Below are 230686 nucleotides of genomic sequence, written 5' to 3' on the forward strand. Positions count from 1 at the left end.
TTGTCAAGGGCGTAAATGATGGTGATCTCCTCGGATGGGGAGGCTCCGGTCACTTCCCCGGTAGTTGGGTCAATCACCGCAACCGGTGGCTGGGGGTCGCCAAAACTGAAGGTCCCGCCAGATTCACCGGTAAGGGTCACCACCGCTCCGTCACAGGTAGGGTCTACCGTAAAACTCGTGTCGGCAAATGGCTCGATGATCAGATAGAATACTGGGTCGGGGCTCACCGTAACACAGGTGGTATTAGGATTGTCAAGTTCTACCCTTACCCAGATAGGCTGCGGAGAGGATGTCACCGTGTATGGGCTATCCAAAGAGCCTGTTCCTGAATCGGCAGCAGCAAAACTGTCATAATAGGTCACTATAAAATCAGCTTCTGGCTGTGTACCCAAGATACCCAAGGTCTGCGTCTCAAGATCGAAATCCGCAATACCATCATTTGAAGGATCATCACATTGGATCATATCTTCAACTGGGTTGATAATTGGTTCTTGAATCACGTTTAATGTGAAACTTGCTATTTCATAACAATCTGCAAGAGGATAATCTACTCTCACCCATATTACTTCGCCATCAGTTCCGGAATAGGCATCGGCAGGATCAATAATTCCAGCGTCTGCATTGGCATCTGCTTCAGAATTATGGTAAGAAACTTCTAATTCATCTGCGTCTTCCATACCCAATAAAACCACCTCATTATTTTGAGTCAAATCAAAAATATATGGCGGGTTAGGTTGTCCACATATGAACAAATTATCAGCTTGATCTATTGGTGTTGGAGTTGGATAAAACTCAATAAAAATCTCATCAGAAGTTTGACAGTTTTCAGTTAAGTATAAGTCATAAGAATATGTCCCTTCTTGATTAATCGTAATAACTGAATTGGATTCACCCTCAATAACTTCACCATCAAAATACCAAACATGGCTACCATCTCCCGCAGGAATTCCAGTATCTAAAGTCACATCAACACCCTCACAAACAGTATTATCAGTCACGATTAATAGATCCTCTCCAAGATCTCCTCCTAAGTCAAAACTTCCACCTTCTAAAAATACTGCTGAATTTAAAATACTGTCATTCCTATCTGCAACAACTAATTTTATTTTGTATACATTATAAGGTTCTACCTCAGAAAAGGCCACCATTGGAACCGTTTGCCCCCTATAATTAATGGCTGCAGTTGTAGGGTCTAAACCGTTAGGTGTTCCATAAAATTTATCGAAATATTCTGGATTAACAGACGCACAACCTCCATTATAGGTATCATCTCTTACTGTAATAACAGAAACAGGATCTGTAGTACCAGGCACGATAGCTAAATTAGTTGTAACGCCTGTTGACATATCTGTCAAGAAAAAAGCAAACGCATCAGAGAAACTACACTGATAGGTTCCATACTCTTCCGAAGCAAATAAAAAGTTAAAACTAATTTGATTTGCTACTGGAATAAAATCAAATTCTAGATACGTGGCATCATTGTAGCTATTCAATCCCGGGTCAATCCCTAAATCCTGCATATAATCAAACAATTGGGCATCACCTGGCCATCCTCCTGTACTATTGTTTCCTTGCGAAGGTCCTTCAGCATCTTGAGCATTTCCTGACGACAAAAGAACTCCGTCTTGAAATGGAAAACCTGAGGCACTTTTATTGAAATATGCTATCCCGTTTGGTCCTTGAAATGTTAAGTTTTCAATCGAGGCACAACCTCCACTAATCAATACATCCTGAACCAATTCTTCCTCTGTATAGCTAGTGGTGTCCACTACCAAGTAAGGAGCTAAAGCATGCACCTCTATAGATGTTGTATTTGAACATCCTGTTGGGTTTGTATCCTCTACTGTAAGTGTAACGGTATAAACTCCTGCATTATTAAACACTTGCGACACATTGGTACCAGAGCCACTTGCAAAGTTTCCAAAATTCCAGAAATAAGTTGCCCCAGTGCCATCTTCCGAAAAATTGGCTGTTCCAACAAAATCAACAGTCCCTCCTGCAGGAATTTCAACGATTCCATCAGCATTAATAGCTGGATTTGTACTTTCTATAATCGCTTCGATATCTTGACATGCTGTACCACATATAATATCTGCTGCCCATCCAGGACCGTTTGAAGTGTCTGTTCCACTACTTACAAATTCAAAAGTTAAACACCCAGAAGTATTACTATCTGAAGCTGTTACGGTACCCGGACTGTTGAATCCTCCACCAGCATACTGCCCGATTAAAGGTGCAGTAGTATCATCACCATCATATATATATAGGTAATCTGTATTTAATTGTGTAGAAAAAGAGGTGAAATCTGCTTGGATAAAATCGCCTCCATCCGGACAAATAGTTAAGACATAATTTTCATTATTTGTATAGGTTCCATCAGGTCCTCCAGAATCATAGAAGGTACCTGAACATTGGTTCACAGTCCCATTCTGCATCAAAATGTCTTGAGAATATCCTGAAAACGAAAGCAATACAGTTGTGAATAACAATATAATTTTTCTCATACCAAATTTTTAGTAGAGGCCATAACTATCCTGTTGGGAAAAAACAATCAAAAGAACCTCAGAAATTAAAGCGCGAAATTTAATGAAATTTATGTGAAACGTTAATATTTTTTAACAAAAACCTTAATTAATCGTTAAAATGTAAGGACACTACTTCATCTAACACATAACACTATCAATTCCTTAACAAAAAAGCATCCTCAACTTTTAACTTTTAGTAAATTTGCACCACCAAAACAAAAACAAATGACAGCTTTTAAAATTGATATAAAACCCACCAATAACGAAAAAATCATCAAATTTGAATTAAATCAATTCATAACCAACCATGAAAGTTTTGAATTCAACAATATAGATGAAGCAAAACCATCTCCATTAGCTCAACAACTTTTTTACCTACCATTTGTCAAGAAGGTTTATATAGGCAGTAATTTTGTGGCTATAGAACGTTTTGATATTGTTTCTTGGGATGATGTTCAGGGTGAAGTGGCTGAACAAATTGAATCGTATTTTAATCAAGGCGGGGTTGCTGTAACTGAAGACCAAACAAGAAAAAAAGTTTCAGTAACAGTTTATGCAGAAAGTACTCCAAATCCGTCCGTCATGAAATTTGTTGCTAATAAAAAGTTAGTGACTTCTTCATATGAATTTACTTCTATAGATGAAGCCAAATTATCACCTCTAGCTTTAGAGCTTTTTCATTTCCCTTTTGTTAAAAATGTATTTTTAGATGAGAATTATGTATCCATTACCAAATACGATATGGCAGAATGGAATGACATCACCCTTGAATTGAGAGAATTTATTAAAGACTATATTGAAAAAGGGAAAGAAATTCTGTCTCCTCAAGCCGCTGAAGCTCTAAATAAAACAACCGAAAAGTTAGATCAAACTTTTGAGGCCTTAGATGACACCTCCAAGGAGATTGTCAATATATTAGAAGAATATGTCAAGCCAGCCGTAGCGAGCGATGGCGGTAACATTGTTTTTCAATCCTATGATGCCTCCAAAAAGAGTGTTCAAGTTATTTTACAAGGAGCCTGCAGTGGATGTCCAAGCTCTACTTTCACTTTGAAAAATGGCATCGAAAACATGTTAAGGGAAATGCTACAAGGGAAAGTTGAAACAGTTGAAGCCATAAACGGCTAATATTCAGCTATTTTTAATTATCTTTAGGTACACACATTTAATTTATTAATTTAAACACAATATTATGGGCGTACTTAAAGTCATTGAAATATTAGCTAGTTCTGAACAGAGCTGGGAAGATGCCACTAGAACAGCAGTAAAAGAGGCATCAAAATCAATTAAAAACATCAAATCAGCATATGTAAAAGAGCATTCCACGGTCATTAAAAATGGGGATATTGCTCAATTTAGAGTAAATGTAAAAATCACCTTTGCTGTTGATTAATTGTTGAACCATCTAAACATATAAGTGCTTTTAATCATAAAAGCACTTTTTTATTTCATGACACTTCTATTCACTTTACTTTGCATTCTTGTTGCCTTGGAGCACTTTTATTTTTTGATTTTAGAAATGTTTCTTTGGACCTCTAAAAAAGGGATAAAAACTTTCGGACTAAAATCTAAAGCATTTGCTGAAGACACCAAAGTCTTGGCCGCTAACCAAGGCTTGTACAATGGGTTCTTGGCTACAGGTTTATTGTATGCTCTCTATTTGAATGCCACTCCCTTTTTAATGTTTTTTCTAGGTTGCATTATAGTTGCAGGCATTTATGGAGCATTCTCTACAAAAAAAAGCATTTTATTTTGGTTTCAATCAGTACCTGCCATCTTAGCCTGTATCGCCTTTCTGCTTATTTAATGGTCTAACCTTTGGCTTATCACTATATTTAACCTTATCTTAAAGCATTAAATAATCTTTAAGCTATAACTTTACTTTTTAATCAATTTAATACGAAAAATACTTATGGAAAAAGATCTAGAAAAATGGACGGAAAAAGGAATTGAATTTGCCACCGATTATGGGCTCAGAATTCTTGGAGCCATTGCCATTTGGATTATAGGTGCCTGGATTATCAAAAAATTAACAAGCACCACAAAAAAAATTATGGATAAAAGGGATTACGATGAAAGTCTCAAAAAATTCCTTTTGAATTTAATAGGTTGGACCCTTAAAATTTTATTGATCCTTGCCATTTTATCAAAACTTGGTGTTGAAACCACTTCATTTGCAGCCGTTATTGCAGCCGCAGGTCTTGCCGTGGGTATGGCACTACAAGGCTCTTTAGGAAATTTTGCAGGTGGTGTTCTTATCATGATTTTTAAACCCTTCAAAATTGGCGATTTGATAGAAGCACAAGGTGAGATGGGGGTTGTCAAGGAGATTGAAATTTTCACGACCAAAATTACTGGATTATCCAACAAAGAAATTATTATCCCCAATGGTGCTTTATCAAATGGGAATATTACAAATTATTCAGTTTTAGGAACCAGACGTGTGGATTTGGTTTTTGGAGTAAGCTATGATGCGGACATTAAACAAACCAAAGAAGTTTTAATGAATGTACTTACATCACACCCTATGGTCTTAAAAGAACCAGCTCCTACAGTCAATGTTTTGGAACTTGCTGATAGTTCGGTCAACTTTGCTACCAGACCATGGTGTAATACGGCCGATTACTGGACCGTTTACTTTGATGTTATGGAACAAGCGAAAATAGCACTTGACCAAGCAGGTATCGAAATACCTTACCCACATCAAGTAGAAATTCATAAAGAAAGTTAGGATTTCGGCTTTAGGGCAATAAAATCCTTTAGATAATATGGTTCAAAATAGGCAACATCTTCGGTGTTGCCTATTTTATATTCTTTAAATGACAGGGCGGCCATTTCTCTGGCGGAAGGCATTTTACCCTCAATAAAATGGGCATTAGAATGTTTGATGACTGTTTTCGTTTTTTGAACGCCATTTCCAATAAAATAAACAGGACCTTGAGTCAAATAATTAGAGAAACTGTTTTCGTCTAAAACTTCGGCTTGAATCTCTCTTACTTCATTTAAATCTGAATCAAAAACGGTAGAATACACCTCCATTCGTCTAGCATCCAACATAGGAATAATCAATCCCTCTGAATTTTCAACCTGAACAGCCAAGACTTTTAAAGTAGAAACGGCTATCAAAGGGATATTCAATGCATAGCAAATTCCTTTGGCAGTTGAGACTCCTATTCTCAATCCTGTGTAAGAGCCTGGCCCCTTGCTCACCGCCACTGCAGCTAATTCTGATTTAGACACACCTGTTTTTTCAAACAACTCCTGAATAAATACATGTAACCTTTCAGCATGGGAATAATTCTCGCTATTATCCTCCAATATTAAAACGTTTTTGCCGTCTTTAGCCAAGGAAACCGAGCAATTGGTTGTTGATGTCTCTATGTTTAAAATATATGCCACAATTAATCTACTACAATTGGTTTACCCAAATAAAAATCCAGAACTTTTGTTTTAAAAATAAAATCATACTTCGCATTAATCAAACGTGATTGTGCATTGATAAGCTGAATTCTTGATTGCTCCAAGTCAAATGAATTCATTGAGCCTAAATTATAACGCTCTTGCGAATTTTGAAATGCCAATTTTTGTGCCTCAACTGACTTTTTTGCTGCTTCATAAGCCTTTAATGCAGCTTGCGCATCGGTGAAAGCTCGTTGGATATTACTTTCAAGATCAAGTTTGGCTTGCTCTAAATTTAATTTAGCATTCTCTTCTTGAACAATGGACTTAGCAACAGCCGTTTTGTTCTGAAATTGAGAAAAAATAGGCACTCTCAAATTAAGAGAAAAATTCTGGGACTTATTATCATTAAGTTGATTAAAAAAAGACTCTTCTCCCTGAATTACATTCGAGTAGAAAACATTAGACCCAAAGCCGTATGAAAATCCCAAACTGGGCATAAATCCACTTTTAGAAATCTCTGTACTTAATTCTGCTCCCTCAATATTTTTTTCCGCTACCTTAATCTCATACCTATTTCCATAAGCATATTCCAATATAGGTTTGATATCCTTATACATTATAGCTGCTGAAGGACTATCTACCTCTATAATTTCAACTTCAAATCCTTCATAAGGCAATTGTAATAATTGGGATAACGACAGGATGGCCAAATTATAATTATTCTCGGCTACGGTTAAATTTTGTTCATCACTACTCAAAGTCGCTTCAGCATCATAAACATTGGCTTGAGGTTGAGACCCGGCATCAACTAATTCTTGAACTTGTTGCAATTGTTTTTGAGAAAACTCATATTGAGCTTGGGCCGTTTCTAAATTCTCCTTATTGAACAACACATTTAAATAAGCATTTACCACATTCAAAGAAATGTCGTCCTTAATTCTATTTAACTCCAATTCATTTCTTTCAAGAGTTAACTGGGATTGCTTGTACAAATTTGTCAATCGGAATCCATTAAAAATGGTTTGGTTTAAATTCAATCCCAAACTTGTACTATGAGCTGTTCTATCAACGAACTGTCCCGGGAATAATTCTTGATTTCCCAAAGTCAAGCCTTGTCTACCACTAAAATCCAAGGAAGGAAGCATTGCTCCTTTGTTAGCAATGATATCCTGTTCATTTGTAAGTAAGTTGTTTTGCCCTTGTAAAACAGAAATATTGTTTTCCAAAGCATAATCAACACACTCTTGTAAAGTCCATACCTTTTCCTGGGCATAAATAAAACCACACCCAAAAAGTAAGAGGCCCATTGCTATAGCTTTTATTCTCATATTAACGGTTTCTTCCATTTTCATTATTCTCGTCAGAAGCTTTATTCCAAACTTTAATTTCGTCTTCTTCTTTAACACCTTCCAAAATTTCGATATTGATTCCATCAGAAATTCCCAATTCTACATATTTTTCCTCAAAGGTATTATCTGCCTTTTTGATTTCAACAAAAGGCTTTTCTGTAATTCTATTGAACTGCAACAATGATTCCTTGATAACTAAAACACTATCCTTGCTTTCCATTTCAATTTCGGCATTGGCACTGTATCCAGCTCGAATCTTGGTGCTTCGCTCTACTTCAACATCTGCTTTGATAGTAAATTGAACCGCTCCATTTTCTTCCACGCCTTTTGGAGCAACAAAAGTAAGTTTTGCAGGAAACTCCTTTTCATTCAAAGCCCCTAAAACAACTTTGATACCTTTACCTTCTTCTAGTTTACCAACTTCGGCCTCATCCACTTTTCCTTCAAAGATCATTTTATTCATATCGGCTACAGTAGCGATCGTAGTTCCATCATTGAAATTATTACTTTCTATCACTTGATCACCTTCTCTCACAGGTATTTCTAGAATCGTTCCAGCAATTTGAGCGATGATATTGGTGTTTGCTGAACTACCTCCAGACAACGATCCCTTTTTAATAATCTGATAATCGTTTTTGGCTTGATTCAGACTTTCTAAAGCTTGATTTAAGGATAACTCACTGTTTTCAAAATCTTGTTTTGAAATCACACCCTTTTCGAATAAGGACTTGTTTCTATCAAACAAGGTTTTAGCATTATTATATGATAACTGTGCCGTATTAATTCTACTACTTGCAGACACCAAACTTTGCTCATTAGGAACGACTCTAATTTTTGCGATAAGATCTCCTTTTTCAACTATATCGCCTTCCTCTACCATAATTTCGTCAACAATCCCAGAGATTTGTGGCTTTAACTCGATTTCCTCCTCAGGATTCAGTTTCCCAGTAGCCACCACTTTGGTATTTATTGATGAATAAAATGGCTTTTCTGTTTTGAACTCTTCGACTGAAGCTGAATTTGAATCTTTAAAATACTTTATTACCCAAATCAATAAGATGAGTAGTACGATTCCAACAATAATTTTAACTGTTTTATTCATTATTTTGATTGTTATTTATTCTTCTCTTAATGCATCAATTGGTTTAATACTTGTCGCTTTAAAGGCTGGTATAAGACCTATTAAAGATCCTAAGCCAACTAACAGTACTAATGAAAAAAAGACTACTACGAGGGGAACCGATGGATTGACCAATACAGCATCCTCCCCTTGTCCAAAGCTTTTATTAAGTAGCATCAATATTAATCCTCCTGATATAATTCCCAAAAGACCAGAAACCAAGGTGATAAACACGGCTTCTACGATAACTTGTCTTTTTATTTCAAATGGTGTGGCTCCCAAGGCACGTCTAACTCCGATTTCTTTGGTTCGTTCCTTAACCGTAATTAGTAGAATATTACCTATCGCAAAAACGCCGGCAATCAAAGTTGCCAATCCTACAAACCATGTTAAAAATTGCATTCCAACCAGAAATCCGGTCACCTTCTTAAACTCATTCCCTAAATTGAAGCTTCCGAAAGCCCTATTATCCTCCGGATGGATTTGATTCAGGTTCTTTAACATAAGCTTCGCGTCTGCTTCTATTTGAGTGATGTTGTAATCAGGTTTTCCTGTAATCATCATCCAACCAATATTATCTCCTTGGTTAAATATCTGCTGAAACGTAGTAAATGGAATATGGATATCACTTCTTGGCCCCATCTGGACATTACCTGTCTCAAACACCCCAATGATTTTAAAGTTGATACCCTTAATTTGTATTAACTCCCCTATCATTTCTTCATCCTTATCAAACAATTGTTTGTAAATCTCATCTGAAATGACCACTACCTTTTTGTTTTCTTTTATGTCATTCTCATTGATAAACCTACCTCGAATCATTTTCTTTTTTTGAACCCGATCCAAAAGTGGGTAATCACCATTAATACCAAAGGTCCCTGACAACTGATTTCTCACTACTAATCCCTGGCTTTGATTTCTAGGAACTACAAATTCGATGCCCTCTACATTTTCTTCAACATTTTTGGCATCTGTAAGCGTTAATCTCACAAATCGGCCCTCCTGGAATCCCTTAAAAGGTTTGCTTGTACTTTGCCCCCAAATAAAAACACTATTTGTAGCAAAATCCCCAAACAACCTATTAAAGGCATTCTCCAAACCTCTAGCAGAACCCAACAAACTAATTAACAACAAAATACCCCACCAAACACCTATCATGGTCAATACGGTCCTTAGCTTGTTTTTGCCCAAGCTTTCAAAAATTTCTTGCCACGTATCTCTATCAAATAAAAATCCCATCATATCAATTATCTCTTAAGGCCACAATGGGTTTAATTTTAGAGGCCTTTTTTGCTGGGAAATAACCAGCAATTGAGCCTGCCACTATTAAAGTAATGGTAGCGCCAATAACTAAACTAGTACTCACTTTAGGGTCTGTAATAAAATAAGTTTCTAAACTGGGGCCTATCCAATCTAAAATTCCCATCCCGAGTACCAATCCAAAATAACCTGCAATGGTCGTAATTAAAATGGACTCCAATAAAATAATAGAAATTATAGCCTTTGGTGGCGCCCCAAGAGCTTTCCTTATCCCAATTTCCTTGGTTCGCTCTTTAACCACAAAAATCATGATATTACTGATACCGACTATACCCGCAATCAAGGTTCCAAATCCAATAATTATAATAATGACACTCAATGCAAACGTAATTTGATTGGTTCCCTTATTAGCCTGAGCCATATTCATAATTCTAATGGCTCTCTGATCGGTTGGGTCAACAGAAAAACGTTCTTTTAAATCTTTGGTGATTTGATTCCCAAAATCAATGGCTTCATCATAGCTCATTTTAGGATTGTAAGTCACGTTAATTTGATCGAGATAATCGTTATTACCATAAAGTCTCTGAGTTGTACTAATGGGAGTATAAATCATGCGCTCCTCGTTATCTCCTCCATCATCTTTAAAAATTCCAACTACTTTATACTGTATACCATCCAAATTGAGATATTTACCCATGGCCGTTGTCTTTGCAAAGAGATCTTCTTCCACTAATCGACCTATAACGATTACCTTAGTCTTGTTTTCAATATCTATTTTATTAATATACCTTCCTTCCGTGATTTTTGTATTCTCCAGGTATTGATGATCTGGATGGACAGCCCGCATACCATAGGAATTCTTTTCATTTTCAAAAGACGCATTGACATTTCTTGTTACGCGTCCTGTATAATATTGAATTTTATCACCATAAGTTTCCTTTACATAATCCAAATCCTCATTTTTCAATCGGATTTGTCTTCCCGCCTGGTAGCCTTTATAAGCTTTTGAGGTTGTGCCGGTATAAATAAAAATGGCATTATTGGCATCATCAACAAAGGCATTTGAAAATGTATTGCTCAAACCATTGGCCATACCAAATAGAATCGCAAAAAGCAGAATAGCAAATGCCACCGTAAACCCAGAAAGCACGGTACGTGTTCTGTTTTTATTAATACTTTGAAATATTTCCCTCCAAAGGTCTAAATCAAACATTCTGGAATGCTCTTACTTGTTCCACATTGATATCTTCCATAATCACTCCATCTTTCAAACGCACAATACGCTTACACATATTTGCAATATCCTCTTCATGGGTAACTATTAATATGGTTTTTCCTTCATCATTTAAATGCTGAATAAAATCCATAATCTCATAAGAAGTTTTGGTATCCAGGGCACCTGTTGGCTCATCTGCCAGAAGTAGTTTTGGATTTGCAGCCAGCGCTCTTGCAATGGCCACCCTTTGTTTTTGTCCCCCTGAAAGTTCGTTGGGCAAGTGGTGTGCCCATGGTTTTAATCCTACTTTTTCTAAATGAAAAAGTGCCTTTTCCAATCGCTCTTTCCTTTTTAGACCTTGATAATACAACGGTAACGCCACATTTTCAAGAGCATTTTTGTAGTTGATAAGATTGAAGGATTGAAAAATAAAACCCAAGAATTTATTGCGGTAAATGGCTGCTTTCTTTTCAGTAAGGTTCTTGATAAGAACACCATCTAAAATATATTCACCCGAATCTGCCTCATCTAACATTCCAATAATATTTAGCAACGTAGATTTACCAGACCCCGAGGACCCCATAATAGCCACCATTTCTCCTTCTTCAACAGAAAGATCAATTCCTTTTAAAACATGTAGGCTTGAATCACCAATCGGGTAAGATTTGTGAAGTTTTCGAATGTTAAGCATACCTCAAATTCTTGGTTGTATAATACATATACCCATTAGACTAATAACTAGGGTATATGTTACAACAAAAGTAAATTTTTATTTAGGTAGCTACTTTTTTAGTCTTGTTAAACTTTTTATAAATAAAGACCCCTAAACCAGCTATTAAGAGGTAAGGAATGATCATTAAATATACAATACCGTCATTGATACCCTCAGCTGCATTTTGTCCTTCCTCATTTTCCAAGACAGCCCTACACATGGCACATTGGGCCTCTGTAGAGAGACTGAAAAAAATGACTAATATTAAAAACAACCAGTACCGTTTCATTCTTAATAAAATGGTGAAATTAACACATAAACCATCACACCAGAAACGGCCACATACAACCATAAAGGAAAAGTGATTTTAGCTATTTTTTTATGTCTTTCTATATCATTAGTTATAGCCCTAACGTAGGTAATCAAAACAAAAGGAATAACCACTACAGAAAGTAAGATGTGAGTTATTAGAATGACATAATAGAAATATTTTAAAACACCATCTTCTCCATATGGCGTAGGATCACTAGTCATGTGATATGCCACATACATTACCAAAAAAGCAATTGAAAACCCCATGGCTATCTTTATCAAAGTTTCATGTAACTTGATTTTATTCTGAATGATAGCCCAATAAGCAAATATTAAAAGTATGGCTGTAATGGCATTTGTACTTGCATATATGGGTGGCAAAAACATCCAAGGCCCCATATTGGGAATTCTAACTCGAAACAAAACCGCTACTACCACGGGTATAGCAATAGATAGAAGCACAATCCATTTATTGTATTTCTTTTGCTCTTCTAATTGCTGATTACTCATTTAATAATTTTTTTATGTCTTCTTTCAACATACTAATCTCCTCTTTTTCACCCTCTTCATTCACCTGCTCCTTTTCTGAAACTGTACCTCTGTAATAAATAATCGGGTTACCATAAGCATCTGTTCTAGATCGAATGTATCCATTTTTATCGATTAAGGCAAAATTACCTGAATGCTCAAAATTTTCTACATCTACAAACAAGTTGAAGCCTAAATTGGCCAAATTGTATATATCCTCTTTGTTTCCGGTCATTAAATTCCAATTTGGATTTGTCACACCGTATTCTTCTGCATAAGACTTTAAAACTTCTGGAGTATCATGATCTGGATTGATGGTAAACGAAGCCACACCAAATTCCTCAAATGATTTAAAAGCATTTTGCACTTGTACCAAATTATATGTCATCTTTGGACAAATGGTTGGGCAGGTAGTAAAAAAGAATTCGATGACATAAACCTTGCCCAAATAATCTTTTTCAGTAATCATCTCACCATTTTGGTTTTCAAAACTAAATGAAGGCACTTTTTTAGGCTCGCCATTAATTTCTATAAAAGCCAATTTGGATTGATCTGAAAAATTATTGTCTTGTTCGGTTGACATCCTTTCGCTTCTCGAGATATCATCATGTTTAATTCGATCTACAATCTTTGGGATAAAAATTATCCCGAAAACCAAGATAATAAAGGCAATACCTATGTAGGAATATTTAGATTTATTGTTCATGTTCAATATTTAAATCATTTGCTCTTCTAGTGGTTGAATCAAAATCACCCTTTCTCTTTTGTCTATATTCTGTAAATAGAATACGCATATCCTCACTCATCTTATTTTTCATTTCAGCTACTTCAAGCGTATTGTAAGAGTATAAAGGATATATTTCAGACGCCTTTTCAATTTCTCGATCCGTTCTATCGTCCAAACGTCCTCTTTGGTTCAATTCCTTATCAACAATAAAAACCTGTGGCGTGAAATAGTTGGTATCAAGAGCGACTTGATGGTTAAGGCTATTGAAAACCGTTTGGATCTCAGAAGGGTCCCCAAATGCAAATTCAAAGAATCTTAAATCTTCATAGGTGGAAATTTCCTCATACAATTGTTTTGCTTGCTCCTTTTGATTTTCTGGAAACAACACAACAATTTGAAATTTTTTGAATCCTTTGAATTTATCATAAACTAACTCCTTCAAATTGGAGGCTTCTGTAAGATGTTTCATTGGATTATTACCTAAAAACCCGATAACAGTTAAATGATTATTCAAGGTCACTTGCTTCCCTTCAAAATTTTTAAAGGTGTCTATATCATAGATATGACTTTTTATGATGTCTAAGGGCTGGTAATTATGCTTAGCTGGGTAAAGAAATATCAAAAACATAACAGGAAGAAAAAACAATACTCCCAACACTAAATTTCTTGTAACTTTTTTTCGTTCCATAATGGGCACAAAAATAAAAAAGACGGTTTAAAAAACCGCCTTTTGATATCTATTTAACGTTACGAATTAGAATCCGTGTTGTTTGATAAATCCATTTGAATAAACTCCTTCAACATATCCTCCTTCTTGTAAAAGGATGAAGATTAAGTAGCAAATTAGGAAAATTGCTGTCCAAACTACCGCTCTTCTTAAACCTTTGGTTTCGTCACGCATGTGCATGAAGTCCCAAGTAATGTAATAGGCTTTAACAAGCGTTAGGATAATAAAGATCCAGTTAAGGATTTTCATACCTATTATCTTACCCATTAAAACTTCTGGTTTGTAAATACCTAGAACAACTTCAACAGCAGTTACTATTGAAAGAAGAATCAAAACACCCCAAATCTTTTGGGTATTAGACTTAAATTTAACAGTACCTCTTAATATTTCTAATTTATGATCGTGTGCCATTAGTTAATGAATTTCAGGATTAAACAAGGTAAAAGAAGGTAAATACAAATACCCAAACTAAATCTACAAAGTGCCAGTAAAGTCCAACTTTCTCTACCATTTCATAACTTCTCCTTCTTTCGTAGGTTCCGATAATCACATTAAAGAAAATGATAATGTTGATAACAACTCCCGAAAATACGTGGAATCCGTGGAAACCAGTTATGAAGAAAAAGAAATCAGCAAATAAAGGCGAACCGTATTCATTAACATGAAGGTTAGCTCCATGAACCACTAAATTCCCGTGATCCTTTAACATGCTTAAAGATTCCTCTCTTGAAAGAACTGTTTTATGACCGTGCTCATCCAACATTTGAGTTCTGATAAGAATATCATCGTTTGCTTCCATGCCTTTTACAACTTCTGCAACCGTAAAATCAGGTAATGCCCCTTCGCTCACAAACCAAAGACCACTTTTACGTTCGTGTTGTGCTCTTTCAGAATGCTGTGACGTTGTAAAATCTCTGATGGCAAGTCTTTCACCATCTGTATTAACAAACTGAAGAATATTTCCTCCTTTTGTTTGTACGGCTCCAAAGTCTCCCTTGATAAAGGTTGCCCATTCCCAAGCCTGAGAACCAACGAATATTAAACCTCCAATAATGGTAAGAAACATATACCAAGTTACTTTGGTCTTTTGCATTTTATGACCAGCATCTACAGCCAATACCATGGTTACAGATGACATGATTAATACAAAGGTCATAAATGCCACATAGATCATTGGTAATTCTTGACCATGCAAAAATGGAACGTGAGTAAACACCTCATCGGCAATTGGCCAATAATCAATAAATTTAAATCTTGAAAAGCCGTAGGCCGCTAAGAACCCAGAGAAGGTCAAGGCATCAGAAAGGATGAAGAACCACATCATCATCTTACCATAACTTGCTTTTAGTGGCTCATTACCACCTCCCCAAGTTTTTCCTTCTGTTCCTGTATTAACAACAGTAGTGTCCATATTTTATTGGTATAGTTTTAAAAGTTGCACAAAAATAATTATTTTATCTTTTTGACGAAATTTCAAAAAACATTTTGAAAGTCATTATTTTCTGTTCTTACAGCCTTTACATCAATTTGATAGGCCTTCTAGTTCATAAAGGTAAAAAATAAAAACAGGTAAACCCATAGCAAATCAACAAAGTGCCAAAAGGTTGAGGCCAAATCCAATCCCAAAGTATGCCCTTCAGAATACTTTTGTTTAGAATTATTATAAATTACTACCAGCAGACAAAATAATCCTATAAGCACGTGAGCAATGTGTACAATTGCAATCAAATAGATATAAGACATGGTCACATTTGAGGTAGGCCCCGTAAAATTATAGCCTTGATTTAATATTTCCCTAAATCCGGCAAATTGATTAATAACAAAAAGGATTCCCAAGGCAAAAGTGATACTTAACAATATAGTAGTTAATTTATTCTTACCCTTCAGCAACATTTTTTTTGCAAAAAATAAGGTAACGCTACTTGCAATAATCAAGGCAACACTCATTTGAAAAGCTTGCGGCATTTCAAAATCAGTCAACCAATCTGGTCTTTTACTACTTACAATAAAGGCGCTAGTCCACCCAGCAAAAGACATAAATAAAGAAATCAATCCGAACCAAAGCATCATTTTTTTTGCTCGGTTATTTTTTTCTTCAAAAGTTCCTTGAGTTAAATCCATAACTATCTCAAAAATTTATCTACTACATATACAATTTGCAGTAAGGTTATATAGGAAACACTTGCTAACATCAATTTTTTGGCTGCCACCGAAGACATTTGCTTATACAACCGGATGGCGAAGTATAACATTCCTAATCCAAGTATTAAAACGATACTTGCTGCAATAGGGGTCAAAAATAATCTACCTGTAAAACCAAAAGCAGGAATGATGGAAACCAAAATAGTCCAAACGGTGTACATGATAATTTGAACAGCAGTTCCTTTATCCTTTTTTCCCGTTGGCAACATAAAAAAGCCTCCTTTTTTATAATCGTCAAACAAAAACCAACCTATAGACCAAAAATGAGGGAATTGCCAAAAAAATTGAATAGCAAATAAGGTTCCTGGCTCCATTCCAAAATCATTCGTTGCTGCCACCCAACCCAACATAAAAGGAATGGCTCCTGGAATGGCACCAACAAAAACAGACAATGGTGTTTTTGTTTTTAAAGGCGTATAAACACTGGTATATAAAAATATGGAAACCGCCCCAAACATAGCCGTTTTAGGGTTAATGATGTATAAAATTACAATTCCCAAAATGGTAAAAACCGTAGCAATGGTGAAAGCCGTGTTAACGGTCATCCTTTTAGCGGGTACCGGTCGGTCTTTCGTTCTATCCATTAAAGCGTCCAAATCACGCTCAATGATTTGATTATATGCGTTGGATGCACCCACCATAAAATACCCACCCAATCCCAAAAGGATTAATGTTTTAATTTCAACGACGTCAACTCCTAAAAGGTAACCTGCGATAGATGAAAAAACCACGCTTATTGCCAAACGGATTTTGGTGATTTCCTTAAAATCTGAAATTAAGGTGTGCTGAACGGGTGAAGTTTTGGATCTACTCAAGGTAAAATGTCATTTTTCGCTTAAAAAATGCGTGCGCAAAGATACTTTGAAAAACTTATTCTACAAATCAAAATACCAATTAAATAGGTCTGTCCTTAACCCAATATTAAACCATACCGTATTATTTTTAAAGGTATTTACAGTTTGGGCTTGTGGATTAAAATCTCGGAAAGTTACATCCACAAAGAGTTTAAGGTTGGTAGACGGGTTTAATAAATAACCTGCTTGAACATTAGCAAAAACAGTTTTGGTTTTATTTCCTTGTCCTACGGTGACACCTGTATCATAAGGTCTTTCATTATAATTTCTGAAAATATCACCTCCATAGCTGAATTCATCTCCATCTTGATTCAAATCATAACCCCTAGTTCCAAAGATAACTTTAGCATTTCCAAACCATCGTTTGTAATGATATCTTCCTATCACAATAAACTCACTAAAATTTGCCCCCCATAGATGAGCCATCGATTGATTGGTATGACCATAGTTCAATACCACATTATTATGGGAATAGGTATAGGGTCTCACCCGGTTATATTCTGCCTGAAGCATCAAGTTTTTCACCTTGAAAGCATGGTAGTACTTTAACCCTAATTGATATCCAAATTTATTTTTCCAGCTTTTGTTTCCACCGGTCACATCACTAAGCGAAAATTCGTCCAATATAAACTGGCTATAAGCATTGATATTGTCATTTACCTTATATTTTGCAGATGCTCCTAATAAAGCATTCCCGGCATCCTGGCCAGACTCAAACTCTATAGCTCTATAAAAAATGATTGGATTCAAATAGTTGATATCAAACGAACGATTCTCGGTTTTTGCCCAAATAACAGATTCAAACAACCCAATATTCAATCTCTTACCTACATTATAACTTAAATAATGTGTTGCCATATATTTAGTCTTATAGGCACCGGCATCATCAATAGTCTCTGGCCTCACATCTCTTAACCACATCCAAGTGTTGGTATATTTAATTTTCCAAAAGGACGTATTGAATTTTAAATAAGTAACGGGGCTAGCAACATCACTGATAAACAAAGAGCGATAACCATCCCCTATAAAGTTTTTACCATGACCAAATTGTGCATTAAAAAACTCAAACGGACTGTATGACAAGTAAGCTTCAGCCACAGGATAATCAAATGCATCCTCTTTAAACCTTTTGGCTATCCCACGCCCTGGAACAACTCCCACCCCATCATTTGCGGCAATTGAGGTCGTGTATTCATTAACATATTGAGCGAAGCGTCCTTGGCTTTCATAAACAGCAGTGAAAAAATTCAATTTCTTCCCTAGCCCTCCTTGAAAATAAATACCTCTCGTATTATTAAAAGTGGAATTAAAGCTGGCATCTGTGTCCTTACCTACCTCAAAATCAAAGATGGGGTCTAGCGTAAACCAATAATTTTTTGATTGTATTCTAACAAAATGCTCATTAAACAGTTTTCTTCCAAACCAACTATCAGTTTCTTTAAGTAACGCTTCTTTCTCAGCCTTAAAATCATAGTATTGAGATACATCTTGATACATTAACGGTTTAGAAGCCGTATGACTATTGGTACCTACCAAATTGATACTTCTATCAAATTGTGAATAAAAGCTATGGGTAAATGGGATGTTTAACTGACTAGAGTATTCCTTTTGACTGTAAGGCACTAATTTTAAACCCACACTATCATACTGTGTTTTTGCAGCTTTCTCAAGTTCGGTAAGTTCATCGGGATTGGCTTTACCGTCTTGTGTTCTAACCACCTCTTCTTTTAAAATCGTTTGGTTGATTAAAGGTATTTTAATAGCCACCGAGTATTGCTTGAATGTAGGTTTCCCATTATAGGTTGCAGGTTGAATTTTTGGTAATTCCTGAAACACCCTTCTGGCCTCATCTTTCAACTCATTGTAGATAGCATCGACATAAACTACTTGAAACGCCCCTTCTTTACTCACTTCAAAAAGAACTATGACCTCTCCTTTATAGTTCTCTTCACTTACCTTTTCTGGCACCTTGAAATTTTCAAAAACAAAAGTGAATATTTGATTGTCAAAGCAAGTTTTCAAATCATCGATTTGAACAGATTCACAATTGGGAAAAACAGGCGGTTTTTCGTTTAATAATTCTGATTGTGAAAAGAAATAACTCGGAATAAATAAAAGTACCAAGAAGATAGCATGCCTCATACAGGGGGTCTCTTAATTTGACCGAAAGATACTATTTTTTTAATAACGAGTAGATTAAAAAAACCGTTACCCTAGGGTAACGGTCTTCAATTTTTGAATTAATCATGAACCTGAAAAATAATAGGAAAGGTATAGGATACTTTTACGGGTTTTTGATTTTGTCTCCCTGGTTGCATTTTGGGTAATTTCCCCATCACCTCTACCGCTTCTTCATCCAATTCCTTATGCTTTGATAAAGCCTTTATCCCGACCACGTTTCCATTGGTATCAATAGTAAACATCACATTGATTCTTTGAATTCCATCCAAACCAAGCTTTGATCCCAAATTGGCATCGAACTTCTTGCGAATATGTTGGTTGATTTTATCAGACAAACATTTAATTCTCTCGTCCCGACCATTTACCTTTTCGCACCCTGGAAACACAGGCGCTTCTTCTACGGCATTCACTGGCACCGGAGGCACATCAACGGGAATTTCTATAACCTTGATGCTTCCAGGATCCAAAGGTGTATCTGTAGGCTCTGGTTCTGTAATTAAATTATCTGTTTCTGGTAATGATGCATTGTTATCAACAATTTTTGGTTCAAGCAATAACTTGGGTTTTGAAGTTGCTTTCTTTTCCACAGGCTTTGCTTCGGGTTCTTTATAAATCTTAAAAGCCAAATCCATCACATAGGGATCCTCTGTGATAGTCTCCCCTCTATGAGAAACAAGAGCTTCTGTATATTTAAAGTTCAATTGTAATAACCCATAAGCTCCCAAGAGCGCAACAATAAGACCTACTTGAAAAAAGAGGGTGGAGTTTTTTTGTAAATTTGCATCGTGCTTTTGTGGTTTTGGCACGTCCTTTTCGTTTTGCCGAACGAAAGACGGATTGTTGTTGAATAATTTCATGATAATACTTTTTATATGTTAATATTATCACAAAAACACAATAAGCATACCAAAAAAGAAATCCCGCTACATTTGTAACGGGATTTCTTAATTATAAGATATATAAGTTTTAAACTTAGTCTTGAACTTGGAATTTGATAGGTAAGTAGTAAGGTACTCTTACTGCTTTACCTCTTTGCATTCCTGGTTTCATTTTAGGTAATTTACCAACAACTCTTTTTGCTTCTTGCTCTAATCTTGGATGCGGAGCTCTAGCCTTTACATCAACAATTTCACCATTTTTATCAATCTTAAAGAACACACTGATTTTTTGGATACCGCTCAAACCAAGCTCTCCTGCTAAATCAGTATCAAAATTCTTAGCGACAAATTTGGTGATTTTTTCATTCATACAAGCTTTCTTAGCATTGTTGTCACCTTTTTCACATCCAGGAAATACAGGAACATTTTCAATTACCGCAAACGGAACCTCAACATCCTCTTCTACTTCCTCAACAACTACCTCCTCTACTTCAACGATTTCCTCTTCTTGACTCGTTTCAGTTGATTCAATAACGGTCTCTTCAACCTCTTCCTCATCTTCAACTACCTCAATAACTTCTGGTGCAGCTGGCGGTGGCGGTGGTGGTGGCGGTGTTTGGATTTGCTCAGTAATTGGCACTTCTTCTTCCAACTCTTGATCCAAACTCAATGTTCCGATATCAATAATTTCTTTGTCATACGATTTGTAGTTGATAGCTGTATACGTGAAAAACAGCATCAAGGCTAAACCGACGGCAAAAAACAGTGAACTATTTCTACCTACATTGGCTTTAGGACTTTTCTTTTGTTCCATGAGTTTTAAATTTTCCTGTCCGCTAAAATAACCATTTATTTGGCAAAAAAGCAAACCATTATTGTTTTTTAACTAGTTTAAAATACCCCGTAATCAATAAAGATGAAACTAATACTCCAGCTATATTAAAAAGGATATCTATTAAATCAAATGATCTAGATGTGGTGATCAGCCATTGAAGACATTCAATAATTATACCAAAAATCACTGAAAAGATAATTGCATAAAAAAATGCTGTTCTTTTTCGTTTTCCAAACCTAATCACAAAGGTTGCAAACCAAAATCCGTTGAAAAGGAGATAGGCACAGAAATGGAAAATTTTATCAATGTATGAAGGAGCATATTCCTCCACTTTGTCCATATCTATCGTCATTAAACAAACAATAGTAAGACAAAGGGTATATAGTATTGTGATTAAAAATGTCCGTTTCCTAAGCACCTATTAGCTCTTTGTAATCTTCTGCAGATAACAAATTGTCTAATTGAGAAAGATCAGAGCACTTTACCTTAATCATCCATCCGTCTCCATAAGGATCGTTGTTTACTTTTTCTGGCTCATCTTCAAGAGACTCATTGAATTCAATGATTTCTCCAGCCATTGGTAAAAATAAATCGGATACTGTTTTTACTGCTTCAACCGTTCCGAAGATTTCTTCTGCATCTAAGGTTTCATCTACTGTTTCTACCTCTACATAAACGATGTCTCCCAATTCTCCTTGGGCAAAATCGGTAATTCCAATAGTGGCCACATCACCATCTATCATGACCCATTCATGGTCTTTTGTATACTTTAATTCTGATGGAATATTCATAGTACTTAAGTTTGTTTCCGCAAATGTATCTATTCAACCTTATAAAATCAAACAGATTTTACTAATTACCAAAATTATATCTAATTGTAAACCCAGCTCGGATGGTAGTTTGTGGGAAAGCCGTTGAAATTGCGTACTCTGAAAAGGCATAATCAAAATAGAAAATTCCGGAAAGATATTTACTGAATGCGTAATCAGCCGTGAATTTACCAGACCAAATTGTCTGACCAGCGGTTACTTGATTGTTCTCCAAATCCAGATACCTTATAATCGTTTTGTTATCCCTCAATGACACATCTGCCTTTAAATTCAAATCGCTAACAATTGTTTTAGATGGACCAGCTAATTTAGATTTGATTCTCACATCTTTTACCCTGTAACCCAAACCTAAAATATACTCGTTTCCTTGAATTTCAGTCAAAAGGTTGTTATCGAAACTTAATGAAAGTAATCTATCCTTTTTCAACTCAGCTAAAATTTTAACCGAATTTTTCATTTCCATATCCACCCTTATCAATGGAGTGAACATTTCTGTCAAGTTGATATTTCCGTATAAAATTTTATTCTTGAAATTTCCACCTTGATCCAATTCTTCTGGGTTGGAAGGATTATAATCCAAATTGGTTTGGAATTGGTTAATGGTATAATTGGATCGATACCCATGAATCAATGAAAAACGCTTAAATCGATCTTTAAACCATTTAAAATTCATCAATCCAGTATATTTCAAATCCCAGTTTGGAATCGGAACATCCTTTATAGCTGAAGTACTTACGCCTCCAGCATCCTTTCCTGTATAAGCCGCTACAAACGCTGGCAACAAAACAGCTTGATTGTTTTTCCCAAATCCAATAGGGTAACCCTCATCGTCTCTAGGAATCGTACCACCTCCATAATAATCAGAAGCCAATCTATCAGCAATCAACAATCGGTTGGATCTAAACTCATTGAATGCTTCAGACACATTCTCGTCACTTTTGCTGAAAGCAGTAGCAATCATCATCGTGGAAATATTGAAATTTCCATAGGTATTTGGAGTCAAGGATTCGTATTCCAACTCCCCATTGCTATCATTAACCCTATAATTTTCAGTGTAGTTTTCAGCGAGTGTTCTATTGGCTACTAAATCAATTTTAAGGTCATTAAAAGGCTCTATATTTGCCGTAAAATCTAGTTGCTTTAATTTGTTGGAAGTATACTGCTCATTAAAATCTTGATACATGGTCAACCATCCCTTCCTTGCGGCCATTTCTCTTACATCCCTTTGACTACCAAATGTAAATCCTACTGTTGGTTTCATGGTTCCAATAAAACCAGGTGTGTTTAAATACCCTGGCAAATAGGTCCCATTTGTTTCGGCATAGTTGATTTGGAATCTTTTTAGACTTGTCAAAATCCCTATTCCTGCATTTAGCAACCCATATTTTTTATTTGATGACTGGGCCTCATCCTTATCCGCCCCCCTATCTACTGTAGGTTGACCATTTCTTCTTGCGGGTCCACTAGTTCTAGCTGCCGCTGTTCGCCTTGATGATTTCTTTTTCAGACCAATGTAATTATAAAACTTGGTCATGTTAAAAGTTGAATTTAAATTATGCTGGTTGGCATTTGAAATCGTATTACCTAAATTATAAATCTCCCCATCAATTTCTAAGTTCCCAAACAAGTCAGACCCCTTTTGCCATTGAAATTCTCCATTGTAGGAATAGGTGGCGTCCAAAAATGAAAACGTTGGTATCTTATTAATCGGTAATTGGTAATTTACCCCCAATTGTTGGAATTGCCTGTTTGGATCTCCAAAATCAAAGAAACCATCCCAAACATCTAGAGCAGGATCTTGTTCCCCATTAAAAATATTTCCGTCAATAAAATAGTTTCTAACAATATTATTGTTTGAAGCCGTAAAATTGACCTGAAGTGATTTGGTAAGATTGTAATTAATGGTATACTGATAATCAAATGTATAATTTCTTTGATAAAATTCTTCCAGTCCAATGTTTTCTCCCGTCAAATCAACCTCCCTGAACTTTTGCCTGTTATACCTTCTATTAATATCCGTATTAATAGCAAAACTTGTTGGCAGCGGATTAAAATTAAAGTCTTTCAAAATTTTCCAATATTCTCCGGTAAACAAAGAATCGTTCTTTTTGAAAGGTTCTATATTAATCGGCTCAAAATTGTAAGCATAATTAACTCCGGCCCTTACATTTTGTTGAATGGAATTTTCTATTTCAAAATCCCTATGCTTTACCTTATTATAAGAATAATTAACCGTTAAATTCTCTACATCGTAGAAGTGCTTTTTGGCGTCTGCCGCTTTCGTCTTTCTTACCCCTATAAAATTGATACTTCTTCTTTTAGTGTAATTTTCAGATTGCTCTCTTATCACCTCTCTTTCATCATCAGAATTGGCAGCATCTAAACGAGATTCTAATGTTAAATCTTTGTAATACTCATCAAATTTAGGTGTAATCTTCTCCTCTCCTTGCCCATAATTAAACGGCACCTGAATACCCCATTTTTTTGGTAGTAATTGTCCTAAATTCACATTAGTCACAACATCATATTGAACAACATCTTCTCGACTCCTTTCATTAGGCCCTTGTTCTATAGAACCAAATCCAGAGGTACTTTTTCTACCTGTAGCACTAACATTTGCAAAATCTGCTAGGTTGGAATCCATACTTAAAATAGCGGCCCAACCTCCTTCATTATCCATGTCAGAAATTCGAAGCTCATTGAACCATAGGGTAGCACATTCATCAGTAGACGACACATTCTTAACCCCCACCATTAAAGTCCTTATATCACCAAAATTTGGATTTCCTTTAATAGCAACACGTTGTTGGCCCAAGGTATACGGGTCAAACTCATTAACGGGAATCTCACTCAATGCATCTCCAATTACATCATAAAAAGTGGCCTCTCCAGATGTTATTCCTCCATCACTAATAGCTTGGGATTTCATATCCTGTAAAACGCTCAATGATAAGTTGATTTCATTTTCTTCTGGCCAAAGCTCTTCTCTAGAACTACCTGTACTCACTTTTAAAGGCACTTCAATTTGATAGTAATTATCTACCAAGTCATTACCCATCCTAATAAAACCTACCAATTCACCATCACCAAGACCAGGGGTCGCACCTTCCTCGGCGTGCATAAACATTCTCAGTTTTTTATATTGACGCATGTCAACATTAATGTTTTTATAGACCGCCCGTGCATCATGAGGCTCGAGTTCGCAGACATTGACCACCAATGATTGCTCATTTTGTCGAATAACCGTATTGTTATTGTACAACTGTTCTGGATCTACTCCTGGAGGAGACAAATAACTTCCGTTATTTTCAATAGTACTTACAACACCAATACTAAACTCGGTGTTATCCAAATCTGGATCTCCCTCATCTTCATCCAAAGTTTGTGTATATCTTCTCCATTCACTTCGTACCAAATCTAGAGTACCGAACCTTAAAACTGTAGTTTCACTAAACTCTTTCACATACATTCTGGCAAACCGAACAGATCTTAAATCGGAAATACCTCCTATTTGATCAGTAAATTCAGATACTGGAATTCTAAATTGGTACCACCTTGGGATTACCGTTTGCCCGTTTGGCAAGCTTCTTACCTGATCATCTTTTATGTCAACAATGTAGGGGTGATTCAGGTTCATTGAGTTGGGAGCTAGGTCCACTTCATACTCATAGTAACTATCTATGGTATTCATGGTATTGTCACGATTCACATCCTCCACATCTGGCTGGGTTGTATTACCTCTATTCGTGTCTGAAAATGTATCAGGGGAGTTTCCTTCTACACCATTGTACCTTTTATACCGTTCAAAGATATTCCCTGAAGCATTTAAGAAATATAAATAATTATCATTAGAAGGGTCAGCCAATCCCGAATATGCGGCAGAAATCACGGTTTCCTCTGCATCATTATATCCGTCATACCCCACATCTTGATTGGTTCGTTCTTGTCCCGAAGTATCAAAAGCATAAATAAGAGATTGGTTCTGTGGATATACCGTTTGCCATTCTGAAACTGGTAACATGGATATATTTCCATCTTGAGGCAAACCGTTTTCATACATTTTTCGACCATCTTTAAGAACATCCTCAGAAATATTACCTAGGTTGAAAACCAATTTACCACCTGGATTATTTTCGTTCTGTTGAAAAGGATCTTGAAGCCAAAACTCAATATACTCCACATTAGCCTGTTCAAAATCTGTAGATGTAATGGCTCGGGTAATCCCTGCCCAGGAATCTGTAGGATTGGTTAAGGTATTTGTAGAAATTTCAACTTCACTCGTCTGAAAATTATAAGGCCCTCTTTCAGTTGGATAATAAACCAAATCCAATGTATTGACTACAGTGGTTTGTCCTTGAGCAATGTCCTGATTGGGAAATAATTCTTGAATAAAAACCCTACTAGTATATAAATCTGAAATATCATCGTCTGATATTTCCCCCGGTCTTTGATTACTAAAGAATATGGGATCAATAGTATACCAGTTTAAAAATGCTCTATCAAAACCATTTTGAAATCCATTTTCATCTTCATCACCTTCTCCATAAACACGTCCCAGATTTCTTGGTCTACTAGAAAGAAACCATGTTTGGGGAGATTTTAAGTCAATGTTGTTTTGAGTACCTTCAAAATCATCAATATAAGAGGTGGCTTCTCCCTGAAAATCTGTCCCTTTTGGAGCATCAGGCTTTAAATATGCAAATTCACCACGTACCGACAAATTTGAAGGAGCATCTGTATCTACATTTGGAAGCTTATTAACCAATCTGGTTAAAAATGGCACTTCAGTTGAATAATTACCATTGATTCCAAAAATATTGTTGTTTATGGATTCTTGTCCATAATTAGCCTTTTGGGTAATAGGCCTTTCATTTAAGTGCAACCAAGTGGCTCCCAAGACAAAATTCTCATTGAACTTATGCTCAACATTGACACCCGTAAATCTCTTGGTTTGTTGCCCAAATACAGCATTATTTTCTGTGGATACTTGAATAGGTGTATTAGATGCCAATAAAGCGGGATCCAAAATTTGTACGGTTCCAGCCTGATAATTCACGGTGTAATCAATACCCTCGACTAAAACCCTTCCTCCAGCTGTCACCTTTACTGAACCTCTAGGAACATTAAACGCACCGATTGGAATTCCGTTGGCTCCATTCGATTTATAGCGCCCCTTAATCTTAAATTTGTTCTTACTTGCCTCCTCTAAGGCTGCCGTTTTTGTTTCTTTATAAAGAACATCAAACACATATTTATCTTGATTTTCATTATAAGAACTCGTGTTATTGTAATCTTCATTACCTACAGCCAAACGGTCGAATAAATACTCCCCAAATGGTTCTACCGTAGTGAAAATAATCTTCCCGTTTTGGGGAACAACTGTTATTCCTGGATAAAAATCAAAAAATCCATCCCCCCTATTTTGAGGATCATTATTAAAGTTCAGTCTATCTAAATTGAATAACCTTAGAAGCGTTGTGTTTTCTATCAAATCATCAGGAGGCGTTGAAGATGTAATGGGGTTACCATTTATATCAACACCAAAATCGCCACCTACAGGACTAATATAATTGAGTAAAGAGGCTTCATTGTAAAATATATTCAATCTAAAATCATCCTGAGACAATTGATATGCCCCGGTATCATAGATGTTCTTCATCATTAAATCCCAAATTGGCTGATTGACATTAGTCACTGGGCTTTTCAACATCTTTAAGATCAAACTATTATTGGTAATGGTCGTTATCCCAGTACCTTGATCGGTGTCTACTCCCGTAGCATCTACTCCATCATTGGCAAATTCACCAACCTGATAAACTTGGCCGCCACTTGTAAATTGAAACGCTACAGCCAGAACTTCATCATTGTTTAATCTTTGATTTAAGGAGATGTATCCTAATTGCGAATTTAAAGTATACTCTTGGCCTTGATTTAATTTTCTTGCATTTTCTAGTTTTGCATAATCCGTTCCCTCATTGACTTGCCCATTTAGAGTTCCAAAACCCTGTTGCACCGTCGCAATATCTCTTATCGCTTCTGTTAAAATAGACCCCGAACCAATGGAGGTTGGGTCAAAATCATTATTACCATTATCTGGAAAAGCATTGGGACCTACATTTATAAAACCTGGCGGAATTGGGTTTAATACAATGTTATTTGCCTCTAAATCAGGGTTTGATTCACCCAAATCTTGCAACGCCACAATATTCCTAACATTGTTAGTTGTATTATTTCTATTGGTGATCCACACTTCAATTCTTGTAATTTGGACATTCGAATTGATGAATGGATAGCTCGCTAAAGCCTTGTTATAGTTGTCACGGAAGTAATGAGATAAAAAGAAGTGCCTATTCTCATCATAATCCCGAGCAAAAAACTCAAATTCTTCCAAAGTCCCACCACCTTGAGCCACTACGGTTCGAGTATCAGACCTTTGTTCTGAGAAGACACCTGTTACTGTTGTCTTTCCAAATTGCAATTGTGTTTTTACACCAAATAAACTTTGGGCTCCAGTAATCAAAGAGCTATTTAAAGGCATGTTTACGTTACCAACCTCAATTTTTTGAATAATATCATCTTCTGTTGGGGTATACTCCAATTTGATAATATTCTGAAAATCAAAAGTTGATTCGGTATCATAATTGGCCGTAACTTGCAGTCTTGTACCTACTTTACCCAATAAGCTAAGGCTAATCCGTTGATCAAAGTCAAACGTAAAATTACTTCTATTTCTAGGCGAAAATGTAGGGTTATCTTGTCGCGTATAAAGAACTCCTAAGTCAATCTCGACTGTACCTTGAGGAACCACATTTATAGTATTACCACCAAAAAGAGTTTCAAACAAGCCAGACTTCACATACAATTCTGGTATTAAATTTCGCTGCTCTTCTTCTGACCCCTCCTTTTTTCCATCATAAGCATCGATCTTTTGCTTATAATAAGTCATCATTTCCTCCTTAAGAATCAATTCTTGATACTCTTCAGGAGTTAAAATTAAAGGGTAGTTGATATTAAAATTACCTACTGTTTCCGTATAAATATATCTATCCGTCATAGGGTCATAGGTATATTTGGATACAATGCTATTAGGATTAGGCATTGTCATATTACCCATGGAATACCCAGTTTTAGTAGTGTCTTGAGTCGTCTCATTGGACGGTTCTTGTGAGAAGGCAAGCGAACTCACAAATAGAAAGACAAAAAACAGTAATTTATGGTATGGTTTATTAGTATAGTTGGTTGTCCTCAAAATTGGATTATAAATTTTTTAAAGCCTCTTTAATAATCGCTTCAACACTGGCATCAGGTTGATTTGATGTGATTTTATCCACTACTTTCTCAGATTGTTTTTTATTGAATCCAAGAACCTCTAAAGCAGATAACGCTTCATCCTTATTTGTATTGCTTTTAGCCACCGAAAGTTCATCTATATCATATACTTTCAAAATTTTATCTTTTAAGTCCAAAATAACTCGTTGAGCTGTTTTGGCTCCAATTCCTTTAATGGATTGAATTAAACCAACATCCTCAGTAGCTATACCTTCTCGTACTTGCTTGGGTGTTAATGAAGACAGCATGGTTCTGGCTGTACTTGCTCCAATACCACTAACTGAAATAAGCAATCTAAAAATTTCCCTTTCTGCCAACGATGAAAACCCAAACAATGTATGGGAATCTTCCCTCACTTGAAGATGTGTATACAGCTTTAAATTCTCTTGGTCTGGAATTTGTGAATATGTGTGCAAAGATATATTTAACAAATATCCTACCCCGTGACAATCAATAACCACATCGGTAGGATTTTTTTCGACAAGTTTGCCTTGTATATGTGTAATCATTAAAACTTAATTAACCTCTCAAATGTAATAAAATTATTTGCATTACAAGGATGTACAAGGATTGACTTTAACCTCCTGTTTTTCCTTTTGTTGGGCATCAATTACAGCAATAGCTGTCATGTTTACAATCTCATCTACACTAGCCTCCATTTGAAGAATGTGAGCTGGTTTTCTCAATCCCATCATAATGGGGCCGATGGAATCGGCTTGATTAAGTTCTTTTAATAATTTATAAGTGATATTCGCGGATTCCAAACTGGGGAAAATAAGGGTGTTTACCTTTTTTCCTGCCAATTTTGAGAATGGAAAAATGTCTTGAAGCATTTCATGATTTAACGCAAAATCCGTTTGAAGTTCGCCATCAACAATCATGTCTGGACAAAACCTATGCAAATAAGATACAGCTTCTTGAACCTTGATAGCCCTTGGATGGTTTGATGAACCAAAATTAGAATAAGACGTCATGGCTATAACCGGCTCAATCCCAAACATTTTAACCACATGTGATGTCATATGGGCTATTTTGGCCAAGTCTTTGGCTGTTGGATCAATATTAATAGACGTATCACTTAAAAACATGGGGCCTCTTCTTTGGGTAATCATCAAATTGGTGGTAGCAATTCGAGAAACCCCATCAGCCAAACCTATTAGTTCTAACATAGGCTTCACCACACTTGGATAGCTACTTGTATATCCAGATATCAAAGCATCAGCATCCCCAGTATTCACCATCATAGCGGCAAAGTAATTCCTTTCCCGCATTTTCTTTTCAGCGGAATAAAGGGTTACTCCTCGTCGCTTTCGATTTTTCCAATAAGCCTCGGCATATTTATTCTTTCTTTCAAACTCTTCATCAGATTTAGGATCGACAATATCTATGTCAGCCACAAAATCTATTTCTTCCATTAATTTTTTAATGGTTTCCTTTCTACCCAATAAAATCGGAATAGCAATTCCTTCATCATGAACAATTTGAGCTGCCTTTAAAACATCCATTTGATCACCTTCAGCAAAGACTACTCGTTTCGGATTTAATTTGGCTCTATTTACTAATAACCTTACAAGTTTGTTATCATTCCCAAAACGTTCCAATAAGGAATCTGTGTACTTCTCCCAATCTAAAATTGGCTCTGTGGCAACTCCACTATCCATTGCAGCCTTTGCAACCGCTGGAGGTACCGTGGCAATTAATCTTGGATCAAAAGGTTTTGGTATGATATAATCCTTCCCAAAGGTTAAGTAAGTTTCCCCGTATGCTATATTCACCTGCTCAGGAACCGGTTCTTTTGTCAATTTGGCCAAAGCTTTTACTGCGGCCATCTTCATGTCTTCATTGATCTTAGTGGCCCTAACATCTAAAGCGCCTCTAAAGATAAATGGAAAACCTAAAACGTTATTAACTTGGTTTGGATGGTCACTCCTTCCAGTGGCCATAATAATATCCTTTCTGGTCTTGACAGCCAAATCATAGTCAATCTCTGGATTTGGATTGGCCATGGCAAACACAATAGGGTTATTTGCCATAGTTAGCAGCATTTCTGGGGACACTATATCTGCTGTAGAAAGTCCGATAAAAACATCGGCGTCTTTCATAGCATCTTCAAGGGTGTTCAAATCTTTAGCTGTGGCGAATTCTTCTTTCTCTGGAGTTAAGTTGTCTCTATCCTTTCTAATAACCCCTTTACTGTCCAACATCACCATGTTCTCTGTTCTAGCACCACAGGCTTGATAAAGTCTCGAGCAAGAAATCGCCGCAGCTCCTGCACCACTAATAACTATTTGAACATCTTCAATTTTTTTGTTGGCAAGTTCCAAGGCATTGATTAATGCCGCCGCCGAAATGATGGCCGTACCATGCTGATCATCATGCATCACTGGAATGTCCAGTTCTTCCTTTAATCGACGTTCTATCTCAAAAGCTTCTGGAGCTTTGATGTCTTCCAAATTTATCCCTCCAAAGGTGGGTGCTATTTGCTTTACGGTTTGAATAAATTCATCCACATTTTCAGTATCCACTTCTATATCAAACACATCAATATCAGCAAAGATTTTGAAAAGCAGTCCTTTACCCTCCATAACAGGTTTAGATGCTTCTGGCCCAATATTTCCTAGACCTAAGACTGCCGTCCCATTTGAAATCACTGCAACCAAATTCCCTTTGGCTGTATATTTATAAACGTTCTTTTTGTCTTTTTCTATTTCCAAACATGGTTCTGCAACACCCGGGGAATAAGCAAGAGATAAATCTCTTTGACTTGAATATTTTTTGGTAGGAACCACTTTTATTTTTCCTGGAGTAGGTTTGGCGTGATATACTAATGCCTCTCTACGTCTTCTTTCCTTGCTCATAAAAACTGGATTAATAAGATACAAATGTATGAATAGTATCAGTTAAATCTATTCTTTTAGAAACCTAATATTTCTAGTAAGACCAGAATATTTGGCGCGCTTTACAGCCGATTTTTGAAACACCTTTCTAAACGTTTCCTCTGTGAGCTCTTCCCAATCGTTTTTATCCATGTTAAGAAGCTCTTTGTTGGGATTAAATAGAGGTTCTGAATGCGGTTTTGAAAATCGATTCCAAGGACAAACGTCCTGACACACATCACAACCAAACATCCAGCCATCCATTTTTCCTTTAAACTCTAAAGGCAGATTGTCTTTCAACTCAATGGTTAAATAAGAAATACATTTACTACCATCTACAACATAAGGTTGAATGATAGCTTCTGTAGGACAAGCATCAATACACGCTGTACATGTTCCGCAATGGTCTGTAGTGGGTGAGTCATACTCTAATTCCAAATCAACAATCAATTCGGCTACAAAATAAAAAGAGCCTGTTTTTTGGGTAAGTAGATTACTATGTTTTCCTATCCATCCCAGACCACTTTTTGCAGCCCATGCCTTATCTAGCACGGGAGCTGAATCTACAAAAGCTCTCCCTTCAATCTCTCCTATCTCGGTCTGCATAAAACCCAATAAATCCTTAAGCTTCTCTTTGATCACAAAATGATAATCAGTACCATAAGCATATTTAGACAACTTATAGGACCCATCTATTTGCTTTTCTTTAGGATAATAATTCAACAATAGGGAAATAACACTTTTAGAGCCTTCAACTAATTTTGTAGGATCCAACCTTTTATCAAAATGGTTTGTCATGTAATGCATTTCTCCATGCATTTGTTGGTTGAGCCAATTTTCCAACCTTGGAGCTTCATCTTCTAAGAAGCCCGCTTTGGATATGCCACAGGCCAAAAATCCTAGGCGTTTGGCTTCAGCTTTAATTTGAGCAGTATATTTCGATTTTAAATTCAAGGGAAATCTCTACAAATTAGTTTATACAACATTATAAAAGTCAACCGCAATTGGCAAATTTTCTTTACAAACAACTAGAGTTTTATCATAATTAGGGCTTCTAACATAAAAAAACCGACAGTTTCCTATCGGTTTTATAAGTTACATGTGATGAACTTAAACTATAATAGTCTTCCAGATGAGTCCACTTTAAGGTTTTTTCTTTTTCCGTCTTTCTCAATTCTTACAAAGTAGGCTTTATCTACATTTTTATCATTAAAGTAATTCACTTTGTAAGTTGTTTGTGCTAAGGTCCATCCTTGGTATTCTTTTACAATGGCATTACGAACCTCTCTAGGCAGAAAAACATTGTTATGCTTTTCATAAGACTTAATAATGTTACCCTCATTGTCAAAGGTTGCTAAAACCCGACTGTGATCTCCTCCTTTTTCTTTAAAAAGAACATCCATACTGTCCATCTTTGAATCAAATTCCTCTGATTCTTTAATGTCGTATAAAGCCACCTCCCGCTGCAATTGTTTAACATCATAAGAGGTATTCTGATCAAATACCTGTTCAAAATAATTGGTGTTGACAGGTTTAAAATTGGCTTCCGTCAAATGCACCGCGTAAAAACCTTCTACTTGTGCAATTCCCTGGCTGGTAAAGCTTAAAAACAATAAACTAATACCAATAATTGATAGTTTTTTCATAACTGATCGATTTTAAGATTAATGAATAAATCATAACCTAAATTGGTAAGTTCACTTTAGTGAAGGGCTTTAAAGAATTTTCTTTACTCGAAATTAATTAGTATTTACTGAGTCTGCTTTTTAGATGGATCAAAGCATTAACTTTTCTCGGCAAATAATTTATTATTGATGGAAAGTGTTTCTAAAATTACTTATTAAATCTTTTAAACAGTGTTAATTTTAAATGAATTAAAGTTAATGTTTTGTCAAATTTTTACTTGCTCCAACTCCTTCCTTAGCTTCATAAAAAAAAAGTTAAATTAAAAAGGTTAGAGTTTTCTTTAGGCAAATTTTAAATAAACCAATGCAACCAAAATTTTCTGATTATGCCATTCATATCTAACAAATTCCTTCAATAATTTGAATTGTATTAATTAGTATGACTTTTAGAGAAGAAAACCAAAAACCTAAACTACATATTAGGTTTTTAATTGGTCCCTAAGTTAATATTTATCTTCAAAACAGAGTGTTCCTAAAAGACATAATTGTTTTTCTAGAAGACACCATTAGTTTTTTATTTTGGGTGTACCTAATTTTCTTTTATAAGTTGTATCAACAAAAAAAGTCGGAGATATATCCGACTTTACAAATTCATTCAAACAATTTGTTTTATTGATATTTACGACTATATCCCAAAAGGTGGGCTAGCAACATTATCTACTGTCCATACCTCCCCTGTAAGTGTAACTATAAAAGCCGTGTTCTGTATAAACTCAAGTGATGTTGGACGATCCAACTCATTGGTGATAGTAGTTAACGTTCCATCTTCATTAATTCTGACAAGGGCACCTGTCCCTGGTTCGGCAGCATCACCATCAGTCACCCCTATCCATGAACCTTGTGATAAACCAAATAAAGTTTGACCTCGGCCATATTCAACATCAACAAGCATAGGCGCACCAGAAGCGACATCAATAACTTCTGAAGTATCTGAGATAAATGATACAATCTTACCATCTTCTGGAAAATGAGGAACGGGTCCTGTCTGACTCATATACACCGTATTACCTTTCACTTCTAAACCTGTTGGTACAATATTGTCAAATACCTTAAATATGGTAATGTCGCCTTCTGGAGTGACCCTATAAACTCTGTTATGATGCCCATCTGTAACTAAAAAACTTCCTTGATAAGTTTCTATAGCAAATTGCAAACCTTCTGGTAAAAAGAAATCTGTTGTTGGAGGGTAGTTATTAGCAAAAAGACCAATATCTGCAACGACTTCATAACTATTTGGCCCTGTTATTTTGTAAATACCATTGACACTGTCAGACCCAAAAAAACTACCTACAAGAGTGACTAAAGCATAAGCTGTATCGTCTATAAAAACCACATCGGTCATACCTCCTATAGGTGCTGGCGACACTGGCAATCCACTAGCAAAGGTTGAAACCTCTCCTGTATTTTTATCAATACGTAAAATACTGCCAGCTGCACCACTTTGTGTCACAAACAAATCACCTCCAGGACCAATTGTACTTCCCATGGCACCACTTGGGAGTGTTGCAAAAAGCATTGGAGCTCCCGGTTCACTATTTTGTTTAAGTGCGGTTTCAGTAGTTAAAGTGTCTTCTATTTTTTCATCAGAAGTACAAGATATCAGTATCATTGACACAACTGATATTAACATTAAAAAGTTTGTTTTTTTCATGATTAATAGTTTTAAAAATTAATATTCAATTCAAACACTATCAATTACTCTAAAATCTTTAGGAGACAGGATAAAGCTCAATTAATTGGATTTATACCCAATCATAAAATTAATTGAGTTTTTAAGGACTTGATATTCTATGAAGACATTAAATTATTCCTAAAAGTCTCTTTGCTCCTTTTTGCGGAGTTGTGAAGGCGAAATAGCAAATGCCTTCTTGAAGGACTTACTAAAATGGGATACATTTTGAAAACCAGAATCAAAAGCTATCTCTGTTACATTCTTATCCGATGTTTCCAAAAGATGCTTTGCATAGGTTAACCTCTTTTCCATTAACCATTTCCCTGGAGTTGTTTTATAGTATTTTTTAAAATCGTTTTTAAAAGCCGTTATACTTCTTTGTGCTAACTTGGCAAATTCAGGAAGACTTAGATGATACATAAAATTGCGTTCCATAATGTGCCTTATGGGTCTTTTATGTTGGCCATCTACAAAATTGAAATATGCTCTGATCGCTTTATTTTGGGGATCTGCCAAAATGTTAATGAGCAGCTCCGTTATTTTTAGTTCCAATAAATATTCTGAAGGGGCATCCTTTCCTTGAAAATAAGAAAGTAAAGAATAGAAGCTACTTTTAATAATAGGATTGATTTGAATGGTCAATATTTGATCATCAGGTAAGTTCAAATCTGACTCAATTTTAAAATTTAGAAGATATTCCCTATAGATTTTTTTTAAAAAATCATCGTTGAAATGAAATGCCAATACTTCCCAGTCCATATTTTCAAATAATTCCTGGGTATACGCTCCTCTAGTAACCAACAAAGCCTCATCATCAGTTAAATGCCATGATTTGGCACGGTAATTCAAGCTTTTTTTACCTGATAATGTAAAATAAATGGCATTAAAATGGTTGTATAACTCGACTAGTTTCTCTGCTTGTGGGCACTTATAATGTACAATCAAATTTTCACCTACAGAGAATTGCTTGAACACATCTGGATGAGACAATTTAAGATCATATACATTAAGCATTTGATGAGTTTTGTTGGTTATACTCTTTAAGATACTAAAAATCAACCTTTATCCTAAAAAATTTAATAAACTAATAACAGTTTTGTACGATTTTAATGATGCGTAAAACCGTAGAAGTAAGTTATTACTTAAACAATCACTTATTTTGGTTGAATATTCTGATTGATATGAAAAAAGTTGTTTGGATCATATTTGGTTTTAACCTTAACTAATTTATCATAGTTATTTTTATAGGAAGCTTTAATCCTATCTTGACCCTCATTCATCATAAAATTAACATAAGCCCCTCCCATAGCGTAAGGTTTCAAGGCATCAAAGTAACTTTTACACCAATGAGTTACTTCATCTGCCTTATTAGGGTCAGGGTCAACACCTACAATCACTTGGGCCCATCTGGCTTCACGGTTAGCCCATGCAGTTTCATCATTTCCAACCTCATGACAGGCACCATCAATAGGATAAAGATGGGTAGTGGAATGCATAGTAGGAATATTTGATCCATATTCGATATTAACCTTAATGGCTTCAGGAGTGAGTTCCTTGATGTAATGAGCTCTCCAGTACCACTGCAAGCCCGGAGGATATAAACCATCAAACATGGTATTTAAAGCCGTCATGGGAATTTCACCAACAAAATCCAAAATAGGAGGTCCAAATGCTCTAATTGGCTTAAAAACTTCTTCCCTATTTTCTTCAGGACCGGTATAATTCCAAACAACACCGCATACATTTTGATTCCAAAGATGTTCTGGAAATGGCGGTGCAGGTGGTACTGTCAAGAAGGCAAAAAAGCCATATAAATCATTGGAAGCGTTTTTTGTATGAGCGTCATAGAATTTAATAGCTTCCTCGGCCATTTCTATAGGCCAAAACATAGGACCTGCATACACATTCTTTATTTCGATCAAATTAAATTTAAAACTAACAACCACTCCAAAATTGCCACCGCCACCTCTTAATGCCCAAAATAAATCTGGGTGGGAATCCTTATTTGCGGTTACTAACTCTCCATTGGCCAAAACCACTTGGCACTCCAATAGGTTATCAATGGTAAGACCTCCTTTTCTACTCAAATAGCCCAAACCGCCTCCAAGAGTAATACCCCCTATTCCGGTGGTTCCAATAATACCACTTGGCAAAGCCAATCCATGAATATGAGTAGCGGCATCTACATCGGCAAGGGTATTACCCGGTTCTACCAATGCTGTTTTGGTGTTAGGGTCAACTTGTAATTGTTTCATTTTGGATAGATCAATAACCAATCCATTCTCTACCAAAGCTAGTCCAGCACCATTGTGTCCTCCACTTCTAATGGACACTTCTAAATTATTCTTTCTAGCAAAATTGACAGAATCCACCACATCATCTATTCTTTCACATTGCACTATAAACTCTGGATGCTTATCTATCATTGCATTATAGATCTTACATGCTTCAGGGTATTCTTTACTTGATTTTGTAATTACAGAACCTTGAATTTTTTCTTCTAATTGATTAATAGCTTGTCCCATTTTAAAGTTGATTTTAAGTTAAAAACGATACCAATAAAATTAGTTACAACCTTAGAAAAAGTCCACCTCTAATAATTCAAATAGTAACACAAATGATTCAAAATCAAGTTAAATCACTTTGGAAGGGGAGATACCATATTTCTCTTGGAAGCACTTTGTAAAATAGGATGGGTTGCTGTAGCCCACTTCCAATGCTACTTGAGAAACATTTAAATCATTGTTTTTCAAAAGCCCCATGGCTTTCTTCATTTTGATATCTCTAATAAAAGTATTGGGAGATCTACCTGTTAAACCTGTAATTTTTCTATAGAGTTGGGGTTTAGACACCCCTATGGTTTGACTTATATTTTGAATGTTTAGGTCTTGTTTGGCGATATTCTCTTCAGCATATTTTAAAAACTGTTGCACAAAAAGTTCCTGGCGTTGATTGATCACCTTTACATTAGAATTTTCTTTAAATTCTGAATTACCATTTATTAATTTCTGAAAAGATTTGGAAAGAACTATTCCATTTGGGCCTGCCAATAAACTTAAATGTTTCGCATAATCTATGGCTTCTTCAAAGAAACCTTCCTTATGCGTTACTGGCTGACCTTCATTTATCCCAATTCGAACCTCAAAATCAGAATAGTCTTGCTCTTGATTACAAATTGTATTTTGGATATTGATGGCGCAATGCAACGCCATTAAATCATCAGAAAAAACAAAAATTAAAACATCATCAAAATCATTTTTGATTTCACGTCCTCCAAAATTTTCAACAATACTTAAAGCCTTACGCTTTGGGAAATTTGTGAATTCAAATAAAGAAATATCTTGAATATGCTTTTGATTGGTTTTAACAACGGCGTCCACAATCATGATATATCTAAACCCTGTATCTACTTCCCCAGAATTCTGATACACTAAACCATGGTTAATGTTATTAGAATTACCTAAGATTAAATCCAATATTCCTGGTTCTACCTCAATAATATTGCAAGCTACGTCTCCATGTGCCTCCCTATGAACTTGAACACATGCTTCGGGATTAGGTCCTTCAATCAAACAAAAAATGGTCCCTTCCTTTTCATTGACCCAAAACTGGTGGTAAATAACGCCATATTTATCCTGTGTTTTCTTATCGGCCATATGAGCCTGTTTAACCTCTTCAATGGTTATACTAGGAAACTGGTGATAATCCATGTATAATGGCATAGTACAAATTGTTTGGAGGTTCAAAGGGATGGTAAATCAAGGAATAGATTTAAAGATACGAATTTAAATCCAATAGAAGCGATTTCCAATACGAAGATATTCCTTGGAGGACTTTGTAAACAGAATAAAGAAACTAGCTCTTGAGTGCTTAAAAAAGGCCTCCTTGAAAGCCTCCTTTGGTTCTTCCTAAATGATGGTAGGCCTTTTCTGTTACTTCACGACCTCTTGGAGTTCTAATAATAAAACCTTGTTGAATAAGAAACGGTTCGTAGACTTCCTCTATCGTTTCGCCACTTTCAGATACCGCGGTTGCCAAGGTGGTGATACCTACTGGCCCACCTTTGAACTTGTCAATAATGGTGGTCAAAATTTTATTGTCCATCTCATCCAGACCATGAGCATCTACATTAAGTGCTTCCAAAGAAAACTTGGCAATTTTTATGTCTATAGAACCATTACCTTTTATCTGGGCAAAATCTCTAACCCTTCGTAAAAGTGCATTTGCAATCCTAGGTGTCCCCCTACTTCTTCCAGCAATTTCAATAGCGGCTTCCATGGAAATAGGCACCTTTAAAATGGCGGCACTTCTTTGAATAATATCTGTAAGTAATTCCGTTTTATAATACTCCAATCTACTACTAATCCCAAATCTAGCTCGCATGGGTGAGGTGAGTAATCCAGATCTTGTAGTAGCACCAACTAGGGTAAAGGGATTTAAATTGATTTGAACCGTCCTAGCATTCGGACCCGATTCAATCATAATATCTATTTTATAATCTTCCATGGCGGAATAAAGATATTCCTCAACAATGGGGCTTAACCGATGTATTTCATCAATGAACAATACATCTCTTTCATCCAAATTGGTTAATAGACCAGCAAGGTCACCTGGCTTGTCCAAAACAGGACCTGACGTCACTTTGATACCCACATTTAGTTCGTTGGCTAATATATGAGCTAAAGTTGTTTTTCCGAGGCCTGGAGGGCCATGAAAAAGCGTATGATCTAAGGCTTCATTTCTTAGGTTGGCCGCCTTGACAAACACATGAAGATTCTCCAGAACTTGATCCTGCCCAGTAAAATCATCAAAAGACAAGGGTCTTAACTTCTTTTCAACATCCAGTTCCTCTGGAGAAAAGTGATCATTTGATGGGTTTAGATTTTCGTTCATACATCACAAAGATAACAAAAAGCCTTTCAGAGTCTGAAAGGCTTTTTGAGTTTATATTGTAAAGAATTTTAGTGTTGTAATTCTTCTTCCCCATCCATAAGAGGAATGTTTTGTGGCACAAAGTCTGCCTCGTGTCCAGGCTTGCTATAGTCATAAGCCCAACGGTGAACGTGAGGAATGGCTCCTGGCCAGTTTCCGTGGATATGTTCTACTGGAGTAGTCCATTCCAAAGTATTCGATTTCCATGGGTTTTGTTCTGCTTTCTTTCCAAAGAAAATACTTGCAAAGAAATTATAAAGGAAAACCAATTGGAATGCTGCTCCAACTAAAGCAAATACAGTAATAACTACATTCACATTTGCTAAATCATCAAACAATGGGAAGTTAGAGTTTGTATAATAACGTCTTGGTAAACCAGCCATTCCAATAAAATGCATCGGGAAGAATACCCCATAAGCACAGATAGCTGTCACCCAGAAGTGAACATAACCTAAGTTTTTATTAAGCATTCTACCAAACATTTTAGGATACCAGTGGTAAATACCAGCAAACATTCCATAAAGTGCAGAAATACCCATTACTAAGTGGAAGTGAGCCACAACAAAATACGTATCGTGTACATTGATATCTAAGGCACTATCTCCTAAAATGATACCTGTTAAACCACCAGTGATAAAGGTTGAAACCAAACCAATTGAAAATAACATAGCTGGATTCAACTGAAGGTTACCTTTCCACAGGGTCGTAATATAGTTAAATGCTTTTACTGCAGATGGAATAGCAATCAATAAAGTCGTAAAGGTAAATACAGATCCTAAGAATGGATTCATACCCGAAACGAACATATGGTGACCCCATACAATAGTTGATAAAAATGCAATAGCTAAAATAGACGCTACCATCGCTCTATAACCAAAGATTGGTTTTCTAGAGTTTGTGGCTATAATTTCAGATGTAATACCTAAAGCTGGAAGTAATACAATATAAACCTCAGGGTGCCCTAAGAACCAGAATAAATGTTCAAATAAAACTGGAGAACCACCTTGATAATGTAACACCTCTCCTTGTATAAAGATATCTGATAAGAAGAATGAAGTACCAAAACTTCTATCCATGATTAATAATAACGCAGCTGACAATAAAACTGGGAAAGAAACTACCCCAATAATAGCCGTTACAAAGAATGCCCAGATTGTCAATGGTAATCTAGTCATTGACATCCCTTTAGTTCTTAAGTTAATCACCGTTACGATATAGTTCAATGATCCTAACAAAGAAGATGCAATAAAGATGGCCATAGATACCAACCACAACGTCATTCCCGCACCAGAACCTGGTTGCGCTAAAGGTAATGCACTTAATGGTGGATAAATGGTCCAACCAGCAGCAGCAGGTCCTGTTTGAACAAACAAAGAAATAACCATGATGACACTTGATAAGAAAAACAACCAATATGAAACCATGTTTAAGAAACCTGATGCCATATCACGAGCACCAATTTGCAATGGAATTAAAAGGTTACTAAACGTACCACTCAAACCAGCAGTTAGAACGAAGAATACCATGATGGTACCGTGAATGGTAACCAATGCCAAATAGATATCAGCATCCATAACTCCTTCTGGAGCCCATTTGCCCAAAAGAGCCTCAAAAATCACATTTGGTTCTTCTGGCCAGGCAATTTGCATACGAAATAACAAGGACATAATAATCCCGACAACTCCCATGATAGTACCTGTAATAAGATACTGCTTAGCAATCATCTTGTGGTCTTGACTAAAGATGTATTTGGTTACAAATGTCTCTTTATGATGATGTCCATGATCGTCGTGAGCGTGAGTATCTGCGTGTGTTGACATAATCTACTTTCTATATACTTTTTAAAACCTTATTACTTATTTAAAGAATCTTTAAACTCTTTTTGTTCTTTTAACCAAGCTTGGAATTCCTCCTCAGTTTCAACTACAATTTTCATTTGCATGTTGTAATGAGACTTCCCGCAAATTTTGTTACATAATAAAAGATAATCAAATTCATATCTTTCTAAAGCTTCTTCGCCATTAGCAACCAATTCTTTGCTGTTCTCAACTCTAATTTCATTGATATGTTCTACTTTTTCAATGATATCTTGATTTTGTCTCATTTCTGCAGTAGTCACAGTAGGTGTAAAAGCAAACTGAGTAATCATACCAGGTACACAGTTCATTTGAGCTCTAAAGTGAGGCATATAAGCTGAGTGTAAAACATCTTGTGATCTCATTTTGAAAAGAACTTTACGCCCTTTTGGTAAATGCAGTTCTTTGACAATAATATCATCTTGTGCATTCGGGTCAGCTTCGTCCACACCAAGTATGTTGGCCTTGTCTATATCAATTAATCTTACGTTAGCTTTACCTAAGGTATTGTCTTCACCACCATATCTAGCAGTCCAGTTAAATTGTTGAGCATATAACTCAATAACCAATGGATCTTCATCTTCACTTACATTCATGATACTATTCCAAGTAAACAAACCGTAAATGATTAGACCAGCCAATGTGATTACAGGAATAATGGTCCAAATAGCTTCCAATGTATTGTTATCAGCATAGAACAAAGCTTTTCTTCCCTTTTCACCCTTGTATTTGAATGCAAACCAGTGAAGTAAAAATTGGGTTAAAATTTGAACTGCAAAAATGATGACCAATGATATAACCATTAAGTTATCAATTTGAGGTCCGTGTTCTGAAGCAGAATTTGATAGCAAAGGTAAATCTCCCCACTTCACCACACTTACAATAGTGATTAAGTAGATGAAGGCCAAAAAGGCTAGCATCAAATATCCATTCAATTTATTATCCTTATCTGTTGCTACTTGGCTATTGGAAGCTCCTACTTGAGCTAAATCAAAGATTTTTACCATTTGCCAAATCGCAACTCCTATAAAAACCAGAATTATGATCGTAAAAAAAGCTGTCATTGTCTTTTCTCTTCTTTAATTAATTTTAATAATGGAAATGTTCACTTTCCTTAATGAATGGATTTCTTTTAACTACTAGTGGCGCCTTGGTAAGTGCGGTAAACACAATAAACAAGAATAAACCACCAAATAACATAACTGCTCCAATTTCTGGGATGCCGATAAACCATCTATCTCCAACCGTTGCAGGCATAATCATGTTAAATACATCAATATAGTGACCCGCTAGGATAATAAGACCAGCCATTACTACAAACCAAGGAATACGTTTGTAATCGCTGTTCATTAATACCAATAATGGGAATATAAAGTTCATAACCAACATTCCAAAGAATGGTAATTTATAATCTTCAATTCTAGTTACAAAATAGGTAACCTCTTCTGGTATGTTTGAATACCAAATCAACATAAATTGAGAGAACCATAGGTAGGTCCAAAAAATGGAGATACCAAACATAAATTTAGCCAAGTCATGTAAATGGCTATCATTTACTTGCTCTAAATATCCTCTTGATTTCAAATACATCGTAATTAAGGCAATTACTGTAATTCCACTTACAAACATACTAGCGAAAACGTACCATCCAAACAATGTACTAAACCAGTGCGGATCAACACTCATAATCCAATCCCATGACATCATAGATTCTGTGTAAATAAAGAACACTAAAAATCCAGCTGAGATTCTAAAAGTCTTTTTGAAATAACTATCATCCGTTGCGTTGTCTTGTGCAATGGTAAATTTTCTTGCAAAGTGACGGTAAAGTGACCAACCAGCCAAGAAAATAAATCCTCTTACAGCAAACATAGGAAGGTTTAACCAACCTGATTTCCCTTGGATTAATTTATCATGTGCCACTACATCTGGATCCATCCAAACAAATATGTTATAATGCCCTATAGTTCCCGATGCAATTGCAATCAATAATACAATGATCCCTCCAGGAAGTACATATGAAGTAATTCCTTCCATCACTCTAAACAATACCGGAGACCAACCTGCTTGTGCCGCAAACTGAATCGCGTAAAAAGCTAAAACCCCTAAACCTATCATAAAGAAAAAGAAGGCTCCTACATACAGTGCAGACCAAGGTCTGTTTGATATTTGATGTTGCACGTGTTCAACATGTGCTTTATGTTCGTCTACTTTTTGCTCACTAGCCATTTCTTCATGTGTATCTAAGTCAGTTTTGACTGCTTCATGATGACCATTAAGCGAGGTAACTTCCTCCGTAGCTTCTTCACCATGACCACCTCCATGATGTGCTGCTTCTTCTGCAAGCATGGTTTCTACTTCTTCAAAAGATTTGTGGGAAGTCATAAAACCAATTCCTACACCTATTAGGCCTAAAATAATTAAGGCTATAGAAAATATCTTTATTTTACTTGAGATTGTGTACATATCTATAAAATAATCTTATTCTTTCTTATTTTTCTAAGTTAGCTTTTAGGTCTAATACATAAGCTACTACTTGCCAACGTTCTTCTTCGTTCAACTGATTAGCATAAGAACCCATGGCATTTTTACCGTAATAAATGGTGTGATAAACACTACCCTCATTGATAGCTCTACCCGCGTCATCATAACTTGGTATCCCAAGTATTTTTTCACGCTTTACCAAATTACCTTGTCCGTCACCTTTTGTTCCATGACAAATACCACAGTAAACATTATAAAGCTCCTTACCTCTATTAAGATCAACCATGGTAGAATCCAATGGGCTTTTCAAAGTAGCTTTCGCTAAGTCATACCCTTCAGTAGAACCTTCTATATCAAAAGGTATATGTCCTCTAGCCACACTACCTTCTGCAGGTAATTGCGCTTCTACACCATTAGAAAAAGCCTCAGATTCCATATAAGGCTCATAACCTACCGGCTCATACATATTAGGCATAAACTGGAAATTAGGTCTAGAATCTTTCTTACATGCTACAACCGTTAATAAAACTGTTGCTATAACCGTTATTTTAAATAAGCTCTTCATAATATATTAGTGCGCTTCTTTTTCAATTACTTTGATTTCAACTGCTCCAGTTTCACTCAAAAGATCTGTTAATGATTTCTCGTTTCCAGATAAAGCCACTTCCATTAGGAAATGATCATCTGTAGTTCTAGGATCTGGATTCTCAGCGTTTTTAAATGGCCACATTTTACTTCTTAAATAGAAAGTGATTACCATTAAGTGAGCTGCAAAAAATACAGTAAGCTCAAACATAATAGGTACAAATGCAGGCATGTTTTCAATAAAGCTAAAACTTGGTTTACCACCAATATTTTGAGGCCAATCTTGAATCATAATAAAATTCATCATGGTAATGGCCACTGTTAAACCAACACATCCGTATAAGAATGATGCAATTGCAATTCTTGTAGGTGCTAATCCCATGGCTTTATCTAACCCGTGTACTGGGAATGGCGTATAAATCTCTTCGATGTGATACTTCTCTGCCTTAACTTTTTTAACAGCAGACATCAAGATATCGTCGTCGTTATATATAGCGTGTATAACTTTTGATGCTTCCATTGCCTAAGATTAGTTTATTAGTTGTTTTGCTTGACCAGACCAATCATCTCTTTCTGCTCTTCCAGGGAATAAGCCAGTGATCTCATCAATTAAATCATATTCTCTTTTTGTCATTCTACTTACTTGTAAAAAAGTGTAGATTCCAATACTATTTAGAGCTTCTTCCATTTTTGGACCAACTCCATTAATTCTCTTCAAATCATCTGCAGCTTCCGTAGTTGGGTCAAATTTACCAACACTTGCCAATAGACTATCTACCTTTTCAGCATGTGCCACTGTAAGATGAGATTCTGCCGTCTCTTGTGGTAACTTATAAACAGAAGTTCTTTCATCTGCACCAGTTCCCACTAAACTTTCACCAGCTTCTCTAATTCTCTTATATCGTTGTCCTGAAGATTTCAAAATCGTTTTTACTTCTGCCTGAGCGATAACAGGGAAGGTTCTTGAATACAATAGGAATAACACGAAGAAGAAACCAATTGTACCAATGAAAATTCCAATATCAACAAAGGTTGGAGAGAACATCGTCCAAGAAGATGGTAAGTAATCTCTGTGCAACGAAGTCACAATAATTACAAAACGCTCAAACCACATCCCTATGTTTACAACAATAGAGATAAAGAAAGAGAACATAATACTTGTTCTTAATTTCTTGAACCACATAAACTGAGGTGAGAACACGTTACAAGTCATCATAGACCAGTAAGCCCACCAGTAAGGTCCTGTTGCTCTATTCAAGAAAGCATATTGCTCATACTCCACTCCAGAATACCAAGCAATGAATAACTCAGTAATATATGCCACACCTACGATAGATCCCGTAATCATGATTACGATATTCATCAATTCGATGTGTTGCACAGTAATATAGTCTTCTAGGTTACAAACCTTTCTCATAATAATAAGAAGGGTGTTTACCATCGCGAATCCTGAGAAAATCGCTCCCGCTACGAAATATGGTGGGAAGATAGTTGTATGCCATCCCGGAATTACCGAAGTAGCAAAGTCAAAGGATACAATGGTGTGTACAGAAAGTACAAGTGGTGTTGCCAAACCGGCTAATACCAAAGATACTTCTTCAAAACGTTGCCAATCTTTTGCTCTACCAGACCAACCGAAACTTACTAAAGAGTAAATTTTCTTTTGGAACGGTCTAACAGCTCTATCACGAATCATGGCGAAATCAGGAAGCAAACCAGTCCACCAGAATACCAATGATACCGATAAGTATGTAGAAATCGCAAATACGTCCCAAAGTAATGGGGAGTTAAAGTTCACCCATAAAGAACCAAACTGATTCGGAATTGGTAATACCCAATATCCTAACCAAGGACGACCCATGTGGATTACAGGGAACAAACCTGCTTGTACTACAGAGAAGATGGTCATTGCTTCTGCAGAACGGTTAATTGCCATTCTCCACTTTTGACGGAATAATAAAAGTACTGCAGAAATCAAGGTACCTGCGTGACCAATACCTACCCACCAAACGAAGTTGGTGATATCCCAGGCCCAACCAACGGTTTTATTTAAACCCCAAGTTCCAATACCGGTAGATATGGTGTAAATGATACATCCTAATCCCCAAAGAAAAGCTACTAGTGAAATACTAAATACAATCCACCACTGCTTGTTTGCTTTACCTTCAATAGGTCTTGCCACATCCACAGTAACATCGTGGTATGATTTTTCGCCCGTAACTAAAGGTCTTCTAATAGGTGCTTCGTAATGAGACGCCATAATTAATTTATAATTGTTTCTTCGTTAATTTATGCTTCAGTTGTATTTCTCACTTTCACTTGATAAATCACATTTGGTTTAGTACCAACATGCTCAAGTAAATGATACATACGATTATCTTCTTTCAGGTGTGCCACCTTACTTTCCTTATCGTTGATATCTCCAAATACCATTGCTCCACTACTACAAGCTGCAGAACAAGCTGTTTGGAATTCACCGTCTTTTACCGGACGTCCATCACGTTTTGCATCCAAAATTGTCTTTTGAGTCATTTGGATACACATAGAACATTTTTCCATCACACCACGAGAACGTACAACCACATCTGGGTTAAGAACCATACGACCTAAATCATCATTCATGTGGTAATCAAACTCGTCATTATTGCTATATAAGAACCAGTTGAAACGACGCACTTTATAAGGACAGTTGTTAGCACAATATCTTGTACCTACACAACGATTATAAGCCATGTGGTTTTGACCTTGACGTCCGTGAGAAGTTGCCGCTACTGGACAAACAGTTTCGCATGGTGCGTGATTACAGTGCTGACACATTACTGGTTGGAAAGCTACTTGTGGATTGTCAGATGCATGTTCCATCTCACCAAACTCACTTAATGAACTTCCTAATCCTGAAATGTTATCTTTCTTATCATTATCTCCAGCAAATGATTCTTCTGAAGAGTAATATCTATCTACACGTAACCAGTGCATATCACGGCTACGACGTACTTCTGATTTACCTACTACTGGCACGTTGTTTTCTGCATGACATGCAATCACACAAGCTCCACAACCTGTACAGGCATTCAAGTCAATTGATAAGTTGAAGTGGTGACCGATTGAGCGATCAAACTCATCCCATAAATCAACTTTGGGATCGGTTACAGGGGTTTCAACGTGGTTTAAAGATACTTGAGGCACTTCATTCCAATGATGTTTATCCTTGGTATTGAAGATTTCTAAAGTTGTTTCTTTCACGATGTCACCACGACCCATTAAGGTGTTGTGCAACTGAACACAAGCAAATTCATGTTCACCAGCCGCAGCAGAAACAGTTACAGATTGAACTGAGTCAAAGTTTTGGTATAATGGGTAAGCATTAACTCCTGTTTTCATTTCATCCTTTAATCCGGCAGTTCTACCGTAACCAAAAGACAATCCTACAGAACCATTTGCTTGACCTGGTTGAATTAAAACAGGTACATTTTTAACAGTCACACCGTTTACAGTAACATCGGCATAACTTCCGTTAAGCGCACCGTTAGAAACGTGTTTATTCATCAAACCTAACTTCTCAGCATCAGTTCTAGAAACTGTCAAATAGTTATCCCAAGACACACGTGAAATTGGATCAGGGAATTCTTGTAACCAAGGGTTATTAGCTTGTTGCCCATCACCCATACCTGTTTTGGTATATAAGGTTAATTCAAGTCCTTGACTTGAAGCATTTGCCAATGCCTTAGCTGCAGCTCCTGCAGAAATTGCAGTAGTAGTCGAAGCACTAGCTTCACCATCACTAACAGTTTTTGTTGATGTAGAAGTAACGTATTCGTCTTGATCTTCCTTAGCCAAACCAACCCCTACTGCCGCATCATGGATAATTTCTCCTACTTTAGTTCTTTCCTTCTTATCCTTAAGTGAGGTAGTTGTAGTTTCTTCAGTATGGTATGAACCTTTTCCAGCAGGACCAGATACCAATCCACCAGCAACAAAAACACCATCATGAAGCGCTTGGTTAAATGAAGCACCACCTAATAGTCCGCCTCCCCAAGTCTCCTTAATATAGGTATGTAATTTTGTTGCATTTCCATTCCACTTTAATAAAGCTTCCTGAAACTGTCTAGTGTCAAACAACGGACGAATGGTTGGTTGTGTTAAGGCAAAATGTCCTTTTTTAAACTCCACATCTCCCCATGCTTCTAAATAATGAGGTGCCGCTGCAATATATTGTACTTTAGAAGAAGTTTCATCTTCTTTCATTGAGAAGGAAACAGATAATCCTACGTTACCTAAACCTTCAGCAAATTCTGAAGCATTAGGTAAGGTATACATTGGGTTAACACCACTCATGATGATAGCTCCAACCTTTCCAGATTTCATATCTGAGATCAATTGAGCTACTTCTTCAGTTCTTCCTTGTTTTGTTTTTATTGGAGTAGCTGGGTCAAATGCCTTACTTCCTAAAGATTCATTGATGGCAAAAACAACTGTTTGCGCATTTTTATCTTGAATCCCAGTAACCACGACTCCTTTGCTGCCAGCTTTTTTAAGTGCTGCTGCTGCTTTAGATACAGCTTCGTCTGCTCCTTTAGGCAATTCACCAGAAACAGAGCCTCCAACAACTTGTGAATATAATTTAGCCAAAGCGACCTTTTGCTGAGAAGGCGTCAAAGGCACACGCTTATCAGCGTTAGCACCGGTCAAAGACATGTTTGCTTCAAATTGGAAATGCTGAGACATTTTTCCATGTTCTGGAACACGTCCTTTAGCATAACCTGAATCAAAACCACCACCTTGCCAGTCTCCTAAGAAATCTGCTCCAAAGGATACAATGGTACTAGCTTTAGAAAAATCATAATCTGCCAAACCTCTTTCACCATATTGAGCTTCAAAGGCATCCAGTGCCGCTGATTCATTAACAGAATCGTAAGACACATGCTTGACATTATTATATTTTGATTTGAATTCAGCAATCAATTTTTCAGTAGACGGACTAGCGAATGTTTGCGTGAACAATGCTATTTGCTTTCCTGAATTGCTGATTTCAGTTAATTTTTGGTTTACTTCACTATCAAATGCATCCCAAGTGATGGCCTTCCCTTCTTTCATAGGGCCTTTGACACGTAGACTATCATACAATCCTAATACAGATGCATTCACTCTTGCATTGGCACCACCATTAGTAGTTGCTAAGCTATTATTAAGGATTTTTATTGGACGTCCTTCACGGGTTTTCACTAAAACGCTAGCAAAATCAAATCCATCTGCAATAGTGGTTGCATAGTAATTCGCTTTTCCAGGAATAATCTCCTCTGGTTGAACTACGTAAGGAATTGATTTAATAACTGGCCCTTCACAGGCAGCCAAAGAAGCTGCAGCCGTACTAAAACCAACGTATTTTAAGAAATCACGACGTGTTGTTTTAGAGCTTTCCAAGGATTCTTTATTTCCTAAAAACTCATCCGTAGGAATCTCCTGAACAAATTCGTTCTGTTTTAGCGTCTCAACAATAGAGCTATTTTCATTTAGCTCCTCAACACTTTTCCAGTATTTCTTGTTTGATGACATATGATAAAATTGAATTACTTCTTAGTTAAAATTAATAGTGACACTTACCGCATTCTAATCCACCCATTTGGGCAGCTGTAAGCTCCTCTACTCCATATTTCTTAGATAACTGCTCATGGATTTTTTCATAATATCCATTGTCTTTAACTTTCACATTAGTTTCTCTGTGACAGTTAATACACCACCCCATTGTCAAAGGCGAGTACTGATACATGATTTCCATGGTTTCAACTGGACCGTGACAAGTTTGACACTCCAATCCAGCAACGGTAACGTGTTGTGAGTGGTTGAAGTAAGCAAAATCTGGAAGATTGTGAATTCTTACCCACTTGACCGGCTGAGTTTCCCCAGTATACTTTTGATCGGCATCATTCCAACCAACAGCAGCATATAATTTTTTGATTTCTCCATCATAGAAATCTTTAGAGTACTCTGGAGAAGTTTCCCCATTGTATTCATAAATAGATTTGTGACAGTTCATACAAACGTTCAATGATGGAATACCTGAAGTCTTACTAACACGCGCAGATGAGTGACAATATTTACAATCTACACCATTGTCACCAGCGTGGATTTTATGCGAGAAATGAATAGGTTGCACTGGTTGATAACCTTGATCAACACCAACCTGCATTAAATAACCGTAAACAAAATAGGCTCCAGCTAATAAAAAGAAAATAGCCGTTACCAAAACCAAAAATTGGTTTTGAGCAAACGCCTTCCAAAGCGGAAGTCCTTTTTGATGCTCCGGCAAAGCCACTCCTTTTTCAATAGCAAACCTGTTGAGGGTTTTTCTAACAAGGATTAAAGCAAAAGCCAACAAAGCAAATAAGATGGCTAAAGCACCAAGTATTAATTGGTTTGAAGTTCCAGAATCAGCAACAGCCTTACCTCCTGGACCAGGATTTGGAGTTGGTGGTGGAGTAACTGCATCCTCAGCTGTATAAGCCAAAATATCATCAATATCTTTTTCTGATAATTGCGGGAACGGTGTCATAGCCGCCCCAGCATACTCATCATAAATTTTCTTTCCATAAGCATCTCCAGAACTAATTACTCCTGGACTATTATGAATCCAATCGTAAAGCCAGGTTCTGTCCAAACCTTGCTCATCAGCCAAACGCTGCTCCACCTTACGTAAGGCAGGACCAGTCATTTTCTTGTCAAGCTTATGACAAGCGGCACAATTGGCATTAAATAGTTGCTTCCCTTTTGCTGGATCGCCTTCTTGCGCCAAAAGGGATGTTGAAATCGTCAATAAAAATATCAAGCTGGCATGAAGAAACCTCCTGCTTAATCTACGGTGAGTCACCTGTTTCATATTATTGGTTGAATTAACTTCTAAACTCTGGTACGATTTTTTCATTAATGGTAATAAAAAAATACAGTTATAAAATCTCGGACAAAAGTAACATTTAAAGTCCATTCTAAAAATGTTACAGAAGTGTTAAACACTAATTTAGAGAAATTCTAAATAATAAAATTTATTCAATATTGCCTATTAAGACATACATTTGTATTAAATAAATTCGCTTATGTTGAAACCAAATCAAATCAAATTGAATCTAAGTATCTTGATTACTGTTATTTGTATGGGTACTGGATTTTCGCAATCGGGACAGGTCGAAATCAATCAGGATAAAAAAATAGATCAGCTATTAGCCATAAAAAAAGAGGTAAATGCCTCTAATGAGTATTCAGATCGATATAAAATTCAAATTTTTTCTGGAAATTTAAGTGGTGCTGAAAAATCAGTTACTGAATTCAAGAAAAAATACGAAAGTTGGTCTTGCAAAATGGATTTTGAAACACCTAATTATAAGGTGCGTGTTGGAAACTTTAGAAGTCGCTTGGAAGCAGATAAAGCTCTAGCTACAATAAAAAAAGAATTTCCTGCAGCATTTATATTTAAACCCAAAAGGAGATCCTAATAAGTCAAAAAAAAGGGCGGTTTTTCAACCGCCCTTTTTAATTTTATGGAACTTTATTTAAGTTTCTTTTTTACTTCCACTTCTTGGAATGCTTCGATAATATCACCTTCCTGAATGTCGTTATAATTTTTCACCTGCATACCACAATCGTATCCTTTGGACACTTCCTTAACGTCATCCTTAAATCGTTTCAATGAAGTCAATTCTCCAGTGTAAATTACCACACCATCTCTAATAAGTCTAACTCCTGAATTTCTATATATTTTACCGCTAGTTACCATACATCCGGCAATGGTTCCAACTTTAGAAATCTTAAAGGTTTCTCTTATTTCAGCAGTACCCGTAACTTCTTCTTTCAGCTCTGGAGATAACATACCTTCCATGGCATCCTTCAAATCATTGATGGCGTCATAGATGATAGAATATGTCCTGATGTCGATTTCTTCCTTATCGGCTATCTGTCTGGCGTTACCCATAGGTCTTACATTAAACCCGATGATAATCGCATCTGAAGCCGAAGCTAAAAGCACATCACTTTCGGTAATGGCACCAACACCTTTATGGATAATATTTACTTGAATTTCTTCAGTTGAAAGTTTTTGGAATGAATCTGTTAAGGCTTCTACGGAACCATCCACATCCCCTTTAAGGATAATATTAAGTTCTTTAAAGTCACCTAAAGCAATACGTCTTCCAATTTCGTCAAGAGTTATATGACGTTGTGTTCTTACAGATTGCTCACGTTGTAATTGGGTACGTTTTGCAGCAATAGATTTGGCTTCTCTTTCATCATCAAATACATTGAATTTATCTCCTGCCTGAGGAGCACCATCCAACCCAAGAATAGATACTGGAGTCGCAGGTCCTGCTTCAAACACATCATTACCTCTTTCATCATGCATTGCTTTTACCTTACCACTGTGTTTACCAGCAAGAACATAATCGCCTATTCTCAAAGTTCCTGAAAGCACTAGAATAGTAGCTACATAACCCCTTCCTTTGTCCAGGAATGCTTCTACAATAGTTCCAGTAGCATTTTTATCAGGATTTGCTTGAAGTTCCAATAGTTCGGCTTCTAACAATACTTTTTCTAATAGTTCAGCAACACCTTCCCCTGTTTTAGCTGAAATATCTTGGGATTGAATTTTTCCACCCCAATCTTCAACCAATAGGTTCATATTAGCCAACCCTTCTTTAATCTTGTCCGGATTTGCTGTTGGTTTATCAATTTTGTTGATTGCAAAAATAATAGGCACTCCCGCTGCCTGAGCATGGGCAATAGCCTCTTTAGTTTGCGGCATGATGTCATCATCAGCTGCAACCACAATAATAGCAATATCGGTAACTTGAGCACCACGAGCACGCATCGCTGTAAAGGCCTCGTGACCCGGTGTATCTAAGAAAGTGATTTTTTGACCATCTTCTAAGCTCACCCCATAAGCACCAATGTGCTGAGTAATTCCTCCAGATTCTCCAGCAATCACATTTTCTTCACGAACATAATCCAGTAAAGATGTTTTACCGTGATCTACGTGCCCCATCACCGTAACAATAGGAGCTCTGTGTTTTAAATCTTCTGGTTTGTCTTGTACTTCTTCAAAAGATTCCTCAATATCGGCTGTTACAAATTCTACTTCGTAACCGAATTCTTCGGCAACAATTGAAAGAGTTTCTGCATCCAGTCTTTGGTTCATGGTAACCATCATACCTAAAGACATACATGCTGAAATAATTTTAGTTACAGGAACATCCATCATAGTTGCTACTTCACTTGCTGTAACAAACTCTGTTACCTTAAGCTTTTTGCTTTCTGCTGCTTCTGCACGTAATTCTTTTTCAGTCTGCTCTCTATGTTGCTCTCTTTTTTCTCTACGATACTTGGCTCCTTTACCTTTAGAGGATTTACCTTGAAGTTTCTCTAAAGTTTCTCTAATTTGCTTTGATACTTCTTCTTCACTCGGCTCTTCTTTCAAGATTGGGCGTTTCCCTTTACCTCCTGGTTTAGGTTTCCCTTTAAATCTGTCGTTATTTCTATCTCCGCCTTGTCTATTGTCTACACCAACACCACCTTTACTGATTCTCCTTCTTTTCTTTCTAGCTGAATTATCACCAGCCTTTTTGTCATCATCCTTTTTGACCTCTTTCTTTTTCTTTGGTTTGTTAAATTGAGACAAGTCAATTTTCTCACCAGTGATATTAGGTCCAGAAAGTTTTTTGTATTGGGTCTTTAATTTTTCAGGTTTCGGATCGCCATTTTCATCTAGCTCGACTTCCACCTTTTTAACGGGAGCCTCCTCTGGTTTTTTAACCTCTTGTTTAGGAGCGGCTTCTTTTACAGGCTCCTCCTTTTTAACTGGGGCAGGCTCTGGCTTAATTTCTTCCTTGGCAACCGGAGCTTCTTGAGGTTTTTCTTCCTCTTTTACTGGTTCAACAACCGGAGTTTCTTCTTCCTTGACCTCTTCTTTCTCAGGAGCCTTTTCTTCCTTTTTCTTAGGTTCAAGATCAATTTTACCAACCGTTTTCGGACCAGTAAGGGTAGATTTCGCCTTCACGATTTTCTCCTGCTCTTCCGCCTCTCTTTTAGCTCTTTCTTCCTCTTGCTTCTGAAGTTCACGCTCTCGCTGCAGCCTAAGCTCTTCCTTTTCCTTTTGTTTTGCCTCACTTACTTCTTGGGACGCAACTTTTTTGTCTGCATCCGTTTGAAACTCGTCTGACAAAACTTCGTAAATGTCTTCAGTGATTTTAGTATTAGGACTTTTATCAATATTGATGCCTTTGGAATCCAAGTATTCCACAGCTCTGTCAATAGAGATATTCAACTCCCTTAATACTTTGTTTAATCTGATCGTTCCAGCCATAAATTGCCTTTAAACCTATTGTTTGTTTTTTAGTCCTCGAATTCTTCTCTTAAGATTGCGATGACCTCTTTAATTGTTTCTTCTTCTAAATCTGTTCTCTTAACTAAATCTGAGATATCCAGTTCTAAAATACTTTTGGCGGTATCTAAACCAACCTTGCTAAATTCTTCTATAATCCAGCTATCTATTTCGTCAGAGAATTCAGCTAATTCAACATCTTCCTCAGCTCCTTCTCTAAACACATCAATTTCATAACCTGTCAATTGACCGGCCAATCTAATGTTATGTCCTCCTCTACCTATCGCCTTACTTACCTCTTCAGGTTTTAGTACTGCTTCAGCGCGTTTATTTTCCTCATCAACTTTAATAGAAGTAACTCTAGCAGGACTTAATGCTCTTGTAATATACAATTGAACATTATTTGTGTAGTTGATAACATCAATATTCTCATTTCCTAATTCACGCACAATACCGTGAATTCTTGAACCTTTCATTCCCACACATGCTCCAACAGGGTCGATTCTATCATCATAAGAATCTACTGCCACTTTTGCTTTTTCTCCTGGGATACGAACCACGTTCTTGATGGTAATCAAACCATCAAACACCTCTGGAATTTCTTGTTCAAACAATTTTTCTAAGAACAAAGGTGATGTTCTCGACATGATGATTGAAGGTTTGCTTCCTTTCAATTCAACATTTTCAATAACACCTCTTACATTGTCTCCTTTTCTAAAAAAGTCAGAAGGAATCTGCTTTTCCTTTGGCAATATAATCTCATTTCCTTCATCATCCAACAAAATTACGGCTCTATGACGAATATGGTGCACTTCAGCCGTATAAATTTCACCAATTAAATCTTTAAATTGTTTATAGATATTGGTGTTATCATGCTCGTGAATCTTGGAAATCAAATTCTGTCTTAACGCCAAAATTGCTCTTCTTCCAAGATCTATTAGTTTCACCTCTTCTGACACATCTTCGCCAACTTCAAAATCGGGCTCAATTTTTCTTGCCTCAGACAATGAAATTTCTTGATTTGGATCTTCAACATCTCCATCAGCAACTACAATTCGGTTTCTCCAAATTTCCAAATCTCCCTTATCTGGATTAATAATGATATCAAAATTATCATCATCTCCAAATTTCTTTTTCAAAGCATTTCTAAAAACATCCTCTAAAATAGCCATCAAGGTCACACGATCTATTAGCTTATCGTCCTTAAACTCTGAAAAAGATTCTATTAATGCAAGATTTTCCATTCTCCTTTTGAATTAAAATTTTATCATAACTTTTGCTTCCTTTATATCTTGTAATCCTATTACAGCTTCCTTTTTAACAGTTACCTTTCCCTTTCCTACCGGTTTAGGCTCCCTAACCTTCCACTGAATAGTTATGTTCTCATCATTAGCCTCAGCTAATTTACCCTCAAATTGCCCACCTTCATTCGTCTTAATCGCTAACTCCCTACCAATGTTTTTTGCATATTGTCTAGGGTTAACCAACGGAGCAGTAGCTCCAGCCGAAGACACCTCTAATGAAAAATCCTCTTCCTCACGGTCCAAATTATGTTCAACTGCCCTACTGGCATTAACACAATCTTCCACGGTAACACCTTGGTCACCATCAATCACCACCATTATTTTGTTATCTTCTGAGATAGACATGTCAATCAAAAATAATTGAGGGTTTTGATCGAAGAAATTTTCTAATAATTTTTCTACTGTCGGCTTAAGCATTTTTAAGTATAAAAAGAGGGGACTTCCCGTCCCCTCATTGATTTCTTTTTCTTACAACGGTGCAAATATACAACATTTAAATTGAATTACATAATCCGTAAAATATCATTTTAATTTTTTACCTTTATAGTACACTTTCTACTAACACACTCACGAACTAATTATGAAAAAAATCTTAGTACCAACCGACTTCTCCAATGAAGCGGAACATGCCTTAAAAGTAGCCGCTCAATTAGCAAAAAAATATGATTCCGAAATCTATTTACTTCACTTATTGGAGATCCCTGTGCAACAGGTAGATACACTAAATGTTCAAAGCGATTTCCCTGAAGCCATGTTTTTCATGAAGCTGGCACATCAAAAATTTGAAGACATAATGTCAAGCCCATACTTAGATGGTATTACAGTGCATGAAACTGTAGATTTTAATCAAAATTTCGCAGAAGTATCTAATGTGGCCAAAGAAAAAGGAGCCGACCTGATTGTCATGGGCTCTCATGGTTCTAGCGGATTCAAGGAAATGTTTATTGGATCAAATGCCGAAAAAGTAGTAAGAACTTCGGAAATACCCGTTTTGGTTATTAAAAACCAACATGACTCTTTTGAGGTGAATGATTTTGTTTTTGCATCAGATTTTAAAAATGATAACAAAGAAACTTACAAACAAGCAACCAAGTTAGCAAGAATGTTTGATGCAAAAATTCACTTGTTACTGGTCAATACAGCCAGCAATTTCCAAACAACCATAAAGGCTCATGATAGAATACATGATTTTATCAGTGAAGACACGTTTGAAAACTACACAATCAACATATACAATGACGAAACCATTGAAAAAGGAATCTTAAATTTTTCAAGAGAAATCAAAGCGGACCTCATTGGTATCAGCACTCATGGGCGACAAGGAATTGCCCATTTCTTTAATAGTAGCATCAGTGAAGATTTGGTCAATCATGCTAAAAGACCAGTCATGACGTTCAAAATAAAATAAGGACTTAAATCAAAAAAAGCCTTCGGAAAATCCGAAGGCTTTTTTGTTGGCCTACTAGGGCTCGAACCTAGACTCTTCTGAACCAAAATCAGACGTGTTGCCAGTTACACCATAGGCCATAATCTCAAAAGAGGTTGCAAATTTAAAACAAAGTTTCTTTTGAGCAAAAAAAAATTAAAAAATAATTTAGACACCTTCACGTTACCTTTATGGGAAATACTGACACTAGGCATCAATACTAACTTTTGTTAATAGGAATATAATACTTTCAGCTTATATATATTTATTGTTAAATTCGCCACATCTTTACAAACCAAGAATCTATGACACACTTCAACTTCAAAAAATGGAATACCATTTTAAGTTGGGTTTCTTTTGCAATCGCCCTTATCACTTATAGTTCAACTGTAGAGCCTACCGTAAGCTTTTGGGATGCAGGAGAATATATTTTAACCTCATCTAAATTACAAGTAGGCCACCCCCCTGGGGCCCCTCTTTTTCAAATGCTTGGAGCTTTTTTCTCCTTATTTGCCTTTGGAGATCCCACTAAAATAGGTTTGGTGATGAATTTGATGAGCGCCTTTGCCAGCGCCTTCACTATTTTCTTTATGTTCAAATCCATTTCTTTATTATTACAGAAAATAGTCAAGAGTCATGGAAAATTCTCGAAAAGCAAACAATACACTGTTTTAGGAAGTGCCTTAGTTGGAAGTTTAGCCTTCGCCTTTACAGATTCGTTTTGGTTTAATGCTGTGGAAACAGAAGTATATGCCATGGCCATTCTTATCATGTCTGTCCTATTCTATCTTGGTTTACGTTGGGATAAAGACATGAATAAACCCAGAGGAAACAAATGGCTTATTTTAATTGCTTTCATAATAGGATTATCATTTGGGGTGCATTTTATGGGACTTTTAACGATTCCCGCAATAGGTCTTATCTATTATTTTAAAAATTACAAGACCATCACTATCAAAAACTTCATCATTGCAAATGCAGTCTCTATAGCCATCCTTCTATTTGTTTTTAAATTATTAGCTCCAAATATTCTAAGGTTCTTTAGTGCCCTAGAAATATTCTCGGTAAACACTTTAGGTATGCCATTTAATTCGGGGACTATCATTGCTGGACTATTGATAATCGCAGCCGTTTATTTGGGCCTAAAATATACAAGACAAAAAAATTATGTCCATTTAAACACAGCTATCTTAGGTCTTACCTTTGTGATTATAGGATTCTCATCATGGATGATGCTCCCCATAAGAGCTAATGCTAATGTGGTTATTAATGAAAATGATCCCTCTGATGCCAGAGAGTTATTAGCCTACTACAACTTAGAGCAATATCCTGAAACCCATTTGTTTTACGGCCCCCTTTTTACAGACCAATATTCAGGATTAGATGAAAACCAACCTTATGTTGATGATAAACCCAACTACGAAAAAGATGAAAAGGCTGGTAAATATGTCATCATTAATGATTGGAAGAATGCCAAACAAAATTTCAATCACAAACATGCTGCCATACTTCCTAGAATGTGGAGCCAAGAAAATGCCACCAATTACATGATTTATTCTGGGTATCTGGATTTTAAATTAAAGCCGGAATACCAAATGGAAAATAGGCTTCGTTCTGCCCTTACCAACTTCAAAAATGACGTAGCTCAAGGCATGGTCAACTATGAAGATTACCATAGCTTCCTTAAGCAATTTGGGCAATATATTGATGTTGAAAAACCCGATTTAGCATCCAATATCATCTATATGTTGGAATACCAATTGGGTTATATGTACTGGCGTTATTTTATGTGGAATTTCACAGGACGTCAAGATGATATACAAGGAAAATTAGATAACCATGGAAACTGGTTAAGCGGTATTACATTTATAGATGAATGGCATCTAGGTTATTCTCAAGACAACCTACCCAGTGATGTAGAAAACAATAAAGCCAGAAACACCTATTATTTCTTACCCTTGATATTGGGGTTAATAGGCTTTTTCTTTTTGTTCAACAAAGACAAAAAGTTGTTTTGGGTCATGTTGGTATTCTTCTTATTCACCGGTTTGGCTATTCAATTTTACACCAACGTTAGACCTTTTGAACCAAGAGAAAGAGATTACTCAGTTGTAGGGTCTTTTTATGTATTTGCCATTTGGATTGGATTTGGTGTTTATGCCATATTTGACGCTTTAAGAACCAAATTCAAACAAAACTGGTTAGGTCCTGTTATTGCCGTGGCATGCTTAGTGCTTGTTCCCGGAATTTTAGCTGCAAACAATTGGGATGATCATGACAGATCACATAAAGAAACAGCTAGGGCCATGGCAAAAATGTATTTAGATTCTTGCGAGGAAAATGGCATCCTATTCTCCATTGGTGACAATGACACTTTCGCACTATGGTATGCTCAGGAAATAGAAGGCTATAGAACTGATGTTCGCGTTGTAAACACTAGCTTATTCCAAACTGACTGGTACATTGACCAAATGAAACGAAAAGCTTACGAAAGTGATCCTATCCCAGGCACTCTTCAGCATCATCAATACCAATATGGAACTCGGGATTATATTATGAAACGTTTGGTTTCTCAAGACACCATGGATATTAAAGATTTCTTGAACTTCATAACCAGTGATAACCCAAGAACTAAATTTAAATATATCTTACAGCAGCAAGGAGATGACCCAAGTTATTATCCCTCCCAATTAACAAATTCTAACTATTTCCCAGTGGAAAATGTTAGTGTTCCAGTAAACAAGGATAATGCTCTAAAAAATGGAATTGTAAAGGAAAAAGATGCCGACAAGATAGAAGACACCTTGTACATTACAATAGACGATAATGCCATGTACAAAAACCGTCTGCTTATGCTTGACATTGTGGCTCACAACGATTGGAAACGTCCCATCTATTTCACTGGAGGAGCCTTTAGTAATCAAGACTATATTTGGATGAAGGATTATTTACAATTAGATGGTTTATGCTATAAATTGGTTCCTATTAAAACACCTGTTTCACAAGCCAATCCTTTTGATATGGGACGAATAGATTCCGATTTGATGTATGACAAGGTAGTTAAATGGGATTGGGGAAATAGTGGCGACCCAGATCTATACCATGACACCGAAACTAGAAAGAATTCCATAACCTATAGAGGGAATTTGGCTAGATTAATGGAAGAGCTTCTAATAGAAGGCAAAAACAAAAAGGCTGAGCAAATTGCCGATATCGCCATGGAAAATATGCCTGTAGATTATTTTGGTTATTATACGTTGCTTGAACCTTATATAGGAGCATATTATGAAGTTGGATCAAATGAAAAAGCGAGAGACCTATTTAAACAGGTAGCAACAAAATACCAAGAAAAGTTAAACTATTTCAGTCAATTGGATATCGATCAACAATATGACCTGATAGAAGACATTGTGACCGATATTGAAAGATACAAAGGTATTATTGATTTGCTTCGCGACTATGACAAGGAATTCTATGAAAAGGAGAGCAAAGTATTCTCCAATTATCTCAATTTATTCAGTCATTTTTACGACAGCGAACCATTGCCTGAAAGCAGTTTGGACAAGGACATTGTTCCTGAACAAACCCTAGACACAACAGCTATTGATTTAGGTAATTAGCAATGAATTTACTAAGTGCAAAACTTCCTCCTTTGGTCAAATCCATTTTTCCCAAGTATGTTTGGGAAATGGAAACCGCGGAGAAAGTTTTGTATCTTACTTTTGACGACGGTCCTACTCCAGATGTTACACTTTGGGTTTTGGAGACTTTAAAGCTGTATGATGCCAAAGCGACTTTCTTTTGCATTGGCCATAATATTGAAAAACACCCCGATATTTTTAACCAAATTGTAAATGAGGGCCACCAAATTGGGAATCATACCTTTAATCATTTAAAGGGTTGGAAAACGGATTTGGACACTTACATTTCCAACGCAGTTAAAACAGAAAGAGAGATTGAAAAACATACAAACCTTTCTTCAAACCTTTTTAGACCCCCCTACGGAAGAATCAAAAAAAAGCAAGGAATGCAATTGATAGATATGGGCTATCATATCATTATGTGGTCTGTTATTTCCATTGATTGGGACAAAACGGTAAGTGGTGAAACGTGTCTAAAGAATGTAACGAACAATGCGAAAGAAGGCAGTATTGTAGTATTTCATGACAGCATTAAGGCTTCTGAAAACATGAAATATGCGCTTCCAAGAACATTAGAATACTATAGAGATTTAGGTTTTAGCTTTAAAGCTATTAGCTTTTAAAGGTATTCCTGAATAATACCTATTAGAGTATTTGCGTCTTGTTCACCACTATAACGCCACTTCATTTCACCATTTTTATAGATGATTAACGTAGGAAGACCTTTAACCCTTAAAGCTTCTGCAAGTTCTTGATTTTTCTCGACATCAATTTTAATCACTTTGGCTTTATCACCAAGTGCAGCGGCCACATCCCTAAGTACAGGATGCATAGCAGTAGATTGATCGTTCCATTCTGTGAAAAAGTCCAATAGGACTGGAACATCAACATCTATTAATTCACCAAATTTTGACATACTTTGTACCATTTTAAGTCAATGCCTTGATGTAAATCTACACATTTTTTTTATATTTTGAATAACAGGCACTTATAATGGCCTGTTTTCAGCAGTCATTTAAAAATCCCTTAGCTATTTTGCTCTTTCCGCTTAAGTTCAATGACCGTTATTTCGGGCCAAATTCCAGCTCTACCAGGATATCCTAAATACCCCAACCCTCTGTTGACATTAATGTATTGACCTAATTCATTATAAACACCTGCCCAATATTTATAACGCCACTTAATGGGACTCCATTTCACCCAGCCCGGTATTTCCACTCCAAATTGCATCCCATGTGTGTGACCACTTAAGGTTAAATGGTAATGGTAAGGCTCATGCAAGACCACATCTTCCCAGTGTGAAGGGTCATGACTCATTAAAATTTTAAAATCATCAGGTTTAACCCCTTCAGACGCCTTTGTAAGATCTCCTTTCTTAGTGAATCCTCCTCGTCCCCAATTCTCAACTCCTACCAAGGCAATTTTATCTCCATTTCGCTCTAAATACCTACTTTCATTAAGTAATAAGTCATACCCCATATCCTTATGCACCCGCTTTAAATCTTCTAGATTTTGATGCTTTGCCTCATTGCTTTCCCACTCTACATAATCCCCATAATCATGATTCCCCAAAACGGAAAAAACACCATCCTTGGCCTTTAGGGATCCAAACAATGGTTTCCATCGATCCATTTCCGTAGCCGTATTATTTACCAAATCACCTGTAAACATAATCGCGTCCGATTCTTGCTCATTAATCATGTGTACAGCCTGCTGAATCTCCTCGTAATCTGTAAAACTACCAGAATGGATATCGCTAATTTGAGTAATTTTATATCCTTCAAAGGCCTGTGGCAAATCTTCGAAAAACAAAGTGTGCTTGATAACCCTAAAATTATACTTTCCCTTATACATCCCATAAAGCAAAGATGCTACGGGTATTGCAGCTAATCCCATGGCTACTTGACTGATAAACTTTCTACGTTCTGGAAAATAGAAATCCTCCTTTGTTGTAAAAAACCGATCGTATAAGCTTGACACCCCTCTAAAAATATCTTCCCCAATTAATATTGGAATCATCACAAGCAAAAAACTCATGTAGGTTAAAAGAAACCCAAAGGCATAACTTTTACCAGGAGTTAAAACTCGACCTTGGGAAGGTAGGGTAAACTGATAAATAAAATTACCAAAAACTAAAACCGCCAAAATAAAAAACAGAACATGTATCCAAGTGGCTTTGGTAATGGTTCTAATGGCTTGAAATCCATAAATGGTAAGTAGAAGGTAAACAACTATAAAAATTACCCAGCGAATCATAAGTACAATTTGAGCAAAGATAAAGGATATTGCATGCGAAGTATTTTAACAGGATGTTAAAAATCAACTATTTGGTTTCGATATCAAATTAACCATGGCTTTAACCTTTTCTGTAGAGGTCACCGTTAATGTATCTTTACTAAAAAGACCTTCGCCTTGACCTTCACCTATAATCATGGATGCCGAGGAATGAACCTCCTCAAACTCCATTTCTTTGAATTTTAAAATATTATCTTCATTAACTCCCGCTCCGGGCATAACCTTAATTTGGTTCAGACCCAGATCTCTTAATTGAGATAACAAGGTTATTCCCTCGAAGGCTGTGCTTTTTTGCCCAGAACTTAACACTCTGGTTACTCCCAAATCTATTAACTGCAATAAACTTTCCTTTGGATTTAGAACCTCATCAAATGCTCTATGAAATGTAAAAGGTAAATCGCCAGATGCATCTATCAACTCCTTAGTTTGACTGACATTAATAGTACCTTCCAAATGTAAAGCTCCGGAAACAATTCCAGAGCAGCCCAGTTTTTTAAACAACTGGATATCATTCAACATAACCTCCATTTCCTCTGTGGAGTACACAAAATGACCGCTTCTAGGCCTTACTAATGCAAATACTGGGATAGACAATTTATCGACTACCTGTTTCACAAGACCATAACTAGGTGTAATCCCGCCTACTGAAAGCTCTTGACAAAGCTCAATCCGTTTAGCGCCTCCCAATTGGGCATTCTTTGCAGATTCAAAGGAATTTGCACAAACTTCTAAAACCATACTATTTTACTACAATTTCGTCTATAAAAGTCCAAGCTTTGTTTCCTGCTCCTTGCTTCCCTTCTGGAATAGTACCATAATTTGGGACTATCAACTTAAAGCTTGTTGTTCTGATTTTTGGCTCAATTTTAAAATTTACTAGGACTCCTTCACTACTATTAACAGGATATGTAATTTGCTTTCCATTAGCTTCAAAAATAACTTCCTTTGGTGCATAAATCCATTGTCCTTGGCCATCATAAAATCTAGTTGATACAGAATCGATATCAGTCTCCTCTTCAAAATTTATCATAATTTCTAAATCATCCCCCCAAAATCCTAACCATTCCTTATCACCATAACGTGTGCTGCTACCCCATATACCATTGACCAAACCATTTGCACCACTTCCCTGATAAGCTTTATGTGGTGACACATTCAATTCTATATGTTTTCCTACTGCTTTATGTGACCATAATTTTTGATGAAAATCGGATCCTACCTTTTCATCACCCCTAAAAACAGCTGCATGGATCTCCATATCTTTTGAGAACAGTATAGGATGTTCATAAGTTAAGGATTCCTTATTAGGACTGCTTCCATCCAAAGTATATTTAATGATTTTACCATTTGTCAAAGTCTTCATTTCATAAACTGATTTTCCTTCATCCACTAATAAACCACCTTCAATATCATATAAATGATTCGCATAATGAATTCCTAGGGCATCCAATCTTTTATGAAAGTGTTCCACTCTTTGAACAAACTCCTTGTAATTCTTAAATTCAGGTTGCGTCCAAACAACTTCGCTTAACGCCAGTATTCTAGGAAAAACCATATATTCCACCTGTTTGCTGTTTGGTATGTATTCCGTCCATAAATTACCCTGGGCTCCCAATATATGCTTACTCTCTATTTCATCCAATTCCTCTGGAATCGGCTCTAAACTATAAACTTTCTCCAAAGGCAAAAACCCTCCAATGGCTGTTGGCTCGTTACTTCCCTCGGACTGATAATAATCAAAATAACAATGGGATGAAGGCGTCATCACCACATCATTCCCATGTTTGGCAGCAGTAATAGCTCCTTCAAATCCGCGCCAAGACATCACCGTAGAATTTGGCGATAAACCACCCTCTAGAATTTCATCCCAACCAATAATTCTTTTCCCTTTAAGACTTAAATACTTTTCAATTCGTTTAATAAAATAACTCTGAAGTTCAAATTCATCTTTCAATCCCGCTTCTTGAATTCTTTTTTGGCAATTTTCACAAGCTTTCCATCTCGTTTTAGGTGCTTCATCACCTCCAATATGGATATATTCACTAGGAAATAACTCCACCACCTCATCTAACACGCCTTCTAAGAATTCAAATGTTTCATCCTTTGAACAAAAAATATCCTCAAAAACGCCCCAAGTGGTAGCCGTTTCTATGGAATTTCCGGTACAGCCTAATTCAGGATAAGCCGACAATGCTGCTTGGGCATGACCCGGCATCTCAATTTCTGGGATAACCGTTATATGCCTTTCTTTTGCATAAGCCACCACTTCCCTGATTTCTTCCTGAGAATAAAAGCCGCCATAACGTTCATTTTGATATTGAACCGGTTCATCATTGTAATGCCCTTTTAGGGTTTTATCTCTAAAAGCTGCCTCCCCCTGTAGTTTCGGAAACTTTTTTATTTCAATGCGCCACCCCTGATCATCTGTTAAATGCCAATGAAATTTATTGATTTTAAGAAGAGCCAAAGCCTCGATATAAGACTTAATAAAAGATACAGGAAACATATGCCTACTTACATCCAAGTGCATTCCTCTATACTGAAATCGTGGCTCATCTATAATTTCTAAACAAGGAATAACAGCTTTAGAATCACTGAAAGTTCCATTTTCAAAAGAGACAGGAAGCAATTGCCTCAAAGATTGAACTGCATAAAAAGCCCCTTGGTCTGTAGCAGCTTTAATTACTATCCTATTTGGTGTTACATTCAATTGATATCCATCTGCACTTAGATTTTTATTTTCAACAAACTCAATATCCCTTTCAGAAGAACTATTCAATTCCCAACTAGCGCCTTTCTCTATAAACGCTTTTAAATAATTTGAAGAACCTAAGAACAAGGTAGGTGACTTAATTCCAATTGTAGGATTCAATTCGAAAGCTCCTTCAGTGATTTCCAATTGGTTTGGTTGTGGGATGATTTGAGGTAAGATAGCAACTTCCTGTTCTTTTTTACAGGAAAGTAAGCCTAACAAAAAAAGACAACTTGCCAAAAGTTTCTTGATATTCATTTTTACTATATTAGAAGCCTTAAATGTAGCAATCTAAATTTTAATGAAATTCAAATTTTCTCCTCTTTTTATTGTCGTTCTTTTAATTAGCAGTTGTCAAAAACCTTCATCATCTACAAATCCTGAAACAGAAGACCAAAACCTTACTTCCTATGTGAATCCGTTTATTGGAACTGGAGGCCACGGCCATACTTTTCCGGGTGCCACTCTTCCATTTGGAATGATGCAATTAAGCCCAGACACAAGACTAGATGGATGGGATGGATGTTCAGGATATCATTACTCAGACTCTTATATTTATGGTTTTTCACATACCCACCTAAGCGGAACAGGAGTTAGCGATTATGGTGATATTTTGTTAATGCCCACTACAAGTGTTCAATTCAACAATGGCTCTGATGGCAAACCAGGTTACAAAGCGCCTTTTACACATAAAAATGAAATTGCAACGCCGGGATATTATGAAGTTAAATTGGATTCTACAGATATTAAAGTGAATTTAACGGTATCACAAAGAAGTGGTATTCACCAATATCAATTTCCGAGTCATGACAATCAATTTGTAGTTTTGGATCTCGAACACCGAGACAAGCTATTATCGCACGAAATCACCCAAATTGACAATAAAACCATTCAAGGACATAGGCATAGTGCCGCTTGGGCTACAGACCAACGTTTGTACTATTATATCACTTTTTCCGAAGAAATTGCATCCATACAATACAATCAAGAAAATCAACCCACCAAAGCGGTTTTTGAATTCAAAAATCCAAATAACAATCCTATTTACGCAAAAGTTGGCATTTCAGCTGTTGATGGGGATGGAGCAAGAAAAAACTTAGAGCAAGAAATAGGTCAAAAATCATTTGACGAAGTTAAATCTGAAGCTCAAGACTTGTGGGAAAGTCAATTACAAAAAATAGTAGTGGAAACACCTCATCAAGATGATAAGGTTAATTTTTATTCGGCGCTTTACCACACGATGATTGCCCCTAATTTATATCAAGATGTGGATGGCAGATATCGAGGTATGGATTTAAAAATCCATCAAAATGAAGATTTTGACTACTATACTGTTTTTTCGCTTTGGGACACTTACAGAGCCACCCATCCGCTTTACACAATTATCGAGCAGGAACGCACCAATGATTTCATCAATACATTTATTGCAAAAAATAAAGAGGGAGGTATCATGCCAATCTGGGACTTATCTGGCTGCTACACCGGTTGCATGATTGGTTACCATGCGGTTCCTGTCATTGCAGACGCCTATTTAAAAGGTATTCGAGGTTATGATGCAGATCAGGCTTTTGAGGCCATGGTAAATTCTGCCACTCAAGACCATTTAGGTCTCGACTCATATAAATCCTTGGCTTTTATTCCCGTAGAAAACGAAAGTGAATCCGTTTCAAAAACATTGGAATATGCTTATGACGATTGGACCATTGCGCAAATGGCCAAAGCCATGGGAAATGAAAAAGTTTATGAAGATTATCTGCAGCGGGCCCAATTCTACAAAAACATATTTGACCCAGAAAGTCAATTCATGAGAGGTCGTTTTAGAAATACCTGGTTTGCTCCGTTTGACCCTTACGAAGTAAATTTTAATTACACCGAGGCAAACTCATGGCAATATAGCTTTTATGTCCCTCAGGATATCTCAGGCTTTATGACCTTATTGGGCGGAAAAGAGGCTTTAGAAAAAAGATTGGATGATCTGTTTACAGCAAATGTAGAAACCTCAGGTAGGCAACAAGCAGATATTACAGGGCTTATAGGGCAATATGCCCATGGAAACGAGCCTAGTCATCATATGGCTTACCTCTATAATTTTGTAAACAAACCTTATAAAACACAAGAACGCGTTTCTCAAATTTTAAACGAGTTATACCAAAATGACCCTGATGGTATTTCAGGCAATGAAGACTGCGGACAAATGAGCGCTTGGTACGTGTTTAGTTCTATGGGATTTTATCCCGTTACACCAGGCTCGAATACTTACATTATAGGAACGCCACTAATGGAAGAATCAACCATTCATTTAGAGAATGGCAACACTTTTACCATCATTGCTGAAAACCTCTCTAAAGAAAATAAATACATTCAATCGGTCCTTCTTAATGATACCTCCTTAGAACAAACATTTATCAATCATGAGGATATTATCAAAGGAGGTTCCCTCAAGTTTACAATGGGGAATACGCCTTCCCAATGGGGAACTCAAGATGGCGATCAACCGAAAACCTCTATAGACGAACACCTTATTGTTCCGGTTCCATTTATAGCTGAAGGAGATGTTGCCTTTAAAGGCGAAACATTAGTAGCTTTAAAGAGTGTTGATGTAAAGTCTAACATTTTCTATAGTGTTAATGGCATAGACTTTATTGAGTACAAAAAGCCTTTTAAAATCTCAGATAAAACTGAACTAAAAGTTTATGCAGAATCTCAAGGAAAAAGGAGTCCTATTGTTTCGACCCAATTTTACAAGATTGATCCAAATATTTCTATTGAGTTAAAAAAACCTTACGCCAACCAATATAATGGTGGTGGTCAAAATGCTCTCATCGATGGGATTTTTGGAACTCAAGATTTCAGAACAGGCGTTTGGCAAGGTTTCCATGACAGTGATTTAATGGCTACTGTCAATCTGGGTTCAACAAGAACCATTGAGGAAATTGGGATAGGTTTCCTTGAAGACCAACGTTCTTGGATATTCCTGCCTTCAGAAGTAGAGTGCTTTGGGTCAGTAGATGGCACTACATTTGAAAAAATTGATGCCAGTATAAACTTTGATTCTTCCATTCCCAAAGAAAATTCAACCATCCAACGTATTACTTTTAAAACGAAACCAAAATCTTATCAATACATAAAAATCCACGCAAAGACGCTTGGTCAACTTCCAGAATGGCATATAAGCCATGAAGATGGTCGTTCATGGCTTTTTGCAGATGAAATTAGTATCAATTAAATCCACAACCTTATCCCATGGATCAACCAAAATCTTATCGCTCCTCTTTTATCCTATTAACCATATTATTCTTTTTATGGGGGTTTATTACTGTTTTAGTAGACTCACTTATCCCTAGATTAAGAGAGTTATTCACCTTAAGTTATTTTCAAGCAGGCATGGTGCAATTCGCCTTTTTTGGTGCCTACTTTCTATTGTCCATCCCTGCCAGTTATATCCTATCCAAAATTGGATATAAAAAAGGAATTATATTAGGCTTAATCACCATGGCTCTTGGATGCTTTCTATTTTATCCTGCGGCTTCCTATCGTGTTTTCGGCATTTTTATGTTAGCTTACTTTATACTAGCTGGTGGTATCACCATTCTTCAAGTGGCGGCCAATCCCTATGTTGCCGTATTGGGAAGTGAAGAAACAGCCTCCAGTCGACTGAATTTATCCCAAGCTTTTAATTCTCTTGGAACTGCCATTGCCCCAGCCATAGGCGCCTTGTTTATTTTAAGTGATAAAATTAAAACCAAAGAGGAAATTGATGCTTTAGTTGGAGTGGCTAAAGAAAGTTATTTAAGTGCCGAGGCTTCAGCAGTTCAGACACCTTTTGTAGGCTTAGCTATTTTTATCTGTTTGATTGCGGTTTATTTCTTTTTTGCAAAACTGCCCAAGCTTATAAATGAAGAAGAAAAAAGTACCTACAGGGAAGCTTTAAAGGAAAAGAATCTGATGTTGGGCGTTTTGGGTATTTTCTGTTATGTAGGAGCCGAAGTAGCCATCGGAAGTTACTTAGTGAATTACTTTCTAGACATGAATTTGGTTTCTATTATTCATGAAAATGGATTTATGAAAAGTATAGCTGAAACCTTATTGAATTCTGGTTTAGCCGAAACAGACGACAAAGCCGTGGTAGGAGTTTTTGTAACCTTCTACTGGTCTGGTGCTATGATAGGTAGGTTTATAGGTTCTTATCTAACAACCATTTTTAACCCAGGAAAAGTGCTTTCCAGCTTTGCCATTATTACCATTTGCCTCATAGGCGTTTCCATAAGCACCACAGGATTAATTTCCATGTGGAGTATTTTAGCCGTTGGCCTTTTCAATTCCATCATGTTCCCAACTATTTTTACCTTGGCAATTGATGGTATCGGAAAACTCAAGCCGAAAGGCTCAGGACTCTTATGTACGGCTATTGTTGGTGGCGCCATCATTCCTCCTACATATGGCTTCCTTACGGATAATATTGGTTTCAAATGGGCATTATTATTTGTAATTTGCTGCTATGGGTACATTATGTATTATGGTTATAGAAATTCCAAAAAACAAATTGAAATATGAAACGAAGAGATTTCATTAAAAGCACATCACTAACCGGGATGAGTTTGGCCGTTGGATCAACTTTAATAGGATGTGAATCAAACGCGTCCAAGGAAGCCTCACAAACAAATGAAAGCGTGGGAGCCCTTGAAAATGCATTCCCCGTCGTAGTTGCCACTTGGAACGTTAAGGAAGCTACCGCCAAAGCTTGGGAGGTTCTTCAAGCTGGAGGTAAGGCACTTGATGCTGTTGAACAAGGATGCATGGTTGAAGAAGCTAACGAAAAAGGTCAATCTGTAGGGAAAGGAGGGCTCCCAGATAGAGATGGACATGTCACTTTGGATGCCTGCATTATGAATGAAAATGGGGATTGTGGTTCAGTCGTTTATTTGGAAAACATTACCCATGCGGTTTCTGTGGCAAGAATGGTGATGGAAGAAACACCACATGTGATGTTGGCTGGTAAGGGCGCTGAACGATTTGCTTATGAACAAGGGTTCCAGAAGGAAGATCTCCTAACCGAATCTTCCAAAAAAGCGTGGGAAGATTGGAAAGTAAAAAGCGAATACAAACCTATTATCAATATTGAAAATCATGATACTATAGGCATGTTAGCTATAGATAAAAATGGTGACATTTCGGGTGCATGTACTACGAGTGGATTGGCCTATAAAATGTCGGGACGCGTGGGTGATTCGCCTATTATAGGCTCTGGGCTTTTCGTCGATAATGAAGTTGGTGCCTGTGTAGCTACAGGATTAGGAGAAGAGGTTGTAAAGACCGTAGGAAGCTTTCTGGTAGTTGAACTCATGAGACAAGGAAAAACACCTCAAGAGGCTTGTGAAGAAGCCATTAGGCGCATTGTAAGCAAACCAAATAGTAATTACAAAAACTTTCAAGTAGGTTATATAGCTTTAAATAAAAAGGGCGAAACTGGATTTCATTCCATTCATAAAGGATTCACTATGACAAAATTTCAAAATGGTGAAAATGAGCAAATTGAATCAACTCATTATGTATAAAGATTAGAATTTTTATCGAAAAGTGCATTTCGTCGATGTTTTTTGATTCAAGATGCAGATAATCAAAAAGTTTCCGTGATTCAACTAATTTTTTTCATTTCAACCTATTAGGTAATGTTTCTTTGTTGCAGAAATTAATCAAACAAGCATTACAATCATGAAAAAATTAGTTTTCACTTTCATTCTAACAGTAACCACTACGGCGTTTTACGCTCAAGAAGATGTTAAGAAAGAGTCACAGGATTTAAGTAATGATACTACAGAAGTTGTTGTAACTCCTGTTAAAAATACAGTTGCTCTAAAAAATAGCACTAAAAAGAGATTGTTGATTGAGTCTAACTTTGACAAGTCTTTATTCCTTTTCAGAGGAAGAAAATCTAAAAGAGAAAAACTTTGCTAAGACTCTAAAACCATTTTATTGTCCACTCCATCAATCTTTGTTTAATATTCGAATAAGGAGGGAATAACAAACTTAAAGCCCCTCCAAGATACTGCTTCATAACCGATCTTTTATTTGAAAAGGCCTCAAAGCCATAATATCCATGGCTTTTCCCAATACCACTATTATTAATTCCTCCAAATGGCAAATGGTGATTTGCATATTGCAAAACACTCGTGTTAATTGCCGTAGAACCAGCACGGGTATTTTTAATGATTTTTTTTGAATTCCTTTTTTTGGACGTATATATATAAAGTGCCAAAGGTTTTTCTCTCGAGTTCACATAATTGATGGCTTCATCCAATTCTTTAAATGTTTTAATTGGGAGAATAGGGCCAAAAATTTCCTCTTTCATGAGACCAGAAGAATCCAATAGATTTGAAATCACTGTTGGTTCAATAAACCTCTCCTCCAATTGATAATCCCCTCCAATATGTATATTTGACCCGTTTGTTATAGCTTCTTCAATCAAACCGGTTAATCTTAAGAAATGTTTTTCATTGACTGTTCGGCTGTAATCTGGAGAAGATTTAATGTCTTTTGAATACATGTCTGTTATTTGACTTGCTAATGCTTCCAAAAATGCCTCTTTAACTGATTCCTGAATAAGTACATAATCTGGAGAAACACATATCTGTCCATTATTTAAAAATTTAGCCCATGCAATTCGTTTGGCCGCAGTTTTTAGGTTGGCCGTTTCATCGACAATGGTTGGAGACTTCCCTCCCAACTCAAGAGTTACTGAAGTTAAATGTTTTGAAGCTGCTTCCATGACTATTTTTCCAACAAACGGAGAACCCGTAAAAAAGATATGATTAAAAGGCAACTTTAATAAATCTTTTGAAGCTTGCGTTTCTCCTTCCACTAATGCCACTTCCTTCTCATCAAAAATCTCATTTATAATTTTTGCCATCACCCTTGAAGCATGAGGTGTCATTTCAGATGGCTTCAAAATCACAGTATTACCCGCGGCAATGGCACTTACCAAAGGTCCAAAAGTTAAATTAACAGGAAAGTTCCAAGGTGAAATAATTAGGCAAACCCCTTTAGGTTCATGTCTTACCCAAGATGTAGTTCCCCAAAGTGATAATGGTGTCTTTACTCTTTCATTTTTCATCCACTTTTTCAGATGCCGCTTAACGTACTTGATCTCCCCAATTACCGGATATATTTCGGTCAAATCAGTCTCTAAATATGGCTTTCTAAAATCTTCATAAAGGGCTTTTTTGATTTCCTCCCTATAGGTAAACTCTACGGCATGTTTTAAAGCACTGAGCTTTTTGATTCGTTCCCTATAAGAGGTATTCCCTACACTAAATTGATATCCCTTTTGCTTATTGAAAAGTGGTAGATATGGATTTTCCACAGCATTGATGTTTATAATCAGAAAAATACAAATTGTAATTTAATTAATATTAGATACCCAGCTAGTTTTTGTAGTTTTATATCCTTACAAATACACGACTATGTCTGACAAAAAACGATTATTTCTAGTTGATGCCTATGCCCTAATTTTCAGAGGATATTATGCATTTATAAAAAACCCAAGAATAAACTCCCAAGGCATCGACACCTCAGCCATTATGGGATTTATGAATTCCCTTCTAGACGTAATAAAAAGGGAGCGACCAGACCATTTGGCCGTTTGTTTTGACAAAGGAGGAAGTGCTGACAGAGTAGAAATGTTTGAAGCCTATAAAGCCAATAGGGATGAAACTCCAGAAGCGATCAAAATTGCTGTTCCATATATTCATGAAATCCTAAAAGCAATGCACATCCCTATCATGGAAAAGGAGGGTTTTGAGGCAGATGATATTATAGGAACCCTCTCCAAACAAGCCGAGGAACAAGGATACCAAACTTTTATGGTGACTCCAGATAAGGATTTTGGCCAATTAGTAACTGAAAACACTTTTATGTATCGTCCCAAATCCTTTGGGGGCGGATACGAAATTTGGGGCATTCCAGAAGTGCAAAAGAAATTTGAAGTTGAAAGACCTGAGCAAGTCATTGACTTTTTGGGAATGATGGGTGATGCCTCCGACAATATACCTGGCTTACCGGGTGTGGGCGAAAAAACTGCCAAAAAGTTCATACAACAATACGGGAGTATGGAAGCTCTTTTTGAAAATACCCATGAACTTAAAGGGAAGATGAAGGAAAAGGTGGAAGCCAATAAAGAATTGGGATTACTCTCCAAGAAATTGGCAACCATCATGCTTGATGTGCCAGTAACTTTTGATTACAAAGATTTTGAAATGTCAGAGCCCGATATTGAGGCTGTAAAAAACATTTTTCAAACGCTTGAATTTAGAAGATTAACAGAGAATTTCATCAAAACATTTGCTTCAGAAAAAGAGGAGGCTCTTTTGGACAAACCGAAGCAAGAAGACGTTACTAAAGTCAAAAAGCCGGCTTCAGCGGGATCTGGACAATTTTCATTATTTGGTGGCGATGAGGAAGATGTTGCAAATTCTACCAACACGTTTACCCGAAGTACCTCTGAATCTATATCCCATTTTTATCAAAGTATCGCAACACCCTTAGCTTTTCAGTTGTTCTTTGAAAAATTAATGAAACAATCATCTGTCTGTTTTGATACTGAAACCACAGGTTTGGATCCCTTAACAGCAGAATTGGTTGGGATTGCCTTCTCTTGGGAAGCAGGAAAAGGATTTTACCTTCCCTTTCCAGAAAAAAGGGAAGAAGCACAAGAATTAATTGAAAAATTACGCCCCTTTTTTGAAAATGACCAAATTGAAAAAATTGGTCAGAATCTAAAATATGACATTAAGGTTTTAGCCAAATATCAAGTAGAAGTCAAAGGAAAACTGTTTGATACCATGTTGGCCCATTACCTTATTAATCCAGATATGAGGCATAACATGGATGTGTTAAGCGAGACCTATCTTAACTACACACCTATTTCCATTGAAAGTCTAATTGGGAAAAAAGGAAAAAACCAACTTTCCATGAGGGAAGTCCCTCTAAATAAACAAACCGAATATGCCGTTGAAGATGCTGATATTACACTGCAATTAAAGCAACATTTTCAGAATGAATTAGGAGAAGCAAACACCCAAACTCTTTTTGATGGTATTGAAATACCACTGTTACGAGTTCTTGCAGCTATGGAATTAGAGGGGATCAATTTAGATTGTGACTATTTGAAAACCCTTTCTGAAGCATTAGAAAAAGATATTAAGAGTTTAGAGGAACGCATTTATAAAGAAGCAGGAGAAACCTTTAACATTTCTTCTCCAAAGCAGCTAGGGGACATTTTATTTGATAAAATGAAGTTGGTTGATAAACCCAAGAAAACCAAGTCTGGTCAATATAGTACTGCCGAAGATGTATTGAGTTACCTAGCCAAAGATCACGAAATCATTCGGGATGTATTGGAATATAGAGGACTAACCAAATTAAAGAGTACTTATGTAGATGCCCTACCCCTTCAAGTGGAAAAAAGCACTGGAAGAGTACACACAGATTATATGCAAACCGTAGCGGCCACTGGTAGATTGAGCAGCAATAACCCGAACCTTCAAAACATACCTATCAGAACTGAACGCGGGAGACAAGTAAGAAAAGCATTTATTCCCAAAAATGAGGATTTTACACTTATGGCCGCAGATTATTCCCAAATTGAATTGCGTATTATTGCAGCATTGAGTGAGGAAGAAACGATGATTGAGGCCTTTAATCATGGTGAAGACATCCATGCCTCCACCGCCGCCAAGGTATTCAATGTCGATATTAAGGATGTGACTCGAGAACAGAGAAGCAATGCAAAAACTGTTAACTTCGGAATCATTTATGGAGTATCTGCCTTTGGTTTGAGCAATCAAACCGATCTATCCAGAAGCGAAGCTAAGGAACTCATAGACACCTACTATGAAACCTATCCTAAATTAAAAAGTTACATAGGCAAACAAGTTGATTTTGCGAGGGATCACGGTTATGTGCAAACCGTTTTGGGAAGACGTCGTTATTTAAAGGACATTAATTCTAGAAATGCCGTAGTTCGTGGAGCAGCAGAAAGAAATGCCGTTAACGCCCCCATTCAAGGAAGCGCAGCAGACATTATCAAATTAGCAATGATTGCCATCCATAAAAAATTGAAGGAAGGCCAATTTAAAACAAAAATGCTCCTTCAAGTTCATGACGAATTGGTATTTGATGTTTTTAAACCTGAACTGGAAGAAATAAAAGAACTCATCAAGCATGAAATGGAAAATGCATTCAAATTATCCGTACCTTTAGATGTAGAATTAGACACCGGAAACAACTGGTTAGAAGCTCATTAAAATTGGAACCCATGAAATACAATCTTTTAGCATTAATGTGTTTTGCCATCATCTCATGCAAAAACGAATCAAAAACAACTTCCCAATTTCCTGTTGTTGCTGCCTTTGACTCCATAACTGAAATCTATAAAGCTGAACACGATGATTTTAGTTTTAAAATCATGAGAAAATCTGACGATTCTTTGTTCATGCTCGATTTAAACAATGAAAAAGTATATAACTTGACGAGGAAGTCATCGGGAAGTGGCGAAAAATATATGACTGCCGACGGAAAGATTCTTTGGCTGAAAGGGGAAAACTTTATGTGGGGGACGGATAACCAAACTGAATATCAAGGTACCATTCGCAGTGCAGAATCTAACACTATGTCAAGTAGCGAATCCCATGGAATCTATGGTACTTATATTGATAATAGTTATGAGAAACGTAATGAAGGTTATGATTGGGTTTCAGTAACTGTGACTCCATTCAATGAGCACCAAGCCCTCATTTCTGTAAGATCTCGCATCGACCAAAAGAAACCAACATGCTCATTTGATGCTTTGGCAAATATTCAAGACACCAACACCATGAGCTGTAATATAAATGGAGCATATATAATCTTTTCTTTCAATGACGATAAAATTTCCATTAACGGGAATAATGAAGAAGACAACAACAAATTGTACTTTTTCTGTTCAGGTGGTGGAACCATAAAAGGAACTTATAAAAAATTGGATACCCCAATTGACAAAACACAAGTAGACAATACCGATTACATTAAGTTTCATAGTTACCCAAACGGGTTGGCTGTTAGGATCACTGCTAAGGACAAAAACTTACAAATCTCTCCCATTGGTCTTACCCTAAAAGACCAAGATGCAAATATCCCTTATCAAGGTGATGTCTATAATTCTGAAATGGATGACCTAGACGCCAATGGCTCACCCGAAATCTATATTTATGTACAAGAATTAAAAAATGGCATCCCATTTAGAAAAGTCATTGCTTACTCCTTTAATGGAACATCTTCTATGACTCCAATCTATATGGCGCCTATTGAAGATAACCCCGAACTATCAATAGGTTATGAAGGTTATGATGAGTTTGCTGTAGTAGAAGGCAGCTTGATCAGGCGGTTTCCTAATGCAGAAGGAGGTATCAAACAAATACAATACAAACTTACTCCAGGAGAAGCCATGTGGCAGCTAACGCCCGATAAAGTGACTACCTATTAAAGGAATTTGGATATTTATTAAAATCAGTTTTTTTAATTTTATCAAACCCAATTAATTAGGAAAGGTTTACTTTTGTCCACCAGTGTTCCCAAATGAAATTTAAACTAGATAAATTTGTTTTAGCTATTATAACGGTGGTTATTTTAGCTTATTTTTTTCCAGATCTGGCTAAGGAAGACAGCCCAATAAACTTGGGTAGAATAGGCAGTATTGGCATTTCATTTATTTTTTTCTTTTACGGTTTGAAATTAAGCCCCAAGGAAATCGCTTCCGGCCTTAAAAACTGGAGACTACATGTATTAATTCAAGCTACTACTTTTTTACTGTTCCCTTTATTGGTGCTTCCATTTAAACCGCTTATTTCAGCTGAAAATGAAACCTTGTGGTTGGCATTTTTATTTTTGGCGGCACTCCCATCTACGGTATCTTCATCTGTGGTAATGGTCTCCATAGCAAAAGGTAATATTCCTGCTGCCATTTTTAACGCCAGTATTTCTGGATTAATTGGTATAGTTGTGACACCTTTATGGATTGGACTGTTCCAAAATCAAAGTAATTCTGATTATGATTTAGGGCAAATTTACCTCAAATTATTAACTGAAATATTACTCCCAGTTTTCATAGGTTTGATCCTCCATCGCTTTCTAGGCAAATTCGCCAAGAAGAACAGCAAGTACTTGACCCTTTTTGATAAATCGGTTATCCTCCTTATTATATATAAGAGTTTTTCGGAATCTTTTCTTGGGAAAATTTTTGAATCCGTTAATTTCATGGATTTGATTCTTATTTTCTGCTTAGTGATCACCATCTTTATAATAGTCTATTTAACCATAGGGAAAATTTCAAAATGGTTGGGTTTTTCAAAAGAAGATCAAATAACAGCCAAGTTTTGTGGCACTAAAAAATCACTAGTACATGGAACCGTATTCTCAGATATTCTATTTCAACACACTTCGGCCATCGGAATCCTATTATTGCCTTTAATGTTATTTCACGCCATCCAGATTTTCATCATCAGTATCATTGCTAATAAATTATCCCAATACAGCATAGAATAGAATTAAAAGTATTACAATAATCGTTATAAGAAACCTAGTTTAACCTTGGAATTGAATTATGCGCACCAGAAGACCTCAAAAATATTTTCAAAACATCCTTCAATAATCTTCTTTATACCAAACTTTTACCTTAAAAAAAAGCCTTTCTAAAAAATAAAACCATACTATTTGGTAATCAGCAAGATTATCGTAAATTTGCAAACTCTTTTTAGGAGAGGAATGTTTAATTATTAAATTTTAAAAGTGTGGACACATTAAGCTACAAAACAGTTTCAGCAAACAAAGCCACTGTAAACAAAGAGTGGGTTTTGGTTGATGCTGAAGGACAGTCTTTAGGTCGCTTAGCTTCTAAAGTTGCAAAACTTTTAAGAGGTAAGCACAAGCCTAACTTCACGCCACACGTTGATTGTGGGGATAACGTGATTGTTATCAACGCGGAAAAAATCAACTTAACCGGAAACAAGTGGACGGAAAAGGTTTACCTACGTCATACAGGTTATCCAGGTGGGCAAAGAAGTTTAACCGCTACCGAAATGTTCGCTAAAGATCCAGCGAGATTGGTAGAAAAATCAGTAAAAGGAATGTTGCCTAAGAACAAATTAGGGGCAAATTTATTCCGTAACCTTAGCGTTGTTGTTGGTTCAGAGCACACTCACGAAGCTCAAAAACCAAAAACAATCAATTTAAACGAATTTAACTAATGGAAGTAATTCACAAAATTGGCCGTAGAAAAACGGCTGTTGCACGTGTGTATGTTGCCCCAGGAAAAGGGAACATCACGATTAACAAAAAGGACTTGGCTATCTACTTTCCTACTGCTACATTACAGTACAAAGTAAATCAACCTCTAGCCATGACCAACAATGATGGCAACTTTGACATTACTGTTAATGTCTATGGTGGTGGTATTACTGGTCAAGCAGAAGCAGTTCGTTTGGCTCTTTCTCGTGCTATGTGCGAAATTGATGCTGAAAACAGAACTATTTTGAAACCAGAGGGATTATTGACAAGAGATCCAAGAATGGTAGAGCGTAAGAAATTCGGTCAGAAGAAAGCTCGTAAGAAATTCCAGTTCTCTAAACGTTAATATATTCCGCTTGATTTGGGATATCATCCAGAATTACTCAAATCATTATATAAAATTAAATTATTAACCGTTTTTGTTGTCCTAGAGTAATTTCGGGATTTAGTTTAGCATCTAAATGGCTAAGGCATCTTTTTAAAGTACCACTTAACCATTGCTAATTCAACAGAACGTAAACTATTTACAAAAAATGGCAAACGCAGACGTAAAAGAGTTATTAAAAGCCGGTGTTCACTTTGGACACTTAACTCGCAAATGGGATCCAAACATGGCTCCTTACGTGTATATGGAGCGTAATGGCATCCATATCATTAACCTTTACAAAACAGCAGCTAAAATTGATGAGGCTTCTGAGGCATTGAGCAAAATTGCCGCTTCAGGTCGTAAAATTTTATTTGTTGCTACTAAAAAACAAGCAAAAGATATCGTAGCTGAAAAAGCAGGAGGAATCAACATGCCTTACATCACTGAAAGATGGCCAGGTGGAATGTTGACAAACTTTGTAACTATCAGAAAAGCTGTTAAGAAAATGGCTTCTATTGATAGAATGAAAAAAGACGGTACTTTCGCTTCTCTTTCTAAAAAAGAGAAATTACAAATTGATCGTCAAAGAGCTAAACTAGAAAAGAACTTAGGTTCTATTAGCGACATGACCCGTATTCCAGGAGCATTATTTGTGGTGGACATTAAGCGTGAGCACATCGCGATTAAAGAAGCACAAAAATTAAACATTCCAATCTTCGCGATGGTGGATACAAACTCTGATCCACGTCAAGTTGATTACGTAATTCCATCAAATGATGATGCTACTAAATCAATTGAAAAAATCTTAACCTATGTAACAGAAGCTATTTCTGGAGGTTTAGCAGAACGTAAAGCTGAGAAAGATTCTTCTAAAGCTGATAAGCCTGCAAAAGCTGCAAAGAAAAAAGCAGTTTCAGAGGAAGAAGAATAAACTAAACATAATCATTACATAACATTAAACAAGTCGTTTAGTTTGTTTCTTTACTGAACATCAACTAAACGACTTTTTTTAAAATACATAGACTATGAGTACTACAGTAAAAGTAACAGCTGCAGAAGTAAACAAACTAAGACAAGCTACTGGTGCAGGTATGATGGACTGCAAGAAAGCTTTAGTTGAGGCTGAAGGGGACTTTGATAAAGCCATTGATGTATTACGTAAAAAAGGACAAAAAGTAGCTGAGAAAAGAGCAGATAGAGATTCTTCTGAAGGAGCTGCTGTTGCTAAAATCAATGCAGACCAAACTGCTGGTGTTGCTATTGTTTTAGGTTGTGAAACTGATTTCGTTGGTAAAAATGAAAACTTTTTAGCGTTAGCTAACGAGTTTGCTGAGCTAGCTTTGAATTATGACTCAAAAGAAGCCTTTTTAGCAGCAGACTTTGGTGGAATGACCGTGGCTGATAAATTAGTTGAGCAAACTGGTGTTATCGGTGAAAAACTAGATATTACCTCTTTCGAGAAATTAGAAGCTGCTTATGTAGGTTCTTATGTTCATATCAATAAAATTGCTGCTTTAGTAGGAATCACTGCTAAAGTTGACAATGCTGATGTTTTAGTGAAAGATGTAGCAATGCAAGTAGCCTCAATGGGAGCAACTACTTTATCTTACAAAGATTTTGATCCTGCATTCGTTTCTTCAGAAACTGAAGCTAGAATTGCTGTTATTGAAAAAGATAATGAAGAATTAGCTCGTTTAGGAAAAACATTGAAAAATGTTCCTAAATACATTTCTATGGCGCAATTAACTCCTGAAGTATTGGCTCAAGCTGAAGCAGATGCTAAAGCGGAATTGGCTGCTGAAGGAAAACCAGAACAAATCTGGGATAGAATTTTACCAGGTAAAATGGAGCGTTTCATTTCTGACAACACAACTCTTGACCAAGAGAAATGTTTGTTAGATCAGAAATTCATCAAAGATGAAAAGCAAACCGTTGCAGATTACGTTTCTTCATATGGTGATGTTGAAATCTCTGGATTTAAACGTGCTACAGTAGGATAATAAACGGTCCTGATAAGTCAGGTAACCAATAAATACAACCACCATTCTTTTATTAGAATGGTGGTTTTTTTATTCATAAAACCCAATTGATATAAATTCAAAAAAGAAAAAATTATGTAGTTTTGCTAAACTTTCAAAGTCAGCATGAAATACAAAAGAATTCTCTTAAAATTATCAGGTGAAGCCTTAATGGGCGGTCGCCAATATGGAATTGATCCAGAACGTTTAGCCGAATATGCAGAAGACATTAAAGCCATAACAGAGCTAGGTGTAGAAGTTGCCGTTGTTATAGGTGGTGGTAACATTTTTAGAGGTGTTGCAGGAGCCAGTAATGGTATGGATCGTGTGCAAGGAGACCATATGGGTATGTTGGCAACTATTATAAACGGTTTGGCCCTCCAAAGTGCTTTAGAAAATGCAGGTGTTGGGACCCGACTTCAAAGTGCCATTAAAATCAATGAAGTGGCAGAACCTTTTATCAGAAGACGTGCTATGAGACACCTTGAAAAAGGCCGTGTCGTTATTTTTGGTGGTGGTACAGGGAATCCTTATTTCACTACAGATTCTGCAGCTGTTTTAAGAGCTATTGAAATTGAAGCTGATGTGATTTTAAAGGGAACTCGTGTAGATGGCATATACACAGCCGACCCTGAAAAAGATTCCAATGCAGTTAAGTTTGATTACATTTCTTTTGATGAAGTCCTTAAGAAAGGTCTTAAAGTTATGGATACAACCGCTTTCACTCTAAGCCAAGAAAACGAATTACCTATCATTGTATTTGACATGAATAAAAAGGGGAATTTGTTGAAAGTAGTTTCAGGTGAAAAAGTTGGAACTAAGGTTAATTTATAATATCTTTTACATCAAGCTTTGGCTTGTTTTTTGTAGCTATCATTTAATTTTTAATTACAATATTCTATGAACGAAGAGATTGATTTCATTTTAGATACCACAAAAGAATCTATGGATAGTGCCCTTAAGCACTTAGAAAAACAACTCGTAAACATTCGTGCTGGTAAAGCAAGTCCTGCTATGCTAGGAAGTGTCATGGTTGATTATTATGGATCACAAACTCCTTTAAGCCAAGTGGCCAATGTCAATACTCCTGATGGTAGAACTATTTCAGTACAACCTTGGGAAAAATCCATGCTTCAAGAAATAGAAAAAGCCATCATGATTGCTAACTTAGGTTTCAATCCTATGAATAATGGCGACATGATCATCATTAATGTTCCACCTTTGACAGAGGAAAGAAGGAAAGATTTGGCCAAACAAGCAAAATCTGAAGCCGAAGATGCTAAGGTAGGAGTTAGAAATGCACGAAAAGATGCAAACAATGATTTAAAAAAGTTGGATGCTTCAGAAGATTTAAAGAAGAATGCAGAAATTGATGTACAAGAATTAACTGATAAATACGTTAAGCAAATAGACCAAATATTAGAAGTTAAGGAAAAAGAGATCATGACAGTATAAGAAAAAGCGACTTCTATAGGTCGCTTTTTAATTGCTATTATAAACCCACATACTATTAATGCTGAAGTACTGTGCCATTTTTTTCATTTTACTGTCCTTCCAATTTGCACAGTGCCAGAACAAAGGCGCTAAAGAACAAGACAGCATTAAATCCCAAAATGATTCTATAAGAAGATCCCAATTTCTTAAAAAATTAGGAAACGGTTATATAACGCTCGGACAAGCCTTTGAAGTAGATATTAAATATCTATTCAAATACAACCAACATGAAGCCATACGAACTGGTTTTGGAGGTGTTACCAATGACGAGTTTTCAAAGCGCTATCATTTGGATGGTTATGGAGCTTATGGATTTGGAGATCAAAAATTTAAATATTCCTTAGGTGGTGGTTTTCGACTAGCCCCCAAAAGCAATACCTGGATTGATCTCTCCTATACCGATGATATTGAGGAGACGGGTAGTTCTACATTTTTAACAGACAAACGCTTTTTTACTTTTTTCCAACCCCGCCTTCTTAATATTGAGCTTTTTCATAGGCATGTAACAAAATCTATTTCTATAAGCCATAAATTATCTCCTAAATTACTTTCTGAAGTAAAACTAGCAGTAAGCAATATCAATCCAACCTACGATTACACCCTGCAGGTTGGCAATAAATCTTATCAAGATTTTGACTTAACATTTTCCACTTTTTCATTCCAATGGAGCCCCTTTAGTATCTATGAGTTCAAGGATGACGTGTTAAAAGAGGTAAAAAACGGATACCCCAAATTCACGCTTCAATACACCCAAAACTTTAGAAATGTTTTTGCCAGTGAATTTGATTTTTCAAAAGTTGAATTTAGATCGGTCTATGTCCTGGAACATAAAAACAAGTCAAAAACAGGTGTCAATCTTTGGGCTGGGATAGCAAGAGGTGTTACACCCCTCACTCACATGTACCATGCCTACCCTAACAATATTAATAAAGGCAGTGTGATGAAACGATTTTCTGTAGCTGGTATTAATAGCTTTGAAACCATGTTTTTCAATGAATTCTTTTCCGACAAACTTTCAACTCTTCAAATCAAACACTATTTCAAACCTTTTGAAATCTCACCAAGATACCAACCTCAATTGGTACTGATCAGTCGTTTTGCTCTGGGAAATATGTCAAACATAGAACGCCATCAAGGTTTTGAGTTTGACACATTAGATAAAGGGTATTCAGAAATAGGCCTTGAATTAAACAAAATACTCTTCCCATTTGGACTTAGTTTTGCATATAGATATGGGGCTTACCACTTACCTAATTTTGAGGACAATCTTGCTTTTAAATTCACTTTCAACCTAACTTTATAAGCAATTTAACTTAAGTAATCCACATGTTTTTAATACCTTTGCGGCTGTTTTATTTTATCTATGTTTAAACTGCTTACAAAAGGGTTTTGGGATGTTGTAGCCAGACTTATTCTTAGGAATAAAATCATTATCCTATTAGGTATTTTGGCAATTACAGTTTTCTTGGCATCTAAGTGGGAAAACATGAGATTTACCTATACTGAAGCCAATTTACTACCCAGTGACCATCCTGCAAATATTGAATACGACCATTTCTTAGATATTTTTGGAGAAGAAGGTAATTTAATCGTTCTTGGGATTAAAGATTCCACCTTTTTTTCTCAAGAAAAATTAAATGCCTGGAATGATCTATCTGATAAATTTAAGCAGTATGACGAAGTCGAATCGGTAGTGTCCATCAGAGACTTGCAAAAACTGGTCAAAAACACCGAGAAACAGAGCTTTGAATTAGAACCTTTTATTAAAGACTCCCTTAAATCTCAACAGGAAGTCGCAGAATTAAAAGAAGACCTTTTCCACAAATATCCGTTTTATGATAACTTCCTGTTCAACACCAAAACACAGACCATCAGAACGGCTATTTATCTTAAAAAAGATATCGTAAATACGCCTATTAGAAAAGACTTTATCTTTAATATTCTTGAACCACAGATTGCTTCTTTTAAAAAAAACACCGGTCTAAATGTTAGGGTTTCAGGAATGCCTTATGTTAGAACCTTAAATGCTCAAAACATTGTAGATGAAATAGGAGAGTTCATTGCGTTGGCCCTTGCCGTCACCTCAATGATTTTCTTTTTCTTTTTCAGGTCCTTTAGAGCCACTTTTATATCCCTATTTGTAGTCTGTATTGGTGTCATGTGGACCTTTGGTATTATTGGTCTATTAAACTATGAGATTACGGTTTTAACGGCCTTGATTCCACCGCTTATTATTGTCATAGGAATTCCTAATTGCATTTTCCTCATCAACAAATACCAGCATGAGGTTAAAAGCCACGGAAACAAAGTGAAATCTTTACAAAGAGTTATCACCAAAATTGGGAATGCTACGTTAATGACCAATGTTACTACAGCCAGTGGCTTTGCAACTTTTATATTGACAGAAAGTAATCTACTTAAGGAATTTGGTACTGTAGCGTCCTTGAGTATTATAGGCATCTTCATTTTATGCCTTTTGATTATACCCATTATTTATACTTTTTTACCCTATCCAAAAGATCGTCACCTTGAACACCTGAATAGAAAATGGATTGGCGGGTTTGTGAACTGGATTGAGAAAATGGTTCGTGAAAGACGAATCACCATTTACATTGCTTCTGTAGTCCTTTTAATTGCCAGTATCATTGGAATATATCAAATAAGAATTTCAGGTAGCTTAATTGAAGACATGTCAAAAGATTCTCAATTTTTTAAAGACATTCAATTCTTTGAAACCGAGTTTGATGGTATTATGCCTTTAGAGATTCTTATAGACACGCAAAGGAAAAAAGGTGTCATGAAATTGAATACCTTAAAAAGAATGGAAGAATTGGAGGAGGTTATTGAAGAAACTCCAGAACTATCCAGGCCTATTTCTGTTGTAAGCTTAACGAAATATTTCAAGCAAGCTTATTACAATGGAAATCCAAAATATTATCAATTGCCATCATCGCAAGAAAATAGCTTTATTCTGAGCTACGTAAAAAATACCTCGACCAACGATAACACTTTGATCAATACCTTGATGGATAGTACTGGGCAATATGCCAGAATCACAACCTTCATGAAAGACATAGGTACTGATAAGATGGAAAAAATTGAAGAAAACTTGGAAACGAGAATTCATAAAGTATTTCCAGATGACAGGTACAAGGTGTCTATAACTGGAAAGGCTTTAGTCTTTCAAAAAGGAACTAAATACTTAGTTAAAAATCTAGCTATTTCATTAACCTTAGCCATCGTTTTAATTTCAATTTTCATGGCCTTTATGTTTAGGTCCTTTAGAATGATTATTGTATCACTTGTTCCTAATATTTTACCATTGGTAATCACTGCAGGAATTATGGGATTCATAGGTGTCCCTATCAAACCTTCAACTATTTTAGTATTTAGTATCGCGTTTGGAATTTCCGTAGACGACACCATCCACTTTCTAGCAAAATATAGACAAGAACTACAATTCTATAATTGGAAAATTAGAAAATCAGTTTACGCTGCCTTACGAGAAACGGGGGTTAGTATGTTTTATACCTCTATTGTTCTGTTCTTTGGATTTTCGGTATTCACAGTTTCCAGTTTTGGGGGAACAGTGGCATTGGGAGCGTTAGTTTCTACAACTCTTTTATTTGCGATGTTATCCAATTTACTATTACTACCATCCTTATTACTAGGTTTGGAACGAAACATAGCCAATAAGGAAGTTTTAAAGGAACCTGTTATCGATATTTTAAGTGAAAACGATGAAGAGGTTCAAGAATTAGAGGAAAATCACCAAAAATAACCTTCATTAAAATTCTATAAAGAATTAAATTTACACATTAAATTACGAATTAAATGAAAGCAAGTACTGTTTCAGAATTATTAAAAAGCGATAAAAAGCTTCACGACATTGAGATTAAAGGATGGGTTAGAACTTTTAGAGCCAATAGGTTTATTGCTCTCAATGATGGTTCAACCATAAATAATATTCAATGCGTTGTTGATTTTGAAAATACTGATGAAGCAATTTTAAAACGTATTACAACTGGTGCAGCTGTTCACATTAAAGGGGAATTGGTAGAAAGCCAAGGAAAAGGTCAGTCTGTAGAAGTCCAAGTAAAATCTATAGAAATATTAGGTGATTCTGACCCTGAGGAATACCCAATCCAACCTAAAAAGCACACGTTTGAATTCTTACGTGAAAATGCCCATTTAAGAACCAGAACCAATACGTTTAGTGCAGTAATGCGTTTACGTTCGTCTTTGTCTTTTGCCATCCATAAATATTTCAATGAAAATGGCTTCTATTATATGCACACACCTATAATTACAGGAAGTGATGCGGAAGGCGCTGGAGAAATGTTCCGTGTGAGTTCATTGGATGCTAAAAACCCGCCTTTAAATGAAGATGGAACTGTAAATTACAAAGAGGATTTCTTTGGGAAAGAGACCAACTTGACGGTTTCTGGACAGTTGGAAGCTGAAACCTATGCCATGTCACTTGGTAAGGTATACACCTTTGGCCCTACTTTTAGAGCCGAAAACTCTAATACATCACGTCACCTAGCTGAATTCTGGATGATTGAACCAGAGGTAGCTTTTATGGACTTAGATGGCAACATGGATTTGGCAGAAGATTTCCTTAAATATACCATCAACTATCTATTAAAGAACAACCGTGAAGACTTGGAATTTCTTGAAAGTAGATTGTTGGAAGAAGAAAAAACGAAGCCTCAAAATGAACGTAGCAGCATGAGTTTGATTGAAAAATTGAACTTTGTTGTCGATAATAATTTTAAAAGGGTAAGCTATACGGAGGCTATAGATATTTTAAGAAATAGCAAACCAAACAAAAAGAAAAAATTCAAATATCTTATTGATGAATGGGGTGCAGACCTGCAAAGTGAGCACGAACGATTTTTAGTGGAAAAACACTTTAATTGCCCAGTAATTTTATTTGATTATCCAGCTAACATCAAAGCGTTTTACATGAGATTGAATGAAGACGGCAAAACTGTTAGAGCTATGGATATTCTATTCCCAGGAATTGGGGAAATTGTAGGTGGCTCTCAACGTGAAGAACGCTTGGAAGTTTTACAAGAAAAAATGGCGCAATTAGATATTCCAGAAGAAGAATTATGGTGGTACTTAGATTTGAGAAAATATGGAACCGCTGTGCACTCTGGTTTTGGCCTTGGTTTTGAAAGATTGGTTATGTTTACAACGGGTATGACAAACATTAGAGATGTGATTCCTTACCCAAGAACACCTCAAAACGCCGAATTTTAATTAAAAACATTTAATATTTTCATAAAACAATCTACCACACATCATTGGTAGGTTGTTTTTTTTTATTTTTATAAGAAACCAAATCACATCAATGCTTAAACAACATTTACAGTTTAAACTATCTCAGAAGTTATCTCCTCAACAAATTCAATTGATGAAGTTAATTCAATTGCCAACCTTGGCATTTGAACAAAGATTGAAACAGGAAATAGAGGAAAACCCTGCCTTGGATACTGGTAGGGAAAAGACCAATGAAGATGATTATGACAATTATGATGATAGTTATGAGGACTCTGATTACAATGACAATGACAGCATAAACGCAGAGGATATTAATGTAGATGAATATTTAAGCGATGATGAAATTCCAGATTACAGAACACGCTCAAATAATTACAGCAGTGATGATGAGGAAAAAAATGTGCCTTATGCAGCTGGAACTTCCTTTACACAACATCTAAAAAACCAATTAAGCACCTTTATTCTAGATGAGGAAGAGGAAGAAATTGCTGAATTTTTGGTAGGCAGTATTGATGAAAGTGGTTATATCAGAAGATCATTAACCGAAATAATGGATGATTTGGCCTTCACCCAGAACATTTTCACCTCGGAGAAAAAAATAGGTGAGGTTTTTAAAATAGTTCATCAACTAGATCCTTCTGGGGTTGGTGCCAGAAATTTACAGGAATGTTTGAGTATACAGCTACACCGTAAGGACAAGTCTGAAAGTACTGATTTAGCAATCAAAATAATAGATGACGCCTTTGAGCAATTCACAAAAAAGCACTATAAAAAGTTAATTCAAAAATTTGACATTACCGAGGACCAATTAAAAGCTGCTATTGAGGAAATAGAGCATTTAAATCCCAAACCTGGTGGCTCTTACTCCGGAAACAACCGTATCGTGGAACATGTAATTCCCGACTTTTCAATCAAAATTGCTGATGGAGAGTTGGAGCTATCCCTCAATGGAAGAAACGCTCCAGAATTGCATGTATCTAAAGAATACAATGACATGCTCAAAGGTTATAAGGAGTCCAAAGAAAAATCGAAATCCCAAAAGGATGCGGTTCTGTTTATCAAACAAAAGTTGGACGCTGCCAAATGGTTTATAGAAGCTGTTAGACAACGTCAACAGACCTTATTTGTAACCATGAGCGCTATTATGCATTACCAAAAGGAATATTTTTTGACTGGAGATGAAAGGAAATTAAAGCCAATGATCCTGAAAGATATTGCTGATGAAATTGAAATGGATGTTTCTACCGTATCCAGGGTAGCTAATAGCAAATATGTTGACACACCCTATGGGACCAAGTTAATTAAGGAATTTTTCTCTGAATCCATGAAAAACGATCAAGGAGAGGATGTCTCTACTCGAGAAATCAAAAAAATCTTGGAAACAGTTATAGATGAAGAAAACAAAAAGAAACCTTTAACTGATGATGCTTTAGCTAAAATATTAAAGGAAAAGGGATATCCTATAGCTAGAAGAACTGTGGCTAAATATCGAGAGCAATTAGATATTCCTGTGGCCAGGTTACGGAAAAAAATATGATCAACCAGCTCATCAAAAGCATATCATTTATATTCCACCCCATTCTTATGCCCATGCTTGGAGTGGTGTTTTATTTTTCCAAGACACCCAGATTCATCCCTGGTGAAATTGTTCAAGCCAAAGTATTTTCAATACTTATTCTAACCATCGTTTTACCCATTCTAACGTACTATCTACTTAAAACCATAGGTAGGGCTAGATCGATCTATATGAATGAGCCAAAAGAGCGTATAATACCTCTTTTTTTAAATTGTTTGATTGTCCTTTTAATTATTTTAAAGGTTTTTCCCTCAGCTGAAGTTATAGAGCTTTATTATTTCTTTATTGGCGTCTTGATTTCTACATTCTGTTGCCTAATACTTGCTTTTTTTGACTTTAAAGCCAGCATCCATATGATAGCTGTTTCAGGAGTTTATATGTTCTTTATTGCATTAAGCATGCATTTCAGTATAAACATCAATGGAACCTTAGCTTTAATGGCGATACTAACAGGAGCCATTGCTTCTTCACGCCTACAATTTAAAGCCCATACCTATATTGAATTGCTTATTGGTATTCTTATCGGGGTTATACCTCAATTGACTTTGATTACGTATTGGTTATAAAATGTAAAACATCAGACCCAATTTGACAGAGTACATATCTAAATTTTCATCCCCAACCATAGTTCCTTCTTTGAAAATAGGATTGAGACCAAAACAAGCATGAAAATTCCAAACGCTATATCCAGCGCTTAAGGTAACAGCATATTGTAAATCATTGATATTATCAATATTCTTAAGTCTAAAATCTCCATAGCCACCTTTATGTTTAGCCAAGTTAGCAAATTGATATCCGATCTTAAATCCGGGATAAATTCGCCAAAATTTAGATTCAGTTGCCGTTGAAGTACGCCACCTAAATTCGATAGGTAATTCTATTAAATATAAATTGAATCGGTTCTTACTATAGGAAATATTTTCTGTATCCAAATTTAAAAATCCAATCTGGCTTCGTTCATCTTGGTAAACCAGAATATTACTATTGAAAGAATTCATAGAACCTCCAAGACCAACAGCAAAGGCAACATTACGGCGTTGATTGATTGGAAAATCTCTCATAAAACCCAAATGTAACCCACTTGAAAACCCCGATTGGGCACCATTACTAGGTTTCCTAACCAAAGCATTGTAAGTAATCCCCAAATAAAATTGATCTTCCCGATACTTTGAATCAACAATAGAGTCTTCCTTTTGAACAGGAAATTCATCGCCTTGACCAAAAACAATTGAGTTAAAAACAAATAGAAAAATAAAGGAATAATAATTTTTCATGGGCTCCCTAATTCTAAAGTTAAAAATAAAACAAAAGGCGTATTGATTTCTCAAAACGCCTTTTGTTTTTATAAAATTAAGAGTAAAATTACCTATTCAAGCTTGCCAAGGCATCGCCATTGATCGTTGTATAGTTAATTTTTAATGCATTAGCTTTACGTAGTTCTTGTTTTATGTCGGTTACAAGTCCCATGTTAGCCTCTCTATCAACTTTAAGAGCAGTTGTTAAAAAAGGAACTAATTCCTCTCTTTTAGATGCTCTTTCAGCCGCTATAAAGGCTTGTATTTCTGATACATCAGCAAATTTATCATTTAACTGAATTCTTGGTTCAGTACCATATTTATCCTTGTAAGAAGAACTAGGTTTACCCACGTAAATATACATCACCAAGTCTTTTTTATCCAGTTTCTCAACTTGATCAGCAGCTGGCAATCTGTTTTCTATCATCAAGGTGTTTTCTCTCATCACGGTAGCAACCATGAAAAAGAAAAGCAACATGAAAACGATATCAGGCAATGATGCTGTTGAAATAGCTGGTAAATCTCCTGACTTTTTCTTTTTAAATTTAGACATTATCTCGTGTTTATCTAATTATACTTACGATTTCTTAGGCTCTGCTTCAGAGAATTTCTGAGGAATTAACAATTTAATTTTCTCAAGTTTTTCTTTTAGACGCTCTTTGTCTTCTTCTGAAGTTCTAGGATCGTTATACATCTTTTCTGCTTCAACAAAGTTGACACCTAAATTAGGATTGTCTCTTAAGAATTCTCTGTTTCTCAACTGATTATAGGCTGCTAATATCTCGTTTTGGACAGCAATGTAAGTCTCATATTTCGTTCCTCTATCATTTTGAAGAGAAATAATAGCCTTATCAAAATTGTCTGACGATCTAGGATTTTTCTTTCCTTGGCAACGTCTACAAGCATCATCGCCTGCACCTCCACCATTATCTAGAAAATCCACAGCTGCCTTTTGAAGATCTTTAAGCTTAATTACCTTTTCTTCTCCCCCAGTTTTTAAGAACAACTCATTGTTCTTATTCACATTCAATTGGAAGATATTCTTCTCCTTAATAACCGGAGGATCTACTACATCTTCCATAGGAGGTAACTTTCTACTTAAACCCGAATCGGTTTCAATGGTAGTAGTTACCAAGAAAAATATTAAAAGTAAGAAAGCAATGTCGGCCATAGAGCCTGCATTAACTTCTGGTGCTGCTCGTTTTGCCATAATTATCTACTTGTTATTTTTTTCACTCCAGAGAACAACATAGCAACGGCAGCAGTAACGATTAAGATATAAAAAGCTATCAAACCTGCTCCTACCATATGAGATTCTCCTTCACTTACAGCTTCACCACCGTATAAATATGTTTGTGGATCGCCTCCAGAAACCATATATGCAATGATTAATACAGCTGCAAAGATTCCTACTCCTATTAACGTATTTTTAAGCGTTGCCGTATTTGTAAAAAGGTTTTTTAACATAAAAACCACAACAAATACGATCGCTATCACCATAATGAAGTACGCAACATATGCAAATGGATCTACTATAGAAGTATCTCCCATTGCAGCTGCCGACTTAATCGCATCATCTCCTTCAGCAATAATTCTGACAAGGAAAATGAGCCCAAGTACTCCTAAAATGGCTGCTAGTATTTTTAAAATTTTATGTAACATGTTATGTTTTTTAAGCAGTTATTACTTTCTATTATGTCTAATCAACAAGTCCATTAAAGTAATTGACGCATCTTCCATGTCGTTAACGATGCTATCAATCTTAGCAATAATGTAGTTATAGAAAATTTGAAGAATAATTGCTACGATCAAACCGAATACGGTTGTCAATAAGGCTACTTTAATACCTCCCGCAACTAATGACGGTTGCATATCCCCAGCAGCTTCAATTTTATCGAATGCTTGAATCATACCAATTACCGTACCCATGAATCCTAACATCGGAGCCAAAGCGATAAATAATGAAATCCAAGAAACATTTTTCTCTAATTGTCCCATTTGAACACCTCCATAAGCCACAACAGCTTTTTCAGCAGCGTCTAAACCTTCATCAACTCTATCTAAACCTTGATAGTAGATTGAGGCAACAGGCCCTTTTGTATTTCTACAAACCTCTTTAGCAGCTTCTACTCCTCCAGAATTCAGAGCGTCTTCTACTTCTGCTGTTAATTTTTTGGTGTTGGTTGTGGAAAGATTTAAAAAGATAATTCTCTCAATAGCTATAGCTAGACCAAGAATTAAACACAATAATACAATCCCCATAAATCCTGGACCACCTTCTATAAAACGCTTTTTTAATTCTTGATGAAATGAAACTTTTTCTTCAGTTACCGAATCATCAGCATCGTCTTGAATAGGTGAAACAACTGTTGCAGCTGCAGTCATTGCAGTTGTCGTTGCATTAGCTTTTCCGATTGCCATAAAACACATAATGGCTAGGATAGAAAATAATCTTTTCATTGTTATTGTTCTTAATTTTATTAGTTAAAGTGTTAAAGATAAAAAAAAATGCGCTTATAAAACAAAAAAGTAGCAGAGAGGAAGGGATTCGAACCCTCGATACGCTTTTGGCGTATACACACTTTCCAGGCGTGCTCCTTCGACCACTCGGACACCTCTCTATTATTATGCTCTACAAAATAGCGTAGCAAATAACAAAAAAACTTTTGAAAGCTAAAAATTTTAGGAGTTAATTTTATGTGATTTCTCCGCGTAATGAGGCTTCAAACATGGTTTTGAATGAGTTAGAAGAAATCTTCTCACCTAGCATATACATAAGTTTTGCTACCGCAGCCTCTGATGTCATGTCTTTTCCAGAAATCACCCCTATTTGTTTTAACTCAGAACTGGTTTCATACTGCCCCATGTTAACACTTCCTCCAGGACACTGGGTTACATTAACCACTTGCACGCCTCTTTCTATGGCCTTTTTGAGGGCATTCACAAACCATTTTTCTGTTGTGGCGTTCCCAGCTCCATAAGTTTCCAAAACAATCCCCTTTATTGAAGGATGGTTGACCATGCACTCCAAAATGGTATCACTAATTCCCGGAAACATTTTAACCAAAACTATATTGGTGTCGAAATGTTTGTGAACCAAAAGTTTTTCGTTAACATCTGGAACAAAAAGCGCCTCATGGTTTACTTTTAGATGAACACCAGACTCTGCCAAATTGGGATAATTAAAAGACTCAAAAGCCTCAAAATGTTCCGCATTAATTTTTGTGGTTCTGTTTCCTCTGTATAATTTATATTCAAAATAGAGACCCACCTCTCTTACAACAGGTTGATTATTCTCCTGCAAAGAAGCCATTTGAATCGAAGTTATCAAATTCTCCTTAGCATCGGTTCTCAAATCTCCAATAGGCAACTGTGAACCAGTTAGAATGACTGGTTTAGCCAAATTTTCAAGCATAAAACTTAATGCAGATGCTGTATAGCTCATTGTGTCACTTCCATGTAACACTACAAAACCATCAAACCTATCGTAACTAGACTCAATGATTTCTGAAATTTGAACCCAAAACTTTGGATTCATATTGGAAGAGTCAATTGGCTCTTTAAAAGATAATGCTGTAATATCACAACTCAATAATCTTAACTCAGGTATACGTTTTAAAAGATTGGCAAAATCAAATGCCTTAAGCACACCTGATTTTGGATCTTTCATCATTCCTATGGTACCTCCTGTGTATATAAGCAGGATTTTAGGTTTTTGTTGCATATTAAATCTTAAAGACGTCTATAGAATTTTGAGTTGTCATACGGGCAATTTCCTCTTCTGGCATACCATACAATTCGGATAGTTTTTCAAGCACTTTAACTATGTAAGCGCTTTCATTTCTTTTTCCTCGAAAAGGTTTCGGTGCCAGATAGGGAGAATCGGTTTCCAAAACTATATGTTTTAAATCAATTTTATTCAAAAACTGATCTATTTTACCATTTTTAAAAGTAACCACACCTCCAATACCCAATTTCATATTATAGGATAATGCTTTTTCTGCCTGATCTAAAGTACCAGTGAAACAATGAAAAATACCAAATAATTGTTCATCGTTCTCTTCTTCGAGTATTTCAAAAATTTCATCAAAAGCATCCCTACAATGAATAACAATGGGCAATTGATGCTTTTTGGCCAGTTGAATTTGAAATTTAAAAGCCTCTTGTTGAATTCCTAAAGTTGATTGATCCCAATACAAATCAATTCCTATTTCACCGACAGCACAAAATTTTCGTTCCGATAGAAAAGATTCAACCAAAGCTAACTCTTCCTTGTAATTCTCTTTCACAGATGTTGGATGTAATCCCATCATTAAAAAAACATGATTGGGAAACATCCCTTCAAGTTCAAACATCGCTTTATTGTAGGAAGAATCTATCGCTGGAATAAAAAACCTCTCAACTCCAAGATCCAGTGCACGCTGAACCATTTCCTTCCTATCATCAATGAAGGCATCACTATAAAGATGTGTATGTGTATCTGTTATAATCATGCCGCAAAAATAGTCCTTTTACTTAAGTATATTTGCAAGAAAAATTTTAAATGGAAAACAACCTCAGGGATTACCTTGTTGACAAAGGATATACAAAAATCAAGTTGCATCTCACAAAAACGAATCATTTTGAAATTAGAGCGAGTATCAATGGTGTAAAAGGCGTCTTTATTTTAGATACGGGAGCTTCCAATTCCTGCGTCGGGTTTGAGGCAGCCGAAACCTTTAAGCTCAAAACCATGGAGTCTGAAATTAAAGCCGCAGGTGCAGGAGCCATTGACATGGAAACCCAATTATCAAAAAAGAATAAAATAAAGATAGGTAAGTGGAAAAAGGACAAAGTAGCATTGATCCTTTTTAATCTCACTCATGTCAATACAGCATTAGTAAATCACAATGCGCAACCAGTAGATGGCATTCTCGGAGCTGATATTTTAAAAAAAGGAAAAGCAATCATTGACTATGATAAAAAATACCTGTATTTAAAATTGTAAAATTTTTCTTTCCTTAATTCACGACAGTCAGTATCTTTACATTCCCCTGAAAGACTGATTTATGGAAACTTCTATCGTCATAGCCGATGACCACCCATTAATATTAAAGGGCCTTTTTGATTTCTTGGTAGAAAAAGGCTATAATGTTATAGATAGTGCTGAAAATGGAAAAGATGCGTTTGAACTCATCTCTTCCCAAAAACCAGATATCGCTATTTTAGATATTCAAATGCCTTATTTAACGGGATTGCAGATTGCAGAAAAGTGTCAAGAACTACAACTGCCCACTAAAATTATTTTAATTACGGTCGAAAAAGATGAATCCATATACCTAAAAGCCAAGGAATTAGATATATACGGATATGTATTAAAGGAGTTTGCCCTAGCAGAAATTGAAATATGTATCGCTTCAGTATTAAATGATAAAGCCTACTTTAGTCCAGAACTCTTGTCTCATTTAGAGGTTGAACAGGTCCCCGAAGAATTGGAATCGCTCACAAAAACTGAAAAAGAAGTTTTAAAACATATCGCTCAAAATAAAACGGCTAAGGAAATTGCAGATATTATGTTTATCTCTGACAGAACCGTTGAAAAACATAAAAGCAACATGCTTAAGAAATTGAAATTAGAATCCAAACACACCACCTTAGCTCTATTTGCTAAAGAAATCGAACCCTTTTTAGACTAAAAATACGTAGTTCTACGTATTGTTTGGTATGTAATTTATTCCGAATTTTACAATGCTATTAATTAGTTCTTAGGGAGAATTAAGAGGCTCTGTCAACAAAAAGTTTTCAGGGCCTTTTTATTTACAAAAATTACGTAATTCTACGTATTGCATCATAGCGAAATAATAGCGAGCTTTACAAAGCTATTAATCGATTGCCTAATTAAGGGATTTTCAACGCCCTGTGCCAAATGGCACAGGGTTCCTTAAATCTACAAAACCTATTTAAACCATGGAAAAAGAATCTAATTCTCTAAACAAATATTTGATCATTGGATTGATGGTTATAGTGTTAATCGTCATCTCAATCAACATCTTTGTAAATTTTTATTAGTTTTAGTTTTTCACGTTAAAAAAGAAAGGGCTTTCGGATATCTGAAAGCCCTTTTTATAAATCATATTGTACGCACCTAGCTTATAGCTCGAGTGCTTTCTTCACATCTCCATTCATTAAAAATTCCACAGGATTTTCCAAGGCTTCTTTAACTGCCACTAAGAATCCTACAGACTCCTTACCATCAATAATTCTATGATCATAAGATAAGGCTAAGTACATCATTGGGTGAATTTCAACTTTTCCGTCTACTGCAATAGGTCTTTCAATAATGTTATGCATTCCTAAAATGGCACTTTGAGGAGGATTAATGATTGGTGTTGACAACATACTTCCAAAAACCCCTCCATTTGAAATGGTAAAAGTTCCACCTGTCATTTCATCAACCGTTATTTGCCCATCACGAGCTCTAATTGCCAATCGTTTTACCTCAGCTTCTACACCTCTAAAAGTTAAATTCTCTGCGTTTCTAATAACAGGAACCATCAAACCTTTAGGGCCAGAAACAGCGATGCTAATATCACAAAAATCATAGCTCACCATTTCCTTTTCATCAATCATGGAATTAACCGCAGGATACATTTCCAAGGCTCTAACACACGCCAGAGTAAAAAACGACATAAACCCAAGTCCTACTCCATGTTTGCTCTTAAATTCTTCTTTATATTGGTTTCTAAGCTCAAAAATAGGTGTCATGTTTGCCTCATTGAACGTTGTCAACATGGCTGTCTCGTTTTTAGCAGAGACCAATCTCTCAGCTACTTTACGACGTAACATAGACAACTTAGAACGAGATTCTCCACGAGTTCCTCCTGTTGGGGTTCCCATGGATACCTTGGCATTAATTGCATCTTCCTTAGTCACCCTTCCATCTTTACCTGTTCCAGTTACTTGAGAAGCTTCCATCCCTTTCTCAGCAAGAATCTTTTTAGCTGCAGGACTTGCAGATCCAGTAGCATAGGTACTTTTCTCTGCTACAGGCTCAGCTTTCTTCTCTTCAGCTTTAGGCTCCGCTGGTTTGCTCTCCTCTTTCTTTTCAGATTCACTTCCCTCTGGTTTTGCCGCGTCGGTGTCTATCAAACATACAACTTGGCCCACAGCAACAGCATCCCCTTCTTCAGCTTTTAAGGTAATAGTCCCACTGGCTTCTGCAGGAAGCTCCAGGGTGGCTTTATCACTATCTACTTCAGCAATGGCTTGATCTTTTTCTACATAGTCACCATCTTGTACTAGCCATTCAGCGATTTCAACTTCTGTAATGGATTCTCCTGGTGAAGGAACTTTCATTTCTAAAATCATTGGTCTATAATTTTATGTTTTGGGTATTATATCTTTTGGTTATCTTTTGTTTTATCAAAAACGTAATCTATGACTTCTTGATGACGTCTTTTTGATCTAGTCGAGCTTCCAGCTGCAGGAGCTCCATAAGCTCTTCTGCTGGCTACTCTAAAGGACCTTGCTTCATTAAAATGCATAAGTATAAAGCCATAAGCCCCCATATTTCTTGGTTCTTCTTGAGCCCAAACAACATCATCAACATGTCCATATTTACTAAGAACTTCTCTCATTTCTTCTGCAGGCAGAGGAAATAGTTGTTCAACTCTTACTAAGGCAACATCGTTTCTTCCCAAGGCTTCTCTTTGTTCCAATAAATCATAATAAAATTTACCAGTAACAAAGACTAATGTTTTTACATCTTTAGTTTTAACTGACTGATCATCAATTAACATCTCAAACTTGCCATTTGCAAATTCATCCACGGTTGAGACACATTTAGGATGACGCAACAAGCTTTTTGGAGTAAATACAATAAGAGGCTTTCTATAATGAGCCTTCACCTGTCTTCTAAGCAAGTGATACATGTTAGCTGGTGTTGTACAATCGGCTATAAACATGTTATCCTTAGCACATAACTGAAGGTAACGTTCCATTCTTGCTGAAGAGTGCTCTGCTCCCTGACCTTCATAGCCATGAGGCAGCAACATAACTACCCCGTTTTGGGTTTTCCATTTATCTTCTCCAGAAGAAATATACTGGTCAATCACGATTTGAGCCCCATTACTGAAGTCCCCAAATTGTGCCTCCCAAACAGTTAAGGTGTTAGGACTTGCCATGGCATAACCATATTCAAAGCCTAAGACCCCATATTCTGACAATAACGAATTGTAAATAAAGAAACGTCCTTGATCTTTGCTTACATTGTTAAGCAATACCACTTCCTCTTCACTATCTTCAACTTTTACAACAGCATGACGGTGAGAGAAGGTCCCTCTTTCTACATCCTGACCTGAAATTCTAACCTCATAGCCTTCTTCCAATAAAGTTCCGTAGGCTAAATGTTCTGCCATGGCCCAATCTAACCTATCCTCTTCGAACATGGTTTTTCTAGACTGAACCAACTTTTCTATTTTACGGATGAATTTTTTATCGGATGGCAAAGTTGAAATAACATCAGCGATTCGTTCCAAACCAGATTTAGAGAACGTGGTGTCAACATTCTTCATCATGGTATCTTCCATGACTCTTTCTAGACCTTTCCATTCATCTTGCATAAATGGCGTAATGACGGTCTTTTCTATTTTTCTTGAATCCTCTAGATTCTCTTCTAATTTAGCTTTGTATTCATCTTCCAGTTGCGATACATAATCAGCATCAATGACCCCTTCAGACATCAACCTTTCAGCATAGATATCTCGTGGATTTTGATGCTTAGAAATCAATTTATACAACTTAGGTTGTGTAAATCTTGGTTCATCTCCTTCATTATGTCCGTATTTACGGTATCCTAACAGGTCAATAAACACATCCTTTTTAAATGCCATTCTAAAATCCAAAGCAAACAAAGTAGCGTGAACTACGGCTTCAGCATCATCAGCATTCACGTGAAGCACCGGCGATAAGGTTACTTTACCTACATCTGTACAGTAAGTACTTGAACGGGCATCCAAATAATTGGTTGTAAAACCAATCTGGTTATTTACTACAATATGAATGGTTCCATTGGTCTTATACCCATCCAATTGTGCCATTTGCACCACTTCATAAGCAATCCCTTGACCAGCAATAGCAGCATCACCATGCACTACAATTGGCAATACTTTTGAAGGATTGTCTACATATTTATCATCTTGTTTTGCTCTTGCAATTCCTTCAACAACTGAAGCAACAGTTTCTAAGTGAGATGGATTGGGAGCAATGTTTAAATTGATTTCATTTCCTTTAGAAGTAACCCTGTTACTGGTCCAACCAAGGTGGTATTTTACATCACCATCAAAGATTTCTTCTTCATAGTCCTTACCATCAAATTCACTGAAGATATCTTTTGCTGATTTCCCAAAAATATTGGTCAAAGTACTTAATCGTCCACGGTGGGCCATACCCATTACAAACTCTTTCACACCATAATCGGCGGCCTGTTCAACCAAAGCATCCAATGCCGGAATTAAAGTTTCTCCTCCTTCCAGCGAAAAACGTTTTTGCCCAACATATTTGGTATGCAAAAAGCTTTCAAATGAAACCGCTTCATTCAGTTTCTTTAAGATATGTTTCTTTCTATCAGTTGAAAATTCTGGATGGTTATCGTTAATGTTTAGTTTATTCTGGATCCACTGAATATGCTCTGGAGTACGAATGTACATGTACTCAATCCCGATAGATTCACAATAAATCTTGTTTAAATGACGAAGAATCTCTCGAAGGTTCTGAGCTCCGATGCCTAAAATCTCTCCGGCATTAAAAACGGTGTCCAAATCAGCTTCGGTCAACCCGAAATTCTCTAATGCCAAAGTTGGCTCATATTTTCTTCTATCCCTAACCGGATTGGTTTTGGTAAACAAATGTCCACGAGTCCTGTAGCCATCAATCAACTTAACAACCTGAAACTCTTTTTGAACATGTTCTGGAATTTGGGCTGAAACCCCTTCCACGATCTCTCCGTTCATTCCATAGCTTTCACTCCCAAAGTCATAACCTTGAAAAAAGGCTCTCCAGCTGGGTTCTATTGAATCGGGATTTTTTTGGTATTGTTCGTATAAATCAGCGAAAAATGCTGTATGTGCGGCGTTTAAAAAGGAATATTTATCCATTATTAATTTCTGCTTTCTAGCTTTTGGAAAATTTTGTCAAAAATACAACTTTTACCAAAATTAGATGCGGTTTTATTATATTTATGATAACTTTAATTCAAGTATTTACACCATGATGCCAACCTACAAACCATTTTCGCAAAAAACCATTTCTATATTTTGCTTTATCCTGTTTATCAGCACTTCCATTCAGGCACAAGAAAAAAAATCTGACTTTTGGAATCATGTGCGATTTGGTGGTGGTATCGGACTGAGTTTTGGAAACGAATTTTTTAGTGGCACTTTGGCTCCGAGCGCCCTTTATGACATCAATCCTTATGTTTCTGTTGGACTCGGACTGAATGGAACCTACAGTAGCAGAAAATATTATCACAAATCAACCATTTTTGGAGGCAGTGTCATAGGCATTTTCAATCCCATTCCACAACTTCAGATATCCACAGAATTTGAGCAATTAAACGTAAACAGGGATTGGGACAGTCGATGGGGAATTGCCGATGAAAATTACTGGTATCCAGCCCTATTCCTAGGAGCCGGATTTAGAGCCCAAAACGTCACTGTGGGAATGCGCTTTGATGTGCTTTATGATAGCGACAAAAGCATTTATGCCCAATCTTGGATGCCGTTTGTAAGGGTTTATTTTTAATTTTTAATTTTATATTGTACCAAAATTAACCTACTATATCATGAATAATACCTTACGGTATTGGCGCATTTTTTTGTTCTTCTCACTTTTATTAGCCAATTGCAGTAGCGATGATAATAACCCCATTGAAGAAGAAACAGTAACCTGCCCAACCCAAGAATTGGGAATAACATTTGAAAACAATCAATATACTTATCATTTATCCAATCCTGAGCTGTATCCTGAAGAAGATTTACTTTATTGGAGATGGAGAAAACAAAATGACACCATTGAAGTATCTGGCGTTATAGCTAACAATGATTATAGCTATGGGGAAATGTACTTTTTGTTTTCCATAGAAAGTGGTTGTCCAGAAATTCTGTTGGAACGACACTTTGCTTCAGATGATTATGTAGGTGCGAACGGTAATCATTGGGACTATTTTGACAATGAGTTAACCCTTCAAGAATATTTGCCTAATGAAAGATTGGTTTGTTTTGTTGACGGAGAAAACAATCCTGACAATAAAATCTGGATTGAATTCACTCCAGAATTGGAAAACGAGACTTGGAGGTATAACTTATATACAGATGTTAGCCACAAGTTGACAACCAGATTCTAAAGATGAAAAAAGCAACACCAATTATATTAATTATCATAATAATCTACTTGTTAAATGGATTTATAACTGAATATACTAATGTGAATCAGAATAAATACGGAATAGAATATAATAACGAAAGAAAAAAAATAGGCATAACTGAAATACCTGAAAATTTCGACTTGACTGAAAAACCAATTAATACATTTTTCGATTATTTTAATGCAATTGGAATTTACTCTCTCGAATACACGACTAAGGTAAACTTGAATTCTGGATTGATAAAAAAAAGAATAGATGTGGATGAAAACGGAATAGGAATAATCAGAGAATATAGTTTTTATAAAAAAGGAAATGATACTATTGTGGATATTCACAATTATTATGAATAAAAAAACCAGTGACTAACAATGTATAAACGCAATTACGGCGGATTCGACTACGTCCGAATCCACTCGGAATTGCTAACGTCAGTGCTTAACCGAAAATTATTAACTTTAAATCAGTAACTGACAGTTATACGAGACCGATTAGTCGTCTAAATTTAAAAATCAACTATACTGAGCCCTCAACCACACCTTTTGCCACTCGCGTTGCAGAATCAAAAAGGCCACATCCTCAGATAATTTTAAGGTATCCATTCCGTCTAATTGTTTGATCTTGGACTCTGATACATCTACAATATATAGCAGATTAAGGTATTCGGCGAACCGTTCCTGAATCAGTTTGTAAATGGTTTCATGTAGGATTAACTTGAGGCTACTAGGCAAGATATCTTGATCAAAATCCAAATCAATATTGGCATATAAAAAGTCCTTATTCAACTGTTTGACAAGCTTCGCATAAAGCTCCTTACCTTGAGCTTCTTCTATTAAATCATTAAAAGTTGCCGGAAGTACCATTATACTGTTCTGTTCATCAATTGTTCTCCAAAAGCTCGCAACATTTGTTTCTTGTCTGCTGAAATTTTAAGATTATCCAACATAGAGAATGCTTTTTCTGTATACTCCTTAATAGCCAATTTGGTGGCATCGGCAGATCCACTGTCAGCAAATATGGTTTTGACGGCTTCTATTTTTTCACCCGCATCGGTGGTTTTCACCGAATAAAACCCTTGAAGCTGATTTCTACTATCGGAAGAAGCCATTTCCAATCCTTTTAAATACAGATAGGTCTTCTTATTCTCAATAATATCTCCTCCCACCTGTTTCCCAAAGGTTTTTGGGTCTCCAAAAGCATCCAAATAATCATCTTGCAATTGGAAAGCTACACCAAGATTCTTTCCAAAATCATAAATGCGATCTTGATCTTCTTGTGAAGCTTGAGCAACAATTGCACCCATTTTCATCGCGGCACCAATCAGAACGGCCGTTTTATATTCGATCATTTTAAGGTATTCTGCAATGGTGACATCGTCTCGAGTTTCAAAATCAATGTCATATTGTTGACCCTCACATACCTCCAAGGCCGTTTTGCTAAATAATTTGGCCAAGTCCTTAAATACTTCTGACTCATAATTTTCAAACAATTGATAAGCCAAAATTAACATAGCGTCTCCAGAAAGGATTCCCGTATTGATATCCCATTTCTCATGAACGGTTTCATTTCCTCTTCTCAGCGGTGCATCATCCATGATATCATCGTGAATCAAGGAAAAATTATGAAACACTTCTATGCTTAATGCCGCATTAAGGGCTTTTTGGTGGTCTCCACTAAAAATATCTGAAGTCATTAAGGTTAAAACAGGCCTTAAGCGCTTTCCTCCCAGAGAGAGAATATAATTTATTGGATTGTAGAGATTGGGGGGTTCTTTCTGAACTTTAAAGGTCTCCAAATAATTTAAAAACACCTCTTGGTAAAATGAAATTTGCTGCATGAAACAAAAATAGTTTAAATGCGGGAAGAAGGCAATATTAAAAAATTGTTAAAACTTAGGAAACTTTTTTTGTTTTAAAAGTTTCCTTGACTACTTTTGTCCCGATTATGAAGAATGAAATTTTAAAGACGGCAGCAGACATGTTCTTGAACTATGGATTCAAGAGTGTCACCATGGATGAAATTGCCAATGCTTTGGGAATGTCAAAAAAAACACTCTATCAACATTACTCCAATAAGGAAACCCTTGTTGAAGCAGTAGTGCTTTATATGTTTGAAATTATTTCCACGGGTATTGACGAAATCAGAAAAAAAGAAAACAATCCTATTGAAGAAATTTTTGAAATAAAGGAGTTCCTCATGAGACATCTCAAGGATGAAAAATCATCTCCTCAATTTCAACTTCAAAAGTATTACCCAAAAATATTTGAGGATATAAAATCCAAACAACTTTGCGTTATGCAAGATTGCGTGGTGTGCAATTTGGAACTAGGTGTTTCCTTAGGATTATATAGAGATTCCATTGATGTTCCATTTATATCAAAAATATATTTCAACTGTATGATGGCTTTAAAGGACAAAGAATTATTCCCGCTAGAACGATTCTCCATGCGGTCCTTAATGAATCACTATTTGGAATACCACCTTAGGGGAATTTGCACCCCAAAAGGATCTGAAATTCTTGAAACCTATTTAAAAAATCAAACATTACCCAATGAAACAAACCCTGATACTAATCTTTAGCCTTTTATTAGGCCTTCCTATCTTTTCCCAGGAAATTCAGGAGCAAAGTTTTAGTTTACAAGAAGCAATCGATTATGCATTGGAGCATAACCGATCTGCGTTAAATGCTCAAAAAGACATTGAGGCAGCCGAACAACAAAAATGGGAAACCACGGCAACCGGTTTACCACAACTGGATGCTAAAATTGACTATCAAAATTTCATAAAACAGCAAGTTCAATTAGTTCCTGCAGAATTTTTTGGTGGAAATCAAGGCGAATTCTTGCCTGTAACCTTTGGAACGAAGCAAAGCGTCAATGCTTCAGCGACGTTGAACCAATTGTTATTTGATGGTTCCTACCTAGTAGGCTTACAATCTGCCAAAGTGTATTTGGAAATCTCAGAAAACGCCAAAGAAAAAACCGATTTAGAAGTTCGTAGAGCGGTAATCAATGCGTATGGAAATGTTTTGCTATCCAAAGAGTCCGTAGAAATATTGAATAGAAACATTCAGGTGGTTGAAGAAAACTTGAATGAAACGGACAAGATTTTTCAAGAAGGCCTGGAAGAGCAAGAGAGTGTCGAGCAATTGCAAATCACCCTTTCTGGTTTAAAGAGCAACTTAAACAGATCTGAAAGACTGGAGAGATTGGCTTATCAAATGCTAAACATTACTCTTGGTTTGGATATCAATTCTCCTGTAACGCTTACCGATGATTTGGAAGCCTTGGCATTACAAAACATGAGTTTAGACCTACTGAATGTTGAAGAAAATGTGAGTAATAATATTGACTTTCAAATTGCAGAAAATGATAAAATTTCCAAAGAGCTACTATTGAAATTAGAAAAAAGCAAGTTTTTACCAACTCTTAATGCTTTTGTTAATGGAGCCTATATGGGTAACAGTAATGATTTCTCTTTCTTGCAAAACGACCAGCTTTGGTATGGTTCCTCCCTCTTGGGTGTTAGTTTGAACATTCCCATATTTAGTTCTGGAATGCGAAGTGCCGCAACCCAACGCGCAAAAATCAATTTGGAAAAGGCTGAAACAGATTTAACCGAAACAGAGCAACAAATAAAACTGGAAATCGCAAAAGCCAAAACGGAGTATCAATATGCCATTGAAGATTATGAAATCAAAAAAGAGAATCTGGAATTGGCGGAACGCATTGAGCAAAAAAACCAAACAAAATTCTTTGAGGGAATCGGCTCCAGTTTTGACTTAAGACAAGCCCAAACTCAGCTTTATCAAGCACAACAAGACTTTTTACAAGCCATGTTAAATGTGATCAACTTCAAAGTTGACCTAGAAACGGCTTTAAATACTATTAACAACTAATTTTTTGAAAATCCTTATCATGAAAAAGATATACATCCTTTTGGCCACTGTCCTTATTCTTACCTCTTGTGGAGGAGAAAAGAAGAAGAATTCCGTAGAGAATGTCTTAGAGTCAAAAAATATTGAATTACTTAGAAATAAAAGGACTGAAATTGTTGCAAAGCAACAGGAGATTGCCGACCAGCTTAAGCTTATTGATGCAGAAATCTCTAAGCTGGATACCGTTAAGCACGCTCCTTTGATTACTACCATCAAGGTGAATACTGAAGAATTTGTGCATTACTTAGAAATACAAGGAAATGTAACCACCAAAAACTTAATTACCATTTACCCTGAATATAATGGAATCCTAACTCAAGTTTTTGTAAAAGAGGGGCAAAAAGTAAACAAAGGTCAAATTCTCGCCAAGATTGATGACGGTGGATTAAGCCAGCAATTGGCCCAACTTAAGATTCAAGAAGATTTGGCTAAAACCACATTTGATCGCCAAAAAAGACTATGGGAGCAAAATATTGGTAGCGAAATGCAATACCTTCAAGCCAAATCAAATTATGAAACACAAGCTGAAGCAGTCAATCAATTAAAACAACAAATAGGAAAAACTACGGTGACAGCTCCTTTTTCTGGAACCATTGACGATGTTATTACAGAACAGGGTAATGTGGTTTCAGTAGGTATGTCTCCCCTATTCAGATTGGTGAATTTAAGCGATATGTATATAGAGACCGATGTGCCTGAAAGCTATTTGACAGATATCAAAAAAGGGAAGTCTGTAATAGTTGATTTCCCAATTCTAGGAAAACAAATAGATACCGAAATCAGACAAGTGGGTGATTATATCAATCCGGCAAACCGCACCTTCAAAGTGGAAGTAGCCATTCCAAATGATGATAAATCTATTAAGCCAAACTTAACGGCCAAACTGAAGATCAATGATTATACCAGTGAAAAAGCCCTATTGATTCCTCAGAGTATTATTTCTGAGAATGCTCAAGGAGAACAATTTATCTATACGGTTAAGGATAAACAAGGTGAAAATGAAGGAAAAGCCCAAAAAACCATTATTAAAACAGGTAGAAACCAGGGTGACATTGTTGAAGTACTTGATGGAATTACAGATGGAGAAGAAATAATCATGGAAGGTGCTAGAAGTGTTAAAGACGGGCAACCTGTAAAAATCATTGAGGTTAAATAACCTTGTTACAGCTATTCATTGATCCAAACTAGAAACCAATGACCAAAAATAAAAAACAAGTCGATAAAGAATTTAAATGGTCTTCGTGGGCCATTAACAATAAGACCACCATTTATGTCCTCATTTTGGTTTTCTTTTACTTAGGTATTTCCGCCTTTTTTGAGATGCCAAGAGAAAACTTTCCTGAGGTAAATGAAACCAAAATTTATGTCAGCACCATATTTCCTGGAAATACGGCGGAGGACATTGAAAAATTGGTCACAGACCCTCTGGAAGATGAGCTGAACACAGTGAGTAATGTGGTTGAAATAACCTCAACCTCTCAGGAAGATTACTCCATGATTGTAGTGGAATTTGATGAGCACTTAACCGTAGAGCAAGCCAAACAAAAGGTTAAGGATAAAATTGACACCAAAAAATCCAGTGAAGATTGGCCCACATTTAATGAGGCCAAAGTAGAACCAGATGTGTTTGAGTTGAGCATGTCTGAAGAGATGCCCATTTTAAACATCAATATCTCTGGGGATTATCCTATTGAGAAACTGAAGGAATACGGAGAAGTTCTTCAAGATGAGATTGAAGACCTAATGGAAATCAAAGAAGTTGCCATTAGAGGTGCTCAAGAAAAAGAAGTTGAAGTAGCTGTAGACATCTACAAAATGATGGCGTCTCAAGTTACTTTCAATGATATCATTGGAGCCATAAATGGGGGAAATACGACCATGTCTGCCGGAAATCTTATAGTAAGTGGACAGCGGAGAACCATCCGTATTTTAGGAGAAATTGATAATCCTGCACAACTAAACAATTTTGTTGTTAAGTCGGAAGACGGACATGCTATTTACTTAAAGGATGTAGCTAAAGTCTCTTTTAAAGAAGAAGATAAAACCACATTTGCACGTGAGTTTGGACAACCTGTGGTGATGCTTGATGTAAAAAAACGAGCTGGAAAGAACATGGTGGATGCCGTTGATAAGATAAAAGTGATAGTAGAAGATGCTATTGAAAATGAATTTCCACAGGATTTAAAAATCACTTACGCAAACGACCAATCATCTGTTACCATTGGTCAAGTAGATGACCTAGTAAACAACATCATCTTTGGGGTGATTCTGGTTGTTACCGTCTTAATGTTCTTCTTAGGCTTTAAAAATGCAGTATTTGTTGGTTTTGCCATACCTATGTCCATGTTTATGTCTTTGATGATTCTAAATTTCTTTGACATTACGCTGAATACCATGGTGCTTTTTGGACTCATCATGGGACTAGGAATGTTGGTTGACAATGGTATTGTAGTTGTTGAGAACGTATACCGATTAATGGATGAAGAAGGCATGGGCCGTAAGAAAGCAGCCAAAATGGGAATCGGGGAAATTGCGTTTCCTATTATCATTTCTACAGCAACGACCGTGGCGGCATTTATTCCTTTGGGTCTTTGGCCAGGAATTATGGGTGAATTTATGATTATCCTACCACAAACCTTATCCATTGTACTTGGATCATCTCTTTTCGTTGCTATTTTCTTTAATTCGGTACTAGTATCCCAATTTATGAGTACTGAAGATAAAGACATGCCTCTCAAGCGTATCATTGTATTGACCTCGATTATTGCCTTTTTTGGTATCATAGTTTATGTCGTGGGTGGTGAATACCGCGCCTTAGGAAGTTTGATGGTTTTTACCGCGATTATGTTATGGGTGTACCGCATCTTTTTACGTAAATGGGCAAACAATTTCCAAACCAAGGCACTAGTTAAACTCGAGCGCTGGTATGAAGGTCAATTGCGTTGGGCGCTTTCGGGATGGAGACCTTATGGTTTGACTATTGGAATCTTTGCAATGTTAATTATATCAATTTTTGGATTTAAAATTTCTCTAGAACAAAAAAGAACCAAAGTGGAGTTCTTCCCTGACAACAAGCCCAATCAAATTATTGTTTATATCGAATATCCTGAAGGAACAGCCATTGAAAAAACAAATGCTATTACCAAGGAAATAGAGAAACGTGTTTATACCGTTTTGAATGATAAAGAATATACTGACGATGACTATAACTATATGGTAGAAAGCGCTGTTTCTCAAGTGGGAGAAGGAGCTGGAAACCCGCAAACTGATGGTGGATCTGCTGCAGAAATGCCCCATAAGGCTAAGATTACGGCCTCTATGCGTGAGTTTAAATACCGAAGAGGAAAAGACAGTGAATTACTAAGACAAAAGGTTCAGGAAGAATTAGCTGGTATTTATCCAGGAGTACTAATATCCGTAGAAAAGGATGCTGCTGGTCCACCAGCTGGATCTCCCATTAATATTGAGCTACAAGGTGAAGATTACGATCAATTGATTAACACCGCAGAACAAATGCGTGAATTCATCAACAGTAAAAATGTCCCTGGAGTTGATGAACTTAAAATTGATGTGAATAAGGACAAACCAACCATGAAGGTTGTTGTAGATCGTGAAAAAGCAGGGGAAATGGGTATAAGCGCCGCTCAAGTAGGTCAACAACTTCGAAACTCCGTTTTTGGATCCAAGGCAGGAATCTATAAAGAAGGCGGGGACGATTTTGATATTTATGTGAGGTTTAATGAGTCTAACAGATATAATTTAAATGCTTTATTCAATCAAAGAATTACATTCAGAAACAATAAAGGACAATTGATTGAAGTTCCTGTTTCTGCAGTGGCTTCCTATGAGAACAATTCTGGATTTAATGCCATTAAACACAAAGACACCAAAAGGGTTGTTACCGTGTATTCTGCTTTAGCACCTGGTTTTACAGATGCAGGTGCTGTAGTATCTCAAATTCAAAATGAAATGAAATCCTATGAAGGACTTCCTGAGAATATTAAAATTGATTACACAGGGCAAATTGAAGAGCAAAAAAAACAAATGACCTTCTTGGTAAGTGCCTTTTTCACAGGACTGATGTTGATTTTCTTTATCCTAATCTTTCAATTCAATTCAATCTCCAAGCCAGCTATTATTATGATTGCTATCTTCCTAAGTTTTATTGGGGTATTTGGTGGACTCATAATTACAGGAAAGGCTTTCGTTATTATGATGACTATGGTGGGAATTATTTCCTTGGCTGGGATTGTTGTAAACAACGGGGTGGTTCTTTTGGATTACGCACAACTATTGATTGACAGGAAGAAAAATGAATTGGATCTAGACGATGACGAATATCTTGAAGAAAAGGACTTGTTTGAAGCTATTGTTAGAGCAGGGAAAGCACGTTTAAGACCGGTATTGCTAACCGCGATAACCACCATTTTGGGATTGATCCCTTTAGCCATAGGTTTAAACATCAACTTCTTTACCCTGTTTAAAGAGTTTGACGCCAATATCTATTTTGGAGGAGATAATGTAGTCTTCTGGGGGCCATTGGCTTGGACTGTAATTTATGGTCTGTTTATAGCCACCTTCTTGACCTTGATCATTGTTCCTATTTTGTTTTTCCTAATTACGAAATTCAAAATGTGGTTAAAAAATAGGGTTAAGGATACCGAAGCTTTAACCTCCTAAAATTAATTGAAGAAAAGAAAAACGCTTCCAAATGGAAGCGTTTTTTATTAGTTTAAATGAAGCTCTACCACTATAGGAAAATGATCAGAAGGATAGCGTAAATCCCAATTATCACTCAAAACGGCATACTTGTTTACCTGGATGTTTTCACTTACGAATATAAAATCAATTCTTCTTGTGACCGGTTCATTGAAATGAAATCCATTGAAGGTGCCAGTGGGCCCAAAATCCAAATTGGAAATGGTTTTGGAATCCTTTAAAGTCCGAAGAATATATTGTATACTTTCATGTTCTGGCTCCATATTAAAATCACCCGTTAAGATTACTGGTAAACGTTCCTTGTTTAGCTCTTGGATTTTTCCAATAATTAATAGGGCACTATTTTTCCTGGCTTCCTTTCCTACGTGATCAAAATGGGTATTGAAAACCCAAAATTTCTCATCGGTATCTTGATTTTGCAGCAAAGCATAAGTACAAACACGGTTACAAACGGCATCCCAACCCATACCAACTTTTTCGGGAGTTTCAGACAACCAGAAGGTAGAAGATTCCAGTACTTTAAACTTTTTCTTTTTATAGAAAATAGCCGAGTATTCCCCTTCATCCTTACCATCGTCCCTACCAACTCCCAATGAGGCATATTCTGGTAATAAAAGAGACATATCTTTCATCTGATTAGGCATCGCTTCTTGAACTCCCATCACGTCTGGCTCATGAAATTTTATTTGATTTATAAAAAATGGCTTTCGGTTGGTCCAGCTATTTTCACCTTCCTTAGGGTAATCCAGCTTAATATTATAAGTCATTACTTTTAATTCTTGCGATTGCGCAAGAACAACCAATAACATAAAAATTCCAGTAACTATCTTTTTCATGATTACTCTACTAGTATAATTTCACTCTTGTCTGAAATACCATTTTCATTAAAAGCTTCAATGGTAAAATAGTAAGGTGTATCTCTATCCAAACAACGCATAAAATGTTCATTGGTATCATAAACCAGCCATGACTGGTACAATTTATCTGGAGCAATTCCCCAACGAATATTATATCCTTGTGCTCCATTTACCTCATTCCATTTAAAAGTTGCATCCCTTCTATCTTTTTCACGCTCAATATTAAATCCTTCAACCTTTTTGGGTTTTTCTCCAAGACCCAAACCAAAAACTCGAAATTCTGACATGGCAAAATTGGCTCCCGGTACTTTAATATTTTTATAACGAACAAATTTAGCCTGTACGGGGTCATCCAGTACGATGTATGCATTTGGTGCGTCAATGACACTTTGACTTCTATCAACCACCGTTTGCCATTGCTCACCATCTTCTGACACCTCTATTACAAATTGATGTTTCAACCCTTCCGTACGGGTATAGATACCTGTCTCGTAATCGTGAAAATTAAGTTGGAAAGCGTAAACTTTTCCCGGGTTTAACATTTCAATTTTAATCCATTGTTTATCGTCATTAGCTTCAGACACCCAAAACGTCTTTGGATTTTCATCAGTAAATACTTTAGAAATTATTTCTCCCTTAGCATTAGTTTCTATAGGTAATTCTGTAACCTTTACTTCATCATCATTAGAAGTAAATTTCATGATTTGTTTTAAAGAGGATGACACCGTAGCATCCCCTTTATAGGATAGTAACATCCATCCGTTATGCTCTCCTGCTTTTGTAGGATGACTGGGGGCATATCTAGGATAATCGCCATAGGACGTATTAGAGTACATCAAACCATCGGCATCAAAAAAGGTAGGAAACATACATAAACGGCGTTCCCATTGTGAATTTGAAGCCAAGGCCATTGTTGCAAAATGCCAATATTGTCCATTGGTTTGTTTTACGGTAATACCGTGTCCCGCCCCATTAGTAAAACCTCCAGGTTTGAAACTCATAGGGTTGTTTTTCATGTATTTAAAAGGCCCGAGTGGTGTTTCACCCACATAAACTCCATCAGCATACACATTAAACTGGGTTCCAGGAGCTGCATATTGTAAATAGTATTTCCCGTTGTGTTTGGTCATGGAAGCTCCTTCCATATAACCTTCTTTCAAAGTAGGATGAAAATTATTTTCTCCAAATCGCTCCCAGCCATGTTCATCTTCAGCTAAGTTGATTAATTCTTTCCTGACTCCCGTTTCTAAAAAACGATCATCTCGATTCAGCATTTTCACCTGAATGGGGTGCACATTTGATGAGCCCCAATACAAATATGCTTTTCCATCATCATCTATGAATAATTCGGAATCTTGAATATTATTGGAAATGGAAGGAGTAGGTGTCCATTTTCCACCTTTAGGATCATCAGTATAAAGGATACTACCATAGCCTGCTGGGTCTCCCGCAAAATACACTAAGGAATCTTTATAGTTAAAAGCTGTAGGAGCATTGCAACCCTCAAAGAACCATTGTTGTGGTTTAATAAACTTCCAATTTACCAAATCGGTTGAATGCCAATACCCAAATGATCGGGTTACGAACATATAATATTCGCCTTTAAACTCAATAACTGCAGGATCGGCTCCCGAACGATAGGATATATTCCTACTTGAATTGTAAACCATATAGGTATAGTCAATATCTAATGGATTACAATAGGTCTCACTTTCCTTATTTAACTGCTCTTTTTTTCCAGAGTCAGATTTTGTCATTTGCTTTGATTCAGATTCCTCTTTACAGGAAGTAAAACCAATAAAAAAGATTAGCGATATAATAGTTAAAACTCTCATGGTGTGTAATCTTTATCTTTTATAGGGTCATAAGCTGTTCCAGTATGACCTCTTAATTTTTCAAATTGTTTGTAAGCCCTCTCTACTTTTTCCTTCGGAGCTTGTTCCAACTCTTTTTCTGTGACTTGATATTGCTCTTCAAGTTCTGCCAGCTTTTTTCTTAATTCAGCTTCAATGGCATCATACTCTGGATTATCAATCTGATTATGAATTTCCTTTGGGTCTTCTTCTAAATCATATAACTCCCAGGTATCAATATCATCATAAAAATGCATGAGCTTATAGCGATTGGTCCTTACCCCATAATGCTTTTTCACCATGTGAAATGCAGGATAATCATAATAATGGTAATACACGGCATCCCTAAAATCTTCATCTTCCATGGTGTTTTCCATTAAGGGCCTTAAGGATTTACCTTGCATATCATTTGGAATTTCAGCCCCTGCATAATCCAAAAATGTTTCGGCAAAATCTATATTTTGAGTCAGAGCTATCACTTCAGAACCTGCTTTGATATGGCCTGGGTACTTTATCATCAAAGGCATTGCCAAAGATTCTTCATACATGTAGCGCTTATCAAACCACCCCTTTTCTCCTAAATAAAATCCTTGATCTGTTGTATAAACTACTATGGTATTTTCCTCTAACCCATTTTCTTTAAGATAATCCAAAATTTCCCCAACACCTTCATCAACTGAAGCAATCGTAGCCAAGTACTCTTGTAAAAATCGCTGTCCTTTATATTCTGCCAATTCCCTACCCGTCAAATTAGCATCATGAAACGCATCATTTTTGGCAGCATATGCTGAATTCCAAATTTTTCGTTGCTCAACAGTCATTCTATCAAAATCATTAGTCCAGGGATTCCAAGCCAATTCATGGTTTCCCTTTTCTTTAGTTAATTTTAAATCATGGCCCTCATAGGTGTCCTTATAAATGGTTTGAAGTTGTTCCTGAGAACCCAAGGATCCCTCATGATTCGTAAAATAAGTGTCTGGAAGAGGGAACTTAATGGAATCGTATTTGTTTAAATGACGAATAGCTGGCATCCAATTTCTATGAGGCGCTTTATGTTGAACCATTAGCATAAACGGTTGCCCCTCATCCTTAGCAGTCTTCATAAAATCTAGGGCTTGATTGGTAATAATGTCTGTTGCATAGCCAGGAATATCCAAAGTATCAGCCGTTTTACCTTGTTCTCCTTGTTTGATAAAGGTGGGATTGTAATAGTGTCCTTGATCTTCAAGAATGTTCCAATAGTCAAATCCTTGCGGCAATCCATTTAAGTGCCATTTTCCAACTAACCCCGTTTTATAACCCTCTTTTTGAAGCATTTTTGGAAAGGTCGGTTGGCTACCGTCAAAACTTTCTCCATTCATCCTAAACCCATTGATGTGGCTAAACTTACCTGTTAAAACTACCGCTCTACTTGGTCCACACAACGAATTGGTACAAAAATTATTTTTAAACAACACGCCTTCATCTGCAATTCGGTCAATATTTGGCGTGGGAGCCAACTGTCCAATAGGATGACCATATGCACTGATAGCTTGTTCGGCATGGTCATCTGCCATAATGTAAACGATATTAGGTCTTTTGGCTACTTTCTGCTCAGGCTTTTCGTCTTCTTTTTGTTTACAACTTTGACCTATAAGTATTAAACAAATTAGGTATACAATATGTTTCATTAGGATTTAGTTTTAATAATGGTTGTTTGAATAACCTCATCATTAATAATCGTTCTTTGAAAAAAATTGAAGACCTTATCCAACTCCTCATAAGGAATTCGTGAAATTTCATGCTTCCCTCCTTTAACAATGTTAAAATAATATGAGGTTTCAAAGTCTTCTAACTTATCTACAATCACCTTAGCTCCATCCAGAAATAGATAACCAGGCTTCTCTGGGTCACAAAAGTGATGTGGCGCCGATGCAAATGGCACTAAGTTGTCTTCTGTGCCATGATAAAAGACACTAGGTATAGCATTCTCTTTTGTTATGTATTCAGCATTTACAATAGCCCCAGCACATGAAAAAATGCCAGCAAATTCAACTTGCTTATATTTCTCTAAATCATCTGCAAAATGCTCTTTCATAAACACCGCGTTCAAAGTGCCCTCTGCCCCAGCACTACTTCCTCCTGCAATAAGGAGCTTGGTGTCGACATGCAATTGATTAGAATTGGAAACCACAAAGGCTGCTGCATCTAAATAATCAATAGCTGCTTGTTTAAAAACCTCCAGTTTATCCTCTTTAGTACAATCGCAACCGAATCCTGTTTTGATACCTTTTCTAAGTAATCTATAAGAAATAGAAATACCGACATATCCATGCTGTGCCGCATATTGGCAAAGTTCTGCATCATCTTTAAAATCTCTAGAACCCACAGAAAATCCACCCCCATGCATCCATAACAATGTTGGTAGTTTATCCCCTGCCTTAATATTCTCTGGAGTATAAACATCCAGTTTTAAAGTATCCTTTCCTTTAATAGAATAGGTATAAGTTGTTTTGGTTTGTGCGGTCGCATATACACCAAGAAATAAGAAAAGTGCAATAGTTAAAACTCTCATTTAATTAATTTTTTTTATTAAAATGCCACTTAGGACAGGTTTACCTTCTACTGGTTTTAAAGTAATCTTAAGACCTTCATTCTTCGGAATAAGGATATTTGATATGATATTAACTCCATATTTTTCTGGATATTCTGAAGCCAAGTTGACATTTTTCTGAACCAAATGCCCATTAAGATATATATCAAATATGCGACGGTTTGTTACTTCAACAACCTCAGCAGATTGGGTCAAATTATAAATGTTTTGAGTGGGTTTCATTTTTGGTTCAACAAAAAACAATCTTACTTGATATTCACCGCTAGGTATATCTACCTTATAATCGGCACATCCTTCTAACATGGTTTGAAACAAGGGGTCTGATGTAGTGTTTCTAACATTAAACGGAACGCCTTGATTTTTATCCTTGGTCATACCATAAGGGGCTCCACTTAGATAACCATATCCAGGGGTTTGATATGTCTGGTCTGGTACAAATGTGAGATTTCGTTCTTGATCATGAAAATAAAAATGTCCCCCAACATTAATCCCAAACTGATCAAAGTTTTTAAAATCTAAGGTCTCTAATTTATGAACTGAAACCACTTTTTCTACAGAAGAATTACCGGCCTCTAACCTCAATATGTTTTCACCATCTCGAAAAGGAACTTCCACGCTTGCTGCCCCATTTTCAAATGAAATTTCACCCAAGTTAATTCCATTTACATAAACCATCCCTTTAGGTTGATTTGAATACACCTGAATAGGATAAGTTTCATCTTGAAACAAGGTTAGTCCCGACAAGAAATTTGTTGCGACATATACAAAAGGTTCTCTTTTATCTAAAACTGATTTATACCAGAAATAAATATCCTTTGGAGTTCTATCGTATTGCACTAATCCTTTTTGATTGACGTGCGGTATGGCGTCTCCTCGAAATTCTGAACCAAAATCTGCAAAATTCCACGCTGTCATTCCTGTCATAAAAGGTCGCTCCTGAATCTGTTCTACATAAGATTGATGCAACTTAAATTGGTAATCTGTTGAGAAATCAAACTTTTTGGGGGTTTTTGTAAAAATGCGAACATCGGCTCCCGGACCGTATTCAGAAAGTAACATGGAACGTTTTGGAAACCGTTGGTGCTGTTCATCTAAAAATGAACCTAAGTCCTTTATCTCAGCATCGTACCATCCAAAATACAGGTTCCAACCTAAAACCATTGGTAGATCTGCAATGCCTGTTTCATTATAGATTTCATTTAAATGGCAAGCCATAACGGTTAATCTATTTGGCGCCAACTCACGAGTCAAATTCTCCAATTGATTGGCTAATTTAAGTGTGGTTGATTTGAGTGCAGTTCGTTCCTCTTCAGTGTATTTATCAAATACCATACGAATGAAAATTTCATTCATATACCCAAACATCACCACCGAAGGATAATTATAATATTGTTTAATATGCTCCTTTTGCATGTTGATACATACATCAAAAAACTCAGGAGAGTCTGTTACTTTATTAACGATGGGGATTTCAGTCCAGACTAAAATTCCCAGCTCATCACATAGCTTATACAAATCCCGATGATGGGGGTAGTGAGCAAACCGTATAACATTCCCTCCCATATTTTTAATGAGATAAATGTCCTTTTCCTGAAGCTCAATAGGAACCGCATTACCTAAACCTTGAAAATCTTGATGTCTATTGACTCCTATTAATTTAATCGGCTTCCCATTTAAAAAGAATCCTTTATCAGGGTCCACAGATGTCCATCTAAAACCTACATGAGAATGTTTTGTTTCTAACACTTTCCCTCGAGCATCTTTTAATTTTAGAACAAGGTCATATAAATAGGGTTGTTCTGGCGACCACAACATTGGCTGATAAACCAAAGGCAATTTTACTTTAAATTCATTGGATGATTCTGCCGGTAATTTGAAAGATTCTGTGCGACTTTTTACTAATTCACCATTGGCATCCAATAATTCCATATACAGAGATACCTGAGAATTTGTATTGGAAGTATTATCTAATATAGAAGAAACTTCAACCCCAGCCTTTTCATTTGATACTTCATAATAATCGACATAGAACCCTTCCGAAGCAAAATCATTGAGACTAAAATGTTGCTTTGGTAAAGAAATGAGTTCAACCTCCCGATAAATCCCTCCATAAAAGGTAAAATCGGCATTTAAAGGTGGGATGTTCTCATTATGAGAGTTGTCAACTGTAACTTCAATGAGATTATATTCCCCAAATCTAATGAATGGTGTGATATTAAAATTAAATGCTGTATATCCTCCTTCGTGATTACCAATTAACGCTCCATTTACGTAAACGGTAGCCTCTTGATTGACGGCATTGAATTTTAGAAATTGAATTTGATCCTTTTCCTCTACAGGAATATAAATTTGTTTTTTATAATATCCTTGACCTCTCCTATAACCAGGGTAATCATCAAAAGCATCTTCAAGATTCCATGTGTGTGGCAAGTTAATGGTTTCCCAAGTATTGTGATCCTCTGAAAATTGCCAGCCAGAGTTTATGATTACGTTTTGTGCAAACAAACTGGAAGAAATAGCCACATACCAAACTAGAAACCAAACTAGTCTATTTTTTATAGTATGTGGCATTCTATTCACTATTAATCAATTAGGGTAAATTCGTGTTCAAACTTAAATTCTGAGTTAGGGGCAATTGCAATTTCAAATTCTCCCGGTTCCACACCAAAAATCATGTCGCTGTTATAAAATTTCAAATCCTCAATAGAAATTGAAAAGGAAACCTTTTTACTTTCACCCTTTTTCAAGAATATTTTTTCAAAACCTTTTAATTCTTTCACAGGTCGGGTGACACTTCCTAATTTGTCATGAATGTATAACTGCACGATTTCATGCCCATCCATATTTCCTGAATTAGTAATGGTTACTGAAGCCTTCAAAGTGCCATTAGCATTTAAGGTCTTGGAAGACAATGTGAGATTCGAATACGTAAATTGAGTGTAACTCAACCCATATCCAAATGAGAATAAAGGTGAATTTGGCACATCGATATAATTACTTTTATAATCTTCCTTAGGATTAGTCTCAGGAATTGGCCTTCCCGTATTTTTCATGTTGTAATAAATAGGCACTTGCCCCACATTTCTAGGGAATGTCACTGATAGTTTACCAGAGGGGTTCACTTCACCAAATAATAAATCTGCAGTTGCTGCTCCACCCATGGTACCTGGAAACCAAACTTCTAATATGGCGTCAACCAAACCTACTTCTTCAGAAAGATTCAATGGACGTCCATTCATGATCACCAAGGTGATTTTTTTATCAGGATTGGCTTCTCTAATTTTCTTAATAAGCTTAGGTTGTAATCCAGGTATTTTCAAGTTGGTTCTTGAAGCCGCTTCCCCACTCATATGATGCCCTTCACCCATTACCAGAACAATTTCTTCTGCTTGTTTTGAAACTGAAATAGCTTCAGCAAAACCTGATTCATCATCCTTTAAAATATCACAACCTTTGGCATAAAAAATTTGATTGGACTTGAGGTATTCTGAAACGCCCTCAAAGACACTGACTGCCTTTCCCTGCCTATCACCTTTGGCTGCCCAATTTCCTAGAATATCATATTCATCCTTGACAAGGGGTCCAATAAAAGCTATTTTTTTTGTGCTTTTTGAAAGCGGTAAGGCTTCCCTATTGTTTTGCAGTAATACCGAAGATGCCGCTGCGATCTCTCTGGCTTTAGCTAAAAACTCCGGTTTATATTTAGTGGTGTTTTCTCGTTCTTCATTAATGTATCTGTAGGGATTTTCAAATAAACCCAATTTGTATTTAGCTAATAGAATTCTTTTACAGGCATCATCTACATAACGCTCAGGAACTTGGCCTTCCTCGACAAGATCTTTTAAAAAATGATGGTATAATTTACCCACCATATCCATATCTACCCCTGCATTCATACCTATTCTAGCGGCGTCAATACTATCCTTGGCAAACCCGTGAGGAACTAGCTCATTAATAGATGTATAATCTGAAACTACGAATCCTTTAAAATTCCATTCATCACGCAGGATATCTCGTAAGGTGAATTTATTCCCAGACGTCGGCACCCCATTTAACTCATTAAATGCAGACATGAATGTTTCCACTCCAGCATCTACCGTAGCCTTGAAAGGGGGCAAATACACATTTCGTAATTCCCCTTCACCCATATTGACCGTGTGATAATCGCGGCCTGCTTGAGCTGCTCCATACGCAACATAATGTTTAGCACAGGCCAAAATCGTATTAGGCTGCGATAAGTCGTCACCCTGAAATCCTTTAACATACGCTTTTGCTATTTGACTACCTAGGTACACATCTTCCCCTGCACCTTCTGAAATGCGCCCCCAGCGTGGTTCTCTAGAAATATCCACCATGGGCGCAAAGGTCCAATGCAAACCCTCTGCAGAGGCTTCTTCGGCAGCAATACGCGAACTTTCTTCAACCATATTCAAATCCCAACTACATGACATTCCTAAATTGATAGGAAAAATGGTTCGGTGACCATGAATCACATCATAACCAAACAACAACGGAATACCAAGTCTGGATTCTTCAATAGCGATTTTCTGTAAGTCTCTTGTGCCTTTGACCGTAAATGCATTCAGCATTGCACCCAAATTGCCTTCACGGATGTATCTACCATTGTCTGTTCCTACGATAGGCCCCGTTTGATCCCAACTTCCACTATACATTACCGTCTGACCAATCTTTTCCTGAAGGGTCATAAGCTTCATTAAGGAATCGACTTTTGCTTCATAGTTTTGGGACCAAGAGATAATTCCCGTCAGAAAACAAATTAAAAAGGTCGTATGCTTAAGCTGATTCATATCAATCTATTTTGCTTTAATTATTTTGGTTCGTTCTGAGATGCCGCTTTCATTAAAAGCTTCGATAGTGAAATAATACTCAGTATCTTTATCCATACCTCGGAAATCGTAAAAATCCTCTTCATAAACCATGATGCTGTTATATAACTTATCGGGAGCAATTCCATAATAGATGTTATACCCTATTGCTTGTCCTTGCTTTTTCCAAGTAATCATAGCATTTCGCGAATCTTGCTGGCTTCTATCAACCTTAAAACCAGAAACTGATTTTGGCTTTTCTGATAACCCTTTTCCAAAAACTCTAAAATCGGACACTGCAAATAATCCAGAAGCATTATGAATATTTACCATCTTGATATAACGTGCTTGTTTAGATTTTGTTAGTTGCACATAATCATGTGGCACATCTTTATCATTCCTAGATTTATCAACTACCAAAGTCCAATTTTCAGCATCATTTGACATGAATATTTGATATTGGTAATAGATATCCATCGCTTTATTGAATTGCGTTGCCTTATGGTCTGCGTAGTTAATTTGAAGCGCCTTTATTTCCATGATTTTGCCCAAATCAACCTGAAGCCACTCACCTTTATCTCCTGTTTTTGCTGACCAGTAGGTTTGAATGTTTTCATCTGTTAGATTTGAAGCTCCATAACAGATTCTTTCATAAACCTTTTCTCCTCCATGATCCATTCTGTTTGTCTCCACATCCTGACATGCTTCAAATGAAGAAACAGTCACAGGTTTTTTATAGGATAGTAACATCCAGCCTGAGGAAGCTCCCTTTGAATGATCTCTGCTTGAAGTCGGAAGCAGAATAGGAAAATCACCATAAGACGTAATAGAATACATCACATCATCTTTATCAAAACCAGCAGGAAACATATCAATTCTTCTTTCAAAACGATCTTTTACAGAAATCTTACAGGTTCCCGTATTCCAATAGTTACCGTAGTTATCAGCAAAAGTATTTCCGTGACCTGCTCCAACTACAAAGCCCCCTGGCTTATAGGACATGGGATTGTGTTTTTGATACTCAAACGGTCCTAATGGATGATCTCCAACATGAACACCGTTGGCATACCCCTTAAATTCAGTTCCTGGAGCACCATATTGCATATAATATTTACCGTTGTGCTTATTCATCCAAGCACCTTCAATAAAATTACCCCAAGGTGCAGGCTCCATATCATTATTGGGGCCAAAACGTTCCCAGCCATGTTCTGAAGGCTCTAGACCGACAACTTCCCTAATTTCCCCGTATGCTTTCTGAATATCATCAACTTCGGTCGCTTGATATAAGGTTTCATAATCTGCTTGATCTCCTTTTGGCAACCACGTATTATAATCTACTTCAACACCCACAAGTGGCAATTTTCCGCTTGAACCATAATACATATAAACTTTACCATCGTCATCCTGAAAAATAGCCGGATCCCAAGTGGGAAGCATTGCTGTATTAACATGTCTGGTCCATCGTCCAGATTTTGGATCGGCCGTTTTCCAGATTGGGTGGTCTCTTTTCCAAGTGGAACCAACGTAAAACAACGTATCATTCACCACCCAAGCCGCAGGAGCACATTGGTCATCTTCTCTAGGATTTCTTTGAAAACTGCCATAAACGAAATTCCAATCAGACATATCTTTACTCCAAAAAAATCCCGCTTGATTGGTAGCAAATAAATAATAATCACCTTTATAGGTAATAATGACAGGGTCTGCGCTTGATCTGCGAGACACAGGAATATTATTATGATTTTCAGTCACATAATTGTAGCCAATATTTATTGGGTTACAATAAGTTGTTGCAGGAATATTAGGATCAAACCACTCCGTTTTCCCGTTGGTCTGAGAGACCAACTTAATCGGAATAGATACCGTTACTATTAGAATAAACAATAAAAACTTGATCCTATTCATGCTTATACATTTTCTTTAAACACCAATGACAAAATCTTCATGCAGCCATGAATTTATTAAGTCATTATTTGTCTTAAGTTTTTAGTTTTCTAATTCAAATTCTCTCATCATTTCAGTCGCTGAATCGGTGCCAACAAAAACTTGGAAAGCACCTGGTTCTGCAACAAAATTCAAATCGTAATTATAGAATTTTAGATCCTCTTCTGTTATATCAAAGGTCACCCTTTTAGTTTCTCCTTTTTTAAGGTCTATTTTCTTGAATCCCTTCAACTCTTTAACTGGTCTGGTAACAGAACCTACAACATCCCTGATGTAGAGCTGGACCACTTCCTTACCGTCATAATTCCCCACATTGGTTACATCAACTGCAACTTCAATGTTTCCATCGGCATTCATGGAATCTGCACTCAGACTGTAATTGGAATAATCAAACTTGGTGTAGCTTAAACCATATCCAAATGGATATAGAGGTTCATTTCTAACATCTAAATAATTACTTCTGAATTTTTCAAACCTTCCTTCCTTATTCGAAAGAGGTCTACCTGTACTCTTATGATTATAAAAAATAGGAACTTGTCCCACATTCATAGGGAAAGTGGATGTCAATTTTCCAGATGGATTTACATCTCCAAACAAGACATCAGCTATGGACAAACCTGCTTCGCTACCAGGGAACCAAACATTTAAAATAGCAGGTACCTTTTTATTTTCTTCTACAATAGCCAAAGGTCTTCCTGTAAATAAAACTACCACCACTGGTTTCCCAGTCTCCAACAAGGCGCTTAATAAATCCTTTTGGGCTTGCGGAATTTGAAGTTTGGAAACGCTGCTACTTTCTCCACTTAACTCGGCTGTTTCTCCTATCGCAGCCACAATAACATCAGATTTAGAAGCAACCATCAAGGCCTCATCTATTAATTGTTTATCACTTTTATCATCCCTTGGTATTTCCTTACCAAACATGGTGATTCGTTTCTCAAAATCTAAATCAAAATCTACATTACTTCCTTTGGCATAAAGAATATTCACTTGGTCTCCTACTGCTTGTTTTAAACCATCCAATACAGTAATAGACTTTTCTTGTTTAGTAGCCACACTCCAGGTTCCTGCCATATTAACGGCTGTATTTGCTAAAGGACCAACCAAAGCAATAGTTCCTGACTTTTTAAGAGGCAACAGTTGATTTTCATTTTTCAGCAACACCATAGATTCAGCTCCAACTTTTCTAGCAAAAGCCCTATGTTCTTCAGAGAAAACCTCGGTCTTGGCACGCTCTACATCACAATATTTATAAGGGTCATCAAAAAGGCCTAGTTTGTATTTGGCGGTTAAAATTCTTTTAACAGCTGTATCAATATCATTCATTGTCACCTTCTCTTCGTCCAATGACTTTTTTAAAGTGCCTGATAAACCCTCACCAACCATATCCATATCAATCCCAGCCTTTAGTGCTAAGGCAGAAACGTCTTGAAGATCACCCATTCCATGAGCAATCATTTCAGGAATCCCGGTGTAATCTGTAACTACAAAGCCATCAAATCCCCATTGATCTCTCAATAAATCAGTCATCAGCCACTTGTTACCAGTTGCTGGTATCCCATCTACTTCATTAAAGGATGCCATTACCGATCCTACTCCCGCTTCAACTGCAGCTTGATAAGGATATAAATATTCGTTAAACATTCGGTATTTACTCATATCTACCGTGTTATAGTCCCTACCAGCTTCTGGCGCTCCATATAGGGCAAAATGCTTCACACAGGCCATCATGGTATTGTTTTGGGTTAGGTCATCACCTTGATAACCTTCTACCATAGCTTTTGCTATTTCTCCACCTAAAAAGGGATCTTCTCCATTTCCTTCTGAAATTCTACCCCAGCGTGGATCTCTTGAAATATCCACCATAGGTGAAAAGGTCCAGTTGATACCATCGGCAGTAGCTTCCTGAGCTGCAATTTGTGCTGTTCTCTTTATCATTTCCATGTCCCAAGTACAAGACAAACCAAGGGGAATTGGAAAGGTAGATTCATAGCCATGAATAACATCCATACCAAAAAGTAAAGGGATTTTAAGACGGCTTTTCTCAACTGCTATTCGCTGTACTTCCTTAATTTTTTCTACGGATTTTATATTGAATAACCCCCCTACTTTTCCTTCTTCTATCTTTTGGGCTATGTTAGAGCTTTGCGCTTGTCCCGTAGTTATATCTCCAGAAGATGGTAAGTTTAATTGGCCTAATTTCTCATCCAAAGTCATCAACCCCAAAATGGAATCCACTTGAGCCTCAAATGGGTTTTCGGTATTGGAATTAGACAACTTTGTTTTGTTGGAAGCTTCTTGATTACAGGACATCATTGAAAAAATAAGCAATCCTGCAGTAAGGGTTTTTAGTTTCGTCATTGTACTCATTGTTCTAATATTTTCGATTTTGAAAAAAGCCAGGGCAATAAATTGGGTTCAGCAAATGTTGAATCCCAACTGTTATGATTTGCGTCTCCATATAAATTAAAATTTGGCTTTCCTCCATAACTTAATAGGGCTTGTACCATTTGGATGGAATGTTCAGGTGTAACTACATCATCTTTGGCTCCATGAAAAATCCACATCGGTAATTTGGTCGCATAATTTTTTGCCAATTCTGGATTTCCGCCTCCGCAGATAGCAAAAGCAGCAGCAAAGACATTAGGTTTTCTTGATAAAAGCTCAAAGGTCCCCATCCCTCCCATGGAGAGACCTCCAAGGTATATTTGATCTTTCTTAATGTAAGGTTTGGCTATGGTTTCTTCAAGTAATTTCATTACCAAATCCATGGCCTTGGTAGGCGCAGCATCCTTTGGGAATGTTAATGTTAAAGGGTATGAACTCCTATCTACATTGGCATTGGCCCAATAGTCATTCTTAGGACATTGTGGAAAAATCACAATTGCAGGAAAGGAGTCTCTATTCTTTTCAGAGGCAAATAAACTACTGCCATGTACTAATTGTGATTGATTGTCATTACCTCGCTCCCCAGCGCCATGTAAAAACAACACTAGCGGGTATTGCCTACTCTCCTTAAAATCTTTGGGAAACATAATGCGATACATTAACGTATCATTTCCATTAATGAAATTTTCCTTTTGATATAATTCCTTTTGTGCGTGTCCCATTCCGTAAATCAATAGGATTGTCAGCACTAAATATTTCTTTATACTCACCATCTTTTAATATGTAAAACCTAAAATATTTAATCCGTTTTGAACATCTTCATTTGCCATAAACAAGTCCCATAAAAGTCCTGTTCTGTAATTTTCAATCATCACAATTTGAGGGCCTTGATCAATAGCTAAATAGGCATTAGCGACCCAGTAGTTGTAAGCAGGACTAAAGGCATCGTAAAAACCTGCAGGCCCCAAGAGTACATTTTCTTTACTGTAGAAGAAGTGCATCGCATTTAAGGACTCCTCTGGTGTGTAGGGAATGGAGCTTATCGCTGCTGTCGGGGAAATGACTCCCGTATCATTCTCTGGTTCATGGGCACTATATCCTATAGATCCATCACCATTTCTACTGTAACTAGCTGTTAGGCCCCAACAATTAGGACCATAATCCGTGTAATTATTAGGATTATCCACACAATAAGAATAATTAATTAGGGTATGATTTCTATTTAAATCCCAATAATTGGCATATTGATCTGATAAATTTCTAGGGTCTAAGCCTAAATATGAGTAGTGTGCCCAAAATAAAGGTCCTGTTCCTGATCCGACATGATCTAAAACTAGAGGATACCCATATTGATTGGCAGAAGACACAATACCACCGTTACTAGCCCATCCTTCATGATAAACTTCGGGAGCAATTGGATGATCGGGAGAAGCAGCACCAAGAATAAAGGCAATCAAGGTTTCATTATAACCCTTTAATTCCAAATTAATGGCGAACTCATGATTTGGACTCCAGTGCCAGAATAATTTATTTTGACCTTGGGTATACCAATCCCATTCCACGCCTTTCCAAAGCATATCTGCTTGATCGGCAAGAGCGATTTCATCTGTAGAACCTTCTTTAAAATACTCTTTGACACAAATCAAGCCTTGAACAAAGAATGCTGTTTCAACGATATCCCCTCCATCATCCAGATTACTGAAAGGTAAAGCAAATCCTGTTGGTCCATCAATCCAATGAGACCAAGCTCCATGAAATCTATCGGCACCTTCATAAAAGTTTAAAATTTGCTGAAGTCTAGCTACGCCTTCTGATCGTGTGATAAAACCACGCTCAATCCCCACTAATATGGCCATTAATCCAAATCCTGATCCTCCTGAAGTCACAACATTTTGATTTAGGGTAGGATTACTGGGGTGATATCTTTCTTTAGCCGCACCAGAATTAGATTCGGCATAATCCCAAAAGTATTTAAAGGTTTCCTCTTGAACCAAGTCCATGATTTCATCATTGGTCAAAGGATTTTCTTCAGGGTCTGGGTTTGGGTTAAAGGGGGGTTGATAACCTGGTCCATCATCATTATTACAACTGGTAATTAGAAGCAACAAACACCCAAAAATTAATCTCTTCATCATTTATTTATTTTTTCAGTTTCTATATTTAGATTTTTCAACCCTTCTTTTATGTCTTTATTTTTCATAAATAGCTCCCAAATCAAACCTGATCTATGATTTTCAATCATGATAACAATAGGAGCTTGATTTAAGCCCATAAATAATGGAGATCTCCAATGATCCTTCAACGACATAGCGTCATAGAACCCATAATAGCCATACCATCTTTCTCCATAGTTTCGATAAAAATTCTTTAGAGCTTTCATAGATGCCTCTGGTGTATATGGAAAACTGGATAAGGCTCCAGTAGGGGTAATTTTACCATGGTCATTAATAGGATTAGGTTCATCAGCTGAATATTTATAAGGGCCGTCACTAGCTGTCAAACCCCAATAATCAGAACCATATCCGGGATGATTTTTCGGATTGGTTATACAGTAATTTTGATTGATTTTTGCAATTCTCTTATTATTCTCGAAATAGTTAACATAGGCATCCGTCAACTGATGAGGATCTAATCCAAAATAGGAATAATGGATGAAAAATAATGGCCCTCCATTTGATACGCCAACAGGCAGTTCTATTCCCTCATAAGTATGTCCATTTTTATACATAGAGCCATCCTTAGTCTTTCCCCAATTAGTCCTATATTCTTGAGCTTTTTTTGATGGACTTGCCCAACCAGTGTAATACATAGAAGCCGGAATATTATGGGTTGGTGATGCAATTGCTAAAAAATAGGTAATCATTGTTTCATTCCACCCAATCAATTGATGATCGATGGTCCATGATTGATCTGGTGACCAATGCCAAGTTAAAAAGTCTTTACTCGATTCTTGACTAAACCAATCCCATTCAACTTCTTCCCAAAGTTTTGTTATATTATTTCTTATTTCAATTTCTTTAGGATCGTTCTTATCAAAAAAGGATTTTGCTGTTAATAGTCCTTGCATTAAAAAGGATGTTTCAACTAAATCTGCTCCATTATCGCGTTTTCCAAAGAAAGGAACTACTTTTCCTGTTTCCCCATTCAAAAAATGTGGAAAAGCCCCATGAAAACGATCAGCTTTCATTAAATATCTGGTCATTTTTAAGAATCGTTCCACCGCTTCCCCCCTAGAAATAAACTTTCTATGGACGCCAGCAATTATAGCCATCATTCCAAACCCAGAAGCACCTGTGGCAATCATAGTTGTTCTTCCCGGAATATTTTCCAAGGCAAGTCCAGAATTAGATTCTGCACCATCCCAGTAATATCTTAGGTGGGACTCTTGAACCATGTCCAAAAGTTCGTCATCAGTCATTTCCCTAGTTTGAGTACTCAACACATTGGAAGGCGTGGTTTTTAAATAATCTTTATTTAAATAGGAAATTTGGTAAGTGTAAGTCTCCTTAGAGTCCCCAACAAAATCTGTATATCCAGATATCCAAGGATGTTGAATTCCTATATATTTAAAATCGGAATCCTTGCCAGATTTTCTATAAATTTGAATGTATTTCACATTCATGTCTGTTGGTTTTTCCCAGGTTAAATCAATGTGCTTTTCAAATCCCTTCACAGAAATTAAGTTGGGTTTCTGTGTTATAAATGTTGCAGGTTCCTCTGAAATAAACTCAATCTGATCGATTAAAAAACTATGGTTGGAAATACTTGTAGCAGCTTGAGATAACTTCAAACCCGAAATCCCATTGATTACTATATTCTCGCCAAATTGATCTAATGGGATCTTAATTTGCACCCATTGTTTTATTGGACGATTTTGAAATACGTCTTTCAAAGACACCGATTTGCTTTGGCCATTATAGCCCAAGCTTAAATTGGGTAGCGAAGCTATGGCGTCCTTATTGGGAAGAAACATCCAAAAGGACAAAACATCTGCTGGTACAAAATAATCTATTCCACGAATTTTATCATACAATATTTCGGCAGTCCAATTTCCAGATACCGCAGAATGATATTGGACAAACAAAGCATTTTTTGGTGTAAAGGAAATATGATTGTTGACTAGAAGTTTTCCATCTATATTTTTCACCCAGCTCTCTCCCGTAAATTCCACATTCGAAAAGAAATAGGCATCAGGCATCGGGCTATCTTCAAACAAAACCTTTAAATATGGACTCTCTTGAGAATATGAGGTGCTAACAAACAAGAAGCAAATTAGTAGTATGTAACTCTTAATCTTACTCATTTGTAAAACCTAACTTATCCAGTCCTTCTTTTACATCCTTATTTTTCATAAATAAATCCCACAACAATCCCGTTCTATAATTCTCAATCATTACAGGTATGGGTCCTTGATCAATAGCTAGATAGCGAGGTAAATACCATTTATATTCTAAACTAAATGCATCATAGGGACCGTATTTTCCTATCAAGGAATCTTCATTTTTATACATATACCTCAGCATTTTCATACTAGCTTCTGGAGTATAGGGGAATGAAGACAAAGCAGCTGTTGGAGAAATAACCCCTAAATCATTACCTGGTCTATGTCCTGCATATCCTTTCATGGAATAACTGGAAGTCAAGCCCCACAGGCTATCACCATAACCTTTAAAATGTTTAGGATTTTCTTGTGCATATTCATGATGGATAATGGCATGGTTTTTTACCAATTTCCAATAATCTGCATACTGATCTTTTAAACCTTTGGGGTTCAACCCTAAATAAGAGTAGTGTGCCCAAAATAATGGACCTACGGCAGCATCATTATGCTCGTAATAATCAAGTACTAAAGCTTTTCCATAAAGTGAATCATTGGACACAATTTTTCCGTTCCTAGCCCATCCCTTTTCATAAACACTTTTGGAAATTGAATGTGTTGGTGAGGCTGCGGCTAGAACATACATGATCAAGCATTCATTATACCCCCCTACAGGAAAGTTCATTTCCCAACCATAATTAGGAGACCAATGCCAGTAGAGTACATCTTTACCTCCCTGAGTATACCAATCCCACTCAACATCTCTCCACAATTCATCTATCCTGGTAACCAAAGCTTCTTCTCTTTCATCACCTCCCTTAAAGTACTCTGAAACGGTTAGTAGCCCTTGAACTAAAAAAGCCGTTTCAACCAAATCTCCTCCATTGTCCTTTTTACCAAATGGTACAACCTTTCCTGTCTCTCCATTTAACCAGTGTGGCCAGGCTCCATGAAATCGATCTGCTTTCTCGAGAAAATCAACAATTTGCTCATATCTTTCTAGTGCTTGCTGTCTCGTTATAAAGCCACGTTCTACCCCAACTAAAATAGCCATAAGACCAAAACCACTTCCTCCAGTGGTTACTGTATTCTTTGGAGAAGTTGGATATTCATCATCCATATGTAATCTTTCCCTTGCCAAACCAGAATTGGGTTCTGCACCATCCCAGAAATAATCAAAGGTTTGTTTTTGAACAGTGTCTAATAATTGGTCATCAGTTAAATCAACCTGGTCGGTCTTTGTTTCTGAAATTTTGTGGTCTGCTTTCTTACCTTCTGATTTACATCCCAACAGAAATAAAACCAAAAAAAAGGAAAAGAAAAATTTAGGATTTAAGCGTCTCATTTTAAATTCGATTCGATTTTAAGAAATTTAGCTGCATTTCGGTTTAAAGGAAATACAGCTAAAAATCAAATAAGGCTAATTCAAATAATTACAATCACTTATGTGAAGGTAAATTGTGCATATTAAAGCATACTTTGCACCTCTTCTTGAGATAATGCTTTATTATAAAGTCTTAACTCGTCCATATAGCTCAGGTCAGACCAGTGATTCCACCCTGTAAATCTAGGAGCACCAGACATGATGGATAAAATATCACAACCTGTCCAATCAACACCTCCAGAAACAGAACCTTGACTTACTATGTTTCCATTGATATAAACAACAACTGCTGAATCTGAAATTGTAAAGGCAAAATGCACCCAATCTGTTGTGCTAGGGTCTACATCAGCTGCTGTACCTCCATCAAACCAAGAATCAGCATCGCCATTACCAACATTCAATTTAAATCTTTGCATACCTCCAGCATTTTCACGGAAGAATCTAAAACCGCTTGTTCTGTTATTTTGAGCATCTGGATTATCTTCATCAGGCGGACCAATAACTAGTATTCCAGCACGATCTGGATCTGCATTGATATTCATCCAAAATGTTGCACTCAAGTCGCTTCCTAAGTTTAGCATATCTGTTGGAACAGTCAAATAAGAATCTGTTGCACCTGCATAAGCGTTATTACCCATATAGGCATCTGCTGAACCAGTAAATCCAGGAGTTCCTTCTTCAGTTGCATCCACATCATTTACAATATCAGTGTAGCTCCCATTGAAAGGCATATATAGAATTTGGCTGCTGTATGCCATTTGCTCCACAATTTCAGATTGACTTAAAGCCACATTGAAAATTCTTAATTCATCCATATAACTTAGGTCAGATAAATGGTTCCAACCTGTAAATCTTGGAGCTCCTGACATGATTGATAAAATATCACATCCTGTCCAGTCAACTCCAGCGAAGGAGTTTTGGCTTACTACATTTCCATTAATGTAAACAACTGCTTCTGATTCAGAAATGGTAAAAGCTAAATGAATCCATTCATTTGTGGTTGGATCCACATCAGCGGCTGAACCACCATCAAACCAAGATTCACCATCACCAGTACCTACATTCAATTTAAAACGTTGCATACCTCCAGCATCTTCTCTGAAGAATCTGAATCCGCTTGTTCTATTATTTTGGGCATCTGGATTATCCTCATCTGGAGGTCCAACTGTAAGGATACCAGCTCTGTTTGGATTTGCATCTACTTTATACCAAAAAGAAGCAGTAAACTGGCTACTTAATAAGCCTTCAGTGGGAACCGTCAAATAAGAATCAGTAGCTCCGGCATAGGCATTATTCCCTGCATAAGATTCACCTGCAAAACCTGGAGACCCCACTGTTGTGGCAGGCATAGAGTTCACTAGGTTAGTATAGTCTCCATCAAAAGGCATATATAACATTTCACCTTCATATAAAGGCACATATGGCGGCTCTTTTGTGAAATTTGCCGTAACAGTTGTTGTATTTCCAACAATGTCTGTTGCAGAAACTGAAACAACATGGTCTCCAATAGTTACATTGTCATATGTTAATTCTCTAGTTACAATACGATAATCGGTAAACTCATCATAACTAGCAATTTGATTTCCGTCAACCGAAACGGTTACTAATGCAAGTTCAATGTCATCTTCTGCCTCTAACTCAATATCAACTGAAGATGTTGGATTTGGATCTGAAATAGCCAATCCTTCTGTTGGCTTAACAATGGTAACAATTGGCGCTCCCTCATCTTGACCTGGATCTACTGCCGTAATCGGATCTATTCCATCATAACAGGAATACATGAGGATTCCAACAAAAAGAACTGTAGTATATCTTAATATTTTTTTCATATCACTGTAAGTTTTATTCTATTAATTTTCTAGAGGTAACGCATCTACCTGTCCTTGCGGATAAGGCAATAATTCCTTATCTGCAGTAAAGGTTCTACCATCATAACTCAATTCATCATACCAGTCTAACCTGATCATATCGAAATAACGCACACCCCATTCCATTGCTAACTCAGCTAGTTTTTCATCCATAACTGTCTCAGTGGTAACACCAGAAACATTTCCTAAACCGGCTCTAGATCTCACCATATTTACAGCTTGATCAGCTGACATTCCATTACCGCTAGCCCCATGAGTTAAGGCCTCAGCATACATTAAAAGAATTTCTGCATATCTAAAAACAATATAATTTTTACCAGCTCCATAATTATTTCTTCCTTGAATAATTTGATTGGATGGTAAATAATGTTTACCACTAAAGAAATCAGCACGAGGAGAATTATTAATAACATCTCCATCTGGAGTGGTATTAGTAACAAACCCTGGAAGGTCAGCATAATTTGGATCACTTTGAATTTCATTGATTCCATCAGGAGTAAACAACACGCTCGTTTCAAGTCTTACAGTTTCCCCTCTATCCAACATAAACTTGATATACTTCATACTAGGCTCAAAGAATCCCCAACCACCAGAAGCATCTGGTCTCGCTGGCACATAAGCCGTAGGTCCAAAAGGTGCATATAAATGATAGAAGGTATCTCCAGTAGCATTTCCGAAATCGGAGAACTGAATTTCCCAAAGGTTTTCATTGCTTACTTCGCCATCTGTTTTAAACAAATTATAATAATCAGGATAAAGCATAAACTTGTCTGAATTGATAATCTCACCAGTGACATTGGCCACCTCTTGATAATTCTCCAATTCTTGATAGGCCATTGCCTGTAAAGCCATTGCAGCATATTTGGTAATACCTCCATAAATGTCCATTCTCTCATTAGGACGAGCATCCAAAAGGTTTGGTATTGCTTCGTTCATCTCTGAAATCACATATTCCATGACACCATCTTTACTAACGGTTCCATTGATATATTCTGTATCAGGCTCTGTGGTGTTTATAATAAATACATTTCCCCAGTTTCTGGCTAAATTAAAATGCAACCACGCTCTCATGACTTTAATTTCTGCCAAATATTGGTCAGCTTCGTCATAATAACTAGGGTCTGCATAGCTTCGGTATTGATTGATCAATTCCATTGCTGTATTTAGACCTACTATATCAGAATAGTGTAAAGCAAATAGAGAATTGTACATCCAATAATCTTTGTTGTAGATAAATTGGTCTGTATCCCAGAATGGTTGTTGGTCTCCCAACCCTCCAGAGTTTACATCATCTCCACGCACAGATAACAAGAGTGGTTCCTCCCATCCTCTGGTACCAAATATCTGATAGGCTCCCACAAGTGGATCAATCATATCTTCGGTATTTGTATAATCTAAATCGTCGGCATTTAACTGCCCCTCTTGTTCATTAATCTTATCCGAACAGGATACCATTCCAAGGGACAAAAGAATGGCCCAAATGGTTTTGTTTATTAATTTTTCTATTCTTTTCATATCTCTTTTTTTATATTTTCACATTGATACCTACCGTATATACTGCTGGAATTGGATAGGTTTGTCTATCCACACCGTTTGGAACTTCAGGATCAAATCCATTGTACTTGAAGAATGTAAATGGACGATCTGCAGTTAATGTCAAACGAGTTTCTGGAAATTTCCCATTAAGTAATTTACTTCCCTTGATAGTATAAGACAATTGAATATTTTGAATTCTGAAGAAGTCCCCATCTTCAATCCAAAAATCACTTAATCTTTGGTTCCATGATTTTCTCAACCCAGCAGATGACGGATATTCATTACTTGTACCTTCCCCGTGCCATCTATTTTTTGCTAAATCAGCATCCATATTGGTATCATTGGTAAAGATGATTTCTCCTCTTTTACGGTTTAGGATTTTGTTTCCTGATTGACCATAGAAACTAGCAGAGAATCCCCAATTTTTATAATTGACTCCAATATTTCCACCATAGGTAAACTTAGGTAAGAAAGAGCCAAGAACAACTCTATCCTCATCTGTAATTTGCCCATCACCATTCTGGTCTCTATAAATTAAATCCCCTGGTTGGATATTTTGTCCTGCATCGATAGCTGCCTGAGCCGTAGGATCGGCATCAATTTGAGCTTGATTTTGATAAACTCCAATTCTTTCATAACCGAAGAAAGCCAAGATAGGTTCTCCTTCCATCGTTCTTTGACGGAATTCAGCTGATCCAGAATCAATATATCCTCTTGAATCTTCAATGCTTATAGTTTCATTTTTCAAAGTGGTAAAATTGGCACCAATACTATAACTGAAATCCTCATTTACGGATTCATTCCAGTTAAGGACCAATTCTAAACCTGAATTTCTAATTTGACCTGAGTTTCTCTGCAAAGTCACATTAGCAATTGGAATGTAAACAGGCATAATAGCATCATGAGTATCTCTGATGTAGTAATCCGCATCAATTGACAGCCTGTTATTTAAGGTTATCATGTTTAAACCAAAATTCTTTTCTTCAACGACTTCCCATGTATTATTGGTAAAAGTACTTGTAGCCGTAACTCCAGATAATGGATCGTTACCAGCAGCGATAATTACTTCGCTTGTGGTATTGGCACCAGAACTTGGAGCCACATTATCATTACCTAATTTACCCCAAGCAGCTCTTAATTTTAAGAAATCGAAAATGCCATTATTTTGCATAAACCCTTCTTCTGAAATCACCCAACCGGCTCCAACTGAAGGAAAATATCCCCATGGATCTTGAGTAAATTTAGATGAACCATCGGCTCTAATCGTACCATATAACAAATACTTTCCTTTGTAGTTATAGGCCGCTCTAGCAAAATAGGACATCCCATAATAACGTCTTCCGTTCTCAGATACAGTACGAGTTTCTGGATCTGGATCTGAGAAATCCAAATACCACGAAGACTCTAATTGAATACCTCTGATATCACCTCCAGAACCTGACAAACCATTGTATGCTTCATCTCTAAAAGAGGCTCCTCCCAACAAAGTAATGTTGTGATCCCCAAAATTATCTTCATAAGTAAGCGTGTTATCCCAAATTTGATTGAAATAGGTATTGTCAGATCTTGAAATACTTGAGATTCGTTGATCTCCATAACCTATATTGAATGGGAGGTTAACGTTTCTTTGTTCAATAGCAGCTAGATTGGCGTTATATACCGTTTTAAAGGTTAATTTTTCAGGAATAATTTCAGTTTGCACATAAAAATTAGTCTGAACTTTTCTAATTTTCTGTCTGTTATTATTATATCTCAAATCTGGAAAAGGGTTTTGAGAACTTCTATACCCAATTGCTCTTGCATTTGCAAAAGGAGTTGGAGTCGCATCTGTATTTTGAAAATCATAAACAGGCAAAATAGGCACTGCAAAATACGCTTTGAACCAAGCAGAATTCTCTGGCAGGTATTTAGTGGCATTACTAAAAACCAAGTTTGAACCAATTTTGAATCGATCTGACAAATCCACATCCACTTTAGTACGGATGTTAAATCTTTCGTACTCATTTTTCATATCCAAGATACCCTCTTGAGAAAGATAATTGGCCCCAACAGAATAAGCCACATTCTCTCCTCCACCACTAGCACTGATACTATGGTTAGATATCAATCCCTCTCTCATTATCTCATCATACCAATCGGTATTTACATTAGGAACATTTGGATTTACTCTACTACGCCCAAAACGTTGCATAGCGTTCAATACAAATTGGATATCTGCTTCAGATCCCGATTCGTAGGCCATGGTCACAAATTGCTCAGCATTGGCCATTTGAACCACATTTTGAGCAAATTGAACTCCAGAGTAACCATCATATTCAAAAACTGGTTTTGAATTTTTTCTACCAGTTTTGGTAGTAATCAACACCACCCCATTGGCAGCTCGAACTCCGTATATTGCGGAAGAAGAGGCATCCTTAAGGACATTAATTGATTCAATATCTTTTGAGTTTAAGAAATCGATGTTATCATAAAACATTCCATCTACTACATATAGTACATTAGTCCCAGACCCAAAAGTCCCAAGACCTCTAATCCTAACTGTAGGAGAATCCCCTGGAGTACCAGCGCTTACAATTTGCACCCCTGCCACTTTACCTTGCATGGACTGCATAACGTTGGCTGCAGGTGTTTTTTCAATTTCTTCAGCTTTAACAGTTGCTATTGACCCTGTTAAATCTGCTTTCTTTTGGGTTCCATACCCAACTACAACCACTTCATCTAATGCCGCTACATCCGTTTCCAAAACCACATCAATTGTAGAGCTACTCCCTACAGTGACCGATGCGCTTTTAAAACCTACAAAACTAAACTCAAGGACATCTCCCTGATTAGCTTTTAAAGTGTAGTTCCCATCAAAATCTGTACTTGTTCCTCGAGCTGTTCCGCTAATAATTACACTTACCCCTGGTAGAGGCATATTATCTTCATTGCCCGTCACGGTTCCACTCACTTGTATTTCTTGAGCAAAGCCGATTGAAGATATCATAAGCAACATTAAAATTAGCCTAAATCTTGTTTTCATACGTAGTTTGAATTTTGAAAATAATTAGTCGAATCTAAATTAAGATGTATTTGAAACTGAGTGAAATAATCAATTACATTTTAATTACGCCATTTTCCAAAAAAGTACCCAAAAGTGAAGCATGACGTACTTTAAATATACATAAAAATGCTTCTAACTCGTTACGAAAACGTTAGATGACGTATTTTTGACGTAGTAAAAACTACGATTTTAACATAAAAGCGAAGTGTTTACTGAATATTCATCAAATAATCAGTCAAGGATTTGTCATTATCTAAATCAAGCTTCTTTTTAAGCCTGTATCTATGTGTTTCTACGCCTCTTACAGAAATGTTCATTAATGGCGCTATTTCTTTAGTAGTTAAATTCATCTTAATGTAGGCACAAATCTTGAGATCTTTTTGCGTAAGTACCGGATGCATCCTTTTCAATTCTTTAAAGAATTCTTCATGCACTTGATTGAAATTATATTCAAAAATTTCCCACTCATCATCATGACCTATGGATCCGTCAATACGCTTCACTAACTTTTTATACGCAAAGACATTTCCAAATTCCTTTTTATTAGCCCCTAACTCCTTTTTAAGATCTTGGAGTGTTTCATTTTTCTTGACCAAGGCCATTGCAGTATTTGCTAATTGTTTGCTTTTCAATTTAACTTCATTCTTCAATGTTTGATTTTTTAACTCTACCAAGTTCTTTTCATTTTCTAAAGCCTTCTCCTTTAACAGCTGCTCTTGTTCCAATTCAAACTTTTCCTGCATTAATCTCTGTTCCTTCGAGACTTTTCGACGATGGAAAAAAATGATAAACCCAATTATGACTAAAATGAGAATGACGTACAATCCAAACCCTAAAGAACTCTTATACCAAGGAGGAAGTATCACAAAGGCGACTTCAACAGGTTCCGATTCATCTCCAAAACTATTTACCGCTTTCACAAGAACGGTATGCTTCCCATCTGGTAAACTTGAAAACTCCAAAAGCTGATTTTCCAATTCGTACCATTGATTTTCATCATTGTTTACCCATTTATAAGCGAAGAAATAATCCTTTGAACGTGGAGAGGTAAATGCCAAGGAAATATTGGACTTAAACGGAAAATCAAAATTCCCCTTATCAATATCAACTAGTTCCCTGTTGACGCTAAGTGTTTCTAATTGTGGTTTTTCAACATCATGATTGGCTCTAAATTGTTGCTCATTTATCATTAAAAATCCATCATTCAAATTAAGAGCGGAAATGGAGTCATTTATTCTTGAAATTTTCTCATATCCAACAATTAATCGATTTCTCAAAAAAGAACTGGTAATAGAAAGTTGATTTGCTTCTCCTAAAATAGATTTAAAATGAATGACTTCCCTTCCATCTTTGATAACCAAATCCTCTTGATCATCCTCAGAAATTATATAGGCATCTTGACCCAATTTATCCTCCAAAACCTTGTAGGGAACAATAGAGTCCAACAAAGGTTCATACTTCTGCCAACCACGATTGGTCTTAAAAAAGATATCATTCTTAATCCTATAGATCCTAACATTGTAATCAGAGAGTAATCCTTTCTTACTATAATCCGTTATATTTTCTATGGTATCAAAAGCACTATCAAATTGGACCTTATATAGTCCTTTATAGGCATGAGCGACCCAAGCACTGTTTGAATTTTCAAATACAAGGAACCTCGAAGGAATCGTGGTCCTTCCTAAATTCTTCACATCCCATTTTTCATCACCAAGTCTTCTATAACGGACTAGGCCCGTATAAGTACCTTGTATATATAAATCATTTTTTTCAGGTACCTTTTTAATTACCCACCCCCCAGTATGATTTGATAAGGGAATAATAGTCTTATTGTCTACTAAAAAAGTCCCATTATTATGACCACAAAACAACTGACCTTCAATTTCTACAAGATCCCAAACTTGACCTTGGGAATCTTCAATAAATACCAATTCCCCTTTCTCATCTAAATAAAATAGCCCTGTATTACTACCTACATATATTACGCCCTCATGCTCAATGACATCGTATACAGCACCAAGTTTTCCAGTTATATCCTTATAAAAATAAGCATTGGCATTAAGTTCAACATAAGACAATCCATTATCCAACCCACACCACAAACCGAAGCTACCATCATAATCCAAGCTTAAAACGGTATTATTAATAAACCCATTTTCTTTATTAATATGAAAAAGCACGTTTCCCCTATCATCGGTTATATAAAGGCCATTTTTTATTGTACCAAAAATCATTTGACCGTTGGTATCTTCCGTAAATACATTTAACTGATGTTGCTCCAATAAATCATTGATTTCTGAATTCCATGGTTTAAGAGCTCCGTTGGAATAAATGAAACAACCTTTGAGTCCAGTAAATAGATATAATGAAGCCCCTTTCTTTAAAATGGAAATCACTTTGGTATCAACCAACAAAGGGTCAAAAATTTCAGGCACCAGAACATTATTATCCAATATAAAAACGCCTCTTTTTAACGTTGAAACATAAACTTGACCCTCCACAATATCCATTGATATTAGAGTGGAACTAGCATTTTTCTTATCAACCTTAATTAATTCACCATCATTATAGATATATATGTTGGTAAAGGATTGAAATAGCACCTGACCATTAATCGACAAAATCTTCCAAAATTCCTGATCTTTATAAGTTTCCTCTTCCAAGGAAGAACTTAAGGAAGTATAGGCCAACACTCCAAATTCATTCTTTTCCCAATAACCGAATTCCTCATACGATCCAGTGAAAATTTTACCATCAGCAACATGAACAGACCTTATAATGGTTTTATTGGGCATCTCATAAAATTTCCAAACCATTCCATCAAACTCCAACAACCCTTCATTATTTGCTACATAAAGTTTACCACTATTACCTTTTGCCACACCCCAATTTTGATTACCAGCACGATAGTCTGAAATGGAATAGTTTTTAAAGTATGGCGTATACTGAGCATGAGAAAAAATGGAAACCAAAAACAAACTAAAAGTCACCAGGCACAATCTAAAGTTCATTTTATAATTTGATGTCATTGCTAACATTTCACAAGGATATTATTAAAGAATGGAATGAATTTATATATATGTTCAATTTAAAAAAAATCAATTGAAAATTCTTCGTAAAACTAATAATCCTCTCCCTTATAAACCCCTTATTCTCTCTTGTTTGTTCAAATAATTATTTAATTTTGCACATCAAATTTTTTTCAATGTTTAGAAGTCATACTTGTGGTGAATTAAGAGCATCACATATTAATACAGAAGTGACCCTATCTGGATGGGTCCAAAAAGTCAGAGATAAAGGATTTATGGTTTGGGTAGATTTAAGAGACCGCTATGGCATCACCCAATTGATTCTTGACGAAGAACGAACTCCTGAATCCATTATGGAAAAGGCTCAAAAATTGGGTAGGGAATTTGTTATCCAAGTAACGGGGACCGTTATCGAACGAAGCTCAAAAAATCCAAATCTGGCTACTGGTGACATTGAAATTTTAGTTAAAGAATTAGCCATATTAAATCAAGCAAATCTTCCTCCATTTACTATTGAGGATGAAACGGATGGTGGTGAGGAATTACGAATGAAATATCGTTATTTAGATATTCGTAGAAATCCCGTCAAGAATAGCTTGATTTTTAGACATAAAGTAACACAGGAAGTTAGAAATTATCTTTCTAAAGAAGGTTTTATTGAAGTTGAAACGCCATATCTTATTAAATCTACTCCAGAAGGCGCCAGAGACTTTGTTGTTCCGTCAAGAATGAATCCTGGTGAGTTTTATGCTTTACCTCAATCACCACAAACCTTCAAACAATTGTTAATGGTTGGTGGCATGGACAAGTACTTTCAAATTGTAAAGTGTTTTAGAGATGAAGACCTACGAGCCGATAGACAGCCAGAATTCACCCAAATAGACTGTGAAATGGCTTTTGTGGAGCAAGAAGACATTTTAGATGCTTTTGAAGGTTTGACTAGACACCTACTTAAGGAAATTCATGGTATTGAAATAAGTAAGTTCCCAAGAATGACTTATGACGAAGCCATGAAAAAATATGGAAACGACAAACCAGATATTCGATTTGGAATGGAGTTTGGAGAGCTGAATGAAGTTTCCCAACACAAAGATTTCAATGTTTTTAACCAAGCTGAATTGGTAGTAGGGATTGCAGTTCCAAATGGCAATAGCTATACCCGCAAGGAAATCGATAAACTTATCGATTGGGTAAAACGACCACAGATTGGAGCCCTAGGAATGGTTTACTGCCGTTACAATGAAGACGGGACTTTTAAATCGTCAGTCGATAAATTTTACGATGAAACAGATTTCGAGCAATGGGCTCAATTAACGGGAGCCAAACCAGGCGACCTAATCTGTATTCTATCTGGTGACAAAAATAAAGTAAGAGCGCAAATGAGTGCCCTAAGAATGGAATTAGCAGAACAACTTGGATTAAGGAATCCAAAGGAATTTGCTCCATTGTGGGTTGTTGATTTTCCGCTATTGGAATGGGATGAAGAAACCGAAAGATTCCATGCAATGCACCACCCATTTACATCTCCAAAACCAGGACAATTGGAATTATTGAAGACAAAACCTGGAGAAGTAAAGGCCAATGCCTACGACCTCGTTTTAAATGGAAACGAAATAGGAGGAGGATCCATCAGAATCCATGATAAGAAAACACAGTCCCTAATGTTTGATTATCTGGGATTCACTGAAGAAGAAGCCAAGGCTCAATTTGGCTTTTTAATGAATGCTTTTGAATATGGCGCACCACCTCATGGAGGTTTAGCTTTTGGATTAGACAGATTAGTTGCTATCTTAGGGGGACAAGAAACAATTAGAGACTTTATCGCATTCCCTAAAAACAATGCCGGTAGAGACGTAATGATTGATGCTCCTGCTCCTATTGACAACATGCAACTAGAGGAACTAAGTCTAAAAGTTAAACATCATGAAAAATAAGGTACATAAAAAACTAAATGAGCTAGAATCAACAGCCATTTGTGGAAACGATATTAGCTCATCTGTTTTATATGTATCTGCTTTAGCCATTGCTTATGCTGGACAATATGCCTGGATTACCTTGCTTATTGTTTCGTTGGTCCTATTTTTATTCCGCCGAATATATGGTGAAGTCGTTGGAGCCCTTCCTTTAAACGGAGGAGCTTACAATGCCCTTTTGAACACCACTAGTAAATTCATGGCATCTTTTGCAGCAACGCTCACCATACTTTCATATATGGCTACAGCCGTTATTTCTGCAAACGAAGCCATACATTATTTGCACCATTTGGTTCCCGCAATGCCCATTATACTATCAACCGTGGCTTTGTTGGGAGTCTTTGCATTATTAACTATTGGTGGAATTACAGAATCTTCCAAGGTTGCTATTGGCATCTTTCTTTTTCATTTGATTTCTTTACTGATTCTGACAGGTTTTATAGCTTTCTATTTATTTCAAAATGGCATTTCCATATTTTTTGAAAATTGGAATTTTGAATTAGCCGGAGGCAGTATTTGGATTGCTATTTTCCTTGGATTTTCCGCATCCATGTTGGGCGTTTCAGGGTTTGAAAGTTCTGCAAACTTTGTTGAAGAACAACAAAAAGGAGTCTTTCCTAAAACTTTAAGAAACATGTGGGGTATTGTTAGCATTATCAATCCTCTTATGGCTTTGTTTGCCTTAGCATTGTTTACAATCCCTGTTTTGAGAGGTGATGATTATCAAAATACCTTATTAGTTGAAATGGCTAATTTAGTTGGAGGGAATTGGGTCGCCATTCTCATTTCTATTGATGCCTTTTTAGTTTTGAGTGGAGCTGTTCTTACAAGTTTTGTGGGTGTTTCTGGATTGTTGGAGCGTATGACCCTAGACAGAATCATGCCTCAGTTCTTCCTCAAAAAGAATAAAAAAGGAAGTTCTTACCGAATCATTATTATGTTCTTTCTACTTACCGTTTCGGTTTTAATGATAACCCAAGGTGAAGTAAGTCTTTTAGCCGGTGTTTACACCATTTCCTTTTTATCGGTTATGGCCCTATTCGGGATTGGAAATATTTTATTAAAGGTTAAAAGAGAATCCCTTCCTAGGCCAGAGAAGGCTCGATGGCCGGCGGTATTCATTGCCATTTTAGGTGTTCTAATAGCCTTACTTGGGAACATTTTAATGAATCCAAAGGAAGGAAATCCAAGCAACGTAAACGTATTTTTAAGCTATTTTATACCCTTCATGATATTCATCATCTTCATGTTGAATAGAACCTTAGTTTTAAAATTGCTACTTAAATTTATCCACTACATGTTTGACCCAATTAGAAGAGGCGTCTACAAAATGGATAGAAATATTCTCAACTTCATAGACAAAATAAACCAGCAGGAATTTGTCTTTTTTACCAGGGGAGATAACATTGCCGCTTTAAACAAAGTCATGCTTTACATTACAAAAAATGAGCACACCCGAAAAATCAAAATTGTTCATGTAGTGAAACCGGGACATCAAGTTCCAGAAAACTTGGCCGTTGAAATTGACTTTTTAGATAGGGAATATCCTAAAATCAAATTGGAACTAATCATTGAAGAAGGAGAATTTAACCCTGAACTCATTCAAGAATTATCAAAGCGCTGGAAAATCCCAGTCAACTTTATGTTTATTGGTTCTCCTGGAGACAAATTCAGTTATAAGGTTGAAGAATTAGGAGGCGTAAGACTAGTGATTTAAATATGGCACAATTCTTTAAAAAAACCTTGACAACCTTTTTGTTTTGGAGAATCAAGCATATCTCTAACAAACAGTTCATATACCTTTTAAGCATGCTGGTGGGGTTTACCTCAGGAGTAGGTGCCGTCTTATTGAAGAACTTCACCCACTTTATACAACATATATTAGAAAGTAATATCATTCAATATTACCATCATGCCTTTTATTTCTTGTTTCCAATCATTGGGTTCACATTGGTTTACCTTATCATAACTTACGTGATTAGAAATCGGGTAAGTCATGGTATTCCTTCAACCCTTTATGCTATTGCAAAGAGAAAAGGTATTATGAAGCAATACCAGATGTTTGGCTCCCTTCTTACAGCTCCAATAACAGTAGGGTTTGGTGGATCGGTGGGATTAGAAGGCCCCACTGTTGCCACTGGAGCAGCTATTAGCTCCAACATTTCCAGATTATTTCACATGAACCAAAATGCTAGGAATTTGCTAATTGGTTGTGCCGCAGCTGGAGCACTCTCTTCCATTTTCAAGGCCCCTATTGCTGCCATCATATTTGCGATTGAAGTTTTTAGTCTTGATTTAACCATTACCTCTTTACTTCCATTACTATTAGCATCCTTGTCAGCCATTTTAACGTCCTATTTCTTTTTTGGCAATGATGTTTTGTTACCGTTTAGAATTACTGAAAACTTTGATTTGAAAGACATACCCTTTTTCCTAATCTTAGGTATAATAAGCGCTTTGGTTTCCATGTATTTTACAGAAGTATATGACCGAATACAGAAGCTCTTTGATCAGATTAACTCTAATGTTATGAGGCTCATCATTGGGGGGGTGATTATTGGAGTTTTAGTTTACTTCATACCGCCACTTTATGGTGAAGGTTTCGACGTGATGAACAATTTAATTGCTGGTGATCCAGAAAAAGCACTTCAAAACAATTTTTTAGGCCTGGACCTGACTGAATTTTGGGTTGTTATTTTCCTAATGGCTGGATTGGTTATGTTTAAAATTATTGCTTCAGCGGTAACATTTGGAGCTGGAGGTGTTGGTGGAATTTTTGCCCCTACCCTATTTATGGGAAGTATTATGGGAAATTGCATAGCGCGTATTATTAACAAATTTGAGATTTTCGGATTACAAGTATCAGAAACCAATTTCACATTGGTAGGAATGGCAGGACTGATGGCTGGTGTCTTACACGCGCCACTTACCGCTATATTCTTAATTGCTGAAGTCACTGGAGGATATGAGTTATTCATCCCCTTGATGCTTACTTCAACGATTTCTTTTGCCTTGACCAAATACTTCTATCCACATTCTGTTTACACCATGGAATTAGGCAGAAAAGGAGAGTTAATAACTCACGACAAGGATCATGCAGTATTGAGTTTGATGGACATTGATAAAGTAGTAGAAACAAACTTTATCCCAGTTACGGGCGACATGACCTTAGGACAAATAGTTCACGAAGCTGTTATTAAATCTAACCGTAATATTTTCCCTGTGATTCACAGGGACACTAAAAAATTAAAAGGCATCATCCTCTTGGATGACATACGCCCAATCATGTTTGATCGATCACTTTATGAAGAGGTGATTGCTAAGGACATCATGCAGATTCCTCCAGAAGTTATTGACCTGAATAAAGACAAGATGATATCCATTATGAAAAAGTTTCAAGACAGTAATGCATGGAATCTCCCTGTCACAAAAGATGGCGAATACATTGGCTTTATTTCCAAGTCGAAATTACTTACTGTTTACCGAAGAAAACTAATTGATATTACCCATTAAATGAAACCCATTAAAATCATCACTTTTATCTTTTTTGTAGCCTCCTTGACAAGCATTCTATGTGGCTTTATACTAGATGTGGATTTTTCCCAAAAATTAATTGGATTTGGATGCCTTGGGTTGTTTTTTATTGTCTTTCCACTCTTCTCTTATTACAGATGGAAGGACAAGAATATGAAAGACTATATGCTGACCAAAGAAAATATTGACAAAATGCGGGAATCGCAAAGAAGAAATAAACACTAATTCAAATTTCTTTTTTCTATAAAAAACCGCTTCATCAATTTTGCCGCTTCATCAGCCAGAATACCTCCTTCCATTTTGGTTTTAGGATGTAATTTCGTTTTTAGATTGATACACCCTCTTTCTTCATCCCGAGCACCAAAGACAATATGACCTATTTGGCTCCAATAAAGAGCTCCTGCACACATTTGACATGGCTCAAGGGTCACATATAACGTGCAATTGTGAAGATATTTACCTCCAAGGAAATTTGATGCTGATGTGATGGCCTGCATTTCTGCATGGGCAGTCACGTCATTTAATAACTCAGTTAAATTGTGGGCTCTAGCAATAATTCTATTCTCTATTACAATAACCGCTCCCACAGGTATTTCACCTTTTTCAAAGGCGACTTCAGCTTCTTGAAGTGCTTTCTTCATGAAATATTGATGATCAAACAAACCTTCCATAGGATAAAAATAAAAAAAGGCAGCTAAGAATAAGCTGCCTTTTTTATAAATCTAAAGTTCAATTTACTTTTTAACGATCTTCTTATTTACATTTAAAGAAGTACCTTTTATATTCAATATATAAATTCCAGATTGTAATTGACTCATATCCATATGAGCTGCATCTACTAAATTAGCTTGTTGCGTCAAAACTGATCTACCATTCATATCTGTTAAGGTAAGGGTTACATTACCTACGCTTGTAGCAGTTTTAATGTAAAGCATACCATTTGTTGGATTAGGATACACATTAAATTGATTAAAGTTGAAATCCTCTACACTTAAAGAAGTACAGTTTTGAAGCGTTTCATCATTTTCATCAGGCATTGAGAAATCTTCAACTTGATCTGTCATCAAGAAAGGTAGCCCTTGTGAAGCTCCTGCTCCCAATCCTCTATTAGCAAACACTTCCCAAATCAAACATTGATCTTCACCTCCAGTAAGAGCCATATCAGCTTGTAAAATAGCATTTCTTCCAGTAACAAATCCAGGATTACAAGGCTGTAATTTCATTCCATCCATTACTACTTGCATCACTTTATTATTTCCACCATCACCATTCATTAGGTCAGGATCAAATCCATACTTGTCCACATATGCCCATGTTAAATCCCATAGCATCGTAGCCCATACAAAACCTATATTATGAACAATCTCATTCCAGGACACTTCTTCTCCGTTAATGGTACCAAGAACTGTATCATCATTAGTAGCGCCATAGGTAAAGTCATTAATAGCAAAATCTGTACTGTATGGAGCTGGCCTCAAACCACTACCATCCGTATCTTGAGCCAAAACAAAAGTAGCAATAGCCTTTGCGTCTGTTGGTTGATCTGTTGACGTCATTGTCATCATCAAAGCTACCCAGTCAGACCATCCTTCACCCATTTGTTCCGCATTACCTAAACAACCTGTGTTATTAGCTCCACCTGTAAGTCTATTTGAGATTCCATGACCGTATTCGTGTGCCATAACGCCATTATCAAAGCTACCGTCAATATTAAATACCTCATCCAATACGATTGTAGCATTGATAGTTTCTCCTCCTAACAAGGCATCAATAATTGGCTGACCATCTGCATTGTTAACAAAAATTGAAGGAATTGTGAACGCAGGAACAGACTGTCCAGCCATTGTCACATATTCTACATAATCTGGATCATTAGTTGGATTGTTATGATTTACCATAATCACGGCAACCGCACCAGCATCTTGAGCGTTTTGAATTTTATCAACAAACGTACAGTTACCTCTTTTGATCACCGCAATTTTACCTGTAACATCAGCTCCATTTACTAAGGCATTACATCCCTCTGTAGGAGCCCCAGTACCATCATCAACAACTACAAGGTCGGCTGTAACTGGAATAGAACTTGGTCCTGTAATGTTGTTTCCTGGTCCCGTAGCTGGTAAAGCAGCAATGTAACCTCCAGCTAAATCACCGGTATTAATAGTAAGTGGTTGGGGAATAGCATTATCTGCACTATCCCATAAAAACATTCTCATAGAAGGATTGGATCCATCTGGAGGTGTTCCAAATGTAGCATTGTTCATTCCAGAACCATCTTGACCATCTGCAAAAACATAATCATTACCTGCTCCTCCATTTCCGTAGTTGTTACTTTGGAAGTTTCCACTTGCTTCATCAAAGCCATAATGATACCAAACATCGTGCATCATATTATTGGCGTAAAACAAATTGGTAATTGCAGCGTCTACATATCCTGCAGGTTGTTGCTCAAAATCAAGTGGAAAATCAAAAGATAAGGTTTCCAATCCATCAGGAGCATATCCCGTTCCATTATTACCATCTTGATCCTCTTGGGCCCAAACATTGTTTCCTCTAGTAATTGTGTATTCTGCACCAGCAACACCATCAGTATCATGCCATCCATAAGGAGATGCAATATCATTAGAGGGCTCAGACAATAAACTTCTTGAACCATGATTAGGGCTTTCAACAGGATAAGGATAAACATTATATTCAGATCCATCTGCAGTTAAAGTTGCTGCCTTAAATAATGAGAAAGCCTTTTCGTTTGTTCCTTTTCCATGAGCAGCGGCACTGTGATTTACATGCTCTCCAAAATTACAGCTTAAAACCCAATCAGCAGTATCCAAAATACTTCCATCTTGTGCATCTACACGAATACTCCACCAGTGATTACCGTCCAAAGCTTCAACACTTACATCCCAAGCCAACTTTAACTCATTTGCTTCTTGATTGTAGAAGTATACCAATTTCACTGGAATGTTAGATCTAGAAATTCCTGCATTATTGAAAGTAATCTCATTTTCAAATGCTCCTATCTCTTCAAGTCCTTGTAAATTCCCAAGGTTAAATTCCATAGCTACTTTTTGCAAAGCTGCCTGAGCATTAATGCTTGGATATTGTGTATTAATTTTTTGAGCAATGTCCCCAATTAAATTGTTTGCATAATAAAAAACCGAATTATCTCTTAATGCGACACTAGAAATGGCATTAAAAATTTCAATTCCCTGATATCTTTGATTAAGATATAAATGCGTTAAATTAGATTTTTTAGAATATACCTCATGATTGATGTATAAATCAGAAAAATCATTGGCTGTAAATCCATATTCTCCCTTAATATTTTCTAGGTAAGAATTTACAACCGCATTGTAACGGGAATCCGCTAATCTCTTTTGTCCAAATGTCAGATTAAAACTGAGGCATATCAACAAAAAAGAAAAGAATCTTAAGTAACTTTTTTTCATTTTTAATTTTGTTTTGTTCCTTTTTTAGTTGAGAATGAGCAAATATAAGGGATGATGTATCTAATTTTATAATTTCTTAACAAAAAATATTCAAATTTAACTTTAATCCTTTTATTAGACTTCCCCTAAATTTGCATTTACAATTATCCATTGACACCAAATGATTTTAAATCAACTTCATAATATTGAAGATTTAAGGAATCTTTCAAAAGATGAACTTCCTACCTTAGCCAAGGAGCTCAGACAATATATTATACATGCAGTTGCCACCAAGGCAGGCCATTTGGGTGCTAGCTTAGGAGTAGTTGAGTTAACCATAGCTATCCATTACCTGTTTAAAACACCTAAGGATAAATTAATATGGGATGTAGGCCACCAGGCTTACGGACATAAAATACTAACTGGAAGAAAAAATGTATTTGATACCAACAGGCAACTACATGGTATCAGTGGTTTTCCTAAAATATCAGAAAGTCCCTTTGACGCTTTTGGAACAGGCCATTCATCAACTTCTATATCTGCCATTCTTGGAATGGCAAAAGCAGCCCAACTAAGAAATGAGAATAGACAACATATCGCTGTCATTGGAGATGCTTCCATTGTCAGTGGAATGGCATTTGAGGCTTTAAATCATGCTAGTGTGTCTGGAGCCAATGTACTAATTATTTTGAATGACAATGGCATTGGGATTGACTGGAGTGTAGGTGCTCTAAAAGAGCATTTTAAAAACTTATCCCCAAACTCCGATCAAAACATTTTCAAAGCACTTGGGTTATTTTACACTGGGCCAATTGATGGTCATGACCTACCTGTATTAATGACGGCGCTGGAAGATTTAAAAAATATTCCAGGCCCTAAATTATTACATGTCAAAACTGTAAAAGGAAAAGGCCTAAAGCAAGCTGAATTAGACCAAGTAACTTATCATGCTCCAGGAAAATTTGACTCGGTCACCGGTGAATTATTTCAAAAGTCAGACCTTCCAACACCCCCCAAATTTCAAGATGTTTTTGGTTATACTCTATTAGAACTCGCCAAAACTAATGAAAAGATTATTGGAATCACCCCAGCAATGCCTTCAGGCAGTTCTCTAAAATATATGATGGCTGAAATTCCTGAAAGAGCCTTTGATGTAGGGATTGCTGAACAACATGCGGTCACCTTTTCCGCTGGTTTAGCAGCAGATGGTTTCATACCCTATTGCAATATTTATTCAACATTTTTACAGCGAGGATACGATCAAGTCATTCACGATGTTGCCTTACAAAATCTTCCAGTAATATTTTGCTTGGATAGAGCTGGACTGGTAGGAGAAGATGGAGCAACCCACCATGGTATTTTTGACATAGCTTATCTAAGAAGCATTCCGAATTTAATATTTTTTGCTCCTAGAAATGAAGAAGAACTACGCAATATCCTTTTCACGGTCCAGTTGGAGTTAATAGCTCCCATCGCCATAAGGTATCCTAGAGGAAGAGGAAGAAATATTAATTGGGAAAGCCCCTTCCAATCCATTGAAATAGGAAAAGGAATTTGCTTAAAGCAAGGAGAAAAACTAGCTATCATATCTTTAGGAACTATGGCATACAATGTTGCGGATGCCCTTTCTGATTTAAGGAATTTGAATATCGCTCATTATGATATGCGTTTTATAAAGCCTTTGGACACAGACCTTTTACATGAAATATTCAATAAATTTCAATCCATTATCACTGTTGAGGACGGCATTATAACTGGAGGATTTGGTAGTGCCATTTTAGAATTTGCAAATGAACATGACTATACTAATCGTATAAAAATTTTGGGAGTTCCAGATCAATTTATTGAACAAGGAACGATTCCAGAACTCCAAAAAATATGTGGTATTGATACTGAATCCATTAAAAACTGCATCTTGAAAGAACTAAATTACAAATAAGTTCCTTTTATCTTTTTGTGAGTCAGAATGGCATTACTATCTGATAGTTTTGCTACATAATTACAAACCATCATCAACATTTCATAAGTTGTCATGTTCTCATGTAATGAAAGATGTTTTTCTAAAGTCTTTAGGATAAGTTTATCATAATTGGATGTTTCCCCTTTCATAAAGTTATCTAACGCCTTGGTGTAGACAGTTAAAAGATCATTCAAAACTTCATACCCTGCTATCTCCTTCCCAATAACTTCCTCGGATTGATAAACTTGTTTTACACTTAATTTAATAATGTCGGAAATTTGGGCTTCATATTGACATTTATCCAACAGGGAAACACCGAACTCATTTTTTAATATGCTTTCCTCGTTTTTCACAAAGACATCCACGGCCTCATTGATAAGTGTATTAATTGCTAACGCTCTTAAATAACTAACACGATCCTTGGTATTGGTTAATTGGTGGTACTTATTAGCATTTATGGAATCCCTGACCAAATTAATCAAATATTCCAAAGCATATTCTTCTTGAATAAGCCCCATATTTATTCCATCTTCAAAATCAATTATAGTATAGCAAATATCATCGGCTGCCTCAACCAAATATGTTAATGGGTGGCGTCCAAAACTAACTGTGGAACCAGTTCTAGTTTCAATCAAACCTAAATCACTTGCCACATCCATAAAGGCGTCCTTTTCACTCTGGAAAAAACCAAACTTTTTATCTGCGATATGCTTAGTAGGCCTTTTAGGTAGAGATTCTTTTGGGTACTTCATAAATGCACCCAAAGTAGCATAACTCAACCGAAGGCCTCCTTCCCTACCGGCTCTACTTTCAGTTAGAATCTTGAAACCATTGGCATTTCCTTCAAAATCACATAAATCTTGAAACTCCTTATCACTTAATACCTCTTTAAATCGAAATCCCTTACCAGTTTTAAAAAATTCCCCGATAGCCTTTTCACCCGAGTGTCCAAATGGTGGATTCCCAATATCATGAGCCAAAGCGGCAGCTGCCACAATAGCACCAAAGTCATTCGCTTGATATCCATATATAGTAGTAAGATGGGGGTACTTTTCTATAATCTTTGCTCCAACTCTCCTACCCAGGGTTCTTCCTACCACACTTACCTCCAAACTATGAGTCAATCTGGTATGAACAAAATCTGTTTGTGACAATGGTATCACTTGGGTTTTATCCTGAAGACTTCTGAACTCTGATGAAAATATAATACGATCATAATCCACTTCAAATCCCAATCGGGTTTCATCCTGCTCATTCCTGAGCCTTTTATTTGTGTCTCCAAAACGTTTTAAAGAAAGTAATTGCTCCCAGTTCATATTAAAGATTTAATGCATCGCAATATAGCCATTACCATGTTAAAAAATTGTTTCGAAATTTAAAAAATATAGGTTTTACCTAACCTTTAGGTAACATTTTAATGAAGGATGTTTAACCTGTGATTAACTTAAACTTTACATAATCGAGGTTTCTTTGCCCCATGAAATTAAACCGAGAAATGAAACGACTTATATTCGTATTTACCTTATTAACTTCCATATTTACCTACGCTCAAGAATCAGGTTCTATCGTTGGTAAATTGACTGATAAAGAAGCTAATGATGAGCCATTGGTTTTTGCCAATGTATTAATTAAAGGGACCATTAAAGGAACAACTACTGATTTTGATGGTTTATATGCTTTAGAAAACATAGATCCTGGAACATACACCTTGGTATTTAGTTTTGTTGGTTATGAATCACAAGAAATCACTGTAACTGTTGAACCTGGAAAAGTAACAGAACTAAATGTACCTATGGGAGCAAATGCTGCTGCCTTAGACGAAATTGTAATCACTACAACAACAAAACGAGAAAGTGAGGTTGCCTTACTTTTAGAGCAAAAGAAAGCTGTTGAGATTAAACAAAGTATAGGAGCCGAAGAACTTTCAAGAAAAGGGGTGAGCGATGCCGCTGCGGCTGTTGCTAAAATATCTGGTATTTCTAAGCAAGAAGGTTCAAGTAACGTTTATGTGCGTGGTCTAGGCGACAGGTACCAAAACACCACGATGAATGGTTTAGCATTACCATCAAATGATGTTAACAAGAAAAATATCAATCTAGATCTTTTTTCTTCAGATATTATTGAAAATGTATCCATTAGTAAAGCTTATTCAAGCAAGTATTACGGTGACTTCTCTGCAGGTAATGTAGATGTTACTTCTAAAAATTACAAAGGTGATGGTATGCTGGAAGTATTTGTGGGAAGTGGATTCAATTCTAATGCTATCGATAAAAGCTTTGTTAGAAGTGAAGGAACAGGATATTTTGGATACTACGGAAGATACGAACACAATCCATTCGCCATTATTCTTTCTCATGGTATCGACCCAGTAGATGCAGGAACCCCAATTAATGTTACCTATGGTGCTTCGGGAGGTAAATCATTCGACTTTAAAAACGGTTCACGCTTGAGCTTGTTTGTTACCGGTTCTTTTGGAAACAATTTTGAATACCGTAAAGGTTCTAACATTGATTATACCCTAACAGAGAAAAAAGCCTTTGAAGATAGTGCAGAAGAGTATGAATATACCACAAACACTACTGCTATGGCAAACCTTAATTACCGTATTGATGACAACAATAAATTATCCTATAACTCTTTATTTATCAACAGTTCTTCAGATGTTGTTGGATACTACGGTATAGATGGTTTAGGAAGAAACCGTGATGGTATTGCTGATACAGATAAAGGATTTTATCAAATGAACGTTCAATTTGACCAAAATCAAATTTTTGTAAATCAAATCTTAGGAGAGCACACCTCAGGAAAAGTTGATTTAGATTGGGGATTGGGCTATAATGTTGTTTATGCCAAACAGCCAGATAGAAAACGTATCAGTTTAGAAAACTATGATTATGCTTTGGACAATGATCCAACTACTAATCCCATCTTCTATAGCAACGTTGCCTTTGACAACCAACGCTACTTCCAAAACATTGAAGATGAAGAGTACAATGGTCGATTAAACCTTGCTTACAACATCTCTGACGAATTCAAATTAAACTTTGGGTACAATGGAAGAAGCAAAACAAGAACATTTAATAACATACGCTACGGATATGACATTCTAGATAGTAATTATCAAATTACCAATGTAAATAATTTCAATGCCATTTTCACCTTAGATAACTTGAGAATTAATCCTGCTTCTGAGGAAGGCATATACGATATCAATGTTTTAAATCCTTACCCAGGATTATCAAACACCAACAGACCAGGTTTACCAGAAAACACTTATAAGGGTCTATTGAATATTCAATCTGGTTATTTAAATGCAGAAATCAAGGCTGGAAAGTGGTTATTTGTTCCAGGTGTAAGACTAGAATCTATTGATCAAAGTATTGAATACGATGTGATCAACTTAGGTTCAAATGGGGAAGACACAAAATCATTTTATGATAATTTCTTTCTACCTAGTTTAAATATTAAATATGCTTTAAATGATGATATGAACCTTAGACTTACAGGAAGTCAAACCATATCCTTACCAGAATTTAAAGAAGTTGCTCCATTCGTTTATGAGGATGTATCAACGAGAGTTGGTGGTAACCCAGATCTTTTAGAAGTAGGTTATTCAAAAGTTTATAACATCGACTTAAAGTACGAATGGTTTTTCAGTAAAAGTGAAATCTTTTCTATGGCAGGTTTTGCCAAAGAAATCAACGACCCCATCAACTTAGTGGTTGGTGCAGACGCGACAGGTACTCAACGTTACTTTAGAACTGGTGATAAGGCCCGCGTATATGGTGTTGAATTAGAGGTGAAGAAAAATTTAATCGCAGATGCTGATGATGAATCCATTCTATCTATGGGAATGAATGCCACCTACATGCATACACAACAAGATTTGTATTCTGAAATTGACGGCGACACCTATAATGTTGGATTCTCAAACCGTACTGAAGACGAACTACAAGGAGCCTCTCCATTCATTATTAATGCAGACATCAGTTTTTCACCTAATTTCAGCGCAAGTTATAAACCGGTTGCCAATTTAGTATTCTCATATTTTTCTGATAGAATTGATGCCTTAGGATCTGGTCAATTAGGAAATGTTATCGAAAAAGGTGTTCCTACTTTAGACTTTATCTGGAAAAACACCATTAATAAAAATTTTGAAATCAATCTTAGCGCAACCAATCTTTTAAATCCTAACATCGGATACTTCAGAGAAACAACTTTAGGAGATATTACTGTTAACTCGGTAAATGGGAAAGGTGTTTCAGACTATAAACGAGGTATGAATGTAGGATTACAACTTAAATACAATTTTTAACAACCCATAATTTTAACAATAGAAAAATAATTAAACTCGAAAAAGATGAAAAATAATTTTATTTTAGGATTAGCAATTATTTCAATGCTATTCTCATGTACGACAGACGACACTGCGGATATCGTGATCAATGATAACAGTGACAACAGCACCACAATTGAAGGTGGTAACGGCGGAAACACTGGTGAAACTGTTTACTTATCTGGTACTTATACTTCAGATTTAACTTTAGACATTAATAACAATTATGTAATTAATGGTCCACTTATCATGGCTTCTGGAACAACTTTAACTATTCCTCCATGTATGACTATTGAAGCTTTAGCTGCTGGAGCTAATGTATATGTTGCGATTGCCCAAGGCGCTCAAATTGATGCTAACGGGACGGCAGATTGCCCAATTGTGTTTACTTCAAATGCAACTAACCCTGCAGCTGGAGATTGGGGAGGACTAATCTTATTAGGAAGAGCTCCTATCAATTCAGTTACTGGATCTGCAACTTCAACTTCTGAAATTGCAAGTTTACCTTACGGTGGAACCAATGAAGCTGATAACTCTGGATCATTACAATATGTTCGTGTTGAATATGGTGGTGGTGCTGCAGATGGTCAATCTGAAAACAATGGATTTTCTTTTTATGGTGTAGGTAATGGTACAACTGTTAATTACATTCAAGGTTATGTTGGAAAAGATGACGGTATTGAGTTTTTTGGTGGAACTGTAAATGCAAGTCACATTTCTATGATTGGTATGGAAGATGATTCAGTTGATTGGACTGAAGGATTTTCTGGTACTTTAACCGATGTTTACATTGAGCATATGGGAGACCATGATAAAGGTATTGAAGCTGATGGTTACAATACTGATTATAGCAACGCTGCTGGCTACTATTCCAAGCCAACTATCAATAATCTTCACATTGTAGGATTAGGATCTGAAACTGGAAATGAAGCTGTTCGTTTAAGAGCTGGTACTCAAGGTATCTTTAACAATGTTCTTATTGAAGGTTTTGATGAAGGTTTTGATTTAGACGGTGACTCAGGAGACAATCCAACAGGAGCTGGTGTAATTAGTGGTGACTTACATATAACCGATGTTACTTTTAACGATGTTACAACTAAAGTTAAAAATGATACTGGCGTAACCTTTACTGAAGGTGACATCATCACTGGTGATGGTAATGGTACTGGAACTGATTATACTTCTTGGGGAGCAGGATGGACTCATGAATAATTAGAAATTGAACTATAAATAAAAAAGCACCCTAAACAGGGTGCTTTTTTATTTTATCAGAAGATTCTTTTAGAAACCTAATCTCTAGAAGCTATATGAGCTTTATTCGTCCATTCGCTAACACTAGCAATGGTATTATTGCTGTAATCTACTTCCTTTAAAGATGTTTCTGTCCAGAAAAACCACTTGCCTACTTTTTGGCCATTATCATATTTACCTTGAGCAAGTTTGTTTCCTTGAAGATCAAAGCTCGTCCAAGTGCCTTGTAATTTGCCCGCTTGGTTAAAATATCCTGTTTGACTCACTACACCATTATCATGGTAATACGTCGCCTCATACAATTTATTTGACTTTTCTATCTTAGACCCTAATTTACTTTGTGCAAATGATGTAACTCCAGCCAACATCATCACTAAAATCACTAATTTTTTCATGTCTGTTTGGGTTTATTATTTTGTTTCTTACTCAAATATAGTTAATAATTTACTTTCAGGAAACCTTTTCTTAACACTTAGATAACATTAAACTCGTATTTATCTGTTTTTCAATTACTTACCCAATGTTAAGTTTTTAAATTGCGAAGAATTTAACATTCTTAATATTAAATTAATATTATGATTACATAGAAGTTAACATTCTAAAGGATATTTGCAACGTTGTTATAAACACTACGAATAGTTCATATGAAATATTAGTTTTTGTCGACTACCAATAGTATGTTCTATGGAAACTGCCTCAAAAGAGGCAGTTTTTTTATACTCAAACTTAATATTAAGGAAACATTAAGTTAACATTAGAGTAAGTTCTTTGCAGCGACAAAAACTAATACATAATAATGAACAAGAAAATAATCGCATTAGCGGCAATGCTTTTTGCAATAAACTTTTCTAGTAGCCAAACAATAGAAACTTCTACCTTTGGCAAAGGCCTTTTAAATCTAAAAGCAAAAGATAGCTCATGGACCATGAAACTTGGAGCAAGATTTCAAGTGCTTTCCTCGTCCTCATGGGATTATTCCGATCAAAAACTTTCGGACCAAACCACCAGCACGCTTATTAGAAGATCAAGGTTAAAGTTTGATGGATACGCCTTTTCGCCAAAACTAGTTTATAAGCTTGAAATAGGCTTGTCTAACAGAGACATCTCAGGAGGTTCAAAATACACGGGCAATACGCCTCGATATGTAATGGATGCCGTTCTAAAATGGAAATTCTATGAGAATTTTGTACTTTGGTTCGGACAAACCAAATTACCGGGAAACAGGGAAAGGGTTATTTCCTCTGCCAACCTTCAATTTGTAGACCGCTCCATTTTAAATTCTCGATTTAACATTGATAGAGATATTGGATTACAATTACACCATAAAACAGCCATAGGAAATTCTCTTGTCATGAAGGAAATTGTATCTATTTCACAAGGAGAAGGAAGAAATGTAACCACAGGGAATCAAGGAGGCTATCAATACACGGGCCGATTAGAGGTCTTTCCATTTGGTGAATTTGATAAAAAAGAAGATTACATGGGGAGCGACTTGTTAAGAACTCAAACCCCAAAACTATCGCTAGCAGTCACCTATGATTACAATCAAGATGCGGTAAGAACTCGAAGTAATATGGGCTCATATATGGAAAATGATTTAGGTTTATATCAAACCAACATCTCTACAATCTTTGCCGACTTCATGTTTAAGTATAAAGGTTTATCTATCATGGGGGAATATGCCAAAAGAAATGCCGATGACCCAATCGCTAAAAATTCTGATGGCACAGAAACCGGGGATATTGTTTTAATAGGAAAGGGGTACAACATTCAGTCGGGCTATTTATTAAAAAACAATTGGGAGTTTTCTGGTCGTTATTCAAACAATGAATTTGAAGAAATTACCGATGCAGATAGAATGAATTCTTATACCTTAGGAATATCAAAATATTTTGTTGGACATAAATTAAAGTTACAGACGGATTTCTCATATTTGAATTCCGAATCAAATGATAGTGTTCTAGCCAGATTACAGGTAGAAATTCACTTTTAAAATAAAAAATAACAATAAGGTAACATGTCTAAATAATACACTATAGATATTTGCCTCTATTTCTTAAAACACATGGATAATATTTATTTATTAATGGTTATTGCCTTAGCTACCTTAGCAGTTATTGACTTGGTAGTTGGGGTTAGTAATGATGCTGTAAACTTTTTAAATTCAGCAATTGGTTCTAAAGCAATCTCCTTTAAAACCATTATGATTGTTGCCAGTATTGGTATCGCGGTGGGAGCCATATTCTCCAGCGGTATGATGGAGGTTGCTCGAAAAGGGATTTTTAACCCTCATGAGTTTATGTTTGACGAGATCATGATTATTTTCATGGCTGTCATGATAACCGACATCTTACTTCTTGATTTTTTCAACACGGTCGGGATGCCTACTTCAACTACGGTTTCTATTGTATTTGAACTATTAGGTGCTTCTGTTGCAATGGCTCTTATTAAAATTGCCCATCAAAACGGAGATTTTTCTGATGTTGTAAATTACATCAATACCTCCAAAGCAACCTCAATTATTTTTGGGATATTACTCTCGGTGGTTGTAGCCTTTTCAGTAGGGGCTATCATTCAATGGGTAACCAGATTATTGTTATCCTACAATTTTTTAAACAAATCAAAATGGGTAGGTGCAGTATTTGGAGGATTTGCATTAGCGTCTATTACCTATTTTATCTTCTTAAAAGGTATTAAAGGGACTGCTTTTGCAGGTCAAGAATTGGATATTCTAGGTGGAATGAAAATCAGTAAATTTCTTGAAGAAAAAGTACTGATCATTGTCGCTTTAAGTTTTGTTCTTTGGACTTTAATATCCTATGCTTTAATGATCATTTTTAAAACCAATATCTATAAATTAATCATTACAGTTGGAACCTTTGCTTTGGCTTTGGCTTTTGCAGGAAACGACTTGGTTAATTTTATTGGTGTTCCTATAGCTGGTTACCAATCCTACAACGCTTGGGTAAGCTCTGGAGTTTCAGCTGATGCTTTCAGTATGGGTGTCTTGGCTGAAAAAGTGCCAACACCTACTATAATGCTAGTTATCTCAGGATTGATAATGGTAGCAACCTTATGGTTGTCTTCAAAAGCAAAAAAAGTTACCGAAACAGAAATCAACTTATCAAGAGAAGGTGATGGCAAGGAACGATTCCAACCAAATTTCTTATCACGTGGTTTTGTAAGATCGGCTATAGCGATGTCTCAATTTTCTAGCTATTTGTTACCAGGTTCTTGGCAAGAAAAAATCGAAAAACAATTTACCAAACCTACTGCCGCCGTTTCTAAATACAAAGCAGAAGATCAACCGGCTTTTGACATGGTTAGAGCAGCCATTAACTTAACAGTAGCTGCCGCATTAATTTCATTAGCAACATCCATGAAATTACCTCTTTCAACTACCTATGTAACCTTCATGGTTGCCATGGGAACGTCTTTAGCAGATAGAGCTTGGGGAAGCGAAAGTGCCGTTTATAGGGTTGCTGGAGTTCTTAACGTCATTGGAGGATGGTTCTTCACCGCATTCATGGCGTTTATTGCCGCAGGCTTGATTGCCTATTTGATCAATTGGAATGTTAAAGTAATGGTTCCGGTACTTCTTTTACTAGCGCTTATTTTAATTGCTAGAAATTACATTACTCATAGAAGACAAAGTTCTGAAACTAAGGCCGAAGATAGCTTGACTTATTCTGAAAATAGCTCTATCCAGGGTGTTATTCACGAAAGTGCAAAAAACATTGCAAATGTCGTTAAGAGAGGAAATAAAATTTATAGCAATGCTATAAATGGTCTCGCTAAACAAGATTTGGCTTTACTTAAAAAGAATAGAAAGCAAGTTTTGAAATTATCTAATGAGATTGATGAACTTCGAGACAATATTTTTTACTTTATTAAAAACTTAGATGAATCTAGCATTGGAGCAAGCAATTTCTACATTCATGTTCTAGGTTATTTGCAAGACATGGCTCAATCATTGGAATATATTTCAAAAGTGAGTCATAAGCATATCAACAACAATCATAAAAAACTAAAATTCAGCCAAATAAAAGAACTTAAGGAGGTTGATGATAAATTTGAAATTTTATTCAATGATACCAAAGATGCCTTTGACTCGGGGTCATTTGAAAAAATTGGAGCTATATTAAGTAGTAAAAATGAGGTATACGCCTTGGTAAAGGAGAAAATTCAGCATCAAGTAGAAAGAACAAGATCTGAAGAATCAAGTCCAAAAAATACCACCTTATACTTTAGCATCCTTCTAGAAACTAAGGACCTCTTGACTGCAACCATGAATTTAATGGAGGAGTATTATCATTCTCATGATGATTCAGTAAAACCTGCTAAGCCAAGAGCTACAAATGAGGAAGAGTAAAATCTTCTTTCTTCTAATACAAAAAAAAGCATCTCGAATTGAGATGCTTTTTTTATTAACACTTTTTAAAAAATTAAGATCCACACATTAAGCAATCATCACCTTCTGACTCCTTTGCTTGAGATATAAGAGCTTTTAACTCTTCTGGTGACATTGGCTCCACTTCGGTGGTTTCTTGGGCAAATTTCGCAGCTGTTTTAGCCGCCTTATCTTTCTGTTGAGCTACTACCTTTTCATCTATAATCGGCGCTTCCGTTTTTTGCTCTTTTTTGGTATTATCCAAAGTAAACTTAATAGCATCTACAGCACTCTTCGTTCTTAAATAGTACATTCCCGTTTTCAAACCACTTTTCCAGGCATAGAAATGCATAGAGGTTAGTTTTGCCATGGTAGCACCTTCCATAAACAAGTTTAAAGATTGGGATTGATCAATGAAGTATCCTCTATGGCGGGACATATCAATAATATCCTTCATACTTAACTCCCAAACTGTCTTGTAAAGCTCCTTAATGTTTTGTGGAATAATGTCAATATCTTGAATTGAACCATTGGCTCTCATGATTTCTTGTTTCAAGCCTTCATTCCATAGACCTAACTCAACCAAATCTTCCAATAGGTGCTTATTAACAACTATAAATTCACCTGACAAAACTCTACGTGTGTATATATTTGAAGTATAAGGCTCAAAACATTCGTTGTTACCTAAAATTTGAGACGTTGAGGCAGTTGGCATAGGCGCTACTAATAAAGAGTTTCTTACACCATGTTTTTTGACCTCTTTTCTCAATTTCTCCCAATCCCAATTTCCGCTCAATTCATCATCTTTAATTCCCCAAAGATTGTGTTGGAATTCTCCTTGACTAATAGGAGACCCTTCATAGGTTTGATAGGCGCCATCCACTTTAGCTTCTTCCATACTAGCAGTAACGGCTGCGTAATAAAGCGTTTCAAAAATATCTTGATTCAATTTTTTGGCCTCATCACTGGTAAAAGGCATCCTCAATTTAATAAAGGTATCTGCCAATCCCTGCACTCCTAACCCAACTGGTCTGTGACGGAAGTTTGAATTTTTAGCTTCTTCTACCGGGTAGTAATTTCTATCGATGACACGATTTAAATTTTTTGTAACTCGCTTAGTAATCCTAAACAACTCTTTATGGTCAAATTTGCCATCCTTCACAAACATAGGCAATGCAATAGACGCCAAATTACAAACGGCTACTTCATCAGGCGCTGTGTACTCCAAAATTTCAGTACATAAATTAGAAGAACGAATGGTTCCTAAATTCTTTTGGTTTGACTTGCGGTTGGCTGCATCCTTATATAACATATAAGGTGTTCCGGTTTCAATTTGAGATTCCAAAATCTTCTCCCAAAGTTCACGAGCCTTCACGGTCTTTCTTCCCTTTCCTTCTTCCTCATACCTTAGGTATAGAGCTTCAAATTCTTCACTATGAGTATCAGGCAAACCAGGACATTCATTTGGACACATCAAAGTCCAAGGACCATCTTCTTGAACTCTTTTCATAAACAAATCTGGAATCCACATGGCGTAAAACAAGTCACGCGCACGCATTTCTTCCTTACCATGGTTCTTTTTTAAATCCAGAAAGTCAAAAATATCGGCATGCCATGGCTCCATATAAATCGCAAAACTACCTTTACGCTTTCCTCCTCCTTGATCTACATAACGTGCGGTATCATTGAAAACCCGCAACATAGGTACGATTCCATTACTAGTACCGTTGGTTCCCGCAATGTAACTACCTGTAGCTCTCACATCATGAATAGACAACCCAATACCTCCAGCAGATTGGGAAATTTTGGCTGTCTGCTTTAACGTATCATAAATACCATCAATACTATCTTCCTTAACGGTTAATAAAAAACAAGAAGACATTTGTGGTTTTGGCGTACCCGAATTAAATAACGTTGGTGTAGCATGCGTAAAGTATTTTTTGGACATCAACTCATAAGTTTCAACAGCAGCTTCCAAATCATCCATATGAATTCCCACGGCTACACGCATCAACATATGCTGCGGACGCTCTGCTATCTGTCCATTTATTTTTAAAAGATAAGATCTCTCCAAGGTTTTAAAACCAAAATAGTCATATCCAAAATCTCTATTATAAATAATAGTTGAATCGAGAACTTCACGATTATCCATGATCACTTTATAAACCTCATCAGATAACAAAGGAGCTTCCTTTCCAGTTCTTGGGTTTACATAGGTATATAAATCATGCATGACCTCACTAAAGGTCTTTTTAGTATTCTTATGTAAGTTAGAAACTGAGATTCTAGCCGCTAAACGCGCATAATCTGGATGTGCCGTAGTTAATGTAGCTGCAATTTCTGCTGCCAAATTATCCAATTCGCTGGTGGTAACACCATCATACAAACCTTCAATAACTCTCATGGCTACTTTAACCGGATCAACGAGCTCGTTTAATCCGTAGCATAACTTTCTTACTCTAGCGGTGATTTTATCAAACATCACCGGCTCTTTACGACCGTCTCTTTTTACTACATACATAATTTAGTTTGTTTTTATTTTTCTGATACGCCTTCAGAAAAAGGGTTAATTAGCTACTGTCCGAATTTCAAGAATTTAAAATCCAGCGGGTTTATTTAAAGAATTTGGGATACAGAACACAAGTTTCAACACCCCGATATTTATATGTTTGGAAATTAATACCGACTAGAAATCAGCATCAAATTTGAATTTATCTTCTTCCTCCTCCTTATTTAGGACGCCTGCCTTTTGATATTCAGACACGCGCTTTTCAAAGAAATTAGTTTTTCCTTGTAAAGAAATCATGTCCATAAAGTCGAAAGGATTAGTGGTGTTGTATACCTTTTCACAGTCTAGCTCAGTCAAAAGTCTATCGGTAACGAACTCCAAATATTGGGTCATTAGATTAGCATTCATACCAATCAAACTTACAGGAAGTGACTCGGTAATGAACTCTCTTTCTATATCTAATGCATTCGTCAAAATATCTTTGATACGTTCTTTTGGAACTTTATTCACCAAATGGTGGTTATGAAGATGCACTGCAAAATCACAGTGTACGCCTTCATCTCTAGAAATCAACTCATTTGAAAAAGTCAACCCTGGCATTAAGCCGCGTTTTTTCAACCAAAACAAAGAACAAAAGGCTCCAGAAAAGAAAATACCTTCAACCGCTGCAAAGGCGATTAAGCGTTCGGCAAAACTAGGTGACTCAATCCATTTTAAAGCCCAATCGGCTTTCTTTTTAATAGCAGGAAAATTTTCTATTGCCTTAAACAAAACATCCTTTTCCTTTTCGTCCTTCACGTAAGTATCAATCAGAAGCGAATAAGTTTCACTATGGATGTTCTCCATCATTATTTGAAACCCATAGAAGAATTTGGCTTCACTATACTGAACTTCATTAACAAAGTTCTCGGCAAGATTTTCATTCACAATACCATCACTAGCGGCAAAAAATGCCAAAATGTGCTTTATGAAGTACTTTTCGTCATCATTCAATTTAGTATTCCAATCGGTAAGGTCTTGATGAAGGTCAATTTCTTCTGCCGTCCAAAAACTTGCCTCCGATTTTTTGTACCATTCCCATATATCATGGTGTTGAATAGGAAAAATAACAAATCTATCTTTGTTTTCTTGAAGGATGGGTTCTACGGCTTGAGACATTAGAATCGGTTGTTTTTAAATTATTTAGACGAAAATTTTTGTGGTGATTTGGTCTAACAAATATTACCAATTGTGTTTGAAAATGAAAGATTTTAAACCAAACGTTTTCAACAAGTTTTTAACATGGCTTTAAGGAATATTTTTCAGTTAAAAATCAGAAAACAGAACCAAACACACTGATAATGTGACAGATAGTATGCAGACGCAGCAAATTTCAAATTGATAAGATTTACCCTACCAAAAAGACCTTTAGCACGCGTGATACCTCACAGAACCAAGCATTTTTTCAGAAGCTGTAAGAGGAAAGTAATTGTTAATAAAAAAGGTAAAATCAAAAAAGCCAGTTATAAAACTGGCTTTCTGATTGATTAATAGCATACCAATTTGATTGAATGCTTTTTCCCTTTTAATTAATAGCTGAGACAAATATCAAAAATCTTTCAGGTTTTTAGTCCCACAATTGTATAGTTGGTATGAAATTTTGTATAAATGGTAATTTTTTACGCCTTCCAATCTAAAAATACGATAAAATGTGCGTTTCACACATAAATAATTACCATTTATACAACCGTACATTTTTACAATTAATATATTATTATCTTTGGTTATTATGATAAAAGCAGTAATTGTTGACGACGAACCAAAGGCCATTCAAAGCCTAACTTGGGAACTGGAAAATTTCAAGGATGAAATTAAAGTTGTGAAGTCATTTACTTCTCCTGAACTTGCTCTTGATTACCTGGATGAATCCCCTACCGACTGCTTGTTCTTAGACATCAACATGCCCTCAATGGATGGCTTTCAATTTTTGGAAAAACTAACCCATAAGGATTTTGCCATCATCATCACCACGGCTTATAATGAATATGCTCTAAAAGCTTTAAAAAATGAGGCGATTGACTATCTACTCAAACCCATTGATTCTGATGATTTAAAGGACACTATCAAGAAAGTAAAGAAACACATGACAAGTGCTCTTTCGCTTTCAAGGGTAGAAGAAGTCCTTTTAAATTTTAATACCAAACTAAAACATCAAAAACTGACCTTAAATACGGATGGTAAACTTATTTTTTTGGATATTGATGATGTTTTGTACATTGAATCTGATGGAAATTATAGCACCATTCACCTGAATAACCATCAAAAAATGGTAGTGACAAAAAAACTAAAGGATATTAACGCCCTACTACCGGAGAGTGTGTTTTTTAGGATCCACAACTCATATATCATCAACCTAAACAAAATCAAGGAATTTGTGAAAAATGATGGTTATGTTGTGATGACTAGTAACGATAAAATCCCTGTGGCCAGAAAACGAAAATCAGATTTCTTGAATAAATTTTAATGACTCGTCCATATCACATAAAGCGTTTTGTAAAAATCATTTCATTTTTGATCCTTTTCTTTTGTCTGAAAACTTCCATTTGGGGTCAAGAACCTATATTGACTGATGAATTTGTGGCAACTATTGAGAAAATCATTTCTACAAAAACCAAAGATTACGCAAGCATTAACGACCAATTATCTAAACAGAATAGAGACACCCTAAAAATGAAATACTTTTTGGAGCAATCCAAAAAGGCCAATTATTTAGAAGGACAAAGCTATACCCTGAATGCTTTAGGAATTGTTTATAGAAACCTTTCTTCCTATTCCAAGTCTATTGAAATGCACGAGAAAGCCAATGAAATTGCTATTAAAGCAAATAATAAAGAGCTTCAAGTCATCAGCCTAAATATGTTAGGAGTTGTATATCGCAGACAAGATAACGTAAGGGCTGCATTAGACTACCATAAAAGAGCTTTAGAGATTTCAGAAAATACAGAAAACCCCTCAGATGAACTCATCAAAAGTATTGCGGTATCACAAAATAGCATGGGTAATATTTACCTATTGCTACAACAATACGATTTAGCCATAAGTCAATTCAAAAAGTCTTTAAAAATAGAATCTGACACAAAAAATAGTTTGGGACTAGCAATCAATTACCAAAACATTGGATATGCCTTAGAAGAAAAAGGCCTTATTGACTCAGCCTTGGTAAATTACAACAAATCACTTAAATACAACAATATTATTGATTCTGAGGTTGGTCGCGTAATTTGTTACAACAGCATTGCTAAAATAGAAATAAAAAAAGGAGACTATGAAAAAGCGCTCCCAATGATTGAAGAAGCTCTTGAAAAGGCTTTAAAGATAAGCGACCAATACTATATTGCCACCAGCTATCTCAACCTTGGTCTTACCCAACTTAAATTAAAGGATTATCAAAAAGCAGAGGGCAATCTCCTCAAAAGCGTAGATCTATGTAAAGAATTCAACTACACATCTTACGAATCTGAAGCCTATAGCTACCTTTCTGAACTACACGAACAAAAAGGCAACTTTAAAACCTCATTAGACTATCATAAAAAGTATGTAGAGCTGGATAAAGCTATAACGCATCGTAAAAACATCCAGTATGTTAATGACCTTATTCTTGAATATGAAAGTGAGAAAAAGAATAATCAAATTCGTGCATTGGCAGACGAAAATGAAATTGTAAAACTCAAACTTAAACAAAATAAACAAATAGGATTATTAAGTCTTCTTGGAGGATTATTACTTATTGGAATTTTACTTGTCCTTTATAGACAGCGTAAGCTTAAGAACGAAAAAAGAATTTTTTCTTTAGAACAAGAGATGTTAAGAAACCAAATGAATCCGCACTTTATTTTCAACTCTTTAAACTCCATCAAACTTTACATAGTCAATAACGAAAAAGAAAATGCTGTTTATTATTTAAATAAATTTTCAAAATTGATGCGTCGCATTTTAATAGCATCCACTGAAAAAGAAATTTCACTTCAGGATGAATTGGATACAATGCAACTCTATATGAATATTGAAAACATGCGATTCTCAAATGAAATTGATTATCGTGTTGATGTAGAACCTGGAGTCAATCCACTGCTGATTAAAGTACCTTCACTTCTACTCCAACCATTCTTGGAGAACGCTCTTTGGCATGGATTATCTAACAAAGAAGGCGTGAAACAAATTGATGTCTTTGTGAAAAAGAAAAGCTTTGATCATATAGCAATAACCATCACAGATAATGGCATAGGTAGGGAAGCTTCACAAAAAATTAAAAGCCAGAAAAAACTAAAAAGAAAATCTGTGGGAATCGACCTTACAAAAGCCCGCTTGGAAAATTTCTCTAAATCCTACACCTCCAGTTACCAACTCAAAATAGAGGATTTGGTTGAAAACGGAAAAGCTTCGGGGACACGAGTCACGATTGACATCCCGGTAAAATCAATGGTCTTAAAAACAGCTTAACTTAATAATCCTGAGCTACCTTTTCCAATTCCTCATACCAATCCTCTCCAAATTTCCTAATTAAAGCCTCCTTAACAAACTTGTAAACCGGCACCTGAAGTTCTTCACCTAAGCTACAAGCTGGGTCGCAAATGTGCCACTTATTGTAATTTACTGCAGAAAATTCAGAATAATCCTTAACTCTAACTGGATACAAATGGCAAGAAACTGGTTTCTTCCAATCAATGACACCTTTATTGTAAGCCTCTTCAATACCACAAAGCGCCGTACCTTTATTGTCAAAGATCACATAAGCACAATCTGCCCCATCAATCAATGGCGTCTCTAGCTCACCTAAATCGGTTGTTATAAATGTTCCTTGTTCCTCAATCACCTTAATTCCTTCCTCTCTTAAAAAGGGTTTCACCTTAGGGTAGATCTCCTTTAAAATTTGAGTCTCATTCTCCTCTAAGGGCGCACCAGCATCCCCCTCAACACAACAAGCCCCTTTACATGCCGACAAATTGCAAACAAAATCATTTTCAATGATTTCTTCCGATATTATGGTTTTTCCTAATTGAAACATGCTGCAAAAATAGGTAAAGTTTAACTTGTAAATAACATTGTAAATCAGATATAAACATCTACTTTTGCAAAAAATTTCAAAAACCTCATGGAACTAAATGCAAAAGAAATATTTACGGCATTTATGGTACTATTTGCCGTAATAGATATTATAGGAAATATTCCTATAGTTATCGACCTTAGAAAAAAAGCAGGTCATATTCAAAGTGAAAAGGCATCTGTTATAGCGGGAATCATCATGATTTTATTCTTGTTTCTGGGTAAAAATATTTTATCACTAATTGGTATTGGGGTTAATAGTTTTGCCGTGGCTGGTTCCTTTATTCTTTTTTTCATAGCCCTAGAAATGATTTTAGGGATTACTTTATATAAAGAAGACGAGCACAGCTCCATGACAGCAACTGTATTTCCACTTGCATTTCCATTAATTGCAGGCCCCGGAAGTTTAACAACTTTATTATCTTTAAGGGCTGAATTTCATATCGAGAATATCATCATTGCCGTTATTATGAACGTAGTGGTGATTTATATTGTTCTGAAAACTTCTTCAAAAATTGAAAAGTTAATAGGTGCAAGTGGCATCAGTATTATCAGAAAGGTTTTTGGAGTAATCCTATTGGCTATTGCTGTGAAATTATTTGCACATAATATTAAGGAATTGTTCGTTTAACATGAGAATTTTAATCATCATTTTATCTGTGTTGGCCCTCATTTTAATGGCCTTCAATATAACTCAAATCGACTTTGACCATCCTTTTGAAGGCCAAAGTATTATCGCCTTGATAACCATTTTGGCAAGTTTGTGCGCCCTGGTTTTGCTACAAATTTTAAGAATTTCCAAAAAGATCGAAAAACAAATTGGAAAATAAGATGGTTTTTGATGCATTAATCATAGGAGGTGGTGCCTCTGGAATGTCTTGTGCCCTAATTTTAGGTTCTGCAGGAAGCAAACCTTATGCAGAGAACAAAAAGGTAGGCATCATTATGCATCAAAAAACGTCCCATCTTCAAACCGCTCTTTTCAATAATGTTTTGGGTTTGGCCCCAGGAACTACTGGGGAATCTATTCTGCATGAAGGTAAAGCACAATTAAAGGCGCTATACCCACATGTGGAGCAGATTGAAAAAGAAAAAGTGCTCTCCATCAATGAAGAGAGTCATTTCTATATCATTAAAACAAATAAAAACACCTATCAAGCCAAAAATGTGGTCATAGCTGTGGGATATACAAACTTGTTCTCCATTAAAGGATTGGAAGAATTCGTAGCGCCACATCCAAGAGCCAAAGAAGAGAAAAATAGAATTTGGCTCAGAAATGAAAATCATCTCATCAAAAATGGGCTATTTGTTTGCGGGTCCCTAGCAGGATGGCGAAGTCAATTTTCAATTGCAGCAGGTAGTGGGGCTCAAGTAGCTACCGATATTTTAACCAAATGGAACAACGGAGAACACTCCCAAGTTCACGACAAAATTTAAGGTTTATCTTGACTTAATTGAATGACTTCATCAATCATGATGTCATTTTGATTGAGAATTTCTTCATAGGCGCCTTTACCGTATAATTGATCAGCGAGATTAGCCTTTATGTATTGCTTAACCTCATCATTATAAGCTATGAAAGTGATATTGGCCCTGGTTTTATCATTTAGATAATTTTGAAACTCCAAGACTAAATCATCATCTGTAACAAAGGAATCAATAAACGTATCACGGTCATAAGCATCATAAGCATGCCTATCTGCCTCTAGATACTCAAAAACAAAATTGCTGATAAAACCGCGTCTTTGAAGATAAGTAAGGGTTTCATTTTGCATACCCATATCTAATGGCACAAAAACATCTGGTATGATACCACCCCCGCCATAAACAACCTTTCCTTTAGGCGTTGTGAATTTTAAAGAGTCATGAACCTCTATTTTACTACCATCCAGTAATTCACCACGCTCCAAACGCTCATAGTATTCATCATAATAATCCTGATTGCCGTTAGTGTAAGATCGTTGAATGGATCTTCCTGTTGGTGTATAATACCTAGAAACCGTTAATCTTACGGCACTTCCATCTCCAAGATCCATTTCTCGCTGCACCAATCCCTTTCCATACGATCGTCTTCCCACAATCGTTCCTCTGTCATTGTCCTGAAGCGCACCTGCCACAATCTCACTGGCAGAAGCCGAATTTTCATCTATTAATACATAAACTTCACCATCTTCAAAATCTCCTTTTTTAGTAGCATAACTCTTTTCAATATCCCCTCGCTTGTTTTTGGTGAAAAGAATGAGCTTGTCATCTTCTAAAAATTCATCAACAATTTGCTCTGCCACCCCTAAAAATCCTCCTGGATTTTCTCTCAAATCCAAAACCAATTCAGTAATACCTTGATCTTGGAGCTTGGTAAGTTGCTTTTTAAATTCCTTATAGGTGGATTCTGCAAACCTGTTGATTTTAATATATCCCAAACTCTCTGTTAGTTTATAAGCGGCATCAACGCTTGCAATAGGGATATGATCTCTTTTGATTTTAAAATTTAAGAGGCGGTCTTCATCTTTTCTGTAAACTGTTAAACGAACGGTTGAATTAACTGGACCTTTGAGTTTTCGAATAATATCATCATTTTCAATGTCCTTACCATATAAGGTATCTCCATCAGCCATAATAATTCTATCCCCCCCCTTTATACCGGCACGATCACTTGGACCTCCTTCCACTGAGCGAATGACCGTTATGGTATCTCTAAACGTATAAAAATTAATTCCAATCCCCACAAAATCACCTTTCATGTTATCTGTGACCCGTTCCATTTCCTCCTTTGGAATATAAACAGAATGCGGATCTAGATTTTCAAGAATTCCATTAACAGTAACGTCCACAATGCTATCGGTATTGACATCATCTACATACTCATAATCGATGTAATCTATCAACCTGTTTAGCTTGTCTTTTTTACTATTGCTTGAGAATAATCTATCGTTGGCATCAGCATAGTCTAAATTGCCTCCAATATAAATTCCAAACGCTATAGCGATTCCTAGAAATAAAGGGATATATGTTTTGTTGAATTTCAAATGTCTTCTTCTAAATCTTCTAATAACTTTAGCTCAATACCAGCCTTTTTCATGAACTGCAAACCTGAATCATCCTTATAGGGTTTTTCATAAACTACCCTAGTAATTCCAGCCTGATGAATGAGTTTGCTACATTCCTTACAAGGCGATAGTGTTATATATAACGTAGCTCCCTTACAAGATTGTGTAGAGGATGCTACTTTTAATATGGCATTGGCTTCAGCATGCAGTACATACCATTTGGTATAACCCGCTTCATCTTCACAAAAATTTTCAAAACCAGTCGGGGTTCCATTGTATCCATCAGAAATGATCATTCTATCTTTTACAATAATAGCTCCTACCTGCTTTCTTTGACAATACGACAATTTCCCCCACTCTTTGGCCATTCTTAAATAGGCTTTGTCGTACTTAAGCTGTTTATGTTCTTTCATTAAAATTTATGATTAACTAAGATACTCGGTTGCAAACTGAATTACAACGAGTTGATTAAAGTTTATGAAAAATTTATAGTTAGTTTAAGATAACCAATCGCTGTTCAGAATCATTGGAATTGTTAACCCTACCACTATAGAGGAGAGGACCATGACCCAATCTCTCTTGTTAAATCGGAATAAGGTTTGGGTGAGATATCCCAAAAACAATACGATAAATACAATGATAACTTGAGCAATTTCAATTCCCACAGCAAATTCAACCAGGGTTAATAACTTATTATCACTACCTCCTACCAACATCTTAAATTCCCTGGCAAATCCCAAACCGTGAATTAACCCAAAAAATAAGGTAGTTAAAAACAAGACACCCACTTTTTCCTTTTGAGCTCCTTTACCTGCTGTAAACACATTAAACAAGGCTACAACCATGATGCTTACAGGAATTAAAAATTCTACTAAGGCTCCATTAACTTTAACCACATCATAAGAAGCTAGAACTAATGACAAGGTATGACCTAACGTGAACATAGAAACCAAAAGCAATACCCGTTTCCAATCTTTAAAAACATAAGGCACCGTCAAAGCCATTAAAAAAAGTACGTGGTCATATGCATTAATATCCAAAACATGATGGATTCCGTATTCCACGTTAAATAAAAAATCGTCCCACATAGACTCCAATTTTAGGTTGCCTCAAAAGTACAATTTCAAAATGGATAACATGAGTTTTAACGCAACTTTAGAAATATGCTCGTAGAAACACATTAGGGGTAAAGCCCAATGCCTGCTGAACCACCTCATTTATTTGGTTGTCGTTTACTTGATAAAACCGGTTTAATTCATTGTTGTGGTTTAATAAATTCCAAATGGAAAAACCTATTTTAGCCCGAGCCTTCCGATGCAAATGAAAATCATAGGACCCTGAAAGATCAATCCTTAAATAATCATCCAACCGATTGGCATTGGTTTCTCCAAAAACAACTTGGCCATCTGAAATAGATGATTCTGAAAGAGGTTGGGAAATAGGCCTGCCTGTATGCCAATTAGCTCCTGCTGAAAGCATAAATCCTTTATTGGAATAAGTACATCCTAGAGTTACAGCATGGGTGATATCATAATTACTAGGAAAAGACCCACTTTCCAAACTATCAAAATGATAGACATTGTCCATGTAAGAATAGCTTGTCCAAAGATTGATTTTTTCAAATGCCTTTCGAAGTAAAACATCGACTCCCAAAACCTCATAATCGCCACTTGAACTTATATATTCATATTGGTTTTGAAATCCCTGACTCTGTGCTGTAATCCCTTCCACTTTTTTTGAATAGCCCTCTATACTAATAAGCCATTTATGCCTTTCAAAAGTTAGTCCTATTGATCCTTGTTGACTTTCCATTATGGGAATATCCTCATTATTTGCTAGCTGCCACCTTCTCTTTTCTATCCCCAAGAAATCATTTTGAAAATTCACTATCTGTGAGGTACTTTGGTGCTTCATTTCTCCTAAAATCTCTAAGGTCAAGCCATTGACAATCTGATAAGAAACATTGAGCCGAGGTTCTAAATAATAGGATTTGAATTTTTCCAAATACTCATACCTCCCTCCCACGGCCAAATTCAACATTCTATTTTTTGATCGATAGCCCCCTTGCAAGAATGCACCATGACTTCTTAATACCTCAGCCACCAATAGCTTATAGGTTGGGTTATCAACATCATCTAAATTGCGAACTTTAGTTTCAACAAAATGATAACCGCTCATCACATTAAACAACTCTTTAAAAGATTTATTGAGTTTTAGTTTGAAGCTAGATTCTGAAACTGAATTTTCTTGTAAAAAACGTTGAGAATCCAATATATTAGCATTAGTCGATTTCAACTTATAATCGGTTTCATAAATTTCAATCTCAGAGCGCAAGGAGTGCGACCAATTTCTTGTATATAGTAAGCCTCCAGCAAAACTATTCTGGGTCAATTTACTTTCCCTTGACTCATTTTGATCATTAACTACTGCATTTTCATTAAAAAGCAGTGCATTATTGACATTTAAAAAATTGAATCGAAGATGATCCTTTTCTGTTACCTGCCACAGCCACCTCAACGACGCATCATAAAAATTAAACTGTTTATCAGAGTTGGTTACCAAACCACTTTCTTCAATTTCGGTGTCTTGAGAAATGCGATCAAAAAACTCATTATACGTAGGTGTTTTTATAAAATCACTAATCGATTTTCTACCTGCTATTTGTACCGAGGAATTTTTACCTACAGGCACGTCCAGAAATGCATTGGCATCTATCAAACTCAACCCAAAATTGGCTTCAAGAACAGGCGTAATATTACGATCGGTTTTCATTAAAATTGTTCCAGAAACACCATCTGTATAAGAAGCGTCAGCCGCATTTTTTAATAAGGATACTTCCTCTGTAATTTGTGGATTATACATAGAAATCAATCCGAAAAAATGCCCTGATTGATACATTTTTATTCCATCCCACAATATAAGATTCTGATCATGAGTCCCACCTCTTATATTGATATTGGAGACTGTTTCATTAACACTTTGAACACCCGGAAAAGCCTGTAATGAGTGAAGTACATCGGCATCTACAATTCCAGGAAGGATGTCAAAATCTGTGTAATTTATTTGAAAAGACCCATCACTAACCTTATTGACCCCCTGTGCCATAAAATTGGAAATTACCACTTCGTTTAATGCTTGTAAATTTGGTTGAAGTAAATAATTGAGGCAATCTCCTTTAACCATATCTTTTACAAATCTAACCGAAGAAGTATAACCCAAATGCCTTAAAGCAATCCTTCCAAATTGATTCTTGACCATGAGCTGAAAAAAACCGTTTTCATCACTTACTGCATAATCTATTTCTGATTTTATGGTTGCGCTTTCAATGGCCTCCATTGTATTGGCGTCAAGTAAGTATCCACAAATCATAATACCCTCCAATTTCCTTATGGAAATAAAATAATCATCTGTTTTGACAAACAATAGACCTGTTTGGTTTTTCAGATAAGCCAAAACTTCATCTAGTGACTGGTTTGAGGGAGGAGGTGCAAGCCTAATCTTTGAAACAACATCATTGGCATAATTAAATTGAACTTGATATTGCTTTTGAACTTCTTGCAGAATATCATGAAGTTCCTTATCCCCGTGAATTTCTTGTGAGAAACTCGAAGGAATGAAAAAAAGCAAAAAACATAAGAAAGCCCCAAAAGTTTGCCTTTTAATTGGCATGTATAAGAATATGATTATTAGTTTCTATTGAAAAACTCATGTTCATCGGTGCAGTGATTGCCTGTAAGGCCTTACCAAGGTCATCATGCGAAAATCCTCCAGTAAATGAGCGGTGAACATCGACATTCTCAAAGTCCACCTCAACTCCAAATTGCCTTTCTATTTCAGCCAAAACTTCTTTGAAAGGCACATTTTCAAACACACTTTGGTTATCCATCCAAGTGGGTCTACCAAAGTTCACATTTCCTTCTTCTAATTTACTATTTAATATTCTAATAGCCTTTCCTGGAGTCAAAAATCGCTTCAATGTATCCGCAACAACCTGAACCTTCCCTTCAAAACAAACGACTTCAAAGTAATCGTGACGTTGCTTTACATTAAATTGTGTCCCCACTACGGTAACCGTTCCGCTTTGCGTAACAACATCAAAAGTTTTCCCTTTTTCAACTTTAAAATAAGCCTCACCCTTTAACTTAACCGTCCTGGATTGATCCCAATTAGATTCATCAAAAGAAATTTTAGATGCCGCGTTTAAAGTCACCAAAGACAGGTCGGGCAGCTTTATTTCTCTTTGCTCACTTGCCACCGTTGTAACAACTGTTTGACTATTAAACATAAAAGCTGCAAAAAGTCCAAAACCGATCACCAATATCGCAGCAACTTTCCAAATCCAGTTTTTCTTCTTTTTAGAAACTACCTGATTTTTTGCTTTATACTGGGATTCAAATACTTCAAATGAAGGCATCTGATTGTCCGCATCCGATTTAAAATAAGTTGCAGTATCCAAAATTTTCTTGAAATCGGCATATTCTTCTAGCGACTGAAACATTTTGAGCTCCTCAGCATTAAGATCATCATTCAACCATTTTCTCACTAACTCTTCCTTATTCATATTTGACCTATTTATTGATATAACAACTGAGTGCTAAAAAATCCTGATTATTTTATTTTAAAGTGTTCCAACTCCTTCTTTAAGGTATCAAAAGCGGAATAAATTCGATATTCCACCACTTTTTTGGTCACCCCCAGCATTTCAGCAATTTCGGTGTGCTTCTTCCCTTCCACCTTACTCAACATAAAAGCAACGCGCTGATCTTCTGGAATCTTGGATAACACTTTCTGATATCTTTCGAGGTATTCTTTTTCTTCCAAAACGAATTGAGGCGTTTCAACACTTTGGCGCCTAAGTTTTAATTCGGCATGTTTCAAGACTACTTTTTGATGTTTAATTTCATTCAACATCATGTTGTTTGCCACCGTGAAAAGATAGGATTTTGCTTTAGATAAAGTTATCTGCTTACATTGGTTCCAAAGAGTAACAAAGGCTTCTTGAGCCTTATCTTCCGGATTAAATTTCTCTCCATACTTATAATATAAAAAATCATATAAGTCCTTGGAGTATTTATTGTAAATACTTGAGAACACAGATTCTTCACAAATATTTTTATGCAGTTCTTTAGCCAAGTGAATTCATTCTGGTTTCTAAAGGTATATAAATATTTTAAAATTTTTTCAGGAGATTTTAGGACTCAGTTGTTTCATTAATAAAGACATCCTTTTAAATCTTATGAAAATTAAATTTTTCCATATTGCATTACTACTCTTGACCATCTTCTCATCCTGCAGAAAAGAGGAAATGGAATTTATAGACACGAGCCCAGAGGACACAATCGAAGCCAATTCAAGTGTAGCCATGAGCATGCAGCGTATAGCCATGAAAGATGGTTCTCCTGATAATATTATTGATCAAGCCAATTGTTTGACGGTTGATTTACCTGTTACCGTGGTAGCCAACGGCACCGAATTAATCATCGCTTCAGAAGATGATTATAGTTCCATCGAAGCCATTTTTGATGATTCTATAAGCGATGTTGATTTTCTTGAGATTTATTTCCCCATTACGGTCATCTTTAGCGATTATTCAACCACAGTCATTAACAATCAAACCGAGTTAACCAATTTGGCAGCCACTTGTACTGGTGAAAATGAAATTGACGACGACATAGAATGCCTCGATTTTGTATATCCCCTAAATCTTTCCATTTTCAATTTGGAGAACGAACTTCTTTATGCCATAACCCTCCTTGATGACAGTGAACTTTACACTTTTATTGCTTCTTTAACACCTGAAATAATAGCGCAGATGCAGTTCCCGATAAGCATTCAATTGTTTGATAACACACAAATGGTTATTAACAATCTCAACGAATTGGAATCGGCCATTTTATCGTACGGTAATGAATGTGATGAAGATGATGATTATGATTATAATGATGACGACTGTATCGGCTGCAACCCCAACTTGATTGTAGAAATATTAACTAATTGTAGTGATTGGAGCGTTGATAAATTAGAAAGGAATGGCAATGACTATGATGATCTTTATATTGGTTATGTCTTTAATTTCTATACAGACGATTCCCTTTCCGTTACTTATGGCTCTAATACGATTTATGGCACTTGGAGTACTGCAGACAATAATGGCACAACTATAGTCGTCATAAATATACCTAGCTTACCATACTGTAACAACGATTGGATCCTACACGAACTAGATGCTCCTCCAGGTGAAACTAAAGTAGACCTTAGACTAGGAGATGATAGAATTAGATATGAAAATTACTGTAATTAAATCCCTTTAAACAAATACGTTATGAAAACCAAACACACCTTTTTTTATGCCCTATTAAGCCTTTTATGTTTTTCACTTATGTCTTCTACCTGTTCTTCAGATGATGATGACAACATGCCTAACTCATCTGTTCAAGATGCCGTTATGGTATCCCAGTCTGGCACATGGAAAATTAGCAGTTTCATTGACTCTGGTCAAAATGAAACCAACCATTTTACTGGGTACACATTCACCTTTGAAGACAATGGGGATTTAACAGCAACCAACGGCTCAAACACTTTAACAGGTTCATGGTCTATTACTAACAGCAACAGTAATGTCGACAGCAATGATGATATGGACTTCAACATCTTCTTTCCAGTTGATGAAAGCAGTGCTTTTGAAGACCTTAACGATGATTGGGACATTTCTTCATACAATGAAAACACAATCAACCTCATTGATGTAAGTGGTGGAAATGGAGGAACAGACACCTTGACCTTTACAAGACTATAGAAATGAAAATTGAAAAAGAAAATACCATTGAAGTAAATAGCTGAAAACCAAATACTGCTCTAGTTTGTAGTCTTTTCTGGAGCAGTATTTACAAAACCAAACCTTATGAAAAAAATAATTGTAGTTATTGTCTTGGTTGTCATTGGTATTGCATCCTATTTCTATGTTTCAAAAAACCATAGGAATATTGCAAAGGAAGAAGCCACCTATCAGTTTACGGCTGACGAGCTAGCCTCTCAATTTGCTATAAATCCAGATCAGGCTGAATCCAAATACCTTAATCAAGTCATTAAGGTATCAGGAACCATATCCGAAGCAAATGAGCTTGAATTAGTTTTGGATCATACCGTTGTCTGCTTGTTCCAAAACACACCAAATTTACCTTCTAAAAATAAAATTCTTACCTTAAAGGGACGCTTTATAGGTTACGACAACTTACTGGAACAGTTGAAATTAGATCAATGCATTATTATTAATTAACATCAAAACCTTTTATTATGAAACTAAAATTACTTTTCGTTGCCCTATTTGCTGGAGCTCTGCTCCAAGCACAGACCACTTACAACCTTGACTGGGAAACTGGATTTAACAGTCCTGAAGCTGATTTGACCATTGAAATTGGAGATACCGTAATATGGACTTGGACGGATGATTTACCTCATACCGTTCAGAACGCCGTTGGGAGCTCAGTAGAAAACTTCAACAGTGGTTTTCTAACAGGTGTGGGACAAACGTTTTCATACACTTTTACCGTAGAAGGCGTCAATGATTATATCTGCGGTGTACACTCCAACATGTTTGGAACCATTACAGTTGTTCCCAGTTTAAGTATCAAGGAATTTGATCAAACCTCTTTCAGCATTTTACCAAATCCAACCTCTGAAGAAATTCAAATCAATTTGGTAAATCCTATTATCCTTGGAAGCATTCAAGTTTTTGATCTTCTTGGAAAACAAATGATCGATGAGCCCATTCAAGAATCCAACCAACTTACCATTCCAGTTCAGAGCTGGAAAAAAGGAATTTATTTGGTTAAAATCAATTCTGGAGAAAATACCGCGATAAAACGTGTTGTAATTAATTAGAAGCTTTTAAATCTGCTTTCAGGAATCTTCCTGAAAGCAGTTAAAAATGACCATATGAGATTATTTTGTTTTTTTCTTTTGTTATTCCCTTTAGCTATATTTTCTCAGGAAGAAGATGATTTATTAAGTGAAATCGATACCTCCATTGACTCAAATCAAGTGGTTCAAGCCACTTTTAAAGGACTAAAAATTGTCAACTTTGAATCCACCAAATTGGTAGCTAAAAATGAATTGACTCTAGTTGTCGCCCATAGATTTGGGAGCATTAAAAATGGTTTTGACACCTTTTTTGGATTGGATGATGCCGTAACCAGATTAAATTTCATTTATGGTATCTCTGACGCATTCAACATCAGCGTTTCCAGAAGCTCTTATCAAAAAATATATGAAGGTGCCATTAAGTATCGATTACTGCAACAGGAAACCGAAGGATTTCCGTTTACTATAGTGGGATACCAATCTATACTGGTCAATACCTCTTTAGAAAAAGACAACCTCCCAAAATTAGAGTTTAAGCATCGTTTAGGTTATACTGTTCAATTTTTGATTGCTCGAAAAATGAACAAAAATCTCTCTTTAGAAATTGCCCCTACATTTTTTCATGACAATTATGTAGTTGTCAATGATCAAGACAACTCCCAGTTTGCTTTGGGATTTGGAGGACGGTACAAGTTGGGTAACCGGTGGTCTTTAAACATGGACTATGGCTGGCATATGAATAGAGCAGATAATTCACCTTTTAAAAACCCGCTTTCTATTGGAATTGATTTGGAAACGGGCGGACATGTTTTCCAGATGCATTTTACCAATGCCCAACCCATGAACACCAACATGTTTTTAGGGCAAGCTACTGGTGACTGGAGCGATGGTGATATTTATTTCGGATTTAATCTTAGTAGGGTATTTTAAATAAAAAGAAAACTATGAAAAATGTATTTCCACTTTTACTCCTTATGGTGTGTATTCTTTCCTGTACAAATGCAAGTGAAGAAGACCTCATAGACCAAACACCCATAGACGAATCAGAAACCATTACCTATAACAACCACATAAAAACCATTATTGATTCTAACTGCATTAGCTGTCATGGCGCACCCCCTATTAATGGCACTTCGCTATCACTGACTACTTATCCACAAGTAAAATCAGCGGTTGAAAACAACAATCTGATAGGAAGAATATCTTCCCAAGATCCTAGTTTTTTGATGCCATTAGGAGGTCAACGCTTACCTCAAAATTTGATAGACTTGGTTATTGCCTGGGAAGACGATGGTTTAATAGAATAAAAACAAATCGTTATGAAAAAGCTCATTTTATTAGTCGTATTGGTCTCATTACAAACTTTGGGGCAAAACAAGTATTTAACCAAAACTGGATATTTAAAATTTGAAGCCTCGGTTCCTTCCTTTGAGGAAGTAAAAGCCGAAAACAAAGCAGTTACTGCTATTCTAAATTCTGAAAATGGCGAGTTTGCTGCCTTGGCATTGGTGAAAGGTTTTCGTTTTAAAAATGCGTTGATGGAAGAACATTTTAATGAAAATTATGCCGAGTCTGAAACCTATCCAAAAGCAACTTTCAAGGGTAGTTTTAAAAATTTTTCTGTGGATGATTTAAATAGTAACAAATCGTGGACCATCACAGGTGAGTTAAATTTTCACGGAAAAACCAAAACTTTAGAAGGAGTCGCTGTTCAGATCACGCAAAAAGGGGAGCAATTGATTCTTTCGGGAACATTTGAGGTGCGCTCATCAGACTTTAATATTGACATACCAAAAATTGTAAGAAATAAGGTTTCAGAAACTGTTGAGGTTTATTTTCTTTTCGAACTCACCAAGAAATAACTATTTAATAGGTTCCGCCATTCGCGGGTCTGGTTTCAAGGCCAATTTTCTGCTTCTTATGACTTCAATGCTACAAAACCCAAAGTCCTCAACGACTTTTCCGAAGCATTCATAAACACCAATACCATGAATGGGATATTGATCTACCGTATCATGAAAATGAACCGTATCAAAATAATGCCCCTCAACATCAACAAAAGTGCAAAAGCGCATTACCTTACCATTTGATGCTTTATGAAATCTTGTATTGACCAATTTCCCATAGAGCAAAACAGGCTTATTTAAAAACATTTCCATATCACGAGCCTTAACATGTGGTTTTAAAGGCTCTTGTATTAAATCAAAATAGTCACACAAAGGAAAATCCAACAGTTCCATCTGGTCATAGGCATCTTCAATCCACGTTGTTTGAAGTTGAGGCAAAGAAAAATGTTTTTGTGGCGCTACAAACAATGCCTTTTGAGCTGATCTAGATTTAGTTGCATTCAACTTAAAAATAGCCTGCCAAAGCAATTCTTTTTTTGAAACCCCCATAAACCGAAAAGCATCAATGCGTATTAAAATAGTTAATTGCTCAATCCCAATAACCACGCGATCCACAAAGTCATCCAAAGACTTAAAAACTCCATTTAATTGGCGTTCACTAAGCAATCTCTGAATGGTAAAGCTCTCTAGGTTCTTTAAATTTCCAAATCCTAAAAAAAGATGCTTCCCCTTAATAATATTTGGATGATCACTCGTATTAATACAAGGAGCTTCAACAATTCCCCCCAACATTTTTGCCTCATGAATGTAGTGTTCCTTGCTATAAAATCCGCCACCGTTGTTCAACACGGCTACCATGAATTCCAACGGAAAATAGCATTTTAAATACAAGCTTTGATAGCTTTCAACTGCATAAGACGCCGAGTGACCTTTTGCAAAAGCATAGCCTGCAAAGCTTTTGATCTGCTCCCAAACCTCAAAAATGAGAGCGTCTTCATAGCCTCTTTCCCGGCAATTAGCAATAAACTTTTGTTCAACAGCAGTAAACTCTGCCCTTGACCTAAACTTACCACTCATACCCCTCCTTAACACATCGGCCTCTCCTAAATTTAGTCCTGCAAACAAATGGGCTACCTTGAGCACATCTTCTTGATAGACCATTACCCCATATGTTTCTGGCATAATATCCAATAAAACAGGGTGCGCTTGCTTTCTCAATTCGCGATGCCTGTGCCGTTTTATATATTCATGCTTCATGCCAGAACCAGAAACCCCAGGTCGAATGATAGAACTAGCAGCTACCAATCCCAAATAATCTTGAGTTTCTAATTTTCTCATAAGCCCTCGCATTGCAGGAGACTCTACATAATAAGCACCGGTTGCCTTTCCTTCCTTAAGCAGCGTATTTACCTGGACGTCTTTCTTAAACTTTTCAACCTCTGTAATATCTATTGGTGGTAACTCAGGTCTGTTATACCTAATAATTTCTAAGGTATCTTGAATTTTGGCCAGCCCTCTCTGACCTAAAATATCAAACTTAAACATCCCAGTATCTTCAGCGATGATCATATCAAATTGCACCGTAGGAAACCCCTTGGGCGGCATATCTGTAGCCGAAAAATAATGAATAGGCTTATCTAAAATCAAAATACCACAAGAGTGTACACTCAAATGATTTGGAAAACCTTTAATGAGTTCCCCATATTTAATTACCAAGTTCCCCAACTCATCCAATTCTCTTTTCTCATATTTACCAACACTTATTTTATCGATTTCTTCTTTAGGCATTCCAAACACCTTCCCTAGTTCCCTTACTACCGCACGATATTTAAATGTATTGTAGGTTGCCAATAAGGCTACATGTTCAAACCGATCAAAAATATATTGGGTCACATCATCCCGATCCTTCCATGAAAAATCAATATCAAAATCTGGAGGCGAAACCCGATAAGGATTAATAAATCGTTCAAAGTATAAATCCAGTTCAATGGGATCTACATCAGTTATTCCAATAATATAAGCTACAATACTATTGGCGCCACTTCCCCTACCCACATGTACATATCCCTTTTGTTTGGAATGATGGACAATGTCATAATTAATCAAGAAATAGGATACAAAATCCATCTCCTTGATAGTTTTAAGCTCTTTAGCCAATCTATCCATCACCTGTTTGGACGGATTGGCATATCGCTTAGATATATGATCTACACACAATTGCTCCAACATGGCATAGTCCGCTTCTTTAGAAGTAGAATACACACTTTGGTTTTGGGTAATGCGTTCCCCATCAAAAGCAAATTCAATGGAACATGCTTCTAACAAAATCCTAGTGTTTTCAATAATATGTGGATGCCATTGAAAAGCTTGCTCTAGCTCCCCTACTGGAATCATCACGTCTTGCTCACTACATTCTTCAGATTTGGGTAGTTTACTCAACAACGTATTGTTATCTATAGCTCTCAATAAACGATGCGCATTAAAATCGCGCTTGCTCCTCACCGTAACTTGTTGCTGTATCACCAACTTGTCTCGGTACTCTTTATAAATGGTAAAGGGAAGCTTTCTCAAATCACGTATAGAAACCCCTATAAACTCATAATCTTTAAACTGTTTCTTTTCCAATTGCATGACTTGCTCAAAAGGATACACCACAAAAGCCTGCTCAAAATGAGGTGTTGTTTTTGGCAACGTTTTTTTTTGATGTGAATGATGGGACAAGAACCTGTTTAATTCATAAAATCCGTCATTATTTTTAGCCAATCCCACAAATCTCTGCTCTGCTCCATCCCTAAAATCAATTCCTAAAACAGGTTTAATTCCCAAGGATTTTGACTTCCTAACAAAATTCAAACAGGCAGAGGTGTTATTAATATCTGTAAGCGCCAAACAAGACACCTCATTCTTTTGGGCCAATTCCAAGAGATCTACTTCAGAAAAAGTCCCAAACCTTAAAGAATAATATGTATGGCAATTCAAATACATTATTGATTTCTATGTGCTAAAACAATGGGTGGTTCCCCATTAAAAGGATTGTGAAATCTCCCTATGGTTTTAGCCCCCATAGCCGCAGCCTTTTGGACACTCATCTCACCAAATCGCAACCGAATATGATCCATGGCATTATACAGACGTAGCATTTCCTCAGTATCATCAAACAAATTGATTTGATAGTTACCACTCACCAAATCACTAAACTTAACCCCGACCAAACGAATCAACAACCGCCTTTCATATAGCTTTTCAAACAGCTCCAATATTTTAGGGACAATTACATGATCTGCACTTGTGTAAGGAATCTTGATTTGCTTGGTATAGGTGTTAAAATCAGAATATCTAATTTTAACCGAGATACAAGAAGTCAACTTGTTGCCACGTCTCAATTGAAAAGCCAGATTCTCTGCCATAGCAAAGATGGTCGTTCGTAGTTTTACCATATCAATGGTATCTTTATTAAAAGTGCGTTCTGTTGAAATGGATTTCCTTTCATAATATGGAACAAGCGGTGTGTTATCAATACCATGGGCACGTTTCCAAATAGTAGCTCCATTTTTTCCCAAGACACTCACCATCATTTCCAACGGCATTTGCTGTACCGTTTGCACCCTATCTACTCCCAGATTTCTTAAAACCTGATACGTCTTTTCACCTACAGAGGGAATTTTTCTGATAGAAAGCGGTGCCAAAAAGGATTTTTCAAAGCCCATATCTATTCGCAATTGATTATTGGGCTTCGCTTCTCCTGTAGCCACTTTAGAAACCACCTTATTACCAGAAAGACCAAAAGAAATAGGCAATCCTGTTTCCTTGATTATCTTCTGTCTAAGTTCAGAAGCATATCTATAGCTCCCAAAGAATTTATCCATGCCACTCAAGTCTGCATAAAACTCATCGATACTCGATTTTTCAAAAACAGGAACCTGCTCCTTGATGATCTCTGTTACAGCCTGTGAATGCTTCGTATAAATAGAAGCATTTCCTCTTATGACTACTGCCTCTGGACACAGCCTTCTAGCCACTTTCATAGACATTCCAGAGTGTACCCCAAAAGGCCTCGTTTCATAACTACAAGCCGCCACTACACCTCTGTCGCCCGTTCCCCCTACAATGAGAGGTCGCTTCTGCAACCGGCTATCAATTAAGCGTTCGCAAGAGACAAAAAACGTATCTAAATCCAGATGTAAAATTTGCTGATTCATAGACTACAAAATTAGCTACATTTTTAAGCAATTATTGCTTATATTTGTAGCAAATGAAGTACATCACAAAAAATATTCGTCACTTAAGAAACTTAAAAGGAATCACCCAAGAAGCCTTTGCCGAAGACTTAAAAGTGCCAAGGTCACGAATAAGTTCTTATGAAGAAGGAAGGTCCATTCCTAATGTGGATATGTTGATCAAACTTTCAGATTATTTTAAAATTCCTATTGACATTCTCATTAAAAAAGACCTTACCAAAGCCAAGGACACCTCCTTTATAGAAGTGGGCAACAAACGGATTCTATTCCCGATAACTGTCGATGAAACCAATGAAAACCTTATTGAAATTGTTCCCACAAAAGCCTCTGCAGGCTATCTGGCCGGGTATGATGACCCAGAGTATATAGAACAGTTAGACAAAATAAAACTGCCCTTTCTACCCACTGGGAAACACCGCGCATTTCCTATAAAAGGAGACTCTATGCTCCCCATGAAAGATGGTGCTTATGTGGTAGGAAAATTTATTGAAGATCGAAGTGACATCACCAATGGAAAGACCTATGTATTGCTGACCCTTAATGATGGGATGGTATACAAAAGAGTATTTAACCAAATTGAATCACAGAATAATCTGCTTTTAGTCTCAGACAACCCTCATTACGAACCTTATACGGTTCCCATTGATGAAGTATTGGAATTATGGGAATTTACTTGTAGCATCAACACCCAAGAGTACAATGAGGAAGAACTAAAAATAAGCAGTATTATAAACCTATTTCAGTCTTTGGGAGTTGAATTGCAAGCCCTAAAGAAAGTGGTTAAATAAAATCACTAAAAACACAATCTTCAGCTAGTATTTCCCATCCAATTAAGCATAAAAAAAGCCCTTACAAATCATTGTAAGGACTTTATGTACTTGAGGTGGGAATCGAACCCACACTCCGAAACCGGAACTGGATTTTGAATCCAGCGCGTCTACCAATTCCGCCACTCAAGCAATTTTGGACTGCAAAAGTAAAAAATAAATTTATACCAACAATCAAAAATTACAGCTTTTATTGTTTTTCTGTTGAAATAAATTCATAAATTTGCACCTCGTTTAAAGAAACCGTATTAAATAGTTACTAAACAACCTATTAACCATGCCCAGAGTTAAAACCGAAGCGAAAATTTTTGCTTGTACACAAAGTCAAGTATTAGGTGAAAAAATTGCAAAAGCCTTTGGTGAGCCTTTAGGCAACGTTATAACCTCTACTTATAGTGATGGTGAATTTCAACCATCCTATGAAGAATCTATTAGAGGCGCCAGAATTTTTGTAATAGGTTCCACGCATCCTGGACCTAGCAATTTAATGGAAATGTTGTTAATGCTAGATGCGGCAAAACGAGCATCGGCTAGACATATTACGGCTGTGATGCCTTACTTTGGTTGGGCAAGACAAGACCGTAAAGACAAGCCAAGAGTACCTATTGCCGCCAAATTGGTAGCAAAAATGTTGGAAGCTGCGGGAGCAACCAGAATTATTACAATGGATTTGCACGCAGACCAAATACAAGGGTTCTTTGAAAAACCGGTTGACCATTTATTTGCTTCAACCATCTTTTTACCTTATCTAAAAAGTTTGAATTTAGATAATTTGACCATTGCTTCTCCTGATATGGGAGGTTCTAAAAGAGCTTATGCCTATTCAAAGGCCTTAGGAAGTGATGTGGTAATTTGTTACAAGCAACGTGCCAAAGCCAATGTTATTGAGCATATGGAATTGATTGGTGACGTTACAGGTAAAAATGTGGTATTAGTAGATGACATGGTTGATACCGCTGGAACATTGACCAAGGCAGCAGATTTAATGATGGAGCGTGGTGCTGAAAGCGTAAGAGCTATTTGTACTCACCCTATCTTATCTGGAAATGCTTATGAAAGACTTGAAAACTCCAAACTTGAGGAATTAATCGTCACAGATTCTATTCCATTAAAACAAGAAAGCAAGAAAGTAAGAGTTTTAAGTTGTGCCGATTTATTTGCCGATGTGATGTACAATGTACATTACAACAAGTCAATCAGTTCTAAATTTGTTATGTAATTTAATAATTAATTATAAACGCGAAAAATGAAATCAATTACAATCAACGGATCTCAAAGAGAAAGCGTGGGCAAAAAGTCAACAAAAGCCTTACGTAATGCTGGCCAGGTTCCTTGCGTGTTATACGGAGGAGACAAACCAGTACATTTTGCAGCTGATGAAATTGCATTCTCACACCTGGTTTACACCCCGAATGCTCACACAGTTGTAATTAACCTAGAAAATGGAGAGTCTTTCAACGCAATTATGCAAGATATCCAGTTTCACCCTGTAACTGACAGAATCTTACACATAGATTTCTATCAGTTATACGAAGACAGACCTATTACTATGGAAGTTCCTGTTCACTTTGTAGGAAACTCTAGAGGTGTTAAGGCTGGTGGTGTGTTACGTAAAAACTCTCGTAGACTTAGAGTTAGAGCTATCCCTAGCTTATTACCAGACTTCATTGAAGTAGATGTAACTCCAATGAGAATAGGTAACAAACTTTATGTAACCGCTTTAGAAAATGACGATTACAAAATCATGCATACTGAAAATACAGTTGTTTGCCAAATTAAGAGAGCAAGAGCTGCAATGGCATTGGCCGGTATGGATGAAGATGATGAAGATGAAGTTGAAGGAGAAGAAACTGCAGCAGCAGAAGGAGCTGAAGCTACATCAGAAGCACAAGAATAGATTAGGTTTTACCTATTTATATAAAAAGCATCCTAACATAAAGGATGCTTTTTTATTTTTACAAAAAAGAGAAACGTGCTATCCTTCTTTAAGAACTTATTCAAGCAACAAGACATACAAATTTGTGAAGAAACTGATCCCATGAAAAAATTTTTGATCGTTGGTTTAGGCAACATTGGTGAGAAATATGAAAATACCAGACATAATATTGGTTTTAAAGTTTTAGATCATTTGGCAAGTACCGAAGACCTAACTTTTGAAACACAAAAATTAGGGGATGTCACCACCTACAAATTAAAAGGAAGAAACTTCATCCTACTTAAACCAAGCACCTATATGAATTTGAGTGGTAAAGCGGTTCAATATTGGTTGACCAAAGAAAAGATCCCTTTAGAAAACCTTTTGGTTATAACAGATGATCTCAATTTGCCATTTGGCACTTTAAGATTAAAAACTAAAGGCAGTGATGGCGGACATAATGGCTTGAAGGATATTCAAGATAAATTAAACACAAATAAATACAACCGCTTTCGGTTTGGCATCAGCAATGATTTTGGTCAGGGCAGACAAGTAGATTATGTATTAGGAGAGTGGAATGAAGAAGAACAAGTGAAATTAAAAGAAAGACTTGAAACCGCTTCCAAATTAATTAAATCATTTGGCCTCTCAGGTGTTTCAAATACCATGAATACTTTTAATGGAAAATAAAAAAGGGAGCATTTAGCTCCCTCTTTTATTTGTAGCTTATCGTGCGCTCCTATTAATTTACAATAACCTTTTTGGTAACCTTTTGGTTTCCAGTAGAAATATTTAATAGATACATTCCAGACTGTACACTTCCTAAATCAATGGTAGTACTGAAATCTGAATTGTTGCTATTCACTAAATTATTATAAACCTTTCGTCCTCTGATATCATAAACATCGATATTGACATCCCCCATAACACCATTGAATTGAACCGTAAAGCTTCCATTATTTGGGTTAGGGAAAACGCTAAAACTATTCAAATCAAATTCTCCAACACTTAAGGAAGGTAATACAGTAACGGAATAGTCCTCAACTTCGGCGTCATGATCGCTATCACAAGCTAAAGGGAATTGAGCATATTGAGTAACCACTCGTAAAGTGGTGGTTCCAAGCACTGCATCACTAGGCACAATAACAGATAAAGGCGACTCACTTGTTTCTCCATCTGAAACATTTTGAGCAATACCCATATTATACTCTTCACTCGCTTCAAAAACACAATTCTGGTTCCAATCTATCCACACCATGGTTCCTAAAGCATAATTCCCATCGGTATTTACTCTTACCGATAAGTCATAAGCTTCATCTCTATTCACCTCAGTTCCTATATCAGTGTAATCACTATATCCAGATGGTTTCCCTGATGAATTATCAATGGTATTAAATGTTAAATTAGTCACACTCGTATCCCAATCCATATTAGCTACCGAAGTACAAACGCCATTGGTAAGTATTAAATCTATTTCAATTTCTTTGGTTAAAGATGCTGAAGTACCTGTAATAGTAATTGTATAGGTCCCACTATCTACAGAGCTTAATCCAGTCAAACCAACTGTAAAGGCGCCATCAGTAGTTAAAGTTTCTGGACTGATAGTTAAAGTAGTCCCTGCGGGATTCCCACTTGCCGATAGCGTTGTAGTTTCATTGAACCCATTGGTCACCTGATAATAGAGGTCTAAGGTCACCTCATCTTCAGAACACCCCAATGCCGGTGAATTTACTAATGATATTCCAAAATCTGGTTCGTTAGATATGGAAAAGGACTCACTAACAGCATAAAAAATATTGTCGGCTGCCTCAACCAATAACCTTGCATCGTTATCTACAATAACATCTGGAACACTTATTTCTTCCGAACCATCATTGGTCACATTTGATGCTACTTCAGTAAATGTAGCTCCTCCATCTAAGGACAATAAAATGTTAACCGTTTGACAATTGATACTTGCATTTGTAGTAGAACCGACATTCCAAGTAACTGTTTGCGTAGAATTTGGTTCCCAAGTAGGCGGTGTGCCCACAGTAAATGGAGCTACATCCTCCACGGTAATAGTCATTAAATCAAAACTAGACTGTCCATTAAGGCCAACAGCCGTGGCATCCCTATCCCTTACAGTAAGAGCCCAATTCAAATCCCTAGCAACATTAACAACTGTTTCCCAATCTCCATTTAAACCAGGAAAAGTTTCAGTTAATTCTCCGTCAAGAACCCTGCTAAATTTCGGAATGTATCTATCTGGTGTATCGGTTGGCATTAAAGATCTGGTTGTTGTCCCTGCAAATAGGGACGGTCCAAAATTGGATGCAACAACTTGTCCGCTATCTGTTTGTTCCCAACAATAAGACAAAACATCACCTCCATCAGGATCTGTTCCTTCTCCTTTTAGCACATAAGCGGTCCCCCTAGGGATGTGATAGTCATTTCCTGCGTTTGCGAGAGGGGGATTGTTGGTAATAGTAGTTGTTACCGCACAATTATTAGGGGCTGTAGCTATATTATTCATAATTTGGTTGATGCTGTGATAGTGAAAATAAGCATCACTATGCATTTGTAAATTTTGACCAGATACAATCCCAGCATAAGCCATAATAGTAGAACCACTTCCAGGTTCTGAGTTCACTCCTGTTCCTTCCGTGCTGAAAGCGAAGGTATGATTTGCTCCCATTTGATGACCCAACTCATGAGCTACATAATCAATATCAAAATTATCCCCTTCTGGAATGCCATCAGCTGGACTAGTAATTCCACTTCCTTTAGAACCATCTTCACACACACAACCAATACATCCTGCATTCCCTCCACCTCCAGTAGCACCAAATAAATGTCCAATATCATAGGCAGCTTCCCCTATAGTATTCGTTAAGGTATTTTGAAGCTGTCCATTCCAGCTTCCCATACCAGATGCTGGAGAATATGGATCATTGAAAGGATTTGTATAAATCAATTCTGGGGCATCTACAACTAAAAAGGTTATAGCCATATCTGTTTCATATACTTCATTTACTCTTGTTATAGAAGCATTAATAGCCGCCAAGGCTCCTTCTACCGTTCCACCGTGATAAACAGTATATTCTCCAGTAACTGACATAGCTAGACGATAAGACCTTAAAGTTTGATCATTGGCGTCAAATTGATTGTTTTGTTGAGACAATTTATTGGCTTCGACCATTTCATCAATGGTAGAACAAACAAATTCATCTACAAAATCATTTTTTGAGCTTTTCTTATAAAGTACGTACTTGGAAGAACCATGCGAAACAGGCATTAAAAAATAAGCTTCCCTGTCCATATATGTAATCATGGTTTGGACACCTTGAGGACTAACACTCATACGAAGTTTTGCGCCCCGATTTGTCACCCCAAATCCAACATAAGATTTAATTTGAGGAAATTTCAAAGACAAAGATGGTGAAAATACAGGAGCCTCATAAATAAGAAAGGATTCAAGATTTCCATTATCACCTGGAACTTCTATTACCGTATTTGAACTGATTCCTTGTCCTCTTAAAGGAGCAGAAACCAAACCTTGCCTAAACGCATTAGCATTCAAGTCAAAGATACTTACCTCATCATTTTTCAAATGAAACTTAGAGATAGCCAACCTTTCATTTTCACTAGTAAGCGTTGACTTGCTCCAACCATTGCTTTGGGAGAATGAAGAGTAGCCAAACAAAAAAACCATTAGAGAAAAGGCAAAATGTAGTTTTGTTTTCATAAAAAATTGTTTTTTAGGAGTTTATCAAATATAATTTTTTGAATTTAATGAAACAATTTTATCGTGTTCAAAAAAGAATTTGAGAACAAGCCTATTTTACGTCAAAATCTCCACTATCAATTCCACTTTTTATATTGCCTATTTTTTAACTAGTTAGATCTTTTAAAAACAAAATATTTTTTCACAATATACCCCGAGAATTCTTGTTTTGCCCACACTTTAAATTCAAAATACCATTCCATTTTTGAAATATTCTCCTTTTAAATCAAAATAAAACTTACATATTATCACAAAATCAATCTTTTTCTTAAGTTTTTTGTACATTTAGCGCCGATTTTACCCTAAACTGATTAAGATATGAAAAAAACTACTCTGTTAAGTTTAATATGCATTATCAGCGTATTAATCACAGAATCAATGCATTCCCAAGAAAAAAGACCTTTATCAAATAAGGTTTTTAATCAAAATTACACCCCTCAAAACCTAAAAGGTCTTCAGGATTATGGAACCATCAAATGTGTGACTGATGAATATGAACTATCGCTTCAAGAAAAATTCCCTAACAGATCAACAGAAGCAGAATTTGAAAATTGGTTAGCCCCTAAATTAGAGGCTAGAAAGAATAAGGTCAAAACTCAACGAGATGTAAATACCGTTATGACCATACCTGTCATATTTCATATATTCACAGACGGATCAGGCTCAGAAAATGTATCAGAAACATTAATAAATGCTCAAATTGAACAATTAAATATTGACTATGCTAATTTAGCAGGTAGTTCATTTGATGTAGCCGCTGATACCGAAATACAATTCTGTTTAGCTCAAGTAGATGAAGAAGGTAATCAACTGGATGAAATCGGAATTAATAGAATTACAGATTTCGGACAAGGTCCTTTTTCAACAGGAGAAGTTGAAACAAATTTAAAACCTGCTACTCAGTGGGATCCCAATCAATATTTTAATATTTGGGTAGCCGACATTTCTGGAGGAATATTAGGTTATGCTCAATTTCCTAGTGATTCCGGATTATCTGGCCTAAATGTAAATGGAGGTGATGCCAATACTGACGGTGTTGCAGTAACTTACTATGCAATAGGCTCTATGGACACTCCAAATCCTAATGGTGGGATTTATGGTTTTGGTAGAACACTTACGCATGAAGCTGGTCACTGGTTAGGGTTAAGACACATATGGGGTGATGGTGGTTGCTCTGTAGATGATTACTGTGCTGATACACCTGCTGCTGCAGATTCAAACTTCGACTGTGTAACGACAGACTCTTGTACATCCGATTCTTTAAATGATATGATCGAGAATTACATGGATTATACCAATGACGAATGTATGGATACTTTTACAGCAGATCAAAGTTCAAGAATTGCAACCGTTATGGAAAATAGCCCAAGAAGGTTAGAACTATTAACTTCTACAGCTTGTGAGCCAGCCATGGTTTATGATTTGGACGGTAGAGTTAAAATTGATGCATTAAACATTGACAATTGTGAATACACCATTTCACCTGATATTACCTTAATCAACCAAGGGAATAATGCACTAACCTCTGTAACCATTGAATTTGATATAGATGGCGCGACTTCTGACTCTTATTCTTGGACTGGAAACCTAGTTAATTTTGGGGACTCTGAAACTATTACATTAAGTGCGATGTCAATTAGTGAAGGAGAGCACACCTTTAACGTATCACTTGTTGATGCAAATGGTGCCACAGATATGAATGTTAATAATGATAATGACTCAGAAGATTTTGTTTCAGCTACCAATTTAGAAACAGGTTCAGAAATTGTATTGAATGTACAACCTGACATCTATGGAAGCGAGATTACATGGGAATTAACTGATGAATCTGGAGCTGTTTTATACAGTGGTGGACCATATGAAGATGGTGAATTCACTCAAAACCCTTGGACTGGAGAAGTTACCGTTACGTACATGGATGAATTAGATACTCAAGCTTTCACATTAGGTGATGGTTGCTACACTTTTTCAATCTACGATTCGTTTGGAGATGGTATATGTATTGGTGGGGACGCTGTTCCTGATGTAAACGGATACTACGCTTTAAGCTCCAACGGAGAAGAATTTGCTAACAGTTGTGATTATGGAAATGGCGAATCATTTACATTTACAATCAATGCTTTAAGCACTCAAGAATTCCAACTAAATCAAACTATTTCGATATACCCGAATCCTTCAAAAGGAATTTTAAATATCAAAACAACGAGTGATTTACCAGACAACTACACCATCTATAATGTATTAGGTCAAGTTGTTTCTAGTAAATCTATCAGATCAAATGCTGATTTAATGATCAACACATCAGAATTCAGCAATGGTATGTATTTCATTAAAATCAATAAAAACGATCAAGCTATTTCTATTCCATTCATTAAAGAATAGTTTGTTTACATATGATTTTTCACAAAGAGGATTGACAAATGTCAATCCTCTTTTTTATTTTTGAAAAAATTCTCATTCTTGGAAATAATTAACACGTCATCAAAAAAATTTGAAGACCCTTCAGTGGTCACTATTGGAACTTTTGATGGTGTTCATATTGGTCATCAAAAAATTATTGAGAAATTGGTTGATTCGGCCAAATCCAATCATTTGAAATCCATTGCCCTTACATTTTTTCCACATCCTAGAATGGTTCTTCAAAAAGATGCCAAAATCCAACTAATCAATACCATTAATGAAAGAGCTCAATTAATGGAAGGTTTGGGGTTAGACTACCTTTACATCAAAAAATTTGATTTAGATTTTTCAAGATTGACTGCCGAAGAATTTGTGTCTCAAGTGTTAGTAGCAGAACTACATGCAAAAAAAGTCATCATTGGATACGACCACCATTTTGGGAGAAATAGAAATGCCAATATTGAAGATTTGAAAGTTTTTGGAGAGGAATTCGGATTTGAGGTTGAGGAAATTTCTGCGCAAGACATCGATGAAGTGGCCGTAAGTTCTACCAAAATAAGAAATGCCTTAAAAGAAGGTGACGTTCAAACAGCAAACACCTATCTAGGCTATGAGTTTATGCTTACAGGAGAAGTTGTTAAAGGAAAAGGCCTTGGAAAAGGCCTTCAATATCCAACCGCCAACATACAAATTCCTGAAGCTTACAAATTGATTCCCAAAATAGGTTCGTATGTCGTCAAATCAACTATTGAAGGCCAAACCTATTTCGGCATGATGAACATAGGACTTAATCCTACGGTAAAGGATGATGAAAAGGAATCTATTGAAGTTCATTTTTTTGAATTAAACCAAGACCTATATAACAAATCACTTACCATACATTTTTTGACCAGAATTCGAGATGAAGAAAAATTTGATGGATTGGATGATTTGGTGCAACAGCTGGATAAAGACAAAGCATTTTCTTTGGATTTTATAAAAACCTATGATCAATAAATTCCTATTTAAACAAATAGATAACAGTTCGCTTATCGTCTTTCGAATTATTTTCGGATTGCTATGTTTTTTGGAATCAGTCGGCGCCATTTTTACTGGTTGGGTAAAAAAGGCTTTTATTGATCCAGATTTCACCTTTTCATTTATAGGGTTTGAATGGCTTCAACCGTTGCCAGGTTATGGCATGTATGCTTATTATGTGCTCATGGGAATCTTTGGGTTGTTCATTATGGTTGGTTTTAAATACAGATTTTCAGCTTTGATGTTTACTCTCATGTGGTTGGGTTGTTATCTCATGCAAAAATCATCTTATAATAACCACTATTACTTGCTCATCCTCTTGAGTGCCATCATGGTCATTATGCCCGCCCATAAGCATACCTCCTTTGATGCTAAACGTAACCCAAATTTGCAAAAAATTTCTATGCCTAATTGGTGTCGATGGGTCTTTATACTTCAGATGTTTATTGTATATAGCTACGCATCCATCAATAAAATATATCCCGATTGGCTAGATCTAACCGTTATGGAACTGCTCATGAAAGGGAAACAACATTATTATTTGGTTGGAGATTTATTACAACATAGATCGGTTCATTATTTTTTAACCTATGGAGGTATAATTTTTGACGGACTTATTATTCCCTTGTTACTTTTTAAACCCACGAGAAAATGGGCCTTTTTTGCATCTATATTTTTTCACCTCTTTAACTCCTTTGTTTTTCAGGTTGGTATTTTCCCTTATTTATCCTTAGCATTTGCCCTATTTTTCTTTGAACCCAAAACTATTCACAATTTGTTTCTAAAGAAGAAACCTTTTTACGAAGGCTCAGAAATTGAAATTCCAAAATATCATAAGCTGTATTTATCCCTCTTAGGCCTATACTTTCTATTTCAAATTGGGTTTCCACTCAGGCACCATCTCATACAGGATGACGTTCTATGGACTGAGGAAGGCCACCGAATGTCATGGCGCATGATGTTAAGATCTAAACAAGGGATTGCCACCTACAAAATCGTAGACCAAGAAAAAAACCAATCGCAAATAGTAAAATTAGACGATTTTCTCACAAGAAAACAAATGCGTTTGGCAACGACAAAACCAGATGCCATTTGGCAATTTGCACAGCATCTTAAAAAGCAATATGAGAAAAATGGACAAGAAATTGAGGTTTATGTGGATTGTAAAATAAGCGTAAATGGAAAACCTTACCAACAGCTGACCAATCCAGAAATTGACCTCGCTAATACCCCATGGGAGCCCTATAAACATGCCAATTGGTTATTACCCTCAAAATAGGCTCGCTTTTATTTCCTGCAACCTAAAATCTTCTTAATTTTGTGCTTCAATTTCAGATGGTAATACCCATCAACTAAATATTATCCTATGTTACAAGTACCTTTTATTAGAGAAAACAAAGAAGAGGTTATTAAGCGACTGGCCAAAAGAAATATTGACGCCAGTGAAATGATTGAAAATGTAATTTCGGCCGATGAGGAAAGAAGAAGTCTTCAGGCAAACCTGGATAATATTTTAGCAGATTCGAATGCTATCTCGAAAGAAATTGGCTTATTATTTAAATCAGGACAAGCTGACAAAGCAAACGAATTAAAAGCCAAAACATCTGAGTTAAAAGAGACATCCAAACAGCTCAACGACCAACTCAACCAAAAGGTTCAAGAGCTCAATGATCTATTATACAAAATACCTAACGTTCCAAATGACATTGTCCCTGCAGGAAATTCTGATACTGACAACGAAGAGGTATTTAGAGAAGGGGATATTCCGCAATTGAGTGAGAATGCCTTACCTCACTGGGAATTGGCTAAAAAATATGATATCATTGATTTCGAATTAGGAAATAAAATTACTGGAGCTGGATTTCCTGTTTACAAGGGAAAAGGTGCTAGACTGCAACGAGCTTTAATTGCCTATTTCCTTGATAAAAATACCGAAGCAGGTTATACAGAATATCAGCTACCACATTTGGTAAATGAAGCCTCTGGATTTGGCACAGGCCAATTACCTGACAAAGAAGGACAAATGTACCATGTCACAGAAGATAATCTGTACTTAATTCCTACGGCTGAAGTTCCTGGAACCAATATTTTTAGGGATGTCATCTTGAATGAAACGGACTTACCTATTGGAATTACTGGATACACCCCTTGTTTCAGAAGGGAAGCCGGAAGTTATGGAGCTCATGTAAGAGGGTTGAATAGGTTACACCAATTTGACAAAGTGGAAATATTAAGGGTCGAGCATCCTTCAAAATCGTATGATGCCCTAGACAACATGGTTAATCACGTAAAAGGTATTTTACAAGAATTAGAGCTGCCTTATCGTATCCTTAGATTATGTGGAGGAGATTTAGGCTTTACCTCGGCATTGACTTATGACTTTGAAGTCTTTTCTACAGCTCAAGAAAAATGGTTAGAGATATCATCAGTTTCTAATTTTGAAACCTTTCAAGCAAACAGGCTAAAACTTCGATTTAAAAATTCTGAAGGAAAAAATGAATTGGCTCACACCTTGAATGGAAGCTCATTAGCTTTACCTAGAGTTTTAGCGGGTATATTGGAAAATAACCAAACAGATAATGGCATTATGATTCCAAAAGCACTAATTCCTTACACTGGTTTCGAAATGATTGATTAACATGTAGGTTTTTTCCTATTTTGACGATAAAATGACAAAAAAATTAGTTGTAATCTATTTTTTTGTCATTTTTTTTTGCTTTTTTAAGATTTTTTTAGCAAGTTAGCATACCATAAAAAATCAAACCTACTTATAAATGAAGAATATCCTTCGCATATTATTAATTGCAGCCATGGTCGTTCTTGCCGCCAAGTTTCTAGGAGATGACTTCTTGAAACTGGATCAACACCCAAATCAATCATCTGCTGCCATATATACAGAATAACTGAGGTTTAAAGATAAAGCCCCAATCAAGTATTTGAATCATGTTTAATTCAAGCATTGATTAATAGCACATTTATTTTGGTTGGCAAAATGCCTATACTTGCCGTATAGGCATTTTTTTATATTACCATTGGCAATATCCCAAGAATGGATTTGTTATATTTACCCAAAGTAAGGTTATGCGGGTTTTGATTGTTGCTTTCTTGCTATTATCTTTTTCAGGCTTTTCTCAGGAAGATGCTCTGGCTAGAGAGTATTTCAAAAATGGAGATTTTGAAAAAGCGTTTGTTAGCTACAAACAACTTTATGACAAATCGCCCAACAATTATAATTACATCCAATATCTTATTAAATCCTACCAACAACTGGAGCAATATAATAAAGCGGAAGAGATACTTACTTTTCAACTTTCCAGATCCAGAAATCCCGCCTTTTTAGTTGAATTAGGGTATAATTACCAGTTAAAAAATGACATGGAAAATGCCAATAAATATTACCAAGAAGCCTTGGCTTTTATTGACCAAACCCCATCCTATGTTTATACGCTGGGAAAATCTTTTGAGGATAAAGCCCTTTTAGACCTGGCCATTGCCACCTACGAAAAAGGCATGCAAATAAACCCTGGGCTTGACTTCAATATCCAATTGGCTAGAATCTATGGTGATCAAGGTAATATTGAAAAAATGTTTGATAGCTATTTGGATTTTGTAGAGAAAAATGATTCCTATGTCAATACCATCAAAAGAAATTTTGGCGAATTTATCACCGATGATTCTGACTCTGAGAATAATCAAATCCTGAAAAAGATTCTTCTAAAAAAAATCCAAACCGAGCCTAACCTGCTTTGGAATGAAATGTTAAGTTGGTTATTTGTTCAGCAAAAAGAGTATCATAAAGCTTTTGCACAAGAACGTGCTATTTTTAACAGAAAACCAGAAAGCTTTCATAGAATAAAGGAATTGGCCCTAGTAGCAGATGCAGACAAACAGCATGATAAAGCTATTGAAATTTTCACTTACATATCAGAAACTGCCCAAGACTTAGAGACAAAATTAGAAGCCAATTACTATCTGCTAAAAATTCAGATTGAAAACTCAAAACCTTCAGACTACACCAAAATCTCACAACAATTTCAACAAATTTTTGACCTTTATGGCATGTCTCCCCAAACTTTAGAACTCCAAATTCTACACGCTCATTTAACTGCCTTTTATCTGCATGACACAACACAGGCTATTTCCTTATTAAAAGGAAGCCTAGATATGACTTTATCGGGTTTTCAAGAAGCCAAAATAAAAATGGAACTGGCCGATATTTTAGTTTTTGAAGAAAAATTCAATGAGGCCCTAATTTATTATACCCAAATTCAAAGAAACTTAAAAAACAGTACGCTATCCCAAGAGGCCAGATATAAAGTTGCCAAAACAAGCTATTACAAAGGAGATTTTAAATGGGCAGAATCACAGCTTACCATTTTAAAATCATCTACCTCACAGTTAATTGCAAATGACGCTTTGGATCTTATGCTATTAATACGCGATAACAAATATGAAGATTCAACGCAAACAGCCTTAAAACTTTATGCAAAGGCAGACTTGTTGGCGTTTCAAAACAAGACCAATGAAGCCATTGCGCTTTTGGCTATCATCCTTGAAAATCATACGGGAAAAAGTATTGAAGACCAGGCTTTGTTTAAACAAGCGCAGCTTTATGAAAAAACAAATCAATATGATTTGGCCGTTGCCAATTATCAATCTATCATTACCAATTATGCAGATGATATACTGGCGGATGATGCCTATTTTCATCTAGCTCAATTATACAACCAGGTGCTGGATCAACCTGAAAAGGCTAAAGATTTATACGAAAACATAGTCTTTAATCATCAAGATAGCATTTACTTTGTAGACGCTAGAAAAGCCTATCGCCGCTTACGAGGTGATGACATTAATTAACCCTTTAATTATTTTTTATGTTGATATATAATGTGACTCTCAATGTGGATGAAAGTGTACACGATCAATGGTTATTATGGATTAAAAATCACATACCAAAGGTTTTGGCTACTGGGCACTTTACTGCAGCAAAACTGATAAAAGTTTTAGTGGATGAAGAAATGGGAGGTGTCACATATTCTGTTCAATACCATGCCAAATCAAGAACCCATTTAGAGAATTATTACGAAAATGACGCTCCTATTCTTAGGCAAGAAGGCCTCAAACTATTTGCTGATAAAGTTTTGGCCTTTAGAACAGAACTGGAAGTTCTCGATGAGTATTCTGTAACGTTTAATTAAGTCTATGTCGGTAAGAGCCAAAAAACATTTAGGTCAGCATTTTTTGACTGATGAAAATATTGCAAAAAAAATTGCAGATACCCTTTCTTACAAAGGATATCAACACGTTTTGGAAATTGGCCCGGGTATGGGGGTCTTAACCAAATATCTTTTGGAAAAAGAAACAACAACCCATGTTATTGAAATAGACACAGAATCTGTCGAATACCTAAAAACCCATTATCTAAATCTAGCCGATAGAGTCATTGAAAAAGACTTCCTAAAATATGATTTAAAAGAAGTTTTTAAAGATGAACCTTTTGCTATAATTGGTAATTTCCCCTATAACATTTCCTCTCAAATAGTCTTTAAGATGTTGGAAATGCGTGATCAAGTTCCAGAGTTTTCTGGTATGTTTCAAAAGGAAGTCGCTCAACGAATTTGTGAAAAATCGGGTAGTAAAACCTATGGTATTTTATCTGTTTTAACCCAAGCATTTTATGACGCCACCTATTTGTTTACAGTCCCACCTACCGTTTTCAACCCGCCACCAAAAGTTGATTCTGGTGTTTTATTACTCACACGAAAAGAAAACTTTGCTTTAGACTGTGATGAAAAACTGTTTTTCAGAGTAGTCAAACAAGGGTTCCAACAAAGAAGAAAAACCCTTCGTAACAGTTTAAAAACCTTTAATTTATCAGATAAATTAAAAGCAAATGTTATATTTGACCAAAGACCGGAACAGCTGAGTGTAGAGCAATTTATTGAGCTCACCCAACTAATTGAAAATGATTTAGAATAACCCAAAAAAACCTTGCTATTTGTCTGAAGAATTAGAACATATCCAATTTGAATTAACTGACGAACTTCTTGAAAAAGTAGAACTCCTAATCGAACAAAAAAGTGATAAGGAGTTAAAAATTTTTTTAGATGATTTTCACTATGCGGATATTGCCGAAATTCTGGATGAATTAGACCAAGAAGACGCTGTCTACATCATTAAGCTTTTGGATTCTGAAACTACTTCAGATGTCTTAATGGAAATGGATGAGGACAACCGGGAAAAAGTCCTCGAGAATTTATCTGCCAAAGAGATTGCCAATGAAATCTTAGAGTTAGATACCGATGATGCTGCCGATATCATTGCTGAATTACCCGAAGAGCGACGTCATGCCGTTATTTCAAATATTGACGATGAAGACCACCGGGCAGAAATCAAAGAGCTATTGGCTTATGACGAGGATACTGCAGGGGGATTAATGGCTAAGGAGCTGGTTAAAGTATATGAAACATGGACCGTAGCTGGTTGTTTACGCAGAATAAGAGGACAAGCAAAAGATGTTACCCGCGTTCATTCCATTTATGTAGTGACCAAAAAGGAAAAGCTGATTGGCCGATTATCTCTTAAAGATCTTATTGTAGCCAAAAGTGATCAAAAAATATCGGACATCTACATTTCTAGTGTAGATTATGTGAATGTAGAAGAAAATGTAGAAGAAGTAGCCAAAATTATGGCTAAATATGACTTGGAGGCCATCCCAGTAGTGGATGATGAAAAAACATTGTTGGGTAGAATTACCATTGATGACATTGTTGACGTATTAAGAGAAGAAGCTGATAAAGACTACCAATTGGCTGCTGGTATTACCAATGACGTTGAAGCGGATGATAGCATTTTTGAACTCACACGTGCCCGTCTCCCCTGGCTATTAATTGGGATGTTTGGAGGCTTGGGGGCGGCTACCATCATCACAGGTTTTCAAACCGTCATGGAAAAATATGTGATATTACTTTCTTTTGTTCCTTTAATTCAGGCAACAGCTGGAAATGTAGGGGTACAATCTTCTGCCATTGTGGTACAAGGTTTAGCCAATGACTCCATAAAAGGTGAAATTTTGACTCGTTTATTCAAGGAGTTTTTACTGGGTTTAGTTAATGGTCTTGCCATTGCATTGGTCGTGCTACCTGTGAGTCATTTTCTTTTTGAAACCCCTTATTTAGTTTCTGCAACCATCTGTATTGCCCTAGTTACTGTCATTGTCATTGCCGCTTTAATAGGAACCTTTATTCCTATATTTTTAGATAAAAAAGGTGTAGATCCAGCTGTAGCAACAGGTCCCTTTATTACAACCAGCAATGATATTTTTGGGATTTTGATTTATTTTTTGATTGCCAAGGTCATTCTCGGATTTTAGTATTTTATCCAAACAAAATTTCTTTTCGAAATGAAAATTCTGCATTTAGACACAAACCACCCTTTGTTAATCGACCAATTGAATGATTTAGGGTTCCAAAACGATGAAGATTATACCTCTGCCAAAATAGATATTGAAAGGAAAATTCATCTCTACGATGGTATCATCATTCGAAGTCGATTTACCATTGACCAAACCTTTCTAAACGCGGCAATCAATCTAAAATTTATTGGACGTGTCGGTGCCGGATTGGAAAATATTGATTGTGACTACGCACAAGAAAAAGGAGTTTATCTCATATCTGCCCCAGAGGGTAATAGAAATGCTGTGGGAGAACAAGCCCTAGGTATGCTGTTATCGCTTTTCAATCATTTAAATAAGGCTGATAGTGAGGTGAGGTCTGGACTTTGGTTGAGAGAAGCAAACCGAGGGGTCGAATTAGATGGTAAAAAAGTTGGAATTATCGGGTATGGAAACATGGGTAAGGCTTTTGCAAAGAAACTAAAAGGCTTTGACGTTGAAGTACTTTGTTTTGATATCAAGGAAGGCGTTGATGATGAAAATGCCAGACAGGTTTCTCTTTCAGAATTTACTGAAAAAGTAGACGTGATCAGTTTACACACTCCTCAAACGCCGCTTACGCTGAAGATGATTGATAAAACATTTATAGACTCTATTAAAAAACCGTTTTGGTTTATTAATACAGCAAGAGGTAAAAGTGTTATCACCGAAGATTTAGTAGAAGGTTTAAAATCTGGAAAGATACTTGGTGCGGGATTGGATGTCCTAGAATACGAAAAAGCTTCCTTCGAATCTCTTTTTGAAACCGAAATGCCCATTGCTTTTCAATATTTAATTCAGGCAAAAAATGTTCTTTTAACCCCACATATAGCAGGATGGACTATAGAGAGCAAAGAAAAACTTGCCCAAACTATCGTAGATAAAATCAGAGCCAAATTCATAATGAAAAACTAGATAACTTCTAGTTCCACCATTCAATATTCAGACAACCAATAAATTAAAAACAGTTTATTTGTAGCTATCTTCTTATATTTACAATAAGCTTCATCAAAATTTTGGTTGACTTTGAGACTAAGAATGGTTCTTTTATGGTTTTTCCTTCCCTTTCAATTTATGTTTTCACAGAATGAAAACTTAAGTAGCGAAGAGGCGTTAATACAGTTCCAGAAACTTCAATCTGAAATCAACTTAGAATTTCCAGAAGATGATATTAAAACTTACCAAAGAAAGTCCTTTTCAGAAAATCAACTTCAATCTTATCTGTCAAAACACTTTCAATGTCTTGACCTTTTACCTCATATCAAAGGAAATTACGCCTTAAAATTAGACACCTATTTACACTCAGGGAATTGGTTTTACAATATTGGTTTCTCTCAACAAACCATTAATTCCTATCAAAAATTCTTTAAAAAATATAAGGAATTTGAATCCCATTTGACTTCCTCAGAAAAGGAAAAATATATTGAAATGCGCAACTATGCCTATTCTGTCCTAGCAGAAAGCTACGCCAAACTCAACAAGCTTGATAGTGCAAAAATAACACACCTTCAAAACATAGAATTTTCAAAAACCTTGAAAGGTATTTATTATCCATCTGCGCTTAACAATTATGGCTTATACTTTTATTGGGACAAAAAAGATTTGTCAAATGCTTTAATTTATTTCAATAAAGCATTTGAAATTACCCAAGATTCGTTCCCCAAGCATACCTTAATTGGAAGTATTAGGGATAATATCGCCGATATTTATACAGATCAAGGCCTCGTGGTTAAAGCACTCCCCTTATACCAATCCAACTTCTCTTTTTATCAGAAAACTCCTAATGAAAAAACACAAAAAATAGACCTACCCAGATTGATAAGTGCGGGGGCGCAATTGGTTCGTTCCCATCTTAAGTTGAACCAAATTGAGCAGGCGGAACAGGCATTTCTACAATTAGGAGAATTAGCCAAGAAAAACGAATTGAATTTGAGTGATAGCTCGAAGTTAGAAATTCTAAAAACAGAAGAATTATTATTTCTATCACAAAATAAAATAAAAGAGGCCTATGCCACCTCAAAGAATGTATGGAGTCTTTCTGATAGTATTTTGACAGCATCCAAACGAGCAGATACCAAATGGAGGAATGAACTAAACAATGTCACCTTAGATAGGGTGGCCTTAAACTTCAAAATTGAGAGATTACAAAAAGAAAACAGACTAAAAAACCAAAGGTTGAAATGGTGGATCATCACACTAATTCTTTCTATAGGAATCATTCTACTTACTTCCCTAATTCTAAGGAGAAGACAATATGTAATTAATGCAAAAAACAAACAGCTTTTAGCTGAAAAGACTCTGGAAAACACCTCTCTGAAAGTTCAAAAACTAAATTCCGAAATCAAATCTAAGGAGCGTGATTTAACAGATTTTGCTCTCAATTTATCCCAAAACCAAGAATGGGCAGAACTATTAGCTCAGAAAATTGAAACCTTAAAACAATCGCCAACAAAAGAACGAAGTATCTTAATAGATGAATTGGAAAATGAGGTTAAGAATAAAATAACCTTTGATAGTAACACCAAGGATTTCTTTGAAAGACTGGATAAATTAAGTGATTCGTTTTACAGCAAATTGACTAAAAGATTTCCAAACCTTAGTAAAACTGAAATTAGACTTTGCTCCCTCATTAGACTAAAAATTGATAGCCGAAGCATTGCTTCCCTTCAGAATATAACCTTAGCTTCCCTAAACACGAGTAGGTATAGGCTGCGTAAAAAACTACATCTGCCTGAAGATGTTGACCTAGATCAATTCATTCAAAGTATGTAACTTTTTAAGTGTCATAAACATTTTTGTCTATTGTTTGTCTATTGGTCGTTCATCACATGTCTATCTCATATACAGTGTTTTACAAAAACCTCTTTGTAATTTAGTATCGTTGTCAAAAACAATACTCTCTCCCTAAATAGTACTATTACCAGCAAGCCTTTTTGTTAACTAAAAACCTCTATTATGAAACATTTAATCTTTGGTTTAATAGTATTAGGAATGACCAACCTAGTAATTGCCCAGAATGAAATAGCCATGGTGTCTAACACTTTAGACCGTGGTCCTTCAAAAATGAATTATGCAAAGAAAACAGCTTTTGAGAAAACCTTTGAAAATAAGAAATTACCAGTCGTCGTAGAAAAAATGCACTCCATGGTTGCTGCATTTGATATCAAAAGTTTAGACATTTACACACCTCATGAAACAGCAAATTACAACGTGAAATTTGATGAAGGGAATTATATGATTGAAGCCAACTATAATGATTCAGGCACCTTGATTTCAAGTAAAGAAGAGTTCAAAAATATTCCGCTTCCTTTTTCTGTAAGTCAAAATATTTCCAAAAACCATCCAGGTTGGGTCATCAATGCCACCACTTGTAAAATAATCTATGAAAATTCAGAAATTACAAAACTTACCTATAAGGTCACCCTCAAAAAAGGGGATGAAGAAAAAACAATACAAATTAATAGCTAGCTAACCAACCAAATTTTTATACCAGGTGGTTTCCATGTTTAGGAAGCCACCTTTTTTTTATTCATTTGGAATCCCATTCTATTTATCCGTTAGAATTCTTATTTTTAATCTGACAGTAAATTTAGTTTTCAACCATGAAATATAGTGCAGTAACTCCCGAGGAATACATTTCTCAAGTTCCAATAGAACGCCAGGATACCTTAAAAAAGTTAAGAGCTACCATATCGGAGCATTTGCCTTCTGGGTTTGAGGAAGGCATTCAATACAACATGATAGGATACTATGTGCCGCATGACTTATACCCTGGCGGATATCATTGCAACCCTAAAGAACCATTGCCGTTTATGAGCTTTGCTTCCCAAAAGAATTCCATCAATTTATACCATAGTGGAATCTATGCTGTACCCGAATTAAATCAATGGTTTGTAAAAGAATACTCCAAACATTGCAAGACTAAATTGGACATGGGAAAAAGCTGCATTCGATTTAAGAAGCTAGATGATATTCCCTTTAAACTTATAGGTGACTTATGCACCAAGTTAACCCCACAACAGTGGATAGACATTTATGAAACCAATCTAAAAAGAAAATGAAAAAACGCGTAACAGGAATCGGTGGTATGTTTTTTAAAACGAAAGACCCTAAAGCAACAAAAGAATGGTACCGAAAACATTTAGGCTTCAACACAGATGATTATGGTTGTACTTTCTGGTGGAAGGACAAAGAAGGAAAAGAGTGCTCCACCCAATGGAGTCCATTTGCGGAGGATACATCCTATTACCAACCCTCTAAAAAGGATTTTATGTTTAACTACCGAGTGGAAAACCTTAAGGAATTATTGGAAACTTTAAAGGACGAAGGCGTTACCATTGTTGGTGAAATGGAAGAATATGACTACGGCAAATTTGGATGGATTATGGACAATGATGGAAATAAAATAGAGCTATGGGAGCCAATTGACCAAGCCTTTAAATAAGCAACAGAGTTTTTATTTATCTTTATAGAACCAACCTCAAAAGAGTTAAATAATGGATAATAAAAAAGATTTAAGAGACGAATTGGATGATCTGATAGGCGACTTTAAAGAAGGGGCTAAAAAAGCCTCTGACAAAGCCGACGAATTCTCTAAAGATGCCAAGGAAAAAGCAAAAGACTTTGCACATGCAGCAGATGAAGCTTTTGATCGAGCCACTGGAAACAACAAAAAGGTACTCGCCGGAATCTTGGCTATCTTATTGGGAGGGTTTGGCGCACATAAATTTGTATTAGGTTACGTAAAAGAAGGCATCATCCTTTTGATGATCACCTTGGTGATTTCCATTATGAGCTTTGGTTTTCTAAGTTTTTTGGTTTGGATTTTTACCTTAATAGAAGGAATAATTTATCTAACAAAAAGTGACGAAGAGTTTTATATGACCTATCAAGTGGGAAAAAGACCTTGGTTTTAGACTTATTATTTATCGGCTTCAAAATTTAAGGGAAGGCTATCCCCTATTCTTTGATTTGCAAAATATCCGGTAAACATGACCGCGTCTGCGGGCATATGGTTTCCAAATTCATCCACGTAAAAAATATCCTCTTTAGTGGTTATGGATGATTGGTTGTTAAAATTATTGTTGTAAACAATCAGAAGCGGTTGTTTAAAAATCTTTATTTCCTTGATATTCGTTTTATCAGTATCAGAAACTGCAAAAACGCCCGTTTGAGCGATTTCTGTTTTTTTATAGAAAATTCTGAAACCTTCCTCATGAAGCTTCCCTTTTACCAAGGACCTCATGAAATGTAATGAGGAACCAAAATAGACCTCTTTTCTTCGGTTTATAATTTTCTTGGAACCATCCCAGTTTTCATCCGTTTGATAATAGGATGTCCCAGCGTAAAAAACTGAAATAGGAAATACCTGCCCGAAGGTATCATTTTTCTCATACTGAATGTTGAAATCCTGAAGATCATAAGATATCCTATATTTCAATCTTTTGTTCTCGATAATCAATGGTTCTTTGGAGGATGCCACTAACTGGTTACTTTTTCCAAGGTATCTGAGTATTAAAGCATCTTCATTCTTAATTTCACAGGAAAGAGCATTTTCACTGTTTCCCAAAAAATACCTTTTAAAAGCCTGAAGCTTTTGCTTTCTTGTCCAACCATCATTAAAACTGAGATTGACTTCGTTCAAGGAAGCGACATTTTCAGTTAATTGAATTTTTAAAATAGAGCCTGGCTTGTATTCTTCCATGACTACCTTTTCGTAACCAATAAAAGAAATGATCAAGGCTGATCTTACCGATTCATCTATATTCAAGGAGAACTCTCCCTTTTCATTAGTAGTAGTGCCTATTGTAGTATTATCAAAATATACACTAGCACCTTCTAAGGGCTCACCGGTTTCTGAATCAAAAACAACTCCTTTGATATCCTGAGAAAAACCTACAAGATGTAAAAAAAAGAAAAGAAGAAATAGTTTATTGATTCTCATTTTGTTCAGATAACTTGCGTTCCAATTCTTCCTGAAACTCTTCCATAACTGGTCTAACCGTACTTTCTGGCAAGTCAGCAATTTTGATATACATCAATCCGTCAACGGAATTGTTAAATAGTGGATCAACATTAAAGGCCACCAACTTGGCATTTTGCTTGATATACTTTTTAAGAAGCACAGGCAACCTAAGTGCTCCAGGCTCAACCTCATCAATAATTTTATCAAACTTATTTAAATCGGCCTCAGTTTCATCAAAAACAAAGTCCTTATCCTCATCCTTTAACCTCACCTTAAACTCTTTCTTTGGTCTCACAAATTGTGCCAAATAAGGATCATAATAATGGGACTTCATAAACTCAATCATCAATGATTTTGAGAAATTGGAGAATTGATTACTAATACTTACACCACCGATGAGGAATTTATGCTCTGGGAAGCGTAAAGTAGTATGAACAATCCCCTTCCAAAGCAAAAACAATGGCATGGGTTTTTGCTGGTATTCCTTAATAATAAATGCCCTTCCCATTTCTATGGATTCGCTCATCATCTTATATAGCTCTGGCTCAAACCTGAACAGGTCTTGAAGGTAAAAACCATTAATCCCATACTCTGCATAAATTTTTGACCCCAATCCCATACGGTAAGCCCCGGCAATCAATTTAGCATCTGAATCCCATAAGAACATATGGTGATAATAGTCGTCAAACTTATCCAAATCAATCGATTCATTGGTCCCTTCTCCTACTTCCCTAAAAGTTATTTCCCTCAGCCTTCCTATTTCACGTAAAATGTTAGGTATATTTTTGGCTGGTGCTAAGAAGACTTCATAATTTTTACTTTGAAGCAAACGCAGGTCTAATTCCCTTAACTCTTCAACCTCTTTATCCATTACCTCTGGATCTATGGGAGTGGCAATCCTTTTTGGAGGCTTGGGTAGTTTAAGTGTGGATGAAAAATTGGACAAGAACCTTCCTTTTTCATCAAAAGAGTTAGCCAAAATATAAGTCTTCCTCCTGATAAATTCAGTAAATGAGTCTAATGTTTGATGCTCCTTTTGATCTGTAACAGAAATAGGCCTACCTATCCTAACCTTAATAACCCGTCGTTTTTGGGTTAACAATTCCGAGGGCAATTTGGCTGTCCTTAGTGTATCACTAATCTTGGAAAGCTTATAAAAAAGTTTACTATTCTTGGCGTGAAAATAAATAGGCACGACTGGAACCTCTGCCTTTTGAATCAACTTCATGGCAGACTCTTCCCATGGTTTATCGACCATTAATTTACCGTCTCTATAGGTAGAAACTTCTCCTGCAGGAAATATTCCAAGCGGATGTCCCTCCCTCAGATGATTTAGTGCTTGCTTAATACCAGAAACACTGGATTTGGCATCCTTTCGTTCCTCAAAAGGATTCACTGGCATTATAAAAGGTTTCAAAGGCTCAATACGATGCAAAAGGAAATTGGCAATGATCCTAAAATCGGTTCTTTGAGTCAACATCAATTTTAAAAGCAAAATACCATCAACACCTCCCAAAGGGTGATTGGAAACCGTGATGTATGCGCCATCCTTGGGTAATCGTTTTAAGTCCTCTTCTGGAATTTCAAATTTTACTTGAAATTCATCAATAATTTTATCCAAAAATTCCAAGGAATCCAGATGTGCATTCCTTTTGTAAATTTTATTTAAGGTAGATATTTTTAAGACCTTCATGAGCGTCCATCCAAAAAATGTACCTACAAAACCATAGTTGTCAATTTGTATAGCTTTCGCCACTTCTTTTGCGGATACCAATCCTGAATTAAGTTGTTTGCTCATAACAACAAAAATAGTAAAATGTTTATTTAGTAACTATTTGCACGGTTTCTGGCGTTAACTGCTTTAAAAGCACTTCTTTACCATTCTCCAATTGATTTATCGCAGCATCATTATAATGCCTAATGGTGTATAAAGACACCCCTTCATGGTAGTTTACCTTGAACTTTGACTTCAGTTCCTTTAATAACGTTTCAAGACTGTTATAAAGATCATCCACACACACCGAAAAACTAATGGCAGAGTTTTGAATCACATCCACCTTCATTTTCTTGTGATGCAACAACTTAAAAATGTCACTGATATTTTCCTCAACAATATAGGAGAAATCTAAGGAAGATAGAGAAATTAACACCAAATTTTTCTTGACAATAAAGCAAGGAACATGGGGCTCAATCCCTTGTCCTTTTTGTACTACGGTCCCTTTATTTTTGGGATTCATAAAGGATTTTACAAAAAGTGGGATTTCTTTTCTTTGCAGCGGTTGTAACGTTTTTGGGTGAATTACCGAAGCCCCATAAAAAGCTAATTCTATCGCTTCCCGGTAAGAAATACTCTGTAACAACTTGGCGTTCTCAAAATACCGTGGATCTGCATTCAACACACCCTCCACATCTTTCCAAATAGTCACACTACTAGCATTGAGACAATAAGCAAAAATAGCAGCAGTATAGTCACTTCCTTCTCGTCCTAAAGTAGTTGTGAAATTATTGGCATCACTCCCCAAAAATCCTTGGGTAATATTGAGTACATTTTTCTTTAAACCCATGGAAATATTAGCCTGGGTAACGTCCCAATTCACTTTGGCATATCTGTAAAAATTATCTGTCTTGATAAACTCTCTAACATCTACCCAAGTATTTCTCAACCCAATCTCATTCAAGTATTCACTTATTATAGTAGTTGAAATTAATTCCCCAAAACTCACTGCTTGATCATACACAAAATTGTAATCTGGAGATTTATTTCTTCCAAAGAAATCGGTTAATTCTTGAAATAATTGAGCTACCTTTTTATAAACAGTATGCTGTTCATTTTCAAACAAGTCTAAAAGAATACTGTTATGGTATTTCTTCACCTCCTGAATGGAACTTTGCAATGTCTTTTTACTATGAAAATAATTTTTGACCACTTCTTCCAAAGCATTAGTGGTCTTCCCCATCGCAGACACAACAACCAAAGTGTTTTTGTAACCTACTTCCTGTAAAACTCGGACCATGTTTTTGACCCCTTCAGCATCCTTTACAGAGGCCCCTCCAAATTTAAAAACTTGCATACTACAACTTGGCTAGATAATTTTTTATTCCGTTTTGATCTAGGTGAACCACATCCCAATCACGCTTTACATCGGCACCTTTACTTTGATAAAAGGAAATGGCAGGCTCATTCCAATCCAACACTTCCCAACTAATCCTTTTTACTCCTAATTCATTTCCATATTGCACCACTTTATCCAATAACTGCGTTCCTATACCATGTCCTCTCATTGATTCTTCTACAATTAAATCTTCTAAATGAAGTACTTCACCCTTCCAAGTGGAATATCTTGTATAAGTCAATGCAATTCCTACAATCCGTTGGTCCTTTTCAGCCACAAAGCATTGAAATTTTGGTTTCGGGCCAAAACCATCATATTCCAAATCACTAACGGTAATTTCCACCGCATCGGGTTCTTTTTCAAAAACAGCCAACTCTTTGATGCGTTCCAAAATTTGAGACATATCATTTTTTTCAGCCTTTCTGATGTGAATCTTCATAAATTCTCCTTTATTTTCAAAGATAATCCAAACTTAACCATTTAATCAGATTTTCTTACCACGAAAACGATGTAGTTGGATAAAAAACCACGATATTTGTTCTAAACTTAATTCATCTTCATGTCAGTAAAGAATCAAACTCTCGGTGAGTTTATTATTGAGAACCAAGCATCCTTCAAATATAGTTCTGGAGAACTTTCAAGATTAATCAATTCCATTAGACTTGCAGCCAAAGTTGTAAATCACGAAGTCAACAAGGCTGGCTTGGTGGATATCATTGGGAGTTCAGGTGAGAACAATATTCAGGGTGAGGATCAACAAAAATTGGATGTTTATGCCAATAATAAATTCATCCACACCCTAACAAACAGAAATATTGTATGCGGTATTGCCAGCGAGGAAGAAGATGATTTTGTTTCCATCAACAGTCAAGATGAAAACCATCAAAACAAATACGTGGTATTGATAGATCCTTTGGATGGCTCTTCTAATATTGACGTTAATGTCTCTGTGGGAACCATCTTTTCAGTATACCGAAGAGTTACCCCCATTGGCACACCAGTGACCATAGAAGATTTTCTACAAAAAGGAGATCAACAAGTAGCCGCAGGTTATGTCGTTTATGGGACATCAACCATGTTGGTTTACACTACAGGTGACGGGGTTAATGGTTTCACTCTGAACCCTGCTATAGGTACTTTCTACTTATCACATCCCAACATGCAATTCCCAGAAGATGGAAAAATCTATTCAGTCAATGAAGGGAACTACATCCATTTTCCACAAGGTGTGAAAGATTACATTAAATATTGCCAAATGGAAGAAGGTGACCGCCCCTATACCAGTAGATATATTGGATCTTTGGTTTCTGATTTTCATCGCAATATGATCAAAGGAGGTATTTATATGTACCCCAAAAGCTCTACCAGTTCCAATGGAAAATTGAGACTGCTTTACGAATGCAATCCCATGGCCTTTTTAGCAGAGCAAGCAAATGGTAAAGCTAGTAATGGTACCCAACGCATCATGGATATTAAACCCACTGAATTGCACCAACGGGTTCCTTTTTTCTGCGGAAGTAAAAACATGGTCTCTAAAGTCGAAGAATTTATTAAAAAATACGAATAAAAAAAGCGAGCTAAAAGCTCGCTTTTTTTATAATGATATTAGATAAGTTTCTTATCTGTTCATATGTTTTATCTCTTCAATAAACGTGTCCAAATCAACCTCAAGGTGTACCAGCTTTAAAGCTTTGTCAGTAATATACTGAGCATTTTCAGGATGAAAACCAAGACCTACACATAATTTCTCTAACATACTTACTTGATCTTCTCCTTCAATATGATCTGCCCAAACCATTCGTGCTAAATCATATAAACGTTCTAAACGATCGTCATAAGCAAGTGGCGGGTTAATAGGATGTGTTTGGTAATCCTTTAAAATTTGCGTGTAATCGGCTTCACTAATATGAAGGTTATGAGCTAATCTATCAAGAAACTTCTTCTCTGCATCATTAATAACACCATCGCTCATAGCAATTCTTACAATGGCAGCAAAGTGGTCTTGATTTCTTTTTCTAAAACCGAAATCAAATAAATCTGAAATAGACATCGTGTACTAATTTTTTAAAGTCGTGCAAATATACTACTCTTAATAGTTTTTTAAACACAAACTCTACAACAAAATTTTATCTTTGCATCAAATAAATTGCTTTGAGCCACAATACCCTCTCGCAAATCTTTACACAGACTTCGCAAACGCAAAATCTGCAAGCTGCTATTTCCCAAACCCAAGGAAAAACGCATCTGAAAGGTCTGGTAGGATCTTCGCTATCACTAGTTTTAGCCGAAACCTTTAAAAATGCTGAAAAACCGTTTCTTCTTATTTTCAATGATAAAGAAGAAGCTGCTTTTCACTTGAATGATTTGGAAATTCTGCTGAATGACAAAGACGTTCTTTTTTACCCTGGAAGTTATCGCAGACCCTATCAAATTGAAGAAACAGACAACGCCAATGTACTGCTAAGGGCCGAGGTTTTAAACAGGATCAATTCCAGAAAGAAACCTGCCATAATTATAACCTATCCCGATGCTTTATTTGAGAAAGTAGTGACTAGAAGGGAGTTGGAGAAAAACACTCTAAAAGTAGCTATAGGCGAACAATTATCCATTGATTTTATCAACGAGGTTCTATTTGAGTACAAATTCAAAAGAGTTGATTTTGTGACAGAACCAGGGGAATTTTCCGTAAGAGGTGGAATCGTAGATGTCTTTTCATTTTCAAATGACGAACCCTACCGTATTGAGTTCTTTGGAGATGAGGTAGATAGTATTAGAACCTTTGATGTGGAGACTCAGTTGTCAACAAATCAAATTAAAAAAATCAATATCATTCCTAATGTGGCCAATAAATTCATGGAAGAAACCAGGCAAAGCTTCCTCGAATATATGGCTCAAAAAACGGTGGTTTTCCTCAATAATGCCGACCTTCTTTTTTCAAGAACCGATGCTCTTTTTGAAAAAGCCAAGGAAGCCTTTGATAAACTTTCCAAGGACATCAAACATGCCCAACCAGAGGAATTATTTTGTCATTCCAAATTACTGAAACAGCAATTATTAGATTTTAATTTGGTTGAATTTGGAACATCATCTTTGTTTTCAAACCAAGCAGACCCTATTCTATTCAACACGTCACCACAACCCTCCTTTAACAAACAATTTGATTTGTTGATTGAGAATTTGGATGAATACCATCAAAAAGGGTACACCAATTATATTGCCTGCGTCAGTGAGCAACAGGCCAAACGATTTCATGATATTTTTGATGACATCAGTGCCCAAAACAACCAAGAGATAGAGCAAAACATTCATTACAAAACCATTGTACTCTCTCTATACCAGGGATTTATAGATCATGACAATAAGATAACCTGCTACACAGACCACCAAATCTTCGAGAGGTATCATAAATTCCACATCAAAAATGGCTATGCAAAAAAGCAAGCCATTACATTAAAGGAATTAACCAATCTGGAAATTGGCGATTATGTTACCCATATTGACCACGGAATTGGACGCTTTGGAGGGCTTCAAAAAATTGATGTAGAGGGTAATAAACAAGAAGCCATCAAATTAATTTACGGGGAACGGGATGTTTTATATTTGAGTATCCACTCTCTTCACAAGATTACCAAATTTAATGGCAAGGATGGGAAGCCTCCTAAAATCTATAAATTAGGTAGTGCTGCTTGGAAAAATCTTAAACAAAAAACTAAAACGAGGGTAAAAGAAGTTGCTTTTAACCTGATAAAATTATACGCTAAACGAAAGCTTAAAAAAGGACACCAATACAATCCAGATAGCTACATGCAACATGAGCTAGAGGCCTCGTTCCTTTATGAGGATACCCCAGACCAAAGTAAAGCCACCGCCGATATTAAAATGGACATGGAAAGCGAAAGACCTATGGACCGTTTGGTATGTGGTGACGTAGGATTTGGAAAAACAGAAGTAGCAATCCGAGCTGCGTTTAAGGCTGTGGATAATGGCAAACAAGTAGCCGTTTTGGTTCCCACAACCATCTTGGCCTACCAACATTACAGAACATTTAAGGAACGCTTGAAAGACTTCCCGGTTACGGTAGATTATGTAAACAGGTTTAGAACAGCTAAAGAAAAACGAACCACCCTAGAAAAGTTAGAAAGTGGTGAAGTAGATATCATTATCGGCACCCATCAACTGGCCAACAAAACCGTAAAGTTTAAAAATCTTGGTTTGCTGATTGTGGATGAAGAACAAAAATTTGGAGTCGCAGTCAAGGAAAAATTAAGAACCTTAAAGGAGAACATTGATGTGCTAACCTTAACCGCAACCCCTATTCCAAGAACCCTTCAATTTAGCTTGATGGCCGCTAGGGATTTATCGGTAATTACTACACCTCCACCAAATAGATACCCCATTGAAAGCCACGTTGTCAGGTTTAATGAAGAAACCATAAGGGATGCTGTTAGTTATGAAATTGAACGTGGTGGGCAAGTGTTTTTTATTCACAACCGTATTGAAAATATCAAGGAAGTGGCAGGCCTCATCCAAAGATTGGTTCCTGATGCCAAAGTAGGTGTTGGACACGGGCAAATGGATGGTAAAAAATTGGAAAGCCTCATGCTTGCCTTTATGAATGGTGAATTTGACGTTTTAGTCAGTACCACCATCGTAGAAAGTGGTCTGGATGTGCCTAATGCCAATACCATATTTATTAATAACGCCAACAATTTTGGACTAAGTGACCTGCATCAAATGAGAGGTCGCGTGGGACGAAGCAATAAAAAAGCGTTCTGTTATTTCATCACACCAGATTATTCGGTGATGACCGAAGACGCCCGAAAACGAATCACAGCCTTGGCACAATTCACTGAATTGGGAAGCGGTTTCAACATCGCAATGAAAGATTTGGAAATACGTGGTGCTGGAGATTTGCTAGGTGGTGAGCAAAGTGGTTTTATAAATGAAATTGGTTTTGATACCTATCAAAAAATATTGAACGAAGCCATTGAAGAGTTAAAAGACAACGAATTCAAAGACCTCTATCAAGACGACAAAAAACCAAAACAATATGTAAAGGAAGTCACTATTGATAGTGATTTTGAACTGTTGTTCCCAGATGACTATGTCAATAACATTACCGAGAGGTTAAACCTTTACACCAAACTCAATGAGATTAAAACAGATGATGAGTTAGAAAAATTTGAAACGGAAATCATTGATAGATTTGGCGATATGCCGACCTCCGTTTCTGATTTGTTTGACAGCGTGCGTTTAAAATGGTTAGCTGCCAAATTGGGACTGGAAAAAGTAATCATGAAAAATGGAAAACTTGTAGGTTACTTCATCAATGACCAAAAAAGCGGCTTTTATCAAAGTGAAGGATTTACCAAACTATTACAATTTGTGCAAACCCATCCAAGAGCCTGTAAAATGAAAGAAAAACAAACAAGAACCGGATTGCGATTGTTATTGACTTTTGAAAATATCAAGAGCGTCAAACAAGGGCTTTCAGTATTAAAACCCATCTTGGCTCAATAATTGAATCAACTTAAAAAAAGACTTATGAGACCATTAACATACCTCTGCTTATTGCTTCCGTTTTTCATGCTTGGACAACATACGATTTCTGGTAGTTTTTCCCCAGCTGAAGAATTCTCGTATGTTTTGTTGTACCGAGCCACCCCAAGTAAAACTGATTATATTGGTCAAGCCAAGTTATCAGATGACGGTGCTTTCTCTATAGAACTGGATGTCAACCAACCTCCAGGCATCTATAAAATTGTCTACGCCATTCCGCAGGAAGAGAACAACTTTAACTTAATCTACAATGGAAAAGAGGATATCGTAGTCCATTACGATCTAGAAGAAGGCTTGACCGTTTCACAGTCTCAGAACAACATTCTTTGGCTTGATTACATGTCTCATATGATGGCTATTAACCAGCATATCGGCGCTCTGTATTCAAAAGAACCTGTAGATAAAAAAGCCCTTGAAGAGGTATTTGAGGAGCAAAGAAATATTCAAGAAACATTTGAAAATAAATCTAATGGGTTATTGGTGGAAGCTTTTATCAAGGGGAATAAAATGTATGTCCCAAAAACATATGAGCCCATTTCAGAATATGGAACGCATCTAAAGGCAGAATATCTAAACCATATTGATTTTGAAAATCCGTTGATTCAAAGTTCCGATTTCCTGTTGGACCGTCTTATGGCCTATGTTTTGGAAATGACCCCAGAAAATCCCGATGCCTACAAAAAGGCTATTGACGAAGTAGTTGGAAAAGTTGGGAGCCATCAAGAGGTCAAAAAAATCATATTAGAAATGCTCTGGCAAAGTATGACAGAAAAAAGTCAAGATGACGTAGCCAACTATATTTCAGACCAATATTTGATGGCAATCGCCAAACAGGAAAAAGACACTTACCTTCTAAAAATGTTGTCTGCCTATAAAAATACCAGTGTTGGTAAAGTTGCCAAAGATTTTAATATTTCCTACGGATTAAATGGTGAATCAGTAACAACCACGCTACATGATTTATCGGGCTACGATTCCTATTTATTAATATTTTGGAGCAGTGGCTGCGGGCATTGTTTGGCCGAGTTACCACAGGTAAAAGCCTTTATGGAAAGCCATCCCAAGGTGGGAGTGGTGGCCTTTGGTCTGGAAGAAGGCTATGCTGATTGGAAAAGTGAAATCAAAAATTATCCGCACTTTTTCCATGCCATTGGTTTAGGACGATGGGAAAATCCTACTGCCATAGAATATGGCATCAGTTCAACCCCTACTTATTTTGTATTGGATCAAGATAAAAAGGTACTTTTCAAACCTTATGATTTGGAGGCTGTAAAATCATATTTCAAAGAAGATTAAAAATGATAAAAAGCATCCTTTAAATGTTCCAAGTCAAAGGTTGATCCTTGCTTGACTATAGCAATGATATCAAACCTTACTTCGACATCCAACCCATTTTCGGAAACATATTCATCAACCGCTTTTACAAGGTTTTTAATTTGTTTGGGTTTGACAAAATCTTGGGGATTTCCAAAATCGGTAGTCGATCTCGATTTCACCTCAACAATAGCCAGAACATTCTCCTTTCTGGCAATAATATCCACCTCTGCTCGATCAAAACGGTAGTTGCGTTCTACAATAGAATAACCCTTCCCTAGCAGATAATCTACGGCGAGTTGCTCTCCCCTTTTTCCTAGTTCGTTATGTTTTGCCATCACCAACAAATTACCATTTTTCCTGAAAACAAAAAAGGTACATGAAATCATGCACCTTTTCTTATTTTTAGGTTCAATAGATTAAGTTGGAATTTGCCCACCGTTATCTCCGTTGTCACCATCATCCTCGCCATCATCATCTGATTCACAATCAGACAAGTTGAACTCCTCATACATGGCCCAACTGTTCCCGTCAAACTGGTCTCCCAGTGCCCAAGCAGTTTCCCCACCGGCAGGACCTTCAACCTCAGCATGGGCAGCAAAACAGTAGGTATCTCCCACTTCAGAAATCGGGATGATATAAACCACTTCGGTTGACGTTTGTGAGGTAGGCTCAGTAAATTCAAATTGACCAATCTGCGGATTTCCTGCGCCATTTAAAGGCACCCAATCTGATTCACAAATACCTATACTTAAATGGGTCGTTCCGATGGTCCAATCCTCGTTAGTCGTATAAGTAATGATCAGTTGGTCACCATCAACATCAATAGTCACCGAACCAGCAACATGGGTTTGACCAGCAATCAGGTGTGTAATAAAACAATGTTCTCCATCGTTCTCAGGCTCATCAAAAGGAGTTGTTTCCACCTTTTTGGGTTTCTTCTGGGAACCTCCAATGTTCTCATCACCTAGGGACTCATTGGAACAACCAAGGACTAGGCTTAAAGACATAGCAGTTAACATCAAAGTAATTTTTTTCATGGTAGTAGATTTTTGGGTTGTAAGCCTAAGGTACACAACCCAATAGATGTCATGAAAATTTTTTCGATGAACCGTACTAATTATAACGTTTAGTGTAGGATTTTTCTTTTATAAATCGTTAAAATACAATGTTTTAGAAACTTCAACTAACTTTCATTCACTTTTAAAGTTTAAGGTAGATCCGTTTTTGCTCACTGTAAGTTCAACTGTTCTTCCCAAGATAAGCGCCCTATTATCATCTTCGTGGCCCGAAGGCATATTAAAGGCAATAGGGAAATCATAATCGGATAAAGCATCCAAAATTAATTGTTCTATTGAGGTTCCCCAAACGGTCGTATTCTTTTTTAATTTGGTCATATCTCCTACAACCACACCCACACAGTGATCAAAATATCCAGCGCGTTTGAGACTTTGAAGCATTCGATCAATATGGTACTTATACTCGCCTATTTCTTCAATAAAAAGAATTTTTCCTGAAGTATCAATACTTGTTGTAGAACCCAACATAGTATGAAGCATGGTTAAATTACCTCCTACCAAAGGAGCCATGACCACACCCTCCTGATTGTATTGGGAAGCATCCAAATGATAACTTAATGACTCCCCAAACAAAGCTTTCTTGAAGGTTTCAATGGTTTGATCCAAATCTGTCTTGTCTCCTGTGAGACTGGTACACATCATAGCGTGAATACTTTCTACACCCAAATTATGTATAGCATTGTGGAGGGCGGTAATATCACTATAACCGATAAGCCATTTAGGATGGGCCTTAAACTTAGAAAAGTTTAATTTATCCAAAATCCTTACAGTGCCATATCCACCTCTGGCACACCAGATAGCACTTATGGATGGATCATCCAAAACTTTCTGTAAATCTTCACAGCGTTCATCATCGGTACCAGCAAAATGATTGGCTTGGCTAAAAACATGTTTACCAACCACAGCATGAAGTCCCCAACTTTGAAGTAGCTTCTTGGCTCTATTTATCTCAGCTTCCCGGTTTTTTAATATTCCTGATGGGGCCACAATAGCAACGGTGTCCCCTACTTTTAAATATGGTGGTTTTATCAAGGTTTGTGTTTTTAAGTTTGTTGTACTTTGTGCCTTAACTTTAGGGATTCCAAAAGAAAATACCACACAAAACACACTTAAGATTAGGGCTTTTTTTGACATATGGTAAATGTACATTTTTTTTCTAAATCCCTCTCAAAATGCGTACTTTTGCTCTTCTTTAAAACGATTGAATATGTCAAAACGATATACCATTACAGCAGCTTTACCATACACCAACGGACCCATTCATATTGGGCATTTAGCCGGTGTATATGTGCCTGCTGATATTTATGCAAGATACCAACGTATGGTAGGTAATGATGTTGCTTTTATTTGTGGAAGTGATGAGCATGGAGTTCCTATCACCATCAAAGCAAAGAAGGAAGGTGTCACGCCTCAAGATGTGGTAGATAAATACAATGCAATCATCAAAAAATCTTTTGAAGACTTTGGTATTTCTTTTGACAACTATTCACGTACTTCAGCACAAATCCATCACGAAACGGCACAAGAATTCTTTAAAACCTTATATGATAAAAATGAATTTATTGAAGAGGTTACTGAACAGTTATATGATGAAGAGGCGCAACAGTTTTTGGCAGACCGATTTGTGATAGGAACCTGTCCTAAGTGTGGAAATGAAGAAAGCTATGGAGACCAATGTGAGAAATGCGGAACCAGTCACAACGCCACAGATTTAATCAATCCGAAATCGGCCATTACAGGGAACACCCCTATTTTGAAAGAAACCAAACACTGGTTTTTACCACTAGATCGCCATGAAGCATTTTTAAAAGAGTGGATTTTAAAAGGTCATCAAAAAGATTGGAAGCCCAACGTTTATGGCCAAGTAAAATCATGGATCGACGACGGTTTACGTCCGCGTGCCGTGACTAGAGATTTGGATTGGGGAATCCCAGTTCCTGTCGAAGGGGGCGAAGGAAAAGTACTTTATGTTTGGTTTGATGCTCCTATAGGATACATTTCATCCACCAAAGAATGGGCCCAAAGGGAAGGAAAAGACTGGGAGCCTTACTGGAAAGACAAAGACACCAAATTGGTTCATTTTATTGGTAAAGACAATATTGTTTTTCACTGCATTATTTTCCCAAGTATGTTGAAAGCCGAAGGAAGTTATATTCTTCCCGACAATGTACCAGCCAATGAGTTTTTAAATCTAGAAGGGAATAAATTATCTACTTCTAAAAACTGGGCTGTTTGGTTACCTGAATATCTAGAGGAGTTCCCAGACAAACAGGATGTTTTGAGGTATGCCTTAACCGCCAATGCACCAGAAACTAAAGACAATGATTTTACCTGGAAAGATTTCCAAGCAAGAAACAATAACGAATTGGTAGCCATATTTGGAAATTTCATCAATCGTGTGGTAGTCTTAACCAACAAATATTACCAAGGTGTGGTACCAACACCCGCACATTTAACTTCCATTGATGAGGAAACTTTAGCTGCTGTTAAAGCCTACCCAGCAGTTATTGCTAGCTCCATTGAACGCTACCGTTTCAGAGAAGCAAGTCAAGAATTGATGAATTTGGCCCGTCTTGGAAACAAATACTTGGCAGATGAAGAGCCCTGGAAAAAAATCAAAGAAGATGAAGAACGTACCAAAACGATCATGTTTGTAGCACTTCAAATTGCATCTGCTTTGGCTGTAGTTAGCGAACCCTTCTTACCTTTTACCTCTGATAAATTAAAGAAAATATTAAAGGTGGAAACGGGTGACGTTCAAACCTTATGGGATGAGATCGTTAACAAAGACATTTTAATTCCTGCTGGACATCAAATTGGAGAAGCAGAATTGCTTTTTGGAAAAATTGAGGATGCCGAAATCCAAAAACAGTTAGACAAATTGGAAGCCACAAAGAAAGCTAACGAGGCTGCTAATAAAACAGTAGAACCTCAAAAGGAAGAGATCACTTTTGATGATTTCACCAAATTGGATTTACGCGTTGGAACCATCCTTGAAGCAGAAAAAATGCCTAAGGCGAAAAAGTTATTGGTTTTAAAAGTAGATACTGGGATTGATTTGAGAACCATTGTTTCGGGAATAGCCGAAAGTTTCACTGCTGAAGAAGTGGTTGGAAAAAAAGTGACTGTATTAGTTAATTTAGCACCACGTGCCTTAAGAGGCGTTGAAAGTCAAGGAATGATTTTAATGACCGAAAATGCTGAAGGGAAATTGGTATTTGTCAACCCAGATATGGATCAAGTAGAAAATGGATTGCAGATCAGTTAAAAATGGATTACAAATCACATTGGAATAAGGTTTATAACAACAAAGTAGATGAAGAACTGGGTTGGTTTGAATCTGATCCAAAAATGACCTGGAAACTCATTGAAGCTTGCCAATTAGACAAACATGCCCGAATTTTAAATGTTGGCGCAGGGACTTCCAGACTTATTGATTTACTCATTGAAAATGGTTTTGATAATACCATTGCCAATGACCTCAGCGATTCAGCTTTAAGCAAGCTTCAAAGGCATATTTTAGATACTTTTCAGGTCCATCTTGAATGTATTGTAGACGATTTAACGGCACCTGAAAAACTAACTAAAATAGCACCGGTTAATCTTTGGATAGACCGTGCTGTTTTACATTTTTTCCTGCGACCAGAAGAACAAGATGCCTATTTTAACCTGATCAAAACCCTAGTAGCGTCAAAAGGTTTTGTCATCATTGCTGTTTTCTCATTAGATGGAGCAGACACATGTAGCAACCTACCATTACACCGCTATGATTCCCATATGCTACAGGAAAAATTGGGAAGTGAATTTCAACTTCTTTCCAGTTTTAACCATACCTTTATAACACCTAGTGGTGCTGAACGCCCCTATATTTATACCTTATTTCAAAGAAACTAATGTCTGTTTTAAAATACATTACACAATTAACCAATCTTCCAGAAGTTTCGGTTAAAAATACGATTTCCCTTTTAAAAGAAGATTGCACGATTCCCTTTATATCAAGGTACAGGAAAGAACGCACAGGGAATTTAGACGAAGTCCAAATTGCTGACATTGTCAAATTCAAAGAGCAGTTTGAGACTTTAGAAAAAAGGAAGGAGACCATTTTAAAAGCTCTAATAGAGCAAGAAGTCCTGACTCCTGAATTGGAGCAGAAAATTAAACAATCTGAAGACCTTACCACTCTGGAGGACCTTTATCTTCCGTATAAAAAAAGCAGAAAAACCAAAGCTGAGAAAGCCAGACAAAACGGTTTGGAGCCCCTAGCTAAAATGATTATGGCCCAAAACACCCATGATCTAGACTATACGGCTCAGAAATTTGTAAACGGAGATATCCAAAATGTGGAAGAAGCCTTGGAAGGTGCCCGACATATTATTGCCGAGTGGGTGAACGAACGAACCGATTTCAGAAATCAAATCCGGTATCAATTAGAGCGGTTTGCCAGCATTACAACCAAGGTTATTAAATCTAAAAAAGAAGACGAAAACGCACAGAAGTTTAGAGATTACTTTGATTGGAATGAGTCCTTAAGTCGTATTCCATCCCATCGGTTACTGGCTATTTTAAGAGCAGAATCAGAAGGCTTTATTAGAATAAAAATTGAGATAGATGATGAGCGGGTTTTGGATAACATGGAAAGCCGATTGATCAAATCAAAAGGGGATTGTTCGCAACAAATTGAATTGGCCATTGCTGACGCCTACAAGCGCCTATTATTCCCATCGTTATCAAATGAAGCACTTCAAAATGCGAAAGCCAAAGCTGATGATGCTGCCATTACCGTCTTTGCCAAAAACTTAAAGCAATTATTATTGGGGTCACCACTAGGTGAAAAACGGGTTTTGGCTATAGATCCTGGGTTCAGGACCGGATGTAAAATTGTGTGTTTGGACGAACAGGGTAATTTGAAACATAACGAGACTATTTACCCCCATCCGCCCAAAAACGATTTTACAGGAGCCATCAAAAAAATAAGCACACTCTCTGAAGCTTACAGGATTGAAGCCATTGCCATTGGAAATGGTACGGCTTCTCGAGAAACCGAAAGTCTTATTAGAAAAATTCGGTTTAAAAATGACATGCAAGTTTTTGTGGTAAGTGAAGCGGGAGCTAGTATATATTCGGCATCAAAAATTGCAAGGGACGAATTTCCAAATTACGATGTTACCGTAAGAGGAGCTGTTTCCATTGGTCGTCGCCTTCAAGATCCATTGGCTGAATTGGTTAAAATTGAGCCTAAAAGCATTGGCGTTGGTCAATACCAACATGATGTGGATCAAACCAAATTAAAACAGGAACTAGATCGCGTAGTAGAGAGTTGTGTAAACACCGTTGGGGTAAATATCAATACCGCCAGTAAATCCTTATTGAGTTATGTCTCGGGAATTGGCGAAAAAATGGCTGAAAACATTGTGAATTACCGTTCTGAAAAAGGAGCCTTTTCAAGCAGAAGAGATATTTTGAATGTCCCTCGATTGGGAAATAAAGCCTTTGAACAAGGCGCTGGATTTTTAAGAATCAAGGATGGTGATAATCCGCTGGACGATTCTTCAGTACACCCAGAAAGTTATGGGATTGTTGAACAAATGGCCAAGGATTTAAATAAAACTGTCAAAGATTTGATAGGAAACACAGGCTTAATCAAACAGATTACACTCAAGAACTACATCAAAAAAGACATTGGTTTACCTACCCTAGAAGACATTGTAAAAGAATTGGAAAAACCAGGTTTAGACATCCGCGAAGAAGCTAAAGTCTTTACCTTTAATCAAAATATCAAAACCATTGATGATCTACAGGATGGTCAGCTACTACTGGGAATTGTTAATAATGTAACCAATTTTGGTGCCTTTGTGGATATCGGCATTAAGGAAAGTGGTCTTATTCATATTTCCAATCTTTCTGATGGGTATGTAAGTGATGTGAATGAATATGTGCACCTTCATCAACAAGTCATTGTCAAGGTTTTGGAGGTTGATAAATCAAGAAAACGTATTCAACTAAAATTGCATAAATAAGGCATGTTAAAAATTGCTTATCATCCTATTTATAAACATCCTTTACCTAAAGGCCATCGGTTTCCTATGGAGAAATATGAATGGCTTCCAGAGCAATTATTACATGAAGGCACATGTACCCCAAACAATTTTTTTGAGCCCTCAGACTTGGAAAACCATAATCCAATTTTAGCGGTTCACGATGCCGAATATTTCTATGATTTATTGAATGTTACCTTAGACCAACGAGCTGCGAGAAAAATAGGCTTCCCTTTAAGTCGAACCTTGGTCCAAAGGGAAATCATGATAGCGGACGGCACCATTAAGGCCAGTCAATTTGCTTTAAATCATGGAATAGCCATGAATATTGCTGGAGGAACACATCATGCTTATTCCAATCGAGGAGAAGCCTTTTGTTTACTCAACGACCAAGCCATTGGCGCACAATATTTATTGAATCATCAATTGGCAAAACGGATTTTGATCGTTGATTTGGATGTACACCAAGGTAACGGTACAGCCGAAATATTCCAGAATGAACCAAGGGTCTTTACCTTCTCCATGCATGGAAAAAACAATTATCCATTTAAAAAAGAACGGAGCGATTTGGATATTGAATTGGAGAATCAGACAGGTGATAAAGCGTACCTCAACATACTCAAGCAAACCCTTCCCCAACTCATTGAAAACCATCAACCTGATTTTATATTTTACTTGTCTGGAGTCGATATTATAGCTTCCGACAAACTAGGCAAATTAGGCATAAGCCTTGAAGGTTGTAAAGCAAGAGATCGATTTGTTTTGGAAACCTGCAAACAATATCAACTTCCGGTGATGTGTAGTATGGGGGGCGGTTATTCTCCTGATATTAAAATCATTGTAGAAGCTCACGCTAACACCTATAGGTTAGCTCAAGAACTCTTTTTTTAGCTTTTAATTTAAATTTATTCTAACAATTTGGGGCATAAAAATTATGTAACTTTACTTAAAACAAGATGATATGCTTACTAAAAACATAGAAAAGGCCCTAAACAATCAAATTAAAATTGAAGCAGAATCCTCGCAAATATATTTGGCCATGGCATGTTGGGCCGAGGTAAAAGGTTTGGAAGGAGTTGCTGGTTTTATGTATAAACAATCTGATGAAGAGCGCGAACACATGCTTAAGTTAGTTAGGTTTGTTAACGAAAGGGGTGGTCATGCACAAATTTCTGCCTTAAAGGCTCCAAACGTAACTTTTAATTCTTTTAAGGAAATGTTTGAAAAACTGTTTGAACATGAAGTTTTTGTATCTGAAAGCATTAACGAACTTGTTCATATCACCCTTCAGGAAAAAGACTATTCCACGCATAACTTTTTACAATGGTATGTTTCTGAACAAATAGAGGAAGAAGCCATGGCGAGAACTATTTTAGATAAGATCAACATGATAGGAAATGATAAAGGTGGTTTGTATTTATTTGACCGAGATATCCAACAATTAACAGTGAGTTCAGCATCTTCCACATCACCTGAATAAATTTAACATTTAAATTTATTTAGATTTAATCAAAATAAATTAGATTTGCCTCGGAATTAATCATTTGCATTATTGTGGGGAAAAAGAAGGAGAAGAAAAAGCAGAAAAAAGCGCTCAAAAAACTTCATGAAGCTGGTATTATTAATGCCAACAAAGTAAAGAGCAAATGTTGTGAAAAATATAAAAAAGGAGAAAAGAAAAGGTGCTCGAAATGCCCCTGTTTTGATCTCTTAAAAAATGTCGCATAAATTAAAAGAGCCTTAGAAAATTCCAAGGCTCTTTTCTTTGAACACCTACTTTCCTGAAAAGATTTCCTTCAACTGGGCAACCACATTTCCATTTGCAGACACTGTGATTTCACCAATCTTATCGGCAATCTTTTCAACGTATTCCATCTCCTTTAACTTGAACAACATCTCATTCTCTTCCATCAATTTCGCTGTGTTGAGCAAGCTTCGGGTTGCAGCAGTTTCTTCACGCCTTGTAATAACATTGGCCTGTGCTTTCTTTTGTGCAACCAATACTTGATTCATGATATCCTTCATATCACCTGTCAGAATCACATCCCTGATGCCACAGTTCAAAAGGATAACACCTAGTTTGGCCACATCTGCCTTAACACTCTCAAAAACAGCTTTCGCAATATTCTCTTTGCGTTCTAAAAGTTCATCCAAGGTGTAAGCACCTACATAAGCTCTCAACGCCAACTGCATAATCACATACAATTGCTTTTCATAATCTTTGTTTTCCAACAAGGCCTTTTCTACATCTTTAACTTTATACTGTGTATAAAAGTTAATACGGATGGCTGCCTTGTCTTTGGTCAACAATTCCTGACCAGAAACTTCCAATTGTAATTGACGCATATCGACTTTGGCAATTTTGATTGAGGTGTCGTTCCTCCAGAATCTATAAGTACCACCTGCAAGTGTCTTTACATATTCATCATCTACCAAAAGCACTGCTTTTTCGTAGGCTGCTACATCAAATGTTCTAATGTATTTGTTTACCTCTAAATTGCTGAACAAAGCCTTGTCTATCTTTTCTGTGATATAGATCTTGCTCAAATCGGCACGTACAAATTCACGTTCAATCAAACCTTTCCAGTACACATAACGTCCTGCTGCGTGAAGGGTTTTGAAATTTCCGTTTTCATAAACTAGCACCAATTCGCCATCTTTAATTTCTACTACTTCCAAAAGCGCCTCCAAAGTCTTGTCTTTAAGTAAGATTTCGAGTGCTATTGGAGCAGAAAAGATACTAGCCAGGTTATATACAACCACTTGCTGTCTAAATCCTACCCAATGGGTTCCCTGAGTGATTACACGAATATAATCACCATTTTTAAAAACCAAACCTACCTTACCGGCATTGATTCTTACTCGTTTCATGTTCATTCATTTTTAAATTAAACAACTGATTTTG

The 230686-nt window shown here is 36.4% G+C and carries 181 protein-coding genes and 3 tRNA genes; 83 read left to right on the forward strand and 101 right to left on the reverse strand.

The genetic code is table 11. From position 1 onward, the window contains the following. On the reverse strand, positions 1–2504 hold a 2504-nt coding region (locus GZ212_RS00005; RefSeq protein WP_166956001.1), incomplete at its 3' end, for a choice-of-anchor L domain-containing protein. A 246-nt stretch (positions 2505–2750) separates the two neighbouring features. Between GZ212_RS00005 and GZ212_RS00010 the strand changes: the two genes are divergently transcribed. The 4 genes from GZ212_RS00010 to GZ212_RS00025 all read left to right on the forward strand — a co-directional run bounded on the left by GZ212_RS00010 (position 2751) and on the right by GZ212_RS00025 (position 5256). Further along, positions 2751–3653: a NifU family protein gene (locus tag GZ212_RS00010; protein ID WP_166956004.1), complete on the forward strand. Its 903-nt coding sequence runs from the start codon at positions 2751–2753 to the stop codon at positions 3651–3653. A gap of 64 nt (positions 3654–3717) precedes the next feature. Further along, positions 3718–3918, forward strand: a complete 201-nt coding sequence (locus tag GZ212_RS00015; RefSeq protein WP_053970448.1) for a dodecin family protein — start codon at positions 3718–3720, stop codon at positions 3916–3918. 57 nt (positions 3919–3975) lie between these two features. Beyond that, positions 3976–4332 carry a DUF1304 domain-containing protein gene (locus tag GZ212_RS00020; RefSeq protein ID WP_166956006.1) on the forward strand — a complete coding sequence of 119 codons (357 nt, stop codon included), beginning with the start codon at positions 3976–3978 and terminating at the stop codon, positions 4330–4332. Positions 4333–4437: 105 nt separating this feature from the next. Next, entirely contained in the window at positions 4438–5256 is an 819-nt protein-coding gene (locus GZ212_RS00025) for a mechanosensitive ion channel family protein (RefSeq protein WP_166956009.1), read from the forward strand. Here the strand turns inward: GZ212_RS00025 and tsaB are convergent. The 37 genes from tsaB to GZ212_RS00210 form a co-directional block, all read right to left on the reverse strand. Beyond that, entirely contained in the window at positions 5253–5924 is a 672-nt protein-coding gene (gene tsaB / locus GZ212_RS00030) for a tRNA (adenosine(37)-N6)-threonylcarbamoyltransferase complex dimerization subunit type 1 TsaB (protein ID WP_166956012.1), read from the reverse strand. The genes GZ212_RS00025 and tsaB overlap by 4 nt on opposite strands. Positions 5925–5926: 2 nt before the next feature. Continuing rightward, a complete protein-coding gene (locus tag GZ212_RS00035) occupies positions 5927–7279 on the reverse strand; it encodes a TolC family protein (RefSeq protein WP_206080353.1) in 1353 nt (450 codons plus the stop codon). Next, entirely contained in the window at positions 7257–8378 is a 1122-nt protein-coding gene (locus GZ212_RS00040; protein ID WP_166956018.1) for an efflux RND transporter periplasmic adaptor subunit, read from the reverse strand. The genes GZ212_RS00035 and GZ212_RS00040 overlap by 23 nt, the downstream gene beginning before the upstream one ends. A 15-nt stretch (positions 8379–8393) precedes the next feature. After that, positions 8394–9635: an ABC transporter permease gene (locus GZ212_RS00045; RefSeq protein ID WP_166957207.1), complete on the reverse strand. Its 1242-nt coding sequence runs from the start codon at positions 9633–9635 to the stop codon at positions 8394–8396. 4 nt (positions 9636–9639) lie between these two features. Further along, entirely contained in the window at positions 9640–10869 is a 1230-nt protein-coding gene (locus GZ212_RS00050) for an ABC transporter permease (protein WP_166956021.1), read from the reverse strand. Next, positions 10862–11563 carry an ABC transporter ATP-binding protein gene (locus GZ212_RS00055; protein WP_053970454.1) on the reverse strand — a complete coding sequence of 234 codons (702 nt, stop codon included), beginning with the start codon at positions 11561–11563 and terminating at the stop codon, positions 10862–10864. Before GZ212_RS00055 ends, GZ212_RS00050 begins: the two co-directional genes overlap by 8 nt. An 82-nt stretch (positions 11564–11645) precedes the next feature. After that, the gene (locus tag GZ212_RS00060) at positions 11646–11873 is read right to left on the reverse strand and encodes a hypothetical protein (RefSeq protein ID WP_166956024.1); all 228 of its coding nucleotides are present in this window, start codon (positions 11871–11873) and stop codon (positions 11646–11648) included. 2 nt (positions 11874–11875) lie between these two features. Continuing rightward, a complete protein-coding gene (locus GZ212_RS00065) occupies positions 11876–12406 on the reverse strand; it encodes a DUF420 domain-containing protein (RefSeq protein WP_166956027.1) in 531 nt (176 codons plus the stop codon). Next, the gene (locus GZ212_RS00070; RefSeq protein WP_166956030.1) at positions 12399–13130 is read right to left on the reverse strand and encodes an SCO family protein; all 732 of its coding nucleotides are present in this window, start codon (positions 13128–13130) and stop codon (positions 12399–12401) included. Before GZ212_RS00070 ends, GZ212_RS00065 begins: the two co-directional genes overlap by 8 nt. Next, positions 13120–13839, reverse strand: coding sequence for a hypothetical protein (locus GZ212_RS00075; RefSeq protein WP_166956033.1), 720 nt, complete (start codon positions 13837–13839; stop codon positions 13120–13122). The genes GZ212_RS00070 and GZ212_RS00075 overlap by 11 nt, the downstream gene beginning before the upstream one ends. Before the next feature lie 66 nt (positions 13840–13905). Then, positions 13906–14289, reverse strand: a complete 384-nt coding sequence (locus tag GZ212_RS00080) for a cytochrome C oxidase subunit IV family protein (RefSeq protein WP_053970459.1) — start codon at positions 14287–14289, stop codon at positions 13906–13908. A 19-nt stretch (positions 14290–14308) separates the two neighbouring features. Continuing rightward, positions 14309–15289 (reverse strand): cytochrome c oxidase subunit 3, encoded by a 981-nt coding sequence (locus tag GZ212_RS00085; RefSeq protein ID WP_166956036.1) that lies wholly within the window; start codon positions 15287–15289, stop codon positions 14309–14311. A gap of 128 nt (positions 15290–15417) precedes the next feature. Beyond that, a complete protein-coding gene (locus GZ212_RS00090; RefSeq protein WP_166956038.1) occupies positions 15418–15999 on the reverse strand; it encodes a cytochrome c oxidase subunit 3 in 582 nt (193 codons plus the stop codon). 2 nt (positions 16000–16001) lie between these two features. Next, positions 16002–16895, reverse strand: coding sequence for a heme o synthase (gene cyoE, locus GZ212_RS00095; protein ID WP_166956055.1), 894 nt, complete (start codon positions 16893–16895; stop codon positions 16002–16004). A gap of 60 nt (positions 16896–16955) precedes the next feature. Continuing rightward, the gene (locus GZ212_RS00100; protein WP_166956058.1) at positions 16956–19076 is read right to left on the reverse strand and encodes a gliding motility protein RemB; all 2121 of its coding nucleotides are present in this window, start codon (positions 19074–19076) and stop codon (positions 16956–16958) included. A 98-nt stretch (positions 19077–19174) separates the two neighbouring features. Further along, positions 19175–19972: an energy transducer TonB gene (locus tag GZ212_RS00105; RefSeq protein ID WP_166956061.1), complete on the reverse strand. Its 798-nt coding sequence runs from the start codon at positions 19970–19972 to the stop codon at positions 19175–19177. A gap of 115 nt (positions 19973–20087) precedes the next feature. Further along, the gene (locus GZ212_RS00110; RefSeq protein WP_053970465.1) at positions 20088–20807 is read right to left on the reverse strand and encodes an energy transducer TonB; all 720 of its coding nucleotides are present in this window, start codon (positions 20805–20807) and stop codon (positions 20088–20090) included. A gap of 58 nt (positions 20808–20865) precedes the next feature. Then, the gene (locus GZ212_RS16200; RefSeq protein WP_166956064.1) at positions 20866–21180 is read right to left on the reverse strand and encodes a VanZ family protein; all 315 of its coding nucleotides are present in this window, start codon (positions 21178–21180) and stop codon (positions 20866–20868) included. Positions 21181–21238: 58 nt separating this feature from the next. Further along, positions 21239–21619, reverse strand: coding sequence for a glycine cleavage system protein GcvH (gene gcvH, locus GZ212_RS00120; RefSeq protein ID WP_166956067.1), 381 nt, complete (start codon positions 21617–21619; stop codon positions 21239–21241). Positions 21620–21680: 61 nt separating this feature from the next. Continuing rightward, positions 21681–28907, reverse strand: a complete 7227-nt coding sequence (gene sprA, locus GZ212_RS00125; RefSeq protein ID WP_240923674.1) for a cell surface protein SprA — start codon at positions 28905–28907, stop codon at positions 21681–21683. A 7-nt stretch (positions 28908–28914) separates the two neighbouring features. After that, complete coding sequence (gene ruvA / locus GZ212_RS00130) at positions 28915–29496, reverse strand: Holliday junction branch migration protein RuvA (RefSeq protein ID WP_053970469.1); 582 nt, start codon at positions 29494–29496, stop codon at positions 28915–28917. Between the two features lie 42 nt (positions 29497–29538). After that, positions 29539–31845 carry an NADP-dependent malic enzyme gene (locus GZ212_RS00135; RefSeq protein ID WP_166956070.1) on the reverse strand — a complete coding sequence of 769 codons (2307 nt, stop codon included), beginning with the start codon at positions 31843–31845 and terminating at the stop codon, positions 29539–29541. A 48-nt stretch (positions 31846–31893) separates the two neighbouring features. Further along, positions 31894–32817, reverse strand: a complete 924-nt coding sequence (gene queG, locus GZ212_RS00140) for a tRNA epoxyqueuosine(34) reductase QueG (RefSeq protein WP_166956073.1) — start codon at positions 32815–32817, stop codon at positions 31894–31896. Positions 32818–32978: 161 nt separating this feature from the next. Next, positions 32979–33509 (reverse strand): hypothetical protein, encoded by a 531-nt coding sequence (locus GZ212_RS00145; protein WP_166956076.1) that lies wholly within the window; start codon positions 33507–33509, stop codon positions 32979–32981. 664 nt (positions 33510–34173) lie between these two features. Next, positions 34174–35199 carry a ScyD/ScyE family protein gene (locus tag GZ212_RS00150; RefSeq protein ID WP_166956079.1) on the reverse strand — a complete coding sequence of 342 codons (1026 nt, stop codon included), beginning with the start codon at positions 35197–35199 and terminating at the stop codon, positions 34174–34176. Positions 35200–35358: 159 nt separating this feature from the next. After that, entirely contained in the window at positions 35359–36234 is an 876-nt protein-coding gene (locus GZ212_RS00155; protein WP_166956081.1) for a helix-turn-helix domain-containing protein, read from the reverse strand. Positions 36235–36374: 140 nt separating this feature from the next. Then, positions 36375–37745 carry an FAD-binding oxidoreductase gene (locus GZ212_RS00160; protein WP_166956084.1) on the reverse strand — a complete coding sequence of 457 codons (1371 nt, stop codon included), beginning with the start codon at positions 37743–37745 and terminating at the stop codon, positions 36375–36377. 108 nt (positions 37746–37853) lie between these two features. Further along, positions 37854–38942 (reverse strand): nickel-binding protein, encoded by a 1089-nt coding sequence (locus GZ212_RS00165; RefSeq protein ID WP_166956087.1) that lies wholly within the window; start codon positions 38940–38942, stop codon positions 37854–37856. A gap of 148 nt (positions 38943–39090) precedes the next feature. Then, complete coding sequence (ruvB, locus tag GZ212_RS00170) at positions 39091–40113, reverse strand: Holliday junction branch migration DNA helicase RuvB (protein WP_166956090.1); 1023 nt, start codon at positions 40111–40113, stop codon at positions 39091–39093. A gap of 68 nt (positions 40114–40181) precedes the next feature. After that, on the reverse strand, positions 40182–41972 hold the full coding sequence (locus GZ212_RS00175; RefSeq protein ID WP_166956093.1) for a cbb3-type cytochrome c oxidase subunit I: 1791 nt from the start codon (positions 41970–41972) through the stop codon (positions 40182–40184). A gap of 32 nt (positions 41973–42004) precedes the next feature. Next, positions 42005–43072: a cytochrome c oxidase subunit II gene (locus tag GZ212_RS00180; protein WP_166956097.1), complete on the reverse strand. Its 1068-nt coding sequence runs from the start codon at positions 43070–43072 to the stop codon at positions 42005–42007. A 25-nt stretch (positions 43073–43097) separates the two neighbouring features. Further along, entirely contained in the window at positions 43098–44474 is a 1377-nt protein-coding gene (locus tag GZ212_RS00185; RefSeq protein WP_053970480.1) for a hypothetical protein, read from the reverse strand. 25 nt (positions 44475–44499) lie between these two features. Then, positions 44500–45057, reverse strand: coding sequence for a cytochrome c (locus GZ212_RS00190; RefSeq protein WP_166956100.1), 558 nt, complete (start codon positions 45055–45057; stop codon positions 44500–44502). Between the two features lie 6 nt (positions 45058–45063). Further along, complete coding sequence (locus tag GZ212_RS00195) at positions 45064–45597, reverse strand: DUF3341 domain-containing protein (protein ID WP_053970482.1); 534 nt, start codon at positions 45595–45597, stop codon at positions 45064–45066. 9 nt (positions 45598–45606) lie between these two features. Beyond that, positions 45607–47337, reverse strand: coding sequence for an NrfD/PsrC family molybdoenzyme membrane anchor subunit (nrfD, locus tag GZ212_RS00200; RefSeq protein ID WP_082316509.1), 1731 nt, complete (start codon positions 47335–47337; stop codon positions 45607–45609). Between the two features lie 29 nt (positions 47338–47366). Continuing rightward, complete coding sequence (locus GZ212_RS00205; RefSeq protein WP_166956115.1) at positions 47367–50630, reverse strand: TAT-variant-translocated molybdopterin oxidoreductase; 3264 nt, start codon at positions 50628–50630, stop codon at positions 47367–47369. 31 nt (positions 50631–50661) lie between these two features. Then, positions 50662–51951: a c-type cytochrome gene (locus GZ212_RS00210; RefSeq protein ID WP_166957211.1), complete on the reverse strand. Its 1290-nt coding sequence runs from the start codon at positions 51949–51951 to the stop codon at positions 50662–50664. Between the two features lie 214 nt (positions 51952–52165). Here GZ212_RS00210 and GZ212_RS00215 point away from each other — a divergent pair, with 214 nt between their 5' ends. Continuing rightward, the gene (locus GZ212_RS00215) at positions 52166–52561 is read left to right on the forward strand and encodes an SPOR domain-containing protein (protein WP_166956118.1); all 396 of its coding nucleotides are present in this window, start codon (positions 52166–52168) and stop codon (positions 52559–52561) included. A gap of 53 nt (positions 52562–52614) precedes the next feature. Here GZ212_RS00215 and infB read toward each other — a convergent pair whose 3' ends face one another. Genes infB through rimP form a run of 3 tightly spaced genes read right to left on the reverse strand, consistent with a single transcriptional unit; the run spans position 52615 to position 57158 of the window. Then, a complete protein-coding gene (infB, locus tag GZ212_RS00220) occupies positions 52615–55419 on the reverse strand; it encodes a translation initiation factor IF-2 (protein WP_166956120.1) in 2805 nt (934 codons plus the stop codon). 29 nt (positions 55420–55448) lie between these two features. Then, positions 55449–56681 carry a transcription termination factor NusA gene (nusA, locus tag GZ212_RS00225; protein WP_053970485.1) on the reverse strand — a complete coding sequence of 411 codons (1233 nt, stop codon included), beginning with the start codon at positions 56679–56681 and terminating at the stop codon, positions 55449–55451. A 12-nt stretch (positions 56682–56693) separates the two neighbouring features. Then, positions 56694–57158 (reverse strand): ribosome assembly cofactor RimP, encoded by a 465-nt coding sequence (gene rimP, locus GZ212_RS00230; protein WP_053970486.1) that lies wholly within the window; start codon positions 57156–57158, stop codon positions 56694–56696. A 163-nt stretch (positions 57159–57321) separates the two neighbouring features. On the opposite strand from rimP, the gene GZ212_RS00235 reads away from it, so the two are divergent. Further along, positions 57322–58149, forward strand: coding sequence for a universal stress protein (locus GZ212_RS00235; RefSeq protein WP_166956122.1), 828 nt, complete (start codon positions 57322–57324; stop codon positions 58147–58149). A gap of 46 nt (positions 58150–58195) precedes the next feature. Here GZ212_RS00235 and GZ212_RS00240 read toward each other — a convergent pair. Beyond that, positions 58196–58268 (reverse strand) — tRNA-Gln (locus GZ212_RS00240). Between the two features lie 204 nt (positions 58269–58472). Here GZ212_RS00240 and GZ212_RS00245 point away from each other — a divergent pair. Together GZ212_RS00245 and GZ212_RS00250 are read left to right on the forward strand one after the other, a co-directional pair. Continuing rightward, positions 58473–61787, forward strand: a complete 3315-nt coding sequence (locus tag GZ212_RS00245; RefSeq protein WP_166956125.1) for a protein O-mannosyl-transferase family — start codon at positions 58473–58475, stop codon at positions 61785–61787. Between the two features lie 2 nt (positions 61788–61789). Beyond that, positions 61790–62431 (forward strand): polysaccharide deacetylase family protein, encoded by a 642-nt coding sequence (locus GZ212_RS00250; protein WP_166956127.1) that lies wholly within the window; start codon positions 61790–61792, stop codon positions 62429–62431. Here the strand turns inward: GZ212_RS00250 and GZ212_RS00255 are convergent. From GZ212_RS00255 to GZ212_RS00270, 4 genes are all read right to left on the reverse strand, one after another. Then, the gene (locus GZ212_RS00255) at positions 62428–62724 is read right to left on the reverse strand and encodes a co-chaperone YbbN (protein WP_053972038.1); all 297 of its coding nucleotides are present in this window, start codon (positions 62722–62724) and stop codon (positions 62428–62430) included. The genes GZ212_RS00250 and GZ212_RS00255 overlap by 4 nt on opposite strands. A gap of 110 nt (positions 62725–62834) precedes the next feature. Then, positions 62835–64064 carry a metallophosphoesterase gene (locus GZ212_RS00260; RefSeq protein WP_166956130.1) on the reverse strand — a complete coding sequence of 410 codons (1230 nt, stop codon included), beginning with the start codon at positions 64062–64064 and terminating at the stop codon, positions 62835–62837. Between the two features lie 63 nt (positions 64065–64127). After that, a complete protein-coding gene (locus tag GZ212_RS00265; protein ID WP_166956132.1) occupies positions 64128–64841 on the reverse strand; it encodes a copper homeostasis protein CutC in 714 nt (237 codons plus the stop codon). Position 64842: 1 nt separating this feature from the next. Continuing rightward, on the reverse strand, positions 64843–67113 hold the full coding sequence (locus GZ212_RS00270) for a beta-N-acetylhexosaminidase (RefSeq protein WP_166956134.1): 2271 nt from the start codon (positions 67111–67113) through the stop codon (positions 64843–64845). A gap of 43 nt (positions 67114–67156) precedes the next feature. On the opposite strand from GZ212_RS00270, the gene GZ212_RS00275 reads away from it, so the two are divergent. The 4 genes from GZ212_RS00275 to GZ212_RS00290 all read left to right on the forward strand — a co-directional run bounded on the left by GZ212_RS00275 (position 67157) and on the right by GZ212_RS00290 (position 72810). After that, positions 67157–70081: a GH92 family glycosyl hydrolase gene (locus tag GZ212_RS00275; protein WP_166956137.1), complete on the forward strand. Its 2925-nt coding sequence runs from the start codon at positions 67157–67159 to the stop codon at positions 70079–70081. Positions 70082–70098: 17 nt separating this feature from the next. Further along, positions 70099–71409 (forward strand): sugar MFS transporter, encoded by a 1311-nt coding sequence (locus GZ212_RS00280; RefSeq protein ID WP_166956139.1) that lies wholly within the window; start codon positions 70099–70101, stop codon positions 71407–71409. Next, on the forward strand, positions 71406–72410 hold the full coding sequence (locus GZ212_RS00285; RefSeq protein ID WP_166956142.1) for an isoaspartyl peptidase/L-asparaginase family protein: 1005 nt from the start codon (positions 71406–71408) through the stop codon (positions 72408–72410). The genes GZ212_RS00280 and GZ212_RS00285 overlap by 4 nt, the downstream gene beginning before the upstream one ends. A gap of 157 nt (positions 72411–72567) precedes the next feature. Then, positions 72568–72810: a hypothetical protein gene (locus tag GZ212_RS00290; protein ID WP_166956144.1), complete on the forward strand. Its 243-nt coding sequence runs from the start codon at positions 72568–72570 to the stop codon at positions 72808–72810. Positions 72811–72814: 4 nt separating this feature from the next. Here the strand turns inward: GZ212_RS00290 and GZ212_RS00295 are convergent, their stop codons facing one another. After that, positions 72815–74215 (reverse strand): aldehyde dehydrogenase family protein, encoded by a 1401-nt coding sequence (locus tag GZ212_RS00295; RefSeq protein ID WP_370520419.1) that lies wholly within the window; start codon positions 74213–74215, stop codon positions 72815–72817. A 100-nt stretch (positions 74216–74315) separates the two neighbouring features. On the opposite strand from GZ212_RS00295, the gene polA reads away from it, so the two are divergent. The 14 genes from polA (at position 74316) to GZ212_RS00365 (ending at position 91482) form a co-directional block, all read left to right on the forward strand. Beyond that, positions 74316–77156, forward strand: coding sequence for a DNA polymerase I (gene polA / locus GZ212_RS00300; protein WP_166956147.1), 2841 nt, complete (start codon positions 74316–74318; stop codon positions 77154–77156). 11 nt (positions 77157–77167) lie between these two features. Next, positions 77168–78373, forward strand: coding sequence for an MliC family protein (locus GZ212_RS00305; protein WP_166956149.1), 1206 nt, complete (start codon positions 77168–77170; stop codon positions 78371–78373). Between the two features lie 92 nt (positions 78374–78465). After that, positions 78466–79431 carry a bile acid:sodium symporter family protein gene (locus GZ212_RS00310; RefSeq protein WP_166956152.1) on the forward strand — a complete coding sequence of 322 codons (966 nt, stop codon included), beginning with the start codon at positions 78466–78468 and terminating at the stop codon, positions 79429–79431. Positions 79432–79676: 245 nt separating this feature from the next. Beyond that, positions 79677–80132, forward strand: coding sequence for a 50S ribosomal protein L13 (gene rplM / locus GZ212_RS00315; RefSeq protein ID WP_053970500.1), 456 nt, complete (start codon positions 79677–79679; stop codon positions 80130–80132). After that, positions 80132–80518: a 30S ribosomal protein S9 gene (rpsI, locus tag GZ212_RS00320; RefSeq protein ID WP_053970501.1), complete on the forward strand. Its 387-nt coding sequence runs from the start codon at positions 80132–80134 to the stop codon at positions 80516–80518. The genes rplM and rpsI overlap by 1 nt, the downstream gene beginning before the upstream one ends. Before the next feature lie 187 nt (positions 80519–80705). Beyond that, positions 80706–81470 carry a 30S ribosomal protein S2 gene (gene rpsB, locus GZ212_RS00325; RefSeq protein ID WP_053970502.1) on the forward strand — a complete coding sequence of 255 codons (765 nt, stop codon included), beginning with the start codon at positions 80706–80708 and terminating at the stop codon, positions 81468–81470. A gap of 94 nt (positions 81471–81564) precedes the next feature. Further along, positions 81565–82539 (forward strand): translation elongation factor Ts, encoded by a 975-nt coding sequence (gene tsf / locus GZ212_RS00330; protein ID WP_166956154.1) that lies wholly within the window; start codon positions 81565–81567, stop codon positions 82537–82539. Positions 82540–82683: 144 nt separating this feature from the next. Then, positions 82684–83391 carry a UMP kinase gene (gene pyrH, locus GZ212_RS00335; protein WP_053970504.1) on the forward strand — a complete coding sequence of 236 codons (708 nt, stop codon included), beginning with the start codon at positions 82684–82686 and terminating at the stop codon, positions 83389–83391. 66 nt (positions 83392–83457) lie between these two features. Next, positions 83458–84012 (forward strand): ribosome recycling factor, encoded by a 555-nt coding sequence (gene frr / locus GZ212_RS00340; RefSeq protein ID WP_053970505.1) that lies wholly within the window; start codon positions 83458–83460, stop codon positions 84010–84012. A gap of 58 nt (positions 84013–84070) precedes the next feature. Beyond that, positions 84071–85354, forward strand: a complete 1284-nt coding sequence (locus tag GZ212_RS00345) for a DUF5686 family protein (RefSeq protein ID WP_166956157.1) — start codon at positions 84071–84073, stop codon at positions 85352–85354. Positions 85355–85414: 60 nt separating this feature from the next. Further along, the gene (locus GZ212_RS00350) at positions 85415–87832 is read left to right on the forward strand and encodes an RND family transporter (RefSeq protein WP_166956159.1); all 2418 of its coding nucleotides are present in this window, start codon (positions 85415–85417) and stop codon (positions 87830–87832) included. Positions 87833–87885: 53 nt separating this feature from the next. Further along, positions 87886–89319, forward strand: a complete 1434-nt coding sequence (asnS, locus tag GZ212_RS00355) for an asparagine--tRNA ligase (RefSeq protein ID WP_053970508.1) — start codon at positions 87886–87888, stop codon at positions 89317–89319. Positions 89320–89410: 91 nt separating this feature from the next. Continuing rightward, positions 89411–90877, forward strand: coding sequence for an RNA polymerase factor sigma-54 (rpoN, locus tag GZ212_RS00360; RefSeq protein ID WP_166956162.1), 1467 nt, complete (start codon positions 89411–89413; stop codon positions 90875–90877). Further along, the gene (locus GZ212_RS00365) at positions 90874–91482 is read left to right on the forward strand and encodes a hypothetical protein (RefSeq protein WP_166956165.1); all 609 of its coding nucleotides are present in this window, start codon (positions 90874–90876) and stop codon (positions 91480–91482) included. Before rpoN ends, GZ212_RS00365 begins: the two co-directional genes overlap by 4 nt. On the opposite strand, the gene GZ212_RS00370 is transcribed toward GZ212_RS00365, so the two are convergent. The 8 genes from GZ212_RS00370 to GZ212_RS00405 all read right to left on the reverse strand — a co-directional run bounded on the left by GZ212_RS00370 (position 91477) and on the right by GZ212_RS00405 (position 96704). Next, positions 91477–92190: a porin family protein gene (locus GZ212_RS00370; protein ID WP_166956168.1), complete on the reverse strand. Its 714-nt coding sequence runs from the start codon at positions 92188–92190 to the stop codon at positions 91477–91479. The two genes, GZ212_RS00365 and GZ212_RS00370, sit on opposite strands and share 6 nt — an antisense overlap. An 88-nt stretch (positions 92191–92278) precedes the next feature. Continuing rightward, on the reverse strand, positions 92279–92764 hold the full coding sequence (locus GZ212_RS00375) for a biopolymer transporter ExbD (protein WP_053970512.1): 486 nt from the start codon (positions 92762–92764) through the stop codon (positions 92279–92281). A gap of 24 nt (positions 92765–92788) precedes the next feature. Continuing rightward, positions 92789–93421 (reverse strand): biopolymer transporter ExbD, encoded by a 633-nt coding sequence (locus GZ212_RS00380; protein ID WP_053970513.1) that lies wholly within the window; start codon positions 93419–93421, stop codon positions 92789–92791. Positions 93422–93423: 2 nt separating this feature from the next. After that, positions 93424–93873 (reverse strand): hypothetical protein, encoded by a 450-nt coding sequence (locus GZ212_RS00385; protein ID WP_166956171.1) that lies wholly within the window; start codon positions 93871–93873, stop codon positions 93424–93426. Positions 93874–93894: 21 nt separating this feature from the next. Next, positions 93895–94671 carry a MotA/TolQ/ExbB proton channel family protein gene (locus tag GZ212_RS00390; RefSeq protein WP_053970515.1) on the reverse strand — a complete coding sequence of 259 codons (777 nt, stop codon included), beginning with the start codon at positions 94669–94671 and terminating at the stop codon, positions 93895–93897. Positions 94672–94744: 73 nt separating this feature from the next. Next, positions 94745–94832, reverse strand: a tRNA-Ser gene (locus tag GZ212_RS00395). Between the two features lie 74 nt (positions 94833–94906). Then, positions 94907–95935, reverse strand: coding sequence for an asparaginase (locus GZ212_RS00400; protein WP_053970516.1), 1029 nt, complete (start codon positions 95933–95935; stop codon positions 94907–94909). Position 95936: 1 nt separating this feature from the next. Further along, positions 95937–96704, reverse strand: a complete 768-nt coding sequence (locus GZ212_RS00405; RefSeq protein ID WP_166956174.1) for a TatD family hydrolase — start codon at positions 96702–96704, stop codon at positions 95937–95939. Positions 96705–96754: 50 nt separating this feature from the next. Between GZ212_RS00405 and GZ212_RS00410 the strand changes: the two genes are divergently transcribed. Next, on the forward strand, positions 96755–97198 hold the full coding sequence (locus tag GZ212_RS00410) for a TIGR02281 family clan AA aspartic protease (protein WP_166956177.1): 444 nt from the start codon (positions 96755–96757) through the stop codon (positions 97196–97198). 61 nt (positions 97199–97259) lie between these two features. Further along, positions 97260–97886, forward strand: a complete 627-nt coding sequence (locus tag GZ212_RS00415) for a response regulator transcription factor (protein WP_053970519.1) — start codon at positions 97260–97262, stop codon at positions 97884–97886. A gap of 454 nt (positions 97887–98340) precedes the next feature. Here the strand turns inward: GZ212_RS00415 and odhB are convergent, their stop codons facing one another. Together odhB and GZ212_RS00425 are read right to left on the reverse strand one after the other, a co-directional pair. Then, complete coding sequence (gene odhB / locus GZ212_RS00420; RefSeq protein WP_166956180.1) at positions 98341–99558, reverse strand: 2-oxoglutarate dehydrogenase complex dihydrolipoyllysine-residue succinyltransferase; 1218 nt, start codon at positions 99556–99558, stop codon at positions 98341–98343. A gap of 26 nt (positions 99559–99584) precedes the next feature. Beyond that, positions 99585–102344, reverse strand: coding sequence for a 2-oxoglutarate dehydrogenase E1 component (locus tag GZ212_RS00425; protein ID WP_166956183.1), 2760 nt, complete (start codon positions 102342–102344; stop codon positions 99585–99587). Positions 102345–102408: 64 nt separating this feature from the next. Between GZ212_RS00425 and GZ212_RS00430 the strand changes: the two genes are divergently transcribed. Genes GZ212_RS00430 through GZ212_RS00440 form a run of 3 tightly spaced genes read left to right on the forward strand, consistent with a single transcriptional unit; the run spans position 102409 to position 103962 of the window. Next, positions 102409–102990, forward strand: coding sequence for an alpha-ketoglutarate decarboxylase (locus tag GZ212_RS00430; RefSeq protein ID WP_240923675.1), 582 nt, complete (start codon positions 102409–102411; stop codon positions 102988–102990). 40 nt (positions 102991–103030) lie between these two features. After that, the gene (locus GZ212_RS00435; protein WP_166956186.1) at positions 103031–103591 is read left to right on the forward strand and encodes a hypothetical protein; all 561 of its coding nucleotides are present in this window, start codon (positions 103031–103033) and stop codon (positions 103589–103591) included. A gap of 2 nt (positions 103592–103593) precedes the next feature. Next, positions 103594–103962, forward strand: coding sequence for a hypothetical protein (locus GZ212_RS00440; protein ID WP_166956189.1), 369 nt, complete (start codon positions 103594–103596; stop codon positions 103960–103962). A gap of 159 nt (positions 103963–104121) precedes the next feature. Here the strand turns inward: GZ212_RS00440 and GZ212_RS00445 are convergent, their stop codons facing one another. Both GZ212_RS00445 and GZ212_RS00450 read right to left on the reverse strand, forming a co-directional pair. Beyond that, complete coding sequence (locus GZ212_RS00445; protein WP_166956192.1) at positions 104122–104472, reverse strand: hypothetical protein; 351 nt, start codon at positions 104470–104472, stop codon at positions 104122–104124. After that, entirely contained in the window at positions 104472–105446 is a 975-nt protein-coding gene (locus GZ212_RS00450; protein WP_166956195.1) for a polyprenyl synthetase family protein, read from the reverse strand. Before GZ212_RS00450 ends, GZ212_RS00445 begins: the two co-directional genes overlap by 1 nt. Positions 105447–105553: 107 nt before the next feature. Between GZ212_RS00450 and GZ212_RS00455 the strand changes: the two genes are divergently transcribed. Genes GZ212_RS00455 through GZ212_RS00470 form a run of 4 tightly spaced genes read left to right on the forward strand, consistent with a single transcriptional unit; the run spans position 105554 to position 112226 of the window. Next, complete coding sequence (locus tag GZ212_RS00455) at positions 105554–106189, forward strand: TetR/AcrR family transcriptional regulator (RefSeq protein WP_166956197.1); 636 nt, start codon at positions 105554–105556, stop codon at positions 106187–106189. Beyond that, the gene (locus GZ212_RS00460) at positions 106161–107507 is read left to right on the forward strand and encodes a TolC family protein (protein WP_166956200.1); all 1347 of its coding nucleotides are present in this window, start codon (positions 106161–106163) and stop codon (positions 107505–107507) included. The genes GZ212_RS00455 and GZ212_RS00460 overlap by 29 nt, the downstream gene beginning before the upstream one ends. Before the next feature lie 19 nt (positions 107508–107526). Continuing rightward, positions 107527–108702 (forward strand): efflux RND transporter periplasmic adaptor subunit, encoded by a 1176-nt coding sequence (locus tag GZ212_RS00465; RefSeq protein WP_053970526.1) that lies wholly within the window; start codon positions 107527–107529, stop codon positions 108700–108702. A 38-nt stretch (positions 108703–108740) separates the two neighbouring features. Beyond that, entirely contained in the window at positions 108741–112226 is a 3486-nt protein-coding gene (locus GZ212_RS00470) for an efflux RND transporter permease subunit (protein WP_166956203.1), read from the forward strand. A gap of 47 nt (positions 112227–112273) precedes the next feature. On the opposite strand, the gene GZ212_RS00475 is transcribed toward GZ212_RS00470, so the two are convergent. From GZ212_RS00475 to GZ212_RS00550, 16 genes are all read right to left on the reverse strand, one after another. Beyond that, complete coding sequence (locus tag GZ212_RS00475; RefSeq protein WP_166956206.1) at positions 112274–113101, reverse strand: endonuclease/exonuclease/phosphatase family protein; 828 nt, start codon at positions 113099–113101, stop codon at positions 112274–112276. A gap of 2 nt (positions 113102–113103) precedes the next feature. After that, on the reverse strand, positions 113104–114957 hold the full coding sequence (locus GZ212_RS00480) for a family 43 glycosylhydrolase (protein WP_240923677.1): 1854 nt from the start codon (positions 114955–114957) through the stop codon (positions 113104–113106). Further along, on the reverse strand, positions 114954–116645 hold the full coding sequence (locus tag GZ212_RS00485; RefSeq protein WP_166956209.1) for a sulfatase: 1692 nt from the start codon (positions 116643–116645) through the stop codon (positions 114954–114956). Before GZ212_RS00485 ends, GZ212_RS00480 begins: the two co-directional genes overlap by 4 nt. Then, positions 116645–117529, reverse strand: a complete 885-nt coding sequence (locus tag GZ212_RS00490) for a carboxylesterase family protein (protein ID WP_166956211.1) — start codon at positions 117527–117529, stop codon at positions 116645–116647. The genes GZ212_RS00485 and GZ212_RS00490 overlap by 1 nt, the downstream gene beginning before the upstream one ends. Then, entirely contained in the window at positions 117530–120139 is a 2610-nt protein-coding gene (locus tag GZ212_RS00495; protein WP_166956214.1) for a glycoside hydrolase family 2 TIM barrel-domain containing protein, read from the reverse strand. 11 nt (positions 120140–120150) lie between these two features. Next, a complete protein-coding gene (locus GZ212_RS00500; RefSeq protein ID WP_206080354.1) occupies positions 120151–122376 on the reverse strand; it encodes a glycoside hydrolase family 3 N-terminal domain-containing protein in 2226 nt (741 codons plus the stop codon). 6 nt (positions 122377–122382) lie between these two features. Beyond that, positions 122383–124299, reverse strand: coding sequence for a family 43 glycosylhydrolase (locus GZ212_RS00505; RefSeq protein ID WP_166956217.1), 1917 nt, complete (start codon positions 124297–124299; stop codon positions 122383–122385). 81 nt (positions 124300–124380) lie between these two features. Further along, the gene (bglX, locus tag GZ212_RS00510; RefSeq protein ID WP_166956219.1) at positions 124381–126699 is read right to left on the reverse strand and encodes a beta-glucosidase BglX; all 2319 of its coding nucleotides are present in this window, start codon (positions 126697–126699) and stop codon (positions 124381–124383) included. Positions 126700–126704: 5 nt separating this feature from the next. Next, entirely contained in the window at positions 126705–127475 is a 771-nt protein-coding gene (locus GZ212_RS00515; protein WP_370520420.1) for a dienelactone hydrolase family protein, read from the reverse strand. Positions 127476–127502: 27 nt separating this feature from the next. Beyond that, the gene (locus GZ212_RS00520; RefSeq protein ID WP_166957221.1) at positions 127503–128858 is read right to left on the reverse strand and encodes a glucoamylase family protein; all 1356 of its coding nucleotides are present in this window, start codon (positions 128856–128858) and stop codon (positions 127503–127505) included. Then, complete coding sequence (locus tag GZ212_RS00525; protein ID WP_206080355.1) at positions 128858–131029, reverse strand: glucoamylase family protein; 2172 nt, start codon at positions 131027–131029, stop codon at positions 128858–128860. Before GZ212_RS00525 ends, GZ212_RS00520 begins: the two co-directional genes overlap by 1 nt. Continuing rightward, on the reverse strand, positions 131022–132389 hold the full coding sequence (locus tag GZ212_RS00530; RefSeq protein ID WP_166956225.1) for a glucoamylase family protein: 1368 nt from the start codon (positions 132387–132389) through the stop codon (positions 131022–131024). Before GZ212_RS00530 ends, GZ212_RS00525 begins: the two co-directional genes overlap by 8 nt. A gap of 122 nt (positions 132390–132511) precedes the next feature. Beyond that, a complete protein-coding gene (locus GZ212_RS00535; protein ID WP_166956228.1) occupies positions 132512–134257 on the reverse strand; it encodes a LamG domain-containing protein in 1746 nt (581 codons plus the stop codon). Between the two features lie 21 nt (positions 134258–134278). Then, on the reverse strand, positions 134279–135811 hold the full coding sequence (locus GZ212_RS00540; protein WP_166956230.1) for a RagB/SusD family nutrient uptake outer membrane protein: 1533 nt from the start codon (positions 135809–135811) through the stop codon (positions 134279–134281). 10 nt (positions 135812–135821) lie between these two features. Beyond that, on the reverse strand, positions 135822–138818 hold the full coding sequence (locus tag GZ212_RS00545; protein ID WP_240923679.1) for a TonB-dependent receptor: 2997 nt from the start codon (positions 138816–138818) through the stop codon (positions 135822–135824). Positions 138819–139084: 266 nt separating this feature from the next. Beyond that, on the reverse strand, positions 139085–141904 hold the full coding sequence (locus tag GZ212_RS00550; protein WP_240923686.1) for a LuxR C-terminal-related transcriptional regulator: 2820 nt from the start codon (positions 141902–141904) through the stop codon (positions 139085–139087). A gap of 176 nt (positions 141905–142080) precedes the next feature. On the opposite strand from GZ212_RS00550, the gene aspS reads away from it, so the two are divergent. From aspS to GZ212_RS00570, 4 genes are read left to right on the forward strand one after another with little or no spacing between them, the layout of a single operon-like run. Further along, entirely contained in the window at positions 142081–143838 is a 1758-nt protein-coding gene (aspS, locus tag GZ212_RS00555; RefSeq protein ID WP_166956236.1) for an aspartate--tRNA ligase, read from the forward strand. Beyond that, positions 143828–145594, forward strand: a complete 1767-nt coding sequence (locus GZ212_RS00560) for an APC family permease (RefSeq protein ID WP_166956239.1) — start codon at positions 143828–143830, stop codon at positions 145592–145594. The genes aspS and GZ212_RS00560 overlap by 11 nt, the downstream gene beginning before the upstream one ends. Before the next feature lie 2 nt (positions 145595–145596). Continuing rightward, positions 145597–147390 (forward strand): chloride channel protein, encoded by a 1794-nt coding sequence (locus GZ212_RS00565; protein ID WP_166956242.1) that lies wholly within the window; start codon positions 145597–145599, stop codon positions 147388–147390. After that, entirely contained in the window at positions 147391–147636 is a 246-nt protein-coding gene (locus tag GZ212_RS00570) for a hypothetical protein (RefSeq protein WP_166956245.1), read from the forward strand. Here the strand turns inward: GZ212_RS00570 and GZ212_RS00575 are convergent. After that, on the reverse strand, positions 147633–148082 hold the full coding sequence (locus GZ212_RS00575) for a nucleoside deaminase (RefSeq protein WP_166956247.1): 450 nt from the start codon (positions 148080–148082) through the stop codon (positions 147633–147635). The genes GZ212_RS00570 and GZ212_RS00575 overlap by 4 nt on opposite strands. 63 nt (positions 148083–148145) lie before the next feature. After that, a complete protein-coding gene (locus tag GZ212_RS00580; RefSeq protein ID WP_166956250.1) occupies positions 148146–150860 on the reverse strand; it encodes a T9SS-dependent M36 family metallopeptidase in 2715 nt (904 codons plus the stop codon). 160 nt (positions 150861–151020) lie between these two features. On the opposite strand from GZ212_RS00580, the gene GZ212_RS00585 reads away from it, so the two are divergent. Further along, on the forward strand, positions 151021–152778 hold the full coding sequence (locus GZ212_RS00585; RefSeq protein WP_166956253.1) for a 1-deoxy-D-xylulose-5-phosphate synthase: 1758 nt from the start codon (positions 151021–151023) through the stop codon (positions 152776–152778). On the opposite strand, the gene dgt is transcribed toward GZ212_RS00585, so the two are convergent. Then, positions 152769–154115, reverse strand: a complete 1347-nt coding sequence (gene dgt, locus GZ212_RS00590; protein ID WP_166956256.1) for a dGTP triphosphohydrolase — start codon at positions 154113–154115, stop codon at positions 152769–152771. The two genes, GZ212_RS00585 and dgt, sit on opposite strands and share 10 nt — an antisense overlap. A gap of 179 nt (positions 154116–154294) precedes the next feature. On the opposite strand from dgt, the gene GZ212_RS00595 reads away from it, so the two are divergent. Both GZ212_RS00595 and GZ212_RS00600 read left to right on the forward strand, forming a co-directional pair. Beyond that, positions 154295–157114, forward strand: coding sequence for a TonB-dependent receptor (locus GZ212_RS00595; RefSeq protein ID WP_166956259.1), 2820 nt, complete (start codon positions 154295–154297; stop codon positions 157112–157114). 45 nt (positions 157115–157159) lie between these two features. Beyond that, positions 157160–158347, forward strand: coding sequence for a hypothetical protein (locus GZ212_RS00600; protein ID WP_053970551.1), 1188 nt, complete (start codon positions 157160–157162; stop codon positions 158345–158347). A 77-nt stretch (positions 158348–158424) separates the two neighbouring features. Here GZ212_RS00600 and GZ212_RS00605 read toward each other — a convergent pair whose 3' ends face one another. After that, positions 158425–158781 (reverse strand): toxin-antitoxin system YwqK family antitoxin, encoded by a 357-nt coding sequence (locus GZ212_RS00605; RefSeq protein WP_166956261.1) that lies wholly within the window; start codon positions 158779–158781, stop codon positions 158425–158427. 401 nt (positions 158782–159182) lie between these two features. Here GZ212_RS00605 and GZ212_RS00610 point away from each other — a divergent pair, with 401 nt between their 5' ends. Both GZ212_RS00610 and GZ212_RS00615 read left to right on the forward strand, forming a co-directional pair. Continuing rightward, positions 159183–160379 (forward strand): porin, encoded by a 1197-nt coding sequence (locus GZ212_RS00610; protein ID WP_166956264.1) that lies wholly within the window; start codon positions 159183–159185, stop codon positions 160377–160379. A 72-nt stretch (positions 160380–160451) separates the two neighbouring features. Continuing rightward, a complete protein-coding gene (locus tag GZ212_RS00615; RefSeq protein WP_166956267.1) occupies positions 160452–162758 on the forward strand; it encodes an inorganic phosphate transporter in 2307 nt (768 codons plus the stop codon). Positions 162759–162831: 73 nt separating this feature from the next. Here the strand turns inward: GZ212_RS00615 and GZ212_RS00620 are convergent, their stop codons facing one another. Together GZ212_RS00620 and GZ212_RS00625 are read right to left on the reverse strand one after the other, a co-directional pair. Next, entirely contained in the window at positions 162832–165297 is a 2466-nt protein-coding gene (locus GZ212_RS00620) for a ribonucleoside-diphosphate reductase subunit alpha (RefSeq protein ID WP_166956270.1), read from the reverse strand. A 165-nt stretch (positions 165298–165462) separates the two neighbouring features. Next, on the reverse strand, positions 165463–166443 hold the full coding sequence (locus GZ212_RS00625) for a ribonucleotide-diphosphate reductase subunit beta (RefSeq protein WP_166956273.1): 981 nt from the start codon (positions 166441–166443) through the stop codon (positions 165463–165465). 610 nt (positions 166444–167053) lie between these two features. Here GZ212_RS00625 and GZ212_RS00630 point away from each other — a divergent pair. Continuing rightward, complete coding sequence (locus GZ212_RS00630; RefSeq protein ID WP_166956276.1) at positions 167054–167788, forward strand: LytTR family DNA-binding domain-containing protein; 735 nt, start codon at positions 167054–167056, stop codon at positions 167786–167788. Then, positions 167788–169764 (forward strand): tetratricopeptide repeat protein, encoded by a 1977-nt coding sequence (locus GZ212_RS00635; protein WP_166956279.1) that lies wholly within the window; start codon positions 167788–167790, stop codon positions 169762–169764. Before GZ212_RS00630 ends, GZ212_RS00635 begins: the two co-directional genes overlap by 1 nt. Position 169765: 1 nt before the next feature. On the opposite strand, the gene GZ212_RS00640 is transcribed toward GZ212_RS00635, so the two are convergent. Beyond that, positions 169766–170329 (reverse strand): DUF3109 family protein, encoded by a 564-nt coding sequence (locus GZ212_RS00640; RefSeq protein ID WP_053970558.1) that lies wholly within the window; start codon positions 170327–170329, stop codon positions 169766–169768. Positions 170330–170416: 87 nt separating this feature from the next. Between GZ212_RS00640 and GZ212_RS00645 the strand changes: the two genes are divergently transcribed. From GZ212_RS00645 to GZ212_RS00655, 3 genes are read left to right on the forward strand one after another with little or no spacing between them, the layout of a single operon-like run. Further along, positions 170417–170998, forward strand: coding sequence for a MarC family protein (locus GZ212_RS00645; RefSeq protein ID WP_053970559.1), 582 nt, complete (start codon positions 170417–170419; stop codon positions 170996–170998). A 1-nt stretch (position 170999) separates the two neighbouring features. Further along, complete coding sequence (locus GZ212_RS00650; protein WP_053970560.1) at positions 171000–171197, forward strand: hypothetical protein; 198 nt, start codon at positions 171000–171002, stop codon at positions 171195–171197. Between the two features lies 1 nt (position 171198). After that, positions 171199–171804 carry an FAD-dependent oxidoreductase gene (locus tag GZ212_RS00655; RefSeq protein WP_166957227.1) on the forward strand — a complete coding sequence of 202 codons (606 nt, stop codon included), beginning with the start codon at positions 171199–171201 and terminating at the stop codon, positions 171802–171804. Here GZ212_RS00655 and GZ212_RS00660 read toward each other — a convergent pair. The 6 genes from GZ212_RS00660 to GZ212_RS00685 all read right to left on the reverse strand — a co-directional run bounded on the left by GZ212_RS00660 (position 171801) and on the right by GZ212_RS00685 (position 178547). Next, positions 171801–173393: a S41 family peptidase gene (locus GZ212_RS00660; protein ID WP_166956282.1), complete on the reverse strand. Its 1593-nt coding sequence runs from the start codon at positions 173391–173393 to the stop codon at positions 171801–171803. The genes GZ212_RS00655 and GZ212_RS00660 overlap by 4 nt on opposite strands. Beyond that, the gene (locus GZ212_RS00665; protein WP_053970562.1) at positions 173390–173827 is read right to left on the reverse strand and encodes a dCMP deaminase family protein; all 438 of its coding nucleotides are present in this window, start codon (positions 173825–173827) and stop codon (positions 173390–173392) included. The genes GZ212_RS00660 and GZ212_RS00665 overlap by 4 nt, the downstream gene beginning before the upstream one ends. 84 nt (positions 173828–173911) lie before the next feature. After that, the gene (locus GZ212_RS00670; RefSeq protein ID WP_166956285.1) at positions 173912–174502 is read right to left on the reverse strand and encodes a HupE/UreJ family protein; all 591 of its coding nucleotides are present in this window, start codon (positions 174500–174502) and stop codon (positions 173912–173914) included. A 67-nt stretch (positions 174503–174569) separates the two neighbouring features. Further along, the gene (locus tag GZ212_RS00675) at positions 174570–177041 is read right to left on the reverse strand and encodes a TonB-dependent receptor plug domain-containing protein (RefSeq protein ID WP_240923687.1); all 2472 of its coding nucleotides are present in this window, start codon (positions 177039–177041) and stop codon (positions 174570–174572) included. Between the two features lie 31 nt (positions 177042–177072). Further along, complete coding sequence (locus GZ212_RS00680) at positions 177073–177975, reverse strand: FecR family protein (RefSeq protein ID WP_166956291.1); 903 nt, start codon at positions 177973–177975, stop codon at positions 177073–177075. 47 nt (positions 177976–178022) lie between these two features. Continuing rightward, positions 178023–178547 carry an RNA polymerase sigma factor gene (locus GZ212_RS00685; RefSeq protein WP_206080356.1) on the reverse strand — a complete coding sequence of 175 codons (525 nt, stop codon included), beginning with the start codon at positions 178545–178547 and terminating at the stop codon, positions 178023–178025. Between the two features lie 103 nt (positions 178548–178650). Between GZ212_RS00685 and GZ212_RS00690 the strand changes: the two genes are divergently transcribed. The 7 genes from GZ212_RS00690 to GZ212_RS00720 all read left to right on the forward strand — a co-directional run bounded on the left by GZ212_RS00690 (position 178651) and on the right by GZ212_RS00720 (position 183136). Further along, positions 178651–179715 carry a hypothetical protein gene (locus tag GZ212_RS00690; RefSeq protein WP_166956294.1) on the forward strand — a complete coding sequence of 355 codons (1065 nt, stop codon included), beginning with the start codon at positions 178651–178653 and terminating at the stop codon, positions 179713–179715. Between the two features lie 21 nt (positions 179716–179736). Continuing rightward, on the forward strand, positions 179737–180210 hold the full coding sequence (locus tag GZ212_RS00695; RefSeq protein ID WP_240923689.1) for a hypothetical protein: 474 nt from the start codon (positions 179737–179739) through the stop codon (positions 180208–180210). Between the two features lie 105 nt (positions 180211–180315). Continuing rightward, positions 180316–180690 (forward strand): hypothetical protein, encoded by a 375-nt coding sequence (locus tag GZ212_RS00700; RefSeq protein ID WP_166956297.1) that lies wholly within the window; start codon positions 180316–180318, stop codon positions 180688–180690. A gap of 17 nt (positions 180691–180707) precedes the next feature. Beyond that, complete coding sequence (locus GZ212_RS00705; RefSeq protein ID WP_166956300.1) at positions 180708–181295, forward strand: T9SS type A sorting domain-containing protein; 588 nt, start codon at positions 180708–180710, stop codon at positions 181293–181295. A 54-nt stretch (positions 181296–181349) separates the two neighbouring features. Beyond that, on the forward strand, positions 181350–182204 hold the full coding sequence (locus GZ212_RS00710; RefSeq protein WP_166956303.1) for a DUF5777 family beta-barrel protein: 855 nt from the start codon (positions 181350–181352) through the stop codon (positions 182202–182204). 14 nt (positions 182205–182218) lie between these two features. Further along, positions 182219–182581: a hypothetical protein gene (locus tag GZ212_RS00715; protein ID WP_166956306.1), complete on the forward strand. Its 363-nt coding sequence runs from the start codon at positions 182219–182221 to the stop codon at positions 182579–182581. A 12-nt stretch (positions 182582–182593) separates the two neighbouring features. Then, positions 182594–183136: a YceI family protein gene (locus GZ212_RS00720; protein ID WP_166956309.1), complete on the forward strand. Its 543-nt coding sequence runs from the start codon at positions 182594–182596 to the stop codon at positions 183134–183136. Here GZ212_RS00720 and GZ212_RS00725 read toward each other — a convergent pair whose 3' ends face one another. Then, a complete protein-coding gene (locus tag GZ212_RS00725; protein ID WP_166956312.1) occupies positions 183137–186106 on the reverse strand; it encodes a DNA polymerase III subunit alpha in 2970 nt (989 codons plus the stop codon). After that, positions 186106–187320 carry a DNA polymerase IV gene (gene dinB / locus GZ212_RS00730; protein WP_053970574.1) on the reverse strand — a complete coding sequence of 405 codons (1215 nt, stop codon included), beginning with the start codon at positions 187318–187320 and terminating at the stop codon, positions 186106–186108. The genes GZ212_RS00725 and dinB overlap by 1 nt, the downstream gene beginning before the upstream one ends. Before the next feature lie 53 nt (positions 187321–187373). Between dinB and GZ212_RS00735 the strand changes: the two genes are divergently transcribed. Next, positions 187374–188147 carry a LexA family transcriptional regulator gene (locus GZ212_RS00735; protein WP_053970575.1) on the forward strand — a complete coding sequence of 258 codons (774 nt, stop codon included), beginning with the start codon at positions 187374–187376 and terminating at the stop codon, positions 188145–188147. A gap of 87 nt (positions 188148–188234) precedes the next feature. Here the strand turns inward: GZ212_RS00735 and GZ212_RS00740 are convergent. Then, a tRNA-Leu gene (locus GZ212_RS00740) sits at positions 188235–188318 on the reverse strand. Positions 188319–188463: 145 nt separating this feature from the next. Between GZ212_RS00740 and GZ212_RS00745 the strand changes: the two genes are divergently transcribed. From GZ212_RS00745 to pth, 3 genes are all read left to right on the forward strand, one after another. Continuing rightward, positions 188464–189405: a ribose-phosphate pyrophosphokinase gene (locus GZ212_RS00745; protein WP_053970576.1), complete on the forward strand. Its 942-nt coding sequence runs from the start codon at positions 188464–188466 to the stop codon at positions 189403–189405. A gap of 27 nt (positions 189406–189432) precedes the next feature. After that, a complete protein-coding gene (locus tag GZ212_RS00750) occupies positions 189433–190083 on the forward strand; it encodes a 50S ribosomal protein L25/general stress protein Ctc (RefSeq protein ID WP_166956315.1) in 651 nt (216 codons plus the stop codon). 141 nt (positions 190084–190224) lie between these two features. Continuing rightward, a complete protein-coding gene (gene pth, locus GZ212_RS00755; protein WP_166956318.1) occupies positions 190225–190791 on the forward strand; it encodes an aminoacyl-tRNA hydrolase in 567 nt (188 codons plus the stop codon). Positions 190792–190843: 52 nt separating this feature from the next. On the opposite strand, the gene GZ212_RS00760 is transcribed toward pth, so the two are convergent. After that, a complete protein-coding gene (locus GZ212_RS00760) occupies positions 190844–193828 on the reverse strand; it encodes a zinc-dependent metalloprotease (RefSeq protein ID WP_166956321.1) in 2985 nt (994 codons plus the stop codon). A gap of 357 nt (positions 193829–194185) precedes the next feature. Here GZ212_RS00760 and GZ212_RS00765 point away from each other — a divergent pair, with 357 nt between their 5' ends. The 15 genes from GZ212_RS00765 to GZ212_RS00830 all read left to right on the forward strand — a co-directional run bounded on the left by GZ212_RS00765 (position 194186) and on the right by GZ212_RS00830 (position 209632). Next, positions 194186–196249, forward strand: a complete 2064-nt coding sequence (locus GZ212_RS00765; RefSeq protein ID WP_166956324.1) for a T9SS type A sorting domain-containing protein — start codon at positions 194186–194188, stop codon at positions 196247–196249. A 60-nt stretch (positions 196250–196309) separates the two neighbouring features. Continuing rightward, positions 196310–197263, forward strand: coding sequence for a bifunctional riboflavin kinase/FAD synthetase (locus GZ212_RS00770; RefSeq protein ID WP_370520421.1), 954 nt, complete (start codon positions 196310–196312; stop codon positions 197261–197263). Continuing rightward, positions 197253–198563, forward strand: a complete 1311-nt coding sequence (locus GZ212_RS00775; RefSeq protein ID WP_166956330.1) for an HTTM domain-containing protein — start codon at positions 197253–197255, stop codon at positions 198561–198563. Before GZ212_RS00770 ends, GZ212_RS00775 begins: the two co-directional genes overlap by 11 nt. An 87-nt stretch (positions 198564–198650) precedes the next feature. After that, a complete protein-coding gene (serS, locus tag GZ212_RS00780; RefSeq protein WP_166956332.1) occupies positions 198651–199922 on the forward strand; it encodes a serine--tRNA ligase in 1272 nt (423 codons plus the stop codon). A 136-nt stretch (positions 199923–200058) separates the two neighbouring features. Then, positions 200059–200187: a hypothetical protein gene (locus GZ212_RS16180; RefSeq protein ID WP_255349985.1), complete on the forward strand. Its 129-nt coding sequence runs from the start codon at positions 200059–200061 to the stop codon at positions 200185–200187. A gap of 178 nt (positions 200188–200365) precedes the next feature. Further along, complete coding sequence (locus GZ212_RS00785; RefSeq protein ID WP_166956335.1) at positions 200366–202141, forward strand: tetratricopeptide repeat protein; 1776 nt, start codon at positions 200366–200368, stop codon at positions 202139–202141. Positions 202142–202158: 17 nt separating this feature from the next. Beyond that, positions 202159–202482 (forward strand): DUF4286 family protein, encoded by a 324-nt coding sequence (locus GZ212_RS00790; protein WP_053970585.1) that lies wholly within the window; start codon positions 202159–202161, stop codon positions 202480–202482. Positions 202483–202486: 4 nt separating this feature from the next. Continuing rightward, the gene (gene rsmA / locus GZ212_RS00795; RefSeq protein WP_166956338.1) at positions 202487–203263 is read left to right on the forward strand and encodes a 16S rRNA (adenine(1518)-N(6)/adenine(1519)-N(6))-dimethyltransferase RsmA; all 777 of its coding nucleotides are present in this window, start codon (positions 202487–202489) and stop codon (positions 203261–203263) included. A 19-nt stretch (positions 203264–203282) separates the two neighbouring features. After that, entirely contained in the window at positions 203283–204656 is a 1374-nt protein-coding gene (mgtE, locus tag GZ212_RS00800) for a magnesium transporter (RefSeq protein WP_206080357.1), read from the forward strand. A gap of 30 nt (positions 204657–204686) precedes the next feature. Then, positions 204687–205631 (forward strand): 2-hydroxyacid dehydrogenase, encoded by a 945-nt coding sequence (locus GZ212_RS00805; protein WP_166956341.1) that lies wholly within the window; start codon positions 204687–204689, stop codon positions 205629–205631. Between the two features lie 159 nt (positions 205632–205790). Further along, positions 205791–207488, forward strand: coding sequence for a tetratricopeptide repeat protein (locus tag GZ212_RS00810; protein ID WP_166956343.1), 1698 nt, complete (start codon positions 205791–205793; stop codon positions 207486–207488). Between the two features lie 183 nt (positions 207489–207671). Further along, entirely contained in the window at positions 207672–208184 is a 513-nt protein-coding gene (locus GZ212_RS00815) for a hypothetical protein (protein ID WP_166956346.1), read from the forward strand. 134 nt (positions 208185–208318) lie between these two features. Continuing rightward, positions 208319–208777, forward strand: coding sequence for a DUF1801 domain-containing protein (locus GZ212_RS00820; protein ID WP_166956349.1), 459 nt, complete (start codon positions 208319–208321; stop codon positions 208775–208777). Then, on the forward strand, positions 208774–209160 hold the full coding sequence (locus tag GZ212_RS00825) for a VOC family protein (protein WP_166956352.1): 387 nt from the start codon (positions 208774–208776) through the stop codon (positions 209158–209160). The genes GZ212_RS00820 and GZ212_RS00825 overlap by 4 nt, the downstream gene beginning before the upstream one ends. A gap of 52 nt (positions 209161–209212) precedes the next feature. After that, positions 209213–209632: an NINE protein gene (locus GZ212_RS00830; protein WP_053970592.1), complete on the forward strand. Its 420-nt coding sequence runs from the start codon at positions 209213–209215 to the stop codon at positions 209630–209632. Positions 209633–209637: 5 nt separating this feature from the next. On the opposite strand, the gene GZ212_RS00835 is transcribed toward GZ212_RS00830, so the two are convergent. Genes GZ212_RS00835 through GZ212_RS00850 form a run of 4 tightly spaced genes read right to left on the reverse strand, consistent with a single transcriptional unit; the run spans position 209638 to position 214233 of the window. Continuing rightward, on the reverse strand, positions 209638–210660 hold the full coding sequence (locus GZ212_RS00835) for a carboxypeptidase-like regulatory domain-containing protein (protein WP_166956355.1): 1023 nt from the start codon (positions 210658–210660) through the stop codon (positions 209638–209640). After that, positions 210647–212479, reverse strand: coding sequence for a lysophospholipid acyltransferase family protein (locus tag GZ212_RS00840; protein ID WP_166956358.1), 1833 nt, complete (start codon positions 212477–212479; stop codon positions 210647–210649). Before GZ212_RS00840 ends, GZ212_RS00835 begins: the two co-directional genes overlap by 14 nt. 22 nt (positions 212480–212501) lie before the next feature. Further along, on the reverse strand, positions 212502–213752 hold the full coding sequence (locus GZ212_RS00845) for an aspartate kinase (RefSeq protein WP_166956361.1): 1251 nt from the start codon (positions 213750–213752) through the stop codon (positions 212502–212504). A 1-nt stretch (position 213753) separates the two neighbouring features. After that, positions 213754–214233 carry a GNAT family N-acetyltransferase gene (locus GZ212_RS00850; protein ID WP_166956364.1) on the reverse strand — a complete coding sequence of 160 codons (480 nt, stop codon included), beginning with the start codon at positions 214231–214233 and terminating at the stop codon, positions 213754–213756. A 120-nt stretch (positions 214234–214353) separates the two neighbouring features. Here GZ212_RS00850 and fbp point away from each other — a divergent pair, with 120 nt between their 5' ends. Beyond that, positions 214354–215361, forward strand: a complete 1008-nt coding sequence (gene fbp, locus GZ212_RS00855; protein WP_053970597.1) for a class 1 fructose-bisphosphatase — start codon at positions 214354–214356, stop codon at positions 215359–215361. A 51-nt stretch (positions 215362–215412) separates the two neighbouring features. Here fbp and GZ212_RS00860 read toward each other — a convergent pair whose 3' ends face one another. Further along, positions 215413–215844 (reverse strand): TerB family tellurite resistance protein, encoded by a 432-nt coding sequence (locus GZ212_RS00860; RefSeq protein WP_166956367.1) that lies wholly within the window; start codon positions 215842–215844, stop codon positions 215413–215415. A gap of 101 nt (positions 215845–215945) precedes the next feature. Between GZ212_RS00860 and mfd the strand changes: the two genes are divergently transcribed. Both mfd and GZ212_RS00870 read left to right on the forward strand, forming a co-directional pair. Further along, complete coding sequence (gene mfd, locus GZ212_RS00865) at positions 215946–219314, forward strand: transcription-repair coupling factor (protein WP_166956370.1); 3369 nt, start codon at positions 215946–215948, stop codon at positions 219312–219314. 24 nt (positions 219315–219338) lie between these two features. Beyond that, positions 219339–220649, forward strand: coding sequence for a TlpA disulfide reductase family protein (locus GZ212_RS00870; RefSeq protein WP_166956373.1), 1311 nt, complete (start codon positions 219339–219341; stop codon positions 220647–220649). Here GZ212_RS00870 and GZ212_RS00875 read toward each other — a convergent pair. The 3 genes from GZ212_RS00875 to GZ212_RS00885 all read right to left on the reverse strand — a co-directional run bounded on the left by GZ212_RS00875 (position 220646) and on the right by GZ212_RS00885 (position 222880). Beyond that, complete coding sequence (locus GZ212_RS00875; protein ID WP_166956376.1) at positions 220646–221005, reverse strand: YraN family protein; 360 nt, start codon at positions 221003–221005, stop codon at positions 220646–220648. The two genes, GZ212_RS00870 and GZ212_RS00875, sit on opposite strands and share 4 nt — an antisense overlap. 81 nt (positions 221006–221086) lie before the next feature. Continuing rightward, the gene (locus GZ212_RS00880; RefSeq protein ID WP_166956379.1) at positions 221087–221707 is read right to left on the reverse strand and encodes a hypothetical protein; all 621 of its coding nucleotides are present in this window, start codon (positions 221705–221707) and stop codon (positions 221087–221089) included. A gap of 153 nt (positions 221708–221860) precedes the next feature. Next, positions 221861–222880: an LD-carboxypeptidase gene (locus tag GZ212_RS00885; protein ID WP_166956382.1), complete on the reverse strand. Its 1020-nt coding sequence runs from the start codon at positions 222878–222880 to the stop codon at positions 221861–221863. Between the two features lie 7 nt (positions 222881–222887). On the opposite strand from GZ212_RS00885, the gene metG reads away from it, so the two are divergent. The 5 genes from metG (at position 222888) to GZ212_RS00910 (ending at position 229261) form a co-directional block, all read left to right on the forward strand. Further along, positions 222888–225014 (forward strand): methionine--tRNA ligase, encoded by a 2127-nt coding sequence (gene metG, locus GZ212_RS00890; protein ID WP_166956385.1) that lies wholly within the window; start codon positions 222888–222890, stop codon positions 225012–225014. A gap of 2 nt (positions 225015–225016) precedes the next feature. Continuing rightward, complete coding sequence (locus tag GZ212_RS00895; RefSeq protein WP_166956388.1) at positions 225017–225640, forward strand: class I SAM-dependent methyltransferase; 624 nt, start codon at positions 225017–225019, stop codon at positions 225638–225640. After that, complete coding sequence (locus tag GZ212_RS00900) at positions 225640–227763, forward strand: Tex family protein (protein ID WP_166956391.1); 2124 nt, start codon at positions 225640–225642, stop codon at positions 227761–227763. Before GZ212_RS00895 ends, GZ212_RS00900 begins: the two co-directional genes overlap by 1 nt. A gap of 3 nt (positions 227764–227766) precedes the next feature. Then, a complete protein-coding gene (locus GZ212_RS00905; RefSeq protein WP_166956394.1) occupies positions 227767–228672 on the forward strand; it encodes a histone deacetylase in 906 nt (301 codons plus the stop codon). Positions 228673–228742: 70 nt separating this feature from the next. After that, a complete protein-coding gene (locus GZ212_RS00910) occupies positions 228743–229261 on the forward strand; it encodes a ferritin (protein ID WP_053970606.1) in 519 nt (172 codons plus the stop codon). A 293-nt stretch (positions 229262–229554) separates the two neighbouring features. Here GZ212_RS00910 and GZ212_RS00915 read toward each other — a convergent pair whose 3' ends face one another. Continuing rightward, positions 229555–230652: a slipin family protein gene (locus GZ212_RS00915; protein ID WP_166956397.1), complete on the reverse strand. Its 1098-nt coding sequence runs from the start codon at positions 230650–230652 to the stop codon at positions 229555–229557. Positions 230653–230686 lie beyond the last annotated feature (34 nt).

The sequence above is a fragment of the Mangrovimonas sp. CR14 genome, from assembly GCF_011764015.1.
In the GTDB taxonomy this organism is placed as follows: domain Bacteria; phylum Bacteroidota; class Bacteroidia; order Flavobacteriales; family Flavobacteriaceae; genus Mangrovimonas; species Mangrovimonas futianensis.

Bases quoted from the DNA above. Each gene is read 5' to 3' on its own strand.
- GZ212_RS00010 (WP_166956004.1), top strand. From the start codon at position 2,751: ATGACAGCTTTTAAAATTGATATAAAACCCACCAATAACGAAAAAATC.
- GZ212_RS00015 (WP_053970448.1), top strand. From the start codon at position 3,718: ATGGGCGTACTTAAAGTCATTGAAATATTAGCTAGTTCTGAACAGAGC.
- GZ212_RS00020 (WP_166956006.1), top strand. From the start codon at position 3,976: ATGACACTTCTATTCACTTTACTTTGCATTCTTGTTGCCTTGGAGCAC.
- GZ212_RS00025 (WP_166956009.1), top strand. From the start codon at position 4,438: ATGGAAAAAGATCTAGAAAAATGGACGGAAAAAGGAATTGAATTTGCC.
- GZ212_RS00035 (WP_206080353.1), bottom strand. From the start codon at position 7,279: ATGAAAATGGAAGAAACCGTTAATATGAGAATAAAAGCTATAGCAATG.
- GZ212_RS00040 (WP_166956018.1), bottom strand. From the start codon at position 8,378: ATGAATAAAACAGTTAAAATTATTGTTGGAATCGTACTACTCATCTTA.
- GZ212_RS00045 (WP_166957207.1), bottom strand. From the start codon at position 9,635: ATGGGATTTTTATTTGATAGAGATACGTGGCAAGAAATTTTTGAAAGC.
- GZ212_RS00050 (WP_166956021.1), bottom strand. From the start codon at position 10,869: ATGTTTGATTTAGACCTTTGGAGGGAAATATTTCAAAGTATTAATAAA.
- GZ212_RS00055 (WP_053970454.1), bottom strand. From the start codon at position 11,563: ATGCTTAACATTCGAAAACTTCACAAATCTTACCCGATTGGTGATTCA.
- GZ212_RS00060 (WP_166956024.1), bottom strand. From the start codon at position 11,873: ATGAAACGGTACTGGTTGTTTTTAATATTAGTCATTTTTTTCAGTCTC.
- GZ212_RS00065 (WP_166956027.1), bottom strand. From the start codon at position 12,406: ATGAGTAATCAGCAATTAGAAGAGCAAAAGAAATACAATAAATGGATT.
- GZ212_RS00070 (WP_166956030.1), bottom strand. From the start codon at position 13,130: ATGAACAATAAATCTAAATATTCCTACATAGGTATTGCCTTTATTATC.
- GZ212_RS00075 (WP_166956033.1), bottom strand. From the start codon at position 13,839: ATGGAACGAAAAAAAGTTACAAGAAATTTAGTGTTGGGAGTATTGTTT.
- GZ212_RS00080 (WP_053970459.1), bottom strand. From the start codon at position 14,289: ATGGCACACGATCATAAATTAGAAATATTAAGAGGTACTGTTAAATTT.
- GZ212_RS00085 (WP_166956036.1), bottom strand. From the start codon at position 15,289: ATGGACACTACTGTTGTTAATACAGGAACAGAAGGAAAAACTTGGGGA.
- GZ212_RS00090 (WP_166956038.1), bottom strand. From the start codon at position 15,999: ATGGATTTAACTCAAGGAACTTTTGAAGAAAAAAATAACCGAGCAAAA.
- GZ212_RS00100 (WP_166956058.1), bottom strand. From the start codon at position 19,076: ATGAGGCATGCTATCTTCTTGGTACTTTTATTTATTCCGAGTTATTTC.
- GZ212_RS00105 (WP_166956061.1), bottom strand. From the start codon at position 19,972: ATGAAATTATTCAACAACAATCCGTCTTTCGTTCGGCAAAACGAAAAG.
- GZ212_RS00110 (WP_053970465.1), bottom strand. From the start codon at position 20,807: ATGGAACAAAAGAAAAGTCCTAAAGCCAATGTAGGTAGAAATAGTTCA.
- GZ212_RS16200 (WP_166956064.1), bottom strand. From the start codon at position 21,180: ATGACGATAGATATGGACAAAGTGGAGGAATATGCTCCTTCATACATT.
- gcvH (WP_166956067.1), bottom strand. From the start codon at position 21,619: ATGAATATTCCATCAGAATTAAAGTATACAAAAGACCATGAATGGGTC.
- ruvA (WP_053970469.1), bottom strand. From the start codon at position 29,496: ATGATTACACATATACAAGGCAAACTTGTCGAAAAAAATCCTACCGAT.
- GZ212_RS00135 (WP_166956070.1), bottom strand. From the start codon at position 31,845: ATGAGCAAGGAAAGAAGACGTAGAGAGGCATTAGTATATCACGCCAAA.
- GZ212_RS00145 (WP_166956076.1), bottom strand. From the start codon at position 33,509: ATGAAAAAACTATCAATTATTGGTATTAGTTTATTGTTTTTAAGCTTT.
- GZ212_RS00150 (WP_166956079.1), bottom strand. From the start codon at position 35,199: ATGAAAAAAACAAACTTTTTAATGTTAATATCAGTTGTGTCAATGATA.
- GZ212_RS00155 (WP_166956081.1), bottom strand. From the start codon at position 36,234: ATGCTTAATGTATATGATCTTAAATTGTCTCATCCAGATGTGTTCAAG.
- GZ212_RS00160 (WP_166956084.1), bottom strand. From the start codon at position 37,745: ATGGGACAAGCTATTAATCAATTAGAAGAAAAAATTCAAGGTTCTGTA.
- GZ212_RS00165 (WP_166956087.1), bottom strand. From the start codon at position 38,942: ATGCCATTATACATGGATTATCACCAGTTTCCTAGTATAACCATTGAA.
- ruvB (WP_166956090.1), bottom strand. From the start codon at position 40,113: ATGAACGAAAATCTAAACCCATCAAATGATCACTTTTCTCCAGAGGAA.
- GZ212_RS00175 (WP_166956093.1), bottom strand. From the start codon at position 41,972: ATGTCAACACACGCAGATACTCACGCTCACGACGATCATGGACATCAT.
- GZ212_RS00180 (WP_166956097.1), bottom strand. From the start codon at position 43,072: ATGACAGCTTTTTTTACGATCATAATTCTGGTTTTTATAGGAGTTGCG.
- GZ212_RS00185 (WP_053970480.1), bottom strand. From the start codon at position 44,474: ATGTACACAATCTCAAGTAAAATAAAGATATTTTCTATAGCCTTAATT.
- GZ212_RS00190 (WP_166956100.1), bottom strand. From the start codon at position 45,057: ATGAAGAGCTTATTTAAAATAACGGTTATAGCAACAGTTTTATTAACG.
- GZ212_RS00195 (WP_053970482.1), bottom strand. From the start codon at position 45,597: ATGGAAGCATCAAAAGTTATACACGCTATATATAACGACGACGATATC.
- nrfD (WP_082316509.1), bottom strand. From the start codon at position 47,337: ATGGCGTCTCATTACGAAGCACCTATTAGAAGACCTTTAGTTACGGGC.
- GZ212_RS00205 (WP_166956115.1), bottom strand. From the start codon at position 50,630: ATGTCATCAAACAAGAAATACTGGAAAAGTGTTGAGGAGCTAAATGAA.
- GZ212_RS00210 (WP_166957211.1), bottom strand. From the start codon at position 51,951: ATGAAACAGGTGACTCACCGTAGATTAAGCAGGAGGTTTCTTCATGCC.
- GZ212_RS00215 (WP_166956118.1), top strand. From the start codon at position 52,166: ATGTTGAAACCAAATCAAATCAAATTGAATCTAAGTATCTTGATTACT.
- infB (WP_166956120.1), bottom strand. From the start codon at position 55,419: ATGGCTGGAACGATCAGATTAAACAAAGTATTAAGGGAGTTGAATATC.
- nusA (WP_053970485.1), bottom strand. From the start codon at position 56,681: ATGGAAAATCTTGCATTAATAGAATCTTTTTCAGAGTTTAAGGACGAT.
- rimP (WP_053970486.1), bottom strand. From the start codon at position 57,158: ATGCTTAAGCCGACAGTAGAAAAATTATTAGAAAATTTCTTCGATCAA.
- GZ212_RS00235 (WP_166956122.1), top strand. From the start codon at position 57,322: ATGAAAAAAATCTTAGTACCAACCGACTTCTCCAATGAAGCGGAACAT.
- GZ212_RS00245 (WP_166956125.1), top strand. From the start codon at position 58,473: ATGACACACTTCAACTTCAAAAAATGGAATACCATTTTAAGTTGGGTT.
- GZ212_RS00250 (WP_166956127.1), top strand. From the start codon at position 61,790: ATGAATTTACTAAGTGCAAAACTTCCTCCTTTGGTCAAATCCATTTTT.
- GZ212_RS00255 (WP_053972038.1), bottom strand. From the start codon at position 62,724: ATGTCAAAATTTGGTGAATTAATAGATGTTGATGTTCCAGTCCTATTG.
- GZ212_RS00260 (WP_166956130.1), bottom strand. From the start codon at position 64,064: ATGATTCGCTGGGTAATTTTTATAGTTGTTTACCTTCTACTTACCATT.
- GZ212_RS00265 (WP_166956132.1), bottom strand. From the start codon at position 64,841: ATGGTTTTAGAAGTTTGTGCAAATTCCTTTGAATCTGCAAAGAATGCC.
- GZ212_RS00270 (WP_166956134.1), bottom strand. From the start codon at position 67,113: ATGAATATCAAGAAACTTTTGGCAAGTTGTCTTTTTTTGTTAGGCTTA.
- GZ212_RS00275 (WP_166956137.1), top strand. From the start codon at position 67,157: ATGAAATTCAAATTTTCTCCTCTTTTTATTGTCGTTCTTTTAATTAGC.
- GZ212_RS00280 (WP_166956139.1), top strand. From the start codon at position 70,099: ATGGATCAACCAAAATCTTATCGCTCCTCTTTTATCCTATTAACCATA.
- GZ212_RS00285 (WP_166956142.1), top strand. From the start codon at position 71,406: ATGAAACGAAGAGATTTCATTAAAAGCACATCACTAACCGGGATGAGT.
- GZ212_RS00290 (WP_166956144.1), top strand. From the start codon at position 72,568: ATGAAAAAATTAGTTTTCACTTTCATTCTAACAGTAACCACTACGGCG.
- polA (WP_166956147.1), top strand. From the start codon at position 74,316: ATGTCTGACAAAAAACGATTATTTCTAGTTGATGCCTATGCCCTAATT.
- GZ212_RS00305 (WP_166956149.1), top strand. From the start codon at position 77,168: ATGAAATACAATCTTTTAGCATTAATGTGTTTTGCCATCATCTCATGC.
- GZ212_RS00310 (WP_166956152.1), top strand. From the start codon at position 78,466: ATGAAATTTAAACTAGATAAATTTGTTTTAGCTATTATAACGGTGGTT.
- rpsI (WP_053970501.1), top strand. From the start codon at position 80,132: ATGGAAGTAATTCACAAAATTGGCCGTAGAAAAACGGCTGTTGCACGT.
- rpsB (WP_053970502.1), top strand. From the start codon at position 80,706: ATGGCAAACGCAGACGTAAAAGAGTTATTAAAAGCCGGTGTTCACTTT.
- tsf (WP_166956154.1), top strand. From the start codon at position 81,565: ATGAGTACTACAGTAAAAGTAACAGCTGCAGAAGTAAACAAACTAAGA.
- pyrH (WP_053970504.1), top strand. From the start codon at position 82,684: ATGAAATACAAAAGAATTCTCTTAAAATTATCAGGTGAAGCCTTAATG.
- frr (WP_053970505.1), top strand. From the start codon at position 83,458: ATGAACGAAGAGATTGATTTCATTTTAGATACCACAAAAGAATCTATG.
- GZ212_RS00345 (WP_166956157.1), top strand. From the start codon at position 84,071: ATGCTGAAGTACTGTGCCATTTTTTTCATTTTACTGTCCTTCCAATTT.
- GZ212_RS00350 (WP_166956159.1), top strand. From the start codon at position 85,415: ATGTTTAAACTGCTTACAAAAGGGTTTTGGGATGTTGTAGCCAGACTT.
- asnS (WP_053970508.1), top strand. From the start codon at position 87,886: ATGAAAGCAAGTACTGTTTCAGAATTATTAAAAAGCGATAAAAAGCTT.
- rpoN (WP_166956162.1), top strand. From the start codon at position 89,411: ATGCTTAAACAACATTTACAGTTTAAACTATCTCAGAAGTTATCTCCT.
- GZ212_RS00365 (WP_166956165.1), top strand. From the start codon at position 90,874: ATGATCAACCAGCTCATCAAAAGCATATCATTTATATTCCACCCCATT.
- GZ212_RS00370 (WP_166956168.1), bottom strand. From the start codon at position 92,190: ATGAAAAATTATTATTCCTTTATTTTTCTATTTGTTTTTAACTCAATT.
- GZ212_RS00375 (WP_053970512.1), bottom strand. From the start codon at position 92,764: ATGTCTAAATTTAAAAAGAAAAAGTCAGGAGATTTACCAGCTATTTCA.
- GZ212_RS00380 (WP_053970513.1), bottom strand. From the start codon at position 93,421: ATGGCAAAACGAGCAGCACCAGAAGTTAATGCAGGCTCTATGGCCGAC.
- GZ212_RS00385 (WP_166956171.1), bottom strand. From the start codon at position 93,873: ATGTTACATAAAATTTTAAAAATACTAGCAGCCATTTTAGGAGTACTT.
- GZ212_RS00390 (WP_053970515.1), bottom strand. From the start codon at position 94,671: ATGAAAAGATTATTTTCTATCCTAGCCATTATGTGTTTTATGGCAATC.
- GZ212_RS00400 (WP_053970516.1), bottom strand. From the start codon at position 95,935: ATGCAACAAAAACCTAAAATCCTGCTTATATACACAGGAGGTACCATA.
- GZ212_RS00405 (WP_166956174.1), bottom strand. From the start codon at position 96,704: ATGATTATAACAGATACACATACACATCTTTATAGTGATGCCTTCATT.
- GZ212_RS00410 (WP_166956177.1), top strand. From the start codon at position 96,755: ATGGAAAACAACCTCAGGGATTACCTTGTTGACAAAGGATATACAAAA.
- GZ212_RS00415 (WP_053970519.1), top strand. From the start codon at position 97,260: ATGGAAACTTCTATCGTCATAGCCGATGACCACCCATTAATATTAAAG.
- odhB (WP_166956180.1), bottom strand. From the start codon at position 99,558: ATGATTTTAGAAATGAAAGTTCCTTCACCAGGAGAATCCATTACAGAA.
- GZ212_RS00425 (WP_166956183.1), bottom strand. From the start codon at position 102,344: ATGGATAAATATTCCTTTTTAAACGCCGCACATACAGCATTTTTCGCT.
- GZ212_RS00430 (WP_240923675.1), top strand. From the start codon at position 102,409: ATGCGGTTTTATTATATTTATGATAACTTTAATTCAAGTATTTACACC.
- GZ212_RS00435 (WP_166956186.1), top strand. From the start codon at position 103,031: ATGAATAATACCTTACGGTATTGGCGCATTTTTTTGTTCTTCTCACTT.
- GZ212_RS00440 (WP_166956189.1), top strand. From the start codon at position 103,594: ATGAAAAAAGCAACACCAATTATATTAATTATCATAATAATCTACTTG.
- GZ212_RS00445 (WP_166956192.1), bottom strand. From the start codon at position 104,472: ATGGTACTTCCGGCAACTTTTAATGATTTAATAGAAGAAGCTCAAGGT.
- GZ212_RS00450 (WP_166956195.1), bottom strand. From the start codon at position 105,446: ATGCAGCAAATTTCATTTTACCAAGAGGTGTTTTTAAATTATTTGGAG.
- GZ212_RS00455 (WP_166956197.1), top strand. From the start codon at position 105,554: ATGAAGAATGAAATTTTAAAGACGGCAGCAGACATGTTCTTGAACTAT.
- GZ212_RS00460 (WP_166956200.1), top strand. From the start codon at position 106,161: ATGAAACAAACCCTGATACTAATCTTTAGCCTTTTATTAGGCCTTCCT.
- GZ212_RS00465 (WP_053970526.1), top strand. From the start codon at position 107,527: ATGAAAAAGATATACATCCTTTTGGCCACTGTCCTTATTCTTACCTCT.
- GZ212_RS00470 (WP_166956203.1), top strand. From the start codon at position 108,741: ATGACCAAAAATAAAAAACAAGTCGATAAAGAATTTAAATGGTCTTCG.
- GZ212_RS00475 (WP_166956206.1), bottom strand. From the start codon at position 113,101: ATGAAAAAGATAGTTACTGGAATTTTTATGTTATTGGTTGTTCTTGCG.
- GZ212_RS00480 (WP_240923677.1), bottom strand. From the start codon at position 114,957: ATGAGAGTTTTAACTATTATATCGCTAATCTTTTTTATTGGTTTTACT.
- GZ212_RS00485 (WP_166956209.1), bottom strand. From the start codon at position 116,645: ATGAAACATATTGTATACCTAATTTGTTTAATACTTATAGGTCAAAGT.
- GZ212_RS00490 (WP_166956211.1), bottom strand. From the start codon at position 117,529: ATGAGAGTTTTAACTATTGCACTTTTCTTATTTCTTGGTGTATATGCG.
- GZ212_RS00495 (WP_166956214.1), bottom strand. From the start codon at position 120,139: ATGCCACATACTATAAAAAATAGACTAGTTTGGTTTCTAGTTTGGTAT.
- GZ212_RS00500 (WP_206080354.1), bottom strand. From the start codon at position 122,376: ATGAATCAGCTTAAGCATACGACCTTTTTAATTTGTTTTCTGACGGGA.
- GZ212_RS00505 (WP_166956217.1), bottom strand. From the start codon at position 124,299: ATGAATAGGATCAAGTTTTTATTGTTTATTCTAATAGTAACGGTATCT.
- bglX (WP_166956219.1), bottom strand. From the start codon at position 126,699: ATGACGAAACTAAAAACCCTTACTGCAGGATTGCTTATTTTTTCAATG.
- GZ212_RS00520 (WP_166957221.1), bottom strand. From the start codon at position 128,858: ATGAAGAGATTAATTTTTGGGTGTTTGTTGCTTCTAATTACCAGTTGT.
- GZ212_RS00525 (WP_206080355.1), bottom strand. From the start codon at position 131,029: ATGAGTAAGATTAAGAGTTACATACTACTAATTTGCTTCTTGTTTGTT.
- GZ212_RS00530 (WP_166956225.1), bottom strand. From the start codon at position 132,389: ATGAGACGCTTAAATCCTAAATTTTTCTTTTCCTTTTTTTTGGTTTTA.
- GZ212_RS00535 (WP_166956228.1), bottom strand. From the start codon at position 134,257: ATGAAAAAAATATTAAGATATACTACAGTTCTTTTTGTTGGAATCCTC.
- GZ212_RS00540 (WP_166956230.1), bottom strand. From the start codon at position 135,811: ATGAAAAGAATAGAAAAATTAATAAACAAAACCATTTGGGCCATTCTT.
- GZ212_RS00545 (WP_240923679.1), bottom strand. From the start codon at position 138,818: ATGATATCTTCAATCGGCTTTGCTCAAGAAATACAAGTGAGTGGAACC.
- GZ212_RS00550 (WP_240923686.1), bottom strand. From the start codon at position 141,904: ATGACATCAAATTATAAAATGAACTTTAGATTGTGCCTGGTGACTTTT.
- aspS (WP_166956236.1), top strand. From the start codon at position 142,081: ATGTTTAGAAGTCATACTTGTGGTGAATTAAGAGCATCACATATTAAT.
- GZ212_RS00560 (WP_166956239.1), top strand. From the start codon at position 143,828: ATGAAAAATAAGGTACATAAAAAACTAAATGAGCTAGAATCAACAGCC.
- GZ212_RS00565 (WP_166956242.1), top strand. From the start codon at position 145,597: ATGGCACAATTCTTTAAAAAAACCTTGACAACCTTTTTGTTTTGGAGA.
- GZ212_RS00570 (WP_166956245.1), top strand. From the start codon at position 147,391: ATGAAACCCATTAAAATCATCACTTTTATCTTTTTTGTAGCCTCCTTG.
- GZ212_RS00575 (WP_166956247.1), bottom strand. From the start codon at position 148,082: ATGGAAGGTTTGTTTGATCATCAATATTTCATGAAGAAAGCACTTCAA.
- GZ212_RS00580 (WP_166956250.1), bottom strand. From the start codon at position 150,860: ATGAAAAAAAGTTACTTAAGATTCTTTTCTTTTTTGTTGATATGCCTC.
- GZ212_RS00585 (WP_166956253.1), top strand. From the start codon at position 151,021: ATGATTTTAAATCAACTTCATAATATTGAAGATTTAAGGAATCTTTCA.
- dgt (WP_166956256.1), bottom strand. From the start codon at position 154,115: ATGAACTGGGAGCAATTACTTTCTTTAAAACGTTTTGGAGACACAAAT.
- GZ212_RS00595 (WP_166956259.1), top strand. From the start codon at position 154,295: ATGAAACGACTTATATTCGTATTTACCTTATTAACTTCCATATTTACC.
- GZ212_RS00600 (WP_053970551.1), top strand. From the start codon at position 157,160: ATGAAAAATAATTTTATTTTAGGATTAGCAATTATTTCAATGCTATTC.
- GZ212_RS00605 (WP_166956261.1), bottom strand. From the start codon at position 158,781: ATGAAAAAATTAGTGATTTTAGTGATGATGTTGGCTGGAGTTACATCA.
- GZ212_RS00610 (WP_166956264.1), top strand. From the start codon at position 159,183: ATGAACAAGAAAATAATCGCATTAGCGGCAATGCTTTTTGCAATAAAC.
- GZ212_RS00615 (WP_166956267.1), top strand. From the start codon at position 160,452: ATGGATAATATTTATTTATTAATGGTTATTGCCTTAGCTACCTTAGCA.
- GZ212_RS00620 (WP_166956270.1), bottom strand. From the start codon at position 165,297: ATGTATGTAGTAAAAAGAGACGGTCGTAAAGAGCCGGTGATGTTTGAT.
- GZ212_RS00625 (WP_166956273.1), bottom strand. From the start codon at position 166,443: ATGTCTCAAGCCGTAGAACCCATCCTTCAAGAAAACAAAGATAGATTT.
- GZ212_RS00630 (WP_166956276.1), top strand. From the start codon at position 167,054: ATGATAAAAGCAGTAATTGTTGACGACGAACCAAAGGCCATTCAAAGC.
- GZ212_RS00635 (WP_166956279.1), top strand. From the start codon at position 167,788: ATGACTCGTCCATATCACATAAAGCGTTTTGTAAAAATCATTTCATTT.
- GZ212_RS00640 (WP_053970558.1), bottom strand. From the start codon at position 170,329: ATGTTTCAATTAGGAAAAACCATAATATCGGAAGAAATCATTGAAAAT.
- GZ212_RS00645 (WP_053970559.1), top strand. From the start codon at position 170,417: ATGGAACTAAATGCAAAAGAAATATTTACGGCATTTATGGTACTATTT.
- GZ212_RS00650 (WP_053970560.1), top strand. From the start codon at position 171,000: ATGAGAATTTTAATCATCATTTTATCTGTGTTGGCCCTCATTTTAATG.
- GZ212_RS00655 (WP_166957227.1), top strand. From the start codon at position 171,199: ATGGTTTTTGATGCATTAATCATAGGAGGTGGTGCCTCTGGAATGTCT.
- GZ212_RS00665 (WP_053970562.1), bottom strand. From the start codon at position 173,827: ATGAAAGAACATAAACAGCTTAAGTACGACAAAGCCTATTTAAGAATG.
- GZ212_RS00670 (WP_166956285.1), bottom strand. From the start codon at position 174,502: ATGTGGGACGATTTTTTATTTAACGTGGAATACGGAATCCATCATGTT.
- GZ212_RS00680 (WP_166956291.1), bottom strand. From the start codon at position 177,975: ATGAATAAGGAAGAGTTAGTGAGAAAATGGTTGAATGATGATCTTAAT.
- GZ212_RS00690 (WP_166956294.1), top strand. From the start codon at position 178,651: ATGAAAATTAAATTTTTCCATATTGCATTACTACTCTTGACCATCTTC.
- GZ212_RS00695 (WP_240923689.1), top strand. From the start codon at position 179,737: ATGAAAACCAAACACACCTTTTTTTATGCCCTATTAAGCCTTTTATGT.
- GZ212_RS00700 (WP_166956297.1), top strand. From the start codon at position 180,316: ATGAAAAAAATAATTGTAGTTATTGTCTTGGTTGTCATTGGTATTGCA.
- GZ212_RS00705 (WP_166956300.1), top strand. From the start codon at position 180,708: ATGAAACTAAAATTACTTTTCGTTGCCCTATTTGCTGGAGCTCTGCTC.
- GZ212_RS00710 (WP_166956303.1), top strand. From the start codon at position 181,350: ATGAGATTATTTTGTTTTTTTCTTTTGTTATTCCCTTTAGCTATATTT.
- GZ212_RS00715 (WP_166956306.1), top strand. From the start codon at position 182,219: ATGAAAAATGTATTTCCACTTTTACTCCTTATGGTGTGTATTCTTTCC.
- GZ212_RS00720 (WP_166956309.1), top strand. From the start codon at position 182,594: ATGAAAAAGCTCATTTTATTAGTCGTATTGGTCTCATTACAAACTTTG.
- GZ212_RS00725 (WP_166956312.1), bottom strand. From the start codon at position 186,106: ATGTATTTGAATTGCCATACATATTATTCTTTAAGGTTTGGGACTTTT.
- dinB (WP_053970574.1), bottom strand. From the start codon at position 187,320: ATGAATCAGCAAATTTTACATCTGGATTTAGATACGTTTTTTGTCTCT.
- GZ212_RS00735 (WP_053970575.1), top strand. From the start codon at position 187,374: ATGAAGTACATCACAAAAAATATTCGTCACTTAAGAAACTTAAAAGGA.
- GZ212_RS00745 (WP_053970576.1), top strand. From the start codon at position 188,464: ATGCCCAGAGTTAAAACCGAAGCGAAAATTTTTGCTTGTACACAAAGT.
- GZ212_RS00750 (WP_166956315.1), top strand. From the start codon at position 189,433: ATGAAATCAATTACAATCAACGGATCTCAAAGAGAAAGCGTGGGCAAA.
- pth (WP_166956318.1), top strand. From the start codon at position 190,225: ATGAAAAAATTTTTGATCGTTGGTTTAGGCAACATTGGTGAGAAATAT.
- GZ212_RS00760 (WP_166956321.1), bottom strand. From the start codon at position 193,828: ATGAAAACAAAACTACATTTTGCCTTTTCTCTAATGGTTTTTTTGTTT.
- GZ212_RS00765 (WP_166956324.1), top strand. From the start codon at position 194,186: ATGAAAAAAACTACTCTGTTAAGTTTAATATGCATTATCAGCGTATTA.
- GZ212_RS00775 (WP_166956330.1), top strand. From the start codon at position 197,253: ATGATCAATAAATTCCTATTTAAACAAATAGATAACAGTTCGCTTATC.
- serS (WP_166956332.1), top strand. From the start codon at position 198,651: ATGTTACAAGTACCTTTTATTAGAGAAAACAAAGAAGAGGTTATTAAG.
- GZ212_RS16180 (WP_255349985.1), top strand. From the start codon at position 200,059: ATGAAGAATATCCTTCGCATATTATTAATTGCAGCCATGGTCGTTCTT.
- GZ212_RS00785 (WP_166956335.1), top strand. From the start codon at position 200,366: ATGCGGGTTTTGATTGTTGCTTTCTTGCTATTATCTTTTTCAGGCTTT.
- GZ212_RS00790 (WP_053970585.1), top strand. From the start codon at position 202,159: ATGTTGATATATAATGTGACTCTCAATGTGGATGAAAGTGTACACGAT.
- rsmA (WP_166956338.1), top strand. From the start codon at position 202,487: ATGTCGGTAAGAGCCAAAAAACATTTAGGTCAGCATTTTTTGACTGAT.
- GZ212_RS00805 (WP_166956341.1), top strand. From the start codon at position 204,687: ATGAAAATTCTGCATTTAGACACAAACCACCCTTTGTTAATCGACCAA.
- GZ212_RS00810 (WP_166956343.1), top strand. From the start codon at position 205,791: ATGTTTTCACAGAATGAAAACTTAAGTAGCGAAGAGGCGTTAATACAG.
- GZ212_RS00815 (WP_166956346.1), top strand. From the start codon at position 207,672: ATGAAACATTTAATCTTTGGTTTAATAGTATTAGGAATGACCAACCTA.
- GZ212_RS00820 (WP_166956349.1), top strand. From the start codon at position 208,319: ATGAAATATAGTGCAGTAACTCCCGAGGAATACATTTCTCAAGTTCCA.
- GZ212_RS00825 (WP_166956352.1), top strand. From the start codon at position 208,774: ATGAAAAAACGCGTAACAGGAATCGGTGGTATGTTTTTTAAAACGAAA.
- GZ212_RS00830 (WP_053970592.1), top strand. From the start codon at position 209,213: ATGGATAATAAAAAAGATTTAAGAGACGAATTGGATGATCTGATAGGC.
- GZ212_RS00835 (WP_166956355.1), bottom strand. From the start codon at position 210,660: ATGAGAATCAATAAACTATTTCTTCTTTTCTTTTTTTTACATCTTGTA.
- GZ212_RS00840 (WP_166956358.1), bottom strand. From the start codon at position 212,479: ATGAGCAAACAACTTAATTCAGGATTGGTATCCGCAAAAGAAGTGGCG.
- GZ212_RS00845 (WP_166956361.1), bottom strand. From the start codon at position 213,752: ATGCAAGTTTTTAAATTTGGAGGGGCCTCTGTAAAGGATGCTGAAGGG.
- GZ212_RS00850 (WP_166956364.1), bottom strand. From the start codon at position 214,233: ATGAAGATTCACATCAGAAAGGCTGAAAAAAATGATATGTCTCAAATT.
- fbp (WP_053970597.1), top strand. From the start codon at position 214,354: ATGTCAGTAAAGAATCAAACTCTCGGTGAGTTTATTATTGAGAACCAA.
- GZ212_RS00860 (WP_166956367.1), bottom strand. From the start codon at position 215,844: ATGTCTATTTCAGATTTATTTGATTTCGGTTTTAGAAAAAGAAATCAA.
- GZ212_RS00870 (WP_166956373.1), top strand. From the start codon at position 219,339: ATGAGACCATTAACATACCTCTGCTTATTGCTTCCGTTTTTCATGCTT.
- GZ212_RS00875 (WP_166956376.1), bottom strand. From the start codon at position 221,005: ATGGCAAAACATAACGAACTAGGAAAAAGGGGAGAGCAACTCGCCGTA.
- GZ212_RS00880 (WP_166956379.1), bottom strand. From the start codon at position 221,707: ATGAAAAAAATTACTTTGATGTTAACTGCTATGTCTTTAAGCCTAGTC.
- GZ212_RS00885 (WP_166956382.1), bottom strand. From the start codon at position 222,880: ATGTCAAAAAAAGCCCTAATCTTAAGTGTGTTTTGTGTGGTATTTTCT.
- metG (WP_166956385.1), top strand. From the start codon at position 222,888: ATGTACATTTTTTTTCTAAATCCCTCTCAAAATGCGTACTTTTGCTCT.
- GZ212_RS00895 (WP_166956388.1), top strand. From the start codon at position 225,017: ATGGATTACAAATCACATTGGAATAAGGTTTATAACAACAAAGTAGAT.
- GZ212_RS00900 (WP_166956391.1), top strand. From the start codon at position 225,640: ATGTCTGTTTTAAAATACATTACACAATTAACCAATCTTCCAGAAGTT.
- GZ212_RS00905 (WP_166956394.1), top strand. From the start codon at position 227,767: ATGTTAAAAATTGCTTATCATCCTATTTATAAACATCCTTTACCTAAA.
- GZ212_RS00910 (WP_053970606.1), top strand. From the start codon at position 228,743: ATGCTTACTAAAAACATAGAAAAGGCCCTAAACAATCAAATTAAAATT.
- GZ212_RS00915 (WP_166956397.1), bottom strand. From the start codon at position 230,652: ATGAAACGAGTAAGAATCAATGCCGGTAAGGTAGGTTTGGTTTTTAAA.